This is a genomic window from Streptomyces maremycinicus (assembly GCF_001184025.1).
GTDB lineage: Bacteria > Actinomycetota > Actinomycetes > Streptomycetales > Streptomycetaceae > Streptomyces > Streptomyces maremycinicus.
In genome coordinates this window covers 169,511-392,616 of the sequence record NZ_BBYG01000018.1, presented here as the reverse complement: position 1 = coordinate 392,616, position 223,106 = coordinate 169,511, and the positions used below count along the sequence as shown (strand labels likewise).

Here is a 223,106-nt window from a genome sequence, read left to right as displayed (position 1 = left end):
TTTTTCTGCGCGAACGTGGGAGCCATCCACGCACGCGCGGGACCAGTCGAGCTCGCCGACTGCGTTCAGTTTCGCGAGCAGGATGCGGTGCAACTGGTCGAAGACCCCTGTCTGCTGCCAGCGATCCAGACGCCGCCAGCAGGTCTGTCCGGATCCGAACCCCAGCTCAAGGGGCAAGAGTTGCCAGGCGATGTCCTGGTGCAGGACGTACAGGATGCCCTGCAGGCACAGCCGGTCCGGCACCGGTTTCGGCCCCGGCGACCGCTCGGGCCAGGGCGGCAGCAACGGTTCGATCAGCGCCCACAAGTCGTCGTCCACGATCCACGGCCGATTCGTCACACCCACCCGAACGCTCAGATCATCACAACAGTCACGCCCGATCAGGGCACTTCAACAAGATCCTGTTACGAGCTCTAAGCGGCGTGCTGCCGGTCGTCGTGTCTGGCATCCCGCAGGCCCACCAACACGCTTTCCAACTGTGGTGGTGACCCCGGGAGCCTCGGCCGGGGTCGTTCACCTGCGTTCATGGGCGGCCGGTTATTTGAGAGGCAACCGCCTCCGGTCTTCTCCGAACGGCCGTGAACGGCGCTGAATGAGACGGAAACTGAGACGGCCACGAGGCGTTGAGCGGGCTCCGGCATCGTCCAGGCCATCGCGCGGACCTCGCCCGCCCTCAAGAGGAGGGCGGGCGGCCGCAAGGCCTAGCTGTCCTTGTCCTTCAGGATCGACTCGACCTCTTCGTTGAACCGACGCTTGATCTTCTGCTTGGCCTTCTGCGCAGCCTTAGTCGCAGCAATTCCGACCGCCATGCCAAGACCGAAGATGACTTCCAGTCCCACGCTTACCTGCCTCCTGGGGTAGTGCGTCCGCCCCGGGGTTCCGGGCCGGCTGTCCGGCCCGGGCAGGCAAGAGCCAACCCGTGCCGGCCGTCTCAGGGCCATGCACGTGCTGTCTCCTTCCAAGCTCTCTATTTCCAATGTGCTCTACGGCTAAGCAGGTCCGCCTACGGGCATACACCGTGGCGCAGAAGATCCTGCTGGCTCGGTCGAGCAGGTTGATAGTAGCACACGGTGATGGCCTGGTAGCGCACAGCTCAGGGATGGCCCAGCTCTGCCGCCCTCGACTGACAGCCAGCACTCTCGATACACCCCGTCTGAACCTCAGCCGACGACAGTGAGCCACGACGGCGGGTGCGTCGACCGATCAGGCGCGCGTATGTCTCGCTGCACCCCCACCGGCCTCAGCCACGCTGCTGGTGCCGCCGACCAGAGCAGCCGCGACTGCGGGCCCGTGAGGATGAGGCCGGAGTTCTCCGGTTGGACAGCTGCTGCCTCCGAGGGAGAGTCGAGCCGATGACCTGGGCGAACTCTCGATGGTCACGCTGGGCGGCATCCGATGTTCTCTACAACACGAACTAAAAGGTGTCATCATGCTTTGATTGAGCAGGGTATTCACTGCGGGCAATCAGGGGGGAACATGTGGAAGCTCAGCGAATCTCGTCGTCAATTCTTTGTCGATTGCGGTCGGCCTGAGGAAAATTTTTGGAAGACACTCTTCGAGCAGGCTAATCATCGAGAGCTTGTGAATGATGAGAAATATGCCGGATTTCTCGAATGGGAGCCTCAGCATTCCAATTGCCCGGAACTTGATGGCGCAACGCGAGCCCTGATTGACCTTGCCCCCGCAGAATGGAAAGCGACTATGCGCAATATCTTTGTGGCGCGCGCTTTCAAAGGAGAAGCCAATGCTGAAGCTTCCTCATTCAGGAGCGCTGGAATCATTGAGATCAACTACGGCTTCACCTTGGCAGCGATGATCTACACTACACTCTTTAGTCATTTCTACGACTCCGTCCTGACAACCGGGAAGGAGGTTAATTTCGATGACGAAGACACAGAGACGACAATGTTGATCATGGAGGAGATCGAGCGTGCCGCGTTCGAGCCTATCGATGTGACTGATCAAGCCATCCCTACATGGGCTGCCGAACGGCATGTGCGCGCCATGCATCCTCTTCAGATCGACCTACCTCCACGCAGGAAGGAGAGTGACTACTTCAACTTGGTGAATGTGGTCGAGCAATTCGTGATGGCTCACGAATTCTGTCACCACATGCTTGGACATACCGACGCCTCGTTCCGCCACTCGCCATCTGCTAAAAGAACAATCAGTGAATGGCTAAGGCGAATCGAAATAGCTGAAATGTTGGACGGCCTAAACGGTGACCAAAAGCAAGAGGTTGAGGCCGATGTTGGGGCGCTCCTCCTCCTGTCGGGGACGCTTTCAGAGAAGGCTACTCGAGTTCGCTCTTATAATGCCGTCGGCGGTTCGATGATTGCTCTGGTCGCATTGGCGCATGTGTCAGGTGGTTGGGTTTCCAGGGGTGCCAATGAAACGCATCCCGACTTCCTGACACGATATGAAATAATGTTTCGACTGGTCAAGGAGATTACAATGAGCCTGCCTGTGGGCGAGATAGGGGATCATCCCATGGGATTCATGATCCAACTCCGTGGATTCATCTCGGCCGTCCTGCAGACCTGGGCATCAAAGGCTGGCGCCGACGTAAAAATGCCAAACTTCCTGAACACTTTCTCGTGGATGATAGATCTAGAAGTTGAGTTCAGGGAAGAGCATCGAAGGCTTAGTGGCGGGACCGCATAAGCACCCTAGTCGGATTTATATTGTCCGGAGTCAATCGGCGGCCACCGATGCGCTAAGAGTAATTGTCTGGCTCTTCCGTGAGAGGGTTTCGTACTGTCGATTTTCGCGAGACTAGCGGGGCGGTGTTGAGAGCACATTCGACAACCTCTTGCGTTGAGTAGCCAAGAAGAAGGCATCGTAGGACGAAATAAAGCATTCGTGTGCCGCACCGATCTCGCGAATTGCTTGCTCAAGCCTTTCAGGTTGAGTGCGCTCCCACTCTCGTGGAACTTCGAGGCGCGTCAGTCCCTCCCCCTCGTACCACATGTGATCTGTCATCTTGTTGACCAGGTCGCGGCCGGCTCCAATGAAGCTCTGATAGGTGTCATTTAGCTCACCGTCGTCGAATCCCCTGGGCTCGCGCTCGAAGAACTCAATCATTCTTTCGAGGGCTTGGAATCCTTCCACATGGGCGCGCGTAACAAGAAAGCTTTCTCGCAGCCAAACAAGAAAGGATGCTTGAGGTGACGCGTGATCATTAATCGCTCTGAACATTTCAATGTCATGGCTGGTTGGAGAGGCGAGACGGGAAGTCAGCTCCTGCACTTCATCTTGAAGTTCGGAAATCCTCTCTCGGTGCGAAAGTGTCATATTGATCAGCGTTACGACTGCTGCGAATAGCAGCAGTCCTGCGAGTGAGACGAGAAAATATTCACGCCTTAGCCAATTGCGCGTTTCTGGCGAAATGAGAAAGAGTGCAGCCGCCGACAAGTCGGCGATTAGGCCTGCCACTAGCACCACTACGGATCCGCTGATCTTTTCGCTCGCCGAGCGTGAGGACATTGACCCCTCCCCGAAAGGAAATTCTCAGATATGTCACGCCATCATATGAGACGCGCCGAGGCGTAGGGGGCCGATACCGTAGGTCGGCGTAGCGGCTTTGGGATAGCGGTGCCGTGGCGCAATGATCATGGCTCCGCAAGCTTCCCGCGCGTCGGGGCGGTCCGTGGAGCCGATCGCTCCACCCGACGACGTAACACTTCTCCTGCATCAGGCAGCTGCATGGTGTGCGCGGCCCGGGTGCCGGCCGGGCTGGAGCGGGACGAAGGCAGGAGCGCAGGCCCGGCCGGGGGCCGGGCCGCGCGCGGGGAGCGGAGCGAGCTGCCTTGAACCAGTAGAGAAAGTTGTAACTCAGTCCGTCGTGCGGGGCCTGTGAGGCTTGAAGTCGTACGCACACGGGGGAAGTTGCCTGCTCTGACGGTGTGCCATCGGCAGGAAGAGTGCCGGTCGGACCGTCCAAGTGATGCGAGTGCTGACGTGGGTGATGGACACCGTCCAGGGCTCCCGGCGCAACAGGGCTCGTCGCGTGTCGATGCGGTCGTCGTGGAGCCGCGTCCACGCTTCTGTGGAAGCTGCCGTGTCGAGAGCCGGTGAGATGGTGCGCAGGATGGTCGCCACCCAGTTGTTCGCCTCGACCGCCGAGTAGGCGTCGAAGGATCCGAAGAGCGCCGGCGTCTGCTGCCCGCCAAGCCTTTCCGTCCAGCACTCGCACCAGAAGCCGGGGCTGGTCGTCGTCTTCAGCATGGGTGACCTCCTCGGCGTACGTCCGTGAGGAGCTCCGCGGTGACCGTGTGGCCGCCGTCGCTTTCGTGGATCACGACTCGATGGGCGATCGCACTGACCATGCCGAGGCCTCGGCCGTGTTCGGCGTCCTGGTCCTGGTGCTCGGCCTTGGGGGCCGTGCCGGTACCTCCGTTGTCTGTAACCGAGACCGCGACCACCTGCGCCGAGACGGCGACGGCCAGGTGAAAGCTGCCGGAGTCCAAACCGCTGGCCGTGTGGAGGATCGCGTTCGCGATCAGCTCGCTCACGATCAGTTCGGCGTCTTCGGCAAAAGGGGAGCCACGCAGGATGTCGCGCGTCCAGCGCCGGGCCCGGCTGACCTCTTCAGGGAAACCTGGGCAAGACAGTCCCCAGACCCGGGCAGTACTCGTATACTCGTGCATACAAGTTCCTTCATGCTGGTAGGCCGCCATGTGCAGCGGGTTCGGACTAGACGAGTTTCACGCCGTCGTGGGCGCGAATGGCCGGCGGGGATGCCGCGTCCAATGCGTCGATGACGCGGATCGCGTACGCCTCGTCGGCGAGTTCGGAGACTTCTTCACGGGTGACCCACCGCAGGGCGCGGGTCTCGTCGCCGGTCGTCGGCGTGCCGTCGGCCGCTTCGCACCGGAAGACCAGCGAGACGATCAGGCCCGTCATGTTCTTGTAGACGCCCGTGAGGGTCGCGGGAAGCGCGATCTTGACGCCGGTCTCTTCGAGGACCTCGCGCTGAAGGGCTTCGGGGATGGACTCCTCACGTTCGAGGATTCCACCCGGCGGTTCCCAGTGACCGTTGTCGCGGCGCTGGATCAGGAGGGCCCGGCCCTGGTCGTCGACGACGACCCCGGCCACGCTCACGGAGTGCGGGCGTTCTGTGCTCACGTTCCTCGGCCCTCTCGGATGGCTAGGCTCTCCACCGTAGCAACAACGCTCGCCCACTCGTCTAGATACCTAAAGGAGTACACGTGAGCCCTCTGTCTTCGGGCCTGCTCGGTGATCTCGACCCCACGAGCGATCGTGCGGTCTTTCGCCAGATCGCCGACCAACTGCGTGAGGCCATCGACCGTGGGCGATTCCGGGAAGGGGAGAAGCTCCCCTCTGAGGCCGAGCTCGTCGACCACTACGGGGTCTCCCGCATGACGGTCAGGAACTCCTTCTCCATCCTCCAGGGCGAGGGCCTGGTGCACGCCGAGCACGGCAAGGGCGTCTACGTCCGGCCGCGTCCGCCCGTTCGGCGTCTCGCCTCCGACCGGTTCGCCCGGCGGCACCGAGAGCAGGGGAAGTCCGCGTTCATCGTCGAGGCCGATGCCGTCGGCAGTCATCCCAAGGTCGACAGCCTCGAGGTCAAGGAGGAGAAAGCCAGTCAGGACATCTCCACCCGCCTCGGCTCCGTACGTCGAGTGCTCGCCCGTCGGCGCCGCTACCTCCTCGACGGGCGACCGGTCGAGTTCGCGACCTCGTACCTCCCGCTCGACATCGCCCGCGGTACGCAGATCGCCGAACCCAACCCCGGGCCCGGCGGCATCTACGCCCGTCTCGAAGAGCTGGGCCACCGCCTCGACCACTTCGAAGAGGAGATCCGCGCCCGGATGCCCTCCCCCGCTGAGGTGAAGACGCTCCACCTGGCGGCCGGCGTCCCCGTGATCCACCTGATCCGGACTGCCTTCGACACCGAGGGGCGAGCGGTCGAGGTCTGCGACACGGTCATGGCGGCGGACGCCTACGTCCTGGCGTACCAGCTCCCGGCCACGTGAGCGCGGAGCGCCCCATGCCTGGCGGAGCTTGGACGGGTAACGACCACGAGCACAACGATGCGTGTCATGAGCGCTGGTTGCAGGTGCAGAGCAGACGCACCGATCAGCCCGGCTACCGGGATGAGTGGTTTGACGAGCAGTGCGGCGGCTGCCGGTTCTGGGTCGCGCTGAGCGGCGAACTGGGGCAGGACTGGGGAGTCTGCACTGGTTCCGGCTCGACGTTCGACGGACGCGTGCGTTTCGAACATGACGGTTGCGATTCCTTCGCCCTTCGCGAGGACGGTTCGTTCGGGTGATCGCGCTGGAGGGTCGGACGGTGCGCGGAGGACGCTTCTCCGAACTCGTACACCCCAACACGCTTACTCGTATAGACGAGTGGGCGAGTTGTGTGGCAGGGTGATCGTCGCGAGCCCGAGAGATCGGGTTCACAGATCGCATCTTGTATAGACGAGTAGATAGGAACGCAACCTTGCGCACCATCCGTGTTGAGACCTCCGCCGCGACCATCCTCCTGACGGAAGCCCCTGAGCCGAAGGTCCGCGACCGTCAGACCGGCGAGATCGCCAAGGACGCCGTCAGCGGCGAGGCGCTGATGACCATCGGCGTCGTCTACATCGAGGACGGCGAGTCCTCGCTCATCAAGGTCACCGTCCCGGAAGGCGGTGTCTCCGAGGGGCTGAACCTCGGGGCTCCGGTCTCGCTGCCGGGGCTCATCGCCCGGCCGTGGGAGTCCATGTTCAACGGGCAGCAGCGGCACGGCATCGCCTACCGCGCCGCCGCCGTCACTCCGGCCGCCTTCCCGGCCTCCATGGGGGCCTCGGCCTGATGTCCGACCTGACAACGCTCCTGGAGGTGGGTGGTCCTGTCGCCGCGCTCGGTGGCGGGGCTGCCTACACCCGGGCCAACCACCCGGGTCTCTACTGGTCGGCGGTCGGCGGGCCGATATCCACCGTCCGGCTCCTCAGCTCGTACGCCTCGGTCATGGAAGCCTGCGGCCTGACCGTCGCCCCTTCCCGACTGCGGATCCTCGCCGTCAAGGCCACCACCCGCCGTGAGGTGCGGCCCGTACCGCCCCGCCGGGGCATCATCCGGCCCACGACCACCGGCTTACAGCTCCGGCTCCGCCTCGCTCCGGGGCAGGAACCCGCCGACGTCGCCGCCTCGGCCGAACGGCTGCGGCACGCCTGGGGCGTTCACGCCGTGTACGTCTCCACCGTCAAGCCCGGTGTCGTCGAACTGCGGCTCGTCGGCTTCGACGTCCTGCGCAAGGTGCAGATGCCCCGCAAGGTCGAGGGCGGCTTCCTCAAAGTGCCGGTCGCGCTGCGGGAGGACGCCATGCCCTTCGTACGCGACTACCGGGCCGTGCCGCACCAACTCACCCTCGGCGCGACACTGTCGGGCAAGTCCATGTACCTCCGGCACCTGGTCGCCGGACTCGCCCGGCAGGACGTCGCTCTGGTCGGCGTCGACTGCAAGCGCGGGGTCGAGCTCGCCCCGTTCGCCCCGCGTCTGTCGGCGCTCGCCACCGATCCGGACGAAGCCGCCGAACTGCTGCCCGTCCTGATCAAGGAAATGGAGGACCGATACGACCTGATCAAGGCCAGGCAAGGCATCGCCCCCGCTCTGCCCGACGAAGAGATCACCTCCGACATCTGGGGTCTGCCCGAGAGCGAACGGCCCGTGCCCATCGTCCTGTTCGTCGACGAGGTGGCCGAACTCTTCCTGACCGCCACCCGCAAGGACGAGGAACGGCGCGACGAGATGGTCACTCAGCTCATCCGGCTCGCCCAGCTCGGCCGAGCGGCCGGTATCTACCTGGAGGTGTGCGGGCAGCGTTTCGGCGCTGAGTTGGGCAAGGGCGCGACCATGCTCCGGGCCCAGTTGACCGGCCGCGTCTGCCACCGCGTCAATGACGAAGCCTCCGCGAAGATGGCCCACGGCGACATCGCGCCGGAAGCCGTTCTCGCCGCCTGCGCCATCGCCCCTGAGCGTCCCGGCCTCGCCGTCGCGGGCGACACCTCCGGCGGCTGGTCCCGTATCCGCACCCCGTACCTCTCCCTTGGCGACGCCGCCGACGTCTGCCGGGAGACGGCTCACCTGGTGCCCGAGCTGCCCGCGCTGAAGCCCTTCCGGCCCGACGTCCCCGTACGGCCCGTCGAGACCTCGGCCCCCGCAGTCCAGCCGCACCCCGTCACGGACTGACACCCCTCACCTCAACGGTCGGCGTGACCGCCTCGCGCCACGTCCCTACCCCTCCCATGCCTGATTCCGGAAGGAGCCACCATGCGCGCCCAACTGGCCCGCGTCGACGCGGTGCTCGTACAGGCGCTCATCGCCGCCGCGCTGTCCTTCGCCCACATTCACGACGTCGCCGTGGCGGCCGGACAGGACGGCTGGAAGGCCTGGGCCTATCCCGTCTCCGTCGACCTGCTGCTCGTCGCCGCCTGGCGTCGACTGCGCTCCGGCTCGGCCAAGGGCGCGGCCTGGTGCTGGTTCATGATCGCGCTCGCCGCATCCCTCGGCGCGAACGTCGCCACGGCCGGCCTGCTCGACCTCGGCGACGTCCCGGCCTGGCTGCGCATCCTCGTCGCGGGCTGGCCCGCCGTCGCCTTCCTCGGCGGCACGCTCCTCGCCCACTCCGCGCCCAAGTTGACCGACGACGTCGAGCTGATCGAGGACCAGGAGGACGAGCCCGAAACGGCCCCCGAGCCGCCTACCCCGGCACCACCCGCCATCGAGGCCCCGCCGGACCGCCCGGCCGTCCCGGTCCCGGCCTCCCTCATCGACCACGCCCGCAAGGTCGCCGCCGAACACCACACCCGAACCGGCACTGCCATGGACGTCACCACCCTGCGCGCCCGCCTCGGCGTCCCGGCGCCCATGGCCGAAGCCATCGCCGCACACCTCTGAGGGAGCTCTGATGACCGCCAACCGCCGCTTCCGCAACGTCACCCGCATCGGCCACGTGCAGGTCGGCACCGCCTACGACCACCGCGGCCGCGAGAAGCACACCGCCGCCTGCACCGCCCCGCGCTGCAACTTCTCCGCCGACTACGACAGCCGCGCCGCCGCCGAGCTGGCCGCCCGCACCCACCGCTGCCCCGTCCGCTGAAAGGACCCCGTACCCCGTGACCGTCAGCCTTCCGCTCGTCGTCGTCCTCGGCTTCTTCGCCTGGTCGGCCGTCAAGTACCTCGGCGTCCGCATCTGGATCGTCGTCCTGATCACCCTCTTCGGCTTCTGGCTCTCGCGCACCTTCCTCGCCCCCGCCATCGAGTCCGGCACGCGCTCCGGCGTGACCGTCATAAACGGCCAACACATCTAGACGAGTAGACAGGAGATCGCAGCCGTGTTCCTGCCCAAGTACCCGGACAACCCCACCCCGCCGTCCGCACACCCCCACGCCCCGGCCGACCCGGCCCCCGCCCCGGTCCGGCGCTCGCTCCCGTCGGTCTCCATCGATCAGAAGTCCGTCGCGGCCGTCCTCGTCGGCGGGGTCGTCCTCACCGCGCTCTTGGCCGCCGTCGCCGTCACGGCCATCTCGGTCGCCGTCGCCGCCGTGGTCCTGCGCTCCCTGCTCCGCGACCACCACCGCCGCTGACCTGCGGCCAGACCTCCGGGGCGGCGTGACACAGCCACGTACCCGCCGCCCCGGCGGCCCACCCCTCCCGAAGTGCCCGTCAGAAGGAGAACTGTCATCTTCGCCCGCGCCACCCCGCCCCCTCTCCCGGAACTCAGCAACCTCGCCGCAGGCGGCACCCTGCCCGGTATCCTCCGCCAGCTCTCCGGCCTCGGCGGCTGCACCCACCCGATCCGCCTCGACGGCCACCGCACCGAATACGACGTCGACACCGCCACCGGTGAAATCGGCCGCGTCCTCCACCACCTCGACTCGGGCGACCTCCCGGCCGGCGCACTCCTCGTCCGCTGCAACAACCGCCGCACGACCCGCTGCCCGGCCTGCTCCGAGGTCTACCGGCGCGACACCTTCCAACTGATTACCGCCGGACTGCGCGGCGGCAAGGGCACCCCGGAACACGTCGCCACCCATCCCCGCGTCTTCGCCACCTTCACCGCCCCCGGCTTCGGCCCGGTCCACAACCGCCGCACCGACGGACGCCCCTGCCGCTGCGGCACCCACCACGACCAGGAGGACGAAGCGCTCGGCACCCCGCTCAAGCCTGACACCTACGACTACGAGGCCGCCGTCCTTTGGAACGCCCACGCCGGGCCCCTTTGGCGACGCTTCTCGATCTACCTGCGCCGAGAGGTCGCCAAGCGTGCGGGCCTGTCACAGCGGGAGCTCCGCGACTACGCCCGCGTGTCCTTCGCCAAGGTCGCCGAATACCAGAAGCGCGGTGCGGTCCACTTTCACGCCGTCATCCGCATCGACGGCCCGACCGGCGGGGACACCCCGCCCCCGGCCTGGGCAACCGCCCAGCTGCTGACAGATGCCATCGGGGCTGCCGCGTCCAAGGTCCGTGTCGACGGCCCAACCATCGACGGCCGCGCCCACGAGTTCGTCTTCGGCCGCCAACTCGACGTCCGCACGATCCGATCCGCCGACTTCAACGACGGCCAGGAGCTCACCGAACGCGCCGTCGCCGCCTACATCGCCAAGTACGCCACCAAGGGCGCAGAGACCGCCACAGGGGCTCTCGACCGGCCGCTGAAGTTCGTCGCCGAACTCGCCCAGCTCGACATCAGCGAGCACGCCCGCCGCCTGATCCGCACCGCCTGGGCCCTCGGCGCACGCAAGGACTTGGAAGACCTCCGCCTGCGCGCCTGGGCCCACATGCTCGGCTTCCGCGGTCACTTCTCCACCAAGTCCCGCCGCTACTCCACCACCCTCGGCGCGCTCCGCGACGCCCGCGCCGAATGGCGGCGAGCCCAAGTCGCAGCCAACGCCCCCGACACCGGAACCGAGACGACGTACGTCCTCGCCCACTGGGTCTTCGCCGGAACCGGCCTCTCCGACGCCGAAGCCTGGCTCGCCGCGTCCCTCGAACCCGCCCCCGGAACGGAAGGAGAACCCACCCGTGGGTAACCGACGCCGCGCCCTGGCCAACGTGGCCACCGATCCGCGCCTCTTGCCTGAGCGCTACCTGACGCCCGAAGACCTCGTGGAGATGTTCGAGCTGCCCAGCGTCGAGACGGTCTACCAGTGGCGTCGCAAGCGCACTGGTCCCCGCGGCTTCCGTGTCGGCCGGCATTTGCGCTTCGACCCGAACGACGTACGAGCCTGGGTCGATACCCAGCTTGGGGAGGCCGCCTGATGGCCGGGCACGTTCAGGATCGTTGGTTCCGGACGGAAGTCGGCCCGGACGGCAAGCCGCACAGAGTCAAGACCGACCGCCATGGTCTCGGCATGCGCTACCGGGCTCGGTACGTCGCCCCGGACGGCACCGAGAAGTCAAAGAGCTTCCCGGACAAGCAGAAGCGATTGGCCGATGCCTGGCTGACCCACACCGAGGCCGACATGGCACGCGGTCAGTACATCGACCCGCAGGCAGCCCGTGTCACCTTCCGCGAGTACGCCGAACGCTGGCTGGCCGCGCTCACGACCGACCTCACGAGTCGTGCCGCCATGGAAGGCCGGTTGCGCCTCCACGCCCTCCCGTACCTTGGCGCACGCCCCGTCGGGTCGTTCCAACCCGAGCACATCCGCGACTGGAACCGTCAGCTCGAAGACGCCGTTGCATCGGCCCGCTACCGGCGTCTCATCTTCGACGCGGTCTCGTCGGTCCTCAACGCGGCCGTAGATGACCGCCTGCTGGCCTCGAACCCCTGCCGAGCCCGATCGGTCAAGGCACCACGCCCTGCGGCGTCACGCGTGCATCCTTGGTCCGCAGAGCAGGTCTTCGGTGTACGGGCCGGACTGCCCGACCGGTACCGGGCCATGGTCGACCTGGGCGCTGGGTGCGGCTTACGACAGGGCGAGATCTTCGGCTTGGCCGTCGACAACGTCGGGGATCTCGGCTGGGTGTATGTCCGCCAACAGGTGAAGAAGGTGCGCGGCACCCTCGTCTTCGCGCCGCCCAAACGCGGCAAGCTCCGGGACGTGCCCCTCGACCCCGAGGTGTCGACCGCACTGCACAACCACATGGAGCGCTTCCCGCCCGTCGAGGTGACCTTGCCCTGGCTGACCCCGACCGGGCCGAAGGTGACGCATCGCCTCGTCTTCACGAGCAGCATAAGCGCTGCCATTTGGAGCCAAGGGTTCAACGACAAATCGTGGAAGCCAGCTCTGGCTTCCGCCGGCATCATCGCCACTCCGAAGAAGGGGCAGCGATACGCGGCGGCCCGCGAACACGGCATGCACGCCCTGCGTCATTTCTACGCCTCGGTGCTCCTGGATGCCGGGGAGAACATCAAGGCCTTGAGCCTCTACCTCGGCCACAGCGACCCTGGGTTCACGCTCCGCGTGTACACGCACCTCATGCCGTCCAGCGAGACCCGGACTCGGAAGGCCATCTCAGCGATGTACCGGGCCGCCGGACACGCTCACGACGGACCAGAAACGCATCACGGCCCAGAGACGGCCCAAGCCGCCTGACACGGCCCCTCATCGGCGGGAAACTCGCTGGTGAGGGGCCTTTTTCATGCCCTCACATGGCAAGTAACACCCCATCTTGCCTGAGGTCCAGCCCTGGGTGTTAACCCATTCGGCCGGGCGGCTGTGAGCTGGGGTTTCCTCACGGACGACCGTCGCCGACCCGTCACTTTCGGTCACTGACGACAACGTCGGAGAACACCGGGTGGGCCCGGGACACCGGGGGGAGCTGGGGACACCGGGGGGAGCTGGGGACACCGGGGACACCGGGGGGAACCGGGGACACCGGGGGGAGCGGGCCCGGCCCCAGCCGACCGGCCCGGTCCAGGAATGCCCCTCGGGACGCCCCTCAGGACGCGCCTCCCCACCGTTCCCTTCACGGGTTACCGTGCGCCGGTGACACGCCCAGCGGAGCGACGCGTTCCGGTTCGTCGCACGTGTGCGAGGTCGGACGGGGTATCGCCGTCCAGTCCACCGCGTCGATGGCGCGGAGGACGTCGACGGCGCCGGCGGCGTCGGGGCAGTCGCTGGCGACACCGGGATCGAGGGGCACCTCGGCGTCGTGTCCTCGGTGCCCCTGGCCGCGCTCGCCGGTCCCGGTCAGTGGCGGGGCTCGTTCTCCTTGCGGCCCACGAGCACGAGGGCCGCTCCGCCGATGACCACCAGGCCGATGGCGGTGCCCGCGATCAGAGGGGTTGCGCTGGTGCCGCCCGTCGCGGCGAGATTGGTGTCGTCGGTGGTGGAGGTGCCGCCGACGGTGGCCGGGCTCGGTTCGCTGAGGGTCTGGGTGGTCAGGCCGGCGATTTCGTCGGCCTGGGTCTCACAGTCCAGGACGCCGGTGAAGCGGCTCTCCACGCCTTGCGGACCGTTGATCGTGAAGGCGTAGGCCTGGTCCTCCTGGAGCGGGATCGTCACCGTCCGGGACGCGCCTGCCGGGATGGTGTACTCGGTCCCCATCAGCTCGAAGGTGAAGACCTGGTCGCCCTGGTTGACGGCCGTGATGTCCACCCCGGTCTTCGCGCAGTTCTTCGCCGCGGACAGTGCCGGTATGGCGCCCTGCCCCGCCCAGGTCGCGCTCGCCGTCGCCGCCACCGTCGACTCGCTGGAGCCCGCCAGGATCTGGGTCTGGCTGCGGCTCTCGGAGGTGAAGGCGCGGCCGACGGGGACGGTGGTCGAGGCCTGCACGGTCAGTTCGGCGGAGCCGTCGGCCGAGTCGGCGGGCACGTCGAAGAACAACTGGCTGCCGTCCGTCACGGACGTGACCACCTTGCCGTCCTTGCCGACGATCCGTACGCCGCTGGTGGCGGCGTCCAACGGCGGCGTCACCGTCGCACCGCCGGCGTTGGTGTGCACGGTCACCGGGCCGAGGAGTTCCCCGGGGTGACCGGAGACGGCGGGGGCTTCGAGGGTGAGCGACGCCTCGGGCTCCGCGACGGTGCGGGCGGCCTTCTGGAGGTAGTCCGCGAGCCGCTCGGCCTGGGGGTCGACGGCGTCGACGGCCGCGCCGTCCGAGTAGCGCCAGATCGCGACCTGGGTACCGGTGGCCGCGTCCTGCTCGGTGAGACCGCCGTCGATGCCGGCCTTGTCCGCGAGCGAGGCCAGGTCGTTCACCTGGGGGTAGGAGTGCTGAAGGATCCAACGGATGCGGCCAGCGTCCTTGTTGGCGGCCAGCGAGGTGCCGCTCCAGGGGGTCTCCTGGTACTTGGCGTCCTTCTGCGTGGGGTTGTAGAGGTCGACGCAGTAGGTCTGCAAGGTGCCGCCGCCCTCGACGGACATCTCGAACAGTCCGGCCGAGACCTCCTGGTCGCCGTCCTCGGCGTGGATCACCGCGGCGCCGTAGGTCTTGAGGCCGCCTATCGTCGCGGTGGCACCGCCCTGACTCTGCGTCACCTCGGCGGCTGAGGCCGTGCCCGCGCCGGTGATCACACCGACGGCGACGAGGCCGGACACCATCGCCGCCATGGCGAGGCGAACCGCCCCTCGCCCGCGCGCCGACGGCGCCGAGAACGAACAAATCACGCAATTCCCCTTCGAGCAGGACCCGTTGACGTGGGGGGTGGGGTCCCACCAGCAGAATCAGAAGCCCCGTGAGCCACGTCCGGCATCCTAGAGACGTCGCGCACCACGCTTACCGGTCATCTCGTCGGATCGCCGATCCGACTCGGAATCGTTATCCCCAAGATCGTCCCGAGGTCCGGCCTGTCGACAAATGCACTCGGCTGCCCACAGTGCGGGCACGGGCAGGCCACAGTTCGGTCGGCCTCGGCGCGGCACGGGCACTGACACTCCGTCACCGCTCGGTCGCAAGACAGCGCGCCCCGCAAGCCGGGCCGCCCGCGCCGCACCACACCGCCCGTCCCGCCGCTCGGCTCACGTCACCGCGGCCGCCACCGCCACCGGTTCGCGATGCCGGCCCTGCGGGGCATCGGGCTCCGGCTCGGCGGCGTCCGCGACCGGTGTCTCCCAGTCGGGCTCGGGCCGCGCCGGGGAGCCGACGGCCATGGGCTCGGGTCGGCCCGACCGCCGGAAGGCGGAGGTGCCCCGCGAGATGTCATGGCCGATCGCCACGGCGTCGATGTCCGCCGAGGTCCGGTTCTGCTGTCCCTCGCGCGACTCCGTGCGCACCTTGAGCCTGCCCTGGACCATCACCGGGTCACCGACGTTCAGCGAGGCCGACGCGTTGACGGCCAGTTGCCGGTTGGCCCACACCGTGAAGAAGTTGGTGTGTCCGTCCGTCCAGGTGCCCTTCTCGCGGTCCCAGTAGCGCGAGGTGACCGCCAGCCGGAACCTCACCGACGCGCCCGCCGCCAGGTCCCGGTAGACCGGCTGTGTGGCCACGTTGCCGACCGCGCAGACCATCGTCTCGTTCATCGCGAACCCCTCCTCGCCGGACGGTCGCCCCGCCCGGATACACGTACGGGCCCGTCCCGCACGGCTGCGTCCGGCGTGACGGCCGCGGTCTCCCACCGCCTGCCGTCACCGCCCTCACGGCGACCGCGTCCGTCGCGATCACCGCGAAGCCAGACTGCCTCCGTCGGGCCGGGCCCGCCGCGCACTGTGGATCACCCACCGCCTGTGGAAAACTCCACCACCCGGACGAGTGATCCACTCCTCGCTCCCTGCCGATCACCCCACGTGGAGCACCCCATGTGGAGCACCCGAGGTGGATCACCCCACGTGGATCACTTCGCGGTCGCCCTGCCCCGCCCGGCGCGTCCCGCCCCTCGCGTCGCGCCCGTCGCGAAGCTCCCGTCGCAGGTCACCCACGGCACCTCACCAGGTCCCTAGGCCACCGGGCCACCGCGCCACCGGATCACCAGGCCACCGACGGCACCTCACCGTGCGGCCGCCCCCACCCCCGTGACGCGCCCGTACTGCTCCCGGACCTCGCGGTACCGCAGGAGCTCCGCGGCGACGGGATCCAGTACACGGGCCCGGCCGCACCCGGCCGCCGCCTCCCGCAACCGGCGCTCCGCGTCCTGCCCGTACCGCCGGGCCGGTCCCCGGGCCGCCAGCCGACAGCTCCACTCGACGAGCGGACCGCCGATGATGCCCGTCACCATCAGCAGCACCGGAACCCCGAGGTTCGGCGCCATCACCCCGACGATCTGCCCGAGCAACCACAGCCCGCCGACCACCTGGAGCAGGGTCATGCACGCCTGTGCCAGCACGGCCACCGGCCACCAGCCCGGACGCGGTGGCCGCCCCGGCGGCAGCCCGGCCCGCGCCGCCAACTGGTCCAGCGCCTCGGGCAGCCCCTGGGCACCTCGTACGGCCGCCTCCCGCACCGCCTGCGCCCACGGCGTCGGCAGCCCCGCCGACGCCCGCTCGGACACCGTGCGCACGGCCTGCTCGACACGTTGCCGTGCGGTGGCCTCGTCGTCGGCCTGGGCGCGGACCGGCAACCGTCCGGTGGGAGGGTCGCGGCGGTCCTGTTGCCACCGCCACAGCCGCAGCCACGGCGTCCCGCACGCCCGGTTCGCGTTGCGCAGCCAGGCACGTTCGGCGGCCTCGCCCGCGGCGGTGGCGCCCACGGCGTCCGCGAGGCGGTCCGCGAACTCGTCCCGCGCCTCCTCGCTCAGCCCGGAGCGCCGCCCGGTGGCGTAGACGGGCCGCAGCCGCCACGCGGCGGCGTCCACATCGGCGGCGATCCGGCGGGCCGCGGCGCCGCGCTCCGTGACGAACTGGCCGAGTACCTCGCGCAGTTCCCCGATGCCGTCGCCGGTGAGCGCGGACAGGGCGAGCACGGTCGCGCCCGGTTCGCCGTACTCGCCGAGAGCGACGCCGTCCTCGTCGAGCAGGCGTCGAAGGTCGTCCAGGACCAGCTCGGCGGCCTCGCCGGGCAGCCGGTCGACCTGGTTGAGGACGACGAACATGACCTCCGCGTGGCCCGCCATGGGCCGCAGATAGCGCTCGTGGAGGACGGCGTCGGCGTACTTCTCGGGGTCGACGACCCAGATGACGGCGTCGACGAGCGCCAGGACGCGGTCGACCTGCTCGCGGTGCTGCACGGCCGCCGAGTCGTGGTCGGGCAGGTCGATCAGGACGAGCCCGCGCAACTGCGCCTCCGCGTCCTGACTCTGCACCGGCCTCCTGCGCAGCCGGCCCGGGATGCCCAGCCGGTCGATGAGGGTCGAGGCACCGTCGCTCCAACTGCACGCGATGGGTGCGGAGGTGGTCGGACGGCGCACGCCCGTCTCCGAGATGTTCACTCCGGCGAGGGCGTTGAACAGCTGCGACTTGCCGCTCCCGGTGGCGCCCGCGAGGGCGACGACGGTGTGCTGACCGGAGAGCCGACGCCGGGCCGCCGCCTCGTCGAGCACCCGCCCGGCCTCGGCGAGCGTCCGGCTGTCGAGCCGGGTGCGGGAGAGTCCCACGAGTTCCCGCAGCGCGTCGAGCCGGGACCGCAGGGGCCCGTCGTACGTGAGCGGGGTCGAGGGCAGGGCGTTCCCGCCGCCTCCGCCGACGCGGGTCTCCATGGCGGCGGCCTGCTCGGCGGCGGCCGCCTCGCTCACGCGGCGGGCGATGAGCCCGTCGTCCCAGGCCCCACCGGGGTCCCCACCCGGATCCGAGCCGCCCGCGCCCGGTGCGGTACCGCCGGACGCCGTACCGCCGGCTTCCGTACCGGCTCCCGCACCCGCACCCGCACCCGGATTCGAGCGGGGTTCGCTGCACGAGGCCTTCGCGGGATCCTCCACCGTGCCGCGGCCCTCCGCGTCCACACGGCCCTGCGGCTGTGCCTGTGCCTGTCCCTGCGCCTGCTCCCCGACCGGCGGGTTCTCCCCAGCCCCCGGACTGTCCCTGCTGTCCCTCGTGTCCCTGCCGTCCCTGCCGTCCCTGCCGTCCCTGCTGTTCTTCCGGTCGGTATCCGTCTGATCGTTCCTGGTCTGACCGTGGTCCGTCTGCTCGTGATCCGTCTGCTCGTGGTCCGTCTGTTCGTGATCGGTCCGGTCGTTGTCGGTCTGGTCGTTGTCCGTGTGGTCCTGGTCAGTGACGGCGGTCACCGGTCACCTCTCCTTCTGAAGTACGGACAGCGCGGCGATGAGTTCGGCCTGGGGTTCGGCGTGGACTTCGAGTCCGTCGAGGGGCGCGAGGCGCCGCTCACGTTCGGTGTGCAGCACGCGGTCGAGGTGTTCGGTGAGCAGCCGTCCTGCGCGGTCGCGCAGTCTGAGGGCCCCGTGCGCGCCGATCCGCTCGGCGAGCCCCTCGCCGGCCGAACGCGCCCTGCGGCCGCCCAGCAGGGCGGTGGCGACGAGGGCGGCGACCGACTCGGGATCGGGCGCGGCACCGCGTTCGAGGCCGCGCACCTCGTCCTCGGCGTACTCCTCCAGCTCGCGCCGCCACCGTCGTACGGCGAGGCCGATCCGGTGCTCGGTGCTCTCCGGTGAGGCCTCCCGGTCCGTCAGCTCCGGCGCTTCCGAGGCCGGTTCGCGTCGCCAGGCGTCGTCGACGCGCTCGTCGGCCGCGGTGACGGCGCAGAGCAGGAGTGCCGCGAGGCTCTCCACCAGGGCGTCGAGGAGTTCAGCGGCGGTGCAGTCCAGCGGGAAGGCCCGCCAGCGTTTGAGCGCGTCACCGGCGAGCACGGCGCCGCTCTGGAGACGGCCCCGCACGCGCGTGTACTCGGCGTCGTACGCGGTGTCGACGGCCGAGGTGAGGCGCAGCGCGGCGGCGTACTGGGAGGCGGCGGCGCCCGCCAGTTCGGGCATCCGGGCCTTGAGGGAGTCGAGGACGCCCTGGGCCGTGCGGGCCAACGCGTAGTGGCGGGAGCCGGGGTCCTGGACGTGATGGACGAGCCAGTTGCGCAGCGGCGCCACGGCGGTTGCCGGAAGGAGCCCGCCGCCCCAGGCGGACTCGGGCAGTTCCGGCACCGTGAAGCGCGGTACGTGGCCCAGCCCGGCCTTGGTGAGCAGCGCGCCGTACTGCCGGGACACCTCGGAGACGACCTGGTGGGGTACGCGGTCCAGGACCGTCACGAGCGTGACGTCGTACTCCTTGGCGGTGCGGAGCAGGTGCCAGGGCACGGCGTCGGCGTAGCGGGCGGCGGTCGTGACCATCACCCAGATGTCGGCGGCGCAGATCAGTTCGGCGGCCAGCACGCGGTTGTCGGCGACGAGCGAGTCGATGTCGGGCGCGTCCAGGAGGGCGAGGCCCGGCGGGAGGGTGTCGGCGGTCTCGATCCGCAGTTCGTGTCTGCCGTCCTCGCCGGGCAGCAACAGGTCGTCCGCGGACTCCTGATGGGGTGCCCACACGCGCGTGAGCCGCGGCAGCACCCGCATGCCGCTGAACCAGTGATGGTCCTCCGGATGGCATACGAGCACCGGCGTCCGTGTCGTCGGCCGCAACACGCCCGCCTCGCTGACACGCTGACCCACCAGGGAGTTGACGAGGGTCGACTTGCCGGCGCCGGTGGAGCCGCCCACGACGACCAGCATCGGCGCGTCGGGCTGCCTGAGCCGGGGCACCAGATAGTCGTCGAGCTGGGCGAGCAGTTCGTCGCGGTTGGCACGCGCGCGTGGAGCCCCCGCCAGGGGAAGCGGGAAGCGAGCGGCGGCGACACGGTCGCGCAGGGCGGAGAGTGCGTCGAGCAGCTGAGGCCGTACGTCCAAGGTCACCACATGCGAAGAATGCCCAATTTTAGGGGATTTATGAAGCATATAGGCATGTCTGCGCGCCGATAGGACACAAGGGACGGAAGGTACGACTGGGACAGAGGCACAGCGCAGGCATAACGAGTGCACAACACCCGTGGCACCGGACGCGAAAAGCGATGCACGATTCGCACCTGCCTGCGATTATCAGGACCGCTTCACTGAACCTCCACATTGAGCCACGGAGGCGAAGCAACCGGGACAAGGAACCGGGAGCCCTATCCTTGTCCCCGGCAACGTCACGGATCAGCCCACACCCGGGCAGCACGTACGAGGCCACCACACCCGGCCCCCGTAGCTCAGTGGATAGAGCAGGCGCCTTCTAAGCGCTTGGCCGCAGGTTCGAGTCCTGCCGGGGGCGCCCACACCCTCTCCCTGCGGAAACACGTGAGGGGTTCATTGGTGTCCGGATGCACATCGCTGTGAGACCAAGCGCCTTTTCTGTCCACGATCGTGGACACATACCCTGACATCGGGGTCGCAGTTCGCGCCGACGGATGCCCGGCTACCGCTCCTCGTCCAGTACCTGGGCAGCCGCGCATGGGTCCATGAGGTTGGACCACGCCTGTTCGGCCGGGAGCAGGTCCCGCTCCGGCAGGGCGTACTCCGGATACCAGCCCTCAGCCTCGCAGCCAGGGACGTTGCGCAGGATCAGCACAGTCAGGTTCGGCGGTACGGAGCCGGTGATCCGGACGGCGAGGTAGGTCTCGTGGCCGTCGTCCGCACGCACCTGGAGGCCAAGGGTGAAGGTGTCGAACTCGCGTGTGTGCTCACGGCCGTCGCGCAGCGTGGCGTGCGCCAGGTCCAGCAGAGTCGCCCGCAGACGGCGCACGAAGCGGACACCGGCCTCGGCGCGGTACCGGACATGGTCCTCGCGTGCGGGCAGGAGGTGAGCGGTGTGTGTCGCGGTCTTCAGCCCGTCGGAATGTTCCGCGTTGTAGCGAGCCCGGACGGCGCGGCCGTCGGCCTCCAGGGCTGCATAGAAGTCATCGCCCGAGCCGTCCTCGCGCCGACCCGCCGCGACCAGCCACGGCAGATCGGCGTCCAGCCATACCGCGCCGCGCCATCGCTGCACCTTGACCTTGAACAGCACCTGATCGTCCACGGACCGGATGCGTTCGTGCTTGCCGTCCTCGTCCGCGAACTGCTCGGACGCCTTGGCCAGCACCGGGTGGTCGATCTCGTCCAGCGGCACCGTGACCGGCGGCACCGCGAGGCATAAATCCTCGCGTAAGCAGCGCAGCGTCGGGCGGGCCGGGCGCAGCGAGCCAGGTCCGCTCATTCTTCGATTCCCCCGACCGCGTCGATCTCCTCCGCGGTCAGCCCGGTCAGCAGCATTACATCCGATTTCAGCGAGCCATCCAGCACACTGAGCGCCTCCACCATGCCGGACCGCAGATCCTCACGGCGCTGCTCCAGATACACCCGGACCGCCTCGGCCACCAGGTCCTTCTTCGTCAGCCCCAGGAAATGAGCGCCCTGGCTGATCAATTTGTCCGTCGCCGGGTCCACCTTCAGCGGGGACTGGCGTACCGACTTCGCCGCCGTCGTCATCGTCAACACCTCCGATGTCATAGTACCCAAATACCTCAAGGTGTAGTTGTTCCGGCGTCAGCGCTGTCGAACGCCCTGGCTCCGGCCGACGGCACGCGCCTTCGCTGCCCGAGACGACCACCGAGCAGGCATCCCGGAATCGACAGCAAGCGCTTTGACGATCTTCGTTCGTGGGCGACCTGCGAACAGGCAGGTGAGCACATCGCTGAGACCCGCGCACCTTCTAAGCGCTTGGCCGCAGGTTCGAGTCCTGCCGGGGGCGCAAGTCTCCGCCCTCCCATCGGGAGGGCATTTTTGCTGTTCAGAGCACGTTTCATGCAACACGACGAAGCCCCGGCACTCCCCCGACGATCAGGGGGAAGTGCCGGGGTCGTCCGGCTGTCACCGGGTTTTCGCGGGTGGCCGCGTCGCATACGTGTCGAAACTTCCGGCGAGAAGCCTCAGCCCGCGTCGACCGGCTTCAGGTGGATCCCCCGCGGCCTCCAGGCGCCGTTTCAGGTCAGGCAGCCGCCCTTCGACGCACCGCGCATAAGTGGCCGGCAGCACAGGCACGCCGCTGCACCCGGCCCATTCGGCCACCTGGGCGGGTGGGATCCCGTGGTTGAGCCACTCGCGCTGAGGCGGCCTGGCGGACTCGCGCTGTCCGCGGGCGGCGAGGCAGGCGAGCAGCCCCGCTCCGACGCCCAGGACAACCATTTGCACAACGCTTGGTATTCGCCATCCCAGGACGAAAAGACCACCGCCTGTGGCGACTGCCCCGCCGACGAGGAGCCACATTCCACGCAACGCCTCCCTGGGCGCATCGGGTGGATCGGCGCTGTCATAGGCGTCGGCCCAGCCCGTCATCCCGTAGCGGAGGAGCACCAGATAGGCGACGGCCATCAGGTCGATGACGAGAAGCGCCACACTGACGCCAACCTGCTCGCCGGTCGACGACCCCCGGGCCTCACACCGACCACCATTCCGTTTGCTGGGGACATCCCGTCCATCGCATGCCGCCCAGCATGCTGACGCGGCAGGCACTGCACATGAGCACCGCTACTCAGATGCGCCGCCCATCGGAACCGTCCGGTGATCGGCCAACCGTGCCCCAGCCGTGCCCGATCGGGCGGGAACAACGGGGAGCCCCGGGCGGTCACGGGGGCGGGCATGAAGACCCTGCCGGCCATGGCGTGGCGGGCGGACGGCAGAATCACGGCGGCGCAGATCACCGCTGACCGGTAATTGGAGCAGTGCATGTCCTCGTCGGACGAGTTGCGGGCCCTCCTGGGGGCTCCCGCCGACCGCCGGTCGAACCCAGCCGACTGGGACGAAGTCGAGCGGCACATCGGCTCCGCGCTGCCCAGCGACTTCAAGGAGTTCCTGGACGCCTACGGGAGCGGGGTCATCTCCGGCGAGCTCGTCGTGTTCCACCCCGCCGGATCGAGCCCGCTCCTGACGCGCATGCGCGAGACGCACCGGAGCTTCACCGAAAGCCGGGAGGCGGCCCTGAGCCGCGGCGACTCCGAGCACCTTCCGTACCCCTTTCACCCGGCACCCGGTGGGCTGATCTCGTGGGGATACGACCACAGCGGCGACGAGCACTTCTTCCTGCCCTGCGAGCCGGACCCGGACCGGTGGAAGATCGTCACGATGGTCCACGAAGAGGGCTGCGTGACCTTCGACGGCACGTTCTCAGGCTTTGCCCTCACGTTCGTACGGCAACTGCTCGACGTGGACCGCTACCACGGCATCGAACCGGAAGCCCTCGAGTTCCTGGAACCGGAGGATCTGGAGGAACTGGTCGCCAACGGTGAGATCGGCCCCGTACAGCCGAGCTTCGAACCGTTCTGATGTGAGACTGCCAGGGCCCCCGGCCACCGTCGGTCGGCCAAGGCCATCGACCCGTCGTGATCGACCTGATACGGATGCGCACCCACCTCAGACCTGCGCGCGACCGTGCCGCGGAACCCACGCAACAATTCCAGAAGAACTGATCGTCGGAGTCGGAGCGGTCGGCGGTGAACCATAGCCTCACGCCATGAGTGACGCGGTCGAGGCAGAGGATGCCTTCAAGAACCGCTGCCTGAGAGCAGCCCGCATGCTTTCCCCGTGCGTGAGTTACTTCGTCGAACGGGTCTCCTTCGAGGCGACGGACGGCGGCGATTACGTGGACGTCTTCCTGAGGGAGGGCCCGCACAAGCCAGACGTCGTGATCTCGCTTGCCTGTCTGCACCACGTCGGGACAGGAGATGCGATCGCGGTCCAGGACTCCTTCATCGACGAGATCTTGGTGGAACACCTCCCGCGGCTGCCCCATCCATGGCCTGACGACGCCACCGGTCTCATCGACCGCTCCTCAGATCTCCCCGAGTTGGTGCGGCTCCGGATCGCAGGACCTTCGCAGGTCGACGTCGTCGCATCCTGCCTCACCGTCTACACCGCTGTGAGCGACGACGAAGCGGGCTTGCCGCTGCATGGATGAGCAACGCCCGGACGGCCGCTGAGGCGAGCACGCCGAGCTGGGGAGTGGTGAAGACGCGGTCGTCGGCTCCGCTCCGGGATCGGCCGGCACTGCGTCCCCGGGGGCGCTGCCGCGGTGGGGCCGCGTGGATCGCACAGGGCCTCGGGTGCGTCGCCGCCCAGCAGCGGGCCGCGCCCTCAGCTCTCCTCGTTCTCGGTCAGTCCGACGGCGGAGGGGAACGCGTTCAGGAAGTCGCGCCTCTGCGGGTCCTGCTCCGCTTCGGCCAGGTCCGCGAGTGTCTGCACGAGGCGCTCGCGTTGGGCGGAGGGCAGGCTCAGCAACTCTCCGCCGACGCTCTCCATCATCTTCACCGCGGAATCGGGATCCACTTCCTCGTCCCCGCAACTCTCCAGCCACCACACGACATCGACGAGCACTCCGGCGAGGGCAGGCACGAGCGGATCAGTGTCAGGCATGCGGGCAACGTATCCGACTCCTACGACAGCGCCCGGGGATCGGCGGGAATCCGACTGCGCCGGGGAGGGTCCGGAGGGGCGGGGCGGCCGGCGGTCAGCGGTCGTACGCCGCCAGCGTCGATGAGCCGTCGTGGACGGTGACCCGCACCGCGCCGGGCTGCCGTGCCCATGGTCCGTCCCCGTCCGCCGATCCGGCCTCCGCCGCTTCCACCACCGCCCCCTTGTCCGCCACCGCCGCCACCGCCACCGCCACCGCCGCGGGATGCGTGCCGTCGACGGTCAGGTCCGCCATGCGCATGCTGGGGTGGGGGGTGAGTCGGGCCGGCCAGGTGAGGACCGTCGGGGGGCGGTCGGGGTCGGAGACCTCCAGCTCTCGCAGAGGTGCCGCCAGCCCCACGCCGAGCGCCTTGAGCACGGCTTCCTTGCGTGTCCAGGTGCGCAGGAACGCGCGCTGCCGTTCGGCCGCCGGGCGGGCGTACAGTGCCGCGAGCTCCGGGCCGGACAGGGCCACCCGGGCCGCGGAGTCGACGTCCAGGACGCCGTGGGAATCCTCGACGTCGAGGCCCACCTCCCCACCCCGGCAGAGGGCGACACCGACGAGCGCGCCGCTGTGGGTGACGGAGAAGTCGTAGGCCGGAGGGGTGCGCACAGGGCCGTCCGGCGGTACGGCCGCGCCGAGGCGGACCTTGCCGTGCGGGCCGCCGCAGCGGGGACACACCCGGCGCAGGGGGACGTCCGCCGGGGGCAGCCCGAGCCGTTCGCCGAGGACCAGGCGGCTGAGGGCGCAGCCGACCAGGAACCGCTCCTTGCCCGCGGGATCGACGGTCGACTCGTACCGGGCGCGTTCCACGGGGTCGAGGAGAGCCCGCAGCTCGGGCCGGGCGTCCTTCGGACGGGCCCACCACACGTGCACCGGGTGTCCTGTCACAGCGCCTCGTCCTGGTTCGATGATCAGCCCGCGCCCTACACTCGCTCCTGCTCACACCACGCCACACCACACCACCACGAGGAAGCAGCCGCATGCGACTGCACACACAGGAGTGGGGAACGGGCGAGCGCGTCGCCGTCCTCGTCCACGGCATCATGTCCGACCACCGCACGTGGCACGAACTGGTCCCGGTCCTGACCGGGCGGGGCTACCGCGTCCTCGCCGTGGACCTGCGCGGGCACGGCGCCAGCGCGCGCGGGGAGTACGAGCCCCGGCTCTTCGCCGAGGATCTCCTCGAGACGCTGCCGCGCGCCCCGGAAGTGGCGCTGGGCCATTCGCTGGGCGCCTTGGCCCTGGCCCTGGCGGTCGCGGAGCTACGACCGGCCCGCGCCGTCTACTCGGAACCGGCCTGGCAGCTCTCCGGGGCCCACGGCTCCCTGGATCCGGCCCTCTTCACGCTCTTCAAGCGCTCGTCCCGCGCCCTCGCCGCCCTCTCCCGCCCGCCCAGGGAGGGAGAACCGGACGAACGCCTCGAGCAGCGGGCCGCGGCCGAGCGGGAGGCGCTCGACCGCTGGGACGAGAAGACGGCCCTCGCGCTCTCCACCCACCGGCACATCGACCACACGCCGGAGAAGGCCGTGGTGCCCTCTCTCGTCCAGACGTCGGACCCGAGCATGCTCGTCAGCGCGGAGATGCGGGCCGAGCTGGTGTGCCGCGGTTTCGAGGTGCGTACGGTGCCCGACGCACCGCACGCGATCCACCGGGACCGGTTCGACGCTTTCGTCGACTCGCTGTCGGGGTGGCTGTGAGACCGAATCAGGTCAGTGAACCGCGCGGAGCATACGCGTCACGTTGATGCGGGTCGGCGAAAGGCCGAGTTCCACGCTCTGCATCATCCGCTCGCCGTTCAGCCGGCCATAGGCGAGCAGGTCGACATTGGCCAGGCTGAATTCGGGCCAGGTGTGAATACTGAGGTGCGAGGCGGAAAGCAGGAGAATCGCGGTGACGGCGCCGTTCGGGAAAACATGCGAGGCCTCACCGAGTACCGTGGCGTTTCCCTTTTCGGCGGCCGTGCGCAGCACCTGGAGAAGGCGCTCCTGATCGGTCAGGATGCTGTGATCGCTCACCCAAACATCGACGGCATAAGAGCACAGATCGTCGACGTTTATACCCTCGGTGGCGAGGTTGGCGGAGTTGGTCATGGGGAACCGGGGGTGACGAACCGCTGCCCCCGTCTCCTTTCACATAGATCTGCGCTGGTCCGCGCGGCCAAAGGGGAAGGTTGCGAGGCCGGTAAGCGGCACTCGATGGTGCCCAGCGTAGCATCCGGGGCGCTCCGGGGCTCGCGCGTGCACTGTGTCAAGAGGCGGGGAGGGGGTCCACAGGATTCGTCCGGAAACCCACCACCCCCCTTCCCGAAAACCTTCTCCGACCTCCCCGTGCACATCACCCGGAACAGCGGGAAGAGCAACGGGACAACAACGGGGGAGCAGAAGAGGAAGCCGCACGAAAAGCGGCAAGGAAAACAACGGGGAAAGCGGGAGGGAAAGCAGCCTGGAGGGCGGCGGAAGGAAGGTGGGGAAAGCAGTGGCCGGACGCTCGTCCGGGCCCTGGCGCGACTCCCTTCCGCCCATTCGAAATCCGTCGCTTTTCCGCGGTGTTTCCCGGTCGTCCCGGCGGGTCCTGGGTCTGCCTACCAGCCCGTATACTCGATAGTCCCGGAATCCACCAATCAGCTTGCCTGGAGCAGCATTGTGACGAACGCGCGTCGGCACCCTCGGAGCACCCACGCGGATTCCGTGCTCACGGAAGTCGCGGAAGCCGTCCGGCTCCAGGAGGGGCCGCCCGGGGTGCGGTCCGTCCTGCGTGCGCTGCGCCGGCTGGCGCCCGCCTCCACGAAGGACCTCAGCCGCGCGACCGGCCTGCCCGTCCCGATCGTGGCGGCCCTGGGGAACGAACTGCGCCGCCGGGGGTACGTCACCACACAGCGTCCGTCCCGGCTGACCGAGGACGGTCTGGACCTCGTCGCCCGGCTGGGCATGGACCTGTCCCTCGACGCGACCTGCACCACCTGTGACGGGCGCGAGCTCGTGATCCCCGACGTGCTGGACGCGGCCGTACGGCGGCTGCGTGCCCTCATGGAGTCGGGTCCCGCCGCCGACATGGCGATCGACCAGTCGCACTGCACGGCCGAGACCAAGGTGCGCCGGGTGCTCGCGCTGCTCACGGCGGGCGCGCTGCCGGGCGGCTCGCTGCTGCTGATCGGCGACGACGACCTGGTGTCCCTCGCCGTCGCCGTGGTGGGCGATGTGCTCGGCGGTCCGATCGTCGAGCGGGTGACCGTCGTGGACATCTCCCCGGAGATCCTCGACTACATCCAGAAGGTGTCGGCCGGCCTCGGCACCCGGATCGAGACCGTCCGGCACGACCTGCGCCTGCCGCTGCCCGCCGAGCTGCACGCGCAGCACGACGTGGCCATGACGGACCCGCCGTACACCCCCGAAGGCGCCCGCCTCTTCCTCTCCCGTGCCGTGGAGGGGCTGCGGCCCGGTCCCGCGCACAGTGTCTTCTTCTCCTTCGGCGGCAAGAGCCCGGACGAGATGCTGGAGGTGCAGCGGGAGATCATGGGGCTGGGCCTGGTCACCAACGGGTTCGTCCGCAACTTCAACGAGTACGAGGGCAGCGGCATCCTCGGCGGTGTCGGCTTCTTCCAGCACCTGCTGACGACCACCTCGACGGCCCCCTCCCACGAGGGCGAGTTCAGCGGCCCCCTCTATACGGGCGACAAGCGGACCCGGCAGCGCGAGTACACCTGCGTGGCGTGCGACGCCCGGTTCCGCGTCGGGCCAGGTGCCCGCTGGACGGCGGTCGCCGCCCTGCGCGAGGAGGGCTGCCCGAACTGCGGCAAGGGGCCCTTCCGCCCCGGCCGCCTGGTCGCGGCGGAGGACCCGACACCCCCGGCGACCGCGGCCCCCGTCCCCAGTCCTGCCCCTGCCCCGGCCGTCGCCCCTGCCCCCGTCGTCGCCCCGGCCACCGCCCCGGCCTCGGCATCGGCAGCTCCGGCCTCCACCCCGGCCCCGGTGCCCGCCCCCGCCGCTCCCGCCGGACGCACCGTCGGCTGGCGCCCGCCGGCCGACGAGGACCGGGCCCGGCTCGCCGAGCGGTCGCGGCCGTACGTCGCACGGCAGGCCGACGAGCGTGATCTGCCGGCCATCGGACGGTTCGAGGCCGAGATCGCCCGGGTCTCCTTCGGCGAGGACGCCATCGACGACCCCGCGCGCTGGGAGACCCGCCTCGGCCGTGCCATGGAGAAGTCGAAGGAGGGCATGATCGTCGCCGGCGGTCCGGGCGAGGAGCCCGTCGGCTGGTGCTGGGTGAGCATCAACCAGAACGCGATGACCGGCGACCGCTACGCCAACTTCCGCTCCCTGGCGGTGTCCCCGGTGGACAACCGCAGCGACGTCGCCGAACTCCTCCTCACCGCCGGACTGGAGTTCTGCCTGGCCAAGGGCATCACCGAGGTCGTTGGCCGGGTGCACGTGGGCAACGTCCCGATGCGCACGGTGTACCGCAAGTTCGGCTTCGACCCCACCAGCCTGTCGATGAAGCTGTTCCTCCCGGAGGGCGCGGCGAAGGGCGGAGCGCAGGGCGAGGGCGACGGCAAGGGGGCCCGCGCCCGATGAGCGTCACGGACCGCTTCGACCCCGACGGCGTCAAGTGCGTCGTCTGGGATCTCGACGGCACCCTGTGGGACGAGATCGCCGTCGAGTCGGCCACCGACGACCTGCCCACGCCCCGCCCCGCGGCACTCGCCGCGATCGACGAGCTGGCGGCCCGCGGTGTGCTCAGCAGCATCGCGAGCCGCAGCGCGCCCTCGGTGCTCGACCGGCTGGACGCCGTACCGGAGGTGCGGGCGCGCTTCCTGGCCCCGCAGGTGTCCTGGCAGGACAAGAGCGAGTCGCTGCGCAGGATCGCGAAGGACCTCGGCATCGCGGTGGAGGCCCTCGTCCTGGTGGACGACTCCCCGTACGAACGCGCGGAGGTCGAGGCCCTGCTGCCGGGCGTACGCACCCTCGCGCCCGAGGACGTACCCGCGCTGCTGGCCGCGTTCGAGGGCCGGGAGGTCACCGCCGAGTCCCGGGAACGCGTGCGCCGCTACCGCACGGAGGAGACCCGCAGGGCCGAGGGCGAACGTTTCGAGGGCTCGCGCGAGGAGTTCCTGCGCTGGTGCGACATGCGGCTCACCGTGGGCGCGGCCACGGCCGACGAGATCCCGCGCGCGCTGGAACTGGCCGCCCGGACCCACCGGCTGAACTCCTCCGGGCTCACCCCGGACCGTCTGCGCGAGCTGGCCTCCTCGGACGGACACGAGCTGTACACCGCCCGCATGACGGACCGTTTCGGCGACTACGGCATCATCGGCGCCGCCCTGGTGGACCGCACGCGCCGGACCCGCCCGGCGGCCCCGGCCGACCCGGGGGTCTGGTCCGTGCCGCTGCTCGCGCTCTCCTGCCGGGTGGCCGGCCGGGGCGCGGCGGCGGCCTTCCTGTTCCGGCTGATGGAGCGGGCGCGCGCGGCCGGCGCCGGGGAGTTCCGGGTGACCCTGCGCCCGACGGACGCCAACCTGGAGATGCGCATCCTGCTCCGGCAGGCGGGTCTGCGCCGTACGGATGAAATCGCCGGCGGTGCCGCCGGCGGCACCGGCACCGCCGCCACCGCGGATTCGGCGGTCCTGGGCAGGACCCTTCAGGGTGATCTGCCCGGGTCACCCGCCTGGCTGCACGTATCCGACCGAGAGGACGCCGAAGCGTGACGGACACCCGAGAGCGGGCCGCGGTGGAACGCGAGCTCCGTTCGCTGATCGCCGGGGCGGCCCGGCTGGACGAGGCCGTGGTTGCCGAACTCCCGGCCGACACCGACCTGTTCGGCCCGCGGATCGGCCTCACCTCGCTGGCCGGGGTGACCCTGCTGGGCACGATCGACCAGCGTTACGGCGTCGACGTAGCCGCGCTGGACCTGAGCCTGGACAGTCTCCAGTCCATCGCCACCCTGACCGACTTCGTCGCGTCCCACCTCCAGTCGCACTAGCCACCCGGCTGTACGGCCGTCCTGTTCAAAAAGGGTGATCCGCCCGAACGCACCGTGACCCGCTCACGGTGTCGGCGTTGAACGGGGAGTGCGGCGGCGCCCCCTGCCACCGCACGAACCGATTCCCTAAGGAGAACGTGATGTCTCGCATCGCGAAGGTGGCCGCTGTTGCCCTCGGCACCAGCGCCGTGGTGGTCAGCGGAGCCGGCCTGGCCATGGCGGACGCGGGTGCGCAGGGCGCGGCCGTGGGTTCGCCGGGTGTCCTGTCGGGCAACGTCGTCCAGGTTCCGGTCAACATCCCGGTCAACGTCTGCGGCAACAGCATCAGCGTCATCGGACTGCTGAACCCGGCGTTCGGCAACACCTGCGCCAACGTCAGCGACCACGGCAAGGGTGGCGACAAGCACGAGGACAAGCACGGCGACAAGCACGGTGACAAGCACAACGGCGGCTACGGCGGCTGAGCTTCACCCGGCACGTCCCGTACGTCCCGTACGTACACCCGGTCGTACCCCGCGTACGTACCACCAGGAGAGCCCCGGCACCTCGAGCGCCGGGGCTCTCCCCCTGTTCCGCCGGCGGCTCAGGCGTACCGGTAGATCCGGGACGCGTCCTCCAACTGGTCCGGGGTCACGTCCCACGGGGGCAGCTTCTCCCGCCGGGCGACGACCCGCCGGTACTGGCGGCTGGTGGGACCCGGCGGTTCGGCGGGCAGGTAGCGGTGTTCGCGGTGCCTGTTCTGCCAGCGGGTCCACAGCAGGTCGACGAAGGCGTGGTGCAGCCAGAACACGGGGTCGTTGACCGAGGCGCCGCCGAGCATCACCCCGCCGACCCACCGGTGCACCCGGTTGTGGTTGCGCCAGGCGACGCTGCCCGAGCCGGTGCCCCACCCCTCCAGCTTGTTGCGGAAGCCCCGGGTGACCGTCGAGTCCCAGGGCTCGGTGTCGTAGACCGGGTCCCGGAGTGCCCAGTCCAGGTCGCTCGCGGTGGGCAGGGCGATCGGGTCGGCGGCGCGGCCGAGGTCCCGGGTGAGGAAGTTCCCGTCGGTCACGTTCTCCTTGATGGTCCAGTCGCCGGTGGCGTAGGCGAACGGCCCGGTCGTCACCTGGTGGTCGGAGCGCCGTCCGTTGCCGCCGAGGAGGTCGTCGGTCCAGGGCGCGGCCCGCGCGGTGCGGTCGCGCGTCCAGTCCCAGTAGGGCACGGTCACCGAGGAGTCGACCCGGCGCAGCGCCCGCTCGAGGTCCAGCAGGAACCTGCGGTGCCAGGGCAGGAAGGACGGCGCCATGTGGGCCGTCCGCAGACCGCCGTCGCCGTCGGACACGTAGTAGTCGATGTGCATGCGGACGAACTCGTCGTACTCGCCCCTGCGTTTGAGCTCCAGCAGCGCCTTCACGAAGCGCCGTCGTTCGGCGCCGGTGAGTGTGCTGACGTCCTTACGGATGTAGGCCATGGTGTCCCCCCATGTGCGGGTGATGGTGTGCCGGATCCGCCGCGCGCAGCCGCTCCCCCGGGCCGAGTCCGTCCACCGCGGCCCGGACCGCCTCCAGGGGGGTGGGGTACGAGCTGTAGTGGTCAACCATGCTCAGCCAGGTGCCGTCGGCGCGGCGCATGAGGTGCAGGGGGCGACCGTCGACCGTGATGTCCCACCGGACGTCCGCCGCCGCCCCGTGTCCCGTCGGGGCGAGGACGCCCTGGAGGTGCCGGCCCCGGTAGATCTCGTCGAAGGAGTCCGCGGGGCCGCCGCCCTCCACCGGGCGGGTGGGCCGGGAGGCGGTGACGACGGGGACGATCGCGAGGGCCGCGGCGGCGCCGAGCAGCCCGCGCAGCAGGTCCCGCCGCCGTGTGCCGTGCGCCGTGCCGGGTCTGCCCGTGACCACCGGTCCGGCGGTCACGGGTACTCCGTCGACGCTGACGACCATGGTGTGCTCCTCGTCGGGTGCGCGGGCCCGGTTCACCGCTGCGGTCCGGCTGTCCGTAGCGGGTTTCCGTGGCGGGCTTCTGTGGCGGGTTTCTGTAGCGGCTTCGCGTGGCGGTTCCACGGGGGTAACCGTCCGGGGGCCCTCCTGGTCACCGCCGGGCGACGGAACGGCCCCGCCGGAGCACATGGATCCGGACATGGCGACGGGCCCGGACGGCAGCGTCCGGGCCCGTGGTGCTCGGCGGTTCGCGCCGGACAGGTCCTAGAGCCCCTCGCCCACGCCCAGGTCCGCCCCGGGCATCGTCTGGAGCACCGGGGTGAGCACGCCCGCCTGGGGCAGCTGGAGGTCCGGCAGGCCGAAGCGGTCGGGGTTGGGCGCGGTGAGCGGGGCGTCCAGGGCCAGGCCCGGGCTCAGCGTGCGCAGGTCGGAGGCGGGGGCCTCGAGGCCGAGGTGGTTGAACTCGCTCCCCAGGACCTCCGGCAGGGGCGCGCGCAGCCCCAGGCCGGGCAGCCCCGCCGCGACGGGCAGCTGCGGAACGACCCGCTCCGGGATGAGCCGGCCCTCGACGAAACGCGGTCCCTCGGGCGCACCCGGCGTCGGCAGGGGGATCTCGCCGCCGATCGTGGGCAGTTCCACGTTGAGCGACTTCTCGACGCCGTCGAGCGGTACGGGAACGGGCACCGTGCCGATCGCGGCGGCGGGGGTCACGGAGGCGGCGGCGCCGGCGGCGGCCGCCACACACGTGATGACTGCGGCGAGGGTTCCTCGGGTGGTCGACTTCATCTGGGGTACGGGCCCTTTCGGAGCGGTTCGGGGAGAGGCGTTGCGTCCGTACCGGGTAACGAGCCGGAAATCGGCTTCAGCGCACAATTCCCCCGAGAGCCGTAATAGTGCTACTGCCGTATCGCACGACGACCGCACGGCGTCACGGCCGTGTCCGGAGGACCGACGGGGCGTCAGCTCGTCCAGAAGTCCCACCACCGGGTCAGGATCAGCATGCCGATCACCGCGATGTGCAGCACCGGCGGCACCCAGGTGAAGTCGGTGAGGAAGTCCCGCACCGCGGCCGGGGCCGGCAGGAAGGCGTGGCGCACGACGAACGAGACGGTGTACCAGAACATGAGGATCGTGGCGACCCACGCCAGACAGCACCACAGACACAGCGCGTTGATCCGGTACAGGGACTCGAACTGTAGCCAGGACACGAACCCGACGCCGAAGAGACAGCCGCCCGTGAACGTCAGCCAGTACCAGCGCGGGAAGGCGGCACCGGCCAGCAGGCTCATGCCGACGCACACGACGGTCCCGTAGGCGACGAGGCCCAGCATCGGGTTGGGGAACCCGAACGCCGAGGCCTGGTCGCTCGTCATGACGCTGCCGCAGGAGACCACCGGGTTCAGGCTGCACCCGGGGGTGAAGCCGGGGTCCTCCAGCAGCTTGAACTTGTCGAGGGTGATGACCCAGGAGGCCAGCAGCCCGGCCGCACCGGTGAGGACGAGCAGCACGGCGTACGCGCGGCCGCCGCCCGCGGGCGCCGGGTGCGGCCGGCGCATCAGCGGCGCAGACTGCGCGCGGGCAGGACGATGTGCGCGGCGGCCGTCAGGGTCTCGTGGGCGCCGGCGAACGCGGCCAGTTCTTCGGGCGTGACGGCCCGGCCGGGGACTGCCTCCGGCCAGGCGCGGGTGGTGAGGACGAGGTAGGCGTAGCCGCGCTGCTCGACGGCCGCGAGCCACTCCTGCGGCGGGATGCACTGGGCGTTGAGGCCCGGCATGTTCAGGACCGCCGCACCGGACTGGACGAGCAGGGTGAACGGCAGGCTGGGCCGCTCGGTGCCGTCGACGACATCCCCGCCGACCGGCATGCCGTTGTCGGTGAGCAGACGCGCGACGGCGAGGGCGGTCCCCTCGGGGCCCTCCTCGGTGTCGCCGAGGGAGTAGGCGAGCAGGTAGGGCATGTCACTGCCGTCGGGAGCCTCGCCGCTCCACGGCATCACGACGAGGGTGCCCAGGTCGGTCACGCGGAAGGGCCGGGTTGCGCTTGGGGTTGAGGTCACCGCGCGACCCTATCGGCGGGGTGGGGGCCGTTCGGGCCTGTTCTCACCCGACCGGGGGACGCCGGTGCGTTGCTCCACACGAACGAGGGACGGGCCGCTCGACCCGCCTCGAACAGCGCCGAGGGCCGGTTCCGTCGGTGACGGGACCGGCCCTCGCGGAAAGGTGTCTCAGCCCTGGAGCGGCAGCCCGCCGAGGAGGCCGTTGTGGCTGTTGAGGGCCGCCGTCGCGCCGTTGACGGTGCTGAGCACGGAGTCCTTGTTCTCGGTGTCGAGCGCGTCCGACTGGTGCTGGAGCGGCATCGCGTCCTCCAGGCTGATGGGCCCCCTGGCGAGGGTGTCCACGGCACCGTTGAGGCTGGTGGGCGTGAGGTCGGCGGGGGTCGCGAACGCGGGTGCGGCGGCACCGGCGAGGACCAGGGTTCCGGCAACGACAGCGGCAGCCTTCAGGGACTTCATCGGATTCCTTTCTTCGGCGACCCGGCGGCCCGGCGACTCGACCACTGGGCGAATCGGCGCATCGGCGCACGGGGTCACCAGGGAAATTCTGACGTCGTGCCTAACGAGCCCCGCCGAATGCGGAAACCGTGTACGCAGAAGATTTCCGCACCCCGGCGGAATGCCGGGGTGCGGAAATCCGCGAGCGACCGTCAGTGGGTGGGCACGGCCGGCACGGCCGGCACGGCCGCCGCCGGCGCCTCGACGGGCAGGGTGGGCAGGGTCAGACCGGCCCCGGCCAGCGTCGCGCTGACCAGGTCGAGCAGACCGGACACCACACCGCTCACCGCCGGGACGACCTGGCCGACGTCGAGCGACGTCGCGGCCGCGAGGAGGGCGGCGATGGCCTTGTCCAGCGCGGCGACGGCGTCGGACACCGGGTCGGCGGCGGCCTTCGCCTTGGCGTCGTCACCGGTCTTGCTGAGCACGGGCTTGGCCGGGACCGCGGCGGCCGGCGCGGCGGGTGCCGCGGGCTCGGCCGGGAGCACGACCGCCGGGTCGGCGGGCACGGCGGGCTTGGCCGGCAGCACGACCGCGGGGTCGGCCGGCACCGCGGGCTCGGCCGGCACCTGGGCGGCCGGTTCGGCGGGCTCGGCGGCCGGGTCCGCGGGCTTCGCCGGGTCCGCGGGCTTGGCCGGGGTGGCCGGCGTGGCGGGAGTGGCCGCCTCGGGGTCGGCCGGGGTCGCCGGAGTCGCGGGGGTCGCCGGCGTCGTCGGGGTCGTCGCCGTGATCTTGGCGACGGCGGCCTTGACGGCCTCGCCGAGCTCGGTCGCCTGTTCGGCGGTGAGCTGACCGTCCTCGGCCTTGAGGACGGTGTCGAGCAGGGCGGCCACCGGGGTGATCACCGTGCCCAGCTCACCGAGGCCCTTGGCCTGGGCGAGCAGCGCGTCGGCGCCTGCGACCGGCGTGGTCGACGCCGCGGCACTGCGCCCAGGGGCAGCGGCTCCGTCGGCCGCCATGGCGGCGGGGGCGGCGATGCCGAGGACGAGGGAGGCGCAAAGTGCGGTGGAGGCGATACGCCGTACGGGCAGAGCACGCATGGGGAAATCCTTTCGATTGCGTGGGGCTCGTCTCCACCGTGCGAACAGCCGTCGCGCTCCGCAACCGATCGATCGCTTTCCGTGACATCCATCTGTCCAGCTCATCCGCATCACCCCTGGTGAGGAGGCCTGTCAAGGCTCACCGAGCGTGTCGGGCCCGCCTCCCCCCATTCGGGGCAAGGCGGGCCCTGCGGCGTCGCCCGCGAGCACGCGAACGGCCGCCCTCCTGGCAGGAGGACGGCCGTTCGGCGAATGACCTGTCGTGGCCTCGAAAGAGAGGAGACGTCAGTCGTTGATGCAGGTGTTGCCGAACGCGGGGTTCAGCAGGCCGATCACGTTGATCGTGTTGCCACAGACGTTGACCGGGATGTGCACGGGAACCTGGACGACGTTGCCCGACAGCACGCCCGGGGAGTGCTCGGCGATGCCGTTCGCGCCGCTGTCGGCGGCGGCGATGCCGGAGGCGCCGGCGACGGCCGCGGCGGCAACGGAGGTCAGGACCAGGCCCTTCGCGATACGCGACATGGAGAGGTGCTCCTTGGGGTTTTGACACAAACACCCGGGCGGGGATGCCCGGCGCTGAAGTCAACGCGCGGGACTCGCGGGGGTTGTGCCGCCGAACGAGTGATGTCACCGGAGCCTGGCTTCACCATTCCGACACAAGTGTCCGGTTTCTGTGGATTAATCCGGACAGCGGTTAGAGTTGCGCGTCATCCGACGCACGCCTATAGCAAGCAAATCGCACGAAAGGGCACCGCCGGTCATGCGTAATTCCCTGGGTCCGCTGCTGCGCCGCACGACAGTCGGCGTTCTCGCCCTCGCCGCCCTCTGGGCACCCGGCGGCGCCCGGGCGGCCGGCGCGCCGCCCGCCGCGGAGGCGGAGCACCTCGCCTTCAAGCAGCGCTTCCACGCGACACAGCACGGCGGGATCGTCCGCGCGGCCAACGCGGCCATCAGCTGCCGCACCACCACCACGCCCACCGGCAGGGCGGCGCCCGCCTGTCCCGCCGCGCGGCAGGGCGGGCCGGCCGTCAACAACGCCTTCGACATGTTCTACGTCGACGTCGACCGCGACCCCAACACCTACAACTCCTCCCGCGCGCAGGTCCGGCTGCCGCGGGGCGCGCGGGTGTCGTACGCGCGGCTGTACTGGGGCGGCAACCTGCGGGTCGGCGAGCAGAAGCCGCCGAAGGACAACGGGCGGGTGCTGATCGCCGAGCCCGGCGGGGAGTACAAGGAAGTGCTCGCGGACACCGTCGTCGGCCACCGGGTGGCCCAGGGCGCCGACGCCTTCCAGGCCTCCGCCGACGTCACCGCGCTGGTGCGCGCGAGCGGCCAGGGCCTGTACACCGTCGCCCAGATCAACGTCGCCATGGGCCGTTCGGCGGCCGGCGCCTGGGGCGGCTGGACGCTGGTCGTGGCGTACGAGAACCCGGCGGAGCCGCTGCGGGACCTGTCCCTGTGGGACGGCTTCGACACCCTCGCCTCCCCCGCGGGCAAGGAGATCCGGCTGCGCGGGCTCGCCGTTCCGCCGGGCGCGGGCGGCCGGGCCGGACTCGTCGCGTACGACGGCGACCGCGGTCGAACAGGCGATTCGCTCATGTTCTCGACCGGCGGTCGAACGGCCGACGCGCTCACGGACGCGGTCAACCCATCTGACGATGTGTTGAATTCCACGATCAGTGAGCCCGGGGAGGCTCCGGCGGCGCGTGTACCGGCGTACGTCAACACCCTCGGCTACGACTCCGACGTGTTCGATCTGGGCGGCGGTTTGCGCCGCGGTGGTGACCAGCTGGCCGTTCGGCTCGTTTCCCACCGGGACGCGGCGTGGGCCGGGGCGCTCTTCGTCGCCGTCGACACACGGAAGAAACAGTAGGCGCGTTCCCGCCCGTCCCGAGCGCCACCGTGAGCGAGGAAACCGCGCAATGCACCAGCCAGAACCCGATGCCACGACCCGGGTCCTGCATCTCACCCAGCCCGTGGACGGCGGGGTCGCCCGGGTCGTGACCGATCTGACGCGGGCCCAGCTCGCGGCAGGACTGCACGTCACCGTGGCCTGCCCGGCCGGACGGCTCACCGGGGACCTGCGGTCCCTGGGCGCGGACGTGCGGCACTGGCCGGCGACCCGCTCGCCGGGGCCCTCGCTCCCCGGCGAGGTACGAAGGCTCGTACGCCTGCTCGACGAGGTACGCCCCGACCTGGTGCACGCGCACAGCGCGAAGGCCGGGCTGGCCGGGCGGCTCGCGGTGCGGGGACGGATCCCGACCGTGTTCCAGCCGCACGCCTGGTCCTTCGAGGCGGTCGGCGGCACCACCGCGGCCCTGGCGCTCACGTGGGAGCGCTTCGGCGCCCGTTGGACGGACCGGCTGGTGTGCGTGAGCGAGGCGGAGCGCGCCACCGGCCTGCGCGCCCGCATCGGCGGGCAGGTCAGCGTCATCCCCAACGGCATCGATCCCGAGCGCTTCCACCCGGCCTCCGTCGACACCGTACGGGCCTCCCTCCTGCCCGAACCGGGCCCCGCCGCACCGCTGGTGGTGTGCGTGGGGCGGCTGTGCCGGCAGAAGGGACAGGACGTCCTGCTGACGGCATGGCCGGACATCGCGCGCAAGGTGCCCGGTGCCCGGCTGGTCCTCGTCGGCGACGGCCCGGACGCCGAGCGGCTGCGGTCCCGGGCGCCGGAGTCCGTGCTGTTCGCCGGGGCCGTCACCGACGCCGCGCCCTGGTACCAGGCCGCCGACCTGGTCGTGCTGCCCTCGCGCTGGGAGGGCATGGCCCTGGCCCCGCTGGAGGCACTGGCCTGCGGACGGCCCGTCGTGGTGACCGACGTGGACGGCGCCCGGGAGAGCCTGCCGGCCGCGCTCGCCCCCCACTGTCTGGTGCCCGCCGAGAACCCGGCCGCGCTGGCCGGTGCCGTCGCCGGACTGCTGCTCGACCCGCTGCTGCGCGAGTCGCTGGGCCACCAGGGACGCCGGCACGTCCTGACCACGCACGACGTGCGGCGCACGGCGGGGGCGGTCGCGGACGTGTACCGCGAACTGCTCACGACCACACCAGGGGCGCGCGTCGCGCCCACCGAGCGCAGGGAGTCCATCCACTCGTGACTGCGGAAAGCACCGTCCCCTCTCCCGGCGCGCAGCCCGGGTACTCGCCCGTCTCGGTCATTCCGCGGCGGGAGAGCGGAGCGGGATTCCGGTTCCCCACCCGGCGGCCCCCGGCGCGGCCCGCGTCGCCGCTACCGCTGCTGTTCGCCGACGGCCTCGCCACGTTCGTGGGCGCGCTGGCGCTGACCGGGGCGCAGCGCCGCCCGCTGCTGGTCGCGCTGCTGGTGGCGGCGACCATATTGCTGCGCCCGCAGCGCTCGCGTCCGGTGGTGGGGGTGCTCGACGAACTGCCCTCCGTCTGCGGCCGGATCGCGGTGGCCTGGCTGGCCCTCGGCACGCTCGTCGCGGCGTGGCACCCGGCCCACGCGCTGTCGGTCCGCACCCTGCTCCTCGGGTTCGCGGCGCAGGCGGCGGCCGGTTGTGCGGGCCGCGCGGTGGTGCACCTGCGGCGGCGCCGGACGCTGCTGCGTCACCCGCGCGCCGCGCTCGTCATCGGCCCCGCCGCGACCGCGCAGCGGGTGGCCGCCGCCGTGCTGCGGCACCCGCGGTCCGGGGTCGAGCCGGTGGGCATCGTGGCCGAGCGGCCGGACGGCGCGGACGGACTTCCCGTACTGACCACCGGTCAGGAGGTGCAGCGGGCCCTCATCCAGAACGGCGTGCGTGACGTCCTGTGCGTCCACCCCGCCGTACGCACCGTGCAGGGCCCGCTGCTGCGGGCGCTCGCCGAGTCGGGCTGCACGGTGTGGGAGGTCGACGCCGACACCCCCTCGTACGCGAGCCGCGAACAGCTCGCCGGGTTCTCCTGCCGGCGTCTCGACATGGGCACCCGGCGCCGGGGCAGTCTCGGCAAGCGGCTGCTGGACATCGCGGTCTCCGGGGCCCTGCTCCTGCTGCTGAGCCCTCTGCTGCTGGTGTGCGCGGCGGTGCTGCGGCTGACCGACGGGCCGGGGGTCGTCTTCCGGCAGGAGCGCATCGGCAAGGACGGCCGGCCCTTCACGCTGCTGAAGTTCCGCACCCACCGCCCGGTCGACGAGCACGAGGCGGCGACCCGGTGGAGCGTGGCCGGGGAGCGGGAGATGAGCCGCTTCTGCCGCATCCTGCGCCAGACGTCGTTGGACGAGCTGCTCCAGCTGTGGAACGTCCTGTGCGGCGACATGAGCCTGGTCGGTCCGCGCCCCGAACGCCCCTACTTCGTCGGTCAGTTCAGTCAGACCTATCCCGGCTACGCGGCCCGCCACCGGATGCAGACCGGCATCACCGGCCTCGCCCAGGTGCAGGGGCTGCGCGGTGACACCTCGATCGAGGACCGGGCCCGTTTCGACAACGCCTACATCGACAACTGGTCGCTGTGGCAGGACGTCTGCATCCTGCTGCGCACCGCGGCCGCCCTCGTGCGACCGACCGGGAGCTGAACCACCGATGACCCTCGCCCTGCCCCTGCCCCGCGCCCGGACGCTGTCACCGGTCCTGCCCGTGGTCGCCGTGGTCGCCCTGCTCGGCCTGCCGATCGGTCCCGGCGGTGAGGGCGGCGCCGGGCCGGCCGACGCGCTGTCCGCGCTGGTCGTGCTGTTCTGCGCGGTCCGGCTGCTGCGGCACCGGCGGCGCCCGCTGTCCCGAACGGCCGCCGTCGTCCTCGGACTGCCGGTGGTCGGGCTCGCGCTCGCCGCGATGGGCGCGTCCTCGCCGGGGGCGGGGCTCTCCGGGCTGGGCCGCTACCTCCAGATCTTCGTGCTGGTCCCGGCCGCCGTCGTCCTCCTGGTCCGCGACCGGGCCGACTTCCGGGTGCTGGCCTGGTCGTTCGTCGGACTCGCGGGGTGGCAGGGGGCGGTCGGCGTCCATCAGTTCGTCACCGGGACGGGCGCCTCCTACCAGGGCGAGAACATCCGGGCGGTCGGCACCTTCGGGCCGCAGGACGTGATGGGCATGGCGACCGTCGTGGCGTTCGGCCTGATCTGCGCCGTCGGGCTGGCGCTCGGCCGGACCCCGGTACGGCAGCGGGTGATCGCCGCCTGCGCGGCGCTCGCCCTGCTGGTGCCGCTCGCGCTCTCCTTCAGCCGGGGCGCGTGGATCGCGACCGTGCTGACCTGCGCGGTCCAGCTGGCCCTCGCCGGGCCGCGGCGGGCACTGAAGGTGGGCGCGGTGGCGGCCGCGGCCGGGGTGATCCTGGTGGGCGGCTTCGGGGTCGGCTCGGCGATGCTCCAGGAGCGCGTCAACAGCATCACGCAGATCCGGGACGCCCCCGACCAGTCGGTCACCGACCGGTACACGATGTGGGCGGCCGCGATCGGCATGTGGCGCGACCAGCCGCTGACCGGTGTCGGGCTGAAGGGCTTCCCCGAACACCGCGACGGCCACGCCTCCCTGGCGCTGTCCTCCGGCAGCGACACCGACGGGGCGGGCGGCGGGTTCGTCAAGCAGCCGCTGCTCTCCCCGCACAACATGTACCTGCTGATCCTCGGTGAACAGGGCCTGATCGGGCTGCTCGCCCTCGCGGGCGGCTGGCTGGCGCTGCTGGTGTGCGGGCTGCGCGGCTGGTTCCGGGTCCGGCGCTCCGGCCCCGGTCTCGACTGCGCGCTCGTCGCCTGCGGGCTGCTGATCTGGCAGCTCGTGGACTTCACGTACGCCGACATCGGCGGCCCCTCGACCGTGCTGACCGCCGTCGTCTTCGGGGCCGTCGCCTGGTGGGCGCTGGTCGGCGCCGGTGGCCGCGAGGAGGCGCTCGTCCGATGACGGTCACCCCTCCCCGGACGCCTCGTACGGACGGTCCCGCCTCCGTGCCGCCGGCGCGGACCGCCGCCGGGCCCGGGGAGACAGCCGACCAGGCCGACCCGACCGAAGGGACCGGCACAGCAGAGGGGACCGACGGGACGAGCACGGCCGACGGGGCCGACGGGGCCGACGGGGCCGACGGGATCGGATCGGCCGACGGGGCCGACGGCGCCTGTCGGGTTGCCGGCGCGGCCGGCGCTACGACGGCGGACGGCGCGAGCGTGCGGGAGGGGGGCGGCGAACGGGCCGAGGGGGGCGAACTCCCCACGGCCTCCCGTCGGTTCCTCGCCAAGGCCACACTCGTCACCGCCGTCCTCTCCGTCGCCGGCGCCCTGCTCGGACTGGTGCGGGACCAGGCACTGGCCCGGCTGTTCGGGGCGGGCAGTGAGACCGACGCCTTCCTCGTGGCGTGGACCGTGCCCGAGTTCGCGGCCACGCTGCTCATCGAGGACGGGCTGGCGTTCGCCCTGATCCCGGCGTTCAGCATGGCGCTGGCCCGCCGCTCCCAGGGCGCCCCCGGCGACCCGGTCCGCGCCCTGGTCGCCGGCACGCTGCCCCGTCTGTCGCTGGCCTTCGTCGCGGTCGGCGCCCTGTTCATCGGCCTGGCACCGCGGCTGGTCGCGGTCCTCGCCCCGGGTCTGCCGGACCCGGCGCTCGCCGTCGACTGCACGCGGCTCACCGCCACCTGCGTGGTGAGCTTCGGGCTCGCCGGGTATTGCAGCGCGGCCCTGCGCGCGCACCGGCGGTACACGGCGCCCGCGGCGATCTACGTCGCCTACAACGTCGGCATCATCACCGGGATGTTCGTGCTCGGGGGGCACTGGGGGGTGCGCTCGGCGGCCGTCGGGGTCGCGGTCGGCGGGCTGCTCATGGTCCTCGTCCAACTGCCTTCCCTGCTGCGGCAGCTGAGGAAGCGCCAGGCGGCCGAGGAGTCCTCCGCGCAGGAGGTGCCGCGACCCCTCGACACCCTGCTCCTCACCACCGTGCTCCTGTTCGCGCTGTGCCGGCAGTCCCAGGTCCTCATCGAGCGCTTCCTCGCCTCGCAGTTGCCGGCCGGGGCGATCTCGCATCTGAACTACGCGCAGAAGGTCGCGCAGATGCCGATGATCCTCTCGGTGATGATCTGCACGGTCACCTTCCCGGTGGTCGCCCGGGCGCTGGCGGAGGGGGACACCGAGCGGGCCCGGAGCCGGGTGGAGCGGGATCTGGCGCTGGCCGCGTGCGTCGTGCTGCTGGGCGCGGCCGCCGTCCTGGCCTGCTCGCCGCAGATCATCGAAGTGCTCTTCCAGCGGGGCGCGTTCACCGCGAAGGACACGGCGGCGACGGCGGGCGTCATGCGGGTGTACGCGCTCGGGCTGCTCGGCCAGACCCTGGTGGGCGTGCTGGTCCGCTCCTACTTCTCGGCGGGCCGCGGCTCCTGGTACCCGGTCGGCGCGATGGCCTCCGGGATCGTCGTGACCTCCTGGATCGGCGCGCTGAGCGTCGGTCCGTGGGGCGTGTACGGGATCGCCGCCGCCAACGCGATCGGCATCACCGTCACCGCACTCGTCCTGCTGGCCGGGATGGGTCCGCGCAGCGTTCCGGTCGGTGTCCGGAGCGTGCTGCGCGAACTGAGCCGGCCGGTGCGGGCGGCCCTGGTGGCCACCCTGGCGGGGTCCTTCGCCGCCGGCCGGTTCGCCGACCCCCTGTCCGGGCTGGCCGCCGGGGGGCTCACCGTGACCGTCGTCTTCCTCCTGCTCGGCCGGGCCCTGGGCTCCCAGGGCATCGACTCGGCACTCCGTTCCGTTCGTTCCGCGACCCGAAGGTTCTCCCATGTCCGCTCCTGACCACAGCAGACGCAGTCCCGTCCCGTGGGTGGCGATGTACCACTCCGTGGGGGACTGCTCCGAGGATCCGTACCGCATCACCGTCACCCCCGAGCGGCTGGAGAAGCAGCTGATGTGGCTGCGCCGGCGCGGACTGCGCGGTGTCTCCATGGCGAAGCTGCTCGACGCCCGGGCCCGGGGCGAGGGCCACAACCTGGTCGGACTCACCTTCGACGACGGTTACGCCGACTTCCTCACCGAGGCGCTGCCCGTGCTGCGCCGCCACCGCTGCAACGCCACCCTGTTCGTGCTGCCGGGCCGGCTCGGCGGCGACAACGCCTGGGACCCGCTGGGCCCGCGCAAGCCGCTGCTGACCGCCGACGGCATCTGCCGCGCGGCCTACGAGGGCGTCGAGATCGGCTCCCACGGCCTCACCCATGTCGACCTGACCAAGGCCGACGACCTCACCCTGAAGAAGGAGACGGTCGAGAGCCGCGCGGCCCTCGTCGCGATGCTCGGCACCGAGGTCGACGGCTTCTGCTATCCCTACGGGACGATCGACCAGCGGGCCGTGGACGCCGTGCGCCAGGCCGGTTACCGGTACGCCTGCGCGATCGACCCCGGCGAGCTGAACGGCCTGCACGCCCTGCCCCGGCTGCACATCGGGCAGAACGACAACGTCCTGCGCATGCATCTGAAGTACCGGCTGCACCGGCTGCGACGGCGGCCCGTCGAGGGGCTGCGGTGAAGGCGCTGCACATCATCACGGGGCTCGGCGTCGGGGGCGCCGAGCAGCAACTGCGGTTGCTGCTGCGGCATCTGCCGGTCGAGTGCGAGGTGGTGACGCTGACCAACCCGGGGACGGTGGCGGACGGGCTGGCGAGCGACGGGGTCCGGGTCGTCCACCTCGGCATGGCGGGCAACCGCGACCTGGCCGCGCTGCCCCGCCTGGTCCGGATCATCCGCTCCGGCGGCTACGACCTCGTCCACACCCATCTCTACCGGGCCTGCGTCTACGGCCGGCTGGCCGCGCGGCTGGCCGGGGTCCGCGCGGTCGTCGCCACCGAACACTCCCTGGGCGAATCGCAGCTGGAGGGGCGCAGACTGACCTCCGGGGTCCGGGCGCTCTACCTCGCCAGCGAGCGGCTGGGCCGCACCACGGTCGCCGTCTCCCCCGCGGTCGCCGACCGGCTGCGCGGCTGGGGGGTTCCCGCGCCGCGGATCGAGGTCGTCCCCAACGGCATCGACCTGGCCCGCTTCCGCTTCGACCCGGACGCCCGCCGGCGGACCCGCCGCCGTCTCGGGCTGCCCGACGACGCCTGTGTCGTCGGCGGCGTCGGACGGCTGACCGCGGGCAAACGCTTCGACGTCGTCATCCACGCCCTCGCCCGGCTGCCCGCCGACCACTGGCTGGTGCTGGTCGGTGGCGGCCCCGAGGAGAACGTGCTGCGCCGTACCGCGCACGAGGCGGGGGTCGCCGACCGGGTCCTGTTCACCGGCGAACGCCCCTGTGTTCCCGACGGCACCCCCGGCCCCGACCTGCCCTCCCTCACCTCCGCCATGGACCTGTTCGTCTCCCCCTCCCCCGAGGAGACCTTCGGTCTGGCCGTCGTCGAGGCGCTGGCCTGCGGCCTGCCGGTGCTCTACGCCTCCTGCCCCGCGATCGAGCGGTTCCCCGACCGGGCGCCGGGCGCCCGCCGGGTGACCGGTGGCACCGAGGCGTTCGTCCGCGCGCTGACCGAGGCACGCGTGCGGACCCCCGGCCCGCGCACCGCCGCCGAGGCCGCCCGCCACTACGACATCACCCGCAGCGCCGCCCAGCTCATGGACGTGTACGCGGCCACCGTTTCCGGACCACCCCTGCTCTCCCCCGCCACCCCGACACCCCAGGGAGTCAGTTCCCCATGACCGAGAACCCCCGCCGTCCCGCCACCCTGCGCCGCGCCAAGGCGCTCCCGCCCTGGTCCCTGCTCGCGGTCGGCGCCGTCGCCGGCGGACTGCTCGGCGGCACGTACGGCGCCCTCAAGCCGCCCGCCTACACGGCCACCGCCTATGTCGTCGCCGTCCCCACCGAGAAGTCGGACCCGGCGTCCGCGCTCGGCTTCGCCCAGGCCTACGGCCGGGTCGCCACGCAGCTGGCGGTGCTCGGGGACGCACAGGTGTGGGCCGGTGTGCCGGTGAAGACGCTCCAGCGCAGCGTGCAGACGGCGACCTCGCCGGACGCCCCGATGGTCTCGATCACGGCGACCTCCACCCGGGCCGACCTGGCCGCCGACATGGCCAACGCGGTCTCCCGCTCGCTGACCCAGCACGCCAAGACCTCCAAGTCCGCCACCAATGTCGAGCTCCAGCAGTTCGCCCGCGCGGTCCGGCCGACCGGCCCCTCCTCGGTGTCGCCCACGGTGACGGGTCTGGTGGGGGCGAGCGCGGGCGGTCTGCTCGGCGGGCTGCTGCTGCTGGTGCGGCCGAAGCGGGGCCGGGAGGACGAGTCCGCGCGCCCCGCCGCCGTCCCCGGGCCGGCCCTCGCCGCCGACGCCCACGGAGCGCTGTGAAACCGACGTTCACCACCGAACTCGTCACCGACGAGCGCGCCTTCGCCGCCCTCGCCCCCGCCTGGGGCCGGCTGTACCAGCGGTGTGCGAGCGCCACCCCGTTCCAGAGCCACGCCTGGCTCCACTCGTGGTGGCTGTCGTACGGCAGGCGCGGCCGGCTGCGTCTGCTGCTGGTCCGCGACGGCGGTGAACTCGTCGCCGCGGCCCCGCTGATGGCCGTCCGCCGACCGCTGCCGGCGCTGGTGCCGCTCGGCGGGGCGATCTCCGACTACGGGGACGTCCTCGTCGACGACGAGCGGGGTGAGCATGCCGTCGCCGCGCTCACCGAGGGCCTCGCGGCGGCCGCCCGTACCGCGTTGATCGACTTCCGCGAGGTGCGGCCGGGCGGCGCGGTGGAGCAGGTCTACGAGCGCTGGTACGGCCCCCGCCGGCGGGTGAGCGACTCGGTGTGCCTGGAGCTGCCCGCCGTCCCCATGGACGAGCTGGTGGCCCGGCTGCCGTCGGCGAAGGCCCAGCGGGTGCGCGCCAAGCTGCGCAAGCTGACCGCGCTGGGCGTCGAGCGGCAGGTCGTGTGCCCGGAGGAGGTCGACTCGGCGCTGCGCCGGCTGCTGGAACTGCACCAGCTCCAGTGGCAGGGACGGAAGGTGACGGGCGAGCACCTGCGGGAGCGGTTCTGCGAGCACCTGGTGCGCTCGGTCGGGCCGATGGTGGCCTCCGGGGACGCGGTGGTCACCCAGTTCCGGCTCGACGACGACGTGGTGGCCGTCGATCTGACCCTGCTGTCGCGCCGGCTGGCCGGGGGCTACCTCTACGGCGCCCATCCCCGGCTGCGTGAACGCAAGGCGGACGTGGCGGTGATGCTGCTGGACGCGTGCGCCGAGCACTCCCGCGACGGCGGCCGGGCCGCGCTCAGCCTGCTGCGCGGCAACGAGCCGTACAAGCACCACTGGCGGCCCGAACCGGTCGTCAACCAGCGGCTGCTGCTGGCCCGTCGGCGCACCGCGCCGCTGCTGTCGGCGGCCGTGTGCGACGTGGCCGCGCGACGGCGGGGCAAGGAATTGCTGCTCCGGCTGGAGCAGCGGAGGGAGCGCGACGGTGGCGGCGGGTCCTGACGCGGGCCTGCCGCCACCGCACCGCGGTTCAGTCGTCGTCGGACCACCAGTCGAGCCGGAAGCACAGCTTGCCGCCGATCCAGTACTCGACCCAGTCGCCGAGGTCCATCGGCGTGCAGTTCGCCGGGGTCTCGGCCGGAGGCTCGGTCGTGGGATCCGTGGAGGGTGCCGGGGGCGACGGCTCCACGGACGGTTCGACGGAGGGCGCCGGGCTCGTCGGGGGCGTGCTCGGCTCGTCCGTACGGCCGGACAGCAGCGAACGGTAGACGGCCGACGCCTGCGGGTTCTGCCGGCACTGCCACACACCGTGCGGGCAGTAGTCGGTCACCGTGTTGTACAGCGGTTTGTGCTCGTCCATCCAGGCGAGCATGCGCCGCATGTATTCGGCGTTGTCACCGTTGCGGAAGAGTCCCCATTCGGGATAGGAAATGGGCTTGCCATGGCTTTTGGCGAAGTCCACGTGCGCCTGGAGCCCGTAGGGTTCTTTCACCTGCTCGTCGAAGGACAAGCCGGTCGGCTGGTCGTAGGAGTCCATTCCGAGGATGTCGACCGTGTCGTCCCCCGGATAGCACTCGGTCCACGGAACGGCGTCCTTGCCGCGGGTCGGCGTGAAATCGAACTTGAATTTCTGGCCCGGCACCGAGCGCATGGTGGAGACGATCCTGTTCCAGTACTTCTTCCAGGCCTCCGGGTCCGGCCCGCACCGATGGGTGTACGTGATGCCGTTCATCTCCCAGCCGAGCACGATCACCGTGTCCGGCACCTTCAGCGCGACCAGCCGCTCGGCGAGAGCCCTGAAGTGGTGATCGAACTCCCCGGCCGCACCCTGCCGCAGCAGCCCGCGCACCTCCTCGTCGGACACCCCCTCCTCGTTGCGCTCCATCATGGGCACGTTGAGGACGAGCATGCGGTCGTCCTTCTCCAGCCTCCAGTCCGCCCACACGTCGAGGAAGCCGGGCGGGCCCTCGATGTTGTGCCACAGGTCGCCCGGCAGGTAGGTGTGGCCGACGCGCAGCTCCGCGCCGTCCAGCCATTCGCTGAGCTCGGCGATCCGGGCCACGCCCCGGGCGCCGTAGTCGAGGTAGGCGCCGAAGGCCGGGGTGTCCTTCGAGGCCGGGGCCGCCGGGGCGGCGGGTGCGGGCGGGACGGACGGTGCGGGCGGGACGGACGGTGCGGCGGTCTCGGCCGGGGTCAGCGGAACCTCGGCGGCCGCGGGAACCCCGGGGGTCACCGGCGCCGCCGGTGTCGCACTGGGGACGGGCGCGACCGGGTCGGACCCGGCGGGTGCGGGAAGAGTCATCGCGGCCGTCGGGACGGTGGGGGTGGGAGCGGGAGGATCGGCTACCCGCACCACCCCCGCGCCCGCGGCGAATCCAGGTCCGGACGCCAGGGCGGCCGACGCCGCGACCGCTGCCGCGACGACGGCCAGCCGCCGGGACCGCGCGCGTCGCTGCTGTGGAGCCATGCCTGCTCCTTTCTCCACTCTCACGTAACGCGCAAGGCCCGCGCGTTACTGACACTCAGTCATATGAAAGTCACACGAAAAGGAATTACGCCACCGCCGTTACGGCTTTCGAGTGCCTCGATCGCCCATAACGGTGAACTGAACCGAAGGACCCGGAAACCAATGCCCGAGTCGCTGCTCGACACCCGCGTCCCCGCCGTTCTGCTGCGGATCGACCGGAATCCCTTTCACCACGGAACGCTGGGTGCCGTGCGCTCGCTCGGCAGAGCCGGAATCGACGTGCACGTGGTCGCCGACTCCACGGGAAGCCCCGTACGCAAGTCCCGTTTCGTACGCCAGTTGCATCCCCCGCCGCCGCCCGGGGCCGGTCTCGCCGACATCGCCGCCACCCTGCTGCGCGTCGCCGCCCGCGTCGACCGGCCCGCCGTGCTGATCCCGATGGACGACGCCGGCGCGGTCGCCGTGAGCCGGCTGCGCGAGGAACTGTCGCCCGCCTACCTGCTGCCGCAACAGCCCGGCGCGGTGCCCGAACGGGTCGCCGACAAGGCCGAACTGACCAGGCTGTGCGCGGCGGCCGACGTGCCGCACCCGCTCACCGTGCTCCCGGACAGCGCGGCACAGGCCGCCTCCGCCGCCTGGCGGCTCGGGCTGCCGGTGGTGGCGAAATGGAGCCGTCCCTGGCTGCTGCCCGCCCACGCGGGGCTGCGCAGCACGGTCGTGGTGCGCTCCACCCAGGAGGCGCGCGACCTGTACCTGCGCACCGAGGAGGCCGGCAGTCAGCTGCTGCTCCAGGCCTTCCTGCCGCCTGGCCCGGACCGCGACTGGTTCTTCCACGGGTACGCCGACCGGTCCGGTACGGTCGGCGGCGGCGGACCGGGCCGCAAGCTGTGCGCCTGGCCCCGCGGCGCGGGGCTCACGGCGGTGGGCGAGTGGACCGAGAACCCCCGGGTGCGGACGCTGGCCCAGCGGCTCACCGACGAACTCGGCTACCGGGGCATCTTCGACCTCGACTTCCGCCGCTGCGGCGCGACCGGCGACTACCACCTGCTCGACTTCAACCCGCGGCCCGGCGCCCAGTTCCGGCTCTTCGCCGACGGCGCCGGACTCGACGTCGTCCGCGCCCAGCACCTCGATCTGACCCACCGTCCGCTGCCGGCCGGGGTGCCGCTGCCGGGCCGGGCGTTCGTGGTGGAGAACTACGCGCCGCTGGCCGCGCTGCGACCGGCCCGCCGCGGCCGTGAGCTGGCCTGGCACGCGGGCGACGACACCGCTCCCGGCCGGGCGATGTGGGGACTGTGGGGCGCCCATGTCACCCGTCGGCTGCTCGACCGGCTGCGCCGGGCCGGCGCCTCGGGCGCGGCCGGGGTCCGGCCCCGGGTGGTCCGGCAGGCGCCGCCGCCCACGCCGTCCCTGACCGACCTGGCCGAACCGCACCCGAACGCACCGGCCCCGACCGCCCCTGCGCCGGCCGCACCGATCGACGACGAGAAAGCGAGCAGCTGCTGATGGACGACCTGCTGGTGGTGGGCGCCGGCCCGTACGGGCTGTCGATCGCGGCGCACGCCGCGGCCGCCGGGCTGAAGCTGCGCGTCTTCGGCCGGCCGATGGCCTCCTGGCGCGACAACATGCCGGGCGGGATGTTCCTGAAGTCCGAGCCGTGGGCCTCCAACCTCTCGGACCCCGCGGCCCGTTGGCGGCTCGACACGTACTGCGCGACCGAGGGCGTGGCGGCCCGGCACGGGGAGCCCATCCCGGTGGAGATGTTCGCCCGGTACGGCCTGTGGTTCGCCCGCAACGCCGTCCCCGAGGTCGACGAGCGCACGGTGACCCGGATCGTGTCCCGGCCGGGCGGCTTCGAGGCGGTCACCGCGGACGGCGAGACCGTGCGGGCCCGGACGGTCGCCCTCGCCGTGGGTGTCATGCCGTTCGTCGAGATCCCGGCCGCCCTGCGGGGGCTCTCCCCCGACCTGGTCTCGCACAGCAGCCACCACGGTGACCTGGACCGCTTCCGCGGCCGGGACGTCACGGTGATCGGCGGCGGCCAGGCGGCGCTGGAGACGGCCGCGCTGCTCGCCGAACAGGGCTCCCGCGTACGGGTGTTGGCCCGTGCCGATCGGCTGCGCTGGAACGACGTGCCACCGCCCTGGGAGCGACCGTGGTGGCAGTCGGTCCGCTCACCGCAGAGCGGGCTCGGCTGCGGCTGGCGGAACTGGTTCTACGCCGAACGCCCCGGCCTCTACCGCCGGCTGCCGGAACCGACCCGGGCGCGGATCGCCGCGACGGCGCTCGGTCCGGCCGGCGCCTGGTGGGTACGGGACCGGGTGGAGGCCTCCGTGCCGGTACGGCTCGACCACGAGGTGACGGCGGCGCGGGCGGTCCCCGGCGGGGTGCGGCTGGAGGTGGCCGGCGCGGACTCCTTCGAGACCGAGCACGTGATCGCGGCCACCGGCTTCCAGGCGACCCGCGACCGGCTCGGACTGCTCTCCGGCGAGCTGCGCGGGGCGCTGGCCACGGTGCCCGGCGGCTCCCCCGAGGTGGGCCGGGACTTCGAGTCCTCCCGTCCCGGCCTGTTCCTGGCCGGTCTGGTGACGGCGGCCGGCTTCGGCCCGGCGATGCGCTTCGTGTACGGCGCGACCTTCACGGCGGGCACCCTCGTCCGGGGCGTGCGGCGCCGGCTGCACACGGGCGTGCCGAGCGGGGCGATCCCGGCCCCGGGTCGGCACGGGGCGGTGGAGCCCGTACGTCGCTGAGCCGGAGGGGATGCGGGTGCCGGGCGCGTCGGCGCCCGGCACCCGGTGCGTCACCGACGGGACGCGGCCCGGCCTCGCCGGTACAGGACGGCGCCGCCCGCGATCAGCGCGGCGCTGACGCCGGAGGCGGCCAGCAGAGCGGCGTGGTCACTGCCGGTGTGCGACAGCTGCGGCGGCGCGCTGTGCTCGCCCCCACCCCCACCCTCCGGAGGTGCGGTGTGCCCACCGTGCGGAGGCTGCCCGCCACCGCCCCCGCCACCGTGCGGAGGCGGGGTGGAGTGGCCGCCGTGGGGAGGCGGGGTGGAGTGCCCGCCGTGCGGAGGCGGGGTGGAGTGCCCGCCGTGGGGAGGCGGGGTGGAGTGACCGCCGTGGGGAGGCGGGGTGGAGTGACCGCCGCCGGGCGGGGTGCTGCCGCCACCGTGCGGAGGCGGGGTGGAGTGGCCCCCGTGGGGAGGCGGGGTGGAGTGACCGCCATGGGGAGGCGGGGTGGAGTGACCGCCGCCGGGCGGGGTGCTCCCACCACCGTGCGGAGGCGGAGTCGAGTGACCGCCGCCGGGCGGAGTCGTGTGACCCCCACCGGGCGGGGTGCTCCCGCCACCGTGCGGAGGCGGAGTCGTGTGGCCGCCACCCGGCGGTGTCGTGTGGCCCCCTCCGGGAGGCGGGGTCGTGTGACCGCCACCGCCGCAGGTGTCGCCGTAGCCTCCGCAGTCGTCCCCGGGACCGTGGTCCTGGTGTCCGGAGCCGCCATCACCGGAATCCCCGTATCCGGAGTCGCCATGCCCGGAGTCCCCGTAACCGGAATCGCCATGCCCGGAGTCCCCGTAACCGGAGTCCCCGTAACCGGAGCCACCATGCCCGGCATCGCCGTAACCGGAGTCCCCGTAGCCGGAATCGCCATGCCCGGAGTCCCCGTAACCGGAATCGCCATGCCCGGAGTCCCCGTAACCGGAATCGCCGTAGCCGGTATCCCCCTGCCCGGGGTCGCCGTAACCGGAATCGCCGTGGTGGTCGGTGTCGTCGTCGGACGGTGCGCGTCGGGCGCGTTGGCCGTGCGTGGCCGAAGGGTTGGCACAGGAGTTGCCGAACGCCGGGTCGAGCGCGGCGACGACGTCGACCGAGTTGCCGCAGGCGTTCACCGGGAGGTGCAGCGGGGCCTGGACGGCGTTGCCCGACAGAACCCCGGGCGAACCCTTGGCGGCTCCTTGGGCTGTTGAGTCGGCGAGGGCGTTGCCGCCCGCGCACAGGGACAGAATGCCCGTCGCGGCGGCGGCCGCGACCATTCCCCTGCTCAGGGTCTGTCGCAATCTCGTTGTCTTCCTGCTTGAAGAAGTGGGAAAAGCCGGCTCCGGACCACAGGAATGTCGTCCGAAGCCGGCCTCGATCCAGCGGTACGGCTGGCGTGTCGCGTCGTCAGTCGTTGATGCAGACGTTGCCGCCGGCCGGGTTCAACGCGGCGATGATGTTGATGCTGTTGCCGCACACGTTGATCGGGATGTGGATCGGGACCTGGACGACGTTGCCCGACAGGACACCCGGCGAGCCGATGGCCGCACCGTTGGCACCGGCGTCGGCGAAGGCGGGGGCAGCCCCGCCGAGGGCCAGGATCAGACCCGCGACAACAGCAGCGCTCTTCTTCATGACTTTCCCTTCTCTGCGGTCATGCCCAGATGACGGTCGAAACCGAGCGAGCGCAACTGGAACGGCTCGCACCATGACCCGCAAGCTGCAAACGAGAGATAGACAGCCGAAGAAACTCAAAAACGCGCGTCGCACAGGAATTCACTCGAACGCCTTCAGGTAATTGACACGAACGGCTCACCGAAGAGGAAACGATTCACCTGAGACGAGAAAAAAAATGACAGGAAGGCAGCGGGAGAAATGCGGTGGCCGGACGGCCCGCCGGGGAACGGAACGGGCCGCCCGGCGGGCGGTGCCGGGGACGTCAGTGGTTGGCCACGCCGTTGCCCGAGAGCGCGGAGATGTCGTCCAGGATGTGCGACAGCGGCTCGTCGCCCTTGGCCTGGGTGCTGTTCTCGGCGCACTGCTGGTTCTGCGGGGCGGACAGCACGGGGATGTCCTGGACACCGACGTTGGCGATGACGGCGAGGACGGACTGTACGTCAGCCTTGACCGGCAGGCCCACGCAGAGCTTGTTGGCGGTGCCCTGGACCAGGCTGGCCTGCGGGCTCATGTCACCCTTGGTCACCGAGTTGCCGAACGCCTCGTGCGCGCCGTTGCCACTGGCGGAGGTGGTGCCGGCGTCGTCCCCGATGGCAAGCGCCTGGGGGGCGACCGCCGCGGACATACCGACGACGGAAGCGGCGACCGCCGCCGCGGCCATTGCCTTCTTGAGCATTTCGCTATTCCTTTCCCTGCCCTGACTCGTGGTCAGGACCATGTGCCTGCCACCGAACCAACCGGAAGCGCCGGATTTGGTTGCGGCCAGTCACCCGATCGGTTTTTACGTCCCGGCGGCCCGAGTTCACCTCGATAGGCCATCGGAGTGAATCCGAGCAACCAAACAGGTCAGATGAAGTTGATCCGAACGCTCCGGTGGACGGGGCTTCTCACCGAAAGGGATTCACAAGTGATCAAGAAGGTTCTCGCCACCGCCGCGGTCGCCGCTTCCGTCGTCGGCGTCTCCGCCGCCGCGGCAGCCCCGGCACTCGCCATCGGCAACGACAGCGGCACCACCTCCGCCAGCGGCAACGGCGCCAGCCAGTCCTTCGGCAACTCGGCCACCTTCGGCAACATGAGCCCCCAGATGGCGCTCATCCAGGGCTCCTTCAACAAGCCCTGCATCGGTCTGCCGGCGAAGCTCAACGCCCAGTCCATCCTCGCCCTGGCCAACATCGGCGTGCAGGACATCCCGATCCTGTCCGCCCCGCAGAACCAGCAGTGCGTCGAGAACAGCACCCAGGCCAAGGGCGACGAGCCGCTGTCGCACATCCTGGACGACATCTCGGTCCTGGCCGGCAACGGTGCCGCCAACCACTGAGTCCGACGTGGTGAACGGGTTCATTTCCTGAGCCCCTGGGTGGTTTCTCCGCCCGGGCAGCGGGCCGCCGGATCATCGGCGGCCCGCTGTTCTAGCGTGCGGCGCGTGACGATGAAGAGAAACCTTTGGCCACGCCGCCTGGCGATTCCCGGAATCGTCCTGGCCGCCACGGGCGCGCTGCTCGGCAGTTCCGCCCTTCCCTCACTGCCCGGACTCCCCGGCCGGCAGCACGCCCCGCGCGGGCTGAACATCCTGCTGATGGGCACCGACGAACGGGACACCCTCACCCCCGCCCAGAAGCAGACGTTCCACGCCGGTGGGAAGCCCTGCGGCTGCGCCGACGTGCTGATGCTGATCCATGTCTCGGCCCACCGGGACCGCGTCAGCGTGATCTCCATGCCCCGTGACTCCGCCGCGGAGATCCCGCCGTACCGGGAGAAGCCCGGCGCCCGGGAACGCCCGCCCCATCCGGCGAAGCTCAACGCCGCCTACCAGGAGGGCGGTCCGGAGCTCATGATCCGGACCGTGGAGTCGATGGCCAAGGTGAACATCGACCGGTTCCTCCAGGTGGACTTCCGGCGCTTCATGAACAGCGTGGACGAGGTCGGCGGTGTCGAGGTGTGCACGCCGAGGCGCCTGAAGGACCCCGCGACCAGGCTCGACCTCAAGCCCGGCAAGCACCGGCTCGGTGGCGGGCAGGCGCTTCAGTACGTCCGCTCCCGCCATGTCGACGGCAGCGCCGACCTCGGCCGGATCCAGCGACAGCAGCGCTTCCTGGTCCAGGCCTGGCGGGAGGTCAGGGAACGGAAGCTGCTCACCCGTCCGAGTCGTATGACACACCTGGCGGAGATGCTGCTCGGGACCGGCCGACAGGGTATGCAGGCCGGCGAGCTCATCGAACTGGCCGTCGCACTGCACCGGCTGCCGGACTCGGCGACGGAGTTCACGACGGTGCCGATCGCGGGGTTCGCCCCGGCCCGGCTGGGCATCGGCGCGGCGCTGGCCTGGGACCCGAAGGAGGCGGACACGCTCTTCACGAAGGTGCGCGACGACGAGCCGCTGGTCGAGCGCACCGCGCAGCCGAAGCCCAAGGACCCGCCGGACATCCTCGGCAAGACGGTTCCGGTGCGGGGGAGCGCGTACGCGTGTCATTGAGGGGCGCGCGGTCGTCGTGCGCGATGCGCTGGGCCGATCGGGGCACAGCGCGCAACCCCGGCCGGGTCCGGGCCGTTGTTGATCACGCAGCTCCTCCCCCGGAGTCCGCGTTTTCGAAGGGAACGAACATGAAGAAGCTGTGGGCGACCGCGGCCCTGGCCGCCTCCGTCGCCGGTCTTGCGGCGATGAGCGCCCCGCAGGCCCTCGCCATCGGTGACGACAGCGGCACCACCTCCGCCAGCGGCAACGGCGCCTCGTCGGAGTTCGGCAACTCGGCCACCTTCGGCGACCAGAGCCCGCAGCTCTCGCTGGTCCAGGGTTCGCTGAACAAGCCGTGCATCGGCCTGCCTGCGAAGATCAACGCCCAGTCGCTCATCGCCGCGCTGAACATCGGCGTGCAGGACATCCCGATCCTGTCCGCCCCGCAGAACCAGCAGTGCGTCGAGAACAGCACCCAGGCCAAGGGCGACGAGCCGCTGTCGCACATCCTGGACGACATCTCGGTCCTGGCGGGCAACGGCGCGGGCAACGGCTGAGCCGCAGCCTGACCGACGTACCGCGACGGCGGGTCACCGGTTCTCCGGTGGCCCGCCGTTCCGTGTGTCCTGACGGGCGTCCGGCGGTGTCACTTGCGGTACAGGGCCTCGATCTCGTCGGCGTACCGGGCCGTCACCGCGTGCCGTCTGACCTTCAGGGACGGGGTGAGCAGCCCGTCGGCCTCGGTGAACTCGCCCTCGACCAGGGTGAAGGCGCGGATCGACTCGGCCCGGGAGACGGCCTCGTTGGCGTAGTCGACGGCCCGTTGGACGTCCGCGCGCGGCCGGGGGTCGCGCAGTACCTCGGGGAGCGGGGTGTCCGCGGGGAGCCCGCGGACGGTCAGCCAGTGGGCGAGCGCGTCGGGGTCGAGGGTGACGAGGGCCGCGACGAAGGGGCGGTTGTCGCCGACGACCAGGCACTGACCGACCGGGGAGCGGCTGCGCAGCCGGTCCTCCAGGACGGCCGGGGAGACGTTCTTGCCGCCGGAGGTGACCAGGATGTCCTTCTTGCGGCCGGTGATGGTGAGGTAGCCGTCGTCGTCGAGGGAGCCCAGGTCGCCGGTGGCGAACCAGCCGTCGGCGCGGACCTCGGCGGTGGCCTCCGGGTTGTTCCAGTAGGAGTCGAAGACCACCCCTCCCTCGATGAGGACCTCCCCGTCGTCGGCGATGCGGACGGCCGTGCCGGGGACGGGCTGACCGACGGTTCCGGGCCGGGGTCTCAGGGGCGGGACGAGGGTGGCGGCGGCGGTGGTCTCGGTCAGGCCGTAGCCCTCGTAGACGATGATGCCGGCCGCGTAGAAGAAGAGGCTGAGGGTGGGGTCGAGGGGGGAGCCGCCGCTGATGGCGTAGCGCATGCGGCCGCCGAGTTCCTTGCGGATGCGGCGGTAGACCAGCACGTCGTACAGGGCCCAGGCGGCGTACAGGCCGAGCCCGGGGCCCTTGACGCGCCGCCTGCCGGCGCCACGTCTCCCCCGGCCGTGCCCGCTCGTGCCTCCGTCCTCCCCTTTCCTTTCTTCTTCTCCTTCTTCTCCTGCGCCTCCGCCTTCGCCCTCGTTCAGGAACTTGTCGAGGTACGCCCGGGCGAAACGTACGGCGACGCGTTCGGCGCGGTCGAAGGAGGCGCCGCGGCCGATCTTCTCGGCGGTGGCGCGGCCGGTGTCGTGGATGCGCTCGAAGAGGTAGGGGACGCCGACCAGGAAGGTCGGCCGGAACTCCTTGAGCGCGGGGCGGAGTTCGTCGGGTCTGACGCTGGGGAAGTGGCCGGTCTCGATGCGGGCCGTCAGACAGGCGATCTGGAGGGTGCGGCCCATGATGTGGGCGAGCGGGAGGAAGAGGAGGGTCGAGGCGGTCTGGCCGGTGACCTCCTTGAAGATCGGGTGGAGCAGTTCGAGGGTGTTGGCGGCCTCGGCGTGCAGGTTGGCGTGGGTGAGGACGCAGCCCTTGGGGCGGCCGGTGGTGCCGGAGGTGTAGCAGAGGGTGGCGGTGGTGTCGGGGGTGAGGGCGGCCCGGCGCTCGACCACCTCCTCGTCGGGGAGGCCGCGGCCGAGGGCTTCCAGTTCGGCGACCGCGCCCGCGTCGAGTTCGAGGATGCGCGGGGGCAGCGGGTGGTGGGCCGTGCCGGTCGTCGCCGTACGGACGTTGTCGGCGTTCTCGACGACGATCAGGGTGGCGCCCGAGTCCCGGACGATCCAGTCGACCTGTTCGGCCGAGGAGGTGGCGTAGACGGGAACGGTCAGGCCGCCGGCCGCCCAGATCGCGAAGTCCAGGAGGGTCCACTCGTAGCGGGTGCGGGACATCACGGCGACCCGGCCGCCCGGCTGGAGGCCGTGCGCGATCAGGCCCTTGGCGGTGGCGGTGACCTCGGCGGCGAAGGCGGCGGCGGTGACCGGGTGCCAGCCGTCGGGTCCCCTGCGGCGCAGCACCACCGCGTCGGGGGCCTCGGCCGCGTTGGTGAAGGGGAGGTCGGCGGTGCTGCCCGTGGTGGGCGGCCGCACCAGGGGCGCGGTGCGGGCCTCCCGTACGGTGCCGGTGTCGTCCCTGAGGACGTCGACCCGGGTGCGGGTGGCCAGGTCGCTGCGTTTCCTCGCCCGTTTCAGATCCTTGCGTACGCCCATGGCGGCTCCCCGGTCGCGGTGCGGCTGGCCTGTGCCGGTGCGCCAACTTACTCACAAGTAAGGTTTCGCACTAGAGGTCGAGGCGGCTCGCGTCGGATATCGCGTCGGCGAGGCCACGGACGTCCTCGTCCTCCGTCCTGTCCGCCAGCACCTCGGCGCTCTCGCGGAGATCGCTCAGGCCGGGGGCGTCCGGGAGGGGGGTCTCCGGGCGGCGCAGGGTGTCGGCGAAGTAGGCGGCCGTCGCGGTGACCTGGAAACGGACGGGCGCGTCGGTGAGCCGGTCGTGCAGGGCGCCCGCCTCCAGCCGGCCGGAGGTCTCGTGCGGGGTGCGGGTGTCGGGGTCGAGCCAGCGGACGGTGGCCGTGGCGAGGTGCCCTCGGGCGCCGGGCTCGGTGCGGACGGCGTAGAGGGCGGTGACGGTGTGGCCGGGGCCGACCTCGCCGCCGTCGACGCGGTCGTCGCGGAAGTCGTCGTCGGCGACCCGGCGGTCGTCGTAGCCGATGAGACGGAACTCGGCGACGGTCTCCGGGTCGAAGACGACCTGGGCCTTGGCGTCGCGGGCGGTCAGGTCGATGTTCCGCGGGAGGTCGGTGGAGAAGGCCTCGCGGCCCTCCTCCTCGGTCGAGACGTAGGTGGTGTGGCCGTCGCCCTTGTCGGCGAGGCGTTCCATCAGGGCGTCGCCGTAGTCGCTGCCGACGCCGACGCCGAAGAGGGTGATGCCGTGTTCGCGGCGGGCGGTGCCGACGCGTTCCAGGAGGGAGTCGGCGTCCGTGTCACCGGTGTTGGCGAGGGCGTCGGAGACCAGGACGACCCGGTTCGTGGCGCCCTCGCGCAGGCCTTCGACGGCGGTGGCGTAGCCGGTCTCGAGGCCGGCGCCGAGGTCGGTGGAGTCGGTGGGTTCCAGGCTGTCGATCGCCCGGTGGACGCGGTCGCGGTGGTCGCCGAGGCGGGTCATCGCCAGTACGGTCTCGGCCTCGCCGCTGAAGGTGACGAGCGCGACGGAGTCGTCGTCGCGCAGGCGGTCGGTCATCGTGCCGAGGGAGGACCTGGCCAGGTCCAGGCGGCCGGGTTCGGCCATCGAGCCGGAGATGTCGACGACGAAGGTGAGGGCGACGGGCGGGCGTTCGCCCTGCTGCTCGGCCGTGCGGGTGGCGAGGCCGACGCGGACCAGGGACCAGTCGTCGTCGCCGGTGCGGGCGCCGTCGACGGTGACCGAGAAGCCGTCGCCGTCGGGGCGCTCGTAGTCCTGGCGGAAGCTGTTGACGAACTCCTCGGGGCGGATCGTCGAGGGGTCCGGGCGCCGGCCCTCGGTGAGGGTGCGGCGGGCGTAGCCGTACGACGCGGTGTCGACGTCGAGGGCGAAGGTGGAGAGGCGGTCGGGGGCGGCCGTCCTGCCGTTCTCGTCGGCCTCGTCGTACGCGTCCGCGTCCGGTTTCGCGCGGGGTGCGCTCGGCGCGGGGTAGGCCTCGCCGCCGCGGGCCGCTCCGTCCGAGGCGCCGCCGCTGTCGGAGCCGTCCGCGCCGCAGCCGGTGAGCAGCAGCGCGGTGGCCGCCGCCGCGGCGAACAACCGTGACAGCCGGTGTGCCCGATGTACCCGGTGTGCCTTCATGGGTGTGCCCCCTGTGTCCGTCGACGTCTGTGACTGTGACGGGACAGGGGGCCGGAACGTGCGACACGGGGTGTTGCGGATCCGTCTCGAACCGGGCACGGGAGCGGTCCGGCGAGACCGGTGGGTGACCCTCCGGTGACCTAGGACACCACGTCCTTGCGGGCGAAACCCCGGAAGGCCAGGGCAAACAGGACCACGGCATAGGTCACGGAGACGGCCGTGCCCTGGATCATGCCGGACCACTCGGGGGTGGGCTGGACGGCGTCGGCCCAGGCGAACTGCCAGTGCGCCGGCAGGAAGTCGCGCCAGTCGCCGAGCGCGGTGACGGCGTCCAGGACGTTGCCGACGATGGTCAGGCCGACCGCGCCGCCGACCGCGCCGAGCGGGGCGTCGGTCTTCGTCGAGAGCCAGAACGCGAGTCCGGCGGTGACCAGTTGGGAGACGAAGACGTATCCGACGACGATCACGAGCCGCTGGGCCGCGGTGCCCGGGTCGAGCGCGCCGCCGGTGGGCAGCTCCAGGGGACCCCAGCCGTAGGCCGCGGAGCCGACGGCGAGGGCGACGACCGGCAGCAGGACCATCGCGGCCAGGCTGAGGCCGAGGCCGACGACGAGCTTGGACCACAGCAGGCGGGCCCGGGGCACGGGGGCGGCGAGGAGGTAGCGCAGCGAGGACCAGCCGGCCTCCGAGGCGACCGTGTCCCCGCAGAACAGGGCGACCGGGATGACCAGGAGGAAGCCCGCGGACACGAACAGGTTGACGGCGGCGAAGTTGGCGCCGGACGCCGTGGCCGTGTCCATCAGGGTGACCTGGTCGTTGCGGCCGCCCGGCTCTCCGCCGATCGCGAAGGCGATGAGCAACACGAACGGGAGGACGGCGAGGATGCCGCCCATGACCAGCGTGCGGCGCCGCTTGAGCTGGCGGACCAGCTCGACGCGCAGCGGCAGCGTGCGGTTCGCCCGGTAGCCGGAGGCGACCTCGGTGAGCGTGCTCATGCGGAACCTCCGATCAGGGTGAGGAAGGCGTCCTCCAGGCGGCGGTGCGGGCCGACCGCCCGGACGGGCACGTCGAGCCGGACGAGGTCGGCCACCAGGCGCTGGGCGCTGCCGTCGGCGTCCAGGCGGATCAGCAGACCCTCGGTGACGGGGACCGCGGAGGCGACGCCGGGCAGCGCGGTGATCTTCTCCACGACCGGCTCCTCCACCGGGAGGGCGGTGCCCACGAGGAGGGTGTCGCCGGAGCCGACGATCTCGGCGACCGGGCCCGCCTGGACCAGCCGGCCCCGGTCCATGACCACGAGGTGCGTGCAGGACTGCTCGACCTCGGACAGGAGGTGGCTGGAGACGATGACCGTGCGGCCGGCCGCCGCGTACCGGATCATCACCTCGCGCATCTCGCGGATCTGAGGCGGGTCGAGGCCGTTGGTCGGCTCGTCGAGGATGAGCAGGTCCGGCAGGCCGAGCATGGCCTGGGCGATGGCGAGGCGCTGGCGCATGCCCTGCGAGTAGGTGCGGACCGCGCGGGCGAGGGCGTCGCCGAGGCCGGCGATCTCCAGCGCCTCCTCGAGGTGGGCGTCCCCGGCCGGGCGGCCGGTGGCCCGCCAGTACAGCTCCAGGTTCTCCCGGCCGGACAGGTGCGGGAGGAAGCCCGCGCCCTCGACGAAGGAGCCGACCCGGGAGAGGACGGGCGCGCCCGGCCGGATGGCGTGGCCGAAGACCCGGATCTCGCCGCCGTCGGGGCTGATCAGGCCCATCAGCATGCGCAGGGTGGTCGTCTTGCCCGCGCCGTTCGGGCCGAGCAGGCCGAGGACCTGACCCTTCTCGACGCGGAAGGACAGGTCGCGGACGCTGTAGCGGTCGCCGTTCGCGTACTTCTTGCTCAGGTCGGTGATCTGGAGCGGGACCTCGGCGAGCGCGGGGTCGGGCACCGGTCCCGCGGTGCGGCGGCGGGCCGTCAGCAGCAGGGCCAGTGCGATCGCCGCGCCCGCGAGGGGGAGCCACCACACCCAGGACGGGAGCGGGGCGGCCGCGGTCGTCACGGCGGGGGCGGTCGGGACCTTCAGGTCGCCCTTCATCGAGACGGTGTACGTCGCCGGGGTCATCGGGGAGGCGTAGCCGAGGTCGGTGGAGGCGAGGACCAGGCGCAGCCGGTGGCCCTCCTCGACCTTGTGGTCGATCGCCGGGAGCGTGATCGTGACGTCTCGGCCGGCCTTGGCGCCCTCGACGCGGACCGGGGTGACGAGCTGGGAGGGCAGCACCTGGCTGCCGGCGCCGCTGACGTCGTAGACCTTGGCGAACAGCACGGCGGTGTCGGACGTCGACCTCACGTGGACGGTGACCGTCGGGGAGCCGGTGACGCGCAGGTCGCCGGTGACCGGGGCGGAGTCGAAGGCGGCGTACTGGCCGGGGAAGTCGAGGGAGACGCCGACGCCGAGGGAGGAGAGCTGGGAGAGGCCGCCGCCACCGAGGCCGGGCAGCGCCGAGACGGCGGGCGGGCTGGCGCCGGGCGGGTTGGCGAAGGACTGCTCCTCGCGGCGGCCGGTCAGCGCGAAGGTGCGCTCGCCGCTCTCCAGGCCGGGGTAGCTGTCCGCGCTCGCGCCCCGGAGCTGGGCGGCGCCGTCGGTGGAGTCGACGCCTCCGGTGCGGGTGACGCGGAAGGCGGGGCCGGTGTCGGCGGCCTTGTCGTCCTTGAGGTAGCGGTCGAACCAGGACCGCACACGGGCCTGGACGCGGTCGCCCTCCAGGTCGCCGCCGTCGTGGCCGCCCGCGATCCAGTCGACGTCGACGGGGGCGCCGTTGGCACGGATCGCCTTCTCGGCCGCGTCGGACTGGGCGAGGGTGAAGAGGGAGTCGGTCTGGCCCTGGACGAGCAGGGTGGGGACCTTGATGCGGTCGGCGACGGCGGACGGCGAGCGCTGTTCGAGGAGCGCGCGGGCGGCGGCGTCGGGCGTGCCGGACTCGGCGACCCGGTCGTACATCGCGGCCAGCGCGGGTTCGAAGCGGGCGGAGCCGCCGCCGGTGTTGAAGAAGATGCCGGCCCACAGCTTCTTGAACACGCCGTCGGGGAACAGGGCGTCCGCGAGGTTCCAGTAGGTGATCGCGGGTGCGATCGCGTCGACGCGGTCGTCGTGGCCCGCGGCGAGCAGGGAGATCGCGCCGCCGTAGGAGGCGCCGGCCACGCCGACCCGGGGGTCGCCGGCCTTGTCGAGCCGCACCTGGGGCTGCTTCGCGAGCCAGTCGATCAGCCGGGAGACGTCGGCGACCTCGCCCTTCGGGTCGTTGAGCCCGATCCTGCCGGTGGACCTGCCGAAGCCGCGCGCGGACCAGGTGAGCACCGCGTAGCCGTCGCGGGCCAGGTCCTCGGCCTGCTGACGTACGTCGTCCTTGCTGCCGCCGAAGCCGTGCCCGAGGAGGACGGCGGGGCGGCGGCCGGTCCCGGCGGTGAAGTAGGAGGTGTCCAGCTTCACGCCGTTCACCGCCATGACCCGGTCGGCGCGGTGCACAGCGGGCGTGTCGTCGTCGGAGGCGACGGCCGTCCAGGTACCGGCACCGGCGAGTACGACCACGGCGGCCACGGCGGAGATGATCCGTCGCGGCCGCCGTGGTCCTCGCAGACCGGGCAGTCGAAGATCCATGCTTCAACGGTACGGGGTCGACCTGTCGTGGAGTTGTCGACCGCAGACCGAACTCGTCGCCCTCCCGGGGGCGTACGCGGCCGTCACGGCCTACACCAGCCGCGGTACTCAGACCGGCCCGTCCTGGGCGTCCTCCGGGATCGACACCAGCCAGCGGGTGTCGCGGCGGGGGCGGAGGTAGAAAGCCCAGTAGAGGGTGGCGGCGGCGGTGATGCCGCCGGTCCACAGGAGGTACTCCGTCTCCTGCTGGACGAGGATGTAGCCGAGGACGGCGATCAGCAGCACCGGCAGCACCGGCCACAGGGGCATGCGCCAGGCGTGGGTGTCCTTGTGCCGGCCGCGGCGGGAGAGCAGGGCGGCGACCGCGACGAGCAGGTACATGCCGGTCACGGAGACGCCGGTGACGCCGTACAGGGTGTCGAGGTTCACGAAGCAGAGCAGCGCGCCGGGGACGCCGACGGCGAGGGTGGCCACCCAGGGGGAGCCGAACCGGCCGAGCTTGGCGAAGACGGCGTTGACCGGCTGGGGCCAGGCCTTGTCCCGGGCGGAGGCGAACAGGACGCGCGAGTTCTGGATGACCATCACGATGCCGGCGTTGATGATCGCGAGCGCCACGCAGAGGCTGACGAAGGTGCCGACGGCCGAGTTGGACCAGGCGGTGACCATGGCGCCGATGTCGCCGCCGGTGAGCTCGGTGAGGTCGGAGGCGCCGAAGGTGATGGCGACGACCGGGACCAGGATGATCACGGAGGAGATGGCGAGGGTGGCGAGGACCGTGCGGGCGACGTTGCGGCGCGGGTTCTCCAGCTCCTCGGAGAGGTAGACGGCGGTCGAGAAGCCCTGGGTGACGAAGAGGGCGATGGCGAGGCCGGAGACGACCAGCACGGCGGTGACGGTGTCGGTGTGGCCGTCGGCGCCGGCGACCTGCATCGAGACCAGGCTGCTCGCGCCGCGGTGGCCGTGGGCGAAGCCCAGCACCGCGACGACGGCCGCCGCGATGACCTCCAGGACCAGGAAGACGCCGGTGATCCAGGCGTTGGCGCGCAGGTCGAGCAGACCGGCCAGGGTGGCGAGCAGCATGACGGCCGCGCCCGCGATCGAGGGGTCGAGATGGACCACCGGGGCCAGGTAGTCGGCCGTGCCCATCGCGATCACCGGCGGGACGATCATGACGACCAGCAGGGAGAGGACGAAGACCAGCCAGCCGGCGAGCCGCCCGGCCAGCGTCGACACCATGGCGTACTCGCCGCCCGCGCTGGGGATGAGGGTGCCCAGCTCCGAGTAGCAGAACGCCACGGCGATACAGAGCAGCGAGCCGATCGCGATGGTGAGGGCGGTCGCGGTGCCGAGCGAGCCGAAGAGGTCCGGGACGACGACGAAGAGGGTGGAGGCGGGGGTGACGCAGGACAGGGTGAGAAGCGTGCCGCCGACGACTCCGATGGAGCGCTTGAGCTTCTGCGGACTGTCGGGCGCCTGGGGGAGGGCGGTCTCGACAGGGGGGAGCGTGTCGGTCATGCGGCGTGATTCCGATCGACTCGTGCGGCGGGGGTGAGGCGGGAGCGCTATCGCCTCCGGCGGCTTTGGGCGTACGTCGTTCGTCCGCTCCCGGCGGCTGCATGGAATCCCGACGGAAACCGGTGCGTCAATAGGTGTTCACCTACGGAATCCGTTGCCGATGACGCGTCCGAATCGCGGATCTGACAGTTGTGGACGGACCCTTCCGCCCCCTTGGGGTGTGCGGGAACCGCAGGGCGGGCGCCAAAAAAACGTGCGGACGTTCGGGATACGGACATGTCAGTGTGTCCCTCTAGGGTTCGGGGATCACAGACGAAGCACAGGGTGGGGACTCATGAAGCTGAAGTACGCGGCCGCCTGGACGGCGGTCACGGCGGTGGCGCTGATCACGACGGCCGGGTGCGGCACCCACGCCGCCGAGGGGACGGCGAAGGCCGTGGACGGCACCGACGCGATCATGGCGGCGCTCGGCAGGGCGACCGACCGGACCGAGCAACTGGGCTCGGCGGAGGTGAGGATGACCACCTCGATGGGCACCGGCACCCCGGTCACCATGGACGGCACCTACTCCTGGGGCGACGGGTTCGCGTTCGACGTCCTGATGGACACCGCGGCCGCGCAGATGCAGCAGATGCAGGACGATCCGAAGATGCGCATGCTCTTCGTGGACGGCGCGTACTACTACGACGTCGACCCGCAGGCCTCGGGCCCGCTCGAGGGCAAGGAGTGGATGAAGATCGACGGCTCGGCCATCTTCGGCCGGCAGGGCGCGCAGGCGCTCAGCGGCAGCAGCGGCGGCAGCCCGTCGGCGTCCATGAAGGGTCTGAAGTACGCCGACGACGTCGAGGACCTGGGCTCGGAGACGGTGAACGGCAAGGCCGCGACCCACTACCGGGCCGTCGTCGACCAGAAGGGCATGGGCAAGTACAAGGAGGCCTACGGCAACGAGGACAACCTCTTCGGCTCGCTCACCGGTGGCGCGACCTCCATCACGATGGACGTCTGGGTGGGAGACAAGGATCTGCCGGTCCGCATGATCCAGAAGATCGGCGCCATGAAGGTCACCATGGACTTCGAGAAGTTCGGCGAGACGGCCGAGGTGAAGGCCCCGCCGGCCGCGCAGACCGGCGACGTCACCGAGGCGATCGAGGAAGCCGGCGCCGCGCTGTGACACTCGCGCGCCCTGTCCCCTCGCGAGGGGACAGGGCGCGCGCGGACGACGGTGATCAGTGGTTGCGGGGGAAGCCCAGGTCCACGCCGCCCGGGCCGTCGGCCGGGTCCGGCCAGCGGGTCGTGACGACCTTGCCGCGGGTGTAGAAGTGCGTGCCGTCGTTGCCGTAGATGTGGTGGTCGCCGAAGAGCGAGTCCTTCCAGCCACCGAAGCTGTGGTAGCCCACCGGGACCGGGATCGGGACGTTCACGCCGACCATGCCCGCCTCGATCTCCAGCTGGAAGCGGCGGGCCGCGCCGCCGTCCCGGGTGAAGATCGCGGTGCCGTTGCCGAACGGCGAGCTGTTGATGAGGGCCACGCCCTCGTCGTAGGTGTCCACGCGCAGCACGCACAGCACCGGGCCGAAGATCTCGTCCTGGTAGGCCTTCGCGGTCGTCGGGACCTTGTCGAGCAGCGAGATGCCGATCCAGTGACCGTCCTCGAAGCCCTCGACCGTGTAGCCGGAGCCGTCCAGGACGACCTCCGCGCCCTCGGCCGCCGCGCCCGTGACGTAGGACGCCACCTTGTCGCGGTGGACCTTCGTGATGAGCGGGCCCATCTCGGAGGTGGGGTCGTTGCCGGGGCCGATCTTGATCTTCTCGGCGCGCTCGCGGATCTTCTGCACCAGCTCGTCGCCGATCGCGCCGACCGCCACCACCGCGGAGATCGCCATGCAGCGCTCGCCCGCCGAGCCGTAGGCCGCCGAGACGGCCGCGTCCGCCGCCGCGTCCAGGTCCGCGTCCGGCAGGACCAGCATGTGGTTCTTGGCGCCGCCCAGCGCCTGGACCCGCTTGCCGTTCGCGGAGGCGGTGGTGTGGATGTAGCGGGCGATCGGGGTCGAGCCGACGAACGACACGGCCTTGACGTCCGGGTGCTCCAGGAGGCGGTCCACCGCGACCTTGTCACCGTGCACGACGTTGAAGACACCGTCCGGCAGTCCGGCCTCCGCCAGCAGCTCGGCCAGCTTCAGAGCCGCCGACGGGTCCTTCTCGGACGGCTTCAGCACGAAGGTGTTGCCGGTCGCGATGGCGAGCGGGAACATCCACATCGGGACCATCGCCGGGAAGTTGAACGGCGTGATGCCCGCGACGACACCCAGCGGCTGCCGGATCGACGAGACGTCGACACGGGAGGCCACCTCCGTCGACAGCTCGCCCTTCAGCTGCACGGTGATCCCGCACGCCAGGTCCACGATCTCCAGACCGCGCGCGACCTCGCCCAGCGCGTCGCTGTGCACCTTGCCGTGCTCCGCGGTGATCAGCTCGGCGATCTCGTCCCGGTGCGCGTCCAGCAGCGCCCGGAACTTGAACAGGATCGTGGTCCGCTTGGCCAGCGAGGACTGGCCCCAGGTGGCGTAGGCGTCCTTCGCGGCGGCCACCGCGGCGTCGACCTCGTCGACGGTCGCGAACGCGACCTTCGTGGTGACCGCGCCGGTCGCCGGGTCGGTGACCGGCCCGTACGTACCCGACGCGCCTTCGACGGTCTTGCCGCCGATCCAGTGGTTGACGATCTTCGTCATGACCGAGTGCTCCTTCACAGATGGCGGCGACGGGTGGAGACGTGCCGTTCGTACAGCTCACGGGCCTTCACCGCGGACGCTCGGGTCGCGGTCTCGGCCACAGGTACATCCCACCAGGCCTGCGCGGGCGGCGGGCCCGACACAGTGTCGGCCGTTTCCGTCTCGACGTAGACACATGTGGGAGTGTCGGCGCGGCGCGCCTCGGCGAGCGCCTCGCGCAGTTCACGGACGGTCTTCGCGCGCAGCACGCGCATACCGAGGCTGGCCACGTTGGCAGCCAGGTCGACGGGCAGCGGGGCACCGGTGAAGGTGCCGTCGTCCGAGGTGTAGCGGTACGCCGTGCCGAACCGTTCGCCGCCCACCGACTCCGACAGACCGCCGATCGAGGCGTAGCCGTGGTTCTGCACGAGCAGGATCTTGATCGCGATCCCCTCCTGCACGGCCGTCACGATCTCCGTCGGCATCATCAGGTACGTGCCGTCGCCGACCAGGGCCCAGACGTTGCGCTCGGGAGCGGCCAGCTTCACGCCGATGGCGGCCGGGATCTCGTACCCCATGCAGGAGTAGCCGTACTCCAGGTGGTACTGGTCCCGGGACCGGGCGCGCCACAGTTTGTGCAGGTCACCGGGGAGCGATCCGGCAGCGTTGATGATCACGTCCGACTCGTCGGCGAGGGCGTCGAGGGCACCGAGCACCTGTGGCTGCGTCGGCCGTACGTCCGGCTCCTCGGCCTCGTAGCAGGCGTCGACGCGCTGCTCCCAGCGTTCCTTGTCCTCGGAGTACTCGGTGACATAGGCGTCCGTGACCCGGTGGTCGTGTGTCCGCAGGGCGGCGGTCAGCTCGCCCAGGCCGCTGCGGGCGTCCGCCACGAGCGGCTGCCCGGCGAGCTTGTGACCGTCGAAGGACGCGATGTTGAGGTTGAGGAAGCGGACGCCGTCCGCCGCGAACAGCGTGTTCGAGGCGGTGGTGAAGTCCGTGTAGCGGGTGCCCACGCCGATCACCAGGTCGGCGGTGCGGGCGAGCTCGTCCGCCGTCGCGGTACCGGTGTGGCCCACACCGCCCACGTCCTGGGGGTGGTCGTGGCGCAGCGAGCCCTTGCCGGCCTGGGTGGAGGCGACCGGGATGCCGGTGGCCTCGGCGAACTCGGCGAGGGCCTCCTCGGCGCGGCTGTGGTGGACGCCGCCGCCGGCCACGATGAGCGGGCGCCGGGCGGCACGGATCGTGCGGACCGCCTCGGCGAGTTCGGCCGGGTCGGCGCCCGGGCGGCGTACGGCCCAGGTGCGCTCGGCGAAGAATTCGTCGGGCCAGTCGTAGGCCTCGGCCTGGACGTCCTGGGGCAGCGCGAGGGTGACCGCGCCCGTCTCCACCGGGTCGGTGAGGACGCGCATCGCCTGGAGTGCCGCCGGGATCAGGGCCTCGGGGCGGGTGACGCGGTCGAAGTAGCGCGACACCGGGCGCAGGGTGTCGTTGACCGACACATCACCCGCGTAGGGGACCTCGAGCTGCTGGAGCACCGGGTCGGCGACGCGGGTCGCGAAGATGTCGCCGGGGAGCAGGAGCACCGGGAGGTGGTTGACGGTGGCGAGGGCGGCGCCGGTGACCAGGTTGGTCGCGCCGGGGCCGATCGACGTCGTCACCGCGTGGGTGGACAGGCGGTTCGACTGGCGGGCGTAGCCGACGGCCGCGTGGACCATCGACTGCTCGTTGCGGCCCTGGTGGAAGGGCATGTCGTCGCCGTACTCGACCAGCGCCTGGCCGAGGCCGGCGACGTTGCCGTGGCCGAAGATGCCCCAGGTCGCGCCGATCAGCCGCTGTCGTACGCCGTCGCGCTCCGTGTACTGGGCGGCGAGGAAGCGGACGAGTGCCTGGGCGACCGTCAGCCTCGTCGTCGAGGTCTGCGCCGTCATCGGTAACCCCCTGTGGTCTCTACGTGGTCCGGGTGGAAGCAGATCCGCCACTCCCGTGTCTCGCCCGGTCCCGCCATGACGTTCAGGTAGTACATGGCGTGTCCGGGCTGGGCGATGGCCGGGCCGTGCCAGCCGTCGGGGACGAGCACGGCGTCGCCGGAGCGGACCTCGGCGAGGACGTCGGATCCGCCCTCGCGCGAAGGGGATACGCGCTGATAGCCGAAGCCGTTCGGACCGTCGATCTCGAAGTAGTAGATCTCCTTGAGTTCGGCCTCCTCGCCCGGCCGGTGCTCGTCGTGCTTGTGCGGCGGGTACGAGGACCAGTTGCCGCCGGGGGTGATCACCTCGACGGCGATCAGCCTGTCGCAGTCGAAGGCGTCGGCGGAAGCGAAGTTGCGCACCAGACGGGCGCAGTTGCCGCTGCCGCGCTCCTCGACGGGAACCTCCGGCGCGGGGCCGTAGCGGGCGGGGAGTTGTCGCTCGCACTTCGCTCCTGCCAGGGCGAAGCGGCCTCCCGCGCCGGAGGCGATCTGGACCCGGGCGTCACGGGGAACGTACGCGAAGTCGGTTACCGACGCGAAAACGCTCTCCCTGCCCAGGAGTTGGAACTCTTCACCGGCTGTTCGCACCGTACATCCGCCTTCCAGCGGAAGGACGATCCACTCACTGTCACCGGTGGTGAAGTCGTGGGTGCCGCCCGGCTCCAGTTCGACGATCCGCAGACCGCAGTAGCCCCAGCCGGCGCGTTCCGGGTCGATGTCGAGGGTGTAGCCGGCGCCGGTGGTGGTGCCGTGCGGGACGTACAGGTCGTGGTGCGGCTCTGTGTGTGTCATGCGGCCCTCACAGCAGTCCTACGGCGGTGTCCACGGCGGCGGCGACGTCGCCGTCCGCCGGGTAGAGCAGCGAACGGCCGACCACCAGGCCCCGAACGGTGGGGAGCTGGAGCGCCCCGCGCCACTTCTCGTACGCGCCGTCCTGGTCCTCGCCGACCTCGCCGCCCAGCAGGACGGCGGGGAGCGTGGACGTCTGCATGACCTCGGCCATGTCGTCGGGGTTGTCGGTGACCGGGAGCTTCAGCCAGGTGTAGGCCGAGGTGCCGCCCAGGCCCGAGGCGATGGCGATCGACCTGGTGACGGCCTCGGCGGAGAGGTCGTTGCGCACCTTGCCGTCGGGGGTGCGGCGGCTGATGAACGGCTCGACGAAGAGGGGGAGCCGCCGGGCGGCCATGTCGTCGATGGCGCGGGCCGTCGACTCCAGGGTGGTGAGCGAGCCCGGGTCGTCGTAGTCGATGCGCACGAGCAGCTTGCCCGCGTCGAAGCCCAGCCGCTCGATGTCCTCCGGGCGGTGCCCGGTGAAGCGGTCGTCGAGCTCGAAGACGGACCCCTGGAGGCCGCCGCGGTTCAGCGAGCCCATGACGACCTTGCCGTCGAGGGCGCCGAGGAGGAGCAGGTCGTCCAGGATGTCGGCGGTCGCGAGGACGCCGTCGACGCCGGGCCGGGAGAGGGCCAGGCACAGGCGCTCGAGCAGGCCGGCCCGGTTGGCCATGGCCAGCCTGTCGCCGCCGACGCCGAGCGCGCCGCGGGCCGGGTGGTCGGCGGCGACGATCATCAGCCGGCCGGACTCGCCCACCAGCGGCCGGCGCGGGCGGCGGGCGGCCGCCTCGGCGATCGCCTCGGGCCGCTCGGTGCGCAGGCGGACGAGTTCGGAGATGTCGACGGTCGTCACAGGACGGCCCCCGCCTCGAGCGCCGCTGCCACTTCGTCCGGCGTCGGCATCGCGGAGGAGCACTCCAGCCGGGACGCGACGATGGCGCCGGCCGCGTTGGCGTGACGCATGATCTTCTCCAGATCCCAGCCCGCGAGCAGGCCGTGGCAGAGGGCGCCGCCGAAGGCGTCACCGGCCCCGAGGCCGTTCAGTACGTTCACCGGCAGCGGCGGGACCTCCGCGGACTCGCCCTTGCTGTCGACGGCGAGGACGCCCTTGGGGCCCTGCTTGACGACCGCGAGTTCGACGCCGGCGTCCAGCAGCGCCCGCGCCGCCGCCCAGGGGTCGCGCACTCCGGTGGCGACCTCCACCTCGTCGAGGTTGCCCACGGCGACGGTGGTGTGTCTGAGGGCCTCGGCGTAGAACGGACGGGCGGTGTCGGGGTCGCTCCAGAACATCGGACGCCAGTCGAGGTCGAAGACCGTGGTGCCGGCCTTGGCCCGGTGGGCCAGGGCGGCGAGGGTCGCCGTACGGCTGGGCTCCTCGCTCAGTCCGGTGCCGGTGACCCAGAAGACGCGGGTCTCGCGGACGGCGTCGAGGTCGAGGTCATGGGCGTCGATCTCCAGGTCCGGCGCCTTGGGCTGCCGGTAGAAGTACAGCGGGAAGTCGTCCGGCGGGAAGACCTCGCAGAAGGTGACGGGCGTCGGCAGCCCGGGCACCGGGGTGACCCAGCGGTCGTCGACGCCGAAGCCGCGCAGAGCCTCGTGCAGATAGGTGCCGAAGGGGTCGTCACCCGTACGGGAGATCACCGCCGTCCGGCGGCCCAGGCGGGCGGCGGCGACCGCGACGTTGGTCGCCGATCCCCCCAGGAACTTCCCGAAGGACGTGACCTGCGGGAGGGGGACGCCGGTCTGGAGCGGATACAGGTCCACCCCTATCCGCCCCATGGTGATCAGGTCGTACGCCATCGAGTTCCCTTCACATCGGTTCGTTCGTCGGCTCGGCCCCGAGGCGCCGCTCGTGGACGTCCCCGGCACACGTCCCGTATCGGCTCTCACGGCTTTGTAGCCCCGCGCGGCGGACCCTGTCAATGTTTTGTCCAGACATTCGGACCAGCTCTTGACACCCCTTCGGTGAGACAGCACGCTGACGCCCATGACGTCGTTGTCACCTCAGTCACCAGTTTCCGGTGTTTCCCGCATCCGCGTCGGATCCGCCCCCGACAGCTGGGGCGTCTGGTTCCCGGACGATCCCGCCCAGGTTCCCTGGCAGCGCTTCCTCGACGAGGTCGCGCAGTCCGGCTACGAATGGATCGAGCTCGGCCCCTACGGATACCTGCCGACCGATCCGGTACTCCTCACCGAGGAGACGTCGAAGCGTGGCCTGAAGGTGTCGGCGGGCACGGTCTTCACCGGCCTGCACCACGGCGAGGCCGTCTGGGAGAAGACCTGGGCGCATGTCGCGGACAACGCGGTGCTCGCCCAGGCGATGGGCGCGAAGCATCTGGTCGTCATCCCGTCCTTCTGGCGGGACGACAAGAGCGGGGAGGTCCTGGAGCCGGACACCCTCACCCCCGAGCAGTGGCGCAACCTCACCTCGCTGACCGAGCGGCTCGGCAAGGAGGTGCGGGAGCGGTACGGCCTGCGGATCGTCGTCCACCCGCACGCCGACACCCACATCGACAGCGAGGAGAACGTGGTCCGCTTCCTGGACGGCACCGACTCCGACCTGGTGTCGCTGTGCCTGGACACCGGGCACTACGCGTACTGCGGCGGCGACAGCGTCAAGCTGATCGAGACCTACGGGGAGCGGATCGGGTACCTGCACCTCAAGCAGGTCGACCCGGAGATCCTGGCGGACGTGCGGGCCGAACAGGTGCCGTTCGGGCCGGCCGTCGCGCGGGGCGTGATGTGTGAGCCGCCGACCGGTGTGCCCGCGCTGGGCCCGGTGCTGGAGGCCGCGCGGAAGCTGGATGTCGACCTGTTCGCGATCGTCGAGCAGGACATGTATCCGTGCGAGCCGGACGCTCCGCTGCCCATCGCGCAACGTACGCGGGCGTTCCTGAGGTCGTGCGGGGCGTAGACGCGCCCCGCCGGGGTGTCCCGTTCCGTGTCCGCGCGTGTGCGGATCGTGTGTGGCTCGTCGCGCGGTTCCCCGCGCCCCTTAACGGCGTCGCCCCCGCCGTAGCACCATGAGTGCCCATGACTGGGAGTGCCGTACGCACCCGATCCGGTGAAGGACCCGGTGGCTCCTGGGAGTTCGCCGCGGCTCGGCCCCATCCGCGGCTGCGGCCCGGGGTGCTGGGCTATCGCGGGATCCGGCTCGCCCTGGCGCGGCCCCGGCGGCGGCTCGAGACGCCCATCGGGGCCTCGACCCTGCTGCTGGGGTTCGAGCAGCCGGTGCGGATCTCGCGGGCGGGGCGGACGCCGGACACGCTGGTGTCCGTGTACTGCGGGCCCACGACCACGCCCGCCGTCGGGGAGCACGGCGGACGGTTCTCGGGCATCGAGGTGCTCATGGCGCCGTGGGCCGCCTTCACCCTCTTCGGCACGCCCCAGCACGAGCTCGTCAACCGCACGCTCGACCCCGACGAGCTGCCGCACTCCCTGGGGTCACCCCTCGGTGAACTCGCCGCCGCGCTGGCCGCGTTGCCCGGGTGGGCGGACCGGTTCGGGCTGCTCGACGATGCCCTCACCCGGTGGCGGGAGGCCGGAACGCCCGGTTCGGAGCGGGTGGAACGGGCCTGGGCGCTGCTGGTGCGGACGGGCGGCGCGATACCGGTACCCCGGCTGGCCGCGGAGGTCGGCTGGAGCGTACGGCACCTGGAGAACCGGTTCCGTGAACAGATCGGCCTCGGCCCCAAGGCGGCGGCCCGCGTGCTGCGGCTCCAGCGGGCCCGTCGGCTGCTGGCCGAGGGACGGAGCGCGGCGGAGACCGCGGCCTTGTGCGGCTTCTACGACCAGGCGCATCTCAGCGGCGAGTTCAAGGCGATGACGGGGTGCACGCCGAGGGAGTTCGCGCAGGCCAGGCGCCTTCGGGCGCAGATCCCGTCGGCGGCGGACCGGCTGAGCGGGGAGGCGACCAGCCTGGTCCTGCCGTCCCGCCCGGAGGCATGGTCCGGACCGGGTGCGCATTTTTCCAAGACCCACCGCATTGGCTGAATACAGGCTGGGGTTCTGCCCGGTCGGCCCGGCGATTTCCGGCCACCAAGGCTGATCCGGGTGCTTCGGTCGCCTTGATCGTCCCGATCATCCTGATCGTCCTGGTCGTCCTGGTCGTTCCGGGGGATGGCGGGGAGCGGGAACGGGCCGGACCCGTCGCAGCGGGTCCGGCCCGCCTCCTGTCGGCGGCCCCGGAGCGGCCGTATCGGAGAGGCCGTATCGGAGAGGCCGTATCGGAGAGGCCGTATCGGAGAGGCCGTATCGGAGAGGCCGTATCGGAGAGGCCGTATCGGAGAGGCCGTAGGGGCGCGTTTGTCAACGCGCCCCTCCCGACGGCCCCGCACACTCCTTTGCTGCACCTGTGTCACAAACTCCCCTTTTCTGTCACGCATGTCGCGTGTACGCGGGTCCTGTGTCACGTGCGGTCAACAGCCGATTCCGCACGGTCACCGGGTGTCGTTCACGGGGCACAGGCTTGGTGATCGCCAGCGCAGCGCCGGGCTCCCCCGGGCGGCCTCCCGGCCGCCGACCCCCGCGCGCGCAGGGAGGTGCAGCTCATGACCGACCGAAGGCTCTGGTCCTACAAGGAGATCGCGGCGCACATCAAGGTGCAGCCGGACACCGTACGGTCCTACCGCAAACACGGGCTGCTGCCCCAGCCCGACCACGTCGAGGGCGGCAAGCCCTACTGGTACGTCGACACCGTGCGGGCCTGGGTCGCCTCCCGACCGGGCAACCGCGGTCGGGCTCTGGACTGACGTCCCCCTGAGGAAATCCAGCTGTGCCCCGCGGACACGTGGGGCACAGTGCTGCGGGTGAACTTCTCCTTGGGGAGCGGGACGACTTCAGGTCCATGGGGTGATGACCGTCACGCCCGCGCCCGGTGCGGCGCCCAGGGCGGACAGGGCGGCCGGGGTCTCGTCCAGCGTGATCGTCGACGTCACCAGCAGGTCGGGGCGCAGCACGCCCGTGCGGACCAGCTCCAGCATCTGCGGATAGGTGTGCGCGGCCATGCCGTGGCTGCCCAGGATCTCCAGTTCCAGGCCGATGGCGCGGGCCAGCGGGACGGGGGTCGTGCCGTCAGCCGAGGGGAGCAGGCCCACCTGGACGTGCCGGCCCCGGCGGCGCAGGCCGTTCACCGAGGCGGCGCAGGTGGCGGGGGACCCGAGCGCGTCGAGGGAGAGGTGGGCGCCGCCCCCGGTCAGCTCACGGACCGCCCCCGCGGTGTCCGGCACACCCCGGGCGTCCAGGCACCGGGCCGCACCGAACTGCCGCGCCAGGTCCAGGGCCTTCGGGGAGACGTCCACCGCGACCACCCGTGCCCCGCTCGCCGCCGCGATCATCACCGCCGAGAGACCCACTCCTCCGCAGCCGTGCACCGCCACCCACTCCCCCGCCGCGACCCGGCCCTGCTGCACCACCGCGCGGAACGCGGTCGCGAACCGGCAGCCGAGGGAGGCCGCGGTGGCGTACGACAGGTCGTCGGGGATCGCGACCAGGTTCACGTCGGCGTGGTCCAGGGCGACGTACTGGGCGAAGGAGCCCCAGTGCGTGAAGCCGGGCTGGGTCTGCCGCTCGCACACCTGGTGGTCGCCCGCGGCGCAGGACGGACAGCTTCCGCAACCGCACACGAAGGGGACGGTGACCCGGTCGCCCGCCCGCCACCCGGTGACCTGGGCCCCGACCTCCTGTACGACACCGGCGAGTTCATGGCCGGGCACATGCGGCAGGGCGATGTCCGGGTCGTGGCCCATCCAGCCGTGCCAGTCGCTGCGGCACAGGCCGGTGGCCTCGACGCGCACGGTCACCCCGTGCGGGGCCGGTCGGGGGTCGGCCAGCTCCCGCACCTCGGCCGGCTCCCCGTACCGCTCGAACACCACGGCCCGCATACCCACTCCGTTCGTCGTCCAGGGTCGACCTCCAGGGGCACCCCGGAGATCTCCCCGAAGGCTAGACGGGACGGCCGGAGGGGACAGTCCCGGCCGGAGGGCCGGCCGGGGGGCCGGCCGGGGGGTCAGGCGGGCGTGGACACCTTGTCCCGCTTCTCCTCCTCCGCCGTCGGTGTCCCCGGCGCGGACTCGCCCTCGCTCAGGCCGAACCGCTGGTGGAACCTGCGCAGCGGCGCCGGGGCCCACCAGGTGGCCCTGCCGGTGAGCCGCATGATGGCCGGTACCAGGAGGCTGCGCACCACCATCGCGTCCATCAGGACCGCCAGGGCGATGCCCAGGCCGAGCATCTTGGTGTTGGTGACGCGCGAGGTGCCGATCGCGACCATCACCACCGCCAGGATGACCGCCGCCGCGGTGATCAGGCCGCCGGTGCGGCGTAGGCCCAGGGCGACCGCGCCCTCGTGGTCGCCGGTGCGGTCGTACTCCTCCTTGATGCGGGAGAGCAGGAACACGCCGTAGTCCATCGAGAGGCCGAAGGCCACGCAGAACATCAGGACCGGCAGGGTGGTCTCGATGGATCCGGGGCTGGTGAACCCGAGCAGGCCGGAGAGGTGGCCGTCCTGGAAGACCCAGACCACCGCGCCGAACATCGCCGTCAGGCTGAGCGCGTTGAGCAGCACAGCCTGGAGCGGGATCAGCACACTGCCGGTCAACAGGAAGACCAGGAGGAGGGTGACGACGGCTATGAAGGCCGCCGCCCACGGCAGCTGGGCGCCTATCGCGTGCTTGGAGTCGACCAGGACGGCCGCCGTGCCGGTCACCGCGGTCTCGAAGGGAGCGGGTGTCGCGCGCAGCTCGCCCACCAGGTCCTGGGCCGCGTCGTCGACGGCCTCGCCCTCGGGCAGCACCGTGAAGTACGCCGAGTCGCCGTTCACCAGCGGGCCGTCCACCCGGGCCACTTCCGCCAGCGCGGCCACGCGCTCCTTGTAGGCGGCGTACTGGGCCGGGGTCGCCCTGCCCTCGGCGAGGACTTCGAGGCCACCGCCGGGACTGCCCGGGAAGCCGTCCCTGATGTGCTGCTGCACGACGTGCGATTCGGCCGAGGAGGGCAGCTGGCGGTCGTCCGCCGTACCGAACCTCACACCGAGGAAGGGCAGTCCGAGCAGGACGAGGACGGCCGTGGTGGCCAGGGCGAAGAAGGGGGCGCGCCGCATGACCAGGTCGGCCGTGCGGGCCCACACCCTGCCGCCCTCCTCGTCGGCTGCCGCAGCGGGCCGGCCCCGGCGGAACAGGCGGCGCAGATCGAGGGAGTTGACCCGGTCGCCGAGCAGGATCAGCGCCGCCGGGAGCAGGATCAGGGCGGCCGCTGCGGCCAGCAGGACCACGGCCATGCCGGCGTAGGCGAAGGAACGCAGGAAGTACTGCGGGAAGAGGAGCATCGCGGCCAGGGAGACCGCGACGGTGAGCGCGGAGAACAGGACCGTGCGGCCGGCCGTGCGCAGGGTGGTGCCGATGGCCGTCGACGGGTCCGCGCCGGCCGCGAGTTCCTCGCGGAAGCGGCGGACGATGAACAGGGCGTAGTCGATGGCGAGGCCCAGGCCCAGGGCCGTGGTGAGGTTCATCGCGAAGATGGAGACGTCGGTGAACCGCGTGAGGCCGCTGAGGACGGCGTTGGTGCCGAGGATCGCGACGATGCCGATGCCGAGCGGCAGCAGGGCGGCGACGGCGCTGCCGAAGACCATCACCAGCAGTACCAGCGTGATCGGCAGGGCGATGATCTCGGCGCGGGTCAGGTCCTCCTGGATGATGGTCTGCATCTCGTGCCGCACGGCGACACCGCCGCCGATCTTCACCTCCACCGGCCCGTGTGTGCCGCGCAGGGCGGGGGCGATGCGGTCGAGGGTCTCCCCCATCGTCTTCTCGTCGCCCGTGATGCGGGCGGCTATCAGCGCCTCGTGGCCGTCCTTCGCGCGCAGGGCGGACGCCCCCGCCGCGTCGGCCTGCCAGTAGGAGCCGACGCCCACGACGCCCTTCTCTGCGGCCAGGCTCGCGGTGAGCCGGTTCGCCTCGGCGACGACCGCCGGGGCGTCCACGGATGCCTCGCCCGCGTCGACCAGCAGCAGGACGTTGGGCTGGGAACCGGGGAACTCACGCTCCAGGGCCTTGGTCGCGTACGTGGACTGCGCGGCCGGATCCTCCCAGCCGCCGCTGCCCAGCCGCTCGGCGACGCCGCTGCCGGCCAGCACCGCGAGCACGGTCAGTACCAGCGCCGCGAGCAGCGAAAGACCGGGCCGGGCGGTCACGAAGCGGGTCCAGCCTCCGGGGCGGGGTGGGCTGTTGACTTCGGTCATCGTGCGGTGTCCCCTTCACCCTGCAAGCAGTCGTGAAAACCGTAAAATGGCTAACACGAGACATCGCTCGCGTTTCTGATCCCAGAATGCGAGCGACCACTCGCGTTTGTCAATCCTGTTCGGGAAAGCTGGGGAAAACGCGTGGCCGAGAGCCAGGAGAAGGAACAGCCGCGCCGCCGCCAGGCGCGCGGCGAACGGCGCATCGCGCAGCTGCTCGAGGCCGCGGCCAGCGTCTTCTGCACGACCGGCTACACCGCCGCCAGCACCAACGCCATCGCCCGCGAGGCCGGCGTCTCACCGGGCACGCTGTACCAGTTCTTCCCGAACAAGGAAGCGATCGCGATCGAGCTGGGCGACCGCCTGATGCACGAGATGCGCGACACCTTCGGCGAGGCCCTCGCCCCGGTCGACCCCGCGACCCCGCTGGAGGAGGCCGTCGGCGCGGCCGTGGACCGGTTCATCGCCTTCAACTGCGACCATCCGGTGTTCTTCGCCCTGATGCACGGGCCCGACATCCCCGGCCACATGGCCGAGGAGCACGACGCGCTGCACGCCACGCTGCTCGCCCGCATCGAGGGCCTGCTGTCCTCCCTGCTGCCGGACGCGCGACCGGTCGACCTCGGCCGCACCGCCCACATGTGCCTGGGCCTGTACAAGGCGGGGCTGGAGCTGGTCCTGGCCCACGAGGGCGCCGAGCGCGACGCGTACGTGCGGGAGCTGAAGAACGTACTGATCCGCTATCTGGAGCCGCTGGCGGCCGGCCGGCCCGGGCCCGCCCGGGACAGCGGCGCCGAGGCCACCGGGGTCCGGTAGTCCGGGTACCCGCCCCTTCGGCCGGAAGCGTCCGATCCCCGTTCCGCGCGGCGGGTCGGTTTCTTTGATTCATACCCCCTAGGGGTATAGTCTCGATGGACGGGAGACCTCTCACGGCCCCGTCCGCCCCACCTGCCTCCACGAGGAGAACGACATGACCGCTCAAACCGACACCCCGGGCTCCGTCACCACCGTCTACAAGGTGAGCGGCATGAGCTGCGGGCACTGCGAGGGCGCCGTCTCCGGCGAGCTCTCCGAGCTCCCGGGCGTCACCTCGGTGAAGGCCGTCGCCTCGACCGGCGAGGTCACGGTCGTCTCCACCACCGCGCTCGACGAGGAGGCCGTGCGCGCCGCCGTCGACGAGGCGGGCTTCGAGCTGGCCGGCCGGGCCTGAGCCACCCGCACACCCCTTCTCGACACCCCACTCCACCCACCGGGCCGTGCCGACCAGCTGATACTGGTTCCGTACGGCCCGGTCCGCTTCCTGGAGCACGGACATGACCAGCACCACCACGGAAACACCGATAGCCGAACCGCCCACCCCGACCGCCGAGGTCGAACTGCTCATCGGCGGGATGACCTGCGCCTCCTGCGCCGCCCGCGTCGAGAAGAAGCTCAACCGCATGGACGGCGTCACCGCGACGGTCAACTACGCGACGGAGCGGGCCAAGGTCAGCTACCCGGCCGGGACCGGGGTCGCCGATCTGATCGCGACCGTGGTGAAGACCGGGTACACGGCCGAGGAACCCGTGCCCGTGGCGGAGCCGTCCCGGGAGGACACCACCCCCGCGGACCCCGAGCTCGCGGACCTGCGCCACCGGCTCCTGGTCTCCGTCCTGCTCGCCGCGCCCGTGGTCCTGCTCGCGATGGTCCCCTCGCTCCAGTTCGACAACTGGCAGTGGCTCTCGCTGACGCTCGCCGCGCCCGTGGTCGTCTGGGGCGGCGGCCCGCTGCACCGGGCCGCCTGGACCAACCTGCGGCACGGCGCGGCCACCATGGACACGCTGGTCTCGGTCGGCACCCTGGCCGCGCTCGGCTGGTCCCTGTGGGCGCTGTTCTTCGGTGACGCGGGCATGCCCGGCATGCGGCACCCCTTCGAGCTGACCGTCTCCCGCACGGACGGCGCCTCCACGATCTATCTGGAGGTCGCCGCCGGCGTCACCGCCTTCATCCTGCTCGGCCGCTACCTGGAGGCGCGCTCGAAGCGGCGCGCGGGAGCGGCGCTGCGGGCCCTCATGGAGCTGGGCGCGAAGGACGTGGCCGTGCTGCGGGACGGCAAGGAGGTGCGGATCCCGGTCGACCTGCTGGCGGTCGGCGACCGGTTCGTCGTACGGCCCGGGGAGAAGATCGCCACCGACGGGACGGTCGTGGAGGGCACCTCCGCCGTGGACGCCTCGATGCTGACCGGCGAGTCGGTCCCGGTGGACGTCGGGCCCGGTGACGCGGTCACGGGCGCGACCGTGAACGCCGGTGGCCGGCTGGTCGTCGAGGCCGGCCGGATCGGCGCGGACACCCGCCTCGCGCGCATGGCGCAACTGGTCGAGGCGGCACAGACCGGCAAGGCCGAGGTGCAGCGGCTGGCCGACCGGATCTCCGGGGTCTTCGTGCCGGCCGTACTGCTGATCGCGCTCGCCACCTTCGGCGGCTGGCTCGGCGCGACCGGTGACACGACCGCCGCGTTCACGGCGGCCGTCGCGGTCCTGATCATCGCCTGTCCGTGCGCGCTCGGGCTCGCCACGCCGACCGCGCTCATGGTCGGCACGGGGCGCGGCGCGCAGCTCGGCATCCTCATCAAGGGTCCCGAGGTCCTGGAGTCCACGCGCCGCGTCGACACCGTCGTCCTGGACAAGACCGGCACCGTCACCACCGGCCGGATGACCCTTCAGGACGTGTATGTCGCCGACGGCACCGACGAGCGGCGGTTGCTGCGGCTCGCGGGCGCCCTGGAGCACGCCTCCGAACACCCGGTCGCCCGGGCGGTGGCGGCGGGCGCCGAGGACAGGGCCGGGGAACTGCCGGCGGCCGAGCGGTTCGAGAACGTGCCCGGGCGTGGGGTACGCGGACGCGTGGAGGGCCACGAGGTGGCCGTGGGGCGCCTCTTCGAGACGGTTCCGGACGACGTGGCCCGCGCCAAGGCGCAGGCCGAGCGAGACGGCCGTACGGCGGTCGTCGTGGGGTGGGACGGCGTGGCGCGCGGGGTGCTCGCGGTCGCGGACGCGGTCAAGGAGACCAGCGCCGAGGCCGTGCGGGAGCTGCGGGCGCTGGGCCTCACCCCGGTACTGCTGACCGGGGACAACCGGGCGGTCGCGGACGCGGTCGCGGAGGCGGTCGGGATCGAACGGGTGATCGCCGAGGTGCTGCCCGAGGACAAGGTCGACGTCGTCCGGCGGCTCCAGGCGGAGGGACGGGTCGTGGCCATGGTCGGGGACGGCGTCAACGACGCGGCCGCGCTCGCCACCGCCGATCTGGGGCTGGCCATGGGGACCGGCACGGACGCGGCGATCGAGGCGAGCGATCTGACGCTGGTGCGGGGGGATCTGCGGGTGGCGGCGGACGCCATCCGGCTGTCCCGGCGGACCCTGACGACGATCAAGGGCAACCTGGTGTGGGCCTTCGGCTACAACGTGGCCGCGTTGCCGCTGGCGGCGGCCGGACTGCTGAACCCGATGATCGCGGGCGCCGCGATGGCCTTCTCGTCGGTGTTCGTGGTGACGAACAGCCTCAGGCTGCGCGCCTTCAAGTAATACCGCCGAGTAGGTCGTTGCCGATCAGGGAGACCCCTGGAGTCCTGCGCGAGCCTCACATAAGCTCTTCACAAGGCTCGCGCATCATCCTTACGCTTGGGCCTCGATCGCCGTATCCGGTCTCTTGCGCATCTAACGGACATATGCAAGAGACACAGATCACAGTGATGTGAACGTAACCATCGAAGGGGCTCGACGGTCTAAGTTGACGATGTCAGGAAGCGTCTTGGGGGGCGTGACCTGATATCTGAGGATGTCTTGGGGGACTTCCTCAGAGATGCGTTGCCGGGGCACGTACACCGGGAAGCTTTGAGCGGCCCTCCCAGCGTGCGCTGTCCCGGCAGATCGCACAGCGGCGGCGGGACGAGTTCTGCTCGTTCTGCCCAACCGCAGGCACGACAACCGAAGATGGTCACCAACAGCGAATTCAGGCGCTGTCCTCACAACGCCCGGCCGGATCCCGTGGGGGGAATCCGCACCGGGACATGGGAAGGCGCCCTGGTCGTCGGCCCGTGGGGGGACCGGCGCCGGGGCGCCTTCCGTATGCCCCGCGCAGATGACGCCGGACCTCCCGGCCGCGCCGCCGCCGCGCACCGCACACACCACTGCCCGGGACAGCGGTCCCGGGCAGTCAGGAAAAGCACCGGTGACGGGACGCCCTCGCACGGCGGCGTCCCTGCCGGCAGGGGTCAGCGCTCCTCGACGGGGACGAAGTCGCGCTCGACGACGCCCGTGTAGATCTGGCGCGGGCGGCCGATGCGGGAGCCGGGCTCCTTGATCATCTCGTGCCACTGGGCGATCCAGCCCGGGAGGCGGCCCAGGGCGAACAGGACCGTGAACATCTCGGTCGGGAAGCCCATGGCCCGGTAGATGAGGCCGGTGTAGAAGTCGACGTTGGGGTAGAGGTTGCGCGAGACGAAGTAGTCGTCGGAGAGCGCGTGCTCCTCCAGCTTCAGCGCGATGTCCAGCAGCTCGTCGGACTTGCCGAGGGCCGAGAGGACGTCGTGCGCCGCCGCCTTGATGATCTTCGCGCGCGGGTCGAAGGACTTGTACACCCGGTGGCCGAAGCCCATCAGGCGGACGCCGTCCTCCTTGTTCTTCACCTTGCGGATGAAGGAGTCGACGTCGCCGCCGTTGGCCTGGATGCCCTCGAGCATCTCCAGCACCGACTGGTTGGCGCCACCGTGCAGCGGGCCCCACAGGGCGGAGATGCCGGCCGAGATCGAGGCGAACATGTTCGCCTGCGAGGAGCCGACCAGGCGGACGGTGGAGGTCGAGCAGTTCTGCTCGTGGTCCGCGTGCAGGATCAGCAGCTTGTCGAGGGCGGAGACGACGACCGGGTCGAGCTCGTACTCCTGCGCCGGCACCGAGAACGTCATGCGCAGGAAGTTCTCGACGTAGCCGAGGTCGTTGCGCGGGTAGACGAACGGGTGGCCGATCGACTTCTTGTAGGCGTACGCCGCGATCGTCGGAAGCTTGGCGAGCAGCCGGATCGTCGAGAGGTTGCGCTGCTTCTCGTCGAACGGGTTGTGGCTGTCCTGGTAGAACGTGGACAGCGCGGAGACCACCGACGACAGCATGGCCATCGGGTGGGCGTCACGCGGGAAGCCGCGGTAGAAGTTCTTGACGTCCTCGTGCAGCAGCGTGTGCTGGGTGATGTCGCTCTTGAAGACGGACAGCTCGTCCACGGTCGGCAGTTCGCCGTTGATCAGCAGGTAGGCGACCTCGAGGAAGGTCGACCGCTCGGCCAGCTGCTCGATCGGGTACCCGCGGTACCGGAGGATGCCCTGCTCGCCGTCAAGGTAGGTGATGGCGGATTTATAGGCGGCGGTGTTGCCGTAGCCGCTGTCCAGGGTCACCAGACCGGTCTGGGCGCGAAGCTTCCCGATGTCGAAGCCCTTGTCGCCGACGGTGCTGTCGATCACCGGGTAGGTGTACTCGCCATCGCCGAACCGCAGTACTACAGCGTTGTTGGTGTGCTCGCTCACGTCATCCCTCACCGACGTTGTGCCTCTTCTTCGAGGTTGCCCTGACTGTCTCTACCATCCCCCATTTGGCGCACGAGAGTGCACTCGGGGTCGACCATTGGGCTTATCGGCGGCACTCAGTGCCGCCAACCAGCTCATCCTGCCGCCTTCGTCACGCTGGGGGAAGTGCTCTGTGACCTTCACGACTCATTTGATCGATCATTTTTCGGGACGGGGTTGCCGATACCCCACCGATCCCGAGGTGACCGACCGTCAGCGGCCCGCCAGGCGGAAGTCCAGAGCCGTGCAGCGGCGGCCCGCCGAGACCGTGCGCACCGCCTGAGCTATCGCCTTGCGGGAGCCGACGAGGACGACCAGCTTCTTGGCGCGGGTCACGGCCGTGTACAGGAGGTTCCGCTGAAGCATCATCCATGCTCCGGTCGTGACGGGGATCACCACCGCGGGATATTCACTCCCCTGTGAACGGTGGATGGTCACCGCGTACGCGTGGGCCAGTTCGTCCAGTTCGTCGAACTCGTACGGAACCTCCTCGTCCTCGTCGGTCAGCACCGTGAGCCGCTGGTCGACCGGATCGAGCGAGGTCACCACGCCCACGGTGCCGTTGAAGACACCGTTCTTCCCCTTGTCGTAATTGTTGCGGATCTGGGTGACCTTGTCGCCGACGCGGAACACCCGGCCGCCGAACCGCTTCTCGGGCACGTCGGGGCGGCCGGGGGTGACGGCCTGCTGGAGCAGCCCGTTGAGGGCGCCGGCGCCGGCCGGGCCGCGATGCATGGGCGCGAGCACCTGCACGTCCCGGCGCGGATCGAGGCCGAACTTCGCCGGAATGCGCCGGGCCGCCACGTCCACCGTGAGACGGCCCGCCTCCTCCGTGTCGTCCTCGACGAAGAGGAAGAAGTCCTTCATGCCGTCGGTGACCGGGTGCCGTCCGGCGTTGATCCGGTGCGCGTTGGTCACCACACCCGACTGCTGGGCCTGGCGGAACACGCGCGTGAGGCGCACCGCGGGCACCGGACCGCCGTCGGCCAGCAGATCGCGCAGCACCTCGCCCGCGCCGACGCTCGGCAACTGGTCGACATCGCCCACGAAGAGCAGGTGGGCGCCCGGGGGTACGGCCTTGACCAGCTTGTTGGCGAGGAGCAGGTCCAGCATCGACGCCTCGTCGACCACCACCAGGTCCGCGTCCAGCGGGCGGTCCCGGTCGTAGGCCGCGTCGCCGCCGGGCTTGAGCTCCAGCAGCCGGTGCACGGTGGACGCCTCGGCTCCGGTCAGCTCGGCCAGGCGCTTGGCGGCGCGGCCGGTGGGCGCGGCCAGCACCACCTTGGCCTTCCGGGCGCGGGCCAGTTCCACGATCGAGCGGACCGTGAAGGACTTGCCGCAGCCGGGGCCGCCGGTGAGCACCGCGACCTTCTCGGTCAGCGCGAGCCGGACGGCCGCCTCCTGCTCGGGCGCGAGCTCGGCCCGCGTACGGGACCTCAGCCAGGCCAGCGCCTTGTCCCAGGCCACGTCACGGAAGGCCGGCATCCGGTCCTCGTCGGTGCGCAGCAGGCGCAGCAGCTGTGCGGAGAGGGAGAGTTCGGCGCGGTGGAAGGGCACCAGATAGACGGCGGTGACGGGCTCGCCGCCGTCGGCCGCCGGGACCTTCTCCCGTACGACTCCGGGCTCCTCACCCTCCTCCGGCGGCGCCGCCAGCGCGGCGAGGCACTCGATGACCAGGCCGGTGTCCACCTGGAGCAGCTTCACCGCGTCGGCGATCAGCCGCTCCTCGGGGAGGTAGCAGTGGCCCTGGTCGGTGGCCTGGGACAGCGCGTACTGGAGGCCGGCCTTGACCCGCTCCGGACTGTCGTGCGGGATGCCGACCGACCGGGCGATCTTGTCGGCGGTGAGGAAACCGATGCCCCAGACGTCGGCGGCGAGCCGGTAGGGCTGGTTCTTCACGACGGCGATGGAGGCGTCGCCGTACTTCTTGTAGATGCGCACCGCGATGGAGGTGGACACCTCGACGGTCTGGAGGAAGAGCATGACCTCTTTGATCGCCTTCTGTTCCTCCCAGGCGTCGGCGATCTTCCTCGTGCGTTTCGGACCGAGCCCGGGGACCTCGACGAGCCGCTTCGGCTCCTCCTCGATGATCTTCAGGGTGTCCATGCCGAAGTGCTGGGTGATGCGGTCGGCGAAGACCGGGCCGATGCCCTTGACCAGCCCTGAGCCGAGGTAGCGGCGGATGCCCTGGACCGTGGCGGGCAGCACGGTCGTGTAGTTCTCGACCGTGAACTGCTTGCCGTACTGCGGGTGGGAGCCCCAGCGGCCCTCCATCCGCAGGGACTCGCCGACCTGGGCACCGAGCAGCGCCCCGACGACCGTGAGGAGGTCGCCGCCGCCTCTGCCGGTGTCGACGCGGGCGACCGTGTAGCCGTTCTCCTCGTTCGCGTACGTGATGCGCTCGAGCACGCCTTCCAGCGTGGCCGTACGCCGCTCTCCCGCCTGTTCGGTCATGATCCGACGTTACCGCCCGCCACCGACAGTCCCCGGGGGACGACCGTCGGTCGTCCCCCGGCCGCCGTTCATCACGATCCGGTCTCGGGATGCGGTCAGGGGCTTGCCCCGCACCCGTGTAATCGATTCCAATCCTCCGTACACGCCGATGTAATCGATTCCATGACATCGGCGTCCATGAACCGAGTCCACAAGGAGGTGGGGCGGCGATGGCGAGCATCAAGGACGTCGCGGCCGAGGCGGGGGTCTCCGTCGCCACGGTGTCGCGCGTCCTGAACGACCATCCGTCGGTCAGCGAGGACGCACGCACGCGTGTGCTGGCCGCCGTCGAAGCGCTGGGCTACCGCCCGAACGCCGTCGCCCGGTCGCTGCGCACCGACCAGACCCGCACCCTCGGCCTGGTCATCAGCGACGTGCTCAACCCGTACTTCACCGAACTGGCCCGCTCCGTCGAGGAGGAGGCCCGCGCGCTCGGCTACAGCGTCATCATCGGCAACGCCGACGAACGGCCCGACCTCCAGGACCACCACGTCCGGACGCTGCTGGACCGGCGGATCGACGGCCTGCTCGTCTCCCCCACCGACGGCGGCTCGCCGCTGATCCTCGACGCCGCGCGCGCGGGGACCCCGATGGTGTTCGTCGACCGGTGGATCCCGGGCGTCGACGTGCCGGTGGTGCGGTCGGACGGCCGCGCGGCCGTGCGGGACCTCGTCGCGCATCTGCACGGGCTGGGGCACCGCAGGCTCGCCATCATCGCGGGCCCCGCCGCCACCACCACCGGCAGCGAGCGCGTCGAGGCCTTCCGTGCCGCCATGGCCGAGTACGGGCTCCCCCTCCCGGACGCCTACACGGGCCAGGGCGACTTCCAGGCCGAGAGCGGCAGGCGGGTCACCGAGGGCTTCCTCGACCTGCCCGAGCCACCCGAGGTCGTGTTCGCCGCCGACAACCTCATGGCCCTGGGCGCCCTGGACGCCGTACGCGCGCGTGGACTGCGGGTTCCGCGGGACATCGCGCTGGCCGCGTTCGACGACATCCGCTGGTTCGTGCACACCGACCCGCCGATCACCGCGATCGCCCAGCCGACGGGTGAGCTGGGACGGGCCGCCGTACGGGCGCTGGTCGACCGCATCGAGGGGCGGCCCCCGCAGTCCGTCACCCTCCCGGCCCGGCTCGTCGTCCGCCGTTCGTGCGGTGAGCCGGCCCCGCAAGAGCCGCCCGCTCCCGAGGAGTTCCCCGCCTCTCAGGAGCCGTCCCCCGAAACGAACAGGAGCCAGACGTGAGCAACGCGGACGAGTTGCTGCGCATCGAGGGCATTCGCAAGACCTTCCCCGGCGTGGTCGCGCTCGACAGCGTCGACTTCGACCTGCGCCGGGGCGAGGTGCATGTGCTGCTCGGTGAGAACGGCGCGGGCAAGAGCACCCTCATCAAGATGCTCTCCGGCGCCTACCGGCCCGACGCCGGGCGGATCCTGGCCGGCGGCGAGGAGGTGCGCATCCACGGCGCACAGGACTCCGAGCGCCTCGGGATCGCCACCATCTACCAGGAGTTCAACCTCGTCCCCGATCTCACGGTCGCCGAGAACATCTTCCTGGGCCGGCAGCCGCGTCGCTTCGGGATGATCGACCGGAAGCGGATGGAGACCGAGGCCGCCGCCCTGCTGGAGCGGGTGGGAGTGAACGTCTCGCCCCGCACGCGCGTGCGTGAACTCGGCATCGCGCGCCTTCAGATGGTCGAGATCGCCAAGGCGCTCAGCCTGGACGCGCGCGTGCTGATCATGGACGAGCCGACCGCCGTGCTGACCTCCGAGGAGGTCGAGAAGCTCTTCGCCATCGTGCGCAGGCTGCGCGAGGACGGCGTCGGCATCGTCTTCATCACGCACCACCTGGAGGAGATCGCCGCCCTCGGCGACCGGGTCACGGTCATCCGGGACGGCCGGAGCGTCGGGCAGGTCCCGGCCGCCACGCCCGAGGACGAACTGGTGCGGCTCATGGTGGGCCGGTCCATCGAGCAGCAGTACCCCAGGGAACGCGCCGAGACGGGCGCCGCGCTGCTGTCGGTCGAGGGGCTCGGCCGGGACGGCGTCTTCCACGACGTCAGCTTCGAGGTGCGCGCCGGTGAGGTCGTCGGTGTCGCCGGGCTGGTCGGCGCCGGCCGTACCGAGGTCGTACGGGCGGTCTTCGGGGCGGACCCGTACGACCGCGGAGCCGTCCGGGTCGGCGGCGCGCACCTTCCCCGGCACGACGTGAACGCCGCGATGGCGGCCGGGATCGGGCTCGTGCCCGAGGACCGCAAGGGCCAGGGGCTGGTGCTCGACCAGTCGGTCGAGGAGAACCTCGGGCTCGTCACCATGCGGGCCGCGACCCGTGGCGGGCTGGTGGACCTGAAGGGCCAGCACGAGTCGGCGGCACGGATCGCCGCGCAACTGGGTGTGCGGATGGCGGGCCTCGGCCAGCAGGTGCGCACGCTCTCCGGCGGCAACCAGCAGAAGGTCGTCATCGGCAAGTGGCTGCTGGCCGACACCAAGGTGCTGATCCTCGACGAACCGACGCGCGGCATCGACGTCGGCGCGAAGGTCGAGATCTACCAGCTCATCAACGAGCTGACGGCCGCCGGGGCCGCCGTCCTGATGATCTCCAGCGATCTGCCCGAGGTGCTCGGCATGAGCGACCGGGTGCTGGTGATGGCCCAGGGCAGGATCGCCGGCGAGCTGTCCGCGGACGAGGCGACCCAGGACTCCGTCATGGCCCTCGCCGTCAGCACCACCCCGCACGACGCACACGACGCACACGACGCACACGACTCGAACGACCCGAACAACCAGAACGACTCGAACGAAGAACTGGAGGCCGGCCGTGGCCGCTGAGACGCTCAAGAGCGGGACGGGCGCCGGTGGCGCCGCGGCGGTCCGCCGTCTGCTCCTCGACAACGGCGCGCTGACCGCGCTGATCGTCCTCGTCATCGCCATGTCGGCGCTGTCGGGTGACTTCCTGACCACGGACAACCTGCTCAACGTGGGTGTCCAGGCGGCCGTGACCGCGATTCTCGCCTTCGGCGTGACCTTCGTGATCGTCTCGGCGGGCATCGACCTGTCGGTCGGCTCGGTGGCGGCCCTGTCGGCCACCGTGCTGGCCTGGAGCGCCACCCAGCACGGCGTGCCGGTCGTCCTCGCGGTGGTCCTGGCCGTCGCGACCGGTATCGCGGCCGGACTGGTGAACGGTTTCCTCATCGCCTACGGCAAGCTGCCGCCGTTCATCGCGACCCTCGCGATGCTGTCGGTGGCGCGCGGGCTGTCGCTGGTGATCTCCGAGGGTTCGCCGATCGCCTTCCCCGACTCGGTGTCCCACCTCGGTGACACGCTCGGCGGCTGGCTGCCGGTGCCGGTGCTCGTGATGATCGTGATGGGGCTGATCGCGGCGTTCGTGCTCGGCCGGACCTACATCGGCCGTTCGATGTACGCCATCGGCGGCAACGAGGAGGCGGCCCGCCTCTCCGGTCTGCGGGTGAGGAAGCAGAAGCTCGCGATCTACGCGCTGTCCGGTGTGTTCGCGGCCGCGGCGGGCATCGTGCTCGCCTCCCGGCTGTCCTCCGCGCAGCCGCAGGCCGCCGACGGCTACGAGCTGGACGCGATCGCCGCGGTCGTCATCGGCGGTGCCTCCCTCGCCGGCGGTACCGGCAAGGCCTCGGGCACCCTCATCGGCGCGCTGATCCTGGCGGTGCTGCGCAACGGTCTGAACCTGCTGTCGGTCTCCGCCTTCTGGCAGCAGGTCGTCATCGGTGTCGTCATCGCGCTGGCGGTGCTGCTCGACACGGTGCGCCGCAAGGCGGGGGCGACCCCGATGACGGCCGGGACGGGCAGCGGCGGCGGCAAGGGCCGGCAGGCCGCGACGTACGGTCTCGCGGCCGTGGTCACCGTCGCGATCGTCGGCGCGACCTCCTTCCTGCACGGCGGGAACGGGGCGAGCACGAACCCGAAGGTCGGCCTGGCGCTGTCCACGCTCAACAACCCGTTCTTCGTGCAGATCCAGTCGGGCGCCAAGGCCGAGGCGAAGAAGCTGGGCGTGGACCTCACGGTCACCGACGCCCAGAACGACGCCTCGCAGCAGGCCAACCAGCTCCAGAACTTCACCAGTTCCGGCCTCGACTCGATCATCGTCAACCCGGTGGACTCGGACGCGGCGAGCAACTCGGTGAAGGCCGCCGACAAGGCGAAGATCCCGGTGATCGCGGTCGACCGGGGTGTCAACAAGGCCACGGTGGACGCGCTGGTCGCCTCCGACAACGTGGCCGGTGGCGAACTGGCGGCCAGGACGGTCGCCGAGAAGCTGGGCGGCACCGGCAAGATCGTGATCCTCCAGGGCCAGGCGGGCACCTCCGCGGCGCGCGAGCGGGCGGAAGGTTTCGCCAAGGGTCTGAAGGCCTACCCCGGCATCCAGGTGCTGGCCCAGCAGCCGGCCGACTTCGACCGCACCAAGGGTCTCGACGTGATGTCGAACCTGCTCCAGGCGCACCCGGACGTCCAGGGCGTCATCGCCGCCAACGACGAGATGGCGCTCGGCGCGATCAAGGCGCTGGGTTCCAAGGCCGGCAAGTCCGTCCAGGTCGTGGGCTTCGACGGCACCCCGGACGGACTGGCGGCCGTCAAGAACGGCACGCTGTACGCGTCCGTGGCGCAGCAGCCGTCCCAGCTGGGCAGGATCGCGGTGGACAACGCGCTGAAGGCGCTTCAGGGCAAGAAGGTCGAGGAGACGGTGAAGGTGCCGGTGAAGGTGGTCACGAAGGAGAACGTGGCCGGGTTCAGCGGCTGACGTGCGGTCGACGGGCGGACGGTCGCCGGGGGAACACCTCCGGGACGGTCCGCCCCGAGCCGCGTATCAGGCACGGAACAGGGCCACGGATCAGGGTCACGGATCAGGGCCTGCGTCGGGGCACGCATGAGGCCTGGTGGTCAGGCCCTGTGGTCAGGCCCCGCGCCAGCCAGGTCATGTACCAGGGCCCCGTATCAGGTCAGGGTCACGTATCAGGGGAGTCACTTCATGTACGACTACGACCTTCTGGTCGTAGGGTCGGCCAACGCCGACCTGGTGATCGACGTCGAGCGCCGGCCGGCCGCGGGGGAGACGGTGCTCGGTTCCGACCTGGCCGTCCACCCCGGCGGCAAGGGCGCGAACCAGGCCGTCGCGGCCGCCCGGCTCGGGGCCCGCACGGCCCTGCTGGCCCGGGTCGGCGACGACGCGCACGGCCGGCTGCTGCTCGACTCGCAGCGGGCGGCCGGGGTCGACACGGCGGGTGTCCTGGTGGGCGGGGCGCCGACCGGCGTCGCGCTGATCACCGTGGACCCGTCGGGCGACAACAGCATCGTGGTGTCACCGGGGGCGAACGGGCGGCTGACCCCGGCGGACGTCCTCGCGGCCGACGGCCTCCTGCGCGCCTCCCGGGTGGTGTCGGCGCAGCTGGAGATCCCGCTGGAGACGGTCGTGGAGGTGGTGCGGAACCTGGCGCCGGGCAGCCGCTTCGTCCTGAACCCGTCACCGCCGCGCCCGTTGCCCGACGAGGTGCTGGCGGCCTGCGACCCGCTGATCGTCAACGAGCACGAGGCGAAGGTGATCCTCGGCGGGACGGACGGGAGCGAGGAACCCGAGGACTGGGCACGGGCCCTGCTCGCGAAGGGGCCGAGGTCGGTGGTCGTGACGCTCGGTTCGCAAGGCGCGCTGGTGGCTTCGGCGGAGGGCGTCTCCCGGGTGCCGTCCGTGCAGGTCGCGGCGGTGGACACGACGGGTGCGGGCGACTCCTTCACGGCGGCGCTCGCCTGGCGGCTGGGCACGGGTTCGTCCCTGGCCGAGGCGGCGGCGTACGCGGCGCGGGTCGGGGCGGCGGCGGTGACCCGGCGGGGTGCGCAGGAGTCCTTCCCGACGGCCGCCGAGGTCGAGGCCCTGTGCGGCGCCGCCCCGAAGGACGGCCCGCGAACCCCCGGCCGAGGGCCGGACGGCGTGCCCGAGGCCGCCCCGCGAGGTGACGCCCGGTGAAGAAGGCAGGGATCCTCAACCGTCATCTGTCCGGCGCGCTGGCCGAGTTGGGGCACGGGGACGGGGTGCTGGTGTGCGACGCCGGGATGCCCATACCGGACGGGCCCCGGGTGGTCGACCTCGCGTTCCTGGCGGGGGTGCCGTCGTTCGCGGAGGTGGTCGACGGGCTGCTCGCCGAGCTGGTCGTGGAGGGCGCCACGGCGGCGACGGAGGTGCGGGAGGCGAATCCGGCGGCGGCCGGGCTGCTGGACGGGCACTTCCCCGGGCTGGCCCTGGTCCCGCACGAGGAGCTGAAGAGGCTGTCCGCGGGAGCGCGGCTGGTCGTGCGCACGGGGGAGGCACGGCCGTACGCGAACGTACTGCTGCGGTGCGGGGTGTTCTTCTGAGGTCGTCGACCCGACTCCGCCCGCCCGGCGGAAAAGCTTCGAGGGGGCCCGGTCCGTCGACCGGGCCCCCTCGGCTTTTCCCCTCCGTACCAGAACCCCCGCGATCCCCCCGGATCCCCCTCCAGAAGCCCTGATGCCCTGTACGACAGGCCGAGTCGCGAAAGGGTTGTACGGCTTCCGGGAGATTTTCCGACCGCCCGTTCGACGCGCCCGCCGAAGCGGCGGCGAGGCATGCGCCAGGCGAACGGCGGAGCGAACGGCGGAGCGAACGAATCAGGCCAGCGGCACATGCCAGGCGCATCAAACACCGCGCGGGCGCATTGCATCACTTGTAATGAACCGCGCAGGTCAAACGGGTGACGGGGGAAGATCGGCCCCCATGATGTGGTCGTTCCCCGCCCCCTCTCCCCCAAGGAGTACGACCATGTCGGAGACAGCCGAGCCCAACGTCGGCACGTTCACCCTCGGCGCCTCACCGGCCCTCGGGACCACCGTCCGGGCAGACATTCCCGAGTACCAGGAATGGCCCCTGCCGAACGGCTTCGCCTGGGTGTTCCCGGGCGAGGGCAACAGCAGCGGCCTCCGCCGTCCCGTGATCCTGGCCGACGGTTTCAACCTCGGCCGGAGCGAGCTCGACAAGCTCTACCTGGGCCTGGAGACCGGCGACTTCCCGTTCGTCAGCGAGCTGCGCCGGCGCGGCCGGGACGTGATCCTGCTCGGCTTCGAGGAACGCAGCGCGTCCATCCTGGACAACGCGGAGACGGCCATGGCCGCCATCATGCGGACCATCGCCGAGCAGGTCGGCGACACCCGGCTGGTCGTCGGCGGGTTCAGCATGGGCGGCATCGTCACCCGCTACGCGCTGGCCAAGTTCGAGAGGCAGCGCATGGACCACCGGACCGGGCTGTACTTCTCCTACGACAGCCCGCACCGCGGGGCCTCCATCCCGGTCGGCGTGCAGGCGTTCTCGTACTTCATCCCGTTCCCGAACGACTTCGCGCGGCAGATGAACAGCCCGGCGGCGCGTCAGATGCTCTGGCGGCACTACGACAAGGACACCGGGAAGATCGGGGTCGCCCCGGAGCGCACCGAGTTCCTGGCCGCGCTGGAACGGGTCGGCGGCTGGCCGCAGATCCCGCTCAAGATCGGCGTCGCCAACGGCCGTGCCGACGGGATCGGCCTGCCCGAGGTGAAGCCCGGTGAGGTCGCGCTGCGCGTCGACCGGATCTACCCCGGCACCACGTTCTACACGCAGGCCCAGGGCGACGACGTGACGGTCGCGTACCTCAACCGACGCCTCCCGCAGGCCGACAAGACCATCACCACCAGCGGCTTCCCCGAGCTGGACGGCGCGCCGGGCGGCACCCTGCACACCTACAAGATCCTCGCCGACACGCTGCGCAAGCTCGGCGGCACGGTGGATCTGCGACACGAGGACGTGTGCTTCGTACCGTCGGTGAGCGCGGTCGCCGTCCGTGACGTCGAGACCCAGAACGACCTGTACGTGAACATCGACGGACTGCCGCCGGAGGAGAGCGAGTTGGACCACTTCCTCTGTTCGACGTCGACGACGCCGCACACCGGGATCACCGAGGAGCTGTGCGCCTGGCTGATGGATCGGCTGCCGGACTGATCCCCCGAGGGGGCCGGGCCCGCGGGCCCGGCCCCCTCTCCCACACGACTAGGCAGAGGGCTCGGGTGCCTCCGGCAGCGGGTCGGCCACGAACCATCCGCGTTGCGGAACGGCGTATACCCAGCGCTCGTCGGCCAGCAGGCCGAGCCCGCGCCGCACGGTCGTGCGGGCGATCCCGTAACGCTGTACGAGCTGAGCTTCGCTCGGCAGCATCCGCCCGGGCGGCCAGTCGCCGCGTCGGATCTGCGCACGCAGGATCTCGGCCAACTGCCGGTACGGCGTCAGCGGCGCTCCGTGGTCGATCTCAGCGTCAGGATTCATGAAGACGACGCTAGGCAACTGGAGCCTTAGGCACTCTTTGAGATACGTCTCGCGACGAAGCGATACAAGGCGATACTATGGGAGCCGCCCTATGAGAACGCCCCGGCGGGAAGGGTGAGAGCTTCCTGCCGGGGCTGAGCCGACTGAACTGGAGTCGACCTGTGCGCAGCCTACTGGCCGCGGTCCTGAGCCTCTTCCTGCCTCCTCGCGGAGCGCACCGCGCCCCCGGCGTCCCGGTGTTCCCGACCGCTCACCCGTACCTCCCCGCCCGCCGACCACGTCGGACGTCCCCCGCGGACGTGATCCTCGCCGACGGCCTGCCCCTGGTCAGGCCGTACCTCACCGTGTGGGAACGCGAGCGGGACGCCCTCGCGGAGGTCGCCGCGTGAGCGCGCGACGGTTCCGCAGTGTCGGTGTCGACCCCGCCACCGGCAAGGAGGCTTTCGTGCTCGCGCGACCTGGCGGCATCCTCGAGGAACTCGCCGACGCGCACGCTCTGAAGGCCGCCGCCGTCCTGGTGACGGTCGTCGGTGCCGTGTTGGAGGCCGAGAGATCGTCCGACGCCGAACTCGCCGCCTTCGTACCGGCCCTGCACGCGGCACTCGAGGAATGCGTCGGCATCATGGCGGCGGACCGAGAGCGCACGGCATAGGGCGCGGCCACACCCATGGGCGTCGGCATCCGTTCGCTCGGGTGTGGCACCCGATCTTAGGGCCGTGGCCTGCCGCTCAGTGCGGGAAGCGGGCAGGCCACGGACCCGTCAGTCCGCCGTGTGCGCCACGAACCGAGCCGCCGTCTCCGCCAGGACCTCGCGGCCGTCCCTCGCCCACAGGGCGTCGTTGAAGAGTTCGACCTCGATCGCGCCGGTGTATCCGGCCTTCGTCACGTGGCCCAGCCACTCGCGCATGTCGATCGCGCCGTCGCCGATCTGGCCCCGGCCGTTGAGGACGCCCTCCGGGAGGGGGGTCGTCCAGTCGGCGAGCTGGAAGGTGTGGATACGGCCGGCCGCGCCCGCCCGGGCGATCTGCGCGGGCGCCCGGTCGTCCCACCAGATGTGGTACGTGTCGACGGTGACGCCGACCTGGTGGGCGGGGAAGCGTTCCGCGAGGTCCAGGGCCTGGGTGAGGGTGGAGACCACACAGCGGTCGGCGGCGTACATGGGGTGCAGGGGCTCGATCGCCAGCTTCACCCCATGGTCCTCTGCGTAGGGGCCGAGGACCGACAGGGCGTCGGCGATGCGCTCGCGGGCGCCGTGCAGGTCCTTCGAGCCGGCGGGCAGGCCACCGGAGACCAGGACCAGCACCCCGGTGCCGAGGGCCGCGGCCTCGTCCACGGCCCGGCGGTTGTCGGCCAGGGCGGCGGCCCGTTCGACCGGGTCTAGGGCGGTGAGGAAGCCGCCGCGGCACAGCGTCGTCACCGTCAGGCCCGCGTCGCGGACCAGCTTCGCGGCCCGCTCCACGCCGTACGTCCGCACCGGCTCGCGCCACAGGCCGACGTTGGTGACGCCCAGGTCGCCGCAGGCGGCGACCAGTTCGGGCATCGACAGCTGCTTCACCGTCATCTGGTTGATGGAGAAGCGGGTCAGGTCCGGGTCGCTCACTGGGTCACTCCGTACAGGGCGAGCAGGTTCTTCATCCGCTCCTCGGCCAGCTTGGGGTCGGGGAACAGGCCCAGCCCGTCGGCGAGTTCGTAGGCGCGGGCGAAGTGCGGCAGGGAACGGGCCGACTGGAGGCCGCCGACCATCGTGAAGTGCGACTGGTGGCCGGCCAGCCAGGCCAGGAACACCACGCCCGTCTTGTAGAAGCGGGTGGGGGTCCGGAACAGGTGTCTGGACAACTCGACGGTGGGGTCGAGAAGTTCACGGAAGCCGGCCGTGTTCCCCGTGTCGAGGACCCGGACCGCCTCCGCCGCCAGCGGGCCCAGCGGGTCGAAGATGCCGAGCAGGGCGTGGCTGAAGCCCTTCTCGTCGCCCGCGATCAGCTCGGGGTAGTGGAAGTCGTCGCCCGTGTAGCAGCGCACGCCCTGCGGCAGCCTGCGGCGGATGTCGATCTCCCGCCCGGCGTCCAGCAGGGAGACCTTGATGCCCTCGACCTTGTCCGGGTGGGCGGCGATGACCTCCAGGAAGGTGGCGGTGGCCGCGTCGAGGTCGCCCGACCCCCAGTAGCCCTCCAGCGCCGGGTCGAACATCGGGCCCAGCCAGTGCAGGACCACCGGCTCGGAGGACTGGCGCAGCAGGTGTCCGTAGACGTCGAGGTAGTCCTCGGGGCCCGACGCGGCCGCCGCCAGGGCGCGGGACGCCATCAGGATGGGCCGCGCGCCGGAGGCCTCGACGAGGGCGAGCTGCTCCTCGTAGGCCGCGCGGACCTCGGCGAGGGTCGCCGGGCCGGTCAGCTGGTCGGTGCCGACACCGCAGGCGACGAGCCCGCCCACGGACTTCGCCTCGGCGGCCGAGCGGCGGATCAGTTCCGCCGCGCCCGCCCAGTCCAGGCCCATACCGCGCTGGGCGGTGTCCATCGCCTCGGCGACGCCGAGCCCGTGGGACCACAGATGGCGGCGGAAGGCGAGCGTGGCGTCCCAGTCGATCGCGGCGGGCGAGTCGGGCGTGGTGTCCGCGAACGGGTCCGCGACGACGTGCGCCGCCGAGAAGACCGTACGGGAGGTGAAGGGCGCGCCGGTGGTGAGGGCGAGGGGCTCGGCGCGGGGCTCGTAGCCGCGCAGCGCCCCGTCGGCGCCGGGGAGCCGGAGGGTCACAGCGTCACCTCGGGAACGTCCAGACGCAGGCCCTGCGAGGAGGACTTCAGGCCGAGTTCGGCGAGCTGGACGCCACGGGCGCCGGCCAGCAGGTCCCAGTGGTAGGGGGCGTCGGCGTAGACATGCTTGAGGAACAGCTCCCACTGCGCCTTGAAGCCGTTGTCGAACTCGCCGTTGTCGGGCACCTCCTGCCATTGGTCACGGAAGACCTCGGTGGCGGGGATGTCCGGGTTCCAGACGGGCTTGGGGGTCGCGCTGCGGTGCTGGACACGGCAGTCGCGCAGACCGGCGACGGCCGAGCCCTCCGTGCCGTCGACCTGGAACTCCACGAGTTCGTCGCGGTTGACGCGGACCGCCCAGGAGGAGTTGATCTGGGCGATGGCGCCGCCGTCGAGTTCGAAGATGCCGTAGGCGGCGTCGTCGGCCGTGGCGTCGTAGGGCTTGCCGTTCTCGTCCCAGCGCTGCGGGATGTGGGTGGTGGCGATGGCCTGGACGGACTTCACCCGGCCGAACAGCTCGTGCAGGACGTACTCCCAGTGCGGGAACATGTCGACGACGATGCCGCCGCCGTCCTCGGCGCGGTAGTTCCAGGACGGGCGCTGGGCGGCCTGCCAGTCGCCCTCGAAGACCCAGTAGCCGAACTCGCCGCGGACGGAGAGGATCCGGCCGAAGAAGCCGCCGTCGATGAGGCGCTTCAGCTTCAGCAGACCCGGCAGGAACAGCTTGTCCTGGACGACGCCGTGCTTGACGCCCGCGGCGGTGGCCAGCCGGGCGAGTTCGAGGGCGCCGTCGAGGCCGGTGGCGGTCGGCTTCTCGGTGTAGATGTGCTTGCCGGCCGCGATGGCCTTGGTGATGGCCTCCTCGCGGGCGGACGTGACCTGGGCGTCGAAGTAGATGTCCACGGTGGGGTCGGCGAGGACCGCGTCGACGTCGGTGGAGACGTTGCACGGATCCAGTCCGTGCCGCTCGGCCAGCGCCTTCAGCGCGTGTTCGCGGCGGCCGACGAGGATCGGTTCCGGCCACAGCACGGTGCCGTCGCCGAGGTCGAGTCCGCCCTGTTCCCGCAGGGCCAGGATGGAGCGGACGAGGTGCTGGCGGTATCCCATGCGCCCCGTCACGCCGTTCATGGCGATACGCACCGTCTTGCGTGTCACGTCGGTCCCTTCGTAGGCGTAGTACGCGGTTGTGCGCGCCGCGTACGCCTCTTCCTGATCAGCGTTACAGCAAGCGCTTTCTATACAAGGAGAAGCTAGCCTCTGACCAGCGGTCGGGACAAGACCGTGTCCATCTCGAGTTGTTCGAGGGGGCGAACAACGAGGGTCCCGGGCCGTAAGGTCTGCTCGACACGCCCGGAACCAAGCCCGTGGGGCAGCTGTCTACCAGGGCGTACGACGACGTACGACGAGATGTGTGACCGGAGGACAGACGAGATGACGGTGACCCTGGCGGACGTGGCGGCCCGCGCGCAGGTCTCGCCCGCGACGGTGTCGCGCGTGCTGAACGGGAACTACCCCGTGGCGGCCACCACCAGGGAGCGGGTGCTGCGGGCGGTCGACGAGCTGGACTACGTACTGAACGGACCGGCGAGCGCGCTGGCCGCGGCGACGTCCGACCTGGTCGGCATCCTGGTGAACGACATCGCGGACCCCTTCTTCGGGATCATGGCGAGCGCGATCCAGTCGGAGATCGGGGGGCCCGGCGGCCGGGCCGGTGGCGAACGGCTCGCGGTGGTCTGCAACACCGGAGGCTCGCCGGAGCGTGAACTGACCTACCTGACGCTGCTTCAGCGGCAGCGGGCCGCGGCCGTGGTGCTGACCGGCGGGGCGATGGAGAACGAGCCGCACGCGGCGGCGGTGGCGGCGAAGCTGCGCCGGCTCGGCGAGGCGGGCACGCGGATCGTGCTGTGCGGCCGGCCGCCGGCGCCCGAGACCACGGCGATCGCGCTGACCTTCGACAACCGCGGGGGCGGGCGGGAACTGACCGAGCACCTGATCGGGCTCGGGCACCGGCGGCTCGGCTACATCGCGGGCCCGGAGGAGCGCACGACCACCCGGCACCGGTTGGAGGGTCACCGGGCGGCACTGGCCGCGGCCGGCATCGAGGAGGACCCCCGCTGGACCGTGCACGGACGGTACGACCGCCGGGCCGGCTACGAGGCGACGCTGGAACTCCTGCGCCGCGATCCCTCCCTGACGGCGGTCGTCGCCGCCAACGACTCCGTCGCCCTGGGCGCCTGCGCGGCGCTGCGCGACTCCGGCCTGCGGATCCCCGACGACGTCTCGGTGGCCGGCTTCGACGACCTCCCCTTCAGCATCGACGCGATGCCCTCCCTCACGACGGTGCGGCTGCCGCTGGCCGAGGCGGGCGCGCGGGCGGGACGCATCGCCATGGGCCGCGAGGAGCCGCCGCCCGGCGGGATCGCCACGGTGCGCGGCGAGTTGATGGTGCGGGGGTCCTCCGGGGTGCCGCGGGAGTGAGGGTGGTCCTCCGGACGGCTACGGGAGTGACGGTGCGGGGGTCCTCCGGACGGCCGCGGGAGTGACGGTGCGGGGGGGGGAGGGCGGAAGCCGGGGATGCGGGCGCGGTGCGGGTGGCTTCCGCTGGACCCTGGCACCGGATCGGGTGACAGTGGTGACCATGAAGCTCGCCTTCTCCACCCTCGGTGTTCCCGGTGTTCCCCTGCCCGAGGTGCTGCGGCTCGCGGTCGCGCACGGGTATCACGGCGTGGAGCTCCGCGCCCATCCGGAGGAGCCGGTCCATCCAGGACTGGGCCCGGACGAACGGGCCGACGCCGCCGCCGGGTTCAAGGCGGCGGGCGTCGAGATCCTGGGGCTCGCGGGCTACCCGCGGGTCGCCGCGCCGGGCGCCGACGAACCCGTGATCGAGGAGATCCGGCAACTCGTCGACCTCGCCCATGACCTCGGGGCGCCCTTCGTGCGGGTCTTTCCCGGCGGCGAGGACGAGCACGCCGACGCCGTCGCCGCCCGGCGGCTCGGCACCGCCGGGGAGTACGCCGCCGGCCTCGGCGTACGCGTCCTGCTGGAGACCCACGACTCGCACCGGACCGGCGCGGACGCGATCCGTGTGCTCGGTCCGGTGGGGCACCGGCAGGTCGGTGCGCTGTGGGACGTCATGCACACCTGGCTGGGCGGCGAGCAGCCGCGCGAGAGCTACGCGGCACTCGCGCCGTATCTCGGATACGTGCAGGTCAAGGACATCGCCTCGGCCGAGGACAGCACCCCTGTGGCCCTCGGCGCCGGGGTGCTGCCGCTCGCCGAGTGCGTGGAGGTCCTGACCCGAAACGGCTGGGACGGCTGGCTGTGCTGGGAGTACGAGAAGCGCTGGTACGAGCACGCCGAGCCGCTGCCCGGCCTGCTGGGCGCCGGCCGCGAACACCTCGGCCGGCTGCTGAACGACTCCGCGTGATGATGACGACGATGACGGGGACGACCTGAAACGCACGTCCCGTCCGGCCTGATGCGCCGCAGGGGCCTCGCCCGGGGTGGGTGAGGGGGGTGGGGGCCGGTAATCGGCTGGTCTCGAGAGTGAGGGGCGGGTTAGTCTCCGCGCCGTGTATCAGCAGCCCAGGGCGCGTGGCGCCGTCGTTCCGTCATGAGTCCTCTGTCCGGGATCCTGGTCGACGTCCGGCCGCTTCGGTCCTCCCCCGTCTTCCGGCGGCTGCTGATCGGGCGCACGGTGTCCACGCTCGGCAGCTTCATGACCATGGTCACCGTCATGTACCAGGTATGGGACACGACCCACAGCTCGGTGTGGAGCGGCGCGGTCGGGGTGGCGCAGGCGCTGCCCCTGATCGGTGTCGGCCTGTTCGCGGGGTCCTGGGTGGACCGGGCCGACCGCCGCCGCGCGTATCTCCTGAGCACGGTCGGCTCGGCGGGCTGCTCCGTCCTGCTGGCCGTGCAGGGCTTCACCGGAGGGGTGCCGGTGGCCGTGGTGCTGGCGCTGGTGGCGGTGCAGTCCTCGTTCGCGGCGATCGGCGCACCCGCGGCGGGTGTGTTCGTGCCCCGGCTGCTGCCCAGGGACCAGGTGGCCGCCGGTCTCGCCCTGAACCAGGTCACCGGCCAGGCGATGATGCTGCTCGGCCCGGCCGTCGCCGGTGTCGTGCTCGGCTGGTGGGGCATCGGCGTCTGCTACCTGGTGGACGCCCTCACCTTCGGCATGGCCTTCTACGGCGCCTACGGTCTGCCCGCGCTGCCGCCCGAGGGCGAGAAGTCCCGCCCCGGTGTCCATGGCGTCCTGGACGGGCTCCGGTTCCTGACCGGTCACCGGGTGGTGCGCGGCGCGCTGCTGGTCGACCTGGCCGCCACCGTGCTGGCGATGCCGGCCAGTCTCTTCCCGCTCGTCAACGAGGAACGCTTCGGCGGTGACCCGCGCACGCTGGGTCTGTTCCTGTCCGCGCTCGCCGTGGGCGGGGTGGCGGCGACCGCCCTGTCCGGGCCGGTCACCCGGCTCGCCCGCCCCGGACCGGTGATGCTCTGCTCCGCGGCTCTCTGGGGCGCGGCCCTCGCCCTCTTCGGCGTGACGAGCGGCGCCTGGGCGGGCCTGGCGATGCTGACGGTGGCCGGTGCGGCGGACTCGGTGGCCGTGCTGTCCCGGGCCACGATCGTGCAGACCCGGACGCCGGACGCCCTGCTGGGCCGGGTGACGGCGGCCGAGGCGATCGTCGGCCAGGCGGGGCCCAACCTCGGCAATCTGCGCGGCGGTGTGGTGGCCGGCTGGACCTCGGGCACGACCGCGCTGATCACCGGCGGCCTGCTGTGCCTGGCGGCGGTCACCGCGGTGGGGACGACGACTCCGGAACTGCGCGGCGGCCGTGCGCGCGGCACGGACCCGTCGGCCCCGGGCCGTCCGGACGCCGCCGCCGCGGTCGGCCCCGCGGCCGTCCCCTCGGCCGACGGGACGGCTACCCCCGCACCGTGAACCGCGCCCGCGCGTCCAGGCACCACTCCAGCACCGACGGCCAGGAACCGTAACCGGCGTCCAGGTCGAGGTGGGCGGCGCCCGGGAGGAGTTCGGCGGTGAGGCCCAGCGGGTCGCCGTAGGCCGTCTGCGCGCCTTCCGGGAGGTAGGGGTCGTCGTCCCCGGCGACGAGCCGGGTCGGCTGCGGCAGCGTGCGGCCGGCCGGCAGCCGTGCGAGGCCGCCCTCCTCGAACCCGAACCCCTCGACCTGCGGATACCGCGCGAGGACCGAGCCGGACGGCGGCGACACCAGCAGCACCCGGTCGACGCCCGCGAGTCCCGGCAGGTCGCGGCGGACGGCGTGCAGCCAGAGCAGGACCGAGAGGCTGTGGGCGACGACCACCCGCTCGGCACCGGAGGCGAGCGCGTCGAGGTGACGGGCCAGCTCCGTCAGCCAGACCTCCAGGTCGGGGTCGTCCGGGTCGGGCAGCTGCGGATAGACCACCTGGTGGCCGAGTCCGGTGAGACGGTCCGCGAGCCAGTGCTGCCAGTGCTCCTCGGGGCGGTGGTTCTGCCAGCCGTGGAGGATGAGAAAGGAACGTGCGGTGGGGAGGGAAGGTGCGGTGGGGCCTGTGATCATGGGGCCGATGATTTCCGACCTCGTCGCGCACGGTCCAGTGCGTCTTGCGGCCGTACCGCCCGCCGGTGGCGGCGGGGACGACAGGAGGGCACCGGACCGTCCGCGCGTCCGTCCGGTCCTGGCCAGGCGTCCGGGGCCTGTCCACACGTCCGGCGGCTCATGCTGTCCGCGACACGAAGCCCGCCACCCGTTCCGCCAGCCGCCGCTCGCACCGGGGCCACTCCTCCGCCGTGATGGAGAAGATCGCGGAGTCGCGCAGGCGGTCCTCCTCGCCCGGCGCCCAGGAGCGGGACCAGTTGCGCAGGACGCCCTCGAAGCGGGCGCCGACGCTCGTGATGGCCGCGCGGGAGCGGGTGTTGCGGGCGTCCGTCTTCAGGTCCACCCGGGAGACACCCCACCGCGCGAAGGCGTGCCGGAAGAGGAGGAGCTTGGCCTCGGCGTTGATGCCCGTGCCCTGGGCGGAACCGGCCAGCCAGGTGAAACCGACCTCGACGGCGTCCAGTCGCCCGTCGTCGCGCCAGGAGCGCGGCTCCCAGTACGAGGTCGCGCCGACCGCCCGGCCGGAGGCGAGGGAGATCTGGGCGTAGGGCGCGAGCCTGCCGGTCGCCGCGCGGGCGAGCTGGGCGTCGACGTAGTCTCCGACCTCGGACGCCCTCGGCACCCAGGTGAAGTCGTACGTCTGCCGGTTCTCCTCCGCCGCCACCGCGAGGTCGGCCGTGTGCCGTCGCGTCAGCGGCTCCAGGCGCACCAGCGCGCCCTCGAGGAGCGGTCCCTCCAGCTTGAAACTCACCCGTCGCCGTCCTTCCGAAGTACCTTCGCCAGCTCCGCGAACGCCTCGTGGAAACCGGGAAAAGTCTTGCGGACGCAGCCGGGGTCGTCGAACGAGATTCCCGGGACCCGCAGGCCGGTCACCGCGAACGACATGACGATGCGGTGGTCGCCGTAGGTCTTGATGTCGGCGCCCGTGAGCGGACCGCCCGCAGGGGAACCGTTCGCACGCGAGCCGCCCGCGGCGGGCCTGATCTCGATCCAGTCGGGGCCGGTCGCCACCTCCGCGCCCAGCCGCCGGAGGTTCTCCGCGCAGGCCTCCAGGCGGTCGCACTCCTTCACCCGCGTGTTCGCCACGTCCTCGATGCGTACGGGGCCGGAGGCGAAGGGCGCGATCGCGGCGAGGGTCGGCATGGTGTCGGAGATGTCCCGCATGTTGACCGTGACGCCGTGGAGTTCACCGGTCCCCGACACGGTCGTACGGTCCGCGCCGACGTCCACCCGGGCGCCCATCCGGCGCAGTACGTCCACGAAGCCCAGGTCGCCCTGGAGCGCGCCCCGGCCGAGACCCGGCACGGTGACCTCGCCGCCGGTCAGCGCGGCCGCCGCGAAGAAGTAGCTCGCGGTGGAGGCGTCGGGTTCGATCGCGTAGGCCGTGGCCCGGTAGCCGCCCGGCGGGACCACGTAGGTGTTCCCCTCGCGCCCCACCTCCACCCCGAACGCCCGCATCATCGCGAGGGTGATCTCGACGTACGGCACCGAGACCAGGTCGGTGACCGTGATGCGCAGGCCGGTGCGGGTGAGCGGGCCGAGCAGCAGGAGCGCGGTCAGGTACTGGGAGGACTGGCCGGCGTCCAGCACCACGTCCCCGCCCTCGACGCCGGCCGCCCGCACGGTCAGCGGGTGGTGGCCCTCCGCCTCCTCGTGCCGCAGGTCCACGCCCAGGTCGCGCAGGGCGCGGGTGAGCGGGAGGAGGGGGCGGCGGCGCATCTGCGGGGAGGCGTCGAAGCGGTAGGTGCCGTGGCCGGCCGCGGCGAGGGCGGGCAGGAAGCGTGCGGTGGTCGCGCCGTCCCGGCAGTAGACCTCGGCCTCGGCGAGCGCCGGGCCCTGCGGGCGGCCGTCGACCTGCCAGGCGTCCGGTGTCCGTCCCACGCGGTAGCCGAGCCGTGTCAGGCCCTCGGCGAACCCCTCGGTGTCGTCGGAGCGGAGGGGGCGCTGGAGGGTGGTGACGCCGTCGGCTGCCGCCGCCAGGAACAGGGCACGGGCGGTGAGGGACTTGGAACCGGGGATGTCGACGAGGGCCATGCCCCTCATGATCCCGCGCGGGTCCGCTCCGCTGCCGGTACGTCCACGGGATGGACGGAAGTCGGGACGGTTCCCTCCGGCTGAACGGCGGGTTCGGCGACGGGCCCTGCGGTGGGGCGGGCGGTGGACCCGGCGACGGGACCGGCCGCTGGACCGGCGGTGGAAACGGCGGTGGACCCGGCGACGGGACCGGCCGCGGGAACGGCGGTAGACCCGGCGACGGGAACGGCCGCGGGAACGGCGGTAGACCCGGCGACGGCAACGGCCGCGGGACCGGCGGAAGACCCGGCGACGGGAACGGCGGTAGACCCGGCGACGGGACCAGCCGCGGGAACGGCGACGGGCCGGGGGGCCTTCCTCGCGGTCTTCCCCGCCGGTGCGAGGGAGGTCAGGGCCACGCCCGTCACCAGCAGTGCCGCCGCGCACCAGCGCGGGCCGCTCACCGATTCACCGAGGAACAGGGCGGCCGACGTCATGCCGAAGACGGGGACCAGGAGGGAGAAGGGGGCCACCGTGGACGCCGGGTGGCGGCGCAGCAGCCAGCCCCAGGCGCCGAAGCCGAAGACCGTGGTGACCCACGCGACGTAGGCGACGGTGCCGGCCGCCTGCCAGTCCAGCGCGCGCAGCGCGGCCAGGTCCCGTGACGGGCCCTCGGTCAGCAGCGAGAGGGCGAGCAGGGGCAGTACCGGGACCGTGCTCACCCACACCATGAAGTTCAGCGCGTCCGGCGGGGAGGCCTTGCGGGTGAGGACGTTCGACCCGCCCCAGCAGGCCGCCGCCGCCACGACCAGCGCGAACGCCCCGAGCGAGCCGGAGGTGCCCTCGTCGGCGGCGGCCACCCCGATCCCGGCGAGGGCCACGGCCATGCCGAGCAGCCCGATCCGGGTGGGCCGTTCGCCGAGCACCGCGAAGGCGATGACGGCCGTGAAGACGGCCTGGATCTGGAGGACCAGGGAGGACAGGCCGGCCGGCATGCCCGCGTCCATGCCGACGAAGAGCAGCCCGAACTTCGCCACTCCCAGCACCAGGCCCACCGCCACGATCCACTTCCAGGCCACCTTCGGGCGGCCCACGAGGAACACCGCGGGCAGCGCCGCCACCAGGAAGCGCAGGGCCGAGAAGAGCAGGGGCGGGAAGTGACCGAGGCCGATCTCGACGACGGTGAAGTTCACCCCCCAGACGGCGGCGACGAGGACGGCGAGAGCGAGGTGGGAGGGGCGCATACGGCGAGGATCACCCGCCCGGACCGTGAAGCACCAGCGATGATTGCTGCATGGTTGGATGAAGGAACGCTACCGATTGCGACCGATGGGAGTTCCGGTGCTCGATCTCCAGCGACTGCGCGCCCTGCACGCCGTCTCCGTCCACGGCACCGTCGGCGCGGCGGCCGCCGCTCTCGGCTACACCCCGTCGGCGGTCTCCCAGCAGATCACCAAGCTGGAACGGGAGACCCGGACGGTTCTCCTGGAGCGGGCGGGGCGCGGTATCCGGCTCACCGACGAGGCGCTCCAACTCGCTTCCACGGCGAAGGAGTTGCTGGCGATCGTCGAGCGGGCCGAGACCGGCCTCGAGGAGCGGCGCGGGGTGCCGGCCGGGCGGCTGACCATCGCCGCGTTCGCCTCGGCGGCGCGCGGTCTGCTGCCCGGCGTCCTCGCCGACCTGGCCCGTCGGCACCCGGCCCTGGACGCCCGGCTCACCGAGGTCGACCCGCACCTGTCCGTGGACCTGGTGGCGAAAGGGGCCGTGGACCTCGCCGTCGCGCACGACTGGGACATCGTGCCGCTGCCCGCCCCGGCGGGGGTCGAGCACGCGGTGATCGGCGACGACGCGTGCGATCTGCTGGTGCCCGAGGAGCATCCCTTCGCGGGGCGGACCGGCGTACGGCGGGAGGAGCTGGGCGGGGAGCGGTGGATCTGCCAGCCTCCGGGCCGGGTGTGTCACGACTGGCTGGTGCGCACCCTGCGGACGGCGGGACACGAGCCCGACCTCGTCCACACGGCCGAGGAGAATCCGACCCTCGTCGCCCTGGTGGCCGCGGGCCTCGGCGTCGCGCTCATCCCCCGCCTCGGACGCGGACCGCTGCCGGCGGGGGTGGTGGAGGTCCCGCTCGACCCGACGCCCGTACGGCGGCTGTACGCGCTGTGGCGCACGGGGGCGGCCCGCCGCCCGGCGATCGGGGAGGCGGTACGGGTACTGCGCGAACAATGGCCGACCGCCTCGGCCCACCAGGGGGTGTCCGGCACATGAGCGCGGGTGGAGGAGCGGCGTCCGGTGCGTGCGATCGCAGCGCGCCGGAGCGCCCTCGTGGCGGACCCGCGTGGGCGCTCCGGCAACGCGGCGAGCGTGCGTGCCGGACGCCGCGACGCCGCGGGCATGTGCCGGACACCCCCTGGCCACCCCGGCCCCCGACAGCCCCGGCCCGCCGGCCACGCGGAGACGGTGGCTCGCCGGTCCTCCCCTGTCACACCCGTACCGACCTGCCGAAAGGCGTGGAGGGCCGGGAACCCTGCCTCGGGCTCGCTCGTCCAACGTCCAGGCTGCCGGACGAGTCACCGCGGTGCGGTGTCGGCCCTCGCTGCTGGCTGCGATCGCCGACCCACCCTTTCCGCCGCACCGCGGGCCGGCGGCCGAGCCGTCGTCGGCGCGCCCCCCTCCCATGCGCCGATGACGGCGCCTTCCCCGGGTAGCGTGCGCCACCTCCCCTCGGAAGGAGCGCACATGCCCTCCAGACGCACCGTCCTCGCCGCCGGCGCGGGTGTCACCGCAACCCTCGCCGTCGGCGGTCCGGCGCACGCCGACGACCGTCGTCCCGACGAACTCCTCGCCCGGATGACCCTGGAGGAGAAGGTCGGGCAGGTCTTCGTCTCGCGGGTGTACGGCCACTCGGCGACCGCGCCGGACCGGGCCGACGTCGAGGCCAACCTCGGCGAACTCGGCGTGCGCACGGCCGCCGAGCTGCTCGCCCGGTACCGGCTCGGCGGGATCATCTACTTCGGCTGGGCGCACAACACCCGCGACCCGCGGCAGATCGCGGACCTCTCCAACGGCATCCAGCGGGCCTCGCTCCAGCAGCCGAACGGCCTGCCGGTGCTGATCTCCACCGACCAGGAGCACGGTGCCGTCTGCCGGGTGGGACGCCCCGCCACGCTCTTCCCGGGCGCCATGGCGATCGGCGCCGGGGGCAGCCGCGCCGACGCCCGTACCCTCGGCCGCCTCTCCGGCCGTGAGCTGCGGGCGATGGGGGTCCGGCAGGACTACTCCCCCGTCGCCGACGTGAACGTGAACCCCGCCAATCCGGTGATCGGCGTCCGCTCCTTCGGCGCCGACCCGGCCGCGGTGGCCGCCCTGGTCGCGGCGGAGGCCGAGGGCTACCGGGCGGCGGGCGTGGCGGCGACCGCCAAGCACTTCCCCGGGCACGGCGACACGGCCGTCGACAGCCACACCGGCTTCCCCGTCATCACCCACACGCGCGAGGAGTGGGAGGCGCTGGACGCGGCGCCGTTCCGGGCGGCGATCGCGGCCGGCGTCGACTCCCTCATGACCGCGCACATCCTGGTCCCCGCCCTCGACGCCTCGGGCGACCCCGCCACCCTCTCCCGTCCGATCGTCACCGGCATCCTGCGCGAGCGGCTCGGCTTCGACGGGGTGGTGGTCACCGACGCCCTCGACATGGCGGGCGTGCGCACGAAGTACGGCGACGACCGGGTCCCGGTGCTCGCGCTGAAGGCCGGTGTCGATCAGCTCCTCAACCCGCCGGACCTGGACGTGGCCTGGAACGCCGTCCTGAAGGCCGTGCGGGACGGCGAGCTGACGGAGCGGCGGCTCGACGCGTCGGTCCTGCGGATCCTGCGGCTGAAGTCGCGGCTGGGGCTGTTCGACGAGCCGTACGTCAGTCAGGCCGGGGTGGGCCGGACGGTCGGGGCTCCGCAGCACCTCGCCGCCGCCGACCGGATCGCCGAGCGGACCACGACGCTGCTGGTCAACGAGGGGCCGCTGCTGCCGCTCTCGCCCCGGACCCACCCCCGGCTGCTGGTCGTCGGTGCCGACCCGGCGTCTCCCACCGGTACCACCGGCCCGCCCACCGGCGTCCTCGCCGCCGCCCTCACCGCGCTGGGGTTCGGGGCGACGGCCCTGTCCACGGGCACGGCTCCGTCCGCCGAGGCGATCGCCGGGGCGGTGACGGCCGCGGCCGGGGCGGACGCCGTGGTGGTCGCGACCTACAACGTCACGGCGTCCGACGGGCAGCGGACGCTGGTGGAGCGGCTGGCGGCCACCGGACGGCCGGTGGTGGCGGTGGCCGTCCGCAACCCCTACGACGTGGCCCACCTCCCGTCCGTCCGGGCCTGTCTGGCCGCCTACTCCTGGACCGACGTAGAACTGCGGGCCGCCGCCCGGGTGATCGCCGGGGCGGTCGAGCCGCGCGGAAAGCTGCCGGTGCCGGTGCGACGGGCGGACGATCCGACGCGGGTGCTGTACCCGATCGGCCACGGCCTGACGTACCGGCCCTGACCTCCGGCACCGGGCGCTTCTCCGAGACCACGCGCGAGCGGGTGCTGCACGCCGTCGAGGAGCTGGGCCACCGGCCCGACACCGCCGGTGAACGGCCCGACGGCCGACCGGCAGGTGAGCCGGCCGGCCGTCGGGCCCGCTGTACGCGGGGAGTTCACGAAGGTCACGGGCGCAGCGCGGGCTCCCGCTCCACGTCCCGGACGTCCAGCTTCGCGTCGAACTTCGCCAGCGGCCGGGCCTGCGAGACGGCGGTCGGCGCGACGCCCGCCCAGGCCAGGATGCGGGCCGTGGCCAGTGCCTTCTGGTCGGGGACCAGACCGGCGACGTTCGCGCCGTGGTTCAGGCCCGGGGCGGTGAGGACATAGCTGTCCCGGGCGCCCTTGCCGAGCCGGAAGCGTTCCGCGCCCCAGGGGTCGTTCTGGCCGTAGACGAAGAGCATGTGACGGGCGTTGTGCTTCACCCAGGTGTCGACGTCGCGCATCGCCGAGGGCTGGAACCTCATGGCGATGTCACGCGGGACGAAGTTCCGCGGGGGCTGGTAGCCGTAGCGGATGTACTTCTTCTCGATGGACGGGAAGTGGATGCTGGGGGCGCCCAGTTGGGTGCCCGCCTGGTAGTAGTACGGGGTGTACGGGGACAGGCCCTGGTCCGTGTAGAACGAGAAGCCCGAGATCGTGTCGACGGACGTCCAGATCTCGTCGTCCGTCGCCGTGGCCGCGTCCGCCGGGATCGACGCGCAGTCGGACAGCAGGCTGTACTGCCAGAAGCCCCAGACGTAGTCGAGGACGACGGCCTCGTAGGCGCGGTCCAGGCTGCCGATGGTGGTGAAGGTGTAGCCGTTCTCCGCCGCGTACGCCGCGTACTTCTGCTCCAGCGGTTCCCGGCGCACCAGCGCCTCGCGCTGTACGGCGTTCAGGCGGTCGCGGCACTCCTCGGTGCCGACGCCCGCGAAGAAGCGGTCGTAGGCGGAGTCCTCGTCGTTGACGACGTCGTTCGGGGCCACGTAGGCCACCACGCCGTCCATGTCCCTGGGGTAGAAGCGCTCGTAGTACGTCGCGGTCATACCGCCCTTGGAGCCGCCCGTGGAGATCCAGTTCTTGGAGTAGATCTTCTTCAGCGCCGTGAAGATGCGGTGCTGGTCGCTCGCCGCCTGCCAGATGTCCAGCTTGGACCAGTCGGCCGGGTCGGGGCGCGAGGGTGTGAAGAAGCGGTACTCCATGGAGACCTGGTTGCCGTCCACGATCTGGGTGGGCTCGCGGCGGCTGGGGGTGGTGGAGACGTTGTAGCCGCCGGTGTAGAAGACCGTGGGGCGGGCGGTGTCCTTGTGCAGCACGGTGATGCGCTGCTGGAACGTGCCCTTGGCGGGGTGCCGGTGGTCCACCGGCTGGGTGTAGTTCAGGACGAAGTAGCGGTAGCCGGGGTACGGCTTCTCCTCGATCAGGCTCATGCCCGGTACGGCGAGGAGCCGGTCCTTGATGTCCGTACCGGCGGTGGCCCCGGGCTCGGCGGCGGTGGCCGCCCCTGCCGTGGCCGCCGAACTCAAGGTGCCTATGAGCACCGTGAGCGCCAGCAGCCATCTGAGCGCCTTGCGCATGCGCGTGCACCCTCCCTGTGAGACAGATGTGCGTCGCCGGAAGCTATCGGAGCAACACCCGTCACACCAGAGGGGGTTGGCGCATCGCGCGTCCTGGGGCCGTCGGCCGGGTCAGCAGAGGATCCAGCCCGAGCGGTACGAAGCGCCGGCCACGGCGCCCGTCACCCGCACGCACCGGTGCCCCGCGCGGACCCTGACCGGCGGGGAACTGCGGGTGTCCTTGCGTGACTTCGACACGGCGACATGGCCGCGCGCCTGCACGCTCACCGAGATCAGCCGCTTGGTGCCGGGGTGCTTCTGGACGGTGACCGCGCAGACGTACCCGCCGTCCTTGTAGACCAGCACGGAGCCGGTGGAGAAGGGCAGCGTCCGTACCTTGCGGCCCGGGCAGGTCGAGGCGGAGGTCGCGGCCTGGGCGCTGCCCGGCGCGACGACGGCGAGCAGCCCCGACACGGTCAGCAGGACCAGCCCGAGCACCAGCCGCCGGACTGTCACGCTTCTCGCCCCTGCGCCCACGGTCGCCGCCCCTCACCCGTCCGCCGTACCTACGATCGCCGTACTGATGTACGGACGCACGCGTCACGCCGAATGGTTGCCCTCACACCGCCGCGGGCTCGTCCTCGCCGACGAAGGTGCGCCAGAGGCGGGCGTACCGGCCGCCCAGGGCGAGGAGTTCGTCGTGGGTGCCGTCCTCGGCCACCCGGCCGTGGTCCATGAGCACGACCCGGTCCGCTCGGGCGGCGGTGGTCAGGCGGTGGGCCACGACCAGGGTGGTGCGGCGCCCGGCCAGGCGGTCCGTGGCCTGGTTGACCTGGGCTTCCGTGGCCAGGTCGAGGGCGGCGGTAGCCTCGTCGAGGAGCAGGACGTCCGGGTCGACGAGCTCGGCGCGGGCCAGTGCGATCAGCTGGCGCTGGCCGGCGGAGAGGTTGCGGCCGCGCTCGGCGACCTCGTGGAGGTAGCCGCCGTCGAGGGTGGCGATCATCTCGTGCGCGCCGACCGACCTGGCCGCCGCCTCCACCTCGGCGTCGGTGGCGTCGGGACGTCCGTAGGCGATGGCGTCGCGGACGGTGCCGGGGAACAGGTACGCCTCCTGCGGGACGACGCCCAGCCGGTGGCGGTACGAGGTGAGGTCGAGGGCGCGCAGGTCCGTGCCGTCGACGGTGACCCGGCCGCCGGTGGGGTCGTAGAACCGGGCCACCAGCTTGACCAGGGTGGACTTGCCTGCGCCGGTCTCGCCGACGAAGGCGACGGTCTGGCCGGCCGGGATGGTCAGGTCGATGCCGGTGAGGGCCTCTTCCTCGTCGCCGTACCTGAAGTGCACGTCCTCGAAGGCGATCTCGCCGCGCAGCGAGAGGACCTCCTCCGGCTCGTCGGCGGACTCCGTGGACGTCGGTTCCCGGAGCAGCTGCTGGATCCGGCCCAGTGAGACGGTCGCCTGCTGGTAGCCGTCGAAGACCTGGGAGAGCTGCTGGACGGGGGCGAAGAACAGGTCGATGTAGAGGAGGTAGGCGACCAGCGCTCCGGTGGTGAGGGTCGCCGCGTCCACCCGGCCCGCGCCCGCGATCAGGACCGCCGCCGCCGCGACGGACGACAGCAGCTGCACGAACGGGAAGTAGACCGAGATCAGCCACTGGCCCCGGACCCGCGCCCGGCGGTAGCTGTCGCTGCGCTCCGCGAACCGGGCCGCGCCGTCCCGCTCGCGCCCGAAGGCCTGCACGATCCGGAGCCCGGACACCGACTCCTGGAGGTCGGCGTTGACGGTCGAGACCCGCTCGCGGGCGAGTTCGTACGCCTTCACGCTGGCCCGGCGGAAGAAGTACGTGGCGACGATCAGCGGCGGGAGCGTCGCGAAGACGACCAGCGCCAGCTGCACGTCGATGACCAGCAGGGCGCCCATGATGCCGAAGAAGGTGACGACCGAGACGAAGGCCGTGACCAGACCGGTCTGGAGGAAGGTGGAGAGGGCGTCGACGTCCGTCGTCATCCTCGTCATGATCCGGCCGGTCAGCTCCCGCTCGTAGTAGTCGAGTCCCAGCCGCTGGAGCTGGGCGAAGATCTTCAGCCGGAGGGTGTAGAGGACGCGTTCGCCGGTCCGGCCGGTCATCCGGATCTCACCGGTCTGCGCCGTCCACTGCACCAGGACGGAGAGCAGCGCCAGGAGCGAAGCCGCCCAGACGGCTCCCAGCGCGGCCCGGGTCACGCCCTGGTCGATGCCGTGCCGGATCATCACCGGCAGCAGCAGACTCGTCCCGGCGTCGACGGCGACCAGGCCGAGGCTGACGAGGAGGGGTGCGCCGAAGCCGCGCAGCAGCCTGCGCAGGCCGTACGACGCCTCCGGGCGGACCGCCTGCCGCTCGTCGACGTCGGGGGTGTCGGTGAGCGGCGGCAGCGCCTCGATCTGGGCGAGGAGTTCGGGGGTGGCCGGCATCCCGGAGAGGGCGGTCTCCTTCGGCTCGCGGTCGCCGGTCCACAGCCGGGGCGTCACCCCGCGCTCGGCGTCGAACTCGGCGTCCAGTTCGTCACGGACCGAGGTGTCCTCGCCCGGCGGCACCGGCCGGGTGCGGCCGGGCGAGACCCCGCCGAGTTCTTCGGGGTCGGTGAGCAGACGGCGGTAGAGCGCGGAGCGCTCCTGGAGCTCCTCGTGCGTGCCGAGGTCGGCGAGGCGTCCCGCGTCCAGGACGGCGATGCGGTCGGCGAGGTTGAGGGTGGAGCGGCGGTGCGCGATGAGGAGCGTGGTGCGGCCCCGCATGACCTGTCTCAGGGCCTCGTGGATCTCGTGCTCGACCGCCGCGTCCACGGCGGAGGTCGCGTCGTCGAGGACCAGCAGACGGGGGTCGGTGAGGATCGCCCGGGCGAGCGCGACCCGCTGGCGCTGGCCGCCGGAGAGGGTGAGGCCGTGCTCGCCGACCGTGGTGTCGTAGCCCTCGGGCAGCTCGGCGATGAACCGGTCGGCCTGGGCGGCGCGGGCGGCGGCCTCGATCTGCTCCTGGGTGGCCTCGGGACGGCCGTAGGCGATGTTGGCGCGGACGGTGTCGGAGAAGAGGAACGAGTCCTCGGGGACCAGGCCGATCGCGGCGCGCAGCGAGTCGAGGGTGAGCTCGCGGACGTCGTGGCCGCCGATCAGGACGGCGCCCCGGCCGACGTCGTAGAAGCGGGGCAGCAGGAGGGAGACGGTGGACTTGCCGGAGCCGGAGGAGCCCACCACGGCGAGGGTCTCGCCGGGGCGGATCTCGAAGGTGAGGCCGTCGAGGACGGGCCGGCCGGGGTCGTAGCCGAAGGACACGTCGTCGAACTCGACGCTGGCGGGGGCGTCGGCGGGCAGCGCCTTGGTGCCGTCCCGCATCGACGGTTCGGTGTCGATCAGCTCCAGGACGCGTTCGGTGCCCGCGCGGGCCTGCTGGCCGACCGTGAGGACCACGGCGAGCATCCGCACCGGGCCGACGAGCTGCGCGAGGTAGGTGGAGAAGGCGACGAAGGTGCCGAGGGTGATGTGGCCGCGCACGGCCAGCCAGCCGCCGAGCGCCAGCATGGCGACCTGGCCGAGGGCGGGGACGGCCTGGAGGGCGGGGGTGTAGGCCGAGTTCAGGCGGATCGTGCGCAGCCGCCCGGCGAAGAGCCTGCGGCCGACCTCGCGCAGTTTGCCGGTCTCCTGGTCCTCCTGGCCGAAGCCCTTCACGACCCGTACGCCGCTGACGGCCCCGTCGACCACACCGGCGACGGCCGCCGCCTGGGCCTGGGCGTACCAGGTGGCGGGGTGCAGCTTGGTCCGGCTGCGCCTGGCGATGTACGCGAGGGCGGGCGCCACGGCGAGGGCGACCAGGGTGAGCGGGAGCGACAGCCAGGCCATGATGACCAGGGAGATCAGGAAGAGGAGCAGGTTCCCGATGGTCATCGGGAGCATGAAGAGCAGACCCTGGATGAGCTGGAGGTCGCTGGTGGCGCGGCCCACGACCTGGCCGGTGGACAGCTCGTCCTGGCGCCGCCCGTCGAGCCGGGTGATCGTCTCGAACATCTCGGTCCGCAGGTCGTGCTGGACGTCGAGGGCGAGACGTCCGCCGTAGTAGCGGCGGACGAAGGTGAGGACGTAGACGAGGAGGGCGGCGGCGATCAGGGCTCCGGCCCAGGGCGCCATGCCCCTGCTGTGGTCGCCGATCACATCGTCGATGATCACCTTGGTGACCAGCGGGACCAGTGCCATGACGGCCATACCGGCGAGCGAGGAGCCGAGCGCGAGCACGACGTTGACCGGGTGACGCCAGGCGTACCCGGCCAGTCTGCGCGCCCAGCCCCGCCGCTGCTCCCCCTGCTGCGCTGCCACTCCGGTGCCCTCCTGTCGTCCCGGTCGTCCCGGTCGTCCCTGGGTCCGCCGGTCCAGGTCGTCCTGGTCTGCCGGAAGGCACCAACGCCACAGGAAGCGGATTTCATCCCTCCGCAACAATCGGGAGCACGGGCGGGGCGGGGCGGCCGCCGTCAGACGCGCACGCGCAGCCGGTAGAAGCGGGTGGTCTGTACCGCGTTCTGGTTGTCGTCGCTGACCAGGAGCACCTCCAGGCGGCCCTTGGCGCGGCCGGTGATCACCATGCCCTCGATGTTGTCGAGCAGCGGGTTCGGCTGGGGCTGCCGGGCGGTCGCTCCCTGTGACGGGCAGTCCACGAGGTCGGCGAGCAGCGTCTTGCGCACCGGCCGCACGCCGTCCTGGCCGGTCAGGCTCGCGACGCCGGAGGTGTCCGTGGCGCGGCGGGGGTCGGCCAGATAGAGGCGGACCGTGTTGCCGACGCCGCTGGTGAAGCCGCGCTCCAGGACGAGGAGCCGGCCGTCGGGCAGGGCCTGCACCTCGGGGACGCCCAGGCCGGAGTCGGTGCGGTAGGCGTACTGGGCGCCGAGCCCGAAGCGGTCGCCCCGGGTCCGGGTCCAGGTCTGGAAGCGGACGAGGCCCGCGCTGTCACCGGCGATCGCGTACTCCATCGAGGCGAGGAGGGTGCGTCCGCCGGGGAAGAGGGTCAGGCCCTCGAAGGTCTGGTTGGCGGTGGCGCGCCCGGCGGGGGCCACGAGCAGCGAGGAGGGGACCGGGAGACGGTCGAGGATCGTGCCGTCGTGGCCGTGGCGGCGGACGGACGGCTCGGTCTCGGAGGTGATCAGCCGGGTGCCGTCCCGGTCGACGGCCAGGCCCTCGCTGTCGAGCGCGGCGCCCTTCTCGTCGGCGAGCGGGACGACCGACCTCGGCGCGAGGGTCCTCGCGTCCAGGCCGAAGAGCGAGGAGCGGTCGGACAGGGCCGCGAGGGAGCCGTCCCGGTCCACGGCGAGCGCGGAGAAGTTGCCGACGAAGGTGCCGTCGAAGACCGTCTTGTCGAGGGCGTCGGAGAAGCCGTCGAGGGAGACGGCCGGTGAACAGGCCCTGCTCGTGGCCGTGTTCGGGGCCGGGTCGGTGCCCGGGCGGGCGTTCGCGGGCCCGGCGGCGGTGAGAGCGGTGGCCGCCGCCAGGCCGGCGGTGAGGGTGGCGAGTACGGTTCGCAGGCGCATGGCCGTCACCGTAGGCCGGGACGGTGACGTGCGGTGGGACACCGCGTGAAGGCTCGCTCAGGAGGCGGCCAGGTCCTTGTGGATGACCTTGGCGACGCCCTGAATGGTCGTGATGCCGTAGTTCATCGTGCTGTTGCCGTGGGTGAGGACGGTCATGACGTAGTCGTGGCCGCCCCCCTTGAAGGTGCCGACGCTGTGCACGCGCCAGCCGTAGGTGGCGCGCGACAGCCATCCGTTCTTGACATGCCAGCTGACCCCGGCCGGCCTCCCGTAGGGGGTGCCCCAGCGCTGCGCCGAGACGACCTGGCCCATCAGCGTGTTGACGTAGGCGCGCGAGGCGTCGGTCAGGACCGTGTTCTTGGCGGTGAGCAGCTTCAGCAGCTTCTGCTGGTCGGTGACGGTGATCTGGGTCAGCCCCCAGTAGCCGTTCGCGCCCGGCTTGGTCTGCGTCATCTTCGCGGCCGTCAGAAAGTTCTTGATCTTCGTCATCCCGAGCTGCTTCCACAGGGTGGTGGTGGAGGCGTTGTCGGACTTGGTGATCATGGCGGTGGCGAGGGTCTTCTCCCGGCTGGTCAGCGCCCGGCCGGTCTTCTGCGCGTCCCGGAGCAGCGCGGAGAGCACGGTGACCTTGACGACGCTGGCCGAGTCGAAGGCGGAGGAGGCACGCAGGGTGCAGGTGGTGTCGGTGGTGCGGTCGTAGAGGCCGACGGCGATCGTGCCCTTGCGGTTCGCCAGTGCGGCGGTGATGTCCTTCTTCAGCTTGGCCGCGAGGCCGGACCTGGCCGACGTACAGCTCACGGTGGGGGTGGCGGCCGAGGCGGGTGCGGCGGCCGCCACCCCGGCTATGAGGACGCCGGCGGTGAGGCCGGCGCCGAGCAGCCTTCTGCTTCTTCGTGTCCGGTGAGTCATGACCTGTTGACACACGAGTTCGCACGAAAGGTTGTACGCGTTGCGGGAAAGCCCGGGCAACGCGTCGCCCCCGCCCAGGCGTTCTCACAGGCGGCGGCCAGCTCGAGCACAGCGACCACCCACAACGGCCGTACAGCATGCGCAGGGTGACATCTGCCACCGATCCACTCCCCCACCCGACCGCGCCCTCCGCCGCCTCCCCGGACTGGGCCCCGCCGTCGACCTCCGGGACGGCCCCGGCGGCGCCCCCGCCGGACAGGGCGCCGCGCTGGTCGCTGCCCGCACTGCTGGCGATCATGGTCCTGGCCGGAGTGCTGTACTCCTGGAACCTGTCCGGGTCGAGCCTCAACAGCTTCTACAGCTCGGCGATATACAGCGGCACCCAGAGCTGGAAGGCCTGGTTCTTCGGCTCGCTGGACGCCGGGAACTTCATCACCGTCGACAAGCCGCCGTTCGCGCTCATGATCATGGGCCTGTCCTGCCGGATCCTCGGGTTCGGCACCTGGCAGATGATGGCGCCGGAGGTAGCCGCGGCGCTGGGCACGATCTGGATCCTGCACTCCTCCGTCAAGCGGGTCTTCGGACACGCGGCCGCCACCGTCGCGGCGCTCGTGCTCGCGCTGACGCCGATCACCGTCGCCATCAACCGCGACAACAACCCGGACACCGTCCTCGTCCTGCTGATGGTGGGCGGCGCGGCCCTCGCCCTGCGCGCCACGCGCGACGACCGGCTGCTGCCGCTGCTCGGCTCCGCGGTGTGCTTCGGGCTCGCCTTCAACACCAAGATGCTCCAGGGCTACATCGCCCTGCCCGCCGTCTTCGCCGTGTACCTGTACGCGTCGAGGCTCGGCTGGAGGAGGAAGGCCGTGAACCTGGCGCTGGCCGCCGTGGCCCTGGCCGTCGCGAGCTTCTGGTGGGCGACGGCCGTGTCCCTGGTGCCGGCCGACGACCGCCCCTACATCGGCGGTTCGACCGACGGCAGCGCCTGGGACCTGATCATGGGTTACAACGGCCTGGGCCGGGTCCTCGGCGGCGAGGGCAACGGCGGGGGCGGCGGGGGCGGCGGCAGCTTCGCCGGGACCGCGGGCATCGGCCGGATGTTCAACGACGTCCTCGGCGGCCAGATCTCGTGGCTGATCCCCTTCGCGGGCATCGCCCTCGTCGCCGGCCTGGTGCTGCGCGGCCGGGCCCCGCGCACCGACCTCACGCGCGCCGCGCTGGTGCTGTGGGGCGGCTGGCTGGTGCTGCACTACCTGACCTTCTCCATGGCCGAGGGCACCATGCACCCGTACTACACGACCGCGCTCGCCCCGGGCATCGCGGCGCTGTGCGGTGGCGGCGGGGTCATGCTCTGGCGCGCGCTGCGCGGCGGTGACGTCCGCTGGTCGTGGGTGCTCCCCGCGGGGCTCGCGGTCACCGGCGTCTGGGCGATCGTGCTGCTGCGCCGCGCCACCGGCTGGAACACCTGGCTGTGGCCGGTCGTCGGCGTGGTCATGGTCCTCGCGATCGCCGGCCTGTTCGTGCTGCGGTCCGCGAGTTCCGGCACCCGGGTCCGGCTGCTCGGCGCGTCCGTCGCCGCGGCGATCGTGGCGGCCCTCGCCGGTCCGACCGCGTACGCCGCCTCGCCGGCCTTCGGTTCGTCGAGCGGCATGATGGGCGGCACCAACCCGACCGCCGGCCCGTCCACCGGTGGCGGCATGGGCGGTCCCGGCGGTGGCCGGGGCGGCTTCGGCAGTGGTCCCGGCGGCCAGGCCCCCGGCGGCACGCAGCAGGGCGGCCGGGCGGGCGGCGAGTTCCCCGGCGGCGCCAACGGCGGCGCGCCGAGCGACGGCCAGGGCGGCCAACCGGGCGGTACGGACGGGGAGTTCCCGGGCGGCGCCCCGGCCGGCGGCGAGAGCGGCACGGCTCCCGGCGGCACCGGTGGCGGCCCCGGCGGTACGGGCGGTGGCGGCACGGGCGGTGGCGGCACGGGCGGCGCCGACAGCGAGCTGATCTCGTACCTGGAGAAGCACCAGGACGGCGCCACCTGGCTGATCGCGGTCTCCAACTCGCAGAGCGCGGGTCAGATGATCCTCAGCAGCGGCAAGCCCGTCATCTCCATGTGGGGCTTCACCGGCAGCGACCGGGCGATGACCCTCGCCAAGCTGAAGGAGCTGGTGAAGAACGGCGAGCTGCACTACATCCAGCTCGGCGGCGGCGGTATGGGCGGCAACAGCAGCCTGAACCAGGAGATCACCGCCTGGGTGCAGAAGAACGGCACCGCGGTGAAGGAGAGCGAGTACAGCTCGACGTCGAGCTCCGCGTCCGGCTCGACCTCCGCGTCCGGCTCGCAGACGGCCGGATCGGACAGCTCCGAGGAGGGCACCTCGGGCACGGACACCTCGGCGCAGAGCAGCCAGTCGACGATCTACCGGCTGGACGCCTCGGACGTGAACTGACCCGCGCGGCGCAACAGGACGGAACGGCCCCCGACTTGACGGTCGGGGGCCGTTCCGGCGTAAGAAAGCGCGTTCAACTCGCGTAGACAAGGGGCAATTTGCCGGTTCCCGTCATCCGATAGACATGTCAGATTCATTGCCTTGACCGCATGTGCATGTCACTCTCCCGATTGCCGCCTCCAATCAACCCGCGTAGATCGGACACCCCACATGCTGGCGACACGCATACGCCGATGGAAGTCGGTGGCCCTTGCCACCACTGCCGTCCTGGTCGGTCTCACCGCGCCCGCGCTCACCGCGACCCCCGCCGCGGCGACCACGACGGCCTACGACTCGACGTACTACAAGAACGCGGTCGGCAAGACGGGTACGAGCCTGAAGTCCTCGCTGCACACGATCATCAGCAGCCAGACGAAGATCTCGTACTCCGCGGTCTGGGACGCGCTGAAGGCCACCGACCAGGACCCGAACAACAGCAGCAACGTGATCCTGCTGTACAGCGGTGTCTCGCGAGCCAAGTCCCTCAACGGCGGTGACGTCGGCGACTGGAACCGCGAGCACACCTGGGCGAAGTCCCACGGCGACTTCGGCGAGGTGACCGGCCCCGGCACGGACCTGCACCACCTGCGTCCCGCGGACGTCCAGGTCAACAGCATCCGCGGCAACCTGGACTTCGACAACGGCGGCAGCGCGGTCACCAACGGCGGCGGCAGCACCGTGGACTCCGACTCCTTCGCGCCGCGCGCGGCGGACCGGGGCGACGTGGCCCGCATGATCCTCTACATGGCCGTGCGCTACGAGGGTGACGACGGCTTCGCCAACCTGGAGCCCAACGAGAAGGTCGGCAACGGCAGCAACCCCTACATGGGCAAGCTCTCCGTCCTCAAGGCGTGGAACGAGGCGGACCCGCCGAGCGCCTTCGAGGAGAAGCGCAACCAGGTCATCTACGACACCTACCAGCACAACCGCAACCCGTTCATCGACCACCCGGAGTGGGTCGAGGCGATCTGGTAGCACCCGAGCGTGACCCCGAAGGGCCGGACCCCGTTCACATCCGGGGGTCCGGCCCTTCCGGCAGGTCAGGCCCGGGACGCGCCGACCCCGGGCCGAGAAGGCGCACGCAGAGAAGCCGCACGCGGCGGCGGAAGCTGAAGCGGAGGCAGAGGCGGAGGCGGACGCGGAAGCGGCGGTGTGGTTGCCGTACTACTTCCCTCACACCGGTGAAGTCGATCTTCGTCCCGGGCATGTCGCCCGGCCCGGACGCAAGGGTGGGGGCACGCCCGGCCGATCCGCCGGAGCCGATCCCGACCGCCTCTCCCGGAGACCTCCATGAAGCTTCGCGCCTGGTCCTTCGCCGCCGCGCTCGCCCTGACCGCCCTCGCCCTGCCCGCGCAGAACGCCTCGGCGGCGGCCGCGCCGTCCTGTCCCGACGGCTCGATCTGTTTCTGGAGCGGCGAGAACTTCGGCGGCAGCAGCTGGGAGTGGACCGCCCGCAGCGGCTACCGCGACATGCCGCCCGCCCTCCACGACCACGTGGGGTCCTTCGTCTCCAGCACCCGCGCGTGCTTCATCAACTGGGGCCCGGTGGAGAAGCGCAACGTCTTCAACGCCGACTACCGCTCGCGCTACCTGGGCGACTTCGGCGGCCGGATCGACGCGGTGGGCCCCGGCGCCTGCTGAGCCCTCGGACACCCCCTAGCGCCCGCCCTCACCGCGGGGAGCGCCGTACCAGCGCCAGCGTGTGAGACGCGCGTGTCCCGGGAGTTCTCCCCGGCCGGTGGCCCACAGCAGGGTGGGCCACCGGCCGGTGCCGGACGGGGCGTCCGGGAAGAGCCTCGCCAGCACCCGGTCGCACAGGCCCGGGTCCGGCTCCCACCGCACACCGAGCCCCTCGGCGACGTCGTGCAGATGCACCAGCGTCTCGACGACCCCCATGGCGGCGAACCCCTCGGGATCGGCGGCCCCGAAGACGTGATGCGCCCTGACGCCCGCCGGTGACGTACGCACCATCGCGGTCAGCAGCGCCCCGCAGGCCTCCAGCACCCGCGCGAGTCCGGCCGCCCCGGCCGCCCGGTCCGCGAAGACGACGTTCGCCGGCGCACCGGGCCGCTGCGCGCGCCAGACGAAGGGCACCTCGGTGTCCGACGGTCCGCGCGGGCCCAGTTGGGCGGCGTAGGCGAACAGGTCGTCGGCGAGGTGCTCGACGGTCTCCCAGCAACTCCATTCCAGGGAACCGGCCTTGGCGTCCCAATCGGCCGCCTCGGCCCCGCGCAGGACGGCGACCGCCGACCGGACCGCCTCGCTCACGTCGTCGGCGGTGACGGGGCCTGGGCCTGGGCCGGGGCCTGGGCCGGGGCCTGGGCCGGGGCCGGGGCCGGAGCCTGGGCCGGGGCCGGGGCCGGAGCCTGGGCCGGAGCCTGGGCCTGGGCCGGGGCCTGGGCCGGAGCCTGGGCCGGGGCCGGGGCCGGAGCCTGGGCCGGGGCCGGAGCCTGGGCCGGGGCCGGAGCCTGGGCCGGGGCCGGAGCCGGGGCCTGGTGATCCGAGGGGTTCAGACATGGCCGGACCGTATCAACCCGACGATCACGCGACCGCCCGCGACCGCCCGCGACCGCCTAGGACGGGTCGAGGTGCGTGGGCGCGAACATCCGCAGCACCGCCGGGAGGAGGACCACCGAGGGGCCGGGGGTCGCGAGGGCCTTCGCCAGGTCCGCCGCCAGGGTCTCCGGGGACGTCCGCACTCCCGGTACCCCGAAGGACTCCGCCAGGGCCACGTAGTCCGGGCGGGTCAGTTCGGTGGCCGTCGGCTCGCCGAACGCGTCGGTCATGTACTCGCGCAGGATGCCGTAGCCGCCGTCGTCGACGATCAGCCAGGTCACGTCCAGGTCGTACTGCCGGGCCGTCGCCAGCTCCGCGATCGAGTACAGGGCGCCGCCGTCGCCCGACACCGCCAGCACCGGGCGGGTCGGGTCGGCCGCCGCCGCGCCCAGCGCCGCCGGGAAGCCGTAGCCCAGACCGCCCGCGCCCTGGGCCGAGTGCATGTGGTTGGGGCCCTTCGCGTCGAACGCCGACCAGGCCCAGTACGCGAGGATCGTCATGTCCCAGAAGGACGGCGAGTCGGCCGGCAGCGCCTTGCGGACCGCGGCCAGCACCTCCTGCTCCAGGGTGAGTTCCTGGGCGGCGATACGTTCGGTGACCTTCGCGAGGACCTCGCGGACGCGCTCGGCGGCCTCCGGGCGTGGCCGCTCCACCACCGTCTCGAGCAGCGCCTGGAGCGCCAGCCGCGCGTCCGCGTGGATGCCGAGGGCCGGATGGTTCGACTCCAGCTTCCCGAGGTCCGCCTCGATCTGGACGACCCGGCCCCGCGGCCTGAACGTGTGGTAGTTGGAGGACAGTTCGCCGAGTCCGGAGCCGACGACCAGGAGGACGTCCGCGTCCTCGAGGAAGTCCGTGGTGTGGCGGTCCTCGATCCAGGACTGGAGGGAGAGGGGGTGCGTCCAGGGGAAGGCGCCCTTGCCGCCGGGCGTGGTGACCACCGGGGCGCCCAGCAGCTCCGCGAGCTGCCTCAGCTTGCCCGAGGCGTCCGACCGTACTACTCCGCCGCCCGCGATGATCGCCGGACGGACCGCGTTCGACAGCAGGTCGGCCGCCACCGCCGTCAGTTCGGGGCGCGGCGGCAGTTCCTCGGGGAAGGCGTCGCCGCCGGTGACCACCGGGATCCGCGTCCCCGCGAGCAGCACGTCCTGGGGGATCTCCACCCAGACCGGTCCGTGCGGCACGCTCAGCGCGGACTTCCAGGCCGCCTCGATCGCGGACGGGATCTGTGACTGGGTGCGGACGGTGTGGACCGACTTCACCACTCCGCGGAACGAGGCCGCCTGGTCGGGGAGTTCGTGCAGATAGCCGTGCCGGCCGCCGCCCAGGCCGGCCGTCGGTACCTGGCTGCTGATCGCCAGCACCGGTGCCGAGGCGGCGGCCGCCTCCTGGAGCGCCGCGAGCGAGGTCAGCGCGCCCGGACCGGTCGACAGCAGCAGCGGCGCCGCCTCGCCGGTGATCCGGCCGTACGCGTCCGCCGCGAACCCCGCGTTGTTCTCCACCCGCAGGCCGATGTAGCGCAGGGAGGAACGGCGCAGCGCGTCGAACATGCCGAGCGCGTGCTGGCCGGGCAGGCCGAAGACGGTGGTCGCGCCGAGCCCGGCCAGGGTCTCCACGACCAGGTCTCCGCCGTTGCGTCCGGCGGGAGGGTTCAGAGCAGCGGCGGTCTGCGCCTCCGTCGGGCGGAGCACCAGGTCGTGGTCGTGAGTCACTTCGCGCGAGCCTCGGCAATCTGTCGGGACATGATCGTGGTGAGTTCGTACGCCGTGTGGGACGCGGCCACCGACGTGATCTCCGCGTGATCGTACGCGGGGGCCACCTCGACGACGTCCGCCGAGACCAGGTTGCACGAGGCCAGGCCGCGCAGGATCTCCAGGAGCTCGCGCGAGGTCATGCCGCCCGCCTCCGGGGTGCCGGTGCCGGGGGCGTGCGCCGGGTCGAGGCAGTCGATGTCGATGGAGATGTAGAGGGGGCGGTCGCCGATGCGCTGCCGCAGCTGGTCGGCGACCTCGTCGGCGCCGCGCCGGTACACGTCCGCCGAGGTGACGATGCCGAAGCCGAGCTTCTCGTCGTCGGTGAGGTCCTGCTTGCCGTAGAGCGGGCCGCGGGTGCCGACGTGGGAGAGGGCCTCGGTGTCGAGGATGCCCTCCTCCACGGCCCGGCGGAACGGCGTGCCGTGGGTGTACTCCGCGCCGAAGTAGGTGTCCCAGGTGTCGAGGTGGGCGTCGAAGTGGAGCAGGGCCACCGGGCCGTGCTTCTTGGCGACCGAGCGCAGCAGCGGCAGCGCGATGGTGTGGTCGCCGCCCAGGGTCATCAGGCGGGCGCCGGTGCCGAGCAGGTCGTCGGCCGCCGCCTCGATCGTCTCCACGGCCTCGTGGATGTTGAACGGGTTCGCCGCGATGTCGCCGGCGTCCGCGACCTGCGCGAGGGCGAACGGGGAGGCGTCCTGCGCCGGGTTGTAGGGGCGCAGCAGCCGGGAGGCCTCGCGGATCGCGTTGCCGCCGAAGCGGGCGCCCGGCCGGTACGAGACACCCGAGTCGAACGGCACGCCCACCACGGCGACGTCGGCGCGGCCGACCTCGTCGAGGCGGGGCAGCCGGGCGAAGGTCGCGGGACCGGCGTACCGCGGGATGCGGGAGGAGTCGACGGGGCCGCGGGGCGTCTCGTTGCCGCTCATGGTCACATACTCTCTTTCTTACGCTTCGTCGCGTATGTACTACTTCTCGTACGACTCTACTGGGACGGTTACCGGGGCAGCGGGACAGGGGAGGCGCCGGCCGTCGCGGGGGTCCGTCCGGCCAGGCGCTCGCGCCAGGCGGCCAGTACGGCGGGGTCGGTGGCCGGGGTCGCGAGGGAGACGGCGAGGTAGGCGGCCAGGGAGGCGAGGAGGCCGTAGTAGACCGGCTCGTTGGCGAGGATGCCGTAGCCGGCCATCAGTCCGATCACCGCGACACCGCCGACCACGACGGAGGCGAGGGCGCCCTGGACCGTGCCGCGCTTCCAGAGCAGCCCGCCGAGGATGGGGACCAGCAGTCCGCCGACGAGCAGGTTGTAGGCCACCGTCAGCGCCTCGACGACGTCGTTCAGGACGATCGCCGTGACGATCACCGCGACGCCCATGACGAGGATGAACAGGCGGTTGCCCCGCACCTCGTCGCGCTCCTCGCCGCCCGGGCCCCCGCCGGGGCTCGCGTCGGCGCTCACCGCGCCCCGCAGCCGCGACCAGATGTCGTTGTTGGCGACGGTCGCGCAGGCGATCAGCGCGCCCGACGAGGTCGACATCACCGCGGCGAGCGCGGCGGCCAGCACCAGTCCCCGCACGCCGACCGGGAGTTCGTCCTTGACGATCGTCGCGAAGGCCGCGTCCGCGGAGGAGAGGTCGGGGTAGAGCACCTTGGCCGCGGTGCCGATGACGGCGCCGGCGAGGGCGTACACCAGACAGTAGGTGCCCGCCACCGTGCCGCCCCACTTCGCCGTCCGGTCGCCGCGGGCGGTGAACACGCGCTGCCAGATGTCCTGGCCGATGAGCATGCCGAAGGTGTAGATGAGCACGTAGGTGAAGATCGTCTCGCCGCCGATGCCCAGCGGGTCGAAGTACCCGGTCGGCAGCTTCGCCTTCATCTCGCCGAAGCCGCCCGCCTTGACGACCGCGATCGGCAGCAGCAGCAGGAGCACGCCGATCGTCTTCACCACGAACTGCACCATGTCGGTGAGGGTGATCGACCACATGCCGCCGAGCGTCGAGTACGCGACGACGATCGAACCGCCGAGGACGATCGCGACGGTCCTGTTCATGTCGAAGAGGACGTCGAAGATGGTGGCGTACGCGATGGTCGACGTGACGGCGAGCATCAGCGTGTACGCCCACATGACCACGCCGGAGATGACGCCGGCCCGGCCGCCGTAGCGCAGGTCCAGCATCTCGGAGACCGTGTAGACCTTGAGGCGGGCGATCCGGGCCGAGAAGAAGACGGAGAGGGCGAGCAGGCCCAGGCCGATGGTGAACACCATCCACGCGCCGGACAGCCCGTACTGGTACCCCAGTCCCACGCCGCCGATGGTGGACGCGCCGCCGAGGACGATCGCCGCCATGGTGCCGGAGTACATGGCGGGCCCGAGGCGGCGCCCCGCGACGAGGAACTCGCTCTTCGAGCGGGCGCGGCGCATGCCCCACCAGCCCATGGCCAGCATGCCGGCCAGGTAGACGACGATCACGGTGTAGTCGACGGCCATGGGGCCCACCCTTCTCGATGGCTGAGGTGGTTCGGGAGTTGACCCTAGGTGGCCGAAAAGTGCCGTGGAAGTGTACGTTTCATCCACTAGATCCGCGCCCAGTGGAGGGAACGTCCATAGTGCCGGAGCCCGCCGTGCCTCCCACCCCGCCGGTCCCGCTCACCGCCCTGCTGGCCCGTGAGGACCTCGCCCTGCGGCAGATCGCGGGGCCGCCCGCGCCCGGCGTCGTGCTGCACGCGGCCCACACCTCGGAGATGGCCGACCCGTACCCGTATCTGCTGGGCGGCGAGCTGCTGCTGACGGCCGGCGTGCACATCCCGGAGGCGGCCGGGTCGGGCACGTACTTCGACGACTACGTCTCGCGGATCGTCGCCGCGGGCGGCGCGGCGCTCGGGTTCGGGGTCGCGCCGGTGCACGACACCGTGCCGAGAGCGCTGGTCGCCGCCTGCGAGGCGTACGGACTGCCGCTGGTGGAGGTACCCCGGCAGACGACGTTCTCGGCCGTGGCCCGCGCGGTCTGGCAGCTGATGGAACGGGCCCGCACCGCCGAGCTGCGCCGGGTGACGGAGGCCCAGCAGAGCCTCGCGGCCGCCGCCTCCCGGCCGGACCCGGTGCCGTCCGTCCTGCGACAGCTCGCCCAGCGGGTCGGCGGGCGCGCGGTGCTCTACGGGCCGGAGGGCACGGAGATCGCGGCGGCGGGGCAGACGTCCGCGGACGCCCCGCTCGCCGGGCTCGCCCGTCTCCTGCTCTCCCGCGCCTCCGCCACCGCCAGCGACACCACCCCCGACGGGACCCACCTGGCCGCCTACACGCTCGGGGCAGGCCGCGGCTTCGTGCTCGGGGTGGCGGCGCCCCGGCGCGACCCCGGGGACCACACCATCGCCTCCGTCGCCGCCGTCCTGCTCTCGCTGCTCACCGGCGAACACCAGAGCGGCTCGGGAGCGGCGCGCTCGTCGGCGCTCGTACGGCTGCTGCTGGGGGCCGCGCCCGCCGAGGTGGCCCCGCTGCTGGGGGGCGAGCGGTGGCTCGTCGTGCACGCCCGGCCGGACGAGCGGGCCCCCGGTCCGGTGGCGGCCTCCGCGCTCGGCGCCGGCCTCGGCTCACCGCTGGTCGACCTCGGCCGCGACGTCGTACGGGTCGTCCTCCCGGCCGACCGCGCCCCCGGTCCCCAGCCGGGCTGGACCCTCGGCGTCAGCGCGGCGGCGGCCCCCGCCGACTGGCCGGCCGCCGACGCGCAGGCGGCCCGCGCGCTGGCCCGGGCGCGCGCGACCCGCTCGGCGCTCGTGCGGCACGGCTCCGGGGGCGGCCTGCGGGACCTGGTGCCCGACGAGGAGGCGCGGGCCCACGCCCGGGCGCTCCTCGCCCCGATCGAGGCCGGTAGCGCGAGCGCCGCGCTCCTCGAGACCCTGCGCACGTGGCTCTCGCTGCACGGCAGCTGGGACCGTACGGCGGTGGCGCTGGCCGTGCACCGCAACACCGTGCGGCAGCGGATCGCCCGCTGCGCCGCCCTGTTGGGGACGGACCTGGACGACCCGGACGTGCGGATGGAGCTGTGGTTCTCCCTGAAACAACACTGAGTGACGCGTGTCCCAGCGTCCGGAACAGCGCAGACGCGCACAGCCCGCTGCCTCACAATGGAAACCATGCCGATACCCGGGACGCCCAGCCGCGCCGAACTCGTCGACCACCTCGTCAGAACCCGTATCGCCGGGGACGTCGCCACGCCCCGCGAGAACAACCTCTCCCACTACCGCCAGCTCGCGAACGGTGTCCGCAACTTCTGGCTCGGTCTGGAACTCGGTGACCGCTGGACCGACGAGCAGGACGTGCTCGCGGTGATGGCGGAGCGGGTCGGGGTGAACGACGATCCCGAGTACCGCTACGGCCAGGACACCATCGACCCCGAGCTGACGGTCGACGGCCTGGACCGGCTCGCGGCCCGGCTGCGCAAGGCGGCCGAGGGACAGCAGCGGGTCCTCTTCGCCACCGGGCACCCGGGTGGTCTCCTCGACGTGCACCGCGCGACCGCCGCCGCCCTGCGCGCGGCCGGCTGCGACATCGTCGTCATCCCGGAGGGCCTCCAGACGGACGAGGGGTACGTCTGGCAGCTGGCCGACGTGGCGGTCCTCGAACACGGCGCCACGCTCTGGCACACCCACTCGGGCGAGCCGATGAAGGCCATCCTCACCGCGCTCGAGCGCGAGGGCCTGCCGCTGCCCGACCTGGTCGTCGCCGACCACGGCTGGGCGGGCTACGCCGGACAGCACGGGGTCGACTCGGTGGGTTACGCCGACTGCAACGACCCGGCGCTGTTCATCGCCGAGTCGGAGGGCACCGTCCAGGTGGCGGTTCCCCTCGACGACCACGTCGTCAGCCCGCGTCACTACGACGTGATGACGGCGTATCTGCTGGCCGCGGCGGGACTGACCGAGTAACCGAGCAGGAGAGGGCGGACGCGCGGGAGACGTCCCTCCCGGTCCCCCGCAAGGGACATCCCTCCCCGTCGCCCGGCGAGAGGCGCCGCACACCCGGGTGCGGCGCCGGGTGGTCAGCCGCCGCGGGGGGCGCGGACCACGCCCTCCTGGATCACGGAGACGGCGAGCCGCCCGTCCTGGGTGTAGATGCGGGCCTGTCCGAGGCCCCGGCCGCCGTGCGCGGACGGCGACTCCTGGTCGTAGAGGAGCCACTCGTCGGCGCGGAACGGGCGGTGGAACCACATCGCGTGGTCCAGGGACGCCCCCACCACGTCACCGACCGCCCAGCCGCCGCGCCCGTGCGCGAGGAGGACCGAGTCGAGGAGCGTCATGTCGGAGACGTACGTGGCGAGGACGACGTGCAGCAGCGGGTCGTCGGCCAGCTTGCCGTTGGCCCGGAACCAGACCTGGGAGTGCGGTTCGCGCGGCTCCCCGTACCGGCCGAAGGGCGGCTCGTCGACATAGCGCAGGTCGACGGCCTCCCGGGCCTCCAGGAACCGCTCGACGACCTCGGGGTCGAGGTGCGCGTAGCCGCGCAGCCGTTCCTCCGAGGTGGGCAGCGTGGCCGGGTCCGGGGCGGGCGGCATGGGCGTCTGGTGGTCGAAGCCCTCCTCGTACCGCTGGAAGGAGGCGGACAGCGCGAAGATCGGCTGTCCGTGCTGGACGGCGACGACGCGGCGCGCGCTGAAGGACCGCCCGTCGTTCATCCGGTCGACCGTGTAGACGATGGGCGCGCCGGGGTCGCCCATCCGCAGGAAGTACGCGTGCAGGGAATGGGCGAGACGGTCCTCGGGGACCGTCCGTCCGGCGGCGACCAGCGCCTGCGCCGCGACCTGTCCGCCGAAGACGCGCGGGACGACGGCGGAGCGGGACCGGCCGCGGAAGATGTCCTCCTCGATCTGCTCGAGGTCGAGCAGATCGAGGAGGTCCTGAAGTGCCTGGCTCATGGCATCTAGTTGTAGCGGCCCGTAATTGCGGGCTGCTTACAGACCCATGTCCTTCGCGATGATCGTCTTCATGATCTCGCTGGTGCCGCCGTAGATACGGTTGACGCGGTTGTCCGCGTACAGGCGGGCGATCGGGTACTCGTTCATGAAGCCGTAGCCGCCGTGCAGCTGGAGGCAGCGGTCGATCACCCGGTGGGCGACCTCGGTGCAGAACAGCTTGGCGCTGGCGGCCTCGGCCGGGGTCAGCTCGCCCGCGTCCAGAGCCTCCGTGGCGCGGTCGGCGACGGCCTCGGCCGCGTCCACCTCGGCCTGGCAGGCGGCCAGCTCGAACTTGGTGTTCTGGAAGTGCGCGACCGGCTTGCCGAAGACCACGCGCTCCTGCACGTACTGCTTGGCGAACCGGACGGCGGCCTTGGCCTGCGCGTACGCGCCGTAGGCGATGCCCCAGCGCTCGGAGGCGAGGTTGTGGCCGAGGTAGTAGAAGCCCTTGTTCTCCTCGCCGAGCAGGTCCTCGACGGGCACCTTGACATCGACGAACGCCAGCTCGGCGGTGTCGGAGGTCTTCAGGCCGAGCTTGTCCAGCTTGCGGCCGATCGAGTAGCCCTCGGCCTTGGTGTCCACCACGAAGAGGGAGATGCCGTGGCGGCGGTCCTCGGCGGTGGGCGGGGCGGTACGGGCGCAGACGATCATGCGGTCGGCGTGCACGCCACCGGTGATGAAGGTCTTGGAGCCGTTGAGGACGTAGTGCGTGCCGTCCTCGGAGAGCTTGGCGGTGCTCTTCATGCCTGCGAGGTCGGAGCCGGTGCCCGGCTCGGTCATCGCGATCGCCCACATCTCCTCGCCGGAGACGAACTTCGGCAGGTAACGCTTCTTCTGCTCGTCGTCGGCGAGCAGCTTGATGTAGGGCAGTCCGAGCAGCACGTGCACGCCGGAGCCGCCGAAGGAGACGCCCGCGCGGGCGGTCTCCTCGTACAGCACGGCCTCGAACTTGTACGAGTCGATGCCGGCGCCGCCGTACTCCTCGTCGACGCGGATACCGAAGACGCCGAGCTCGGCGAGCTTGTAGTAGAAGTCGCGCGGCGCCTGGCCGGCCGCGAACCACTCGTCGTAGACGGGGACGACCTCGGCCTCGATGAAGGCCCGGAGGGTCTCCCGGAACGCCTCGTGGTCCTCGTTGAACACCGTACGGCGCACCGCCGGCCCCTCTCTGCGCCTCAGCCGGCGCCGCTCTCGCGGGTGTGGTCGCTCGCCGTCGGGGGTACGCGATGCGTCCTTGCGGCAGGGCCGCGGGATCCGATGGCTAAGCGCTTGCTCAGAGAACAACCGTACCGGCGAGTACGAAGAGCGTCCAGGGTGGGGCGGGGGTAACGCTCGTCACTCCACGGCCGCGGCGAAGGCCCCCCTGGCCATCCGGTGCAGCAGCTCCGCCGTGGTCGCGCGGCCCGGGAGGGAACCCGGTCGGCCGAGGTGCGGGGTGGAGTTCAGCAGACCGAAGACGGAGTGCACCGCCGAGCGGGCGGTCGGCTCGGCGAGGCCCGGATACACGGCACGCAGGGCCTCCACCCACAGCTCGACGTACTGCCGCTGGAGCTGGCGGACCAGCTTGCGGTCACTGTCCCGCAGGCGGTCCAGCTCACGGTCGTGCAGGGTGATCAGGGGACGGTCGTCGAGGGCGAAGTCGATGTGGCCCTCGACGAGCGAGTCCAGGAACGCCTCGGGCGACACGCCGTCGGCCTCCGCCAGGCGCCGCTTGGCACCGGTCAGCAGCCGGCCGCTGATGCCGACCAGCAGTTCGGCGAGCATCGCGTCCTTGCCCGGGAAGTGCCGGTAGAGCCCCGGCCCGCTGATGCCGACGGCGGCGCCTATCTCGTCCACCCCCACACCGTGGAACCCGCGCTCGGCGAACAGCCGCGCGGCCTCCCTGAGGATCTGATCGCGACGGGTGGGGGCGTCGGTTCTGGTGGCCATGAGGACGATTCTAGACAGGGAGGTTAGCGGTCGTTAACCTGATGGAAATGGTTAACGCTCATTAACAGGCGATCACTGGGTGAGGGGACCGCGAGGATGGAGCAGGCACCGGAGCTGACGAGCGCGGCGGATCCCGCGTCGGAGGCCTGGCGGGCCAACGAGGCGGCACACCGCGCTCTCGTCGACGAACTGCGCGGCAAGCTGGCCGCGGCCCGGCTGGGAGGTGGGGAGAAGGCGAGGGCGCGCCATACCGCGCGCGGGAAGCTGTTGCCCCGGGACCGGGTCGACACCCTGCTGGACCCGGGGTCGCCCTTCCTGGAGCTCGCCCCCCTCGCCGCCGACGGCATGTACGAGGGACAGGCCCCGGCGGCCGGGGTCATCGCCGGGATCGGGCGGGTCGGCGGGCGCACATGCGTGATCGTCGCCAACGACGCCACCGTCAAGGGCGGCACGTACTACCCGATGACGGTGAAGAAGCATCTGCGGGCCCAGGAGGTCGCCCTCGAGAACCGCCTGCCCTGTCTGTATCTCGTGGACTCGGGCGGCGCCTTCCTGCCCATGCAGGACGAGGTGTTCCCGGACCGGGAGCACTTCGGGCGGATCTTCTACAACCAGGCCCGGATGTCCGGGGCCGGGATCCCGCAGATCGCGGCGGTCCTCGGCTCGTGCACGGCCGGCGGGGCCTATGTCCCGGCCATGAGCGACGAGGCCGTCATCGTCCGCGGCCAGGGCACGATCTTCCTGGGCGGGCCGCCGCTGGTGAAGGCCGCCACCGGCGAGGTCGTCACCGCCGAGGAGCTGGGCGGCGGCGAGGTGCACGCGCGGGTGTCCGGCGTGACCGACCACCTCGCGCAGGACGACGCGCACGCGCTGCGCATCGTCCGGAACATCGTCGGGACCCTCCCCGCGCGCGGGCCGCTGCCCTGGGAGGTCAAGCCGTCCGTCGAGCCCAAGGTCGACCCCTACGGGCTGTACGGCGCGGTGCCCGTCGACTCCCGCACCCCCTACGACGCGCGTGAGGTCATCGCGCGCGTGGTCGACGGTTCCCGCTTCGCGGAGTTCAAGTCCGAGTTCGGGCAGACCCTGGTCACCGGTTTCGCCCGGATCCACGGCCACCCCGTCGGCATCGTCGCCAACAACGGCATCCTGTTCTCCGAGTCCGCCCAGAAGGGCGCCCACTTCATCGAGCTGTGCGACCAGCGCGGGATCCCCCTGGTGTTCCTCCAGAACATCTCCGGCTTCATGGTCGGCCGGGACTACGAGGCCGGCGGCATCGCCAAGCACGGCGCCAAGATGGTGACGGCCGTGGCGTGCACCCGGGTGCCGAAGCTGACGGTCGTCGTCGGCGGGTCGTACGGCGCCGGGAACTACTCCATGTGCGGCCGGGCCTACTCGCCCCGCTTCCTGTGGATGTGGCCGGGCGCCAAGATCTCCGTCATGGGCGGCGAGCAGGCCGCCTCGGTCCTCGCGACCGTCAAGCGGGACCAGCTCGAGGCGCGCGGCCAGGAGTGGCTCGCGGACGAGGAAGAGGCCTTCAAGGCCCCGGTCCGGCAGCAGTACGAGCGCCAGGGCAACGCCTACTACGCCACCGCCCGGCTCTGGGACGACGGAGTCATCGACCCGCTGGAGACCCGGCAGGTACTGGGCCTCGCCCTGACCGCCTGTGCCCATGCGCCGCTGGGTGACCCCCAGTTCGGCGTCTTCCGGATGTGAGGAGGGGAGCATTCATGTTCGACACCGTGCTTGTGGCCAACCGGGGCGAGATCGCCGTCCGCGTCATCCGCACCCTGCGCGCGCTGGGCGTGCGCTCCGTCGCCGTCTTCTCCGACGCCGACGCGGACGCCCGGCACGTCCGGGAGGCGGACACGGCCGTACGCATCGGTCCGCCGCCGGCGGCCGAGAGCTATCTGTCGGTGGAGCGGCTGCTGGCGGCCGCCGCCCGCACCGGCGCCCAGGCGGTCCACCCGGGATACGGCTTCCTCGCGGAGAACGCCGGCTTCGCCCGCGCGTGCGCCGACGCCGGGCTGGTCTTCATCGGACCGTCCGCGGACGCCATCTCCCTGATGGGCGACAAGATCCGCGCCAAGGAGACCGTGCAGAAGGCCGGCGTGCCGGTCGTCCCCGGGTCGAGCGGCAGCTCGCTCTCCGACGCCGAGCTCGCCGACGCGGCCCGCGAGATCGGCGCGCCCGTGCTGCTCAAGCCGTCGGCCGGCGGCGGCGGCAAGGGCATGCGCCTGGTGCGGGACCTTTCCGGGCTGGACGAGGAGATCGCCGCCGCCCGCCGCGAGGCCCGCGCCTCCTTCGGCGACGACACGCTGCTCGTCGAGCGGTGGGTGGACCGGCCCCGGCACATCGAGATCCAGGTGCTGGCCGACGCCCACGGGAACGTGGTGCACCTGGGCGAGCGCGAGTGCTCCCTCCAGCGCCGGCACCAGAAGATCGTCGAGGAGGCGCCCTCGGTCCTGCTGGACGAGAGGACCCGCGCGGCGATGGGCGAGGCGGCGGTCCAGGCGGCCCGCTCGTGCGGGTACCGGGGCGCGGGCACGGTGGAGTTCATCGTGCCGGGCAACGACCCGTCCTCGTACTACTTCATGGAGATGAACACCCGCCTCCAGGTGGAGCACCCGGTCACCGAGCTGGTCACCGGCATGGACCTGGTGGAGTGGCAGCTGCGGGTGGCGGCCGGCGAGCCCCTCTCCTTCGGCCAGGAGGACGTCCGGCTGACCGGGCACGCGGTCGAGGCGCGGATCTGCGCCGAGGACCCCGCGCGCGGCTTCCTGCCCTCCGGCGGGACGGTGCTCCGGCTGCGCGAACCCCAGGGCGACGGCGTACGCACCGACTCCGGGCTGAGCGAGGGCACCGAGGTCGGCAGCCTCTACGACCCGATGCTGTCCAAGGTGATCGCCTACGGGCCGGACCGGGCGACCGCGCTGCGCAAGCTCCGGGCGGCCCTCGCGGAGACGGTCACGCTGGGCGTGCAGACCAACGCCGGGTTCCTGCGCCGGCTGCTGGCCCATCCGGCGGTGGTGGCCGGCGACCTGGACACCGGCCTGGTGGAACGGGAGGCGGCGACGCTCGTCCCGTCCGGCGTGCCGCAGGACGTGTACGCCGCGGCGGCGCTGCTGCGCCAGGCCGCGCTCTCCCCCGCCCCCGGCACGGGCTGGGTGGACCCCTTCGCCGCGGCGGACGGCTGGCGGCTGGGCGGCGAGCCCGCCTGGACGGCACACCACCTGCACGTGCCGGGACACGACCCGGTGACCGTCCGGGTGCGCGGCACCGGGGACGGCACGGCACAGGTGCTGCCGGCCGGTGCGGACACCCCGGTCGAGGGCGCCGCGGGCCCGCTCCCGGCGCCGGGCGGGGATGCCCGGTTCGCCTGCCGGCTCGACGGCGTCACCCGGTCCTTCGCCGCGCTGGCGGACGGCAGCTGGCTCGGCCGGGACGGCGACGCCTGGAACGTGCGCGATCACGACCCGGTCGCCGACTCCCTCTCCCGGGGGGCGCACGCGGGCGCCGACTCGCTCACCGCGCCCATGCCCGGCACGGTCACGGTGGTCAAGGTCGCCGTCGGCGACGAGGTCACCGCGGGCCAGAGCCTGCTCGTCGTCGAGGCGATGAAGATGGAGCACGTCATCTCCGCCCCGCACGCCGGCACGGTCGCCGAACTGGACGTGACGCCGGGCACGACGGTCGCCATGGACCAGGTGCTCGCCGTCATCGCCCCGGCGGAGACAGCGCCGGAGGAACCGGCGAAGGCACAGGAGGACCAGTGACACTTCCCATGGCCGTACCCGTCGCGGGCCTGCCCGCGCGGGTGCGCATCCACGAGGTGGGCCCGCGCGACGGACTCCAGAACGAGAAGTCGACCGTGCCGACGGCCGTCAAGGCGGAGTTCGTGCACCGCCTCGCCGAAGCGGGCCTCACCACCATCGAGGCCACCAGCTTCGTCCACCCCGGATGGGTGCCCCAGCTCGCCGACGCCGAGCAGTTGTTCCCGCTGGTGAGCGATCTCGACGTGGCGCTGCCGGTCCTGGTGCCGAACGAGCGCGGCCTCGACCGCGCCCTCTCCCTGGGCGCCCGCCGGGTCGCCGTGTTCGCCAGCGCCACCGAGTCCTTCGCCAAGGCCAATCTCAACCGCACGGTGGACGAGGTACTGGCGATGTCCGAGCCGGTGGTGGCCCGCGCCAAGGCCGAGGACGTACATGTGCGCGGCTACCTCTCCATGTGCTTCGGCGACCCGTGGGAGGGCGAGGTCCCGGTCGAGCAGGTCGTCCGGGTCTGCCGCGCCCTGCTCGACCTGGGCTGCGACGAGCTGAGCCTGGGCGACACGATCGGCGTGGCCACCCCGGGCCACGTCGGCTCCCTGCTGACCGCGCTGAACGAACAGGGCGTGCCCACGGGCGCGCTGGGCGTGCACTTCCACGACACGTACGGACAGGCGCTCGCCAACACCCTCGCCGCGCTCCAGCACGGCGTCACCACCGTCGACGCCTCGGCGGGCGGTCTCGGCGGCTGTCCGTTCGCCAAGTCCGCCACCGGCAATCTCGCCACCGAAGACCTCGTGTGGATGCTGCGGGGCCTCGGCATCGACACGGGGGTGGACCTCGGCCGTCTCGTCGCCACGAGCGAGTGGATGGCCGGCCGACTGGGCCGACCCAGCCCTTCCCGCACCGTCCGAGCACTCGGCACCCCGACACAGCCCCACAAGGAGCAGTGACCCGAAATGGACCACCGTCTCTCCCCCGAACTGGAAGAACTCCGCCGTACCGTCGAGGAGTTCGCGCACGACGTGGTCGCGCCCAAGATCGGCGACTTCTACGAGCGGCACGAGTTCCCCTACGAGATCGTCCGCGAGATGGGCCGCATGGGCCTGTTCGGGCTGCCGTTCCCCGAGGAACACGGCGGCATGGGCGGCGACTACCTCGCCCTCGGCATCGCCCTGGAGGAACTCGCGCGGGTCGACTCGTCGGTGGCGATCACCCTGGAGGCGGGCGTCTCGCTGGGCGCCATGCCGATCCATCTCTTCGGGACGCCGGAACAGAAGCGGGAGTGGCTGCCGCGGCTGTGCTCCGGCGAGATGCTGGGCGCGTTCGGGCTGACCGAGCCGGACGGCGGCTCCGACGCGGGTGCGACGCGTACGACGGCCCGGCTCGACCCCGAGACCGACGAGTGGGTGATCAACGGCACCAAGTGCTTCATCACCAACTCGGGCACCGACATCACGGGGCTGGTCACGGTCACGGCGGTGACCGGCCGCAAGCCGGACGGCCGTCCGCTGATCTCGGCCATCATCGTCCCGTCCGGCACACCGGGCTTCACGGTCGCGGGCCCGTACTCGAAGGTCGGCTGGAACGCCTCCGACACCCGTGAGCTGTCCTTCTCGGACGTGCGCGTGCCCGCGGCGAACCTGCTGGGCGAGGAGGGCCGCGGCTACGCGCAGTTCCTGCGGATCCTCGACGAGGGACGCATCGCCATCGCGGCCCTCGCGACAGGTCTCGCGCAGGGCTGTGTGGACGAGTCGGTCAAGTACGCGGGGGAACGGCACGCGTTCGGCCGTCCGATCGGCGCCAACCAGGCCATCCAGTTCAAGATCGCCGACATGGAGATGAAGGCCCACACGGCCCGCCTCGCCTGGCGGGACGCGGCCTCGCGGCTGGTGGCCGGGGACCCCTTCAAGAAGGAGGCGGCCCTCGCCAAGCTGTACTCGTCGACGATCGCCGTCGACAACGCCCGCGACGCCACCCAGGTGCACGGCGGCTACGGCTTCATGAACGAGTACCCGGTGGCCCGGATGTGGCGCGACTCCAAGATCCTGGAGATCGGGGAGGGCACGAGCGAGGTGCAACGGATGCTGATCGCCCGCGAGTTGGGTCTGCCTGCCTGAGCGTGCGGGTCCGATCCGTCTACGAGGTGGCCGTACCGCTCGCTCCGGGCCGGTACGGCGGCCTTCCGGGCCTGCGCCGAGGCCGTCCCACCCGCTCTTCACTTCCTCGAAGCGAGCGGCAACCCCCCGCCCGATCCACCCTCCTGACATCCCGTACGCCTTGGATCCACAGGAGCGGCACAGAAAACAGGCATGCATCGACGCGGGTGTTCCACAACCTGGAACCACCCTCTGGACACGAGCTGAGGTTAGGCTAACCTACGTTCGGAACCGTCCGCGGGTGATCCACCCCGTCCGAAAGTAGCCAGAGACATGCCCAACGCCAGAGCCGCTCGTCCCACCCGCCGTGGCATCCTCGCCGCCGGCGGCGCCCTGGGCCTCGGTGCCGCCCTCGCCGCCTGCGGGGACGACGACGCGAGCAGCAGTGGCTCCGAGTCGTCGGCGAACACCTCTGCCAAGTCCGGTTCCTGGACCTTCAAGGACGACCGCGGCACCACCGTGAAGCTCGACAAGATCCCCGCGAACATCGTCGCCTTCACCGGCGTCGGCGCCGCCCTCTACGACTACGGCATCCAGGTCAAGGGCGTCTTCGGCCCGACGAAGACCGCCGCGGGCAAGGCCGACGTCCAGGCCGGCGACATGGACGTCTCCAAGGTGACGGTCATCGGCAACGTCTGGGACGAGTTCAACGTCGAGAAGTACGCGACCCTCGCCCCCGACGTCCTCATCTCCACGATGTTCGACAGCGCCGGCACCCTCTGGTACGTCCCCGAGGCCTCCAAGGACAAGATCGCCAAGCTCGCCCCGAGCGTCGGCGTCTCCGTCTACGACCGTCAGCTGACCGCTCCGCTCCAGCGGATGTGGGAGCTGGCCGAGTCGCTCGGCGCCGACATGAAGGCGGCCGCGGTCACCGACGCGAAGAAGAAGTTCGAGGACGCGGCCGCCCGGCTGCGCGCCGCCGCCAAGGCCAAGCCCGAGATCAAGGTGCTGGCCGGTTCCGCGAGCGAGGCGCTCTTCTACGTCTCCGGCACCAACCTCTCCATCGACCTGGAGTACTTCAAGGCCCTCGGCGTGAACTTCATCGAGCCGCCGGAGAGCGCGAAGGCCGAGGGTGGCGGCTGGTACGAGTCGCTGAGCTGGGAGAACGTCGACAAGTACGCGGCGGACATCATCATGATGGACGACCGCTCCTCGACCATCCAGCCCGCCGACATCACCGAGGCGACCTGGAAGAAGCTCCCCGCGGTGAAGGCCGGTCAGGTCATCGCGCGCTCGCCGGAGCCGATCCTCTCCTACGCCAAGTGCGTACCGCTGCTCGAGAACCTCGCGGACGCGCTCGAGAAGGCGAAGAAGGTCAGCTGACACAGCGGGTGGCGCCGGTCGTGGGTGAGCCGCGGGTCCGTCGCGGCCGGTCTCGCCCACGCGGCGGAGCCGCGTACGGACGCGGCCCCCCGCCCCTGGAAGCGGCCACCCCCCTCCCCACGCTCACAGGAGCCCCCGTGACCACCGCAGTCGTCGCCCCCTTCCGGTTCTTCTCCCTCGATGTCGTGCGGACCCGGCGGGTCGGGTCGTCGCTCGTCCGGGTCACCTTCTCCGGGCCGGATCTCGAGCACTTCTTCTCCGACGGACACGACCAGTCGCTGTCGCTGTTCCTGCCGCACCCGGGGCAGAGCGAGCCGCGGGTGCCCTTCGAGCTCGGGGACGGCTGGTGGCAGGGGTGGCGTGAACTGCCGGACGACGTACGGGCCGTGATGCGGTCGTACACCCTGCGGGCGCTGCGCCGGGACGCGTTCGGGCGCACCGCCGAGATCGACATCGACTTCGTGCTGCACACCCCGGCCGGGCCCGCCTCCGTGTGGGCCGCCGGTGCCGGTACCGGGGACCGGGTGGTCCTGCTGGGTCCGGCCCTGGCCGACAACCGGGGGATCAGGTTCCGGCCGCCCGGGGACACCGATCTGGTCGTGCTGTGGGGCGACGAGACCGCCCTTCCGGCCATCGCGTCGATCCTGGAGTCCCTGCCGGCCGGACAGCGCGTCCGGGTCTGGCTGGAGGCGCACGACGCCGGGAACGTCCAGGAGTTGACGACCGCGGCGGACGCCGAGGTCACCTGGGTGGTCGGGGAGAGCTCCGTGGACGCGCTCCGCGAGGCACGGCTCCCGGCCGCCGAGCACCCGTACGTCTGGATCGCCGGCGAGTCGGGGTGCGTGAAGGCCCTGCGCCGCCACTTCGTCGGGGAGCGCGGGATCGACCGGCGCCGGATCACCTTCGTCGGCTACTGGCGCCAGGGCATGAGCGAAGAGCAGCTCCGCGCGGCGGAGTAGTCACCACCCTTTCCCCCGCGGGCAGTTGAGCGGGGGCATCGGCGTGATCACCGTCACGGCAGAGGCCGGCCCTCCCCCGCACTACTTAGGTTAGGCTAACCTAAGTTGAAACCGAGGCTCCGTCCCCGCGCCCGTCCGCACCACACCTCGTCCCCACCCCCCGGAGGACCCCCACCATGCGCTCGCACCTGCTCAATGACACGACCGCGGAGCAGTACCGCCGCTCCGTGACCGAAGGAGTAGAGCGGGTGGCCGCAAAAATCGCCGCCACCGACCGTCCGTTCACCGGCGTCTCGGTCGACGCCCTCGCGCCCCGCATCGACGCGATCGACCTGGACGAGCCGCTGCACGACACCACGGCCGTCCTGGACGAGCTGGAGGAGGTCTACCTCCGCGACGCGGTCTACTTCCACCATCCCCGCTACCTCGCCCACCTCAACTGCCCGGTCGTCATCCCGGCCGTGCTGGGCGAAGCGGTCCTGTCGGCCGTCAACTCCTCCCTCGACACCTGGGACCAGTCGGCCGGCGGCACGCTCATCGAGCGCAAACTGATCGACTGGACGACGGCCCGGATCGGCCTCGGCCCGGCCGCCGACGGCGTGTTCACCTCCGGCGGCACCCAGTCCAACCTCCAGGCGCTGCTGCTGGCCCGCGAGGAGGCCAAGACGGAGAACCTCGCCGAACTGCGCATCTTCGCCTCCGAGGTCAGCCACTTCAGCGTGAAGAAGTCCGCGAAACTGCTGGGTCTGGGCCCGGACGCGGTGGTGTCCGTCCCGGTCGACAACAACAAGCGGATGCAGACCGTCGCACTCGCCCATGAGCTGGAGCGGTGCAAGGAAGCAGGGCTGACGCCGATGGCCGTCGTCGCCACCGCCGGCACGACCGACTTCGGCTCCATCGACCCGCTGCCCGAGATCGCCGAGCTGTGCATGCGGTACGGCACCTGGATGCACGTCGACGCGGCCTACGGCTGCGGCCTGCTCGCCTCCGTGAAGTACCGGGACCGGATCGACGGCATCGAGCGTGCCGACTCCGTCACCGTCGACTACCACAAGTCCTTCTTCCAGCCGGTGAGTTCCTCGGCCGTCCTGGTCCGCGACGCGGCCACGCTGCGGCACGCCACCTACCACGCCGAGTACCTCAACCCGCGCCGCATGGTGCAGGAGCGCATCCCCAACCAGGTGGACAAGTCCCTCCAGACCACCCGGCGCTTCGACGCGCTCAAACTGTGGATGACCCTGCGGACCATGGGCGCCGACGGCATCGGGCAGCTCTTCGACGAGGTCTGCGACCTGACCGTCGAGGGCTGGCACCTGCTGGCCGCCGACCCGCGCTTCGACGTCGTCGTCCAGCCGTCGCTCTCCACCCTCGTCTTCCGCTACATCCCCGCCGCCGTCACCGACCCGGCCGAGATCGACCGCGCCAACCTCTACGCCCGCAAGGCCCTGTTCGCCTCCGGTGACGCGGTGGTCGCGGGCACGAAGGTCGGCGCCCGCCACTACCTGAAGTTCACCCTGCTGAACCCCGAGACGACGACCGACGACATCGCCGCCGTCCTCGACCTGATCGCCGGCCACGCCGAGCAGTACCTGGGAGAGTCCCTTGACCACGCTTCCTGAAGCCAGCCACACCTATGACTTCGTGGGGATCGGGCTCGGCCCCTTCAACCTCGGCCTCGCCTGCCTCACCGAGCCCATCGACGCCCTGGACGGCGTCTTCCTGGAGTCCAAGCCGGACTTCGAGTGGCACGCCGGCATGTTCCTCGACGGCGCCCACCTCCAGACGCCGTTCATGTCGGACCTGGTCACCCTGGCCGACCCGACCTCGCCGTACTCCTTCCTCAACTACCTGAAGGAGAAAGGCCGGCTCTACTCGTTCTACATCCGCGAGAACTTCTACCCGCTGCGGGTCGAGTACGACGACTACTGCCGCTGGGCCGCGAACAAACTGAGCAGCGTGCGCTTCTCGACCACGGTCGCCGAAGTCACCTACGAGGACGACCTGTACGTCGTGCGGACCACCACCGGCGAGCGCTACCGCGGCCGCCACCTGGTCCTCGGCACCGGTACGCCCCCGCACATCCCGCAGGCCTGCGCGGACCTGGGCGGCGACTTCCTGCACAACTCCCGCTATCTGCGGCACAAGGCGGAGCTCCAGAAGAAGGAGTCGATCACGCTGGTCGGCTCCGGCCAGTCGGCCGCCGAGATCTACTACGACCTGCTCGGCGAGATCGACGTCCACGGCTACCGGCTGAACTGGGTCACCCGCTCCCCGCGCTTCTTCCCGCTCGAATACACCAAGCTCACGCTGGAGATGACCTCCCCGGAGTACATCGACTACTTCCGCGAGCTGCCGGAGGAGACCCGCTACCGCCTCACCGCCGAGCAGAAGGGCCTGTTCAAGGGCATCGACGGCGATCTCATCAACGAGATCTTCGACCTGCTCTACCAGAAGAACCTCACCGGCCCGGTGCCCACCCGGCTGCTCACCAACTCCTCGCTGAACAACGCCCGGTACGCCGACGGCACCTACACCCTCACCTTCCGCCAGGAGGAGCAGGGCAAGGACTTCGAGCTGAGCTCGCAGGGGCTGGTCCTGGCCACCGGCTACAAGTACGCCGAGCCGGAGTTCCTCGCGCCGGTGCGGGACAGACTGCGCTACGACTCGCACGGCAACTTCGACGTCGCCCGCAACTACTCCATCGACACCACGGGCCGGGGCGTGTTCCTCCAGAACGCGGGCGCGCACACCCACAGCATCACCTCGCCCGACCTCGGCATGGGCGCGTACCGCAACAGCTCGATCATCCGTGACCTGCTCGGCAGTGAGTACTACCCGGTCGAGAAGACCATCGCGTTCCAGGAGTTCGCCGTATGAGCACGACCACGGCCGTAGGCCGTCTCACCCTCAGGCCCCTCGACCCCGTCGAGGACGCCGAGCTGCTGCACGGCTGGGTCACGCACCCCAAGGCCGCGTTCTGGATGATGCAGAACGCGAAACTGGTGGACGTCGAGCGCGCCTACATGGACATCGCGGCCGACGAGCACAGCCACGCCCTCATCGGCCTGCGCGACGGCGAGCCCGCCTTCCTGATGGAGTACTACGACCCGGCCCACCGTGAGCTGGTCGGCCTGTACGAGCCGCTGCCCGGCGACGTCGGCATGCACTTCCTGGTCGCCCCCACCGACCGTCCCGTGCACGGGTTCACCCGGGCCGTGATCACCGCCGTGATGGCCCGCCTCTTCGAGGACCCGACCACCTCCCGGGTCGTCGTCGAGCCGGACGTCTCCAACACGGCGGTGCACGCCCTCAACGAGGCCGTCGGCTTCGTGCCCGAGCGGGAGATCCAGAAGCCGGAGAAGAAGGCGCTGCTGAGCTTCTGCACCCGTGAGCAGTTCGTCGCGGCGACGGGGGTGACGGCATGAGCCTCGCCGACGCCGTCGCCCACCTCTCCCCCGATCGCTGGGAGAAGGCCAACCGTCTGCTCGTCCGCAAGGCGCTCGCGGAGTTCGCGCACGAGCGGCTGATCACCCCCGAGGAGACGGACGGCCGCTTCGTCGTCCGCGGCGACGACGGGCTGACCTCCTACCGCTTCGCCGCCGTCCGGCATGCCCTCGACCACTGGCAGGTGGACGCCGACTCGATCACCCGCACCCGGGACGGGGCCGAACTCCCGGTCGCCGCGCTGGACTTCTTCATCGAACTGAAGAAGACACTGGGCCTGAGCGAGGAGATCCTGCCGGTCTACCTGGAGGAGATCTCCTCCACCCTCTCCGGCACCTGCTACAAACTGACCAAGCCGCAGATCACGTCGGCGGAGCTGGTCAGGAGCGGCTTCCAGGCCATCGAGACCGGGATGACCGAGGGCCACCCCTGCTTCGTCGCCAACAACGGACGGCTCGGCTTCGGCATCCACGAGTACCTGTCCTACGCCCCGGAGACGGCGAGCCCGGTCCGGCTGGTGTGGCTGGCCGCGCACCGCTCGCGGGCGGCGTTCACGGCGGGCGCCGGGATCGACTACGCGTCCTTCGTTCGGGAGGAACTGGGCGAGAAGACGGTCGAGCGGTTCGACGCGATCCTGCGCGAGCAGGACCGCGACCCGGACGACTATCTCCTCATCCCCGTGCACCCCTGGCAGTGGTGGAACAAGCTCACCGTCACCTTCGCCGCCGAGATCGCCCGCGGGAACCTGGTCTGTCTCGGCGAGGGCGACGACGAGTACCTGGCGCAGCAATCCATCCGGACGTTCTTCAACACCTCGCACCCCGAGAAGCACTACGTGAAGACGGCCCTGTCCGTCCTCAACATGGGCTTCATGCGCGGACTCTCGGCCGCCTACATGGAGGCGACCCCGGCCATCAACGACTGGCTGGCCCAGCTCATCGACAACGACCCGGTGCTGAGGTCGACGGGCCTGTCGATCATCCGGGAGCGGGCGGCCGTCGGCTACCGGCACCTGGAGTACGAGGCGGCCACGGACCGCTACTCGCCGTACCGCAAGATGCTGGCCGCGCTGTGGCGCGAGAGCCCGGTGCCGTCGCTCCGGGACGGCGAGACGCTCGCGACGATGGCCTCCCTGGTCCATGTGGACCACGAGGGCCGCTCGGTGGCCGGCGCGCTGATCGAGCAGTCGGGACTGCCGCCCGCCCAATGGCTGCGCGGCTACCTCGAGGCGTACTACACCCCGCTCCTGCACAGCTTCTACGCCTACGACCTGGTCTTCATGCCGCACGGCGAGAACACCGTCCTGGTACTGAAGGACGGGGCGGTACAGCGGGCGATCTACAAGGACATCGCCGAGGAGATCGCCGTCATGGACCCGGACGCGGTGCTGCCGCCCGAGGTCCGGCGCGTGCGCGTCGAGGTGCCCGAGGACATGAAGCTGCTGTCCATCTTCACGGACGTCTTCGACTGCTTCTTCCGGTTCCTCGCGGCCGGCCTGGCCACCGAGGGGATCCTCGCGGAGGACGACTTCTGGCGGACGGTCGCCGAGGTCACCCGCGCCTACCAGGAGGCGAACCCCGAACTGGCCGACAGGTTCCGCCAGTACGACCTGTTCGCCCCCGAGTTCGCCCTGTCCTGCCTCAACCGTCTCCAGCTGCGCAACAACAGGCAGATGGTGGACCTGGCGGACCCCTCGGGCGCCCTCCAGCTGGTCGGAACCCTCGAAAATCCCGTCTCGCGGTTCTGATCCGGGCGGCGGGCGCCCCCGAGTACGGTCCTCGGGGGCGCCCGCCGCCATGTTTGGAACAATCGTCTGCATGGCGGAAATCATCCAGAAGGACGGCACCTGGGTCTTCGACGGCGACGCCCTGCGGCTCACCCCGGGGCGGGACAAGAACGTCAGCCCGCTCCGCAGGGAACTGGGTGAACTCGTCGTCCCCCTGGGCGCGTTGGCCGGGGTGTCGTTCGAGCAGGGAAAGCGGACCGGACGGCTGCGGCTACGGCTGCGGGACGGCGCCGATCCGCTGCTCCAGGCGACCGGCGGACGGCTGACCGAGCCGCACGATCCCTACCAGCTGCTCGTCGAATCCGACCGGTACGGGGTCGCCGAGTACCTCGTGGACGAGGTGCGCCGGGCCCTGCTCCTCGACGAGGTGCCGGCCGACCCGGTGGACGCGTATCTGCTGCCCGGCCCGTCCGTGCCCCTGTCCGCCTCCGCCGGGGACGGCACCGCGAGCTTCGACGGTGAGCGGGTACGGCTGGAGTGGAACTGGAAGACCGAGGAGTCCAAAGCCTCCGCCGGTCCCCGCAGTCTCGGCATCGCGGAGATCGAGGCCGTGGAGTGGCAGCCCGCGGTCGGTCTCGAGAACGGCTGTCTGCGCTTCCGGCTGCGGCACGCGCCGACCAAGGCGCCGGCCAAGTACGACCCCAACGCCGTGGAGCTGTGGGGGTTCAAGAAGGATCCGCTGATGGCGCTCGTCGCGGCGGCCGTCCAGGCCCGGCTGCCCCATCCGGCGGCCGGACCCCGCGGCGCCCTGCCCGCGCAGCGCGAGCCGGACTCCGCCGCCGGGGACGACCACGACGCGCTGCTGCGCCGGCTGCGCGAGCTGGGCGAGCTGCGCCGTGACGGCGTCCTGACGGACGAGGAGTTCGCGATGGCCAAACAGGCGGTCCTCAAACGCTTGTAGCGCGGACGAGGACCGCCTGCCGACGTGACGGTGGGCGTGGGTGCGCGCATCCCGGTGCGCGTGGGTGGTGCGCGCGCGGGCGTGCGCGTGGGTACGCCGTGGGTGTGCGCGGCTGTGCGCGTGGGTGTGCCCCGCCTTCCGGGCACACCCGGCGGGGCTACTTCGCCTTGCGGGCCACCGTGAAGTGGTCGACCTGCGCGCCGGTCTCGGCGATGCCGCGCACGGTCAGCGTGGCCGTGCGGCCCTTGGCGGCCGGGGTGACGTCCACCCGCAGGAAGGAGTAGTCGAGGTAGCGCACCCGCGACCAGGTGACCGTCTCGTTCACCTTGCCGTCCTTGGTGTTGATGTAGGAGGCGACGGAGTCGACCTCGTTCTCGTGGCCCTCGTAGGACAGCGGGGCGGTGAAGGCGTACAGGCTGCGGCCGGCCGCGCCCGCCGTGACGTAGACGACGCCCTCGGTCTCGGGGTACGCCGTGCCGCCGATCGGGAGCTTCTTGGTGACGGCACCCTCCTTCAGGACGTCGGTGCGCTCGTACTGGTGGTTGTGGCCGTTGATGACCAGGTCGACCGTGTACTTCTCGAACAGCGGCACCCACTCCTGGCGCACACCCCCCTCCGAGGCGTGCGCGGTGGAGGTGCAGTAGGCGCAGTGGTGGAAGAAGATCACGATGAAGTCGACGTCCTTCGACGCCCGGTACTTCTTGAGCTGCGTCTCCAGCCACTTGGTCTGGGTGCCGCCGGAGATGCCGAGGTTGGCCGGGATCTCGAAGGAGATGTCGTTGGCGTCGAGCGAGATCACCGCCGTGTTGCCGTAGACGAAGGTGTAGACGCCCGGGAGGTTCTTCGCGTCGGGGCCGTTGTCCGGCAGGTTCCAGCGGGCGTCCTCGCCGCCGTAGCCGTTGGGCGAGTACCAGGCCTCCATGTCGTGGTTGCCGTAGGCCGGCATCCACGGGACGGACTTGGCGACGGACTCGGTCTGGGCGAGGAACTGGTCCCAGATCCGCGAGTCGAAACCGGTGTCGGCGGGCTTGCCAGCGCCGGACGGGTCGGCGTAGGCGATGTCGCCGGCGTGCAGGTGGAAGGCCGGGTTCTGGCCGAGGAGGAGGCTGTTGTTGGCGAGGCCGTGGTAGCCGACGCCCTCGTCGCCGAAGGCGGTGAAGGTGAACGGCGCCTTGTGGTCGGGGGCGGTGGTGAAGGTGCCGAGGGTGCCGAGGAGGTGGGCGGCGGCCGGGTCGAAGCCCGCGTGGCCGACGCCGTAGTAGTACGTCCTGCCGGGCTTGAGGTGGGTGAGCTCGGCGTGCAGGTAGTACTGGGTGTGGTCGCCGCTGGCGCCGACACCGGCCGGGGTGTACAGCGTGCGCACCTCGGCCTCGATCTTGCGGGAGAGGTCCCAGGGGTGGGCGCCGATCCGGATGAAGGGCTTCTGCACCGCGACCGGGACCTGCCAGGAGACCGTGATCTCCGTGCGCGGGTCCTTGCCGTAGGCGAGGTGGCGGCCGAAGGGGGCGACGAGGGCCCCGTCGACGTGCTCGGCGGCCGGGGCGGTCTTCGGGGTCCGGGCCGGTACGGCGGCCTGCGCCGTGGCGCCGGTCACGAACGCGCCACCCGTGACGGCGCCCAGGGTGACGGCGCCGCCTCTGATCATCGTGCGCCGGGAGAACTTGGTGCGCAGGTACTCGTGCTGCTCGGCCATGCTCATGCGGTCGGCGAGCTGCTCGGGTACGCCCATGCGAGGAGTGTCCATGACGTCTGAAACTCGTCGCCTCGGGCGACGAGCCGCAAGCCGCCACATGGACGGCCGGGGAACAGCGGCTCATAACACATTCAAGGTTCCCCCAAGGCTCGTTAACAGGTGCCTGCCCGAAATCGGGCACGATTCTTGCGAAACCGGCGCGCGTACCCCAGGATCTACCGGGTGCACGACGAACTCGTTGATCACCTGACGCGCTCCACGCCCCTCCAGCGGGGCGAGGCGCTACGGGTGATCCAGGACGTGCTCGCCTACTTCGACGAGACGACCGAGAACTACGTCCGTCGCCGCCACCGCGAGCTCCAGGCCCAGGGCCTGGTCAACGCGGAGATCTTCGAACGGGTCGAGGCGGACCTGAAATACCGTGCGGTGGCCCCGCCCGAGCTCACGCTCAGGCAACTGCGGCGCATCGTCTACGGGTGATCGAAAGCTTGGGGATACCTATATATGTGCGGAATCGTCGGATACATCGGCAGGCGTGACGTGGCCCCGCTGCTGCTCGAAGGCCTTCAGCGGCTCGAGTACCGCGGCTACGACTCGGCGGGCATCGTCGTCACCTCGCCGAAGACGACCGGCCTGAAGATGGTCAAGGCCAAGGGCCGGGTCCGTGACCTGGAGGCCAAGGTCCCGGCGCGCTTCAAGGGCACCACCGGCATCGCCCACACCCGCTGGGCCACCCACGGCGCCCCCTCCGACGTGAACGCCCACCCGCACATGTCGGCCGACCTCAAGGTCGCCGTCGTGCACAACGGCATCATCGACAACGCCTCCGACCTGCGCCGGAAGCTCGAGGCCGACGGCGTCGAGTTCCTCTCCGAGACGGACACCGAGGTCCTCGTCCACCTGATCGCCCGCGCCCAGGCCGAGAAGCTCGAGGACAAGGTCCGCGAGGCGCTGCGCGTGGTCGAGGGCACCTACGGCATCGCCGTGATGCACGCCGACTTCAGCGACCGGATCGTCGTCGCCCGCAACGGCTCCCCGGTCGTCCTCGGCATCGGGGAGAAGGAGATGTTCGTCGCCTCGGACATCGCCGCGCTGGTCGCCCACACCCGCCAGATCGTCACCCTCGACGACGGCGAGATGGCCACCCTGAAGGCCGACGACTTCCGCACCTACACCACCGAGGGCACCCGCACCACCTCGGAGCCGACCACCGTCGAGTGGGAGGCCGCTTCCTACGACATGGGCGGCCACGACACCTACATGCACAAGGAGATCCACGAGCAGGCCGACGCCGTGGACCGCGTGCTGCGCGGCCGCATCGACGACCGCTTCTCCACCGTGCACCTCGGCGGCCTCAACCTGGACGCCCGTGAGGCGCGCCAGATCCGCCGGGTGAAGATCCTCGGCTGCGGCACCTCGTACCACGCGGGCATGATCGGCGCCCAGATGATCGAGGAGCTCGCCCGCATCCCCGCGGACGCCGAGCCCGCCTCCGAGTTCCGCTACCGCAACGCGGTCGTGGACCCCGACACCCTGTACATCGCCGTCTCGCAGTCCGGTGAGACGTACGACGTGCTGGCGGCCGTCCAGGAGCTCAAGCGCAAGGGCGCCCGGGTGCTGGGCGTGGTCAACGTGGTCGGCTCGGCGATCGCCCGCGAGGCGGACGGCGGCGTGTACGTGCACGCCGGTCCCGAGGTCTGCGTCGTCTCGACGAAGTGCTTCACCAACACCACGGTCGCCTTCGCGCTGCTCGCCCTGCACCTGGGCCGCACCCGCGACCTCTCCGTGCGCGACGGCAAGCGGATCATCGAGGGCCTGCGCAAGCTGCCCGCGCAGATCGCCGAGATCATGGAGCAGGAGGCCGAGATCGAGAAGCTGGCCGAGACGCTCGCCGAGGCCCGCTCCATGCTCTTCATCGGCCGCGTCCGGGGCTACCCGGTCGCCCGTGAGGCCTCGCTGAAGCTCAAGGAGGTCTCGTACATCCACGCCGAGGCCTACCCCGCCTCCGAGCTGAAGCACGGCCCGCTGGCCCTCATCGAGCCCGCGCTCCCGACGGTCGCGATCGTCCCCGACGACGACCTGCTGGAGAAGAACCGCGCCGCCCTGGAGGAGATCAAGGCCCGCAGCGGAAAGATCATCGCGGTCGCACACCGGGAGCAGGAGAAGGCCGACCAGACGGTCGTCGTCCCCAAGAACGAGGACGAGCTCGACCCGATCCTGATGGGCATCCCGCTCCAGCTCCTCGCCTACTACACGGCGAAGGCCCTCGGCCGCGACATCGACAAGCCGCGCAACCTGGCGAAGTCGGTCACGGTGGAGTAGTCCTCTCCCGCTCACGCAGAACGGCCCCCCACGCGCGCCACCCGCGCATGGGGGGCCGTTCTCCTGCCGGGGACGCCCAACTCCCCGGCGGCGGCTGCCGATCAGCCCGTGGCCGTCACGCCGGGGCGGGCAGCACGTCGGGAGACGGCCGTGGACCAGTGGGCCAGCGCCGCGGTCGCCGCGTACCAGGCCACCGCGCCCGCCGCGACGGCGAACCAGCCGCCGGCCTTGGTGAGTCCGTCGCTGTCGGCGAACCGGGCGACGGCCATCAGCACGAGCCCCGCGCAGAACAACCCGTAGACGCCCTGGCCGAGTCGGTCGCCACCGGCCAGGGTCAGGGAGAGCGCCACGAGGGCGAACAGGAGCAGGAAGAGACCGGCGGCGTTGTCGGAGACCTGGGTACCGGCGGAGACCGCCCAGGTGAACCAGAAGGCGCCGAGGACGGTGTAGGCGGTACCGGCGGCCGCGTCGCGGTCGCGGAGGGCGAGCAGGCCGGCGACGAACAGTGCGACGCCGCCGACGTAGTGGGCGATGGATACGGCGTCCGCAGCCGTCACGCCGTCGATGAGGTCGGTGTACCCGAGCCCGAAGGCCAACAGGGTTACACCCAGGGCGAGTCGGCCGGCGACCGTGGTGGTGCTGCTTCCCGCAGAGACGTCGTTGTCCACGGCGGGCTCCCTTCATGCATGTGCAGTTGTGTGAGCGGTATATGCCCTTCACAAAAGCACAAACACCTCTACGCGCCAGTAGATTCGTGCGGCGCGACAAGGGAGACCGGGGGTACCCGGTTCTCATCTCACCTGGAGGGGAAGCGAGTTACGGAATGACGACGACCGGCCGCTTGGCCCGCTTGGCGAGCCGCCCCGCGACCGAGCCGAAGATCCGGCCGACGATGCCGTGGGTCGAGCCGACGACGATCGCGTCGGCCTCGTACTCCCGCCCGACCTCTTCGAGTTCGTGACAGATGTCGCCGCCGCGCTCGACCAGGATCCAGGGCACCTCGGCGAGGTACTCCGCGCAGGCCAGCTCCAGACCGAGCACCTCGGTGCGGTGGTCCGGCACGTCGACGAAGACGGGCGGCTCACAGCCGGCCCACACCGTGGTGGGAAGCCGGTTGGCGACATGGACGATGATCAGGCCGGAGCCGGAGCGGTGGGCCATGCCGATGGCGTAGGCGAGGGCGCGCTCACTGGACGTGGAGCCGTCGAAGCCGACGACCACGCCGTGCTTGAAGGCTGGATCGCAGGAATGGCGTGCGTCTTCCGCCGCCTGGGGCTCGGCCGCCGTAGGGTCGGCGACGGGCCGCTTGCGGTCCGCGGGTTCGAAGAATTCGTGACCGGCCATGGCTGTCTCGGCGTATTGATCCTTATACGGGTGGGACGCGGCGGTGAGCGAGGAGCTGTCCGGGAATCATCTTCCCAACCCCATACCCCCAAGGGTACGGCGGCACGCCTCCGAGGCCCAGATCCCGCACGCCCCCGGTGGGGGTTCCAGGGAGCATGCACGAGCGGACGCCCGTAACGCAATGGTTGCTGCCCCGTACAGGCGGTTTGCACAGGATTCACTGACGCGGGACCGGCGCGGGCAGTGACCGACCGCTCGAACAGGCGTTGAACCCCGTGGACCGCCGTCCCCTCCACCCGCTCCCCCGCCACCGCCGACCCGAAGCCGCCGCCCGCCCCTCACACCGCCCGCCGCACCGCACGCCCGCCCGTCCGCCGCACCGCACGCCCGCACCGCCGCCCCAGGAAGGAGCCCGCCCCGTGCCCCCGTTCCGCAGCACCCCCGAGAACCGCCCCGGCGACGACCGGTCGACCGACCTGATCCGCTGGGCGGCCTTCAGCTGCTTCCTGGTGCCGGTGGTCCTCCTCTGGTACGGCACCTCGCTGGCCGGCACCACCGGGACCGCCCTGGGACTCGCCACCGTCACGGCCGTCTGCCGGGTGCTGCTGCGCCGGTCCGAGCGGTGCGCGGCCCGGTTGCTCGACGAGGAGCGCGCGCCGCGGGCGCACCCCCGGGGGCGCCATCAGCGCACCGGAACGGGGTCGCATCGCGGGGGTCGTCACTCCGGGGGAAGCTCACCGGTCGGTTGACCGGTTTTCACGCACAGACCCGCTTCTTTTCAGCCAACTTCCGGTGATGGCGCATCCCTTGCCCCAACCACCCCCCACCCCCCGTTCCACCTGCACGGAAAGGGCCTCAGGGGTGCTGCGCACCCTACGGGGATTGGCCACCGCACCGAGGCGCACTTCCCTGCACGCCCCACGAGTGCAACGCTTCGTGATCGAATGCTTCACGCCAAGTTGCCATGTCGACAATCTGCCGGGTGGTGAACTGGCCACGCCGGCATTGTGCGACACGTTAGATTCGATCTTGACTGTCTACGGCGGGGGACTCGTGCAGGACCGAGGGGAAACGTGCAGGAGCGACACAACCGAGGAGCCGCGACCACCGAGGGGGGCTTAGCAGGATGAGCCACGACTCCACTGCCGCGCCGGAAGCCGCGGCCCGGAAACTCTCCGGGCGACGCCGCAAGGAGATCGTCGCGGTGCTGCTGTTCAGCGGCGGCCCCATTTTCGAGAGTTCCATTCCACTGTCGGTGTTCGGGATTGACCGCCAGGACGCCGGCGTACCGCGCTACCGCTTGCTGGTGTGCGGTGGCGAAGAAGGCCCGCTGCGGACCACAGGGGGCCTGGAACTCACGGCGCCACACGGCCTGGAGGCGATCTCCCGGGCGGGCACGGTCGTCGTGCCGGCCTGGCGTTCGATCACCTCGCCGCCACCGGAGGAAGCGCTCGACGCACTGCGCCGGGCGCACGAGGAGGGTGCCCGCATCGTGGGCCTGTGCACCGGCGCGTTCGTGCTGGCCGCCGCGGGCCTGCTGGACGGCCGCCCGGCCACGACCCACTGGATGTACGCGCCGACGCTGGCCAAGCGCTATCCGTCGGTACACGTGGATCCGCGCGAACTGTTCGTCGACGACGGCGATGTGCTGACGTCCGCGGGCACCGCGGCCGGAATCGATCTCTGTCTGCACATCGTGCGGACGGATCACGGTAACGAGGCGGCGGGCGCGCTGGCCCGGCGGCTGGTCGTGCCACCACGCCGGTCGGGCGGCCAGGAGCGCTACCTCGACCGGTCTTTACCCGAGGAGATCGGCGCCGACCCGCTCGCCGAGGTCGTCGCCTGGGCGCTGGAGCACCTCCACGAGCAGTTCGACGTGGAGACGCTGGCGGCACGCGCCTATATGAGCCGCCGCACCTTCGACCGCCGCTTCCGGTCCCTGACCGGCAGTGCGCCGCTCCAGTGGCTGATCACCCAGCGGGTGCTCCAGGCGCAGCGCCTGCTGGAGACGTCGGACTACTCGGTGGACGAGGTCGCGGGGCGCTGCGGCTTCCGCTCGCCGGTGGCGCTGCGCGGCCACTTCCGCCGGCAGCTCGGCTCGTCCCCGGCGGCGTACCGGGCGGCCTACCGGGCCCGCAGACCGCAGGGCGAACGGCAGACGGACAACGAACCGTCGGCGCCGCCGCAACCGCCTCCGGCGCTGCACCCGGACGCACCGGGACCGGTACCGCCGCAGCTGCGGCGTACGGCCTCGGCGACGGCCGGCGCGATGGGCTCGTCGGCGTCCCTGCCGTCCGAGCACGCGCGCGAGGCGTACGCGACCTCGCGGGCGAGCCTGCCGGGGCAGCGCAGCGGCACATGACGGCCTGAACGAACACCGAGCGCCGGCCGGGCCCACAGCCCGCCCGGCGCTCGCTGCCGAGTACCGGCAAGGCCCACACACGCGCGGGGGACCGCAAAAGCCGACGTCAGCTTTAGGGTGGTCGCATGAACGATCGCATGGTGTGGATCGACTGCGAGATGACCGGCCTCTCGCTGTCGGACGACGCGCTCATCGAGGTAGCCGCCCTCGTCACCGACTCCGAGCTGAACGTGCTCGGCGACGGCGTCGACATCGTCATCCGCCCGCCGGCCCGGGCACTGGAGACGATGCCGGAGGTGGTGCGCGAGATGCACACCGCGTCCGGGCTGCTCGACGAGCTGGCCGGCGGGACGACCCTCGCCGAGGCCGAGGCCCAGGTACTGGCGTACGTACGGGAGCACGTGAAGGAGCCGGGCAAGGCGCCGCTGTGCGGCAACTCCGTCGGCACGGACCGCGGCTTCCTGGCCCGGGACATGTCCGCGCTCGAGGGCTACCTCCACTACCGGATCGTCGACGTGTCGTCGATCAAGGAGCTGGCCCGGCGCTGGTACCCGAGGGCGTACTTCAACAGCCCCCCGAAGAACGGCAACCACCGCGCCCTCGCCGACATCCGCGAGTCCATCGCGGAACTGCGCTACTACCGCGAGGCCGTCTTCGTCCCGCAGCCCGGCCCGGACTCCGACACGGCCAAGTCCATCGCCGCGAAGCACGTCGTCTCCGGCGGCTGACGGGGCCCCGGAAAAGCCGTGCGCGAGCACCCCTTCGGACCCTGTACACTTTTTCTCGGCCGGTAGGGAGACCGCAAAGTCCAACTGCCGGGCGTGGTGGGTGTAGCTCAGCTGGTAGAGCACCTGGTTGTGGTCCAGGATGCCGCGGGTTCGAGTCCCGTCACTCACCCTGAGTCATCAGCCGGTGACTTCCCGCGAGGGAGGTCACCGGCTGATGTGTTTCCCGGGAGGCGTCATGCGCTCGACTCTCCTCGCCGAGCCGTTCGCGACCGCCCGGCTCGACCTGCTCCCGCTGCGCGTGGACCACGCCGCCGAGATGGCGGTCGTCCTGGGCGATCCCGCGCTGCACACTTTCATCGGCGGCGCCCCCGACCCGCCCGAGGCCCTGCGCGCCCGCTACGAACGGCTGGTCGCCGGTTCACCCGATCCGTCCGTGACCTGGTGCAACTGGGTGCTGCGGGTGCGCGACGCCGACCGGCTCGCCGGGACCGTCCAGGCCACCGTCACCGGTGGGCACCACGCCGAGATCGCCTGGGTCGTCGGCACCTCCTGGCAGGGTCGCGGCCTCGCCTCCGAGGCGGCCGCGGGGCTCGTCGCCCGGCTGCGGGCCCACGGGGTGCGCACGATCGTCGCCCACATCCACCCCGGCCATCACGCGTCGGCGGCCGTGGCCCGGTCCGCCGGGCTCGCGGCCACCGCGGAGCGGCAGGACGGCGAGGTGCGATGGCGGGCGGCCGTCGCCCCGTGAGCCGGTGCCGCACTCAGGAGGAGGAGCGCCCCACCAGCTCCGTGGCCAGCACGACCTGCCGTCGCTCCAGACCCCGGGACACCGCGGGACGGCGGTCCGCGATCTCCGTGAGGAGCAGGTCCAGCATCCTGCGGCCCATCTCCTCGATGGGCTGGCGGACGCTCGTCAGCGGCGGGTCCATGTGCCGCGCGATCGCCGAGTCGTCGTAGCCGACCATCGCGACGTCCTCCGGGAGACGGCGGCCCGCCTCGCGCAGCGCACGGCGGGCGCCGGCCGCCATGACGTCGGAGCCCGCGAAGACCGCGTCGAGGGAGGGGTTGCGGGCGAGAAGCTCCCCCATCGCGCGGTGTCCGCCCTCCTCGGTGAAGTCACCCGGGGCGATCAGGCCCTCGTCCGGCGGGTATCCCGCGTCGCGCAGGGCGTCCCGGTAGCCGTCGACGCGCCGCTGGGCGCCGTAGACGTCCAGCCGGCCCGTGATGTGGGCGATGTGGGTGCGGCCCCGGGAGAGCAGGTGATCCACCGCCGAGCGGGCGCCGCCGTAGTTGTCGGAGTCCACCGACGGCAGGGTCTCCGCGGCGGAGCGCGGGCCGCTGATCACCGCCGGGATCTCCAGCTGGGCCAGCAGGTCGGGCAACGGGTCGTCCGCGTGGACCGAGACCAGGAGCACTCCGTCGACGCGGTGCGCCGCGAGGTACTGGGCGAGCCGGCGCCGTTCGCGATCGCTACCGGCGAAGATCAGCAGCAGCTGCATCTCGGTGTCGGAGAGTTCGGCGCCCACGCCCCGCAGCATGTCCGAGAAGTACGGCTCGGCGAAGAAGCGGGTCTCCGGCTCGGGGACCACCAGCGCGATCGCGTCCGTGCGGTTGGCGGCCAGGGCACGGGCCGCGGTGTTGGGGACGTAGCCCAGCTCGGCGACGGCCGCCTCGACGGCCGCGCGGGTCGCGTCGCTGACCCTCGGCGAGCCGTTGATCACCCGGGAGACCGTGCCGCGGCCGACACCGGCGCGTGCGGCCACCTCTTCGAGAGTCGGCCGCCCCCCGCTCCGGCTCCGCGCTCCGTGGCTTGCCATGGGCCCCGCCTTCCCGCCGTCGTTCACGCTGGCCTGGAATCTAACAGCCCCGTCTGTTCAGCCCATCCTCGCCGACGGTCATCGTCCCCGGGGGCCCGCCCCGGCCGCGCTCGGTCCCCGCCCCGCAGGCCGGGCGGGCCTGGTGCGGGGACGCCGGACGCGACCGGTTCCGGGACGCCGGAGGCCACCGACTCACGGACGCCGAAAGGCTCGAGCGTCGCCGCTCGCGGCCTGAAAGCGCTGTCCGGGCGAGTTAGCTAACGGCCCGATAACTGAACGCATCTCTCCGCGTTCCCACCCTTGACACCCCCGCCGGAACCGACGACTCTTCAACACATCACTTGTGGGAGCGCTCCCACGGTACCTGACACATACACATCCCGCACGTTCCCCGCCCGAGCCGCAGCGAGTAACTAACGGGCCCAACAATGCAGTTGGCCGGGGGGTCGGCACGTCAGGGCAACAGGAGGACGCAATGCGAGCACGTACCCGAACCACCCGCCGGGTGGTGGTCCTGGCGGCCGTCGCGTCGCTGGGCGCCGGGCTGCTGGCCGGCTGTGCCGACGACAGCGGCGACGACGCATCCGACGGCTCGTCGTCGGGCAGCGGCAAGGGCAAGACGACGATCACGCTGGGTCTGTTCGGCACGATGGGCTTCAAGGAGGCCGGTCTCTACGCCGAGTACGAGAAGCTCCACCCGGACATCAAGATCGCCGAGAACGTCACGGAGCGCAACGAGAACTACTACCCGGCGCTCCTCAACCACCTCACGACCAACAGCGGCCTGATGGACGTCCAGGCCATCGAGGTCGGCAACATCGCCGAGGTGGTCGCCACCCAGGCGGCCAAGTTCGAGGACATGTCCAAGGTCTCGGGCGTTGACAAGAGCAAGTGGCTGGACTGGAAGTGGTCACAGGGCACCACCAAGGACGGCCAGACGATCGCCCTCGGCACCGACGTCGGCCCGATGGCCCTCTGCTACCGCAAGGACCTCTTCCAGGCGGCCGGTCTGCCCACCGACCGCGAGGCGGTCGGCAAGCTGTGGGCCGGTGACTGGAACAAGTTCATCGCCACCGGCGAGCAGTACAAGAAGAAGGCCAAGGCCGGCACCTTCTTCATGGACTCCCCCGGCGGTCTGATCAACGCCATCCTCAGCAGTGAGGAGGAGAAGTTCTACGACTCCTCCGGCGAGATCATCTACAAGACGAACCCGGCCGTGAAGGACGCCTTCGACCTGACCGCGAAGGCCGCCGAGGAGGGCCTGGTCCAGGCCCAGACGCAGTTCCAGCCGGCCTGGGACACCACGATCGCCAACAGCAAGTTCGCCACCATCGCCTGTCCGCCGTGGATGCTCGGCACCATCAAGGGCAAGGCGAAGGCCGAGGACGCCGGCAAGTGGGACGTGGCCGTCGCGCCCAAGTCCGGCAACTGGGGCGGCTCCTTCCTGGGTGTGCCGAAGAGCGGCAAGCACGTGAAGGAGGCCGAGGCGTTCATCACCTGGCTGACCGCGCCCGAGCAGCAGGCGAAGCTGTTCAAGGTGCAGGGCTCCTTCCCGAGCACCCCGAGCGCGTACACGATGCCCGAGGTGACCGGCGCGAAGAACGACATGACCGGTGACTCGCCGATCGGTACGGTCTTCTCCGAGGCCGCCAAGACGGCTCCGGTGCAGGTGATCGGCCCGAAGGACCAGATCATCCAGCAGGGCCTGACCGACAACGGCGTCATCCTCGTGACGAAGGGCAAGTCGGCGGCGGAGGCATGGAAGACGGCCACCAAGACCATCGACAACAACCTGGACAAGTGACCCGCATGGCCACCCGCCACGACACCGCCGCGCCCCCCGCCAAGGAGGGGGGCGCGGCCCCGGGCCGCCCGGCCGCCGTTCCCACGGAGGCGGAGCAGCGGCGTCGAGCCCGGCTGTCCCGCCGCTGGCAGCGGGACAAGCGCTGGAGCCCGTACGCCTTCGTCTCGCCGTTCTTCCTGCTGTTCCTCGCGTTCGGCCTGTTCCCGCTGGTCTACACGGGCTGGGCGTCGCTGCACCAGGTGGAGCTGACCGCGCCCACCGACATGGAGTGGGTGGGGATGCGCAACTACACGCGCATCTTCGACGACGACTTCTTCTGGAACGCGGCGAAGAACACCCTGACGATCGGGATCATCTCGACCGTTCCGCAGCTGCTGATGGCGATGGGCCTCGCCCACATCCTCAACTACAAGCTGCGTGCCTCGACCTTCTACCGGGTCGCGATGCTCGCGCCGTACGCGACCTCGATCGCGGCCGCCTCGCTGGTCTTCGTGCTGCTCTTCGGGCGCGACTACGGCATGATCAACTGGGCGCTGCACTTCGTCGGGATCGACGCGATCGACTGGCAGAACGACAAGTGGCCGTCGCAGTTCGCCGTCTCGTCGATCGTCATCTGGCGGTGGACCGGCTACAACGCGCTGATCTACCTGGCCGCGATGCAGGCGATCCCGCAGGACCTGTACGAGTCGGCGGCGCTGGACGGCGCCAGCCGCTGGAAGCAGTTCCTGCACGTCACGCTGCCGTCGCTGCGGCCGACGATCCTGTTCACGGTCGTCGTCTCGACGATCGGCGCCAGTCAGGTCTTCGGCGAGCCGCTGCTGTTCGACGCCAACAAGGGCGCGTCGGGCGGCGCCGAGCACCAGTTCCAGACGCTGGGCCTTTACCTGTACGAGCAGGGCTGGGTGAACCAGCACCTGGGCCGGGCCTCGGCGATCGCCTGGACGATGTTCCTGATCCTGATCGTGGTCGGCATCGTCAACTACGTCATCTCGCGCCGGCTGCGCGCCAGTAGTTAGGAGTACCGGCCGTGACGACGACGACAACGACCGCGAAGTCCGTGGAACCCGAAGACGCCGTGCCGACGGCCCGCAAGGTGCGCCGGCCGAAGTCCGCGCGGGCCGGCGGGCAGATGCACGGCGGCCCGATCGCCTACATCGTCCTGGGCGTGTTCACCATCGTCTCGCTGTTCCCGCTGGTGTGGACGGCGATCGCCGCCTCCCGCGACAACCAGCGGCTGGCGCAGAACCCGCCCCCGTTCGTGTTCGGCTCCAACCTCTTCCACAACCTGGACGTGGCCTGGAACGACGCGAACCTGGGCAAGGCGTTCGTCAACACGACGATCGTGGCGGGGACGTCGGCCGCGACGATCGTCTTCCTCTCGACGATCGCCGGGTTCGCCTTCGCCAAGCTGCGGTTCCGGGGCCGGGGCGCGCTGATGCTGATCGTGATCGGCACGATGATGGTGCCGCCTCAGCTGAGCATCATCCCGCTGTACATGATGGTCGCCAAGCTGGAGTGGACGGACCAGCTCCAGGCGGTGATCCTGCCGTCGCTGGTGAGCGCGTTCGGTGTGTTCTTCATGCGGCAGTACCTGATCCAGGCGCTGCCCGACGAGATCATCGAGGCGGCCCGGGTGGACGGCGCGAGCAGCTGGCGCGTGGTGTGGCACGTGGTGTTCCCCGCGGCGCGCCCGGCGATGGCGGTGCTCGGCATGCTGATGTTCGTGCAGACCTGGAACGACTTCCTGTGGCCGTTCCTGGTGCTGAGCCAGACAGGCAACCCGACCGTGCAGGTCGCGGTCGCGGGCCTCGGCCGCGGGTACACGCCGGACCAGTCCCTGATCATGGCGGGCGCGCTGCTGGGCACGCTGCCGCTGCTGCTGGTCTTCGCGATCTTCGGCAAGCAGATCGTGGGCGGCATCATGCAGGGTGCCGTGAAGGGCTGAGGGCCCTGCCGGACGCCGCACGCCCCGGCACGCTCCGTACGACGCCCTCCCGTCCGTCAGTCCGTGACTTCTCGGGGGCCGGGTCACCGCCGCCCCGGCCCCCTCCGCACCACTTCCCCCCCGACCTCGTCGGTCTCGACGACCACCCATGGGAGCGCTTCCATGCCTGAGCCCGTTACTCCGGTGACCTTCCCGCCCGCCTTCCTCTGGGGCGCCGCGACCTCCGCGTACCAGATCGAGGGGGCGGTGCGCGAGGGCGGCCGCACCCCCTCGATCTGGGACACCTTCAGCCATACGCCCGGCAGGACGGCCGGTGGCGAAACCGGTGACATCGCTGTCGACCACTACCACCGCTACCGCGACGACGTGGCGCTGATGGCGGAGCTAGGCCTTTCCGCGTACCGCTTCTCGATCTCCTGGTCCCGGGTCCAGCCGACCGGCCGCGGCCCCGCGGTGCAGGTGGGCCTGGACTTCTACCGCCGGTTGGTGGACGAGCTGCTGGCGGCGGGCATCAAGCCGGCCGTCACCCTCTACCACTGGGACCTCCCCCAGGAGCTGGAGGACGCCGGCGGCTGGCCGGAGCGGGACACCGCGCTCCGGTTCGCGGAGTACGCGCAGATCGTCGGCGAGGCGCTCGGCGACCGCGTGGAGAACTGGATCACGCTGAACGAGCCCTGGTGCAGCGCCTTCCTGGGCTACGCCTCCGGGGTGCACGCGCCGGGCCGTACCGAGCCGGTGGCCTCGCTGAAGGCGGCCCACCACCTGAACCTGGCGCACGGCCTGGGCACTTCGGCCCTGCGCTCGGCCATGCCCGCCCGCAACCAGGTGGCGATCAGCCTCAACTCCTCGGTGGTGCGCCCGCTCTCCCCCGGCGACCCGGCGGACCTGGCCGCGGTGCGGAAGATCGACGACCTGGCCAACGGCGTCTTCCACGGCCCGATCCTGCGCGGCGCCTACCCGGAGACCCTGCTCGCGGCGACCTCGTCGCTCACGGACTGGTCCTACGTCCAGGACGGCGACCTGCGCGCCATCCAGCAGCCGCTGGACGCGCTGGGCCTGAACTACTACACGCCCACGCTGGTGTCGGCGGCGGACGCCTCGGTGCGAGGCCCGCGCTCGGACGGTCACGGCGCGAGCGACCACTCGCCGTGGCCGGGCGCGGACGACGTCGCCTTCCACCTGACCCCGGGCGACCGCACGGAGATGGGCTGGTCCATCGACCCGACCGGCCTGCACGAGCTGATCATGCGCTACACGGCGGAGGCGCCGGGCCTGCCCCTCTACATCACGGAGAACGGCGCGGCCTACGACGACAAGCCCGACTCGGACGGCCGCGTCCACGACCCGGAGCGCATCGCCTACCTGCACGGCCACCTCTCGGCGGTCCGGCGGGCCATCGCGGACGGCGCCGATGTGCGGGGCTACTACCTCTGGTCCCTCCTCGACAACTTCGAGTGGGCGTACGGCTACGAGAAGCGGTTCGGCGCGGTGTACGTGGACTACGCGACGCTGGCCCGCACCCCGAAGTCGAGCGCCCTGTGGTACAGCCAGGCGGCCCGCACGGGCACCCTGGCGCCGGCCGAGACCGCCTGACCCGGGGAGCGGGGAGAGGGCGCGGCGGGCAGGGGGCCGCCGCGCCCTTCGCCGTCTGATCGCTCTTGTCCACTTTCCGTCCGGGTCGGCGGGATGTGTGGCACGCTCGTTGCGCCCACGACCTCCTGTCGCCGGAGGTGTCGGCGCGTCGGCAGGGGCGTACGGGGAGGAGCGACATGAGCTCGGGCGAGCGTGTCCCGTTGGAGGCGGCGCTGGTCCGGGTCTGGCGCGGGAGCTCTCTGGTGGGGGCCGGTTTCCTTGCGGGTCCCGCGCATGTCCTGACCGCCGCGCACGTGGTGACGGACGCGTTGGGGCCCGCGCCCGCGCGGGAGGGCTCGCGGGAGGACGCGGACCCCGGGGAGGCGCTCCCGGTCGGCTCGACGGTCACCCTCGACTTCCCGTTGCTCGCGCCGGGTCTGCACCGGGCCGCCGAGGTCGTCGCCTGGCACTCCCCCGTCCCGGGCCGGGGCACGGACGTCGCCGGTCTGCGGCTGCTCGACCCGGCGCCGGACGGCGCCCGCCCGCTGGTGCTGCGCAGACGGCGCGGCGGCCTCAACGGCCTGCTGGTGATGGTGGGTTTCCCCCGCGGCCTGGAACTCGGCACCTGGGTGTACGGCCGCGAGGGCGGCCCGGTCGCGACGGGCTGGGTGGAGATCGAGAGCGACCCCACCCGGCAGGCGGTGCTCTCGCCCGGCTTCTCCGGAACGCCCGTCTGGAGCCCGGACGCCGACGCGGTCGTGGGCATGGTGGGCTACAAGGTCTCCGGGGCCGGACCGAAGATCGGCTACATGATGCCGGTGGACACGCTGCTGGCGGCCTGGCCGGAGCTGACGGGGGTGATCGAGCAGCGGTCGCCGTTCCGGGCGCTGCGCGCGTTCACCGAGCAGGACGCCGAACTGTTCTACGGCCGCGACGAGTTGGCCACGCAGATCGCCGACCGGATCGGTGACGGGGTGCCGGTGATCAGCGTCATCGGCGGCTCCGGGGCCGGCAAGTCCTCGCTGTGGCACGCCGGTGTGGTCCCCCGGCTGCGCACCCGGCGGGAGCGGCCGGTGGTCGTGACGCTGCGCCCGTCCGACGCCGGTACACCGCTGAACGCCCTGGCCTTCGCGCTGGACACACTGCTGGAGCCGGACCGGGACGCCTCGGCCCGGCTGGCGTCCGTCGAGGGGCTGGCGTCGAGGCTGGCCCGGGGCGCCATGGCCGATGTGGTGGCCGCGGTGCTGGAACGGCACCGGGGCGGGCGCCTGCTGATCTGTGTCGACCAGTTCGAGGAGGTCTTCGGCCGGCCCGCGGCCGACCGGGCCGCGTTCACCGGGGCGCTGGGCGCCTGTCTCACCGAGGGGTCCCGGCTGTCCGTGCTGGTCAACCTCCGGGACACCTTTCTCGGCGCCGTCCTGAGCGACCGGCCCGCCGCCGAGCTGGCGCGGCGCTGGCTGCCGGTCACCGTGGGCGAGATGACCCGGGCGGAGCTGCGGCAGGTGATGACCGGGCCGCTGCGGCGACTGGGCACGGTCGAGTTCGCCGACGGGCTGGTCGAGCGGATCCTGGAGGACCTGAAGCGGACGCCGAACCCGTTGCCGCTGCTGGAGTTCACGCTCGCCGAGCTGTGGGAACGGCGTTCGGCGGGGCTGCTGACCCACGAGGCCTACGAGGAGGTGGGCGGGGTCTCCCGGGCGCTGGCGGGCTACGCGGACCGGGTCTGGGCGGGTCTGGATCCCGGGACCCGGGCCACCGCCGAGCGGCTGCTCGTGCAACTGGCCCGCCCCCTGCACCGCGACGAGCTGACCGTGCGCAGCACGGCCCTGCGCGAGGAGTGCGACGACGCGCAGTGGGCCGTCGCCCAGCGTCTCGCCACCACGAGACTGCTGGTGCTGCACGAGGTCAACGCCGGTCTCGCGGGCCAGGAGCCGGTGCCCGGCGTCGAGTTGGCGCACGACTCGTTGCTCACGCAGTGGGAACTGCTGCGGCTGCTGACCGAGAGGTTTCGCGCCTTCCGGGTCTGGCAGGACGGTCTGCGGCAGCGGATCGACATCTGGTCGCACCACAAGTCACCCGGCCGGCTGCTGTCCGGCGCCGATCTGCGTGACGCCCGGCGGTGGGCGGCCACCCACGGCGAGCACCTCAGCGCGCGCGAACACGCCTTCATCAAGGCCGGGCGACGGCGGCGGAGGTTACTGGGCTCGGGCATCGCCGCGGTGCTGGCGGTGGCACTCGTCGTCGCCACGGCCGTCTACCAGCACCGCAGCGCACAGGTGGCCGAGGTGATCGCGCGCGACCTGGCGGTCAAGGCGCGGCAGCTGGATCAGGCCGATTCCTTCGGGGCGGTGCAACTGGGGATGCGCGCGTACCGTACCGACTCCTCGGTCGGCCTGGACGCGGCGAAGCCGGGCGCGTATGCCGTGGCCGACAAGCTGCTGCCGCACCACGACGTCGCCCGGGACCTGGACACCGCCGGTCCGAGCCGGTCCGGCGCGCCCCCGGCCGGCCCGTCGGGCACGCCGGCCCCCACGTCGGGCACGCCGGCCCCCACCTCGAGCTCGGCGGCCGCGGCGCTGGAGACCAGCGCCCGGGTGGAGAACGAGGACCTGACACAGATGGCGAGCGCCGACGGCCGGACCCTGGTGACCACGGACGCGTCGAGCCGGATCGCGCTGTGGCGCCTCTCCGGCCAGGGGGTCGCGCAGGAGTCGCTGTCCTCGCTGTTCGGTCCGAACGACTACGCCGGCTCACCCGTGATCAGCCGCAGCGGACGGTACGTGGTGTTCCGGCAGATGGTGGGGATCGACTTCGGCGACATGGACGTCGACGACCCGGCCGACGACAACGGTCTGCCGAGGATCGACCCGGACGACTACGCGACCTGCGTCCCCGAGAGCCTGCTCAGCGTCACGTCCTGTCTGGTCGTCTACGACACGGTGGAGCACGAGGTCGCCTCCGCCCGGGAGATCGAGCGGATACCCGTGATCGGCAACGTCCGGATGAGCGTCGACCCCACGGACCGGGTGCTGGGCATGGTCGTCTCGGACGCTCTGCTGCCGACCCTTCAGAGCGGGCTGCACAACACCCTGTACCTCTTCGACCTGCGCACCGGACGGCTGCTCCGGCAGACGAAGCTGCCGTGGCCGAGCATGGTCACCGAGCTGTGGCTGGGCCCCGGCGGCACCACCGCGACGGTCTCAGAGGTGCTGGCCGACGATCTCAAGGCACGGGCCGACCTCTCGCTGTCGTGGGTGGACCTCGGCCGGGGCGCCGTGACCCGGCGCCGGCTGGTCGCCGACCCGACCACCCTCAACGCCGTGACGATGAGTCTGGACGGGGGCACGGTCGCCGCCCTCGTGCGCGAACCCGGCACCGGCACCCGCGGCCTGGTCGCCTGGTCCACGGCCACCGGCGAGGTCGTCTCGCGCATCCCCCGGCTCGTCGAGAGCGGTGACTTCGGCACGCTCGCGCTGGACGCGACGGGCACCACGGCCTGGGTCTCGACGCTGGCGCAGGAGTACGGCCCGCTGACCGGGCGCACGGCCTCCGCCACCGGGATGCAGGTGGAGCCGATCATCGGGGCCACCCTGGCCCAGCGGGTGTCCGTCCGGTCGCTGCCGAACGGCGGGGAGACGGGTCGGTTCGACTACTCGGGGGGCTGGATATGGCCGTTGGGCAGCGGCACCGGCGCCCCGCTCGCGCTGGTGGACGGCAGCACGCTCGGCATCGTGCTCGACCGTCCCGGCGAGCCGGACCCCCTGCGTCGGCTGGCCGCCGCCAAGGCGGATCCCGGGTCCGGACGGAAACTCACCCTGTCGGGACTGTGCGCGCTGCTCGGCGAGCCCAACCACGACAAGGCGACCCGGGACCTGGTGCCTCCCGGCGCCTATCAGGGCGCCCTGTGCCCCTGAGAGCGCGCCCCACCCCGACGAACGAGGAGACTGCGTGAACGAGCTGGTGCGATGGACCCTGGACAGCGGCGGCGAAGTGATCGTGGAGGTGCCGCCGGACGGCCCGGCGATCAGCCCGGTGTCCCGGACGGGCGGCCTCGTCGAGTCGGCCGGCACCTCGCTGAGCGCCGCGCTCGGCAACGTCCGTCAGGCCGCGTCGGACGTGCTCGGCCAGTTCCGCGCGATGGACGTCCGGCCGGGCACGATCGAGGTCGAGTTCGGCGTGAAGCTGACCGCGGAGGCCGGCGCCATCATCGCGAGGACGAGCGCCGAAGGCCATCTGAACGTCAGGCTGACCTGGGAGAACGACGGTCCGCAGGAGCCACCCCCGGCCGCCCCGCCCTCCTCCGGCTGACCGGCCGGGGAGAGGTGGTGCGGGAGCGGCTCCTGACGGCGTCCCTCCGCGCCCCTCTTGATCAGTCGATCGATCACTCGAACTCGATCGATTGCCGTACCGGATCGATCACTTGTAGGCGGCGAACGCCTTCGAGAAGGCGGAGTCGGTCTGGACGATCGAACTGCACGTGGCGTCGGCGTAGTTCTTGGCGCCGCCCGCGCACTGCTTGTCCCGGGTCGCCGACCACATCGACAGCGCTCCGAGTCCCTTGGCCTTGGCGAAAGCGACCAGCTGGGTGGCGTCCTCGACCTTGAAGATCTCGGACGTGACGTCGTTCACGCCGATCATCGGAGTGACCCCGACCGCCTTCCAGGCCGCGCTCTCGCCGAGCCCGAGAACGCTCTTGACCTGTGCCTGGGTGGCGGTGGCGGCCTGCTCGGCGTAGGTCCCCATGTCGCCGCTGTAGGCCGGCCCGTAGTCCATCGCCATGATGTTGACGGTGCTGATCCGCACGTTGCCGGCCTTGGCGTTCGCCAGCAGGTTCACCCCGTCCTGGGTGAGCCCCTCGGGCATCACCGGAAGCGTGAACGACACGTCCAGGTCCGGGTGCTGCTGCTGGAGCTTGGCGATCGCCTGGGCGCGCCGGGTGTTGGCCGCCGTGTTCGGCAGCGCGCCGCCCTCGATGTCGAAGTCCACCTTGGTGAGCCCGTAGGCGTCCACGGCCTTGCCGTACGCCGCCGCCAGCGCGTCCGCCGAGGAGCAGCTCGTCGCCAGCTCGGTGCCGGAGGCGCCGCCGAAGGAGACCCGGACATCGCCGCCCTTGGCCCGCAGGGCCCCGATCTGCGCGGCCACGCCGTCGCTCGCCAGGTCGGTCACGCCGCCCCACTTGGGCGTGCAGCCGCCACCGTCGGTGACGAACGCCAGGTTGTAGTCCTTCACCCCGGTCGCGCTCGCGCTCGCCAGGAGGTCGAAGGCGGGATACAGGGAGGTGTCGACGTAGGGGGCGAACCCGGCGGAGGCGGTGGTCCCGGTGCCGGTGCTCGCGCTGGTGCTCGGGGCGGGCGAGGTGGGGGTGGCGGAAGCGGAGGGCGAGGAGCTGGTGGCCGGGCTCGGGGCCGTGGTGGGACTCGCGGACGCGGTCGGCCGGCCGCTCGGCTCGGGCGTGGCGCCGTCGTCGGCCGAACACCTGGCGCCGTCGACGACACAACCGGTGGGATCCGCGCTGCCGTTGACCACGAAGCCGACGGTGACGGCCTCCCCGGCGGCGAGCCCGTCGGTGTCCCACTTGGGCGGCGAGACGGTGACGTGCTGCCCGCTGACGGCGGACTCCCCGTTCCACAGGGAGCTCAGCTTCGCCCCGGCCGGCAGATCGAACTCGAGCTTCCAGTCCGCCTTCGCCCCGCCGCTGTTGTTCGTCACGACGTACTGCGCGGTGTAGCCCGTCGACCAGTCGCTGGTCCTGGTGTAGGCCGCCCCGACCCCGGCCGCCTGCGCGGTTCCGCCGAGCAGGACGGCGCCGCCGCCCACCACGGCCGCGGCGACCGCGCCGCCGATCATCTTGTTCCTGCCGCTGATCCTGCGCCGATGCGTGCTCATCACGTGCCTGCCTTCTCACTGCTCACGGGGATCCCGAGGGGGGTGCGGCAGCACGCTAGCGAGCCCGAACCGGGCAAAACGCCTGATAGGGACGGCCGTTGAGGTTCTTAGGCCGCGCTTAAGGAACACATCGGGGGCGGTTAAAGGTCGAGACCAATTCGAACCCTCAGGAACTCTCAGGAACGGCCGACGAGCGCCCGCCGCCGTCTGCGGACAGCGCCCCGGTGCCCCCTGCGCTCCGGCTCCCGGCCGTCCAGCTGGATCCATATCCGCACCTCGGTGCCGCCCAGCACCGAGGAGCCGATACGGACGTCACCGCCCGTCGACTCGGCGAGGCGCCGGACGATGTCCAGGCCGAGGCCGGTGGAACCCGCGGCGCCCGAGCCCCGGCCGCGCGCCATCGCCGCCTCGGGGTCCTGGATGCCCGGGCCCGCGTCCGAGACGAGGACGATCACCGCGTCCTCGCCGTTGTGGACGTCGACCGCGAAGGCCGTGCCCTCCGGGGTGTGCCGGAAGACGTTGCCGAGCAGGGCGTCGAGGGCCGCCGCGAGGTCGGTGCGGGCCACGGGTATGCGGACCGGGCGGTCCACCCCGGCGGTGCGCACCTTGCGGCCCTCGTCCTCCGCGAGCGCCGACCAGAACGCCATCCGCTCCCGGACCACCTCCGCCGCGTCGCAGCCCGCGCCCGGACCGGCGGCCGCCGTCTGCGGCTTGGCCTCCCGCGCCGTCCGGATGATCGTGTCCACCTCGCGCTCCAGCTGGGCGACCGCGGTCCTGGTCTGCTCGGCGGCCGGCGACTCGCCCAGGGAGGCCGCGTTCAGCCGCAGCACGGTCAGCGGGGTCCGCAGACGGTGGGACAGGTCGGCCGCCAGCTCCCTCTCGTTGGCCAGCAGTTGAACGACCTGGTCGGCCATCGAGTTGAACGCCACCGCCGCGAGGCGCAGTTCGTTCGGCCCCTCCTCGGGCACCCTCGATCCGAGCTTGCCCTCCCCCAGTTCCCGCGCCCCCTCGACCAGCCGCCGCGCCGGCTGCACCATCCGTACGCCCAGCCGGTCGGCGACGGCGACCGAGCCGACGACCAGCGCGGCCCCGACCGCCGCCAGCACCGCCCAGGCCGTGCCGACGCCGTTGCTCACCTCCGACTCGGGGACGAACACCTCGATCACCACGGTCCCCAGGCTCAGCGCGACCGGCTGGAGCAGCGCCGATCCTCCGGGCACCTCGGTGGTGGAGGCGCGGCCCAGCTCACGCACGGCCTCGATGTCCGCGTCCGCGGCCCGCGGGCGGCCGAGGTCGACCGCGGACCGGCCGTCGCTCGCCGGCAGATGCAGCGCCATGCCGTCGTCGGAACCCGCCGAGGCGACCACCCGCTCCAGCTGGTCGCGGTCGGTCGTGATGGACAACGCCGGGACCACGACGGCGGCCTCCCGCTCGGCGTTGGAGAACGCGCGGTCGCGGGCCATCTCCTTGATCACGAGACCGAGCGGGACCGCGAAGGCGACCACGACCATCGTGGTGACCGCCAGACAGACCTTGACCAGTGCCCATCTCATCCGATCGGCCCCGTCCCCCCGGAGTCGGCGGGGACCGGCGGCTCCAGCTTCACGCCGACGCCCCGCAGGGTGTGCAGATAGCGCGGCCGCGCCGCCGTCTCGCCCAGTTTGCGGCGCAGCCAGGACAGATGGACGTCGATGGTCTGGTCGTCGCCGTAGGACTGCTGCCACACCTCGGCCAGCAGCTCCCGGCGCGGGACCACGACGCCCGGCCGGCCCGCGAGAAAGGCCAGCAGGTCGAACTCGCGGCGGGTGAGGTCGAGCCGCACGCCGTCCAGCTCGGCCTGGCGGCGCAGCGGGTCGACGGTCAGACCGCCGACGCGGATGACGCTGGAGGGCGATGCCTCCGCGGCACCGGACCGGGCCCGCCGCAGCACGGCCGCCATCCGCGCCGACAGGTGCTCCACCGAGAACGGCTTCGTCAGGTAGTCGTCCGCGCCCGCGTTCAGCAGCCGGACGATCTCCGCCTCGTCGTCGCGCGCGGTGGCGATGATGACCGGCACGTCGGTGATGCCGCGCAGCATCTTCAGGGCCTCGGAGCCGTCCAGATCGGGCAGTCCGAGGTCGAGGATGACCACGTCGAAGCGGAAATGGGCGACCTCGCGCAGCGCCTCCAGTGCCGTACCGACGCTGCGCACGAGGTGCGCGGCGTCGGTCAGCTGCCGGATGAGCGCCGAGCGTACGAACTGGTCGTCCTCGACCACGAGCACACTTGCCATGCGCCGCAACCTACGCCATGCGGGCCGGGGTCATTCGGGCCTGTGGACAACTCGGCCCCTGTGGACGACCGGTGAGGCCACCGTGCGCGGCCGGGGGTCGCCGGGGACATCCGTGCGACACGGGTGAGGCGCGTGGGGCAAGATGGCCCGCGATGCGCAGAGGACTCGTACACGTACTGGCCTGGTCGCTCGCCACGGGCGCGGCGGTCACGCTGTCGTGGTGGGGTGTCCACACGGTGATGGCGGGCACGGCCTACGATCCGCCGCGCGCCCTGCCGCTCACGGCGGGCGAGGCGGTCACGCGGGAGACGACGCCGCCGGCCTCGCCGACGAGCGGCCCGTCCGCGTCGCCGAGCCCGTCCCCGACCCCGAGCCGGACCACGGCGTCCCCCTCCCCCTCCCGGACGGCGGCGACGGCGGACCCCTCCCCCAGCGGCCCGGCAACGCCCCGGAGCACCTCCCAGGGCACGGTCAAGAGCTACGACACCGACGGCGGGCTGGTCGTCTTCGACCTGGGCAAGGCCTCCGCCTCGCTGGTCTCGGCGACGCCGGGCGCGGGCTGGTCGATGCAGGTGTGGAAGACGGAGTCGTGGATCCGGGTGGAGTTCGCCTCCGGCGCGGACCGGGTGTCGGTGTTCTGCACCTGGCACGACGGCCCGCCCCGGGTGGAGGTGGGCACCTACTGACGACCGGGCCGCGGCCGATCGGCACCGGCCGACCACTCCGTCGGTCGCTCCGTCGGTCCGCCGGTCGATCGGTCCGTCGGTCGCTCCGGCCGTCGGCTCAGCGGAAGACCGACGGCGGTGGGGCCGGTGAGGCCACCGCGGACGCGTCCACGACCGGCGTCGCGCCACCGGTGAAGTCGGTGAGCGCCCTGCCGTGCTCGACCCGCCCGGGGTGCGGGTCGGAGGCGGCCCGGCGGGTCAGTTCGGCGGTCGGCAGCGGCAGGTCCGAGGCCACCAGCACGGCGTTGCCGAACCGTTTGCCGCGCAGCACGGTCGGGTCCGCGACCAGCGCGAGTTCCGGGAACCGGGCGGCGGCGGTGGCGATCTGGCCGCGCAGGTGCGCGAGCGGCGGGCCGTCGGCGAGGTTGGCGGCGTAGGCCCCGCCGGGCCTGAGCGCCCTGCGGACCTCGTCGAGGAACTCGGTCGAGGTGAGGTGGGCAGGGGTGCGGGCGCCGCTGAACACATCGGCGACGACGAGATCCGCCCATCCCTCGGGCACCTTGGCCAGTCCTTCGCGTGCGTCGAGCGACCTCACCCTGATGCGCGCCCCCGGGTCCAGCGGCAGCTCCCGGCGGACCAGCCGGACCAGGGCCGCGTCCCGTTCGACGACCTGCTGGGTGGAGCGGGGGCGGGTCGCGGCTACGTACCGGGCGAGGGTGAACGCGCCGCCGCCGAGATGCACCACGTGCAGCGGTCTGCCGGGCGGTGCCACGAGGTCGACGACATGACCGAGGCGCCGCTGGTACTCGAAGGAGAGATGGGCCGGGTCGTCGAGGTCGACATGCGACTGGGGGGCTCCGTCGAGGAGCAGCGTCCAGGCCCGCGCCCGGTCCCGGTCGGGTACGAGCTGGGCGAGTCCGCCGTCGACGGGCTCGACGACGGCGTCGGCGTCCCGCTCGCGCCGGGTGTTCCTGGACTTTGCCATACCGGCATTTTCGCAGGCCGCGCATGCTCCCCGCGCGGGCGGTCCGGGGCGGTGCGCACCGCCGGGCTGCCGGGTTCCGCGCCGGTCACGGCCGGGGCGCCCTCACCGGCAGCTGTCCGCCGCCTCGATCATCCGGGCCGCCTCGCCGAGGGCCCGCCGCAGCACCGCCGGATCCGTCGCGAGGTCGGCCTCACCAGGGGGCACCAGCCACTCGGGGCCCTCGACCGGCGGCTCGGGGACGAGTCGCAGTCCGCGGCCGTCGGTCCTCGTACAGGTACTGCCCGGCACGTCCCATGCCGCCGCCGTGCCGGCCGGCACCACGAAGCCGAGTGTGTCGTCGCCGTCGTCGTGCAGGACGGGTCCCACCCCGTCTCCCGCCGACGCCCTCCGCAGGATGTCGACCGCCTCCAGCCCCTGACGGGTCGGCACCGTCACCAGGTCGCACGCCGCCACCGGCGCCATAGAAGGAACGTTGCTCTGGCTGGTCTCCATACCGGCCTCCACCGCGCAGCCCGCCTCAGTCCACACGGCTCAACGCCGCACGGCGTCAAGGGCTACGGCGGAAGTACGCCGCAAAGGATGGCAGTTCATGGCAGATCGCGGATGAGATATCCGTTTTGTAGCCAAACACCGCATGGCGGCCCGACCACAGCAGGTACGTTCTTGCCCGCCGGGAACAAGGGTGCCACACGGACAACTCATCCCTGTTCCGGCATGGTTCGACGGTTCGCACGAGAGGACCCGGCCATGGCGTCGTCAACGGTGACCCCACCTCGGCCCGACCGGCCGGCACGGCCCAACCTCGCCTTCCGCCACCTGCGCGGGCATCGCTCACCGGCTGAGTTCGCCGCACTCGTGCGGCGGGCCGCCCGCGAGATCGGCGAGCGTGTCAGCTGTGACGCCCGCTATATCGGGCGCGTCGAGGCGGGCGAGATCCGCTGTCCCAACTACGCGTACGAGCGGGTGTTCCTGCACATGTTCCCCGGCCGCACGCTCACCGACCTGGGGTTCGCGCCCCGCGCGTCCGTGCGCGGACGAGGGGCGCGCGCCCCTGAGGACGCGCCCTGCGCGCACACCACGAGACCGGAGCGCACTACCAGTGACGAGCGGAACACGGCTGAGACGGGCAGGGCACAGCAGCCGTATGACACGCAGGACCCGTACGACACGCACCACAACGACGAGGAGAGCGACGTGCTGCGTCGCGCATTCATGACCGGCGGAGGTGCCACGATGGCCGCCGCCACGCTGGGCCCCCTCGGGCTCGCCCACGACGCGTCGGCGGGCCGCCCCGTGCGCCGCGCGGGAGCGAGCGAGGCCGGCGCCCTCGAAGAAGCGGTCCGCAGGATCCGGCTGCTGGACGACCGGCACGGAGCCGACGGCCTCTACCGCCGCGCCGCCGCACCCCTGCGCGCCGCCTACGCGCTGCTGGACGCCGGGACGACCCGGCAGACCACCGCCGACCGGCTCCACTCGGGCGCCGGGGAACTCGCCATCTCGGTGGGCTGGCTGGCCCACGACTCGGGCCGGTTCGACGACGCGCGCTCGCACTACGCGGAGGCGCTGGCGACCGCCCGGATGACCGGTGACCAGGGACTGGAGGCGCACGCCTTCTGCAACACGGCGTTCCTGGCCCGGGACGCGGGCCGCCCGCGGGAGGCCGTCCGGGCCGCCCAGGCCGCCCAGCGCGTCGCCCGCCCCCTGGGCTCTCCCCGCCTGATGTCCCTGCTGGCGCTGCGCGAGGCGGGCGGCTGGGCGGGGCTCGCCGACCGCACGGGCTGCGAGCAGGCCCTCGTCCGCGCGCAGGCCCTCTACGACCGGGGGCCCTGCGACAGCGACCCCGAGTGGATGAGCTTCTACGGCGAGGCCGAGCTCGAGGGCCTCGAGGCGCAGTGCTGGTCGACGCTGGGCGACTGGCCGCGCGCCGCCCGGCACGCGAAGCGGGCGGCGGACCTCCAGGACCCGCACTTCTCCCGCAACATCGCGCTGTACACGGCCGAGCTCGCCGACGACCTCGCGCGCGGGGGCCGCCCCGACGAGGCTGCGGTCGCCGGGATGCGGGTCCTGGACCTGCTGGACCAGGTCCAGTCGTCCCGGATCCAGACGATGCTGGCGGGTACGGCCAGAGTGCTGCTGCCGCACCGGCGCGCGGGCGGCGTGTCCACCTTCCTGGAGCGGCACGCCTCGACACCGCGGATGGTGTGAGACCCGCTGCCCGCTACCGCCCGCGGCCGATGACCCCGCACGCGGTCACCCGCGCCTACCCGAGGTGCCCGAGGTCGTTCCAGCTCTCGATCGCCGGTTCTCCGTAGGCCCAGCCCAGGACCGACAGCGACGTCGGGTTCAGCCGGATCCGGGCCGCGAAGTCCAGCGGCAGACCCAGCCAGCGTGCCCCGATGGAGCGGAGGATGTGCCCGTGGGCGAAGACCAGCACGTCCCGGTCGGCCGAGCGGGCCCAGGCGACGACCTCGTCCGCGCGGGCGGTGACCTCGGCGAGCGTCTCCCCCTCGGGGACGCCGTCGCGCCAGATCAGCCAGCCCGGCCTGGCGGCCTGGATCTCGGCGGGGGTCATGCCCTCGTAGGCGCCGTAGTGCCACTCCATGAGGGTGTCCCAGGCGGTGGCCCGTTCGCCGAAACCGGCGAGCTCGCACGTCTCCCGCGCGCGTACCAGCGGGCTGGTGCGTATCTCCGCGTCCGTCAGGCCGTCGAACGGCGCCCGGTGCAGCCGCTCGCCGAGCAGCTTGGCGCCCCTGCGGCCCTCCTCAAGGAGGGGCACGTCCGTCCGGCCGGTGTGCTTGCCGGACAGCGACCACTCCGTCTGTCCGTGCCGGGCCAGCAGGATGCGCGGTGCCATGGGGGACCTTTCCGGGGAGACCCTTGGAGGGATCGGGGGAGAAATCGGAGGCGGATCCCTTCCATCATCGCTCACGCTGAACAGGGGCAACCCGGTGGGCGATCTCAGCGTCTTTGAGAGCCGGGGCGCCCATCGAGCACGCGCACCCGCGCCGTAAAGTGGCCCGTCCCGAGCCACTGGCACAGCAGCGACGACACAGCGAAACGAAGGGGGAGGCGATCGGATGCCGCAGACCGAGACACCAGGCACCGAGGCGGCCCCGCGGACACGGCTGCGCTGGTGGACCGAGCTGCCGCTGCTCGTGCTGGTATACGCCTGCTACTCCGCGGGCCGACTGCTCGCGCGCGGCGACGTGACCACCGCCGTCGACCACGGCCTCGCGCTGCTGCGCATCGAGAAGTTCCTGCACATCAACGCCGAGCACCCCTTGAACCGGCTGTTCCGGACCCAGGCGTGGATCGGCGTGCCGGCCGACTTCTGGTACGCGTCGCTGCACTACCTGGTGACACCGGTGATCCTGGTCTGGCTGTTCCGGTCCCGGACCCAGCTCTACCGCGCGGCCCGCACCTGGCTGATGACGTCCACGTTCATCGGGCTCATCGGCTTCACCCTGATGCCGACCTGCCCGCCCCGGCTGCTGTCGGCGGGCCACGGCTTCGTGGACACCATGGCCCAGTACAGCTCGTACGGCTGGTGGGGCGGTGAGGCGAGCGCGCCGCGCGGCATGGGCGGCATGACCAACCAGTACGCGGCGATGCCCAGCCTGCACGTCGGCTGGGCCCTGTGGTGCGGTGTCATGCTGTGGCGGTACGGCGGCACGCGTACGGCGAGGACCGCGGGTGTCGTCTACCCGCTGGTGACGACGCTCGTGGTGATGGGCACCGCCAACCACTACTTCCTCGACGCGGTCGCGGGCGCGGCCGTGATGGGCGTCGGGCTGCTGCTGACGCCGTTGGTGATGCGCGGCGCGGACCGTGCCCGGGAGTGGTTCCAGGCCCGTGTCCCCCTGGTCGCAGCCGCCTCCGCCGGCACATCGTCCTCGATTGTCAGTGGCGGATGCCAGACTTCGACGGGTGAGCGAATTCCACGGCAGCGCGAGTCACGGTTCGGCCCCGGAGCCGAGCCGGGTGCCACCCCCTCGGACGCGGGGGACGGCGCTCCGGCAGCGGCTCGCTGAGCTGCGCGGCCCCGACGTTCCGGCCAAGGCGCTGGACGCCCGTGCCCTCGCGGCGCTGGCCGCCAACCCGGGCTGCGAGCGGCGCGCGATCCTCGACGGCGCGGGGGTGGACAAGGCGACGCTGGCCGACGCGCTGGGCTCGCCCTCGGCCTTCGGCCAGTCGCAGTTCGCCCTGACCCGCGGCAACGCGTTCGAGGCGAAGGTGAAGGCGGACGGCGGCGCGGAACTGCTGCGGCTGGTGCACGAGCGGCTGGATCCGGGCGCCGCGCCGCCCGCCGGCGCGGCCCTGCCCGACCTGTCCGCGATCGGCCCCGAGGGCCGCACCGCGCGTACCGCGCTGGCGCTGCGCGAGGCCACCGAGGCGAGCGGCACCTGGACGCTCCTGGACCATCCGATGATCGCGCTCGACGTCGCGGGCTCCCCCGCCTTCCTGGAGCCGGACGCGGTGGTGGTCCACCCGGACGGCAGCTGGACGGTCGTGGAGATCAAGTCCTTCCCGATGCTGGACGGCTCGGCGGACCCGGCGAAGGTCGGGGCGGCCGCCCGGCAGGCCGCCGTGTACGTGCTCGCCCTGGAGGCGGTCGCCGCCCGCCTCGACTCGGCCCCGCGCGTGCGCCACCGCGTGCTCCTGGTCTGCCCGAAGGACTTCTCCAACCTGCCCACCGCCTCCGCCGTCGACGTGCGCAAGCAGCGCGCCGTCACCAGCCGCCAACTCGCCCGCCTCACCCGCATCCAGGACATCGCCGACGCCCTCCCCGAGGGCACCTGCTTCTCCCCCGAGCTGCCCGCCGAGCGGCTCACCGCCGCCGTCGAGGCGGTCCCGGCCGCCTACGCGCCCGAGTGCCTGGCCACCTGCGAGCTGGCGTTCCACTGCCGGGAGCGGTCCCGCGCGGCCGGCGCCGTGACCTCCCTGGGCCGTTCCGTGCGGGCCGAACTGGGCGGGCTGGCCACCGTCGAGGACGTCCTGTCGGCGGCCCGCGGCGAGAGCGGCGATCCGCGGGATCCGGCGGTCGCCGCCCTGCGCCGGGCCGCCCGACTCCGCGCCGACGCCCTGGGGACGATGTGTCGCTGATCACCACCCTCGCCCGGCTCGAAGCCGTCACCACCGGCCGCGCCCGGCCCACCGCCACCGTCCGGCACCGGCACCTCTCCGAGCGGCCGCTGGTCTTCGTGCCGCTGACCACGGCCGGTGAGGCCGGTGCCCCGCTGGGCGCGCTGGTCGGCACCGACCGGGACGCGCCGCGGCTGCTCGTCGTACCGCAGCCGCGCGACCGCGAGCTGCGGTTCGCGTTCCTCGCCGAGCTGGCCGACGTCGTCCTGCCGTACCTCGACTCCTACGCCGACGTCGTCGAGGCCGCCGAGCGCAGCGAGACCGACCCGGAGACCGGCAGACGCGTCAAGGTCGAGGTCGAGCTGTGCGCCGACGCGCCCCAGCTGATCGTCCCGAGCCGCGCGGGCGTCGACTTCGTGCGCCTCCTGGGCCGCTCCATGCGCTTTCGGCGGACGGCCGAGCAGGACCCGGAGACGCCGTATCCCGCGCCCCCGCGCGTGCCGTTGCTCGGGCGGTGGCTGACCCACTACGGGGAGCGGTCCCGGGTGCCCGGCTCCTCCCTGCTGGCGGCGATGACGGAGCTCCTGGGCCGGCACTGGGCGACCGGGCAGTCCAGCCTGGAGGACCAGCACCTGGGGGCGCAGCTCGCCTGGATCGCCCCGCCGCCGGGAGAGACGGGCGCGGAGGCGGCCCTGCGCGCGGAACTCGCGCGGGACGCCGCGGGACAGCTGCTGTGCCCGCCCGCCGGTCCGGCGACCGACCCCGCGTTCGACAACAAGCTGCTCGCCCCGGCCATCGAGCGCTACGACCGCGCGCGTACCGCCCTGGCCGCCGCCGAGGACGGCCTCCAGGCGGACGACCGGCTGGGCGCGCTCACCGCGGCCGAGCGGGAGATCCGCGAGCTGGTGCGGAGCCGGACGCTGCCCACCTGGGACAAGGTGTGGGAGGGCCTGGACCTGCTGCGGGCGCTGCCGGAGGGCGCGCACGTCGAGGAGCGGTGGACCCGCGACCGCTGGTCGTTCACCGGCCACCGCGACCGGGTCGTCGCCGGTGAGCCCCCGCAGCCGCGGCGCGACGACGCGGTCACCGCCGCCAACAAGCTCGCCGGCCGCGAGCGCGAACAGGCCCGGCTGGAGGCGCAGGAGGCGCTCGACGACCCGCTGGTGATGGCGGGGCGGCGGCTGGCCGGGGAGGCGTTCGCGGGCGAGGTCGTCGACGTGGTCATGGCGTACAGCGAGAGCAAGCGGCCGAGCCCGCGCCCCCTGGTCACCGTACGGACGGACGACCGGCCGCATCTCGGGGAGCGGGCGAAGGTGTTCCGGTCGCTGGGCGGCAAGCCGCAGGCGGCCGAGTTCGTGGGGCGGGACGGCGAGGAGGAGGACGGCCTGCTGGTGCTGCGGATCGTCGACAAGATGGGCCGCGGCAAGGAGCCCGAGGCGGGGTCCGTGCCCGAGAAGGGCGACCGGCTGTGCTTCACGCTCTTCGAGCACGAGCAGCGCGGCGGCGCGAAGCTGCCCGACCCCGAGGACACGCCGTGGACGCACGGCGGTCCGCCGGGCGAGCAGGTGCCCGAGGTCCCCGATTCCGTCACCCAGGAGGATGTGCTGTGACCACCGAGGCCGCCTTCGACCCCGGTACCGCCGCCACCCGTGCCACCGACGCGATCCTGCGCGACACGCTGCACGGCAGCGCGCGCGGGGTGGTCGTCGACTCCCCGCCCGGCGCCGGCAAGTCCACGCTCGTCGTCCGCGCGGCGCTGGAACTCGCCGAGGCGGGGCGGCCGCTGATGGTGGTCGCGCAGACCAACGCGCAGGTCGACGACCTGGTCGTCCGGCTCGCGGTGAAGAACCCCGAGCTGCCCGTCGGCCGGCTGCACAGCAGTGACGCCGACCCGTACGACAAGGTGCTCGACGAGCTGCCGAACGTACGGAAGTCGGCGAAGGCGGCGGAGCTGGGCGGCCTGCCGGTGGTGATCTCCACGGCCGCCAAGTGGGCGCATGTGAAGGTCGACGAGCCGTGGCGGCACGCGATCGTGGACGAGGCCTACCAGATGCGGTCGGACGGGCTGCTGGCCGTGGCCGGGCTGTTCGAGCGGGCGCTGTTCGTGGGCGACCCGGGGCAGCTGGACCCGTTCTCGATCGTCGGCGGCGAGCAGTGGGCGGGCCTGTCGTACGATCCGTCGGCCTCGGCGGTGAGCACCCTGCTCGCCCACAACCCGGAGCTGCCGCAGCACCGGCTGCCGGTGTCCTGGCGGCTCCCGGCGTCGGCGGCGCCGCTGGTCTCCGACGCGTTCTACCCGTACACCCCGTTCCGCAGCGGCACCGGACACGGGGACCGGCGGCTCTCCTTCGCCGTGCCCGCGGACGGCTCCGGCACCGACCGGGTGATCGACGAGGCGGCGGAGTCCGGCTGGGGCCTGCTGGAGCTGCCCGCCCGGCACACACCGCGGACCGACCCGGAGGCGGTGCGGGCCGTCGCGACGGTCGTCCGGCGGCTGCTGGACCGCGGCGGGGCGGCCACCTCGGAACTCTCTCCCGACCCGACCCCGTTGACCGCCGACCGGGTCGCCGTCGGCACCGCCCACCGCGACCAGGCGGCCGCGGTCCGGGCGGCGCTCGCCGAGCTGGGCGTCCCGGACGTGACGGTGGACACGGCGAACCGGCTCCAGGGCATGGAGTTCGACGTCACGGTGATCCTCCACCCGCTCTCCGGCCGCCCCGACGCCACCGCCTTCCACCTGGAGACGGGCCGCCTGTGCGTGCTGGCCTCGCGGCACCGGCACGCGTGCGTGGTGGTGTGCCGGGCCGGCGTGGGCGACCTCCTGGACGCCTACCCCTCGACGGAACCGGTCCAGCTGGGAACCCTCGTGAAGTTCCCGGACGGCTGGGAGGCGAACCACGCGGTCCTGGCCCACCTCGCCGAGCACCGGGTGGCCTGGAGACCGTGAACCGGCAGGAACATCGGGGGCACCGGAAGCCTTGATACTGCGGGGCCGAGGGCCTCTTGCGCCGCCGGGGGACAATGGAGGGTGGTCCACGCCACCGGTGTTGTCCGCCGGTGGCCATCCGAACCGTACGAGGAGGAGAAGACATGGCGGAGCCCACGCCGCGTCGGAACGAACCGCGGCTACGCCCCGCGCCCCTGCTCTTCGAGCCCGCCGAGGCGGCCGGTGATCCGGAGCACTTCTTCGACCTGGAGTCGATAGACGATCCGGCGGCGCTGCTCACGCGGGCGACGGAGCTGACGCTCGCGTTCCGGGCCGCCGCCGACCGGGCGGTGGAGTTCCAGGCCATGGCGGCGGCACAGCTCGCCGATCCACGCCGCTTCGACCGGCTGACGCCCGCGGACATCGGCGAGCGGGCCGAGTGGACCGAGGACTACGCGCAGAAGATGGTCGAGTTCGGCCGGGATCTGCTGCGGGGCGACACCGAGGGGCGGGGGCACGCCGACCCCGTCTGAGCCTCACCTGCCCGGTCCGAGCGCCTCGCCCGACCCGGCCGGAGCACCCTGCATCGCTCACTCACCGAGCGGCCGACCGAGCAAGCGGCCCGGCACCCCGACCGACCGTGCGTCAGGCCACCCGATCGCCTGTCCGTCCGCCCGCCTGGCATATGCCGGGCGGGCAAGATACTCCTCTTCGGTCCCTCCCGTCCCGGTTTCCGGCAACCCTGTGAAATCATCCGCTCACCCCCGGTACACCTGGGGGCATGAGCAGCGCATGCGAGGAACCCATCGGTGTCACCCCGGACGGCGCCGCCTGGCTGGCCTCCGCCGGAACATATCCGCGCAGCACGCTCGCCTTCTGGGCGGAGCGACCGCAGGCCCCGGTGGTGCTGCCCTGCGGCTCGGCGTTCGACATCGTCAGCGCGCCGGCGATGTTCGGCCGGCTGATGCTCGACCGGCTGTGGAGCGAGGGGCCGGGCTCCGGCCCGGTGGCCGCGTTCCGCGGGCGGACCCTGCTGTTCGCGGCGCCGGGCACGGCCCAGCGGCTGCCCTCGCTGCTGGAGTGGGAGGAGTGGAGCGCCGAAGGCCGCCGGGACGGCCGTACCGCGACGGTGCCGCCACTGCTGTGCCACGGCACGGGCGACGCGGTGACCGTACCGGCGCTCACCCCCGCCGCGGAGGGCGCGTCGACGCGCTGGATGGTCGCGCCGGACACCCGTCATCCGTGGCTGCCGGGCCCGGAGATCCTGCTGTGGGCGGCGGTCCGGGCGGCCCGTTCGGCCGTGCGGATTTCGATTTCTCCTCCCCAGGATCAGGATGCTAAGGTCTACGACGTCAGCAGGCGCCGCTAGCTCAGTTGGTTAGAGCAGCTGACTCTTAATCAGCGGGTCCGGGGTTCGAGTCCCTGGCGGCGCACAGACGGCAAAGGCCCCTCGCGAGAGCGAGGGGCCTTTCGCGTGCGCCACTCGCCTGGCGCCTCCCGCATGCCCGGAACGAGACCGGACGGGCCCGGGCGGACGCACGACGGCAGAGGTCACGGCCCGGCAGAGGTCACAGCCCGGCAGAGGTCACGGCCCGGCAGAGGTCACAGCCCGGCAGAGGTCACGGCCCGGCAGAGGTCACGGCCCGGCAGGGGTCACAGCCCGGCAGGGGTCACAGCCCGGCAGGGGTCACAGCCCGGCAGGTGTCACAGCCCGGCAGGGGTCACAGCTTCGTCCCCGGCGTGATCTTCACCGTCCACTCCCCCGACACCGTGCGCCCCTCCACGTCCACCCGTACGCCGTTGCCCGGCACGGTGAAGCTCTCACCGAGGGCGACCGGGGCGTCCGCGAGGGGCGGGTAGACGGAGTTCTCCCAGCAGGCCTCGGTGCGCGGATGGGCGTCGACCACCTCGACCGGGCCGCGCCCGGACCGGGCGCCGCTGCTGATGCGGTAGACGAGGACGCCGCTGCGGCAGGCGGCCCCGTCGTTGCCGGCCTGGCCGCGCACCTCGAAGGCGAGCACGCTGTCGGGGCCGGTGCGCACCACGGCGAGCTTGGGCCCGTTGCCGAGCCCGAAGGCCGGCGCCCCGGAGGCACCGGCGACCGGCACGCCCGGTCCGGCGCTCAGCGGTTCCAGGGTCAGCCGGGTCGGACCCGGCCCCCGGACACACACCACCTGGCGTTCCGCGAGCCAGCCCAGTTTCCACTTGTGCCAGGCGAACAGGTCGGGGGCGAGTCCGAACTGGCTGCCCATCAGGTCCCAGTCGCCGACGTAGGTGTCCCAGTCCCCCTTGCCGTCGACGGGGCGGTGGTAGAGGTCGGGCAGGTCGAACACGTGGCCGGTCTCGTGGGCGAGGACGAGACGGTCCGGGGGGTGCTGCTCGAAGACCGTGACGACCCGGCGGATGTCCGTGCCGTCGGCGTGCAGCGGGGCGTCCAGGTTGACGACCTTCGTGGCGTCCGAGTCGACGCCGGGCGCGTCCGGGTCGGCGACGAAATAGACGACGTCGTAGCGGGAGAAGTCGACGTGGGGGTCGGCGGCGGCCAGCGCGTCGTGGAGGTAGGCGGCCCGGCTGTCGGCGTTCCAGTCGCGCTGTATGGCGTACGCGGTGGACGGCTTCGGCATGCGGATCCAGCGCTTCAGCGGATGCGCGCGCAGGGCGAACTTCCCGTAGGACGCCTGGCGGAAGAAGCGGCTGGTGGCCGGGAAGTGGTCGGCGGCCAGTTCGTCGGGGGAGGTCGTCGGGAACCGGTCCGGGAAGGACAGGAAGACCATCACCGCGTCGAGCGACCGGGTGGGCCGGGGGTAGGCGGTGTTCCAGGTGTCCACGCCCTCCGAGTGGTGGGCCGCGGTGCGGGTCAGGGCGCAGGGGGCGGGCGAGAACGGCTCGGCGACCGAGGGGCCGCCGATGAGCGAGTTCGCGACCAGCGCCGAGAAGGTGGTGAACACGGCCGCGGTACTGCGCAGTCGGGGGCGCGGAAGCAGTCGCACACGTCGCGGCAGTCGCGGCACAGGGACCTCCGGAAGGCGGTTCACGGGACACCGCCACCCAGCCTGTGTGAAATTGTCGTACTACGCCCTGTTTGTCTGCCCCAGACGAGTGAGGAGGCGGAAAGCGGGCATCACCTCGACACCCCCGGAATTCTCACGGAACGTCACAAGCGGTCGTCCCCCCACAGAACCGGGCCAGGTGCGGGCAGAAACGATCTGTCAGAAAGGCCGGTTGTTCGGGGACACTGGGCAGTGGCTGCGCGGGTCCGGGGGCAGCCTCTATGATCGGCAGACTTTCCTGCACGGACAGCGATCGAGTGCACTGCGGGAGCGAGCGGTGAGCGGAACGTCCGAAGGGCCGACGCCCGCGGCAGACCTCGACCGGTCAGCCGTCACAGAGAGTGACATCGACAGTACGGAAAGCGGGCTCCTGGTCAACCGACCACCGGCCTACCGTTCCGTCTTCGCGGCGGCGCCTCTCGCCATGGCCGTGGTCGACGGCGAGGGCCGCATCGTCGACGCCAACGACGCGCTCGGCGCGCTGCTCGGCGGCGGGCGGACCGGCCTGGTCGGGCGGGTCGCCTCCGACCTGCTGGACCTGGCCTCCGACCCGCGTACCTGGCACGCCTACCGCGAGGTGCTGAGCGGCCGGCGGGCGAAGCTGCGCTGCACCCGGCGCCTGAAGCAGCCCGACGGGCGCTCGCTGTGGGCGCAGGTCACCGTCTCGCCGCTGGACGCCGACACGCCCGGCGTGCTGCTGTCGGTCGCCGACGTGAGCGCCCACCGTGACCTCCAGGCGAGACTGCGGCATCTCCAGATGCACGACCCGGTGACCCGGCTGCCCAACCGCACCCTGTTCTTCGAGCGGGTGTCCGCCGCGCTGGAGGCGGAGGTCTACGAGCAGAGCGGGACCGGCCGGATCGGCCTGTGCTACCTGGACCTGGACGGCTTCAAGGCGGTCAACGACACCCTCGGCCACCGGGTCGGCGACCTGCTGCTGGCCGCCGTCGCCGAACGGCTGACGGAGTGCGCCGAGCAGGCCGGGCAGACCCGGCCGAGCGTGCCGCTGGTGGCCCGGCTGGGCGGCGACGAGTTCGCCCTGCTGGTCGAGGACTCCACCGGCACCGAGCAGCTCGCCGACCTCGCCGAGTCCGCGCTCAAGGCGCTCCAGGCCCCCTTCGACCTGGCCGGACACCGGCTGAACGTCTCCGCGTCCATCGGGGTCGTGGAGCGGCACGCGGCCGGCACCACGGCGACCGGTCTGATGCAGGCCGCCGACACGACCCTGTACTGGGCGAAGGTGGACGGCAAGGACCGCTGGACGCTGTTCGACCCCGAGCGCAACGCCCATCTGATGACCCGGCAGGCACTGGCCTCCACGCTCCGGCCGGCCATCGAGCGCGGCGAGTTCCGCCTCGACTACCAGCCGCTGGTCGGCATGTCGGACGGCCGGCTGCGCGGCGTGGAGGCGCTGGTGCGCTGGGACCACCCCCGGTTCGGGCTGCTGTCGCCGAATCGGTTCGTCGCGCTGGCCGAGGAGGACGGTTCGATCGTGCCGCTCGGCCGATGGGTTCTGGCCACCGCCTGCCGGCAGGCACGGCAGTGGCAGCTGGACAATCCGGACGATCCGCCGCTGTTCGTCAGCGTCAACGTGGCGGTGCGTCAGGTGTGGGACTCCGACCTGGTGGCGGATGTGGCGGAGATCCTCGCCGAGACCGGGCTCGCGCCGCACCTGCTCCAGCTGGAGCTCACCGAGTCGGCCGTGATGGGCTCGGCCGGGCGGCCGCTCCAGGCGCTCCAGGCGCTCAGCGACATGGGCGTGGGCATCGCCATCGACGACTTCGGCACCGGCTACTCCAACCTCGCCTATCTGAGCCGGCTGCCGGTGTCCGTGCTGAAGCTCGACGGGTCCTTCGTGCGCGGTTTCCAGTACGAGGGCGCGGGCTCCCCGCCGAACCCGGCCGACCAGGTCGTCGTCGAGGCGATGATCGACCTCGCGCACCGGCTGGGGTTGACCGTCACCGCCGAGTGCGTGGAGACCTCCGCGCAGGCGACCCGGCTGCGCAGCATCGGCTGCGACACCGGGCAGGGGTGGCTGTACTCCCGCCCGGTGTCGCCGGACCGCATCTCCGAGCTGCTGGGGACCGAGACCTACGCCGTCGGCAACCCGTAGGCGTCCGCGACGAGTTCGTAGGAGCGCAGGCGCAGCTCACCGCGATGGGCGTGGCTGGTGAGCATCAACTCGTCGGCGCCGGTGCGCTTGTGGAGGTCGTCGAGGCCGGAGCGGACCTCGTCGGCCGTGCCGTGGATGATGTTCGCTCCCCAGGAGTCGACGAACTCCCGTTCCAGCGCACTGAATCGGTGCGCCTCCGCCTCTTCGGGGGAGGGGAACAGACCGGGGCGGCCGCCGCGCAGCCGGACCATGTTGAGGCCGGTGGCCAGGACCTGGCGGCGGGCCTCCCGCTCGTCGTCGACGGCGAGCACGGAGACACCGATCAGCGCGTACGGCTCGGCGAGCACCTCGGACGGCCGGAACGACTCCCGGTACAGGTCGAGGGCGGGGACGGTGTTCTGCGCCGAGAAGTGGTGCGCGAAGGCGAAGGGCAGGCCGAGCACACCGGCCAGCCGGGCGCTGAAGCCGGAGGAGCCGAGCAGCCAGATCGGCGGCCGGTGCGGCGACTGCACTCCACCGGGGGACGTGCCCTGGACCGGCCCGGGGATCGCGTGGATACGGCCGTAGCGGTGGCCGTCGGGGAAGTCGTCGTCCAGGAAGCGGGTGAGCTCGGCGAGCTGCTCGGGGAAGTCGTCGGCGCCCTCGTGCAGGGTGGCCGTGCGGCGCAGCGCGGCGGCGGTGGCGCCGTCCGTGCCCGGGGCGCGGCCGAGGCCGAGGTCGATCCGGCGGGGGGCCAGCGCCTCCAGCGTGCCGAACTGCTCGGCGATGACCAGGGGCGCGTGGTTGGGCAGCATCACACCGCCCGAGCCGAGCCGGATGCGGTCGGTGTGGGCGGCGAGGTGGGCGAGGATGACCGCGGGCGAGGAGGAGGCGACGCCCGGCATCGAGTGGTGCTCGGCGACCCAGTAGCGGTGGAAGCCGCGGGACTCGGTGAACCGCGCGAGTTCGACGCTGGTGCGCAGGGCGTCGGTGGCGGTGCGGCCGGAGCCGACGGTGACCAGGTCCAGTACGGACAGCGGCGCCGGCGCGGTGCCCAGCACCCTTCCGCGGATCCCGTCCGCCGCGGCGCCGGTCGGCGTCTCGCCTGCCGCCGTCTCGTCCGCCGCCGTCTCGTCTGCCGCCACGGGGTCCTCCTGTTGTCGGCCGTGCACTGTCCTCGGCGCACAACAGGAGGGTGTCCCCGTTTATTCCCGGGCGCTTGTTCCCGGGCCGTCGCTCCCGGGCGGTCGTCCCCGGGCGGCGGGACCGGGACGGCCGGGCGGTCAGACCTGCACGATCGGCTCCCGGGTGAACAGCGCGCCGAGGCCCGGCGCGTTCACCCGGCGGTCGGTGAGGCGCAACGCCTCCCAGACCGTGACCTGGTTGGCGGTGAGGACCGGCTTGCCGAGCTCCTTCTCCAGGGCGGGGAGGAACGCGGCCGTGTGCAGGGCGGTGTCGGGCAGCAGGACCGCCCGCGCGTCGGGCTCGTCGACCGCCCGGGCGAGGGCGAAGACCTCCGCCTCCCCCCAGGTGCCGACCTCGGACGCCGTGACGATCCCGGCGCTGTGGACGCCGGTCACCTCGACGCCGCCGGCCCGCAGGAAGTCGGCGAACAGCGCCGCCACGTCGTCCGGGTACGTCGCCGCGACGGCGACCCGCCCCGCGCCGATCTCCCGGGCCGCGTGCACGAAGCCGAAGGAGGTGGAGGAGGCCGGCATCCCGGCGGACGTGGCCAGGGCGCGCACCTGCTCCTGGGCGCCCTCCCAGCCGTGCACGAAGCCACCGCTGGTGCAGGCCCACACGATCGCCTCGGCGCCGGCCAGCCGCAGCTGCTCGACGCCCTTCGCCAGCCGCTCCGGCGCGCCCATCCGGCGCAGCGCGTCGACCCGGTGCGCGTCCTCGCCGATGTCGGTGTGGACCACGTCCAACCGGATGTCGCTGCCCAGGAGCTGCTCGATACGGGGGTAGTCGTCCTCGGCCGAGTGGCCCGGATAGAGGAAACCGAGTGCGGTCATGTCCAGCCTTCCTGCTGCTCTTCTTCCGGCAGGACCGGGGGTTCCTGCGGCACGGGAAGTTCCCGCGGTACCCGGGTGTCCGGCAGCCCGGGGGGCCACACGCGTGCCGACGTGTCCAGCAGCGCTTGATACGGTCCCACCGCCCGGGTACCCAGTCGGCGCAACGCCGCCCACATGGTCACCTGGTTGGCCGAGATCACCGGTATGCGCAGTTCCGCCTCCAGTTGGGGGATGACGTCGTAGGTCGGCAGGTTGGTGCAGGAGATGAACAGCGCGTCGGCGTCCGCGGGCACGCGCACCGCCCGGTGGGCCATCTCCACCACCGCCCGGTACGGCACCTTCCAGATGTGCCGGGTCAGGCCCATGGACGCGCGTCCGGTGACCGTGCCGCCCGCCTCGGCCACGTACTCCTCCAGCGACCGTGTCACCGACTCCGTGTAGGGCGTCACCAGGGCCACCCGGCGGGCGCCCAGCTCCGCCAGGGCCTCGACCAGCGCGCCCGAGGTGGTCACGGACGGCATCGCCCCGGCCCTGGTCATCGCCTCGCACATGGCCCGCTCCCCCGCGAGCCCGCCGACGAAGCTGCCCGAGGCGCAGGCATAGGCGACGGCCTCGGGGGCGACCGCGACCAGGGTGCGGACGGCGTCCTGGAGGGTCTCGTGCTCGCTCACCCGGCGGGCGAGGTCCAGGCCGACCTCGACGGGGACGTACGGCGTGCGGGTCAGATGGAGCGAGACGTCGTCCGGCGTCCAGCGCCACAGCTCGCGGTCCAGCGCGAAGTCGAAGGGGGCGACGACACCGAGGCCGCGCTGCGCGCGGGGGCCGCCGAGAAAGGTGACGTCCATCGCGGGCACCGCCCTCACCGGGAGACGAGATGCGCAACGAGCCGTACGCACGGCCGTGTTGACGACGGTAGGTTCGGGTGCGAACGTGGTCAATCCACGCACGTCAGGCACCTGGTCACGGGCACGTCGGACACCCGGTCAGCGCTTGTCGGACATCTGGTCACGGACGGAGGGGACACCGCATGGACGCCGTCCCCGCAGATCCGCCCACGCTCCTCGTGCTGGACGCCGACCCCCTCCCCCGGCTCGGCCGCCTCACCGGGCGGGCCCGGGTGCTGCACACCGACGAGGCCTCCCTCGCCGCGCGGCTGCCCCTGGCGGACGTCCTGCTGGTCTGGGACTTCACCTCGCACGCGGTGCGCGCCGCCTGGCCCGGCGAGGGGCCGCGGCCGGGCTGGGTGCACACGGCGAGCGCGGGCGTGGACCACTTGATGTGCCCCGAACTCGCCGCCTCGGAGACGGTGGTGACCAACGCGCGCGGGATCTTCGACCAGCCGATCGCCGAGTACGTGGCCGCGCTGGTCCTGGCGATGGCGAAGGATCTGCCGCGCAGCTGGGAGCTCCAGCGGCGCGGGGAGTGGCGGCACCGCGAGAGCGGACGGGTCGCCGGGACCCGGGCCGTCGTCGTCGGCTCGGGGCCGATCGGGCGGGCGGTCGCCCGCACCCTGAAGGCGCTCGGCGTGACCACGGCCGTCGTCGGCCGCGTCCCGCGCACCGGCATCCACGGCCCCCAGGACCTGGACCGGCTGCTCGCCCGCGCCGACTGGGTGATCGCGGCCGCCCCGCTCACCGAGCAGACGCGGGGCATGTTCGACACCCGGCGGTTCGGTGTGATGCAGCCCTCCGCGCGCTTCGTGAACGTCGGCCGCGGGCCGCTGGTCGTCGAGGACGCGCTGGTGCGGGCCCTGGAGCGGCGCTGGATCGCGGGCGCCGCCCTGGACGTCCTCAGCACCGAACCCCTGCCCGCCGACAGCCCGCTGTGGCAGGTGCCCGGGCTGCTGATCTCGCCCCACATGAGCGGCGACACGGTCGGCTGGCGGGACGAACTCGGCGCGCAGTTCGTGGAGCTGTTCGAGCGGTGGGCGGCGGGGCGACCGCTGACGAACGTGGTCGACAAGCAGCGCGGATACGTGCCCGGACACTGACGTCCCCGGCCTCGGGAGGGTGCATGACCGACCTCACCACACTCACGGCGACCGAACTCCTCGACGGCTACCGCAAGGGCGAGTTCAGCCCGGTGGAGGCGACCCGCGCCGCCCTGGACCGGGCCGAGCGGATCCAGCCGGAGGTGAACGCGTTCGTGCGGATCCTCGCCGACGAGGCACTGTCTCAGGCGGAGGCCTCCCGGGAGCGGTGGCGGCGCGGGGAGCCGGCGGGGCCGGTCGACGGGGTGCCGGTGACGGTCAAGGACATCCTGCTGCTCGAGGGGCATCCGACGCTCAAGGGCTCCCGGTCCGTCGACCCGTCCGGCCCCTGGGACGAGGACGCGCCCTCCGTCGCCCGGCTGCGCGAGTCCGGCGCGGTCTTCATCGGCAAGACCACCACCCCCGAGTACGGCTGGAAGGGGGTGACGGACTCCCCCCTGACCGGCGTGACCCGCAACCCGCACGACCCGTCGCGCACGGCGGGCGGTTCCAGCGGCGGGAGCGCGGCCGCGGTGGCCCTCGGCGCGGGACCGCTCTCGCTGGGCACGGACGGCGGGGGCAGCGTCCGTATCCCGGCCGCGTTCTGCGGGATCTTCGCGCTGAAGCCGACGTACGGGCGGGTGCCGCTGTACCCGGCGAGCGCCTTCGGCACGCTGGCGCACGTGGGTCCGATGACCCGGGACGCCGCGGACGCGGCACTGCTGCTCGACGTGATCGGCGTGCCGGACGCACGCGACTGGTCGGCGCTGGGGCCGGCGCCGGGCTCGTTCCGGGCGGGGCTCGACCGGGGGGTGCGCGGGCTGCGGGTGGCGTACTCGCCCACGCTGGGCGGGCAGGTCGCCGTACGGCCGGGGGTCGCGGCGGCGGTACGGCGGGCCGTGGAGCGGCTCGCCGCACTCGGCGCGTACGTCGAGGAGGCCGATCCGGACTTCAGCGATCCGGTGGACGCCTTCCACACCCTGTGGTTCGCCGGGGCGGCCCAGGTGACCCGGCGGCTGCCGGCGGACCGGCGGGCTGCGCTCGATCCGGGGCTGCGGGAGATCTGCGCGCAGGGCGCGCGGTACACCGCCCTCGACTATCTGGCCGCGGTGGACACCCGGATGGAACTGGGCCGCCGCATGGGCCGCTTCCACGAGACCTACGACCTGCTCCTCACCCCGACGCTGCCGATCACGGCGTTCGAGGCCGGGGCGGAGGTGCCGGCCGGGTCGGGGCACCGGCGCTGGACGGGGTGGACGCCGTTCACCTATCCCTTCAACCTCACCCAGCAGCCCGCGGCGACGGTCCCGGTGGGGACGGACGGCGGCGGGCTGCCGGTGGGATTGCAGATCGTGGCCGCCCGGCACCGCGACGACCTGGTGCTGCGCGCGGGGCACGCGTTGCGCGGCGGATCATAGGGTCACGGGCCGGGCGGGCCGGACCGCCGGAACCGCAGCGTCTCGCCCGCCGCGCCCGTCCGCCACAGGTCGTTGCACGCTCGCGCCATCTCCTCCAGGCCCTTCGTCACCCGGCCCCAGACGATGCCGGGGACCCAGCCGACGTCGCCGTTCAGCAGCAGGTTGTTGCGTTCGTAGAACAGGGCCAGGTCGACGACCGTGGTGCCGGGGCGGACCTCCCGGTCGTAGCCGTAGGCCCGGGTGCCGAGTTCCGCTCCCGCGAAGGAGAAATAGCAGAGGTCTCCCGGAATGGGTGTGACGGTCGGGTTCTCCAGCGGTGGCTCGGATGTCGCGAAGGGCGGGAAAAGGGCGTAGATCTCGTTGCGGGCGTATTTGGCGTGGTAGACGTCTCCGGCGAGCGGAAGGGAATCCCAGACGGCCGCGCAGGTGATCGGCGCACGATCGTCGAGCAGCTGCGCCGTGGCGGTGATCCCGCGCTTGACCAGCGAGACTTCGATGTATCGGTCAGCCATGCGTTCCATGGTCCACCCGGGGTCAAGGCGGCCTCGGTGACTGCCGGGGCCGAAAGAGGCCCGTGTAACCCGCATGAAGTCGGGTAGCCGCGCGCCCATGGCTCGACCAAGCACACATCGATCAGGAACCGACAACGGACGCCAGGGAAGACTCAGTCGACGCTCGCTGCTCGCCGGAGCGGTGTCGCTCGGCGCGGCCGGAAGTCTCGGGGTGGCCGGCTGCGGCCGCGTCCCGGGAGACGGGAAGGTGTTGGGAGGCAGCCTCCTGGACACCTTGCGGGATCAGGGGTCCGTGAAGATCGGCATCGCCAGCGAACCGCCCTTCGGCTATGTCGGGGACGACGGACAGGCCACCGGAGAGGCCCCCGCGATCGCGAAGGTGGTCTTCAGGAAGCTGGGCATCGACGAGGTCAAGCCGGTGCCGGTGGACTTCGGTGCCCTCATACCCGGGCTGAAGGCCCGGCAGTTCGATGTGGTGTCGGCCGGGATGTACATCAACCCCCCGCGGTGCGAGCAGGTGCTGTTCGCCGACCCGGACTACCTGATGCTGGACGCCTTCATCGTCAGGAAGGGCAATCCGCACGGCATCAAGACGTACGACGACGTCAGGAAGAAGGGCCTCAAGCTCGCCTCCGGCAAGGCCTACGCCCAGATCGACTACGCCAAGGCCGCGGGCATCGGCGATGTACTGGTCCTGCCGGACCAGGTAGCCGGACTCGACGCGGTGGCCCAGGGACGGGTGGACGCCTTCGCGGGCACCCGCATCACCGTCAAGTCGGCGGTGGCGGGTTCCGGCCGGGTGTCGGCGACCGAGCCGTTCCAGCCCGTGGTCGACGGCAAGCCCGCCTACGGCGCCGGCGGGTTCGCCTTCCGGCAGTCCGAGAAGAACCTGCGTGACGCGTTCAACGAGGAGCTGCTGAAGCTCAAGGAGAACGACTACCGCGAACTCCTGCGGATCGTCGGCCCGTTCGGCTTCACCGAGGCCGACATGACGGACCTCACGGCGAAGGAGCTGTGCGGCTGATGATGACCTCCGAGTTCTTCACCACCTGGTTCCTGCCGGGTGTCTGGGTGACCGTCCAGGTGACGGTGTACGCCGCCGCCCTCGGCGCCGCCATCGCGTTCGGCATCGGCCTCGCCCGCGGCTCGCGGTACTGGGTGGTCCGCTTCGTCGCCGGGACCTACTTCGAGATCTTCCGCGGCATGTCGGCGCTGGTGCTGATGTTCTGGATGTTCTTCGCGCTGCCTCTCTTCGGCTGGCAGTTGGTGCCCATGTGGGCCGGTGTCAGCGCGCTCGGCCTGACGTACGGCGCCTACGGCTCCGAGATCGTGCGCGGTTCCCTGGCCGCCGTCACCCCGGCGCAGAAGGAAGCGGGCATCGCCCTCAACTTCACCCGCTGGCAGCGGCTGCGGCTGATCGAACTGCCCCAGGCCTGGCCCGAGATGGTGCCGCCGTTCAACAACCTGCTGATCGAGTTGCTGAAGGGCACCGCCCTGGTCTCGGTCATCACGGTGGCCGACATGACCTTCGCCGGCAATCTGCTCCGGCTGGGCACCAACGAGACCACCCCGGTCTACACCCTGCTGCTCGTCCTCTACTTCGTGCTCGCCTTCCTCATCACCCGCGGTATGCGGCTGCTGGAGCGCAGGGCGAAGGCCGGGATCGGACAGCTGCCGGCGAAGACCGGCGGGACGAACGGGAAGCCCGCAACCCGCGGCAAGGGCCTCGAGGCCGAACCGCAGACCGCAGGAGGCAGGGGATGAACTGGGACTGGAACGTCGTGGACGACTTCATGCCGCGGTTCTGGGACGGCGTGCTCGTCACCCTGCAAGCGCTGGCCGTCGGCACCCTGATCGCCTTCGCGCTGGGCCTGGTGTGGGCGCTGGCACAGCGCTCCGCGCAGGCCTGGGTGCGCCTGCCGGTCATCGCCGTCACGGAGTTCATCCGCAACACACCGCTGCTGGTGCAGCTCTTCTTCCTCTTCTACGTGGTCCCCGACTTCGGCCCGTCGATGTCGCCGCTCACCACCGGCATCATCGGGCTCGGACTGCACTACTCCACCTACACCGCGGAGGTCTACCGCGCGGGCATCGAGGGCGTCCCGGCCGGCCAGTGGGAGGCGGCCACCGCGCTGAGCCTGTCCAGGGGACGCACCTGGCGGGCGGTGATCCTCCCGCAGGCGATCCGCCGCGTGGTCCCGCCGCTGGGCAACTACGTCGTCGCCATGCTCAAGGACTCCCCGATGATCGCGACCATCGGGGCCTTCGACATGCTCGGCGAGGCCCAGGCCTTCAGCAACGAGACCTTCACCACCGAGGCGCTGACCGTCGTCGGCGTGGCCTTCATCGTCATCGCCTACCCCGCCTCCCTCCTGATCCGAGCCCTGGAGCGACGCCTTGTCCGCTGACACCCACCCCGCAGAGAACACCGGCCTCCTCGCCAACCCGCCGGTGGACGGCAGTGAACTGATCCGGTTCGACCAGGTCACCAAGCGCTTCGGCGACAACACCGTCCTCGACCGGCTCGACTTCTCCGTCGACTCCGGCAAGCACGTCACCCTGATCGGCCCGTCGGGCTCCGGCAAGACGACGATCCTGCGGCTGCTGATGACCCTGACCGAGCCCGACGAGGGCACGATCAGGGTGGGCGGCGAACTCCTGACCCACGAGGAGCGCAACGGCAAGCTGGTCCGGGCCGGCGAGAAGCACGTCCGCGAGGTCCGCAAGAACATCGGGATGGTCTTCCAGCAGTTCAACCTCTTCCCGAACATGAAGGTGCTGCGCAACATCACCGAGGCCCCGGTCACCGTCCTCGGCCTGTCCAAGGACGAGGCCGAGGAGCGGGCCAGGGAGCTGCTCGAACTGGTGGGTCTGACCGAGCACCTCGACAAGTACCCGACCCAGCTGTCCGGCGGCCAGCAGCAGCGGGTGGCGATCGCCCGGGCGCTGGCGATGCGGCCGCAGGTGCTGCTGCTGGACGAGGTGACCTCCGCGCTGGACCCCGAGCTGGTGGTCGGTGTCCTGGACGTGCTGCGGGACATCGCCCGCACCACCGACATCACCATGCTCTGCGTGACCCACGAGATGAGCTTCGCCCGGGACATCTCGGACCAGGTCCTGATGTTCGACTCCGGCCGCGTCATCGAGTCGGGGCCGCCGGAGAAGATCTTCAGCGAGCCGGAGAAGGAGCGGACGCGGGAGTTCCTCAAGGCCGTGCTCTAGAAGGCCGTGCCCCAGAAGGCCGTGCTCCAGCCCGCCGCGGTGCGGGCCCTCGCGGTGTCCGCGAGGGCTTTCGCACCCGGCCGCACACCCGGCTCCGGGGAGCGGATCCGCACAGCATCCCTGGTCCCGAGGACGGGCCATGACCACGGCATATGCCAACGGGTCGGCGGCGCAGTTGAGGGGGCCGAAGGCGCTCCACATTCTCGCCGACAACCCCTCCCGGCGGCCCTCCTGGCCGTTATCGTGGAAGTGATTCGCTGCCCGGATCACGGCCAGAGAAGCGACCAGGGGGGAACCGTGGCGCTGAAGCACGAGCCGACCGTGCCGTACCACTCGGCCCAGGAAGCACTGCGCGTCCTGGAGACGGTGGCCCGGCACTCCACCGGTGTCACCGACGCCGAACTCGCCCGCCAGAGCGGCCTCACCGCGGAGCGGCTGACCGCTCTCCTGCGCATGCTGCGCCGCGAGGGCTATGTCGAGCAGATCGCCGACGGGGCGTACGTGACGGGCGCCGCGCTGACCCGCCTGGGCTCCGCCCACCACCGCGAACAGGCCCTGCACGACCAGCTCCAGCACACCCTCGACCGGCTCCGGGACTCCGTCGGCGCCGCCGTCTACATCAGCCGGTACGTCGACGGCGAGGTCACGATCACCCAGTACGCCGACGGCCCCGCCACGCCGTCCGTCAACGAGTGGGTCGACTTCCGCTCCTCCGCGCACGCCACCGCGCTCGGCAAGAGCCTGCTCGGCCAGCTCGACCACAACGGCCGGCGCGACCATCTCTCCCGGCACAAGATGGCCCGGCTCACCTCGCGCACCATCACCAGCGACAAGCTGCTGCTCTCCCGGCTGGAGGCGCAGCCGCCCACGGTCCCGGTGCTCGACCTCCAGGAGTACGCGATCGGCACGGTCTGCGCGGCCGTACCGATCACCGCCGGCTCCCTGGCGGGCTGCCTGGCCCTCTCGCTGCCCGTCGAGCACGCCCACCGGCTCCGCCAGGCCGCCGAGACCCTGAACAGGAACGCCGCACCGGTACTCCTGTCGCTGGCGATCTGAGGAAGATCCGGCCGGCGGGCCCGCGGGCGCCGCCGGCGTGGTCCGGAGCACCCCCGCGGACCGGGTAGTATTTTCTCCGTCGTCAGCCGCCGAAGGCGGAGGACGGGAGTCATGCGCCGCTAGCTCAGTTGGTTAGAGCAGCTGACTCTTAATCAGCGGGTCCGGGGTTCGAGTCCCTGGCGGCGCACCGGTGAAGGGCCCCTCGTGGACACGGGGGGCCCTTCGGCGTCCGCCCCGTCCGCCCCGTCCGTCCGGTCAGCCGACCTCTCCAGACTCTCGACGTCCTGTGCGGTCAGCCTTCGGTACGTCGCCCTTCCCGGGGGCCGCCACCACACCGGATCGGCGCAGCGGATCCCCTCCCGCCGCAGCAGCCCCCGGTGGATCTTGTTCGTGGCGGTGACGGGCATCCGCTCCAGCACCCGTACGAACCGGGGCGCCATCTTCGTCCCCAGATCGGGCTGGGCGAGCAGGAACTCGGCGAAACCGAGCGGCTCGAAGGATCCGGCCAGCGCCGCCATCACCTGGTCCCCGGTCACCGGATCCGGCACCGCGTAGACGGCCACCGCGGCCGCCCCCCGGTACCGGGCGAGGATGTTCTCGATCATCGCGGCGGCCAGGTTCTCGCTGTCGACGCGGAGCCGGTCGTCGGTGCGGCCCGCGAAGTACAGGAACCCCGCGCGATCGCGGTAGAAGAGGTCGCCGGTCCAGTACTCCCCGTCCGCCCGGCGCCGCTCCGCCTCCGCCGCCGGATTGCGCCAATAGCCCTCGAAGAGGTTCGGACCCCGGTTGACCAGCTCACCGATCGCCTCGTCGCCGTTCAGCAGCCGGCCGGCCGGGTCGAGCACGGCCGGCGGACACTCGGCGCCCGTCACCTGGTCGAGGACGACGAGACCGGGTCCCGCCCGACCGACCGCCCCCGCGGGAGTCCCCGGCGACCACTGCACGGCCGCCCCGCCCTCCGAGGAGCCGTAGCCCTCCACCAGCCGTACCCCGAACCTCCGCTCGAAGGCGGCCGCGTCCACCGTGCCCGCCTCGGTGCCGAAGCCGAGCCGCAGCGCGTGGTCCCGGTCGTCCGGTCCCGGCTCGGTGGCCAGCACGTACTGGATCGCCCGGCCCACATAGGTGAAGTACGTCGCCCGGTAACGCCGCACATCCTCCAGGAACCCGGACGCCGAGAACCGCCGCCGCAGCGCCACCCCGGCCCCGGCCACCAGGGCGGGCGCCCAGTCGGCGATCACGGCGTTGCCGTGGAACATCGGCATGCAGACGTAGTGCACGTCCTCGCGGCGCACGGAGAACTGTCCGGCCAGGGAGCGCCCGGCGGCGGCCAGCCGCCCCTGGGTGCAGATCGCGGCCTTGGGCGCGCCGGTCGAGCCGGAGGTGAAGTAGAGCAGGAGCCGGTCGGCCGGGGTGGCCCGGGAGGGGTCGGGGCGGGCGTCCGCGTACGGGGCGAGCAGGGCGTCGTATCCCGGGGTGCCGGTGATGAGCAGCCGGACCCCGGGCAGGTCGAGGCCCCTGAGGAGGGGGAGGTGGGTGGGCTCGGTGATCAGCAGCCGGCACGCGGTGTGCAGGATGTCCCGGGCCAGTTCGGGACCCCGCCGGGTGGGGTTGATCCCGGCGACGGCCGCGCCGGCCAGCGCGGCGGCCGACAGCCAGAGCGGGAACTCCGGGGTGTTGTCCAGCAGGACCCCGAGATGCGGCGGGCCGTCCGCCGGGAGCAGGTCGGCCAGCAGCGCGGCCCGGGCGGCGGCGCCGGCCGCGACCTCGTGGTGGGTGAGGACGGTGTCCTGCGGGTGCGCGGGGTGCCGGCACCACAGGCCCGGACGGTGGTCTCCCCACCGGGACGCTACGAGTTCGGCGACGGACTCCATGGCGCCGCACGGTAGTTGACGCACCGTCAGATGTGGAGAGTCGCGGCGGGAAGTCCTCCGCCCCGGCGGACATCCGCCGAGCGGGGACCATCCGGTGAGCGCGCACCGATCCGGTGAGCGCGCACCGATCCGGCGAGCGGGCACCAGGAGAAGGGTGCTTCGAGGGGTTCCCCCGGGTCCGGACGCCGGCCTGGTCTGGCCGGTGTGCGGGACGCCTGCCCGCGTACGGACCCGGGGGAGTTCGGGCGATGCTCAGAACGTGACGTCCGAGCACGCGTAGAACGCGTTGGTCGTGTCGGCGACCGTCCACACCGCGACGATCACGTGACGTCCGCTGAGCCCGGACGGCAGCGTGCCGCTGTGCGAGAGGGTGGACGGGGGCCGCTGACCGCCGTAGGGCACGGTCAGGAACGGGGTGAGGTTGAGGTCGGAACGGGCCAGGTTGTGGTTCTGGTTCCAGCCCTGCTTGGTGACGTAGTACCTGAAGTCGGACGTGGCGTGCATGGCGGTGAACTGCCACCTGAAGGTGTAGCTCTGACCGCCGGTCACCTTGCTGGCCGGCCACGCCGTGCCCGAGGGGGTCTTGGGACTGTCGAGCTGGGCGAACCGGGTGTTGTTCGCGGAGCAGATCCTTCCGTCGGCCGCGCCGGACGCCGGGAAGCCCTTCGGGCCCTCGACGCTCTGCGGCTCCCACTGGATGTCACCGCAGTTGGTGACGGAGCCGTTCTGGCAGAGCTTCTGCCGGCTGATGGGGAGGTCGGTGTAGCCGTGGCCGCTCGCACCCCCGGCGGTGAGCACGAAGGCTCCCGCCGTGGTGAGCCCGAGCGCGGCGGCGTACCACTTGGTCTTTTTGCGCATGCTGCCGCTCCTGGAGAACGTGGGGAGTTCACTGAGGCGAGCTGTGCAGGTCTAGACCAAGTTCGAGATTATTGCCGATTCTTGGCTGTGTCCATATCAAAGACGTCTCCGAACCCGCCACGGCCGGAACGTCACGGTCCCTGCTCCCCGCGCCCCGAGCAGAAAGCCACGGTCAGGTCCTTCACCAGCGCCTTGCGCTCGTAGTCGTCGAGTTCCACGAGCCCGCGCATGGTCAGCCGGGTCACCGTGTCCTCCACCGAGTCCACGACCGAGGTCAGCATGCTCGCCCGGTGCTGGGCGTCGAGCGCGGCGACCCGGCGCCGGTTCATCGCGGCGGCGACCTCCGGGGCGTACTCGATCCGCAGCGGCCGCACCGAGAACACCTCCAGACCGATCGCGCCCGCGTCCTGCGCGACCCGCCGGGTCAGCACCTCCCCCGCCGCCTCCACCGAACCGCGCCCCGCGCCCGGCGTCTCCACGGGAATCCGGGCCAGGGCCGCCTCGACGCACTCGCGCAGATACGTCTCGTGGTCCTCCACGCCGAGCGTGGCCCGTGCGGTGTCCCGCACCCGCCACACCACGAGCGTCACCACCCGCAGCGCGACCCCGCTGCCGTCGGCGGCGGGCATCGGCTCGCTGCGCCAGTGCCGCAGCCGTACGTCCACCCGGCGGCGCAGCAGCAGCGGGTTCACCCAGAGCAGACCGGTGCGCCGCACCGTCCCCCGGTAGCGGCCGAACAGACCGAGCACCCACGCCCGCCCGGTCCGCCCGCGGGCCAGACCGCCGAAGCCGAACAGCCCCAGCGCGCCCGCCCCCGCGTAGGCCGCCCACTGCGCCGGACCGAGCCCGGCGCCCGCGAACTCCGGCAGCCGCAGTACCTGCGCCGCGTGCGGCGGCAGCAGCCCGGCCCACCACGAGGCGGCCACACAGCCGGCCGCCCCGCACATCCCGGCGAACACGCCCGCCGCGCCGGGCAGCACCCGGGCCGGCCGCTCCACCAGGTCCGGGTCGACCTGTGCCACCGGGCGCGGCTTGGCCGGCGTCGGCCGGCGCAGTCGCGGCTGCTCACCGGTGCCCGTCCGGCTGCCCACCACGGCGGCCCCGAGCGGCACGGACCGCGGCTCGGGCTCGTCCCGGAACAGCAGATGGACGGGGATCTCGGTGGTCACCTCGTTCTGGATGAGCCGGGTGGGCCTGGACGGTCCCTCGGACTCTGGTGTCTGTGAAGTGGTCGTGTTCATTGCGTGCCTCCAGCCTCCGCGCCAGATACGCCATGACAGTGGGATGGGATCAGGACAGCCGGCGGATCCCGCGCCGGACTACGAGAAGAGCCGCCGCCAGGTCTCCGGGCCCGGGTAGCCGTCCGCCGCGCCGCCGCGCCAGCCCTGGGCACGCTGGAAGGACTCGACCCCTCGCCGGTCCGCCTCGCCCCAGCGCGGTCCGGGACCCGTCGTGTAGTGCTTGCCGAACCCCTTCTTCACCAGCTGCCTCCCCAGCCGGGTGACGTGCGCGTTCTGCGCGCCGGGCCGGAACATCCCCCGGCCCGGGTAGGCGGGGACGCGCGGCACCGAGGGTGCGGCGGGCGCGCCGGCCGCCCCGGTCGCGGGATACCCGCCGATCCAGCCGCCGGTCGCCGCGGACTGCGCGGGGGCGATGTTCCTGCCCTGGCCCGAGATCAGCAGGGCCCAGGTCCTCGGGCCGGGGATGCCGTCGGCGTCGGCGCCGGTCCAGCCCTGGGCCTGCTGGAAGGCCACGGTGGCCCAGCCGTCGGACGCCGACCACCTCGGGCCCGGGCCCGAGGCGTAGAAGCGTGCGCCGCCGCGCTCGACGAGGAGCCGGCCGAGCTGGGTGACGTACGGGTTGTTCGCGCCGGGCCCGAAGGCCGCCCGCCCCGGGAACGCGGTCGCCACGGCAGCCCCGGCGCCGGACGGCCGCACGCCGCCGGCGTTCGCGCCGACCTGTTCACCGGAGCCGGGAGCGACCGTCGTGAGGCCCTTGTAGCGATAGGGCACGTAGCGGTCGGAATGGCTCCAGTAGGCGTAGGGAGTGGGCTGGCGGCGCGTGGTCGGACGGGTCTGCTCGTAGACCAGGTAGTAGGTGTGCGTGTAGTCCGTCCAGCCGCCGAAAATGACGACGTGCGAGCCTTTCTCGGGGTCCGACGGATTATGGAACAGCAGAATGTCGCCGGGCTGGAGCTCCTCCTTGGTAATCCTTGTCCCGTACTGGTGGAGGCTGCCCGTCCACTCGTTCCCCGGCAGGTTCCACGCCATGGAGACGAAGCCCGAGCAGTCCTGCCGGTAACCGTCGTACCAGTAGGTGCTCATGCTGTACGGCACCTCCGCCGAAACCCAGTCCCGGGCCCGTCTGATGATGTCCGCCCGGGTCGTCGGGGGCGTTTTCACCGGCCCCGCCAGACCCCCCGGGCGGGCCGGCTGTCCGGCCGGACCGTGCAGCGGCGCCTTGCCGCCCTGGGGGGTCTCGGGCTCGTCACCTGCGGGTACACCGGGCCGGTCGGTGGTCCGCGGGGTCGCGGCGGCGGGCACCGCGTGGGCGGCGCAGAGTGCCGCGGCCGCCGCCGTGGCGACGATCACCGCGCGATGGGCGGCCGGGCGACCGCCGAACGGGGCGGGCGGGGAATTCGACCCCACCCACCGACGGGAAACACATCCGGGGCACTCGCAGTCACTCTCCGGATCGAATTCCTCGAATACCGGAGAGGCCATGCGATTCCCCTCACACTCCAGCTGGAAATGTCCGCGACTGTGCACGTTCGCCAGTTTCTCAACTGTCTTCCCGACGCGCATGCTGACGGTCCGAATGATGTACGCGGCACCCGCCCGGCCCAGTGACGCCCCGGCCCGGCCGGCGGATGGTCCGGGGCACCCCCGGGGGTCCTGTAGAGTTGTCCCGTCAGCAAGCGCCGCTAGCTCAGTTGGTTAGAGCAGCTGACTCTTAATCAGCGGGTCCGGGGTTCGAGTCCCTGGCGGCGCACAGACACCGAAGGCCCTTCGCGAGAGCGAGGGGCCTTCGTCCGTATGCGCACCCACGACGGCCTCCGGATTCGAACCGTCCGTCCGGGAACCCGACTTGCCCAATCCCGACACAAGGCCCGCCCCGGCCACGAGAGTGCCGTAGAACGGTCGTCACCGCCGTCCACGGGGTAGGTGAACCTCACAGCCTCCCGCGCCGGTCGCCGGGCTACTCCCGCAGCCCGGGCGCGCGCGGTCGAGGACCGGCCCGGTCGGCGGTTTCGGGGGGAGCGGGCCGTCGACCGGGCCAGGTACGCCGGGGCGGGTGATGCGGGGGCGGGTGACGTCGCGGGCGCGCCGGGGCGGGTGAGGCCGGGGCGGGTGACGTCGAGCCGGGCGCGCCGGGGCGGGTGAGGCCGGGGCGGTGGTGCCGGTCAGGCGGCGGTGCCCGTGAGGTACGCCGACACGATCACGTTCGCCGTGTAGCTGCCGCTCGCCCGGTCGAAGGTGCCGCCGCAGGTGATCAGGCGCAGTTCTGCGCGGTCCGGCTGCCGGGGGCCGTAGGCCTGGCGGGCGTCGAAGCGGTCGCGCCCGATCACCTCGACGTCGTCGACGGTGAACTCGGCGGTCCTCCCGTCGTCGCGCACCACGCGTACGGTCTCGCCGGCCTTGAGCGTGCTGAGCTTGTAGAAGACGGCCGGCCTGGTCTCGGTGTCGACGTGCCCGACCAGCAGGGCCGTACCCCGAGCGCCGGGCTTCGCGCCGGCGGCGTACCAGCCGACGACGCCCGCCTGGTCGAAGGGCGGCGGGTCGATGCCCCCCGCGGCGTCCAGCCCGCGGGCGACGACCGGGGCCCGCACCCCCAGGTCGGGGATGTCGATGCGTCGCGGCAGCGCCTGCCCCAACGGCGCTGCGGCGGGCGGGAGTTCGGCGTCCGGTGGGCGGCCCACCGCGGCCATGTCACCGGTGGCCGGGGCGGATGCACCGGGCCGTACGTCGGTCACCTCGCGCCCCCACAGCCACAGCCCGAACAGCAGTACCGCCCAGGCCAGCCCGGTGAGGAAGCGACCGGAAACGCGGCCGGACGATCGCTCGCGGTCGGACATGCTCAATCCGTCCCGCGTCTGCGGTGCACCCCGCGGTACACGAAGGCGGCCGCGGCGACGCCCGCGAGCACCAGCCCGACGACCGCCTGCGCGATGCCGGGACCACGACCCTCCACCTGCGCCTCGTCGAGGGCGGCGAGGGGGGCCGGCGGGGCGGCACCGCCGCCGCCGGCGTGCACCGGGGCCACGGGAGAGGCGGGGGTGGACGGCCCGTACGGTTCCGCCGACCCACCGTCCGACGCCGGTGCGACGACCCTGATGTGGCCCGTCACCTTGTAGTCGACGCAGGTGATCCGCACGTCGTAGGTACCGGCCCCGATCGAGGAGCGGACCCGGGTGTCGCCCACCAGCGCGCCACCCACGTCGGCGAGCTGCGCGTCCGCGACGAAGGCGTCCGAGGCCGCGGTGGCCGTCCGTCCGCCGCAGCCGCTGACCTTCAGGGTGACCTCGGCGCCGGGCGTGGGCGTCGACGGCGTGACCGAGACGCCGCCGCCCTTGTCCCCGCCGGCTTCGCCCGAGGCGTACGCCGTCGGGACGAGCACCGCGGCACCGACCGCGATCCCCGCGCACAGAGTGATTTTCACTGAACCCATCGTGAACCTCCAGCTGTCTGGAGACTCCCCCGCCGGGGACCGGCACGCATCCCCAGGCGGGATATCACTGCTCCGTACGAGTGGCTCACACCGTGTGACGGGTTTCGGATCGGGTCGACGAGTCCGTCTCAGATCCGGTCGACGAGGTCCGCGATCGAGTCCACGACCTTCGACGGGCGGTACGGGAAGTTCTCGATCTGCTCGGGCCTGGTCAGACCGGTGAGCACCAGGAACGTCTGCATACCGGCCTCCATGCCCGCGAGGACGTCGGTGTCCATGCGGTCACCGATCATCGCGCTGTTCTCGGAGTGGGCGCCGATGGCGTTCAGACCGGTGCGCATCATCAGCGGGTTCGGCTTGCCCGCGAAGTACGGGTGCTTGCCGGTGGCCTTGGTGATCAGCGCGGCGACGGCACCGGTCGCCGGGAGGGCGCCCTCGGCGGAGGGGCCGGTCTCGTCCGGGTTGGTGCAGATGAATCGGGCGCCGTCGTTGATGAGCCGGACGGCCTTCGTCATCGCCTCGAACGAGTAGGTGCGCGTCTCGCCGAGGACGACGTAGTCGGGCTCGTGGTCGGTGAGGATGTACCCGATGTCGTGCAGCGCGGTGGTCAGACCGGCCTCGCCGATGACGTACGCCGTGCCCTCGGGCCGCTGGTCGTCCAGGAACTGGGCGGTGGCCAGCGCGGAGGTCCAGATGTTCTCGATCGGCACCTCCAGGCCCATGCGCCGCAGCCGGGCGTGCAGGTCGCGCGGGGTGTAGATCGAGTTGTTGGTCAGGACCAGGAACGGTTTGCCGGAGTCGCGCAGCTTCTTCAGGAACGCGTCGGCGCCGGGGATTGGTACGCCCTCGTGGATGAGCACACCGTCCATGTCGGTGAGCCACGACTCGATGGGCTTGCGGTCTGCCATGTGCGGGATCTCCCTGCCGTACGCGAGTACGCGGTTGCCGTGCCGGTACGCGGTGCTCCGCCTCCTCGCGGTGCCGCGCCTGCACGCGGTTGCTGCGTGCGCCCCAGCCTAAGCACAGGCCCGATCTTGGGGGAATGGCCGGTGGCCGGACGTCCACCGGCTGGGACGCCGCCGCGGTTCAACGGCGTCGCCGGGCCAGCAGCAGGAGTGCCCCCGCGGCGAGGAGACAGGCGGTGGCGCCGACGAGAACGGCGGGTGAGGAGAGCCCGGTGCGGGCCAGTTCCTCGGCCTCGTCGGCGAGGGAGAGCCGGCCGCCGGTGTCCGCGCCGGAGGCGTCCGGAGCGGGAGTGGCGGTGGGGGGCGAGGTGGGGGCCCCGGTGGCGCCGACGCTCGCGCCGGTGCCGGAGTGGGTGGGAGCGGCCGGGTCGGGGGCCGTGTCGGGGTCGGGAGCGGTGCCGGGGCCGGGCCCGGATTCGACGGCGAAGCGGTAGTCGTTCGACTGTCCGATCCAGTCCCCGTCGTCACCGTGCCGCTGGACGACCGCCGCGTTGGCGGTGACGTCGTTGGGCGCGGTGTCCGAGGTGAGGGCGAGACGCAGCTTGACGGTGAGGGTCCGGCCGGGGCCCACGCTGAAGCCGGGGAAGGCGCCGGCGCCGTCGGCCCGCTCTTCGTCCGCTCCGTCGGCGGTCGCGCCCGTGGGCCCGCCCGTCGGGCCGCCCGTGGCCTCACTCGTGGGCCCCTCGGTGAAGGCACCGACCAGTTCGTCGTCGTCGGTGGCCTCGAAACGGACCGGGTGCGGTTCTCCGTCGGCGTAGAACTCCAGGCGCGCCTGGGACGGCTTCAGGGCGCGTTCCGCGTCGACCAGGACGACGACCGGGTGGATCCCGTTGCACGTGAGGCGGGTGGTGTTGGTGAGGTCGAGATACCAGACGCCGTAACCACCCCCGGCCCGGTAGGAAGCCGGGCCCCCGTGCAGCCGGGTGGTGACCGGGAAGTCCGCGCCGTCGGGAGCGGCACAACCCGGGCCGGCTTCCGCATGGGCCGGCGCGGGGAGGAAGGCGGCGGCCACGGCGAGGCAGAGGGAGACAGGCGGGCACAGTCGCATGAACACGTGAGCCTGCACGACGTCCCGCACCGGGCGGGAACGGCACACCGGACGACCGTACGCGTCCCCTCGTTCGGCGCACGCCGCACCGATCGGTCGGCTCAGCCGTCCCGCCGTCCGAACACCGGGCCCAGCAGCAGTTGCGCCGCGCCCTCCGCGACGGCGCGTGCCCCGCCGGGGGCGAGACGTACCGGCACGGCGCCCTCGCGCGATCCCTCCCGGCGCGCATGGGCCTCGAGGACGGCGGCGACCCCGCGGACGAAGGGTTCCGGCGCGGCCGTGATGGTGCGTCCGCCCAGCAGGACGGCGTCGATGTCGAGCAGGCCGGCCAAATTCGCGGCGCCCTCGCCGAGCACCCGCGCCGCCTCGGCCACGTCCCCCCGGTCCATGGCCGCCAGGCACAGCGCCTCGACGCAACCGCGGTTGCCGCAGGAGCAGAGCGGCCCGTCCAGCTGGATGACCTGGTGTCCGAACTCCCCCGCGCCGGTGCGGGCGCCCCGGTGCACGGCGTCGCCGATCACCAGACCGGCGCCGAGGCCGGTGCCGAGGTACAGACAGGCGAAGGAGCCGCGTTCGCCGCCGACGGCGAGGCCGAGCGCGGCGGCGTTGGTGTCCTTGTCGACGACCACCGGCACGCCGAGCCGAGCCGCCAGCACGTCGCGCAACGGGAAACCGTCCCACTCGGGGAAGCCCGTGACCCGGTGCAGCACCCCGCGCGTGTGGTCGAGCGGACCCGGCAGGGCCACCCCGACACCGAGCGGAGCCGAGACGGCGCCGCCTCCCAGGGCCTCCGACAGGACCTCCGTCACCTCGCCGAGCAGGGTGTCCAGGACCGCCTCCGCCCCCGAGCCCAGGGACAGCGGGGCCAGCCGTTCGCCCACCACCCGTCCGTCGAGGTCGGCCAGCACCACCCTCAGCTCGTCCCGGTCCAGGTGGACGCCGACCGCGTGACCGGCCTCGGGGACCAGCCGCAGGACCGTGCGCGGCTTGCCGCCGGTGGACGCGCGACGGCCGGCTTCCGTGGCCAGCCCCTCCTCCCTCAACCGGGCGGTGATCTTGCTGACCGCCTGCGGGGTGAGACCGGCGCGTTCGGCGAGCTCCAGCCGGCTGATGCCCTCGGGCCCGGCGGTGCGCAGCAGGTCGAGCACGAGCGCGGTGTTGTGGCTGCGCAGGGCCAGCAGGTTCACGCCCGCGGCCCGGCGCGTCACGGCGTCCGCCGGCCGCTCGGACACCCGGCCGGTCTCCGGACCCGGCTCATGCCCCGGCGGCAGTCCCCACGTGGACCCCGTCGCGGAATCCGCGAAGAGGTCCGGCCCGGCCTCCATCCCGGAATCCGCGAAGGGATCCGACCCGGCCTCCGTCCCGAACTCCGGCCCGGACTCGATATCGGACTCCGCCCCGGACTCCCTGGTGGCCTCCGGCCCGGGCTCCCTCGCGGGCTCCGGCCCGGGCTCCCTCGCGGGCTCCGGCCCGGACCCCACCGCAGGCTCCCTCGCGGGCTCCTGTCCGGACTCCTTCACGGGCTCCGGCACGGGCTCCGGGGTATCGGCCGTGCCGCCTCCGTCGTGCGTCCTGTTCACCCTGCCATTGTCCCTCGCGCTTGCACTTTGGCAACAGCGTTGCGAAAGTGGTTGGCATGACTGGACGCACCACTGACGACACCGGCTCCGCAACGGGCCTCGACACCGGCACCGGATCCGGCGGCACCCGCCCGGTCGGCACCCCGCTCCGCGTGGGTCTGATCGGCTACGGCCTCGCGGGCTCCGTGTTCCACGCCCCGCTGATCGCCGCGACCGAGGGCCTCGTCCTCGACACGGTGGTCACCTCGAACCCCGAGCGGCAGGAGCAGGCCCGCGCCGAGTTCCCGGACGTACGCGTCGCCGCCACCCCCGACGACCTCCTCGCCCGGGCGGACGAACTGGACCTGGTCGTCATCGCGTCCCCCAACAAGACGCACGTCCCGCTCGCGACCGCCGCGCTGAAGGCCGGCCTGCCGGTCGTCGTCGACAAGCCGGTCGCCGGCACCGCGGCCGAGGCACGCGAGCTGGCCGCGCTCGCCGAGGAGCGCGGCCTGCTGCTCTCCGTCTTCCAGAACCGCCGCTGGGACAACGACTTCCTGACCCTCCGCAAGCTGCTCGACGAGGGCGAACTGGGCGACGTATGGCGCTTCGAGTCCCGGTTCGAACGCTGGCGGCCGCAGCCGAAGGGCGGCTGGCGGGAGTCCGGCGACCCCGCAGAGATCGGAGGTCTGCTCTACGATCTCGGCAGTCACCTCGTCGACCAGGCGCTGGTGCTGTTCGGCCCGGTGGTCTCCGTCTACGCCGAGGCGGACGTCCGCAGGCCGGGCGCGGAGACCGACGACGACACCTTCCTCGCGCTGACGCACGCGAACGGCGTGCGCTCCCACCTCTACGCCTCCGCGACCACCTCCCAGCTCGGCCCGCGCTTCCGGGTGCTGGGCGCCGAAGCGGGCTATGTGAAGTACGGCCTGGATCCGCAGGAGGCGGCCCTGCGGGACGGCGGACGGCCCGACGGCACCCCCGGCTGGGGCACCGAGCCCGAGGAGCTGTGGGGCCGCGTCGGCGCCGGGGAGTCCCCGCTGACCGGCGGCGGACGACCCGAACAGACCCTCCCCGGCGACTATCCGGCCTACTACGCTGCGGTGGCCAGGGCACTGATCGACGGCGGCCCCAACCCGGTGACCGCCGCCGAGGCGGCCGCCGCCCTGGACGTACTGGAGGCGGCCCGCCGTTCGGCACGAGACAAGGTGGCGGTGACGCTGTGATGGGATCCCACCAGATGACCCCGAAGTTCACCCCGGAGATCACCCCGACCCTGGAGGAGCTCCAGGCCCAGGAACGACGGCTGATCTTCCGCCAGTTCACGTACGACGACGCGTGGGAGCTCGGCTCCCTGCTGGTGGAGATGGCGCGCGAGCGCCAGGCGCCGGTCGCCGTCGACATCCACCGCGCCGGCCAGCAGCTCTTCCACGCGGCGCTGCCCGGTTCGGCGCCCGACAACGACGCCTGGATCGCCCGCAAGCGCCGGGTGGTGGAGCGCTTCGGCGCCTCCTCCTACCTGGTGGGCTCCCGCTTCCGCGCCAAGGGCACGACGTTCGAGGACGCCTCCCGGCTGGACCCCGACGAGTACGCGGCGCACGGCGGCTCGTTCCCCGTCAACGTGGAGGGCGTCGGCATCGTCGGCGCGGTGACGGTCTCGGGCCTCCCCCAACTGGAGGACCACCGCTTCGTGGTGGAAGCCCTGGAACAGTTCCTGGAAAAGCACCAGCGCTGAGACCCACGGAAGGGGCGCGGCAACCCGCGCCCCTTCGGACGGGCGCGGGAACCGCGCCTGAAGGGGCGCGGGGAACCGCGCGACCAGCCACGAACCGGCCCTCGGCCGACAACGCACACCCGCAGCCGGCCACGACCCGCCCCGAGACGGACGACGCACACCCGTATCCGTCGACCGCCCTCAGTCCCTCACCCCCAGCGGAGCGCTCACGCGTTCTTGAACTCCTGCCGCTGCCGCCCCAGTCCGCCGATCTCCAGCTCCACCACGTCCCCGGCCCGCAGGTACGGCTTGGGCTCCGGCTCACCCATGGCGACCCCCGCGGGCGTCCCGGTGTTGATGACGTCCCCCGGGTACAGGGTCATGAACTGGCTGACGTACCGGACGACCTCCCCCACCGGGAAGATCTGCTCGGCCGTGGTGCCGTCCTGCTTCAGCTCCCCGTTGACCCAGAGCCTCAGGGAGAGGTCCTGCGGGTCGGCGACCTCGTCGGCCGTCACCAGCCACGGGCCCAGCGGGTTGAACGTCTCGCAGTTCTTCCCCTTGTCCCAGGTCCCGCCCCGCTCGATCTGGAACTCGCGCTCCGACACGTCGTGCGCGACGGCGTATCCCGCGACATGCGCGAGCCCTTCCCGCGCCGACTCCAGGTAGCGGGCCGTCCGCCCGATGACGACGGCCAGCTCCACCTCCCAGTCGGTCTTGAGGGACCGCCGCGGCACGAGCACGGTGTCGTACGGCCCCACGACCGTGTCCGCCGCCTTGAAGAAGACGACGGGTTCGGCGGGCGGCTCGACCCCGGTCTCGCGGGCGTGGTCGTGGTAGTTCAGCCCGATGCAGACGACCTTGCCGATCCGGGCCAGCGGCGGCCCGATCCGCAGTCCGGTGGCGTCCAGCACCGGCAGTTCGCCGGACTCGGCGGCCTCCCGCACCCGGCCGAGCGCCTCGTCGTCGGCGAGCAGCGCTCCGTCGATGTCCGGGACGATCCCGGAGAGGTCCCTCAGGGTCCCCTCGGGGTCGAGCAGCGCGGGCCGCTCCGTTCCCGCCGTACCGACTCGCAGCAGCTTCATGGTCACAATCTCCCTCGATCGCGGGGCACCCGTCCGATGGGTGCAGCCATCGGAGGACTGGTCGATCCTCCAAGCTCGCCATTCACACCGCAAGCCCCCGTTCACGGACTGGACCGCTCACCGGTAGAGGACCGCACGTTCGAGCGCGCTCCACGTCGTGCTGGTGATCACGTACAGCGCGGCGGCCAGCGGTACGACGGCCACGGTGACCAGCGTGAAGAAGGACAGGAACGGCATCACCTTGGCGATCGTCCCGACCCCGGGCACCTCCTCGGCGCCGCCGACCTGGGGCAGCGGCACCCGCTTCGCCCGGACGAAGTTGAAGGACGCGACGGCCGCGACGACGGCGAACAGCGCGAGGTAGACCAGTCCGGCCGCGCCGAACACCCCGCCCCCGGCCAGCGCGTCGCTCCAGCGGTCGCCGAGGGGCGCGGCGAAGAGCTGATGCCCGAGCAGGCCGTTGTCCTCGCCGCCGATCGAGGAGCTGGAGAAGAGGTGGTAGAGCAGGAAGAAGGCCGGTATCTGGCAGAGGCTGGGCAGCAGTCCGGACAGCGGCGACACCTTTTCCTCGGCGTGCAGTTCCAGCACCGCCCGCTGGAGCTTCTCCGGGTTCCGGGCGTGCTTCCTGCGCAGCTCGGCGATCCTCGGCTGCAAGGCCGTACGGGCCTTCTGGCCACGGGCGGCCGCGCGGGACAAGGGGTGCACGAGGAGTCGTACCAGTGCGGTGAACAGGACGATCGCGGCGGCCGCGGCGGTGGCGCCGAACAGCGGGTGGAGCAGGTCGGCGAGCCGCTCGACCAGGCTGGCGAAAACGGACATGGGTGGGGAGCCCTCCGGGGGTCTCGTCGTGCCGGGGAAACGGGAATCGGCATGACGACCCGCGCGGGTCACCCACGTGACGGTGGAGAGCGGCCCTACGCGACGGTCGTCGGGAGGGCGTGGCCGGGCGCCCGGGGGCGGGGGCGGCCGGAGGCGTCGGGGTCGCGTTGCGGCAGGAAGGCCGTACGGCGGGCCCGGTCCCTGATCGCCGTACGCACCCGGGTGGGCGGGACGGCGGGGGCGCTGCGGGCGGCGACGAGGGTGCAGACGGCGAGCGCGGAACCGGCCGCGGCGGTCGCGGCGAGCGCGACGGCGGCGGAGAGGCTGCCCGCGTCGAGGAGCGCCACATCGAGAAGGAGGAGGACGAGCACGAGGGCGGGACGCGGGACGAACCGACTACGGTTCACGCCTACCCCCCTCCCGCCCTGGCGCCGGCTATCGCCGGGGCGCCTTTCGCCCCGATGCCGGCTCTCGCTGTGGCCCCGGCTTTCGGCCGGACGCCGACTTTCGGCCGGGCGCAGACTTTCGACCGGACGCCGGTCCTCGATCGTCTGACGCCTTGTCGACTGTCTTGCGTCTTGTGTCTTGTGTCTTGTGTCTTGCGTCTTGTGTCTTGCGTCTTGTGTCTTGCGTCTTGTCCGATACCGGTTATACCTGACCGACCTCGATCGGCTCCAGCAGCCTTCTCGGCTTCAGCAGTGCTCGGCTGACCGGATCCGCCGGATCGGGGTCGAGCCCCGGACCCGGCACCATGAGGACGTCCGGGACCGGTACGACAGTTCCGCAGGCGGGACATTCGCCGTACGGGCCGAGTTCGGTGCCGCACTCGGCGTGCCGGAAGATCCGCAGCCTGGCCTCGCCGAAGTGCTCGCGGCCCCACAGACCGAGCGAGCGCAGGGTCGGCCACAGGGCGACGCCCCGCTCGGTGGCGACGTACTCGTCACGCGGCGGGGACTCCTGGTAGCGGCGCTTCTCGAGGATGCCCTCGGCGGTCAGCGCCTGGAGACGGGCGGCCAGGACGGCGCGCGGGATGCCGAGGTGGACGAGGAAGTCGTTGTAGCGCCGGACGCCGTAGAGCGCGTCTCGGATGACGAGGAGCGTCCAGCGCTCGCCGACCACCTCCAGCGCCCGGGCGATCGAGCACTCCTGTGTCGCGTAGTCCTTGCCGAGTGCCATGACGCCCACTGTAACCATTTGCCGAGGGTTGGTTCAATGACCGAACCTATGGTGCTAGCGTACGGAGACATGAGCAGGTTCATTGAACGAACTGACCCCCCTACCGACCCGGTCGCCCCGGCTCGCACCCTCGGGACGGAGCACGCGGCGCCCACGGAGTCCGCGGCGTCGGGGTCGCCGGTCCGGGCCGGTGCCACCCTCGCCGTGACCAGCGCGGCCACCGCCCTCGCCCTGATGACGTACACCGCGCCCGCCGTCACGCTCGTGGACACCGCCGCCGCCCTGCACACCGCGCCCTCCGCCCAGGCCTGGCTGCTCAACGGCACCCCGCTCGGCCTGGCCGCGGCGCTGCTGGTCGCCGGCAGCCTGGCCGACGACCACGGCCGCCGCCGGCTCTTCGTGTCGGGCACCCTGGCCCTCGCCCTCACCACCCTGCTCGGCGCACTGGCGACGACGACCTGGCAGTTCACCCTGGCCCGGGTCGCGCAGGGCGCGTCCAGCGCGGCACTGCTGGCGAGCAGCCTGGGCCTGCTGGTGCACGCCTACCCCACCCCGCGCGGGCGGCTGCACGCCACCGGCGTATGGGGCGCGTTCGTCAGCGCGGGCATCGCCGTGAGCCCGGTGCTCAGCGGCGCCCTGCCCGGCTGGCGCCTGGTCTACGTCCTGCTCGGCGTCGCGACCCTGCTGGTCGGTGCCGTCGCGACCCGCGTGCTGACGGAGTCCCGCTCACCGCGCGGCGGCCGCCCCGACCTGCCCGGCGCGGCGGCTTTCGGCGCGGCGACCGTCGCCCTGATCGCGGCCCTGACGCTGGGCCGGGACGGCTGGCTGCGGGCGCCGGTGGGGCTGCTGCTCCTGGCATCGGTGGCCCTGCTGGCGCTGTTCGTGGTCATCGAGCGCAGAGTGGCCACGCCGATGATCGACCTGTCCCTGCTCCGCAATCCGGCGTTCCTGGCCTCCTCCACCGGCGGGCTGGTGACCGGCCTCGCGGTGATCGGCCTGTTCAGCTTCCTGCCGACGGTGCTCCAGAAGTCGCTGGGCATGTCCCCGATGGCCACCGCCTGGCTGTTCCTCCTCTGGTCCGGCCTGTCCTTCGTGGTCGCCCTCCAGGCCCGCCGACTGGCCGGCCGCGTCCCGACCCGGGTCCAGCTCGCCCTCGGCTTCGCCCTGCACGCGGCGGGCGTCCTCGGCCTGCTCGGCGCGGTGGGCGCGGGCTCCTGGCACCGGATGCTGCCGGGACTCGTCGCCGCCGGCGTCGGCAGCGGCCTGCTGAACGCGGCGCTGCCCCTGCTGGCGGTGGAGTCGGTACCGACGGCGCGAGCGGCGATGGGGTCGGGCGCACAGCAGACCCTGCGCTACGTCGGTTCGTGCGCCGGTGTCGCCCTGACGATCGCCATCGCCACCGGGACCGGCGGCGGGCTCGCCCGGGGGACGGATGTGGCGATGGCCGTGTCGGCGGGGCTGGCCGTGATCGGGGCCGTGGGCGTACTGGCCGCTCCGGGCGGCCTGGCACGAGCGGCCGCCACGGCGAGGAGCCTGGCCATGTCGGGCCCCCGGGAACGGAACTGACGGGAGCCGCGGGACCGACGGCGTGCCGCGGACCAGCGGGACTGCCGGACCGGCGCGAACAGCAGCACCAGACCAGCGGGACTGCCGGACTGCCGGACCGGCGGGATCAGAGGAACCAGAGGGATCAGCGGAGGCTGCCGGAGCGGCGGACCGGCGGACCGGCGAAGGCCGCCGGACCGGCCGGGCCTACGCGAACTCCCCGGCGCGCGTACTTGTATCAACCGATTGACACAAGATCCGCCTCCCGGGCATCTTGTACTCACCAGTTGATACAAGTACTCACCGGGGGACCCGACATGCTGGACACCGTTCCACCTGAGCGACTGCTCGCCCGCGCCGACCTCTGCGCCCGCTGGGCGGGACTGACCCTCGGCGCCGTCGTCGCACAGCAACTGGTGATGCGGGACAGCGACGACGGCGCCATGACCTTCCTCAGCGCGGTCACCGCGTTCGGACTGTGCGCGGTCGGTGGTGTGCTGCTCGGTGACTCCCTCACCCCCGCGCCCCTCGAAGCGGTCCGCACCGCCAGCCTCGCCCCGCGCCGGGTCCGCGACCACGTACCGCCGAGGATGGCCCCGCTGCTGGTCTTCCAGACGGCGTGCCTCGTCGCCTTCCTGATGATCGGGGCCGCCGTGGCCTCACCCGACACCATGGGCCGGGCGGGCCGGGCCGTCACCGTGACCTGCCGGGGCGTGACCAGACCCCTCGGCCCCTGGCCCGGCATCTTCTACGCCACCCCGATCCTCGCCTCCCTCGCTCTCGGGACCGCAGCCTGTGTTTGGGCCCTGCGCCGCATCGCCCACCGGCCCGGCGAGAACCAGCGGCGCCACGACCGCTCCTGGGCGATCACCGCGGCCTGGGGACTGCTGGTCTCCAGTCAGTTGCTGCTCGTCCTCGGCATGATCGGCAGGGTGCTGTCCCGCACGACCTGCGCCGGCATGCTGGGCAACATCACCGCCCTGGTGATCTACCCGCTGGGCCTGCTGAGCCTGTTCAGCCTGGGCTGGTGCCTGTTCACCATCGTGATCCCCCGGGCCGTCGGCGATGAGTGAACCCGCGGTCCGTGTCGACACCACGAGCCAGGTGCCGCCCTTCGAGCAGATCCGCGCCCAGCTCGCCGCCCTGATCGTCACCGGCCGGCTGACCGAGGGCGAGCGCCTGCCGACCGTGCGCCAGTTGGCCTCCGACCTGGGACTGGCGCCGGGGACCGTGGCCCGCGCCTACCGCGAGCTGGAGGCCGCCCAGCTGATCCGCACCCGCCGGGGCGCGGGTACCCGGGTGGCGGCGCCCCCGTCCGAACCGGCCCGCCCCGACCCGGACCAACTCGCCACCCTGGCACGCGACTTCACCGCCTCCGCACGCGCCCTCGGCGCCGACACCGAGGCCGTCCTGACCGCCGTCCGGGAGGCCCTGGAGGAAGGGACGTAGGCGCGGCCCGATGAAGCGGACCGGGGACGCGGCCCAATGACATGGACAGGCGACGTGGACCGGGGACGCGGCCCGATGACATGGACAGGCGACGTGGACCGGGGACGCGGCCCGATGGCGCGGAGCGGTGGCGCGGAGCGGTGGCGCGGACCGGTGGCGCGGACCGGTGGCGCGCCGACGGAGAAGGGGGTAGGTCTCCCGGGCCCTGCCGGACGGGGTGAGCGGGCGGCGGCGGACTACCCCCGGGGCCGGGCCGCGACGAGTCTGCCCCAGACGACCAGGCGGTACCGGGAGGTGTACTCGGGCGTGCAGGTGGTGAGGGTGAGGTAGCGGCCGGGGGTGTCGTAGCCGTAGGCGGGCTCGGTGAGGGAGCGGGGCACGGGCCGGACGACGCCCGAGTCGCGGGGCGAGGTCTGCGGCAGGATCTTGTCGACGAGGTAGGTGTAGGTCGTGCTCCGGGTCTCCACCTCCACCCGGTCGCCCTTCCTGAGACGGTCGAGACGGCGGAAGGGCTCGCCGTGCGTGTTGCGGTGCCCGGCGACCGCGAAGTTGCCGCCCTGGCCCGGCTGCTGGGTACCGGCGTAGTGGCCGACGTACCCCTTGTTGAGCACGTCCCGCTTGCTGGTGCCCTCGGCGACGGGGACCCGCAGACCGAGCCGGGGGATGTCGAGCACGACGTAGGCCCGGGAGGAACGCGGGCCGGTGGACGAGGGGTTGCTCCCGTCCTGAGGCCCGGCACCGCCCCCGGCCGCCGAGGGGTCGCCCCCGCCCCCGCCGACGGACCCGGCGTCACCGCCATCGCCCCCGGTGAGGTCCCCGGCGCCACCCGTACCCGTACCCGTACCCCACTCCCGCTCCAGCGCCTCCACCCTCCGCTCGGCGCCGTCCTTCGCCTCCCGGTTGGTCCACCACAGCTGATGCGCGACCAGGAGCAGCACCAACACCCCTGCGGTGACGAGGAGTTCGGCGCCGCTCCAGAGCGCCCGCCGGTACCGGGCGCGCCGCCGCCTGCTGCTGTGCTGCACGAGAGGGATCCGCTGCACGAAGGAACTCCGCTCGCCGAGGGGAATCCGCACCCGGGCACCATAGGGGGAGGGGGACAAGGTCTCCAGACCCGTACATACACGGCCCGTTCCCACCCCGCCCGTTCGTCCCCTCGAACCCCGTCCCGGCCCTTTCTCCACAGGTTTGAGAAAGGGCTGTCACAACTCTCGACAACACCACGGAACGCGCCCGATGCTTCGTGACGCACTGAGCCTCCAGTGCGCTCACGCACCCGATCGCCGCCGGCGGGGACACCCGGGAGTCGATCGGGACGAGCCGGTTGCTCCATGTGATCGAAGCGGAGAAGTCATGATCCGACGCAGGACACTGCTGGCGGCGACGGGCGGCGCGCTCTTCGGGAGCGCCCTCGCGACGGGCACCGCCCACGCCGACGCGACGATTTCCGTCAACCCGTCTACGACGTACGGGACCTGGGAGGGCTGGGGCACCTCCCTCGCCTGGTGGGCGAACGTGTTCGGCGCCCGGGACGACTTCGCCGACATCTTCTTCACCACCAAGTCGGTGTCCTACAACGGCAGGACACTCCCCGGGCTCGGCCTCAACATCGCCCGCTACAACCTGGGCGCGTGCAGCTGGAACGCGGTCAGCGGCTCGAGCATGGTGGCCTCCGCCAACATCCCCGCGTTCAAGCAGATCGAGGGCTACTGGCAGGACTGGAACAACGAGGACCCCACGTCCTCGGCCTGGGACTGGACGGCGGACGCGACCCAGCGCGCGATGCTCCAGAAGGCCGTCTCGCGCGGCGCGACGACCGAACTCTTCGCCAACTCCCCCATGTGGTGGATGTGTTCGAACCACAACCCCTCCGGCGCCTCGGGCGGCGGCAACAACCTCCAGACCTGGAACTACCGCCAGCACGCCTCCCACCTGGCGGCGGTCGCGCTGTACGCGAAGTCGAACTGGGGCGTGAACTTCGCGACCGTCGACCCCTTCAACGAGCCGTCCTCGTCCTGGTGGACGGCGACCGGCACACAGGAGGGCTGCCATATGGACGCGGCCGTCCAGTCGGCCGTACTGCCGTACATGCGGAGCGAGTTGGACAAGCGCGGCCTGACGGCGACGAAGATCTCGGCGTCGGACGAGACGAGCTACGACCTCGCCCGCACCACGTGGAACTCCTTCTCGTCGACGACCAAGGGGTACGTCAACCGGGTCAACGTGCACGGCTACCAGGGGTCCGGGGGCCGCCGGGACCTGCTCTACACCGACGTGGTGACCACGGCCGGGAAGGCGCTGTGGAACTCGGAGACGGGCGACAACGACGGCACCGGCCTGTCGATGGCGAGCAACCTGCTCTACGACTTCCGCTGGCTGCACCCCACGGCGTGGGTCTACTGGCAGGTCATGGACCCGTCGACGAACTGGGCGATGATCGCCTACGACGCGAGCACGCTGGCGGCGGGCGCGGTCACCACGAAGTACTACGTGATGGCCCAGTTCAGCCGGCACATCCGTCCCGGCATGACGATCCTCGACACGGGCGTGAGCTACGCGGCCGCGGCGATCGACAAGGCGGCGAAGCGGCTGGTGATCGTGGCCGCGAACACCTCCACCGCGGCCCAGACCCTGACCTTCGACCTCTCCCGCTTCACCACCGTGACGGGCGGCTCGTCGGGTCTGGTCCCCCGCTGGAACACCGTGACGAGCGGATCGGGCGACCTCTACACGGCCCGCTCGGACACCTACCTGAGCGGAAAGTCGATCAGCGTGCCGTTCGCGGCGGGTGCGGTGCAGACCCTCCAGGTGGACGGGGTGACGATCTAGCGGGCGCACGCCAGGGGTCGGCCCCTGGCCTGCACCTATCTCCTTTTTGTCAGCGGCGGGCAGTACGGTGTCGTGCATGCGCCCCGACACGCCTGCCGAGAACGTCGACCACACCGCAGAAGCGGCACGCCTGGAGCGGACCGCCGGCCTGTACCCCGAGGACGCGGAGGCCCTGCTGTTGCAGGCCGCGGCCCACCTCGAACTGGCCGGCGACCGCCCCGCCGCGACGACCCTCTACGACCGCCTGCTGTCGGCGCCGGGTGGGCTGGACAACCCCCATCTGGTCCGAGCCCTGAAAGCCTCCAACCTGTGGGAGTACGGCCACGAGGCCGAGGCCCGGGCCATCATCGACGGCATCCGCGCCGCCGCCCCCCGCGACCCGGCCCCCTGGGTGATCGTCGCGGAGTCGCTGGAGGCCCACGACGAGCTGGAGGCGGCGCAGAAGACGTTCACGGAGGGGGCGACCCTCCTCCTGGCGGACGTGCCGGAGCCCCCGCACGCCGCCCACCCGCTGCTCTTCGGCCGCCACCGGGTACGCCGGATGCTCGGCGCCGCCCACGACGAGTGGGACCTGCTGGCCGACACCCTCCACTCGCTGCCCGTCTCGCTGGACGAACTCCACGACCCCAAGCGTGTCTGGTCCCTCGGCTCGGACAACCCGGCGGAGCTGGAGGCGGAGATCTCCCGCCTGCGCGCCGAGCTGGGCGCGTACCGGGAGGAGCTGTCCCGTCCGTTCCCGGTGGCCGTCCTCCACTGGCCGGCCGACGAACTGGCGGAACTGATCGCCGCCTACCCCTCCCTGTCGGAGGAGTACCCCTCCCACGGCGAGCACCTGGCCGGCATAGAGGCCTCCCTCACCGAACTGTCCGCCTCCGGCACGGCCAACCTCGGCATCGTCACCGGCACGGTCCCGTCCTACGAGGCCTTCGCGGCCTCGGAGGGCACGTCCCCGGCCGACACGGACCTCCTCCCCCAGTACGCGACAACCCTGGCAGCCCGAGGCCGAGCAGTGAGCTGGCCCCCGGAACGGGGGGCAGCTTGCTGGTGCGGGTCGGGGGCGCAGTACCAGGCGTGCCACGGGGCGGCGTAGCACTCGGGGGCAGCGGTGAATCCTCCGAGCCGCCCTTGCCCCCGTGTGGGTCTCACGACGCCGCTGTGAGATCCCAGGAAGCGGCCAAGGGCGAGCCAGCCCAATCCTCATCGCCGGTGCGCCAGATCGAGGCAATGCCATGATCCTCGAGGTATTGCGCATACTGCCCAATGTCTTCAGTGAAGAGAGCGATGAGGTGAGGCTTCGGCTCGCCGAGCTTCTCGTGCCAGTAGTAGCTGTACTCCAGCAGTTGTCCCACAGCCTCGCGGACGGCCTTAGTCGCGTTGCCCTTTTTCACGACCTTGCCCTCCACCAACCACGCTCGCTGCTCCTTAGCAGCAGGACGACGTAAGACCAGGTCTCTCGGGTACATGCCTTGGGTGATCGGTGTGTACCCGCGCGTGACCACGTGAAGGCCGAAGTCCTTGATGAGCTCTTCGTGCCAGCGTTCGCGCCGGTGCCGACCGCCCTTGATGTGCACGTAGTAGTCGCTGCTGTCGTTGGGATGGAAGCCGTCCAAAGGGTCACCCACAGGCCCATGGCCCTCATTTACGTACACGAAGGGCTCGTTCGGCTCCGGCGTCTGGAGCCAGATGCGCTGGCTGGCCGCAGCATCCCGGAGTAGCAGCGCCGCGACCTGAAGGTCTTCGGCTAGGACCTTCTCGGCTGGCAGGCTTGCGATCTCATAGCGACGAGCTACCACGCTCCCTGCTTCATACGCGCGGGGCCGATCCTGCTTCGCACCGAAGACGGGTACATAGCTCCACTGTCTAACCAACTCCGGCTGCATTCCGGCCCGAAGGTGCTTCACCCGACTCTGCAACTCCCCCCGCAACTCGGCGGGCGTGTACTGGTCGGAGAGCTTGGTTACCCCTTGCTGCAATGTGAGCGTCACAGAGGTGAGCTGCGCGTCGAAGATGTAGGCGAGGTACAACCCCTGTTGGGGCTCCCTGTTGATCTCCGGATCGAACACACCGATCCACGGAGTGCTGGCTGCCGTGCCTTGACCACCGTGTCCTGAGGCTACGAAGTCGAATGGCAGCGGGAGGTCAGGCAAGTCCTTCACCTCCCGAAGGAGGACCTGGGCAGGCACTTTGTTGGTGGTACCGAGCTTGGAGTCGTAGGTCGTCGCTAGGCGTATGAGCAAGTCACGTAAATACACAGGCAAAAACTAGCCTGACCCGATCAACGTCTCCTCTCAATAAGCCGCCTCTCCTTGCGATCAGGATCAGATCTGACCGATCGCGGCCATGTCAGTGCCTCCTGATACAACGTCTTCATCGCCATCAGCATGCGCAACCGGGGGTAGACGCCCATGTCTCAGAGCCATCGCAACACGCCTGCCCCCACCGGTGGACTGTACGAACAGCTCATCACGCTGCGCTTCGAGCAGCAGCTGAAGGAACTCGCCAGCCTCGGATGGCACCCCGTGAGTGGAACGGTGGGGCCAGAGTCGGTACCTCACATCTTGGCTAGACATGTAGCGGGGACCGTTCAACGCGTCCTCCAGAGCCTTCCGGTCGAGGAGCGCGTCCACGCCGCGAACCACATCCTGGAGTCCATCAGCACGCTGGAAGGCGCACAGGAGTGGGTAGACCTTGTAGCCGACGGCCCGCGACAACTCCTCGCGCTCACCCAGCAGGAGGCACCGGGAGTCTTCGCGGTGAGACCAGGCATCCCCCTCTCCGACACCGCGCTCATCACCAACTCCCCTGAGGATCCAAGCCTCGGCTTCGAATTGCGGGCCGAACTCGCTACCGCCGACCGGGTTGACCTGCTCTGCGCCTTCGTCAAGTGGCATGGCTTGCGCATCCTCGAGCAATCGCTGAGGGCCGCACACGAACGCAACGTGCCGATACGAGTCATCACGACCACCTACATCGGCGCAACCGAGCGACGCGCTCTAGATCGATTGGTGGAGGACTTCAACGCCGAAGTCAAGGTCAACTACGAGACTCGATCGACGCGACTGCATGCGAAGGCCTGGCTGTTCCGCCGCAAGAGCGGCTACGACACGGCTTATGTGGGAAGCTCCAACCTGTCGAAGGCAGCACTGCTTGATGGTCTGGAGTGGAATGTTCGGCTGTCTTCTATCGCCACACCCGACGTGCTGCGCAAGTTCAAGGCCACCTTTGCGGCCTACTGGAGTGATCCGTCTTTCGAGTCGTACGACCCTCAATCTGACGGGGGGCGTCTCCAAGAGGCCTTGGCGATCGCAGGTGGCACATCTTCGACCGTTCTTGCCGACCGCAAGATCACGCTGTCCGGCCTCGAAGTACGACCGTATCCGCACCAGCGCGACATGTTGGAACGGCTAGAGGTCGAGCGTAAGGTGCACGACAGGCATCGGAATCTGCTCGTAGCAGCTACTGGTACGGGCAAGACAGTGATGGCTGCGCTCGACTACAAGCAGCTCCGCAAGAAGCACGGTGGCCGTGATCTGCGTCTTTTGTTCGTCGCTCACCGCAAAGAGATTCTCCAGCAATCCCTGCGCACTTACCAGGACGTCCTGGTGGATCCAAACTTTGGCGAGTCCTTCCATAGCGGTGAGCTTCCGGAGCGTTGGAATCATGTGTTTGCCAGTGTGCAGTCATTGAACGCGCGGGCTCTCGATCGGCTCGCCCCTGATCACTTCGATGTCATCGTGATCGATGAGTTCCATCACGGGACCTCGCCGACATACCGGAAGATCCTCGATCACTTCGAGCCATTGGAGCTGCTCGGTCTCACCGCGACACCGGAGCGCATGGACGGCAAGAACATTCAGGACGAGTTCTTCGAGGGGCGTATCGCCGCAGAGATGCGATTGTGGGAGGCGCTCGAGAATGACCTCCTCAGCCCGTTCCACTACTTCGGGATTAGCGACAACACCGACCTCAGCACAGTGGAGTGGAAGCGTGGGACGTACGACTCCAGTGCGCTGAGCAACAAGCTGTCGAGTGATGTACGGCGCGCAGAGCTGATCATTAAAGCTGTCATGGAGAAGGCCACGGAGCCGAGCACCATGCGGGCTCTGGGGTTCTGCGTGTCAGTGCTGCACGCCCACTTCATGGCGGAGGCCTTCCGCACAGCCGGCCTCAACGCCGTCGCACTCTCCGGCGAGACGCCCGTCGAGGAGCGCAAGCAGGCTCTCGCCGATCTCCGGTCGGGGGCCCTCCAAGTAATCTTCTCGGTCGACCTCCTCAACGAGGGGCTCGACATCCCTGACGTAGATACGTTGCTCCTGCTGCGCCCCACCTCCAGCGCCACCGTCTTCCTTCAGCAGCTTGGCCGTGGACTCCGTCGCACTGAGGACAAGGCCGTACTTACCGTGCTCGACTTCATCGGGCAACACCGCAAGGAATTCCGCTTCGAGAATCAGTTCCGCGCACTGACAAATCTGACCCGCAAACGCCTTCTTGACAACATCGAGCAAAACTTTCCTCAGCTACCGTCCGGCTGCCAGATCATCCTTGAGGAGAAGGCGAAGAAAACCATCATCGCCAATATCAAGGAGCAGATCGGCGTCAATGTCACAGCCCTGGCACGCGAAGTCGCCGACTACGCCGAGCCAGCTCTGAGCCGCTATCTGGAAGAGAGCGGCCGTGAACTCAAGGAGCTCTACCGAGGCAACGGCAACTCCTGGACGGGGCTACTCCGCCGCGCGGGTCTACTCAAGGGCGAAGCACCCGAAGGCGAGGCAGCCCTCCTCAAGCGCGTTTCCTCCTTCCTCCACGTCGATGACCCGCTAAGGGTGGCGGCATACAGCCGCATGCTGGAGGACGAGGCGCCCTCCTACAGCGAGCTCGATGAGCAAGGGCAGGCCTACGCTCGCATGCTCTTCTTCCAGCTGTGGCCGCTCGGCGGCGTGACCCGGAAGGGTTTCGCACACTATGACGCCGGGTTCGCGACACTGCGCCAGCAACCAGCGGTGTGTAGCGAGCTGCGGCAGGTTCTGGCGTACAACCTTGCCCACACCGAGCACGTACCGATCCCGCTCCAGGTAGTGGGCGGCCCAACGGGTATCCCCCTGACCGTGCACGCTTCCTATACGCGCGAGGAGATCCTTCCTGCACTGGGGCAGTCATTCGTCGGCGGCTTCATGCCGGGAGACTTCCGCGAGGGGGTGAAGTGGTGCGAGTCGATCAAGACTGACGCTCTACTGATCACTCTGGATAAAGACGAGAAGGACTTCTCACCACAGACTCGCTACCACGACTACGCTCTGAGCGAGACACTCTTCCACTGGGAATCCCAGAACCAGACATCAGCGGCTTCTCCTACCGGCCTGCGCTATCAACATCACACTGTGGGTGGCAGCCACGTGCTGCTGTTCGTACGCCGATACAAGAACACGGACATCGGCGGTGCCCAGCCCTGGATGCTGCTGGGCCCTGCTGAATACGTGGACCATTCAGGCAGCAAGCCGATGGCCATCACCTGGCGGCTGAAGGAGCCCATGCCGGCCGACGTCTGGACGTACTCCGCCATCGCAGCCGGGTGAGGCATCACGGCAATTCGTTTACGGCGTCAGCCTCAGCCGTTTGCGCCTGTGGGCGGCGCCATGTCACAGGCAACGCATCTGCTGCGCTCAAGCCGGTCGCCAGCTCACACCACGTCACCTTTCGGGTGGCGTGCAGCTGGACGCCCCACCTTTCGGCGACCGCGTTCACGAGGGTCATGCCTCGGCCGGACTCCGCTTCGGAGGTCGCGGCGAGGAGGGTGGGCAGCGCCCGTGTGTCGGGGTCGTGGACCTCGATGCGCAGGTGGACGCCGTTCATGGAGACCGCGAGCGTGGCCGGGGTCCCGGGGCCGACGTGATTGATGACGTTGGACACCAGTTCGCTCACGCAGAGCTGGGC

The 223,106-nt window shown here is 71.7% G+C and carries 197 protein-coding genes, 5 tRNA genes and 2 pseudogenes (1 of these 204 cut by a window edge); 110 read left to right on the top strand and 94 right to left on the bottom strand.

Annotation, left to right across the window (positions count from 1 at the left end; translation table 11 throughout):
- Nucleotides 1-321: transposase (locus tag AOQ37_RS28985; RefSeq protein WP_374701548.1), on the bottom strand; the 321-nt coding region annotated here is incomplete at its 3' end.
- A gap of 380 nt (nucleotides 322-701) precedes the next feature.
- Nucleotides 702-839 (bottom strand): hypothetical protein, encoded by a 138-nt coding sequence (locus AOQ37_RS40535; RefSeq protein WP_159401379.1) that lies wholly within the window; start codon nucleotides 837-839, stop codon nucleotides 702-704.
- A gap of 637 nt (nucleotides 840-1,476) precedes the next feature.
- On the opposite strand from AOQ37_RS40535, the gene AOQ37_RS40530 reads away from it, so the two are divergent.
- A complete protein-coding gene (locus AOQ37_RS40530; protein WP_159401378.1) occupies nucleotides 1,477-2,664 on the top strand; it encodes a hypothetical protein in 1,188 nt (395 codons plus the stop codon).
- A gap of 111 nt (nucleotides 2,665-2,775) precedes the next feature.
- Here the strand turns inward: AOQ37_RS40530 and AOQ37_RS40525 are convergent, their stop codons facing one another.
- The 4 genes from AOQ37_RS40525 to AOQ37_RS28965 all read right to left on the bottom strand — a co-directional run bounded on the left by AOQ37_RS40525 (nucleotide 2,776) and on the right by AOQ37_RS28965 (nucleotide 5,103).
- Nucleotides 2,776-3,486 (bottom strand): hypothetical protein, encoded by a 711-nt coding sequence (locus AOQ37_RS40525; protein WP_159401377.1) that lies wholly within the window; start codon nucleotides 3,484-3,486, stop codon nucleotides 2,776-2,778.
- 348 nt (nucleotides 3,487-3,834) lie between these two features.
- Nucleotides 3,835-4,227, bottom strand: a complete 393-nt coding sequence (locus AOQ37_RS28975; RefSeq protein WP_062648419.1) for a hypothetical protein — start codon at nucleotides 4,225-4,227, stop codon at nucleotides 3,835-3,837.
- Complete coding sequence (locus tag AOQ37_RS28970; RefSeq protein WP_062648417.1) at nucleotides 4,221-4,649, bottom strand: ATP-binding protein; 429 nt, start codon at nucleotides 4,647-4,649, stop codon at nucleotides 4,221-4,223. Before AOQ37_RS28970 ends, AOQ37_RS28975 begins: the two co-directional genes overlap by 7 nt.
- Nucleotides 4,650-4,695: 46 nt before the next feature.
- Complete coding sequence (locus tag AOQ37_RS28965; protein WP_062648415.1) at nucleotides 4,696-5,103, bottom strand: NUDIX hydrolase; 408 nt, start codon at nucleotides 5,101-5,103, stop codon at nucleotides 4,696-4,698.
- Between the two features lie 107 nt (nucleotides 5,104-5,210).
- Here AOQ37_RS28965 and AOQ37_RS28960 point away from each other — a divergent pair, with 107 nt between their 5' ends.
- From AOQ37_RS28960 to AOQ37_RS28910, 11 genes are all read left to right on the top strand, one after another.
- Nucleotides 5,211-5,999: a GntR family transcriptional regulator gene (locus tag AOQ37_RS28960; RefSeq protein WP_062648413.1), complete on the top strand. Its 789-nt coding sequence runs from the start codon at nucleotides 5,211-5,213 to the stop codon at nucleotides 5,997-5,999.
- Between the two features lie 14 nt (nucleotides 6,000-6,013).
- Nucleotides 6,014-6,295: a DUF3027 domain-containing protein gene (locus AOQ37_RS28955; protein WP_107085325.1), complete on the top strand. Its 282-nt coding sequence runs from the start codon at nucleotides 6,014-6,016 to the stop codon at nucleotides 6,293-6,295.
- A 173-nt stretch (nucleotides 6,296-6,468) separates the two neighbouring features.
- The gene (locus AOQ37_RS28950; protein ID WP_062648411.1) at nucleotides 6,469-6,825 is read left to right on the top strand and encodes an SCO3933 family regulatory protein; all 357 of its coding nucleotides are present in this window, start codon (nucleotides 6,469-6,471) and stop codon (nucleotides 6,823-6,825) included.
- On the top strand, nucleotides 6,825-8,201 hold the full coding sequence (locus AOQ37_RS28945; RefSeq protein ID WP_062648409.1) for an FtsK/SpoIIIE domain-containing protein: 1,377 nt from the start codon (nucleotides 6,825-6,827) through the stop codon (nucleotides 8,199-8,201). Before AOQ37_RS28950 ends, AOQ37_RS28945 begins: the two co-directional genes overlap by 1 nt.
- An 81-nt stretch (nucleotides 8,202-8,282) precedes the next feature.
- Nucleotides 8,283-8,909, top strand: coding sequence for a DUF2637 domain-containing protein (locus tag AOQ37_RS28940; RefSeq protein WP_062648407.1), 627 nt, complete (start codon nucleotides 8,283-8,285; stop codon nucleotides 8,907-8,909).
- A gap of 10 nt (nucleotides 8,910-8,919) precedes the next feature.
- Complete coding sequence (locus AOQ37_RS28935) at nucleotides 8,920-9,111, top strand: mobile element transfer protein (RefSeq protein WP_062648405.1); 192 nt, start codon at nucleotides 8,920-8,922, stop codon at nucleotides 9,109-9,111.
- A 16-nt stretch (nucleotides 9,112-9,127) separates the two neighbouring features.
- Nucleotides 9,128-9,322 carry a hypothetical protein gene (locus tag AOQ37_RS28930; RefSeq protein ID WP_062648403.1) on the top strand — a complete coding sequence of 65 codons (195 nt, stop codon included), beginning with the start codon at nucleotides 9,128-9,130 and terminating at the stop codon, nucleotides 9,320-9,322.
- Between the two features lie 24 nt (nucleotides 9,323-9,346).
- Nucleotides 9,347-9,598, top strand: a complete 252-nt coding sequence (locus tag AOQ37_RS28925; RefSeq protein WP_062648401.1) for a hypothetical protein — start codon at nucleotides 9,347-9,349, stop codon at nucleotides 9,596-9,598.
- 159 nt (nucleotides 9,599-9,757) lie between these two features.
- Nucleotides 9,758-11,044 (top strand): replication initiator, encoded by a 1,287-nt coding sequence (locus AOQ37_RS28920; RefSeq protein WP_062648493.1) that lies wholly within the window; start codon nucleotides 9,758-9,760, stop codon nucleotides 11,042-11,044.
- Nucleotides 11,037-11,273, top strand: a complete 237-nt coding sequence (locus AOQ37_RS28915) for a helix-turn-helix transcriptional regulator (RefSeq protein ID WP_062648399.1) — start codon at nucleotides 11,037-11,039, stop codon at nucleotides 11,271-11,273. Before AOQ37_RS28920 ends, AOQ37_RS28915 begins: the two co-directional genes overlap by 8 nt.
- Nucleotides 11,273-12,553 carry a tyrosine-type recombinase/integrase gene (locus AOQ37_RS28910; protein WP_062648397.1) on the top strand — a complete coding sequence of 427 codons (1,281 nt, stop codon included), beginning with the start codon at nucleotides 11,273-11,275 and terminating at the stop codon, nucleotides 12,551-12,553. The genes AOQ37_RS28915 and AOQ37_RS28910 overlap by 1 nt, the downstream gene beginning before the upstream one ends.
- 373 nt (nucleotides 12,554-12,926) lie before the next feature.
- Here the strand turns inward: AOQ37_RS28910 and AOQ37_RS40520 are convergent, their stop codons facing one another.
- From AOQ37_RS40520 to AOQ37_RS28890, 5 genes are all read right to left on the bottom strand, one after another.
- Nucleotides 12,927-13,103, bottom strand: coding sequence for a hypothetical protein (locus tag AOQ37_RS40520; protein ID WP_159401376.1), 177 nt, complete (start codon nucleotides 13,101-13,103; stop codon nucleotides 12,927-12,929).
- A gap of 47 nt (nucleotides 13,104-13,150) precedes the next feature.
- Nucleotides 13,151-14,512 carry a Cys-Gln thioester bond-forming surface protein gene (locus tag AOQ37_RS28905; protein WP_062648395.1) on the bottom strand — a complete coding sequence of 454 codons (1,362 nt, stop codon included), beginning with the start codon at nucleotides 14,510-14,512 and terminating at the stop codon, nucleotides 13,151-13,153.
- A 408-nt stretch (nucleotides 14,513-14,920) separates the two neighbouring features.
- Nucleotides 14,921-15,421 carry a single-stranded DNA-binding protein gene (locus AOQ37_RS28900; RefSeq protein WP_062648393.1) on the bottom strand — a complete coding sequence of 167 codons (501 nt, stop codon included), beginning with the start codon at nucleotides 15,419-15,421 and terminating at the stop codon, nucleotides 14,921-14,923.
- A 464-nt stretch (nucleotides 15,422-15,885) separates the two neighbouring features.
- Nucleotides 15,886-18,054: a YfjP family GTPase gene (locus AOQ37_RS28895; protein WP_062648391.1), complete on the bottom strand. Its 2,169-nt coding sequence runs from the start codon at nucleotides 18,052-18,054 to the stop codon at nucleotides 15,886-15,888.
- A 3-nt stretch (nucleotides 18,055-18,057) separates the two neighbouring features.
- Nucleotides 18,058-19,665, bottom strand: a complete 1,608-nt coding sequence (locus AOQ37_RS28890; RefSeq protein ID WP_062648390.1) for a dynamin family protein — start codon at nucleotides 19,663-19,665, stop codon at nucleotides 18,058-18,060.
- Nucleotides 19,666-19,986: 321 nt separating this feature from the next.
- On the opposite strand from AOQ37_RS28890, the gene AOQ37_RS28885 reads away from it, so the two are divergent.
- Nucleotides 19,987-20,059: transfer RNA gene (locus tag AOQ37_RS28885), tRNA-Arg, on the top strand.
- A gap of 144 nt (nucleotides 20,060-20,203) precedes the next feature.
- Here AOQ37_RS28885 and AOQ37_RS28880 read toward each other — a convergent pair.
- The 3 genes from AOQ37_RS28880 to AOQ37_RS41495 form a co-directional block, all read right to left on the bottom strand.
- Nucleotides 20,204-20,980, bottom strand: a complete 777-nt coding sequence (locus AOQ37_RS28880) for a hypothetical protein (RefSeq protein ID WP_062648389.1) — start codon at nucleotides 20,978-20,980, stop codon at nucleotides 20,204-20,206.
- Entirely contained in the window at nucleotides 20,977-21,252 is a 276-nt protein-coding gene (locus AOQ37_RS28875) for a hypothetical protein (RefSeq protein WP_062648491.1), read from the bottom strand. The genes AOQ37_RS28880 and AOQ37_RS28875 overlap by 4 nt, the downstream gene beginning before the upstream one ends.
- Nucleotides 21,253-21,633: 381 nt before the next feature.
- The gene (locus AOQ37_RS41495; RefSeq protein ID WP_234437028.1) at nucleotides 21,634-22,158 is read right to left on the bottom strand and encodes a DUF6234 family protein; all 525 of its coding nucleotides are present in this window, start codon (nucleotides 22,156-22,158) and stop codon (nucleotides 21,634-21,636) included.
- 330 nt (nucleotides 22,159-22,488) lie between these two features.
- Between AOQ37_RS41495 and AOQ37_RS28860 the strand changes: the two genes are divergently transcribed.
- Nucleotides 22,489-23,085, top strand: coding sequence for an SMI1/KNR4 family protein (locus AOQ37_RS28860; protein ID WP_062648388.1), 597 nt, complete (start codon nucleotides 22,489-22,491; stop codon nucleotides 23,083-23,085).
- Nucleotides 23,086-23,272: 187 nt separating this feature from the next.
- Nucleotides 23,273-23,716 carry a hypothetical protein gene (locus tag AOQ37_RS28855; protein WP_062648387.1) on the top strand — a complete coding sequence of 148 codons (444 nt, stop codon included), beginning with the start codon at nucleotides 23,273-23,275 and terminating at the stop codon, nucleotides 23,714-23,716.
- Nucleotides 23,717-23,892: 176 nt separating this feature from the next.
- Here AOQ37_RS28855 and AOQ37_RS28850 read toward each other — a convergent pair whose 3' ends face one another.
- Both AOQ37_RS28850 and AOQ37_RS28845 read right to left on the bottom strand, forming a co-directional pair.
- Nucleotides 23,893-24,171: a hypothetical protein gene (locus AOQ37_RS28850; RefSeq protein WP_062648386.1), complete on the bottom strand. Its 279-nt coding sequence runs from the start codon at nucleotides 24,169-24,171 to the stop codon at nucleotides 23,893-23,895.
- Nucleotides 24,172-24,265: 94 nt separating this feature from the next.
- Nucleotides 24,266-25,099, bottom strand: coding sequence for a 4'-phosphopantetheinyl transferase family protein (locus tag AOQ37_RS28845; protein WP_234437027.1), 834 nt, complete (start codon nucleotides 25,097-25,099; stop codon nucleotides 24,266-24,268).
- 92 nt (nucleotides 25,100-25,191) lie between these two features.
- Here AOQ37_RS28845 and AOQ37_RS28840 point away from each other — a divergent pair, with 92 nt between their 5' ends.
- Nucleotides 25,192-25,908 (top strand): alpha/beta fold hydrolase, encoded by a 717-nt coding sequence (locus tag AOQ37_RS28840; RefSeq protein WP_062648383.1) that lies wholly within the window; start codon nucleotides 25,192-25,194, stop codon nucleotides 25,906-25,908.
- Between the two features lie 12 nt (nucleotides 25,909-25,920).
- Here the strand turns inward: AOQ37_RS28840 and AOQ37_RS28835 are convergent, their stop codons facing one another.
- Nucleotides 25,921-26,301: an S-adenosylmethionine decarboxylase family protein gene (locus AOQ37_RS28835; protein WP_062648381.1), complete on the bottom strand. Its 381-nt coding sequence runs from the start codon at nucleotides 26,299-26,301 to the stop codon at nucleotides 25,921-25,923.
- Nucleotides 26,302-26,898: 597 nt separating this feature from the next.
- Here AOQ37_RS28835 and AOQ37_RS28830 point away from each other — a divergent pair.
- The 4 genes from AOQ37_RS28830 to AOQ37_RS28815 all read left to right on the top strand — a co-directional run bounded on the left by AOQ37_RS28830 (nucleotide 26,899) and on the right by AOQ37_RS28815 (nucleotide 30,651).
- On the top strand, nucleotides 26,899-28,782 hold the full coding sequence (locus AOQ37_RS28830; protein WP_062648379.1) for a GNAT family N-acetyltransferase: 1,884 nt from the start codon (nucleotides 26,899-26,901) through the stop codon (nucleotides 28,780-28,782).
- A complete protein-coding gene (locus tag AOQ37_RS28825) occupies nucleotides 28,779-29,912 on the top strand; it encodes an HAD-IIIC family phosphatase (protein ID WP_062648377.1) in 1,134 nt (377 codons plus the stop codon). Before AOQ37_RS28830 ends, AOQ37_RS28825 begins: the two co-directional genes overlap by 4 nt.
- A complete protein-coding gene (locus AOQ37_RS28820) occupies nucleotides 29,909-30,187 on the top strand; it encodes an acyl carrier protein (RefSeq protein WP_062648375.1) in 279 nt (92 codons plus the stop codon). The genes AOQ37_RS28825 and AOQ37_RS28820 overlap by 4 nt, the downstream gene beginning before the upstream one ends.
- Nucleotides 30,188-30,327: 140 nt before the next feature.
- Nucleotides 30,328-30,651, top strand: coding sequence for a chaplin (locus AOQ37_RS28815; RefSeq protein ID WP_062648373.1), 324 nt, complete (start codon nucleotides 30,328-30,330; stop codon nucleotides 30,649-30,651).
- A gap of 119 nt (nucleotides 30,652-30,770) precedes the next feature.
- On the opposite strand, the gene AOQ37_RS28810 is transcribed toward AOQ37_RS28815, so the two are convergent.
- The 8 genes from AOQ37_RS28810 to chpG all read right to left on the bottom strand — a co-directional run bounded on the left by AOQ37_RS28810 (nucleotide 30,771) and on the right by chpG (nucleotide 36,219).
- Nucleotides 30,771-31,637, bottom strand: a complete 867-nt coding sequence (locus AOQ37_RS28810; RefSeq protein ID WP_062648371.1) for a tyrosinase family protein — start codon at nucleotides 31,635-31,637, stop codon at nucleotides 30,771-30,773.
- Nucleotides 31,621-32,106, bottom strand: a complete 486-nt coding sequence (locus AOQ37_RS28805) for a tyrosinase family oxidase copper chaperone (RefSeq protein ID WP_062648489.1) — start codon at nucleotides 32,104-32,106, stop codon at nucleotides 31,621-31,623. Before AOQ37_RS28805 ends, AOQ37_RS28810 begins: the two co-directional genes overlap by 17 nt.
- Before the next feature lie 261 nt (nucleotides 32,107-32,367).
- Complete coding sequence (locus tag AOQ37_RS28800; RefSeq protein ID WP_062648369.1) at nucleotides 32,368-32,889, bottom strand: hypothetical protein; 522 nt, start codon at nucleotides 32,887-32,889, stop codon at nucleotides 32,368-32,370.
- Nucleotides 32,890-33,062: 173 nt separating this feature from the next.
- Nucleotides 33,063-33,659, bottom strand: a complete 597-nt coding sequence (locus AOQ37_RS28795; protein WP_062648367.1) for a vitamin K epoxide reductase family protein — start codon at nucleotides 33,657-33,659, stop codon at nucleotides 33,063-33,065.
- Entirely contained in the window at nucleotides 33,659-34,159 is a 501-nt protein-coding gene (locus AOQ37_RS28790) for a DUF5949 family protein (protein ID WP_062648365.1), read from the bottom strand. Before AOQ37_RS28790 ends, AOQ37_RS28795 begins: the two co-directional genes overlap by 1 nt.
- A gap of 168 nt (nucleotides 34,160-34,327) precedes the next feature.
- Nucleotides 34,328-34,615 carry a hypothetical protein gene (locus AOQ37_RS28785; protein WP_062648363.1) on the bottom strand — a complete coding sequence of 96 codons (288 nt, stop codon included), beginning with the start codon at nucleotides 34,613-34,615 and terminating at the stop codon, nucleotides 34,328-34,330.
- Nucleotides 34,616-34,806: 191 nt separating this feature from the next.
- Nucleotides 34,807-35,694 (bottom strand): hypothetical protein, encoded by an 888-nt coding sequence (locus AOQ37_RS28780; protein WP_062648361.1) that lies wholly within the window; start codon nucleotides 35,692-35,694, stop codon nucleotides 34,807-34,809.
- A 285-nt stretch (nucleotides 35,695-35,979) separates the two neighbouring features.
- On the bottom strand, nucleotides 35,980-36,219 hold the full coding sequence (gene chpG, locus AOQ37_RS28775) for a chaplin ChpG (RefSeq protein WP_062648359.1): 240 nt from the start codon (nucleotides 36,217-36,219) through the stop codon (nucleotides 35,980-35,982).
- Nucleotides 36,220-36,457: 238 nt separating this feature from the next.
- Between chpG and AOQ37_RS28770 the strand changes: the two genes are divergently transcribed.
- From AOQ37_RS28770 to AOQ37_RS28730, 9 genes are read left to right on the top strand one after another with little or no spacing between them, the layout of a single operon-like run.
- Entirely contained in the window at nucleotides 36,458-37,570 is a 1,113-nt protein-coding gene (locus tag AOQ37_RS28770) for a hypothetical protein (RefSeq protein ID WP_062648357.1), read from the top strand.
- 49 nt (nucleotides 37,571-37,619) lie between these two features.
- Entirely contained in the window at nucleotides 37,620-38,795 is a 1,176-nt protein-coding gene (locus AOQ37_RS28765; protein ID WP_062648355.1) for a glycosyltransferase, read from the top strand.
- Nucleotides 38,792-40,207 carry an exopolysaccharide biosynthesis polyprenyl glycosylphosphotransferase gene (locus tag AOQ37_RS28760; protein WP_062648353.1) on the top strand — a complete coding sequence of 472 codons (1,416 nt, stop codon included), beginning with the start codon at nucleotides 38,792-38,794 and terminating at the stop codon, nucleotides 40,205-40,207. The genes AOQ37_RS28765 and AOQ37_RS28760 overlap by 4 nt, the downstream gene beginning before the upstream one ends.
- A 7-nt stretch (nucleotides 40,208-40,214) precedes the next feature.
- Complete coding sequence (locus AOQ37_RS28755) at nucleotides 40,215-41,525, top strand: O-antigen ligase family protein (protein ID WP_062648351.1); 1,311 nt, start codon at nucleotides 40,215-40,217, stop codon at nucleotides 41,523-41,525.
- On the top strand, nucleotides 41,522-43,390 hold the full coding sequence (murJ, locus tag AOQ37_RS28750; protein ID WP_107085323.1) for a murein biosynthesis integral membrane protein MurJ: 1,869 nt from the start codon (nucleotides 41,522-41,524) through the stop codon (nucleotides 43,388-43,390). Before AOQ37_RS28755 ends, murJ begins: the two co-directional genes overlap by 4 nt.
- Nucleotides 43,377-44,117, top strand: coding sequence for a polysaccharide deacetylase family protein (locus tag AOQ37_RS28745; protein WP_078890397.1), 741 nt, complete (start codon nucleotides 43,377-43,379; stop codon nucleotides 44,115-44,117). Before murJ ends, AOQ37_RS28745 begins: the two co-directional genes overlap by 14 nt.
- Nucleotides 44,114-45,277, top strand: coding sequence for a glycosyltransferase (locus AOQ37_RS28740; protein ID WP_062648347.1), 1,164 nt, complete (start codon nucleotides 44,114-44,116; stop codon nucleotides 45,275-45,277). Before AOQ37_RS28745 ends, AOQ37_RS28740 begins: the two co-directional genes overlap by 4 nt.
- Nucleotides 45,274-45,921 (top strand): YveK family protein, encoded by a 648-nt coding sequence (locus AOQ37_RS28735; protein WP_062648345.1) that lies wholly within the window; start codon nucleotides 45,274-45,276, stop codon nucleotides 45,919-45,921. Before AOQ37_RS28740 ends, AOQ37_RS28735 begins: the two co-directional genes overlap by 4 nt.
- Nucleotides 45,918-47,033, top strand: a complete 1,116-nt coding sequence (locus AOQ37_RS28730; protein WP_062648343.1) for a GNAT family N-acetyltransferase — start codon at nucleotides 45,918-45,920, stop codon at nucleotides 47,031-47,033. Before AOQ37_RS28735 ends, AOQ37_RS28730 begins: the two co-directional genes overlap by 4 nt.
- 28 nt (nucleotides 47,034-47,061) lie before the next feature.
- On the opposite strand, the gene AOQ37_RS28725 is transcribed toward AOQ37_RS28730, so the two are convergent.
- On the bottom strand, nucleotides 47,062-48,498 hold the full coding sequence (locus tag AOQ37_RS28725; protein WP_062648341.1) for a glycoside hydrolase family 26 protein: 1,437 nt from the start codon (nucleotides 48,496-48,498) through the stop codon (nucleotides 47,062-47,064).
- A 162-nt stretch (nucleotides 48,499-48,660) separates the two neighbouring features.
- Here AOQ37_RS28725 and AOQ37_RS28720 point away from each other — a divergent pair, with 162 nt between their 5' ends.
- Both AOQ37_RS28720 and AOQ37_RS28715 read left to right on the top strand, forming a co-directional pair.
- Nucleotides 48,661-50,004 (top strand): carboxylate--amine ligase, encoded by a 1,344-nt coding sequence (locus AOQ37_RS28720; protein WP_062648339.1) that lies wholly within the window; start codon nucleotides 48,661-48,663, stop codon nucleotides 50,002-50,004.
- A complete protein-coding gene (locus AOQ37_RS28715) occupies nucleotides 50,004-51,248 on the top strand; it encodes an FAD-dependent oxidoreductase (RefSeq protein ID WP_062648337.1) in 1,245 nt (414 codons plus the stop codon). The genes AOQ37_RS28720 and AOQ37_RS28715 overlap by 1 nt, the downstream gene beginning before the upstream one ends.
- Nucleotides 51,249-51,298: 50 nt before the next feature.
- Here the strand turns inward: AOQ37_RS28715 and AOQ37_RS42285 are convergent, their stop codons facing one another.
- The 3 genes from AOQ37_RS42285 to AOQ37_RS28705 form a co-directional block, all read right to left on the bottom strand.
- On the bottom strand, nucleotides 51,299-52,528 hold the full coding sequence (locus AOQ37_RS42285) for a chaplin (protein WP_199825098.1): 1,230 nt from the start codon (nucleotides 52,526-52,528) through the stop codon (nucleotides 51,299-51,301).
- Nucleotides 52,529-52,658: 130 nt separating this feature from the next.
- Nucleotides 52,659-52,886, bottom strand: coding sequence for a chaplin (locus AOQ37_RS28710; RefSeq protein ID WP_062648335.1), 228 nt, complete (start codon nucleotides 52,884-52,886; stop codon nucleotides 52,659-52,661).
- A 304-nt stretch (nucleotides 52,887-53,190) separates the two neighbouring features.
- The gene (locus AOQ37_RS28705; RefSeq protein ID WP_062648333.1) at nucleotides 53,191-53,604 is read right to left on the bottom strand and encodes a rodlin; all 414 of its coding nucleotides are present in this window, start codon (nucleotides 53,602-53,604) and stop codon (nucleotides 53,191-53,193) included.
- Between the two features lie 231 nt (nucleotides 53,605-53,835).
- Between AOQ37_RS28705 and AOQ37_RS28700 the strand changes: the two genes are divergently transcribed.
- From AOQ37_RS28700 to AOQ37_RS28690, 3 genes are all read left to right on the top strand, one after another.
- Entirely contained in the window at nucleotides 53,836-54,246 is a 411-nt protein-coding gene (locus AOQ37_RS28700; protein WP_062648331.1) for a rodlin, read from the top strand.
- A gap of 111 nt (nucleotides 54,247-54,357) precedes the next feature.
- Nucleotides 54,358-55,401 carry an LCP family protein gene (locus tag AOQ37_RS28695; protein WP_062648485.1) on the top strand — a complete coding sequence of 348 codons (1,044 nt, stop codon included), beginning with the start codon at nucleotides 54,358-54,360 and terminating at the stop codon, nucleotides 55,399-55,401.
- Nucleotides 55,402-55,529: 128 nt separating this feature from the next.
- The gene (locus AOQ37_RS28690) at nucleotides 55,530-55,937 is read left to right on the top strand and encodes a rodlin (protein ID WP_062648330.1); all 408 of its coding nucleotides are present in this window, start codon (nucleotides 55,530-55,532) and stop codon (nucleotides 55,935-55,937) included.
- A gap of 89 nt (nucleotides 55,938-56,026) precedes the next feature.
- Here the strand turns inward: AOQ37_RS28690 and AOQ37_RS28685 are convergent, their stop codons facing one another.
- From AOQ37_RS28685 to AOQ37_RS28665, 5 genes are all read right to left on the bottom strand, one after another.
- Nucleotides 56,027-58,051, bottom strand: coding sequence for an AMP-dependent synthetase/ligase (locus AOQ37_RS28685; protein WP_062648328.1), 2,025 nt, complete (start codon nucleotides 58,049-58,051; stop codon nucleotides 56,027-56,029).
- 70 nt (nucleotides 58,052-58,121) lie between these two features.
- A complete protein-coding gene (locus AOQ37_RS28680; RefSeq protein WP_078890394.1) occupies nucleotides 58,122-59,660 on the bottom strand; it encodes a VWA domain-containing protein in 1,539 nt (512 codons plus the stop codon).
- Between the two features lie 140 nt (nucleotides 59,661-59,800).
- Complete coding sequence (locus AOQ37_RS28675) at nucleotides 59,801-60,655, bottom strand: ABC transporter permease (RefSeq protein WP_062648326.1); 855 nt, start codon at nucleotides 60,653-60,655, stop codon at nucleotides 59,801-59,803.
- Nucleotides 60,652-63,294 (bottom strand): alpha/beta fold hydrolase, encoded by a 2,643-nt coding sequence (locus AOQ37_RS28670; protein ID WP_062648324.1) that lies wholly within the window; start codon nucleotides 63,292-63,294, stop codon nucleotides 60,652-60,654. Before AOQ37_RS28670 ends, AOQ37_RS28675 begins: the two co-directional genes overlap by 4 nt.
- A gap of 108 nt (nucleotides 63,295-63,402) precedes the next feature.
- Nucleotides 63,403-64,809, bottom strand: a complete 1,407-nt coding sequence (locus tag AOQ37_RS28665; protein WP_062648322.1) for an APC family permease — start codon at nucleotides 64,807-64,809, stop codon at nucleotides 63,403-63,405.
- A 334-nt stretch (nucleotides 64,810-65,143) separates the two neighbouring features.
- Between AOQ37_RS28665 and AOQ37_RS28660 the strand changes: the two genes are divergently transcribed.
- Nucleotides 65,144-65,980 carry an SCO4651 family lipoprotein gene (locus AOQ37_RS28660; protein ID WP_062648320.1) on the top strand — a complete coding sequence of 279 codons (837 nt, stop codon included), beginning with the start codon at nucleotides 65,144-65,146 and terminating at the stop codon, nucleotides 65,978-65,980.
- Between the two features lie 55 nt (nucleotides 65,981-66,035).
- On the opposite strand, the gene mmsA is transcribed toward AOQ37_RS28660, so the two are convergent.
- Genes mmsA through iolC form a run of 5 tightly spaced genes read right to left on the bottom strand, consistent with a single transcriptional unit; the run spans nucleotide 66,036 to nucleotide 72,117 of the window.
- Nucleotides 66,036-67,538 carry a CoA-acylating methylmalonate-semialdehyde dehydrogenase gene (gene mmsA, locus AOQ37_RS28655; RefSeq protein ID WP_062648318.1) on the bottom strand — a complete coding sequence of 501 codons (1,503 nt, stop codon included), beginning with the start codon at nucleotides 67,536-67,538 and terminating at the stop codon, nucleotides 66,036-66,038.
- A 14-nt stretch (nucleotides 67,539-67,552) separates the two neighbouring features.
- Nucleotides 67,553-69,445 carry a 3D-(3,5/4)-trihydroxycyclohexane-1,2-dione acylhydrolase (decyclizing) gene (gene iolD, locus AOQ37_RS28650; RefSeq protein WP_062648316.1) on the bottom strand — a complete coding sequence of 631 codons (1,893 nt, stop codon included), beginning with the start codon at nucleotides 69,443-69,445 and terminating at the stop codon, nucleotides 67,553-67,555.
- Nucleotides 69,442-70,278: a 5-deoxy-glucuronate isomerase gene (gene iolB / locus AOQ37_RS28645; RefSeq protein WP_062648314.1), complete on the bottom strand. Its 837-nt coding sequence runs from the start codon at nucleotides 70,276-70,278 to the stop codon at nucleotides 69,442-69,444. The genes iolD and iolB overlap by 4 nt, the downstream gene beginning before the upstream one ends.
- A gap of 7 nt (nucleotides 70,279-70,285) precedes the next feature.
- Nucleotides 70,286-71,155, bottom strand: coding sequence for a Cgl0159 family (beta/alpha)8-fold protein (locus AOQ37_RS28640; protein WP_445407662.1), 870 nt, complete (start codon nucleotides 71,153-71,155; stop codon nucleotides 70,286-70,288).
- 11 nt (nucleotides 71,156-71,166) lie between these two features.
- Nucleotides 71,167-72,117, bottom strand: a complete 951-nt coding sequence (gene iolC, locus AOQ37_RS28635) for a 5-dehydro-2-deoxygluconokinase (RefSeq protein WP_062648310.1) — start codon at nucleotides 72,115-72,117, stop codon at nucleotides 71,167-71,169.
- 187 nt (nucleotides 72,118-72,304) lie between these two features.
- Between iolC and AOQ37_RS28630 the strand changes: the two genes are divergently transcribed.
- From AOQ37_RS28630 to AOQ37_RS28620, 3 genes are all read left to right on the top strand, one after another.
- Nucleotides 72,305-73,231, top strand: coding sequence for a sugar phosphate isomerase/epimerase family protein (locus AOQ37_RS28630; protein ID WP_062648308.1), 927 nt, complete (start codon nucleotides 72,305-72,307; stop codon nucleotides 73,229-73,231).
- 119 nt (nucleotides 73,232-73,350) lie between these two features.
- A complete protein-coding gene (locus AOQ37_RS28625; protein ID WP_234437026.1) occupies nucleotides 73,351-74,310 on the top strand; it encodes a helix-turn-helix domain-containing protein in 960 nt (319 codons plus the stop codon).
- Nucleotides 74,311-74,867: 557 nt separating this feature from the next.
- Nucleotides 74,868-75,068, top strand: coding sequence for a helix-turn-helix transcriptional regulator (locus AOQ37_RS28620; RefSeq protein ID WP_062648307.1), 201 nt, complete (start codon nucleotides 74,868-74,870; stop codon nucleotides 75,066-75,068).
- A gap of 87 nt (nucleotides 75,069-75,155) precedes the next feature.
- Here the strand turns inward: AOQ37_RS28620 and AOQ37_RS28615 are convergent, their stop codons facing one another.
- Together AOQ37_RS28615 and AOQ37_RS28610 are read right to left on the bottom strand one after the other, a co-directional pair.
- Nucleotides 75,156-76,199 carry a zinc-dependent alcohol dehydrogenase family protein gene (locus tag AOQ37_RS28615; protein WP_062648305.1) on the bottom strand — a complete coding sequence of 348 codons (1,044 nt, stop codon included), beginning with the start codon at nucleotides 76,197-76,199 and terminating at the stop codon, nucleotides 75,156-75,158.
- 125 nt (nucleotides 76,200-76,324) lie between these two features.
- Nucleotides 76,325-78,550, bottom strand: a complete 2,226-nt coding sequence (locus AOQ37_RS28610; RefSeq protein WP_062648303.1) for an MMPL family transporter — start codon at nucleotides 78,548-78,550, stop codon at nucleotides 76,325-76,327.
- A 141-nt stretch (nucleotides 78,551-78,691) separates the two neighbouring features.
- Between AOQ37_RS28610 and AOQ37_RS28605 the strand changes: the two genes are divergently transcribed.
- The 3 genes from AOQ37_RS28605 to AOQ37_RS28595 all read left to right on the top strand — a co-directional run bounded on the left by AOQ37_RS28605 (nucleotide 78,692) and on the right by AOQ37_RS28595 (nucleotide 82,107).
- The gene (locus AOQ37_RS28605) at nucleotides 78,692-79,363 is read left to right on the top strand and encodes a TetR family transcriptional regulator (protein ID WP_062648301.1); all 672 of its coding nucleotides are present in this window, start codon (nucleotides 78,692-78,694) and stop codon (nucleotides 79,361-79,363) included.
- Nucleotides 79,364-79,517: 154 nt separating this feature from the next.
- A complete protein-coding gene (locus AOQ37_RS28600; RefSeq protein ID WP_062648298.1) occupies nucleotides 79,518-79,757 on the top strand; it encodes a heavy-metal-associated domain-containing protein in 240 nt (79 codons plus the stop codon).
- 103 nt (nucleotides 79,758-79,860) lie between these two features.
- Nucleotides 79,861-82,107 carry a heavy metal translocating P-type ATPase gene (locus tag AOQ37_RS28595; RefSeq protein ID WP_062648296.1) on the top strand — a complete coding sequence of 749 codons (2,247 nt, stop codon included), beginning with the start codon at nucleotides 79,861-79,863 and terminating at the stop codon, nucleotides 82,105-82,107.
- A 689-nt stretch (nucleotides 82,108-82,796) separates the two neighbouring features.
- Here the strand turns inward: AOQ37_RS28595 and AOQ37_RS28590 are convergent.
- Nucleotides 82,797-84,095 carry a citrate synthase gene (locus AOQ37_RS28590; RefSeq protein WP_020131734.1) on the bottom strand — a complete coding sequence of 433 codons (1,299 nt, stop codon included), beginning with the start codon at nucleotides 84,093-84,095 and terminating at the stop codon, nucleotides 82,797-82,799.
- Nucleotides 84,096-84,347: 252 nt separating this feature from the next.
- The gene (gene recD2 / locus AOQ37_RS28585) at nucleotides 84,348-86,588 is read right to left on the bottom strand and encodes an SF1B family DNA helicase RecD2 (RefSeq protein WP_062648294.1); all 2,241 of its coding nucleotides are present in this window, start codon (nucleotides 86,586-86,588) and stop codon (nucleotides 84,348-84,350) included.
- A 209-nt stretch (nucleotides 86,589-86,797) separates the two neighbouring features.
- On the opposite strand from recD2, the gene AOQ37_RS28580 reads away from it, so the two are divergent.
- From AOQ37_RS28580 to AOQ37_RS28555, 6 genes are all read left to right on the top strand, one after another.
- On the top strand, nucleotides 86,798-87,868 hold the full coding sequence (locus AOQ37_RS28580) for a LacI family DNA-binding transcriptional regulator (RefSeq protein WP_062648292.1): 1,071 nt from the start codon (nucleotides 86,798-86,800) through the stop codon (nucleotides 87,866-87,868).
- Nucleotides 87,865-89,451: a sugar ABC transporter ATP-binding protein gene (locus AOQ37_RS28575; RefSeq protein ID WP_062648289.1), complete on the top strand. Its 1,587-nt coding sequence runs from the start codon at nucleotides 87,865-87,867 to the stop codon at nucleotides 89,449-89,451. The genes AOQ37_RS28580 and AOQ37_RS28575 overlap by 4 nt, the downstream gene beginning before the upstream one ends.
- Nucleotides 89,441-91,393 carry an ABC transporter permease/substrate-binding protein gene (locus AOQ37_RS28570; protein WP_062648287.1) on the top strand — a complete coding sequence of 651 codons (1,953 nt, stop codon included), beginning with the start codon at nucleotides 89,441-89,443 and terminating at the stop codon, nucleotides 91,391-91,393. Before AOQ37_RS28575 ends, AOQ37_RS28570 begins: the two co-directional genes overlap by 11 nt.
- A gap of 228 nt (nucleotides 91,394-91,621) precedes the next feature.
- On the top strand, nucleotides 91,622-92,611 hold the full coding sequence (locus AOQ37_RS28565) for a ribokinase (protein ID WP_062648285.1): 990 nt from the start codon (nucleotides 91,622-91,624) through the stop codon (nucleotides 92,609-92,611).
- On the top strand, nucleotides 92,608-92,997 hold the full coding sequence (gene rbsD / locus AOQ37_RS28560; protein WP_062648283.1) for a D-ribose pyranase: 390 nt from the start codon (nucleotides 92,608-92,610) through the stop codon (nucleotides 92,995-92,997). Before AOQ37_RS28565 ends, rbsD begins: the two co-directional genes overlap by 4 nt.
- A 424-nt stretch (nucleotides 92,998-93,421) precedes the next feature.
- Nucleotides 93,422-94,630 carry an esterase/lipase family protein gene (locus AOQ37_RS28555; protein WP_062648281.1) on the top strand — a complete coding sequence of 403 codons (1,209 nt, stop codon included), beginning with the start codon at nucleotides 93,422-93,424 and terminating at the stop codon, nucleotides 94,628-94,630.
- A gap of 48 nt (nucleotides 94,631-94,678) precedes the next feature.
- On the opposite strand, the gene AOQ37_RS28550 is transcribed toward AOQ37_RS28555, so the two are convergent.
- Nucleotides 94,679-94,951, bottom strand: coding sequence for a GntR family transcriptional regulator (locus AOQ37_RS28550; RefSeq protein WP_062648279.1), 273 nt, complete (start codon nucleotides 94,949-94,951; stop codon nucleotides 94,679-94,681).
- 161 nt (nucleotides 94,952-95,112) lie between these two features.
- Here AOQ37_RS28550 and AOQ37_RS28545 point away from each other — a divergent pair, with 161 nt between their 5' ends.
- Together AOQ37_RS28545 and AOQ37_RS28540 are read left to right on the top strand one after the other, a co-directional pair.
- Nucleotides 95,113-95,340: a hypothetical protein gene (locus AOQ37_RS28545; RefSeq protein WP_062648277.1), complete on the top strand. Its 228-nt coding sequence runs from the start codon at nucleotides 95,113-95,115 to the stop codon at nucleotides 95,338-95,340.
- Nucleotides 95,337-95,603, top strand: coding sequence for a hypothetical protein (locus AOQ37_RS28540; protein WP_062648275.1), 267 nt, complete (start codon nucleotides 95,337-95,339; stop codon nucleotides 95,601-95,603). The genes AOQ37_RS28545 and AOQ37_RS28540 overlap by 4 nt, the downstream gene beginning before the upstream one ends.
- A 108-nt stretch (nucleotides 95,604-95,711) precedes the next feature.
- Here AOQ37_RS28540 and AOQ37_RS28535 read toward each other — a convergent pair whose 3' ends face one another.
- From AOQ37_RS28535 to AOQ37_RS28525, 3 genes are read right to left on the bottom strand one after another with little or no spacing between them, the layout of a single operon-like run.
- Nucleotides 95,712-96,551 (bottom strand): sugar phosphate isomerase/epimerase family protein, encoded by an 840-nt coding sequence (locus AOQ37_RS28535; RefSeq protein WP_062648273.1) that lies wholly within the window; start codon nucleotides 96,549-96,551, stop codon nucleotides 95,712-95,714.
- Nucleotides 96,548-97,702: a dihydrodipicolinate synthase family protein gene (locus tag AOQ37_RS28530; RefSeq protein ID WP_062648271.1), complete on the bottom strand. Its 1,155-nt coding sequence runs from the start codon at nucleotides 97,700-97,702 to the stop codon at nucleotides 96,548-96,550. The genes AOQ37_RS28535 and AOQ37_RS28530 overlap by 4 nt, the downstream gene beginning before the upstream one ends.
- Nucleotides 97,699-98,856, bottom strand: coding sequence for a Gfo/Idh/MocA family protein (locus tag AOQ37_RS28525; RefSeq protein ID WP_062648269.1), 1,158 nt, complete (start codon nucleotides 98,854-98,856; stop codon nucleotides 97,699-97,701). Before AOQ37_RS28525 ends, AOQ37_RS28530 begins: the two co-directional genes overlap by 4 nt.
- Before the next feature lie 276 nt (nucleotides 98,857-99,132).
- Between AOQ37_RS28525 and AOQ37_RS28520 the strand changes: the two genes are divergently transcribed.
- The 3 genes from AOQ37_RS28520 to AOQ37_RS28510 all read left to right on the top strand — a co-directional run bounded on the left by AOQ37_RS28520 (nucleotide 99,133) and on the right by AOQ37_RS28510 (nucleotide 102,640).
- Nucleotides 99,133-100,179 carry a LacI family DNA-binding transcriptional regulator gene (locus AOQ37_RS28520; RefSeq protein ID WP_062648267.1) on the top strand — a complete coding sequence of 349 codons (1,047 nt, stop codon included), beginning with the start codon at nucleotides 99,133-99,135 and terminating at the stop codon, nucleotides 100,177-100,179.
- Between the two features lie 160 nt (nucleotides 100,180-100,339).
- Nucleotides 100,340-101,128, top strand: coding sequence for a sugar phosphate isomerase/epimerase family protein (locus AOQ37_RS28515; RefSeq protein WP_062648479.1), 789 nt, complete (start codon nucleotides 100,340-100,342; stop codon nucleotides 101,126-101,128).
- 186 nt (nucleotides 101,129-101,314) lie between these two features.
- Nucleotides 101,315-102,640, top strand: coding sequence for an MFS transporter (locus AOQ37_RS28510; RefSeq protein ID WP_062648265.1), 1,326 nt, complete (start codon nucleotides 101,315-101,317; stop codon nucleotides 102,638-102,640).
- Here the strand turns inward: AOQ37_RS28510 and AOQ37_RS28505 are convergent.
- The 4 genes and pseudogenes from AOQ37_RS28505 to AOQ37_RS28490 all read right to left on the bottom strand — a co-directional run.
- Nucleotides 102,624-103,259 carry an alpha/beta hydrolase gene (locus AOQ37_RS28505; protein ID WP_062648263.1) on the bottom strand — a complete coding sequence of 212 codons (636 nt, stop codon included), beginning with the start codon at nucleotides 103,257-103,259 and terminating at the stop codon, nucleotides 102,624-102,626. The two genes, AOQ37_RS28510 and AOQ37_RS28505, sit on opposite strands and share 17 nt — an antisense overlap.
- Before the next feature lie 157 nt (nucleotides 103,260-103,416).
- Nucleotides 103,417-104,049: a GNAT family N-acetyltransferase gene (locus tag AOQ37_RS28500; protein WP_062648261.1), complete on the bottom strand. Its 633-nt coding sequence runs from the start codon at nucleotides 104,047-104,049 to the stop codon at nucleotides 103,417-103,419.
- On the bottom strand, nucleotides 104,046-105,332 hold the full coding sequence (gene aroA / locus AOQ37_RS28495; protein ID WP_062648259.1) for a 3-phosphoshikimate 1-carboxyvinyltransferase: 1,287 nt from the start codon (nucleotides 105,330-105,332) through the stop codon (nucleotides 104,046-104,048). Before aroA ends, AOQ37_RS28500 begins: the two co-directional genes overlap by 4 nt.
- Nucleotides 105,333-105,619: 287 nt before the next feature.
- Nucleotides 105,620-106,555 (bottom strand): annotated as a pseudogene (locus AOQ37_RS28490) (EamA family transporter); the annotation flags it as partial.
- A gap of 97 nt (nucleotides 106,556-106,652) precedes the next feature.
- On the opposite strand from AOQ37_RS28490, the gene AOQ37_RS28485 reads away from it, so the two are divergent.
- Nucleotides 106,653-107,579, top strand: a complete 927-nt coding sequence (locus AOQ37_RS28485) for a LysR family transcriptional regulator (protein WP_062648255.1) — start codon at nucleotides 106,653-106,655, stop codon at nucleotides 107,577-107,579.
- A 471-nt stretch (nucleotides 107,580-108,050) separates the two neighbouring features.
- Entirely contained in the window at nucleotides 108,051-109,841 is a 1,791-nt protein-coding gene (locus tag AOQ37_RS28480; RefSeq protein ID WP_062648253.1) for a glycoside hydrolase family 3 protein, read from the top strand.
- A 163-nt stretch (nucleotides 109,842-110,004) separates the two neighbouring features.
- On the opposite strand, the gene AOQ37_RS28475 is transcribed toward AOQ37_RS28480, so the two are convergent.
- The 5 genes from AOQ37_RS28475 to AOQ37_RS28455 form a co-directional block, all read right to left on the bottom strand.
- Nucleotides 110,005-111,435: a S28 family serine protease gene (locus AOQ37_RS28475; RefSeq protein WP_062648251.1), complete on the bottom strand. Its 1,431-nt coding sequence runs from the start codon at nucleotides 111,433-111,435 to the stop codon at nucleotides 110,005-110,007.
- Nucleotides 111,436-111,546: 111 nt separating this feature from the next.
- On the bottom strand, nucleotides 111,547-111,930 hold the full coding sequence (locus tag AOQ37_RS28470; protein WP_107085322.1) for a hypothetical protein: 384 nt from the start codon (nucleotides 111,928-111,930) through the stop codon (nucleotides 111,547-111,549).
- A 103-nt stretch (nucleotides 111,931-112,033) separates the two neighbouring features.
- Nucleotides 112,034-115,753 carry an ABC transporter ATP-binding protein gene (locus AOQ37_RS28465; RefSeq protein ID WP_062648249.1) on the bottom strand — a complete coding sequence of 1,240 codons (3,720 nt, stop codon included), beginning with the start codon at nucleotides 115,751-115,753 and terminating at the stop codon, nucleotides 112,034-112,036.
- Nucleotides 115,754-115,905: 152 nt separating this feature from the next.
- Nucleotides 115,906-116,955: an esterase-like activity of phytase family protein gene (locus AOQ37_RS28460; RefSeq protein WP_062648247.1), complete on the bottom strand. Its 1,050-nt coding sequence runs from the start codon at nucleotides 116,953-116,955 to the stop codon at nucleotides 115,906-115,908.
- Nucleotides 116,956-117,012: 57 nt separating this feature from the next.
- Nucleotides 117,013-117,864 (bottom strand): serine hydrolase, encoded by an 852-nt coding sequence (locus AOQ37_RS28455; protein WP_062648245.1) that lies wholly within the window; start codon nucleotides 117,862-117,864, stop codon nucleotides 117,013-117,015.
- 146 nt (nucleotides 117,865-118,010) lie between these two features.
- Here AOQ37_RS28455 and AOQ37_RS28450 point away from each other — a divergent pair, with 146 nt between their 5' ends.
- The 3 genes from AOQ37_RS28450 (at nucleotide 118,011) to AOQ37_RS28440 (ending at nucleotide 121,982) form a co-directional block, all read left to right on the top strand.
- Nucleotides 118,011-120,302 (top strand): mannosyltransferase YkcB-related protein, encoded by a 2,292-nt coding sequence (locus tag AOQ37_RS28450; protein WP_062648475.1) that lies wholly within the window; start codon nucleotides 118,011-118,013, stop codon nucleotides 120,300-120,302.
- A gap of 210 nt (nucleotides 120,303-120,512) precedes the next feature.
- Nucleotides 120,513-121,316 (top strand): endonuclease I family protein, encoded by an 804-nt coding sequence (locus AOQ37_RS28445; RefSeq protein ID WP_062648243.1) that lies wholly within the window; start codon nucleotides 120,513-120,515, stop codon nucleotides 121,314-121,316.
- A gap of 315 nt (nucleotides 121,317-121,631) precedes the next feature.
- Nucleotides 121,632-121,982, top strand: coding sequence for a peptidase inhibitor family I36 protein (locus AOQ37_RS28440; RefSeq protein WP_062648241.1), 351 nt, complete (start codon nucleotides 121,632-121,634; stop codon nucleotides 121,980-121,982).
- A gap of 15 nt (nucleotides 121,983-121,997) precedes the next feature.
- On the opposite strand, the gene AOQ37_RS28435 is transcribed toward AOQ37_RS28440, so the two are convergent.
- From AOQ37_RS28435 to AOQ37_RS28420, 4 genes are all read right to left on the bottom strand, one after another.
- Nucleotides 121,998-122,609 (bottom strand): DinB family protein, encoded by a 612-nt coding sequence (locus AOQ37_RS28435; RefSeq protein WP_062648238.1) that lies wholly within the window; start codon nucleotides 122,607-122,609, stop codon nucleotides 121,998-122,000.
- A gap of 305 nt (nucleotides 122,610-122,914) precedes the next feature.
- A complete protein-coding gene (locus tag AOQ37_RS28430; protein WP_062648237.1) occupies nucleotides 122,915-124,606 on the bottom strand; it encodes a thiamine pyrophosphate-binding protein in 1,692 nt (563 codons plus the stop codon).
- Nucleotides 124,603-125,571, bottom strand: coding sequence for an agmatinase (speB, locus tag AOQ37_RS28425; RefSeq protein ID WP_062648473.1), 969 nt, complete (start codon nucleotides 125,569-125,571; stop codon nucleotides 124,603-124,605). Before speB ends, AOQ37_RS28430 begins: the two co-directional genes overlap by 4 nt.
- 68 nt (nucleotides 125,572-125,639) lie before the next feature.
- Nucleotides 125,640-127,127, bottom strand: coding sequence for a sodium:solute symporter family protein (locus AOQ37_RS28420; RefSeq protein ID WP_062648233.1), 1,488 nt, complete (start codon nucleotides 127,125-127,127; stop codon nucleotides 125,640-125,642).
- A 119-nt stretch (nucleotides 127,128-127,246) separates the two neighbouring features.
- Here AOQ37_RS28420 and AOQ37_RS28415 point away from each other — a divergent pair, with 119 nt between their 5' ends.
- Both AOQ37_RS28415 and AOQ37_RS28410 read left to right on the top strand, forming a co-directional pair.
- Nucleotides 127,247-128,704 (top strand): PucR family transcriptional regulator, encoded by a 1,458-nt coding sequence (locus AOQ37_RS28415; RefSeq protein ID WP_199825095.1) that lies wholly within the window; start codon nucleotides 127,247-127,249, stop codon nucleotides 128,702-128,704.
- Between the two features lie 66 nt (nucleotides 128,705-128,770).
- On the top strand, nucleotides 128,771-129,562 hold the full coding sequence (locus AOQ37_RS28410) for a phosphatase (RefSeq protein WP_062648229.1): 792 nt from the start codon (nucleotides 128,771-128,773) through the stop codon (nucleotides 129,560-129,562).
- 113 nt (nucleotides 129,563-129,675) lie between these two features.
- Here AOQ37_RS28410 and AOQ37_RS28405 read toward each other — a convergent pair whose 3' ends face one another.
- The 3 genes from AOQ37_RS28405 to AOQ37_RS28395 form a co-directional block, all read right to left on the bottom strand.
- Entirely contained in the window at nucleotides 129,676-130,548 is an 873-nt protein-coding gene (locus tag AOQ37_RS28405) for an acyl-CoA thioesterase (RefSeq protein ID WP_062648227.1), read from the bottom strand.
- 36 nt (nucleotides 130,549-130,584) lie between these two features.
- Nucleotides 130,585-131,742 carry an acyl-CoA dehydrogenase family protein gene (locus AOQ37_RS28400; protein ID WP_062648226.1) on the bottom strand — a complete coding sequence of 386 codons (1,158 nt, stop codon included), beginning with the start codon at nucleotides 131,740-131,742 and terminating at the stop codon, nucleotides 130,585-130,587.
- A 180-nt stretch (nucleotides 131,743-131,922) separates the two neighbouring features.
- Nucleotides 131,923-132,516 (bottom strand): SACE_7040 family transcriptional regulator, encoded by a 594-nt coding sequence (locus AOQ37_RS28395; RefSeq protein ID WP_062648224.1) that lies wholly within the window; start codon nucleotides 132,514-132,516, stop codon nucleotides 131,923-131,925.
- A 96-nt stretch (nucleotides 132,517-132,612) separates the two neighbouring features.
- Here AOQ37_RS28395 and AOQ37_RS28390 point away from each other — a divergent pair, with 96 nt between their 5' ends.
- The 11 genes from AOQ37_RS28390 (at nucleotide 132,613) to AOQ37_RS28340 (ending at nucleotide 146,852) form a co-directional block, all read left to right on the top strand.
- Nucleotides 132,613-134,229: a carboxyl transferase domain-containing protein gene (locus AOQ37_RS28390; protein WP_062648222.1), complete on the top strand. Its 1,617-nt coding sequence runs from the start codon at nucleotides 132,613-132,615 to the stop codon at nucleotides 134,227-134,229.
- Nucleotides 134,230-134,243: 14 nt separating this feature from the next.
- Nucleotides 134,244-136,289 (top strand): acetyl/propionyl/methylcrotonyl-CoA carboxylase subunit alpha, encoded by a 2,046-nt coding sequence (locus AOQ37_RS28385; protein ID WP_062648220.1) that lies wholly within the window; start codon nucleotides 134,244-134,246, stop codon nucleotides 136,287-136,289.
- Between the two features lie 8 nt (nucleotides 136,290-136,297).
- Nucleotides 136,298-137,233: a hydroxymethylglutaryl-CoA lyase gene (locus AOQ37_RS28380; RefSeq protein WP_062648218.1), complete on the top strand. Its 936-nt coding sequence runs from the start codon at nucleotides 136,298-136,300 to the stop codon at nucleotides 137,231-137,233.
- A 6-nt stretch (nucleotides 137,234-137,239) separates the two neighbouring features.
- A complete protein-coding gene (locus AOQ37_RS28375) occupies nucleotides 137,240-138,400 on the top strand; it encodes an acyl-CoA dehydrogenase family protein (RefSeq protein ID WP_062648217.1) in 1,161 nt (386 codons plus the stop codon).
- A gap of 312 nt (nucleotides 138,401-138,712) precedes the next feature.
- Nucleotides 138,713-139,762: an ABC transporter substrate-binding protein gene (locus AOQ37_RS28370; protein ID WP_062648214.1), complete on the top strand. Its 1,050-nt coding sequence runs from the start codon at nucleotides 138,713-138,715 to the stop codon at nucleotides 139,760-139,762.
- 137 nt (nucleotides 139,763-139,899) lie between these two features.
- A complete protein-coding gene (locus AOQ37_RS28365; RefSeq protein ID WP_062648212.1) occupies nucleotides 139,900-140,721 on the top strand; it encodes a siderophore-interacting protein in 822 nt (273 codons plus the stop codon).
- 176 nt (nucleotides 140,722-140,897) lie between these two features.
- The gene (desA, locus tag AOQ37_RS28360) at nucleotides 140,898-142,340 is read left to right on the top strand and encodes a lysine decarboxylase DesA (RefSeq protein WP_062648210.1); all 1,443 of its coding nucleotides are present in this window, start codon (nucleotides 140,898-140,900) and stop codon (nucleotides 142,338-142,340) included.
- Nucleotides 142,324-143,598, top strand: coding sequence for a lysine N(6)-hydroxylase/L-ornithine N(5)-oxygenase family protein (locus AOQ37_RS28355; RefSeq protein ID WP_062648207.1), 1,275 nt, complete (start codon nucleotides 142,324-142,326; stop codon nucleotides 143,596-143,598). The genes desA and AOQ37_RS28355 overlap by 17 nt, the downstream gene beginning before the upstream one ends.
- A complete protein-coding gene (locus AOQ37_RS28350; RefSeq protein ID WP_062648206.1) occupies nucleotides 143,595-144,146 on the top strand; it encodes a GNAT family N-acetyltransferase in 552 nt (183 codons plus the stop codon). The genes AOQ37_RS28355 and AOQ37_RS28350 overlap by 4 nt, the downstream gene beginning before the upstream one ends.
- Entirely contained in the window at nucleotides 144,143-145,912 is a 1,770-nt protein-coding gene (locus AOQ37_RS28345) for an IucA/IucC family protein (RefSeq protein WP_062648205.1), read from the top strand. Before AOQ37_RS28350 ends, AOQ37_RS28345 begins: the two co-directional genes overlap by 4 nt.
- Before the next feature lie 70 nt (nucleotides 145,913-145,982).
- On the top strand, nucleotides 145,983-146,852 hold the full coding sequence (locus AOQ37_RS28340; RefSeq protein ID WP_062648204.1) for a DUF4429 domain-containing protein: 870 nt from the start codon (nucleotides 145,983-145,985) through the stop codon (nucleotides 146,850-146,852).
- Between the two features lie 157 nt (nucleotides 146,853-147,009).
- Here AOQ37_RS28340 and AOQ37_RS28335 read toward each other — a convergent pair whose 3' ends face one another.
- Entirely contained in the window at nucleotides 147,010-148,581 is a 1,572-nt protein-coding gene (locus tag AOQ37_RS28335; RefSeq protein ID WP_062648203.1) for a purple acid phosphatase family protein, read from the bottom strand.
- Between the two features lie 186 nt (nucleotides 148,582-148,767).
- Here AOQ37_RS28335 and AOQ37_RS28330 point away from each other — a divergent pair, with 186 nt between their 5' ends.
- Complete coding sequence (locus AOQ37_RS28330; RefSeq protein ID WP_020131788.1) at nucleotides 148,768-149,025, top strand: hypothetical protein; 258 nt, start codon at nucleotides 148,768-148,770, stop codon at nucleotides 149,023-149,025.
- Between the two features lie 24 nt (nucleotides 149,026-149,049).
- Complete coding sequence (gene glmS, locus AOQ37_RS28325; RefSeq protein WP_062648202.1) at nucleotides 149,050-150,867, top strand: glutamine--fructose-6-phosphate transaminase (isomerizing); 1,818 nt, start codon at nucleotides 149,050-149,052, stop codon at nucleotides 150,865-150,867.
- A gap of 101 nt (nucleotides 150,868-150,968) precedes the next feature.
- On the opposite strand, the gene AOQ37_RS28320 is transcribed toward glmS, so the two are convergent.
- Together AOQ37_RS28320 and AOQ37_RS28315 are read right to left on the bottom strand one after the other, a co-directional pair.
- Nucleotides 150,969-151,535 (bottom strand): GPR1/FUN34/YaaH family transporter, encoded by a 567-nt coding sequence (locus AOQ37_RS28320; protein WP_062648201.1) that lies wholly within the window; start codon nucleotides 151,533-151,535, stop codon nucleotides 150,969-150,971.
- 148 nt (nucleotides 151,536-151,683) lie between these two features.
- Entirely contained in the window at nucleotides 151,684-152,211 is a 528-nt protein-coding gene (locus AOQ37_RS28315; protein ID WP_057600310.1) for a universal stress protein, read from the bottom strand.
- 419 nt (nucleotides 152,212-152,630) lie between these two features.
- Here AOQ37_RS28315 and AOQ37_RS28310 point away from each other — a divergent pair, with 419 nt between their 5' ends.
- The 5 genes from AOQ37_RS28310 (at nucleotide 152,631) to AOQ37_RS28290 (ending at nucleotide 156,049) form a co-directional block, all read left to right on the top strand.
- On the top strand, nucleotides 152,631-152,960 hold the full coding sequence (locus AOQ37_RS28310; RefSeq protein WP_062648199.1) for a hypothetical protein: 330 nt from the start codon (nucleotides 152,631-152,633) through the stop codon (nucleotides 152,958-152,960).
- A 377-nt stretch (nucleotides 152,961-153,337) separates the two neighbouring features.
- Nucleotides 153,338-154,573: a helix-turn-helix domain-containing protein gene (locus AOQ37_RS28305; RefSeq protein WP_062648198.1), complete on the top strand. Its 1,236-nt coding sequence runs from the start codon at nucleotides 153,338-153,340 to the stop codon at nucleotides 154,571-154,573.
- A gap of 125 nt (nucleotides 154,574-154,698) precedes the next feature.
- Complete coding sequence (orn, locus tag AOQ37_RS28300; protein WP_062648193.1) at nucleotides 154,699-155,301, top strand: oligoribonuclease; 603 nt, start codon at nucleotides 154,699-154,701, stop codon at nucleotides 155,299-155,301.
- A 96-nt stretch (nucleotides 155,302-155,397) separates the two neighbouring features.
- Nucleotides 155,398-155,470: transfer RNA gene (locus tag AOQ37_RS28295), tRNA-His, on the top strand.
- Nucleotides 155,471-155,536: 66 nt separating this feature from the next.
- A complete protein-coding gene (locus AOQ37_RS28290; protein ID WP_062648190.1) occupies nucleotides 155,537-156,049 on the top strand; it encodes a GNAT family N-acetyltransferase in 513 nt (170 codons plus the stop codon).
- A 13-nt stretch (nucleotides 156,050-156,062) separates the two neighbouring features.
- Here AOQ37_RS28290 and AOQ37_RS28285 read toward each other — a convergent pair whose 3' ends face one another.
- Nucleotides 156,063-157,118, bottom strand: coding sequence for a LacI family DNA-binding transcriptional regulator (locus AOQ37_RS28285; RefSeq protein WP_062648188.1), 1,056 nt, complete (start codon nucleotides 157,116-157,118; stop codon nucleotides 156,063-156,065).
- Nucleotides 157,119-157,593: 475 nt separating this feature from the next.
- Here AOQ37_RS28285 and AOQ37_RS28280 point away from each other — a divergent pair, with 475 nt between their 5' ends.
- The 6 genes from AOQ37_RS28280 to AOQ37_RS28255 all read left to right on the top strand — a co-directional run bounded on the left by AOQ37_RS28280 (nucleotide 157,594) and on the right by AOQ37_RS28255 (nucleotide 166,747).
- Complete coding sequence (locus AOQ37_RS28280) at nucleotides 157,594-158,922, top strand: ABC transporter substrate-binding protein (RefSeq protein ID WP_062648182.1); 1,329 nt, start codon at nucleotides 157,594-157,596, stop codon at nucleotides 158,920-158,922.
- 5 nt (nucleotides 158,923-158,927) lie between these two features.
- Complete coding sequence (locus AOQ37_RS28275; RefSeq protein WP_062648180.1) at nucleotides 158,928-159,938, top strand: carbohydrate ABC transporter permease; 1,011 nt, start codon at nucleotides 158,928-158,930, stop codon at nucleotides 159,936-159,938.
- Nucleotides 159,939-159,979: 41 nt separating this feature from the next.
- Nucleotides 159,980-160,867, top strand: a complete 888-nt coding sequence (locus AOQ37_RS28270) for a carbohydrate ABC transporter permease (protein WP_107085328.1) — start codon at nucleotides 159,980-159,982, stop codon at nucleotides 160,865-160,867.
- 162 nt (nucleotides 160,868-161,029) lie between these two features.
- A complete protein-coding gene (locus tag AOQ37_RS28265) occupies nucleotides 161,030-162,460 on the top strand; it encodes a GH1 family beta-glucosidase (RefSeq protein WP_062648177.1) in 1,431 nt (476 codons plus the stop codon).
- Between the two features lie 176 nt (nucleotides 162,461-162,636).
- Complete coding sequence (locus tag AOQ37_RS28260; protein WP_062648176.1) at nucleotides 162,637-166,353, top strand: S1 family peptidase; 3,717 nt, start codon at nucleotides 162,637-162,639, stop codon at nucleotides 166,351-166,353.
- Nucleotides 166,354-166,387: 34 nt separating this feature from the next.
- Entirely contained in the window at nucleotides 166,388-166,747 is a 360-nt protein-coding gene (locus AOQ37_RS28255) for a CU044_2847 family protein (RefSeq protein ID WP_063781188.1), read from the top strand.
- A gap of 108 nt (nucleotides 166,748-166,855) precedes the next feature.
- On the opposite strand, the gene AOQ37_RS28250 is transcribed toward AOQ37_RS28255, so the two are convergent.
- The 3 genes from AOQ37_RS28250 to AOQ37_RS28240 form a co-directional block, all read right to left on the bottom strand.
- Nucleotides 166,856-168,325, bottom strand: coding sequence for a glycoside hydrolase family 18 protein (locus tag AOQ37_RS28250; RefSeq protein WP_062648175.1), 1,470 nt, complete (start codon nucleotides 168,323-168,325; stop codon nucleotides 166,856-166,858).
- A gap of 176 nt (nucleotides 168,326-168,501) precedes the next feature.
- On the bottom strand, nucleotides 168,502-169,878 hold the full coding sequence (locus tag AOQ37_RS28245) for a HAMP domain-containing sensor histidine kinase (RefSeq protein WP_107085320.1): 1,377 nt from the start codon (nucleotides 169,876-169,878) through the stop codon (nucleotides 168,502-168,504).
- Nucleotides 169,875-170,597 (bottom strand): response regulator transcription factor, encoded by a 723-nt coding sequence (locus AOQ37_RS28240; protein ID WP_063781187.1) that lies wholly within the window; start codon nucleotides 170,595-170,597, stop codon nucleotides 169,875-169,877. The genes AOQ37_RS28245 and AOQ37_RS28240 overlap by 4 nt, the downstream gene beginning before the upstream one ends.
- 152 nt (nucleotides 170,598-170,749) lie before the next feature.
- Between AOQ37_RS28240 and AOQ37_RS28235 the strand changes: the two genes are divergently transcribed.
- A complete protein-coding gene (locus tag AOQ37_RS28235; RefSeq protein ID WP_062648174.1) occupies nucleotides 170,750-171,283 on the top strand; it encodes a hypothetical protein in 534 nt (177 codons plus the stop codon).
- 97 nt (nucleotides 171,284-171,380) lie between these two features.
- Here AOQ37_RS28235 and AOQ37_RS28230 read toward each other — a convergent pair whose 3' ends face one another.
- Nucleotides 171,381-172,247 (bottom strand): spermidine synthase, encoded by an 867-nt coding sequence (locus tag AOQ37_RS28230; protein WP_062648172.1) that lies wholly within the window; start codon nucleotides 172,245-172,247, stop codon nucleotides 171,381-171,383.
- A 102-nt stretch (nucleotides 172,248-172,349) separates the two neighbouring features.
- Nucleotides 172,350-172,739 (bottom strand): hypothetical protein, encoded by a 390-nt coding sequence (locus AOQ37_RS28225; protein WP_062648170.1) that lies wholly within the window; start codon nucleotides 172,737-172,739, stop codon nucleotides 172,350-172,352.
- 255 nt (nucleotides 172,740-172,994) lie between these two features.
- Between AOQ37_RS28225 and AOQ37_RS28220 the strand changes: the two genes are divergently transcribed.
- Nucleotides 172,995-174,452: an NsdA family TPR-like regulatory protein gene (locus AOQ37_RS28220; protein WP_062648168.1), complete on the top strand. Its 1,458-nt coding sequence runs from the start codon at nucleotides 172,995-172,997 to the stop codon at nucleotides 174,450-174,452.
- A gap of 55 nt (nucleotides 174,453-174,507) precedes the next feature.
- On the opposite strand, the gene AOQ37_RS28215 is transcribed toward AOQ37_RS28220, so the two are convergent.
- The gene (locus tag AOQ37_RS28215; RefSeq protein WP_062648166.1) at nucleotides 174,508-175,101 is read right to left on the bottom strand and encodes a histidine phosphatase family protein; all 594 of its coding nucleotides are present in this window, start codon (nucleotides 175,099-175,101) and stop codon (nucleotides 174,508-174,510) included.
- Nucleotides 175,102-175,324: 223 nt separating this feature from the next.
- Between AOQ37_RS28215 and AOQ37_RS28210 the strand changes: the two genes are divergently transcribed.
- The 7 genes from AOQ37_RS28210 to AOQ37_RS28180 all read left to right on the top strand — a co-directional run bounded on the left by AOQ37_RS28210 (nucleotide 175,325) and on the right by AOQ37_RS28180 (nucleotide 181,688).
- Nucleotides 175,325-176,278 carry a phosphatase PAP2 family protein gene (locus AOQ37_RS28210; protein WP_062648164.1) on the top strand — a complete coding sequence of 318 codons (954 nt, stop codon included), beginning with the start codon at nucleotides 175,325-175,327 and terminating at the stop codon, nucleotides 176,276-176,278.
- Nucleotides 176,229-177,350, top strand: a complete 1,122-nt coding sequence (locus AOQ37_RS28205) for a hypothetical protein (RefSeq protein WP_062648162.1) — start codon at nucleotides 176,229-176,231, stop codon at nucleotides 177,348-177,350. The genes AOQ37_RS28210 and AOQ37_RS28205 overlap by 50 nt, the downstream gene beginning before the upstream one ends.
- Entirely contained in the window at nucleotides 177,341-178,939 is a 1,599-nt protein-coding gene (locus tag AOQ37_RS28200) for a hypothetical protein (RefSeq protein WP_062648159.1), read from the top strand. Before AOQ37_RS28205 ends, AOQ37_RS28200 begins: the two co-directional genes overlap by 10 nt.
- A complete protein-coding gene (locus AOQ37_RS28195; protein WP_062648158.1) occupies nucleotides 178,936-180,276 on the top strand; it encodes an AAA family ATPase in 1,341 nt (446 codons plus the stop codon). Before AOQ37_RS28200 ends, AOQ37_RS28195 begins: the two co-directional genes overlap by 4 nt.
- Before the next feature lie 143 nt (nucleotides 180,277-180,419).
- Nucleotides 180,420-180,788 (top strand): DUF8844 domain-containing protein, encoded by a 369-nt coding sequence (locus AOQ37_RS28190; RefSeq protein WP_062648157.1) that lies wholly within the window; start codon nucleotides 180,420-180,422, stop codon nucleotides 180,786-180,788.
- A 248-nt stretch (nucleotides 180,789-181,036) separates the two neighbouring features.
- Nucleotides 181,037-181,624, top strand: coding sequence for a bifunctional DNA primase/polymerase (locus tag AOQ37_RS28185; RefSeq protein ID WP_062648156.1), 588 nt, complete (start codon nucleotides 181,037-181,039; stop codon nucleotides 181,622-181,624).
- Nucleotides 181,615-181,688 (top strand) — tRNA-Lys (locus tag AOQ37_RS28180). The genes AOQ37_RS28185 and AOQ37_RS28180 overlap by 10 nt, the downstream gene beginning before the upstream one ends.
- 288 nt (nucleotides 181,689-181,976) lie before the next feature.
- On the opposite strand, the gene AOQ37_RS28175 is transcribed toward AOQ37_RS28180, so the two are convergent.
- Nucleotides 181,977-183,245, bottom strand: a complete 1,269-nt coding sequence (locus AOQ37_RS28175) for a M6 family metalloprotease domain-containing protein (protein ID WP_062648155.1) — start codon at nucleotides 183,243-183,245, stop codon at nucleotides 181,977-181,979.
- A gap of 337 nt (nucleotides 183,246-183,582) precedes the next feature.
- Between AOQ37_RS28175 and AOQ37_RS28170 the strand changes: the two genes are divergently transcribed.
- Nucleotides 183,583-185,418: a putative bifunctional diguanylate cyclase/phosphodiesterase gene (locus AOQ37_RS28170; protein WP_062648153.1), complete on the top strand. Its 1,836-nt coding sequence runs from the start codon at nucleotides 183,583-183,585 to the stop codon at nucleotides 185,416-185,418.
- Here AOQ37_RS28170 and AOQ37_RS28165 read toward each other — a convergent pair.
- From AOQ37_RS28165 to AOQ37_RS28155, 3 genes are all read right to left on the bottom strand, one after another.
- On the bottom strand, nucleotides 185,397-186,542 hold the full coding sequence (locus AOQ37_RS28165) for an LLM class flavin-dependent oxidoreductase (protein WP_078890391.1): 1,146 nt from the start codon (nucleotides 186,540-186,542) through the stop codon (nucleotides 185,397-185,399). The genes AOQ37_RS28170 and AOQ37_RS28165 overlap by 22 nt on opposite strands.
- 138 nt (nucleotides 186,543-186,680) lie before the next feature.
- Entirely contained in the window at nucleotides 186,681-187,412 is a 732-nt protein-coding gene (locus AOQ37_RS28160) for a maleate cis-trans isomerase family protein (RefSeq protein WP_062648151.1), read from the bottom strand.
- Nucleotides 187,409-188,257, bottom strand: coding sequence for a maleate cis-trans isomerase family protein (locus tag AOQ37_RS28155; RefSeq protein WP_062648149.1), 849 nt, complete (start codon nucleotides 188,255-188,257; stop codon nucleotides 187,409-187,411). The genes AOQ37_RS28160 and AOQ37_RS28155 overlap by 4 nt, the downstream gene beginning before the upstream one ends.
- A 182-nt stretch (nucleotides 188,258-188,439) precedes the next feature.
- Between AOQ37_RS28155 and AOQ37_RS28150 the strand changes: the two genes are divergently transcribed.
- Together AOQ37_RS28150 and AOQ37_RS28145 are read left to right on the top strand one after the other, a co-directional pair.
- A complete protein-coding gene (locus tag AOQ37_RS28150) occupies nucleotides 188,440-189,402 on the top strand; it encodes a D-2-hydroxyacid dehydrogenase (RefSeq protein ID WP_062648144.1) in 963 nt (320 codons plus the stop codon).
- Between the two features lie 23 nt (nucleotides 189,403-189,425).
- Nucleotides 189,426-190,799, top strand: coding sequence for an amidase (locus AOQ37_RS28145; RefSeq protein ID WP_062648143.1), 1,374 nt, complete (start codon nucleotides 189,426-189,428; stop codon nucleotides 190,797-190,799).
- Nucleotides 190,800-190,801: 2 nt separating this feature from the next.
- On the opposite strand, the gene AOQ37_RS28140 is transcribed toward AOQ37_RS28145, so the two are convergent.
- A complete protein-coding gene (locus AOQ37_RS28140; RefSeq protein WP_062648142.1) occupies nucleotides 190,802-191,311 on the bottom strand; it encodes a DUF3830 family protein in 510 nt (169 codons plus the stop codon).
- A 97-nt stretch (nucleotides 191,312-191,408) separates the two neighbouring features.
- On the opposite strand from AOQ37_RS28140, the gene ehuB reads away from it, so the two are divergent.
- The 6 genes from ehuB to AOQ37_RS28110 all read left to right on the top strand — a co-directional run bounded on the left by ehuB (nucleotide 191,409) and on the right by AOQ37_RS28110 (nucleotide 195,776).
- Entirely contained in the window at nucleotides 191,409-192,335 is a 927-nt protein-coding gene (ehuB, locus tag AOQ37_RS28135; RefSeq protein ID WP_062648140.1) for an ectoine/hydroxyectoine ABC transporter substrate-binding protein EhuB, read from the top strand.
- Nucleotides 192,335-193,075: an ectoine/hydroxyectoine ABC transporter permease subunit EhuC gene (gene ehuC, locus AOQ37_RS28130; RefSeq protein ID WP_062648464.1), complete on the top strand. Its 741-nt coding sequence runs from the start codon at nucleotides 192,335-192,337 to the stop codon at nucleotides 193,073-193,075. Before ehuB ends, ehuC begins: the two co-directional genes overlap by 1 nt.
- Complete coding sequence (gene ehuD, locus AOQ37_RS28125; RefSeq protein WP_062648138.1) at nucleotides 193,072-193,719, top strand: ectoine/hydroxyectoine ABC transporter permease subunit EhuD; 648 nt, start codon at nucleotides 193,072-193,074, stop codon at nucleotides 193,717-193,719. The genes ehuC and ehuD overlap by 4 nt, the downstream gene beginning before the upstream one ends.
- Nucleotides 193,709-194,533 carry an ectoine/hydroxyectoine ABC transporter ATP-binding protein EhuA gene (gene ehuA / locus AOQ37_RS28120; RefSeq protein WP_199825094.1) on the top strand — a complete coding sequence of 275 codons (825 nt, stop codon included), beginning with the start codon at nucleotides 193,709-193,711 and terminating at the stop codon, nucleotides 194,531-194,533. Before ehuD ends, ehuA begins: the two co-directional genes overlap by 11 nt.
- Nucleotides 194,534-194,830: 297 nt before the next feature.
- Nucleotides 194,831-195,589, top strand: coding sequence for an IclR family transcriptional regulator (locus tag AOQ37_RS28115; RefSeq protein ID WP_062648136.1), 759 nt, complete (start codon nucleotides 194,831-194,833; stop codon nucleotides 195,587-195,589).
- A gap of 113 nt (nucleotides 195,590-195,702) precedes the next feature.
- Nucleotides 195,703-195,776, top strand: a tRNA-Lys gene (locus AOQ37_RS28110).
- Here AOQ37_RS28110 and AOQ37_RS28105 read toward each other — a convergent pair.
- The 4 genes from AOQ37_RS28105 to AOQ37_RS28090 form a co-directional block, all read right to left on the bottom strand.
- Nucleotides 195,742-197,460 (bottom strand): AMP-binding protein, encoded by a 1,719-nt coding sequence (locus tag AOQ37_RS28105; protein WP_078890390.1) that lies wholly within the window; start codon nucleotides 197,458-197,460, stop codon nucleotides 195,742-195,744. The two genes, AOQ37_RS28110 and AOQ37_RS28105, sit on opposite strands and share 35 nt — an antisense overlap.
- A 252-nt stretch (nucleotides 197,461-197,712) precedes the next feature.
- Nucleotides 197,713-198,318: a lytic polysaccharide monooxygenase auxiliary activity family 9 protein gene (locus AOQ37_RS28100; RefSeq protein ID WP_062648134.1), complete on the bottom strand. Its 606-nt coding sequence runs from the start codon at nucleotides 198,316-198,318 to the stop codon at nucleotides 197,713-197,715.
- A gap of 131 nt (nucleotides 198,319-198,449) precedes the next feature.
- A complete protein-coding gene (locus tag AOQ37_RS28095; RefSeq protein ID WP_062648132.1) occupies nucleotides 198,450-199,559 on the bottom strand; it encodes an SPFH domain-containing protein in 1,110 nt (369 codons plus the stop codon).
- Nucleotides 199,560-199,637: 78 nt separating this feature from the next.
- A complete protein-coding gene (locus AOQ37_RS28090) occupies nucleotides 199,638-201,041 on the bottom strand; it encodes a peptidoglycan-binding protein (protein WP_062648130.1) in 1,404 nt (467 codons plus the stop codon).
- 194 nt (nucleotides 201,042-201,235) lie between these two features.
- Here AOQ37_RS28090 and AOQ37_RS28085 point away from each other — a divergent pair.
- Nucleotides 201,236-201,309: transfer RNA gene (locus AOQ37_RS28085), tRNA-Lys, on the top strand.
- 412 nt (nucleotides 201,310-201,721) lie between these two features.
- Here AOQ37_RS28085 and AOQ37_RS28080 read toward each other — a convergent pair.
- The 5 genes from AOQ37_RS28080 to AOQ37_RS28060 form a co-directional block, all read right to left on the bottom strand.
- Nucleotides 201,722-202,393, bottom strand: coding sequence for a class F sortase (locus AOQ37_RS28080; RefSeq protein WP_062648129.1), 672 nt, complete (start codon nucleotides 202,391-202,393; stop codon nucleotides 201,722-201,724).
- 2 nt (nucleotides 202,394-202,395) lie between these two features.
- Nucleotides 202,396-202,986, bottom strand: coding sequence for a hypothetical protein (locus AOQ37_RS28075; RefSeq protein WP_062648128.1), 591 nt, complete (start codon nucleotides 202,984-202,986; stop codon nucleotides 202,396-202,398).
- Nucleotides 202,987-203,114: 128 nt separating this feature from the next.
- Nucleotides 203,115-203,894, bottom strand: coding sequence for an HAD-IIA family hydrolase (locus AOQ37_RS28070; protein WP_062648127.1), 780 nt, complete (start codon nucleotides 203,892-203,894; stop codon nucleotides 203,115-203,117).
- 178 nt (nucleotides 203,895-204,072) lie between these two features.
- Nucleotides 204,073-204,999: a hypothetical protein gene (locus AOQ37_RS28065; RefSeq protein WP_062648460.1), complete on the bottom strand. Its 927-nt coding sequence runs from the start codon at nucleotides 204,997-204,999 to the stop codon at nucleotides 204,073-204,075.
- Between the two features lie 101 nt (nucleotides 205,000-205,100).
- Complete coding sequence (locus AOQ37_RS28060) at nucleotides 205,101-206,324, bottom strand: ROK family transcriptional regulator (protein WP_234437025.1); 1,224 nt, start codon at nucleotides 206,322-206,324, stop codon at nucleotides 205,101-205,103.
- A 311-nt stretch (nucleotides 206,325-206,635) separates the two neighbouring features.
- Between AOQ37_RS28060 and AOQ37_RS28055 the strand changes: the two genes are divergently transcribed.
- Complete coding sequence (locus AOQ37_RS28055; RefSeq protein WP_234437024.1) at nucleotides 206,636-207,784, top strand: Gfo/Idh/MocA family protein; 1,149 nt, start codon at nucleotides 206,636-206,638, stop codon at nucleotides 207,782-207,784.
- Nucleotides 207,784-208,293: a heme-degrading domain-containing protein gene (locus tag AOQ37_RS28050; protein WP_062648126.1), complete on the top strand. Its 510-nt coding sequence runs from the start codon at nucleotides 207,784-207,786 to the stop codon at nucleotides 208,291-208,293. Before AOQ37_RS28055 ends, AOQ37_RS28050 begins: the two co-directional genes overlap by 1 nt.
- 206 nt (nucleotides 208,294-208,499) lie before the next feature.
- On the opposite strand, the gene AOQ37_RS28045 is transcribed toward AOQ37_RS28050, so the two are convergent.
- The 4 genes from AOQ37_RS28045 to AOQ37_RS28030 form a co-directional block, all read right to left on the bottom strand.
- Nucleotides 208,500-209,357: a fumarylacetoacetate hydrolase family protein gene (locus AOQ37_RS28045; protein ID WP_062648124.1), complete on the bottom strand. Its 858-nt coding sequence runs from the start codon at nucleotides 209,355-209,357 to the stop codon at nucleotides 208,500-208,502.
- A gap of 117 nt (nucleotides 209,358-209,474) precedes the next feature.
- A complete protein-coding gene (locus AOQ37_RS28040) occupies nucleotides 209,475-210,176 on the bottom strand; it encodes a YidC/Oxa1 family membrane protein insertase (protein ID WP_062648122.1) in 702 nt (233 codons plus the stop codon).
- A 95-nt stretch (nucleotides 210,177-210,271) separates the two neighbouring features.
- The gene (locus AOQ37_RS28035; RefSeq protein WP_062648121.1) at nucleotides 210,272-210,583 is read right to left on the bottom strand and encodes a DUF6412 domain-containing protein; all 312 of its coding nucleotides are present in this window, start codon (nucleotides 210,581-210,583) and stop codon (nucleotides 210,272-210,274) included.
- Nucleotides 210,584-210,824: 241 nt separating this feature from the next.
- Complete coding sequence (locus tag AOQ37_RS28030) at nucleotides 210,825-211,352, bottom strand: winged helix-turn-helix transcriptional regulator (RefSeq protein WP_062648120.1); 528 nt, start codon at nucleotides 211,350-211,352, stop codon at nucleotides 210,825-210,827.
- Nucleotides 211,353-211,421: 69 nt separating this feature from the next.
- Here AOQ37_RS28030 and AOQ37_RS28025 point away from each other — a divergent pair, with 69 nt between their 5' ends.
- From AOQ37_RS28025 to AOQ37_RS28015, 3 genes are all read left to right on the top strand, one after another.
- Nucleotides 211,422-212,918: an MFS transporter gene (locus AOQ37_RS28025; RefSeq protein ID WP_234437023.1), complete on the top strand. Its 1,497-nt coding sequence runs from the start codon at nucleotides 211,422-211,424 to the stop codon at nucleotides 212,916-212,918.
- 296 nt (nucleotides 212,919-213,214) lie between these two features.
- Entirely contained in the window at nucleotides 213,215-213,970 is a 756-nt protein-coding gene (locus AOQ37_RS28020; protein ID WP_062648117.1) for a hypothetical protein, read from the top strand.
- Nucleotides 213,963-214,346, top strand: coding sequence for a GntR family transcriptional regulator (locus AOQ37_RS28015; protein ID WP_062648115.1), 384 nt, complete (start codon nucleotides 213,963-213,965; stop codon nucleotides 214,344-214,346). Before AOQ37_RS28020 ends, AOQ37_RS28015 begins: the two co-directional genes overlap by 8 nt.
- Before the next feature lie 236 nt (nucleotides 214,347-214,582).
- Here AOQ37_RS28015 and AOQ37_RS28010 read toward each other — a convergent pair whose 3' ends face one another.
- On the bottom strand, nucleotides 214,583-215,422 hold the full coding sequence (locus tag AOQ37_RS28010) for a class E sortase (RefSeq protein WP_234437022.1): 840 nt from the start codon (nucleotides 215,420-215,422) through the stop codon (nucleotides 214,583-214,585).
- 277 nt (nucleotides 215,423-215,699) lie between these two features.
- On the opposite strand from AOQ37_RS28010, the gene AOQ37_RS28005 reads away from it, so the two are divergent.
- Together AOQ37_RS28005 and AOQ37_RS28000 are read left to right on the top strand one after the other, a co-directional pair.
- Entirely contained in the window at nucleotides 215,700-217,175 is a 1,476-nt protein-coding gene (locus AOQ37_RS28005; RefSeq protein WP_062648113.1) for a glycoside hydrolase, read from the top strand.
- Between the two features lie 76 nt (nucleotides 217,176-217,251).
- On the top strand, nucleotides 217,252-218,265 hold the full coding sequence (locus tag AOQ37_RS28000) for an SEC-C domain-containing protein (RefSeq protein WP_062648110.1): 1,014 nt from the start codon (nucleotides 217,252-217,254) through the stop codon (nucleotides 218,263-218,265).
- A 52-nt stretch (nucleotides 218,266-218,317) separates the two neighbouring features.
- On the opposite strand, the gene AOQ37_RS27995 is transcribed toward AOQ37_RS28000, so the two are convergent.
- On the bottom strand, nucleotides 218,318-219,358 hold the full coding sequence (locus tag AOQ37_RS27995) for an MrcB family domain-containing protein (RefSeq protein WP_159401375.1): 1,041 nt from the start codon (nucleotides 219,356-219,358) through the stop codon (nucleotides 218,318-218,320).
- A 222-nt stretch (nucleotides 219,359-219,580) separates the two neighbouring features.
- On the opposite strand from AOQ37_RS27995, the gene AOQ37_RS27990 reads away from it, so the two are divergent.
- The gene (locus AOQ37_RS27990) at nucleotides 219,581-222,748 is read left to right on the top strand and encodes a DEAD/DEAH box helicase (protein WP_062648105.1); all 3,168 of its coding nucleotides are present in this window, start codon (nucleotides 219,581-219,583) and stop codon (nucleotides 222,746-222,748) included.
- Between the two features lie 82 nt (nucleotides 222,749-222,830).
- On the opposite strand, the pseudogene AOQ37_RS27985 reads toward AOQ37_RS27990, so the two are convergent.
- Nucleotides 222,831-223,106, bottom strand: a pseudogene (locus tag AOQ37_RS27985) (ATP-binding protein) (its annotated part continues 135 nt past the right edge of the window); the annotation flags it as partial.

Excerpts from the sequence above, each read along its gene's own strand:
- AOQ37_RS40530 (WP_159401378.1), top strand. The coding sequence starts at position 1,477 with ATGTGGAAGCTCAGCGAATCTCGTCGTCAATTCTTTGTCGATTGCGGT.
- AOQ37_RS40525 (WP_159401377.1), bottom strand. The coding sequence starts at position 3,486 with ATGTCCTCACGCTCGGCGAGCGAAAAGATCAGCGGATCCGTAGTGGTG.
- AOQ37_RS28975 (WP_062648419.1), bottom strand. The coding sequence starts at position 4,227 with ATGCTGAAGACGACGACCAGCCCCGGCTTCTGGTGCGAGTGCTGGACG.
- AOQ37_RS28970 (WP_062648417.1), bottom strand. The coding sequence starts at position 4,649 with ATGCACGAGTATACGAGTACTGCCCGGGTCTGGGGACTGTCTTGCCCA.
- AOQ37_RS28955 (WP_107085325.1), top strand. The coding sequence starts at position 6,014 with ATGCCTGGCGGAGCTTGGACGGGTAACGACCACGAGCACAACGATGCG.
- AOQ37_RS28945 (WP_062648409.1), top strand. The coding sequence starts at position 6,825 with ATGTCCGACCTGACAACGCTCCTGGAGGTGGGTGGTCCTGTCGCCGCG.
- AOQ37_RS28940 (WP_062648407.1), top strand. The coding sequence starts at position 8,283 with ATGCGCGCCCAACTGGCCCGCGTCGACGCGGTGCTCGTACAGGCGCTC.
- AOQ37_RS28935 (WP_062648405.1), top strand. The coding sequence starts at position 8,920 with ATGACCGCCAACCGCCGCTTCCGCAACGTCACCCGCATCGGCCACGTG.
- AOQ37_RS28910 (WP_062648397.1), top strand. The coding sequence starts at position 11,273 with ATGGCCGGGCACGTTCAGGATCGTTGGTTCCGGACGGAAGTCGGCCCG.
- AOQ37_RS28905 (WP_062648395.1), bottom strand. The coding sequence starts at position 14,512 with ATGGCGGCGATGGTGTCCGGCCTCGTCGCCGTCGGTGTGATCACCGGC.
- AOQ37_RS28900 (WP_062648393.1), bottom strand. The coding sequence starts at position 15,421 with ATGAACGAGACGATGGTCTGCGCGGTCGGCAACGTGGCCACACAGCCG.
- AOQ37_RS28880 (WP_062648389.1), bottom strand. The coding sequence starts at position 20,980 with ATGAGCGGACCTGGCTCGCTGCGCCCGGCCCGCCCGACGCTGCGCTGC.
- AOQ37_RS28875 (WP_062648491.1), bottom strand. The coding sequence starts at position 21,252 with ATGACGACGGCGGCGAAGTCGGTACGCCAGTCCCCGCTGAAGGTGGAC.
- AOQ37_RS28860 (WP_062648388.1), top strand. The coding sequence starts at position 22,489 with ATGTCCTCGTCGGACGAGTTGCGGGCCCTCCTGGGGGCTCCCGCCGAC.
- AOQ37_RS28855 (WP_062648387.1), top strand. The coding sequence starts at position 23,273 with ATGAGTGACGCGGTCGAGGCAGAGGATGCCTTCAAGAACCGCTGCCTG.
- AOQ37_RS28850 (WP_062648386.1), bottom strand. The coding sequence starts at position 24,171 with ATGCCTGACACTGATCCGCTCGTGCCTGCCCTCGCCGGAGTGCTCGTC.
- AOQ37_RS28840 (WP_062648383.1), top strand. The coding sequence starts at position 25,192 with ATGCGACTGCACACACAGGAGTGGGGAACGGGCGAGCGCGTCGCCGTC.
- AOQ37_RS28835 (WP_062648381.1), bottom strand. The coding sequence starts at position 26,301 with ATGACCAACTCCGCCAACCTCGCCACCGAGGGTATAAACGTCGACGAT.
- AOQ37_RS28825 (WP_062648377.1), top strand. The coding sequence starts at position 28,779 with ATGAGCGTCACGGACCGCTTCGACCCCGACGGCGTCAAGTGCGTCGTC.
- AOQ37_RS28815 (WP_062648373.1), top strand. The coding sequence starts at position 30,328 with ATGTCTCGCATCGCGAAGGTGGCCGCTGTTGCCCTCGGCACCAGCGCC.
- AOQ37_RS28810 (WP_062648371.1), bottom strand. The coding sequence starts at position 31,637 with ATGGCCTACATCCGTAAGGACGTCAGCACACTCACCGGCGCCGAACGA.
- AOQ37_RS28805 (WP_062648489.1), bottom strand. The coding sequence starts at position 32,106 with ATGGTCGTCAGCGTCGACGGAGTACCCGTGACCGCCGGACCGGTGGTC.
- AOQ37_RS28800 (WP_062648369.1), bottom strand. The coding sequence starts at position 32,889 with ATGAAGTCGACCACCCGAGGAACCCTCGCCGCAGTCATCACGTGTGTG.
- AOQ37_RS28795 (WP_062648367.1), bottom strand. The coding sequence starts at position 33,659 with ATGCGCCGGCCGCACCCGGCGCCCGCGGGCGGCGGCCGCGCGTACGCC.
- AOQ37_RS28785 (WP_062648363.1), bottom strand. The coding sequence starts at position 34,615 with ATGAAGTCCCTGAAGGCTGCCGCTGTCGTTGCCGGAACCCTGGTCCTC.
- AOQ37_RS28780 (WP_062648361.1), bottom strand. The coding sequence starts at position 35,694 with ATGCGTGCTCTGCCCGTACGGCGTATCGCCTCCACCGCACTTTGCGCC.
- chpG (WP_062648359.1), bottom strand. The coding sequence starts at position 36,219 with ATGTCGCGTATCGCGAAGGGCCTGGTCCTGACCTCCGTTGCCGCCGCG.
- AOQ37_RS28770 (WP_062648357.1), top strand. The coding sequence starts at position 36,458 with ATGCGTAATTCCCTGGGTCCGCTGCTGCGCCGCACGACAGTCGGCGTT.
- AOQ37_RS28765 (WP_062648355.1), top strand. The coding sequence starts at position 37,620 with ATGCACCAGCCAGAACCCGATGCCACGACCCGGGTCCTGCATCTCACC.
- AOQ37_RS28755 (WP_062648351.1), top strand. The coding sequence starts at position 40,215 with ATGACCCTCGCCCTGCCCCTGCCCCGCGCCCGGACGCTGTCACCGGTC.
- murJ (WP_107085323.1), top strand. The coding sequence starts at position 41,522 with ATGACGGTCACCCCTCCCCGGACGCCTCGTACGGACGGTCCCGCCTCC.
- AOQ37_RS28745 (WP_078890397.1), top strand. The coding sequence starts at position 43,377 with ATGTCCGCTCCTGACCACAGCAGACGCAGTCCCGTCCCGTGGGTGGCG.
- AOQ37_RS28735 (WP_062648345.1), top strand. The coding sequence starts at position 45,274 with ATGACCGAGAACCCCCGCCGTCCCGCCACCCTGCGCCGCGCCAAGGCG.
- AOQ37_RS28725 (WP_062648341.1), bottom strand. The coding sequence starts at position 48,498 with ATGGCTCCACAGCAGCGACGCGCGCGGTCCCGGCGGCTGGCCGTCGTC.
- AOQ37_RS28720 (WP_062648339.1), top strand. The coding sequence starts at position 48,661 with ATGCCCGAGTCGCTGCTCGACACCCGCGTCCCCGCCGTTCTGCTGCGG.
- AOQ37_RS28715 (WP_062648337.1), top strand. The coding sequence starts at position 50,004 with ATGGACGACCTGCTGGTGGTGGGCGCCGGCCCGTACGGGCTGTCGATC.
- AOQ37_RS42285 (WP_199825098.1), bottom strand. The coding sequence starts at position 52,528 with ATGGTCGCGGCCGCCGCCGCGACGGGCATTCTGTCCCTGTGCGCGGGC.
- AOQ37_RS28710 (WP_062648335.1), bottom strand. The coding sequence starts at position 52,886 with ATGAAGAAGAGCGCTGCTGTTGTCGCGGGTCTGATCCTGGCCCTCGGC.
- AOQ37_RS28705 (WP_062648333.1), bottom strand. The coding sequence starts at position 53,604 with ATGCTCAAGAAGGCAATGGCCGCGGCGGCGGTCGCCGCTTCCGTCGTC.
- AOQ37_RS28695 (WP_062648485.1), top strand. The coding sequence starts at position 54,358 with ATGAAGAGAAACCTTTGGCCACGCCGCCTGGCGATTCCCGGAATCGTC.
- AOQ37_RS28690 (WP_062648330.1), top strand. The coding sequence starts at position 55,530 with ATGAAGAAGCTGTGGGCGACCGCGGCCCTGGCCGCCTCCGTCGCCGGT.
- AOQ37_RS28685 (WP_062648328.1), bottom strand. The coding sequence starts at position 58,051 with ATGGGCGTACGCAAGGATCTGAAACGGGCGAGGAAACGCAGCGACCTG.
- AOQ37_RS28680 (WP_078890394.1), bottom strand. The coding sequence starts at position 59,660 with ATGAAGGCACACCGGGTACATCGGGCACACCGGCTGTCACGGTTGTTC.
- AOQ37_RS28675 (WP_062648326.1), bottom strand. The coding sequence starts at position 60,655 with ATGAGCACGCTCACCGAGGTCGCCTCCGGCTACCGGGCGAACCGCACG.
- AOQ37_RS28670 (WP_062648324.1), bottom strand. The coding sequence starts at position 63,294 with ATGGATCTTCGACTGCCCGGTCTGCGAGGACCACGGCGGCCGCGACGG.
- AOQ37_RS28665 (WP_062648322.1), bottom strand. The coding sequence starts at position 64,809 with ATGACCGACACGCTCCCCCCTGTCGAGACCGCCCTCCCCCAGGCGCCC.
- AOQ37_RS28660 (WP_062648320.1), top strand. The coding sequence starts at position 65,144 with ATGAAGCTGAAGTACGCGGCCGCCTGGACGGCGGTCACGGCGGTGGCG.
- mmsA (WP_062648318.1), bottom strand. The coding sequence starts at position 67,538 with ATGACGAAGATCGTCAACCACTGGATCGGCGGCAAGACCGTCGAAGGC.
- iolD (WP_062648316.1), bottom strand. The coding sequence starts at position 69,445 with ATGACGGCGCAGACCTCGACGACGAGGCTGACGGTCGCCCAGGCACTC.
- iolB (WP_062648314.1), bottom strand. The coding sequence starts at position 70,278 with ATGACACACACAGAGCCGCACCACGACCTGTACGTCCCGCACGGCACC.
- iolC (WP_062648310.1), bottom strand. The coding sequence starts at position 72,117 with ATGGCGTACGACCTGATCACCATGGGGCGGATAGGGGTGGACCTGTAT.
- AOQ37_RS28630 (WP_062648308.1), top strand. The coding sequence starts at position 72,305 with ATGACGTCGTTGTCACCTCAGTCACCAGTTTCCGGTGTTTCCCGCATC.
- AOQ37_RS28625 (WP_234437026.1), top strand. The coding sequence starts at position 73,351 with ATGACTGGGAGTGCCGTACGCACCCGATCCGGTGAAGGACCCGGTGGC.
- AOQ37_RS28620 (WP_062648307.1), top strand. The coding sequence starts at position 74,868 with ATGACCGACCGAAGGCTCTGGTCCTACAAGGAGATCGCGGCGCACATC.
- AOQ37_RS28615 (WP_062648305.1), bottom strand. The coding sequence starts at position 76,199 with ATGCGGGCCGTGGTGTTCGAGCGGTACGGGGAGCCGGCCGAGGTGCGG.
- AOQ37_RS28610 (WP_062648303.1), bottom strand. The coding sequence starts at position 78,550 with ATGACCGAAGTCAACAGCCCACCCCGCCCCGGAGGCTGGACCCGCTTC.
- AOQ37_RS28600 (WP_062648298.1), top strand. The coding sequence starts at position 79,518 with ATGACCGCTCAAACCGACACCCCGGGCTCCGTCACCACCGTCTACAAG.
- AOQ37_RS28595 (WP_062648296.1), top strand. The coding sequence starts at position 79,861 with ATGACCAGCACCACCACGGAAACACCGATAGCCGAACCGCCCACCCCG.
- recD2 (WP_062648294.1), bottom strand. The coding sequence starts at position 86,588 with ATGACCGAACAGGCGGGAGAGCGGCGTACGGCCACGCTGGAAGGCGTG.
- AOQ37_RS28580 (WP_062648292.1), top strand. The coding sequence starts at position 86,798 with ATGGCGAGCATCAAGGACGTCGCGGCCGAGGCGGGGGTCTCCGTCGCC.
- AOQ37_RS28565 (WP_062648285.1), top strand. The coding sequence starts at position 91,622 with ATGTACGACTACGACCTTCTGGTCGTAGGGTCGGCCAACGCCGACCTG.
- AOQ37_RS28555 (WP_062648281.1), top strand. The coding sequence starts at position 93,422 with ATGTCGGAGACAGCCGAGCCCAACGTCGGCACGTTCACCCTCGGCGCC.
- AOQ37_RS28550 (WP_062648279.1), bottom strand. The coding sequence starts at position 94,951 with ATGAATCCTGACGCTGAGATCGACCACGGAGCGCCGCTGACGCCGTAC.
- AOQ37_RS28520 (WP_062648267.1), top strand. The coding sequence starts at position 99,133 with ATGACGGTGACCCTGGCGGACGTGGCGGCCCGCGCGCAGGTCTCGCCC.
- AOQ37_RS28515 (WP_062648479.1), top strand. The coding sequence starts at position 100,340 with ATGAAGCTCGCCTTCTCCACCCTCGGTGTTCCCGGTGTTCCCCTGCCC.
- AOQ37_RS28510 (WP_062648265.1), top strand. The coding sequence starts at position 101,315 with ATGAGTCCTCTGTCCGGGATCCTGGTCGACGTCCGGCCGCTTCGGTCC.
- AOQ37_RS28505 (WP_062648263.1), bottom strand. The coding sequence starts at position 103,259 with ATGATCACAGGCCCCACCGCACCTTCCCTCCCCACCGCACGTTCCTTT.
- aroA (WP_062648259.1), bottom strand. The coding sequence starts at position 105,332 with ATGGCCCTCGTCGACATCCCCGGTTCCAAGTCCCTCACCGCCCGTGCC.
- AOQ37_RS28480 (WP_062648253.1), top strand. The coding sequence starts at position 108,051 with ATGCCCTCCAGACGCACCGTCCTCGCCGCCGGCGCGGGTGTCACCGCA.
- AOQ37_RS28475 (WP_062648251.1), bottom strand. The coding sequence starts at position 111,435 with ATGCGCAAGGCGCTCAGATGGCTGCTGGCGCTCACGGTGCTCATAGGC.
- AOQ37_RS28460 (WP_062648247.1), bottom strand. The coding sequence starts at position 116,955 with ATGCGCCTGCGAACCGTACTCGCCACCCTCACCGCCGGCCTGGCGGCG.
- AOQ37_RS28455 (WP_062648245.1), bottom strand. The coding sequence starts at position 117,864 with ATGACTCACCGGACACGAAGAAGCAGAAGGCTGCTCGGCGCCGGCCTC.
- AOQ37_RS28445 (WP_062648243.1), top strand. The coding sequence starts at position 120,513 with ATGCTGGCGACACGCATACGCCGATGGAAGTCGGTGGCCCTTGCCACC.
- AOQ37_RS28440 (WP_062648241.1), top strand. The coding sequence starts at position 121,632 with ATGAAGCTTCGCGCCTGGTCCTTCGCCGCCGCGCTCGCCCTGACCGCC.
- speB (WP_062648473.1), bottom strand. The coding sequence starts at position 125,571 with ATGAGCGGCAACGAGACGCCCCGCGGCCCCGTCGACTCCTCCCGCATC.
- AOQ37_RS28420 (WP_062648233.1), bottom strand. The coding sequence starts at position 127,127 with ATGGCCGTCGACTACACCGTGATCGTCGTCTACCTGGCCGGCATGCTG.
- AOQ37_RS28410 (WP_062648229.1), top strand. The coding sequence starts at position 128,771 with ATGCCGATACCCGGGACGCCCAGCCGCGCCGAACTCGTCGACCACCTC.
- AOQ37_RS28405 (WP_062648227.1), bottom strand. The coding sequence starts at position 130,548 with ATGAGCCAGGCACTTCAGGACCTCCTCGATCTGCTCGACCTCGAGCAG.
- AOQ37_RS28395 (WP_062648224.1), bottom strand. The coding sequence starts at position 132,516 with ATGGCCACCAGAACCGACGCCCCCACCCGTCGCGATCAGATCCTCAGG.
- AOQ37_RS28390 (WP_062648222.1), top strand. The coding sequence starts at position 132,613 with ATGGAGCAGGCACCGGAGCTGACGAGCGCGGCGGATCCCGCGTCGGAG.
- AOQ37_RS28385 (WP_062648220.1), top strand. The coding sequence starts at position 134,244 with ATGTTCGACACCGTGCTTGTGGCCAACCGGGGCGAGATCGCCGTCCGC.
- AOQ37_RS28380 (WP_062648218.1), top strand. The coding sequence starts at position 136,298 with ATGGCCGTACCCGTCGCGGGCCTGCCCGCGCGGGTGCGCATCCACGAG.
- AOQ37_RS28375 (WP_062648217.1), top strand. The coding sequence starts at position 137,240 with ATGGACCACCGTCTCTCCCCCGAACTGGAAGAACTCCGCCGTACCGTC.
- AOQ37_RS28370 (WP_062648214.1), top strand. The coding sequence starts at position 138,713 with ATGCCCAACGCCAGAGCCGCTCGTCCCACCCGCCGTGGCATCCTCGCC.
- desA (WP_062648210.1), top strand. The coding sequence starts at position 140,898 with ATGCGCTCGCACCTGCTCAATGACACGACCGCGGAGCAGTACCGCCGC.
- AOQ37_RS28350 (WP_062648206.1), top strand. The coding sequence starts at position 143,595 with ATGAGCACGACCACGGCCGTAGGCCGTCTCACCCTCAGGCCCCTCGAC.
- AOQ37_RS28345 (WP_062648205.1), top strand. The coding sequence starts at position 144,143 with ATGAGCCTCGCCGACGCCGTCGCCCACCTCTCCCCCGATCGCTGGGAG.
- AOQ37_RS28340 (WP_062648204.1), top strand. The coding sequence starts at position 145,983 with ATGGCGGAAATCATCCAGAAGGACGGCACCTGGGTCTTCGACGGCGAC.
- AOQ37_RS28335 (WP_062648203.1), bottom strand. The coding sequence starts at position 148,581 with ATGGGCGTACCCGAGCAGCTCGCCGACCGCATGAGCATGGCCGAGCAG.
- glmS (WP_062648202.1), top strand. The coding sequence starts at position 149,050 with ATGTGCGGAATCGTCGGATACATCGGCAGGCGTGACGTGGCCCCGCTG.
- AOQ37_RS28315 (WP_057600310.1), bottom strand. The coding sequence starts at position 152,211 with ATGGCCGGTCACGAATTCTTCGAACCCGCGGACCGCAAGCGGCCCGTC.
- AOQ37_RS28305 (WP_062648198.1), top strand. The coding sequence starts at position 153,338 with ATGAGCCACGACTCCACTGCCGCGCCGGAAGCCGCGGCCCGGAAACTC.
- orn (WP_062648193.1), top strand. The coding sequence starts at position 154,699 with ATGAACGATCGCATGGTGTGGATCGACTGCGAGATGACCGGCCTCTCG.
- AOQ37_RS28290 (WP_062648190.1), top strand. The coding sequence starts at position 155,537 with ATGCGCTCGACTCTCCTCGCCGAGCCGTTCGCGACCGCCCGGCTCGAC.
- AOQ37_RS28285 (WP_062648188.1), bottom strand. The coding sequence starts at position 157,118 with ATGGCAAGCCACGGAGCGCGGAGCCGGAGCGGGGGGCGGCCGACTCTC.
- AOQ37_RS28280 (WP_062648182.1), top strand. The coding sequence starts at position 157,594 with ATGCGAGCACGTACCCGAACCACCCGCCGGGTGGTGGTCCTGGCGGCC.
- AOQ37_RS28275 (WP_062648180.1), top strand. The coding sequence starts at position 158,928 with ATGGCCACCCGCCACGACACCGCCGCGCCCCCCGCCAAGGAGGGGGGC.
- AOQ37_RS28265 (WP_062648177.1), top strand. The coding sequence starts at position 161,030 with ATGCCTGAGCCCGTTACTCCGGTGACCTTCCCGCCCGCCTTCCTCTGG.
- AOQ37_RS28260 (WP_062648176.1), top strand. The coding sequence starts at position 162,637 with ATGAGCTCGGGCGAGCGTGTCCCGTTGGAGGCGGCGCTGGTCCGGGTC.
- AOQ37_RS28250 (WP_062648175.1), bottom strand. The coding sequence starts at position 168,325 with ATGAGCACGCATCGGCGCAGGATCAGCGGCAGGAACAAGATGATCGGC.
- AOQ37_RS28245 (WP_107085320.1), bottom strand. The coding sequence starts at position 169,878 with ATGAGATGGGCACTGGTCAAGGTCTGTCTGGCGGTCACCACGATGGTC.
- AOQ37_RS28240 (WP_063781187.1), bottom strand. The coding sequence starts at position 170,597 with ATGGCAAGTGTGCTCGTGGTCGAGGACGACCAGTTCGTACGCTCGGCG.
- AOQ37_RS28235 (WP_062648174.1), top strand. The coding sequence starts at position 170,750 with ATGCGCAGAGGACTCGTACACGTACTGGCCTGGTCGCTCGCCACGGGC.
- AOQ37_RS28230 (WP_062648172.1), bottom strand. The coding sequence starts at position 172,247 with ATGGCAAAGTCCAGGAACACCCGGCGCGAGCGGGACGCCGACGCCGTC.
- AOQ37_RS28225 (WP_062648170.1), bottom strand. The coding sequence starts at position 172,739 with ATGGAGACCAGCCAGAGCAACGTTCCTTCTATGGCGCCGGTGGCGGCG.
- AOQ37_RS28220 (WP_062648168.1), top strand. The coding sequence starts at position 172,995 with ATGGCGTCGTCAACGGTGACCCCACCTCGGCCCGACCGGCCGGCACGG.
- AOQ37_RS28215 (WP_062648166.1), bottom strand. The coding sequence starts at position 175,101 with ATGGCACCGCGCATCCTGCTGGCCCGGCACGGACAGACGGAGTGGTCG.
- AOQ37_RS28210 (WP_062648164.1), top strand. The coding sequence starts at position 175,325 with ATGCCGCAGACCGAGACACCAGGCACCGAGGCGGCCCCGCGGACACGG.
- AOQ37_RS28190 (WP_062648157.1), top strand. The coding sequence starts at position 180,420 with ATGGCGGAGCCCACGCCGCGTCGGAACGAACCGCGGCTACGCCCCGCG.
- AOQ37_RS28185 (WP_062648156.1), top strand. The coding sequence starts at position 181,037 with ATGAGCAGCGCATGCGAGGAACCCATCGGTGTCACCCCGGACGGCGCC.
- AOQ37_RS28160 (WP_062648151.1), bottom strand. The coding sequence starts at position 187,412 with ATGACCGCACTCGGTTTCCTCTATCCGGGCCACTCGGCCGAGGACGAC.
- AOQ37_RS28155 (WP_062648149.1), bottom strand. The coding sequence starts at position 188,257 with ATGGACGTCACCTTTCTCGGCGGCCCCCGCGCGCAGCGCGGCCTCGGT.
- AOQ37_RS28150 (WP_062648144.1), top strand. The coding sequence starts at position 188,440 with ATGGACGCCGTCCCCGCAGATCCGCCCACGCTCCTCGTGCTGGACGCC.
- AOQ37_RS28145 (WP_062648143.1), top strand. The coding sequence starts at position 189,426 with ATGACCGACCTCACCACACTCACGGCGACCGAACTCCTCGACGGCTAC.
- AOQ37_RS28140 (WP_062648142.1), bottom strand. The coding sequence starts at position 191,311 with ATGGCTGACCGATACATCGAAGTCTCGCTGGTCAAGCGCGGGATCACC.
- ehuB (WP_062648140.1), top strand. The coding sequence starts at position 191,409 with ATGGCTCGACCAAGCACACATCGATCAGGAACCGACAACGGACGCCAG.
- ehuC (WP_062648464.1), top strand. The coding sequence starts at position 192,335 with ATGATGACCTCCGAGTTCTTCACCACCTGGTTCCTGCCGGGTGTCTGG.
- ehuD (WP_062648138.1), top strand. The coding sequence starts at position 193,072 with ATGAACTGGGACTGGAACGTCGTGGACGACTTCATGCCGCGGTTCTGG.
- AOQ37_RS28105 (WP_078890390.1), bottom strand. The coding sequence starts at position 197,460 with ATGGAGTCCGTCGCCGAACTCGTAGCGTCCCGGTGGGGAGACCACCGT.
- AOQ37_RS28100 (WP_062648134.1), bottom strand. The coding sequence starts at position 198,318 with ATGCGCAAAAAGACCAAGTGGTACGCCGCCGCGCTCGGGCTCACCACG.
- AOQ37_RS28095 (WP_062648132.1), bottom strand. The coding sequence starts at position 199,559 with ATGAACACGACCACTTCACAGACACCAGAGTCCGAGGGACCGTCCAGG.
- AOQ37_RS28090 (WP_062648130.1), bottom strand. The coding sequence starts at position 201,041 with ATGGCCTCTCCGGTATTCGAGGAATTCGATCCGGAGAGTGACTGCGAG.
- AOQ37_RS28080 (WP_062648129.1), bottom strand. The coding sequence starts at position 202,393 with ATGTCCGACCGCGAGCGATCGTCCGGCCGCGTTTCCGGTCGCTTCCTC.
- AOQ37_RS28075 (WP_062648128.1), bottom strand. The coding sequence starts at position 202,986 with ATGGGTTCAGTGAAAATCACTCTGTGCGCGGGGATCGCGGTCGGTGCC.
- AOQ37_RS28070 (WP_062648127.1), bottom strand. The coding sequence starts at position 203,894 with ATGGCAGACCGCAAGCCCATCGAGTCGTGGCTCACCGACATGGACGGT.
- AOQ37_RS28065 (WP_062648460.1), bottom strand. The coding sequence starts at position 204,999 with ATGCGACTGTGCCCGCCTGTCTCCCTCTGCCTCGCCGTGGCCGCCGCC.
- AOQ37_RS28060 (WP_234437025.1), bottom strand. The coding sequence starts at position 206,324 with ATGGAGGCCGGGCCGGACCTCTTCGCGGATTCCGCGACGGGGTCCACG.
- AOQ37_RS28055 (WP_234437024.1), top strand. The coding sequence starts at position 206,636 with ATGACTGGACGCACCACTGACGACACCGGCTCCGCAACGGGCCTCGAC.
- AOQ37_RS28050 (WP_062648126.1), top strand. The coding sequence starts at position 207,784 with ATGGGATCCCACCAGATGACCCCGAAGTTCACCCCGGAGATCACCCCG.
- AOQ37_RS28045 (WP_062648124.1), bottom strand. The coding sequence starts at position 209,357 with ATGAAGCTGCTGCGAGTCGGTACGGCGGGAACGGAGCGGCCCGCGCTG.
- AOQ37_RS28040 (WP_062648122.1), bottom strand. The coding sequence starts at position 210,176 with ATGTCCGTTTTCGCCAGCCTGGTCGAGCGGCTCGCCGACCTGCTCCAC.
- AOQ37_RS28030 (WP_062648120.1), bottom strand. The coding sequence starts at position 211,352 with ATGGCACTCGGCAAGGACTACGCGACACAGGAGTGCTCGATCGCCCGG.
- AOQ37_RS28025 (WP_234437023.1), top strand. The coding sequence starts at position 211,422 with ATGAGCAGGTTCATTGAACGAACTGACCCCCCTACCGACCCGGTCGCC.
- AOQ37_RS28020 (WP_062648117.1), top strand. The coding sequence starts at position 213,215 with ATGCTGGACACCGTTCCACCTGAGCGACTGCTCGCCCGCGCCGACCTC.
- AOQ37_RS28015 (WP_062648115.1), top strand. The coding sequence starts at position 213,963 with ATGAGTGAACCCGCGGTCCGTGTCGACACCACGAGCCAGGTGCCGCCC.
- AOQ37_RS28005 (WP_062648113.1), top strand. The coding sequence starts at position 215,700 with ATGATCCGACGCAGGACACTGCTGGCGGCGACGGGCGGCGCGCTCTTC.
- AOQ37_RS28000 (WP_062648110.1), top strand. The coding sequence starts at position 217,252 with ATGCGCCCCGACACGCCTGCCGAGAACGTCGACCACACCGCAGAAGCG.
- AOQ37_RS27990 (WP_062648105.1), top strand. The coding sequence starts at position 219,581 with ATGTCTCAGAGCCATCGCAACACGCCTGCCCCCACCGGTGGACTGTAC.